The following is a 225,566-nucleotide window of genomic DNA, read 5'->3' on the forward strand; positions in this document are numbered from 1 at the left end:
CACCGCGGCGTCGTTGGCGCCGTGAATGGTGACGACGATGTCTCGACTTGCCGTACCGTCGGCGGACCACACCGTCAGCTTCTCGGTCACCACCTGCCCCGCGGTAAGCGCACGCGTCGTCGCGCGGGCGTTGTCGAGCGCGTAGGTCCACGCTCCCGTCGTCGCGTCGAAGCTGAAGCTGCCGTAGGTACCACAGAGCCCACCTTCTTGGGGCGCCTGGAAATGGCTCTCGCCCGCATCGACATCATAGACTGCGACCGTGCCGGAGGCGGTCGGCGAGCCGTAATCAGCATCGTTGATGCCGCCCGCTTCGGTCACGGCCCCGATGGAAGCACCACCGATCGTCGCCGCATCGTTCTGGCCGATGAGATCCAGTGTTACTTTCGCATAGCTGAGCGTGCCGTTTGCGAGCCGGATCGAGTAATAGAACGAGTCCTGAATATGATCGTCCGCAGTCAGCGAATTGACGCTTCGGGCGCTATAGGGCGAATTCGAACCGTCGTCGATCCTGTATTCGATCTTCCCATTGTAAATTCGAATCCAATTTCCTTCTGCGGTTTTCTCCCATCCCGTCGTCACATTGCTCTTCAACAATTCGGACATGAAATCGGAGCCGCCGTCGTCGATTGACCAGAGCGTTTTCGCTTTCCCGCCAAGATCGTTTGACGTCACATCCAGGGTGATGGTGTGAGTGTCCACATTGTAGAGGCTGGAGGCCAGCAGTTGCTCTTCAGTCCATTCATAGACGTCGCCCTGCGCCTGTGGAGTGTTGTTGAAGGATGTGGTGCTTCCACCTCCTGTGGTCTGCGTAGCCATGAGATCCCCCTTACCTATCGTGTTCTGCGCCGAGGTGCTGTGATTTCACGTTCCAGTAGCGGCGGCCCGCCCCTTGTTGCGGCCGTCAACCCAATATGCCGTTGTTTGAAAATCTCGCGCGCACGCGCAAACCGCGTCGCAATGCGGCTCTTGCATGCCTGCCTGGAGCGCCCAGGCGACGTCCTGGGAACGCGGGACCATCGCATCCGCGTCGCCTGTTTCGTCGGGGCCTGTTTGGTCGTGGATTGGCGAAATTCGTCGCGAGACAAATCGCGTTCACGAAGGAGGGTGGGAAACCGGCCAACCGCGACCTGCTCCCCACCAATCAAAGCCGGCGCGCCCTCCTCAGGCGATACTACTCTACACACGCCTGCTCCTCCCCGGACAGCGCAATTAAACGGCTGGTCCGAAATACTTTGCCAAATTTATTTTGGTTTCCCCTCAGTGGCTTTTCAAACTAACGCGTCAGCGGTCAATTAGAAAACTATCTTTTGGCGCACTACTCTACTGCAAACGAAGTAGGGGTAGCATGTCTTCTAAAAATCAATCTTTTGTACATCGATTCAACTTACAGGTTCTCTATATTGGATAGCTTTCAGCTTGTCGTTATCACTGCATCCGGAAAGTTGTCGCCACGTGCATATCTTCCTGCGAGCTAGCCCCAGCACGGCTGCCTGGGTCGACGGGCCAGGGCCTACCGCTCGCCGCACGTTATTTCGCAAACACGATCAAATCTTTCGACGTCGCCGCGAGAGCCGCTTAAGCATTGGCCGCTTTCAGCCGCCACTGCATTGAACCGCCTGATCCAAATTGTGGGCCTGCGGTTGAATCCCCTCAAAGCGCGTAGGTGTGCTGTTGGCGAAAGTGGCCACACCACGAACCGGAGACGAAGCAGCTTAGGAAACCGCAGACCGCCTCGACCTCAGCGGCCTCGGTTGGGCTGTCGAATCAAGGACAGATAGGGGCAGGCGGACGGCGTGCCGATCGGCTTTCGCGTTGACAGATCGTAGCAGCGCTTTACTCCGCAGCATCAAGGCAAGAGCGCGCTTGCCGCCCGCCGATGATTGGCAGACGCGAGTTTAGGGCCATCGCTATACCAAACGATAGACGCCTCGATAGTCCCGCTTTGCTAGGCAGCATGTGCACCCATGGCACAAAGCCAGCATTTCCTAGCGACGAGAAGATTCAAATGACACGTTTCCTTTCCATCCTTGCTCTTTGCGGCGTTGCCGCCCTGCCATCGTCGGTTCTTGCCGCTACGAGCAGTGCTTCCTTCAATGTGCGGATTACGATCACCAGCGCCTGCTCGCTTGCGGCCAGCGACCTGATATTTCCGACCACTGGTTTGCTTGCCACCGGCGTCTCAGGCTCCACGTCGCTGAATGTGACGTGCACGAATACCACCCCCTATAGCGTCGGAATCGATAAGGGCCTGAACGGCGCAAGTGTCACCTCCCGTCAAATGATTGGCGGCCCATCGAACGAACTGGTCAGCTATCAGCTCTGCCGGGATGCGGCGTGCGCGACCAATTGGGGGAACACGATCGGCACCGATACGCTCAGCGGCACTGGGACCGGGGCGAGTCAGAGCGTCACTGTCTATGGTCTTGTGCCGGCGCAGACGACCCCCGCGCCCGGTGTCTATGCCGACACCGTACAGGTGCAGCTGACCTACTAATCCCGGTTCAGGATTCGACCGATGAAGTGGTTTTTCAGTAGCCTTGCGGCCGCTATGGTTTTTTATTGCGCCATGACCGCGGCGGCGGCGGCTGCTTCCCTCCAGGTAGCACCTGTGCTTCTCGACGTCGCCGCACCTGGTGCGGCGACATCGGCGACTGTGCGCAATCTGGGAAGTGAGCCCATCAATGTTCAGGTCCGCGCCTTTCGTTGGGTCCAACGAGACGGGGCGGAACGCTTGGAGCCGACCAACGCGGTTGTGGCTAGCCCGCCGTCTCTTCAGCTGCCAGCCGGCCAGGATTATCTCGTCCGAATTGTTCGCACGGCGAAGAACCCCGTTCAGGGCGAAGAGGACTATCGCCTCGTCGTCGATGAATTGCCATCTGCGCCGCGCCGCGCCGGGACGGTTGCGGTAGTCGTGCGCCACGTCATACCGATGTTCTTTCATCAATCTGACCTTGGTCCCGCCGATGTCGAATGGAACTTGCTTCGCGCCCCTCACGGTTACGTACTGCAGGCCAAGAACCGCGGTGCGACTTATCTTCGGGCTGCCTCGGTCAGTGTTATCGATGGGGCAGGGAGATCGATGCCTTTTGGAAAGGGTCTCCTGGGTTACATATTGCCGGGTTCGACAATGCAGTGGCCCGCTGGCGTCTCAGCGCAGAAATTTACTCCCGGCAAGGCTGTAACCGTCCGAGGGCAGTCACAGATCGGTGCTCTCGAAGCTTCGGCATCAGTCAAAGCGCGACCTTGAGGGGTGACGGTCGTCTTAATCGGATCCTTCACGCAGTGCGCCGGTTGCTCATACTCTGCGTTGCATTCGCCTTTCTTCCACTGGTTGGGGCAAGTGCAGAAGACCGGGAATTGCAGCTCGAGGTATTTCTCAGAGGTCAACCCACAGGTCTCATTGGAGCTTTCCGCGAGGAAGACCGGAGCCGGCTTAGTGCCACACGCCGAGAGTTGGAAGAGCTTGGCGTTAAAGTTCCGCCCAATTACAAAAGCGGCGATCCAGTTTTCCTTTCGGATCTTACTGGGTTGCGGTACCAGTTCGATGAACCGGCGCAGACGATTGACATCGACTTGCCCGAAAGCATGCGCTTGCCGAAGACCTATCATGCCCAGCCTGTCCGTGACCGGATTGCGGTCAGCCCACCCGGAGTCGGAGCGTTGATAAACTACGATCTTTACGGATCGAGCGGCGGCAAATCCGTGTCTAATTGGAACTTCCAAGGGCTATCCGCAGCTCTTGATGCGCGGCTTTTCAGCGCGTTCGGCATCGCCTCGCAAACAGCTGTTGTCACCTCGGACACATTCACGACGTCAGGTGACAAGGTTCTGCGCCTCGATTCAAGATGGAGTTATTCGGATCCCGAACGTCAGCTCACCTATACTGCTGGCGATACCATTTCCAGCAGTATGGCTTGGACCCGTCCCGTGCGCTTTGGTGGTTTTCAGGTACAGCGCAATTTCGCTTTGCGGCCGGATCTTATCGCCTTGCCATTGGCAAGTGTCAGCGGCAGCGCGGCGGTACCCTCAACCGTCGACGTTTATATCAACGGTGTGAAGAATGTCTCTCAGGAAGTTGCCAGCGGCCCATTCAGTATCACCGATCTTCCGGTTGCCAGCGGCCAGGGCGACGCCAGGGTTGTGGTTCGCGACGCCACCGGACGGGAAACCGAGACCACGCAGCCGTTCTTTGTTTCTGGCAATCTGCTGCGGAAGGGGTTTCTCGATTTTTCGGCCGAAGTAGGCTTTCCGAGACTTTACTACGGCGCGCTATCCAACGAGTATTCTGGGGAGCTCGCTGGGTCAGCCAGCCTTTCTTACGGCCTGACTGACCGGTTCACCTTACAAGCTCATGCCGAGGGGACGCCCAAGCTTGCCAATGGTGGACTCGGCGCTGTATTCAACCTCGCCGACAGGGCGCTCGTCAGTGGCGCCGGTGCTGTCAGCTATTACGAAGATGGATACGGCGGGCTTGCCTTTGGCTCGATCGAGACCAAGGTCGGCGATATTTCTATATCCGCATCGGCCATGCGGACGTTCGGAAAATATGAGGACGTAGCGTCCGTCACGGCGCAGTCCGCGCTCCTGAGCTCGTCAACCAACAGTCTTGGTTATCTGCGCACAAATACACGACCGTCTCGCGCCCTTGATCGCGTCTCGGCCGGGATGCCGCTATCGTTCGCCGAAGGCTCATTGAATTTCAGCTACATCAGGAATGTGTCGGCCGATGGAGATTCAGATCACATCCTGTCCGTTGGATATTCGCGCCAAATACTTGGCAACGCAGCGCTTTTTGTAAATTTTTGGACGGATATCGGCGACAACAAGAATTCGGGAATCATGGCAGGCGTGAGCGTGCCCATCGGTGGGGGCGTGTCTTCTTCCCTTGATGGTGGCCGCGATGAAAACGGCGCCTACATGACAACGGAGGTCGTCAAGCCTGTCGGCCAGGAGCCTGGCAGCCTTGGATGGCGATTGCGCGGTACGGAAGGAGCTGAAAAACATCGATCCACAAGCCTCGGCTATCGGACCAATCACGGACAGGTGGACGTTGCTGCAGAGGAATATGACGGTGACTATTACGCCCGTGGCGAACTTCAAGGATCGCTTGTGGCGGCAGGCGGCGATGTATTCCTTGCGAATCGGATCGATGATGCCTTTGCCGTCGTAGATGCCGGAGCCGCCGATGTGCCGGTGCTCTATGAGAACAAACCGGTAGCGACCACAGGCTCCTCCGGGAAGGCTCTTGTCACGCGACTGCGCTCGTACGAGCACAATAAGATTGCAATTGATCCAGCCAAGTTGCCGATCAACGCCACCATTGGGAAAACCGAGGAGACAGTGGTTCCCGCCGATCGGAGCGGTGTGATCGTGGATTTCGGCGTAGATACCAAACCGCAGTCCGCGATCGTCCTCCTCAACGCACCGACAGGCGAACCGCTAAGAGCGGGGCTCACGGGCCAGACGGGCGCCGGCCAGACGTTCGTGGTCGGCTATGATGGGCGCGCCTTTATTACGAAACTGCAGGCAAAAAACGAGCTGACGGTGGAACTGGCAGAGGGTGTCTGCCATGCGGTCTTCTCCTATGCGCCCAAAGGCGATCAGCAGGTATCAATTGGACCAGTGATATGCGAATGAAAACTTTGACGCGAATTTTGCTTTTCCCAGCCGCGCTGTTCATTCTGAAACCCGGTGAAGCACGGGCAGCCTTGAGTTGCGCCACGAACGCTGGAACGCTGCAGTTCGGCAGCGTGACTGTGACCACCGGAAGTTCAGCGACCACAACCAATACGGTAACACTCAGCTGCAGCGGAGTCACGTCAGCCACCACGGCTTATGTTTGCGTCGGCATTGCCGCGGACCCGAACGGCTTGGCCACAAGTGCCACAAATCGCTATCTCGCCAGCGGTTCAAATCGGTTAGCCTATGGCACGTATACGGACGCGACCTACACGACCGGCTGGGGATCGTGGAGTTGGGCCTCGGGCGGGTCCTCGGGTAAAGTATACAGCGTTGCGGTCCCCGCAAATGGAACGGGAACCGCGAGCGTAACGGCCTATGCCCGCCTTGGTGGCAGTCAGACCTTCGTCGCGGGATCATACAGCGGCTTCATGCGCATTCAGACGGCGGTGCCCAGTACCACCGCTATTACGCGCTGCGATGGACAGACCAGCGCAGGTACCGCCAATGCCTTCGCAACGGCAACAGTGGCCGCGAGCTGTATGATCACGGCAAGCGATCTGAATTTCGGCAGTGTAGGACTGCTGGCAAGCGAAGTCACAGGCTCGACGAGCCTGGCGGTCACCTGCACAAGCGGTACAGCTTACACAATTGGTCTGAATAACGGCCTCACTGGAACCGGCCCCACGCAGCGAAAGATGACCAACGGCGCGGTATCTGTCACATACGGTCTCTACCGCGACGCCTCTGGGACGCTGCCATTCGGCAACACGAGCGGCACTAACACCTATTCCGGTAGTGGATCGGGCGTTTCCCAAGCGGTAACGGTCTACGGTCGTGTTCCTGTACAAACGTCGGCGACGCCGGGGTCCTATTCCGACACTATCGTTGCGACGGTGACCTACTGATGGTCGCCGATAGATCGACGCTACGCGATCTGCGCCGAATCCATCTCTGCCCAACCAGGCATCCGACCCGAGACACACGGTCTGCGATAAACCGGTCTGCTCGCGTTGCCCTGGAGGACAGATGACATTCACGCCTATGCGACGGGAGGTATTTTGGTTGGGGGCATGAACAAGCGGGCAGAGGTCTATACAACCTTCAGCATGTGCTCGATGGTCGCGGCGATAAATGCCAGGCGGGCCTCATCGGCGGACATCTTGCGCTCCATCGCCAGCCGGCAGCAAAGCTTAGCGTTCAAGTAAAGACCGTCCTGCGGTTCGCAGTTGAGGACTTCAAATGCTTCAAGTGGTCCGCAGATTTTGTGAACGCGTCCGTCTGGAAAAGTGATTGTGACGGGTTGCCATTCAATTTCGGTAGGTTTGGGGATTTCGTTCGGATGCATTGGTTCCTCCCAATCACCGTAACTCCTCTCTCCCCTGCAACGCGCTGCAACGGAATTTGTTCCTGACGACACTGCTAGCTGCACGTTTGGCCACCGACGACTCTCGACAAGACAAGATGCCCGGTGCGCCGCACGACCGCGGACATCCACCTAATCTGCCGGACGTCAACTCGCCAAAATTAGCGATCGACCACTCTATCAGTAATAGCTAAATTAGTATTGCCGTCGCCTTAGGGGAAACCGGCCCGGCTTTTATAGCGAAAGCGTTTTTGACGTACCTGTTTGAGAGATTTTAATCTGTTCTGCGTTTTTCTCGACCAATTGTAACCCGTCACCTTTTTGGGTGGCGGGTTCTTTGGTCGGTCCGATGGTATCGATCGGCATTGGTCACTGCCCGGTCGCCACCTACTACGCCCGCGAGCCGGCGCTTTTCAGCTTTCCCTTTTGCCATTGGTGCCAGCCTTTGGCCGCGCTTTATCGCAGGCTCTGCCCTTGGTGGCAAAGGCCGGCGGCCGCCTCATCGCTCTCGATGATGCCCCTCTCGAACTTGAAGAATGGCGGGCGACCAATATGCTAATCATCGAGTTCCCTGACATGGATGCCATCCGCAGGCTCTTTGCGTCAGCCGAATACGCGCTGCTCGCACACCAGCGGCAGGCTGCGGTAGGTTCGCGGATCATTGCCCTGCGCGGCGTGTAACGCCATTCGAAGGAGCAAGATCCCGACGGCATTCGTACGCGGACCGCAGAACCATCCCGATGATCAAAGCAGAATTGGGATATCGAAGGGCAGGCAGAACGTGCCCGTTTCGCCTGACCCTCGGAGCGAATGTTGCGTTGGGCGAGGCCGCCTTTCCGTCGGTGACAGTGGGTAAATGCGTCCCCTACCTACGCACCACGACTGGCACAAACTCAAGCGTCGAGGCGGGCTCATTCCGATCTTTTGCGGACCGTCTCAACCGTTAGCGACACTTCCGGAAGCGGTCGCAATAGTTCCGCTTCCGGTTTCTCGAGCTCGATCCATGCCCACCAGTTTTCCGATTGAAGCGCGACGACTTTCCTCGGCGATCTCGGTCACGAGCGCCATGCCTTTCAGATTTTCGGCGCAAACGGGAGCTATGTCGCGCGAGACGTTCTCTTTCTGGAGAAGCTAACCGAAGTGCATCACGTCGTCGGGAACCGTATTGGGGTCTGTTTGTAAGCGTCACTTTCTGACGCCTGTGATGGGATCACCTGTCGAAGCGAATCTAGTCAGGGGTGATTGCTGCTTAAGCGAACGCCAGGTCCGCCTGATCCTGAATAGTCTCCATCGATGAAGATGACGCCTGCGCTTTCGAGCGCCTCCCGGATGTCTGCAACGGTACGCGACTTAAGCTCCTCGCCGCGCTCAAGCCGGACAACGGTATTCGTGGAAACGCTGGCGGCCCCCGCAAGCTCCTTCACCGTCCACCTCAGCGCGACACGTGCCATCTTGCATTGAGCTGGATCCAAAATCGCCACCACATGTCGTTTTCGCCTTGACGTGGCGATTTATAGGTTGTAGATACGGTTCAGCCTGCAACAGGGCGCTGAAACGATTCGCGGAAAGCATAATAGCTTCGGTCCGGGAGCGCGAGCTACCGCGCGCGTTGCTTCGTCGGTGCTGATCCACTCAACCTCACTCTCCGGGCAAGTCGGCCTCATGGAACTGCGCCAACTCACCTACTTCGTCGCCGTCGCAGAGGAACTCCATTTCGGCAACATTATTGATATTGGCCGCTCGCTCGTCCGGCAGCGAAGGCCACCTGCACCAGAACTTTCGGGAGACGACGATGCCGCGCAATCCGTTCCGGTCGAAGAGACCGCAGCAAACAAGCCCTCGGCCCACTGATCAAGGCAATCCGGCTGATGACGCCATCATCAACCAGGCACGCGCGCTCTATGGCAGTGAAGCAGCGACCGCGGTCGCCTACTGTGGGCTGGCGGCCTGGTTCGAGGATGAGGAGGCAGAGTTTCACCGCTTCGCGCGAATGGTTCGGAGGCTCAGGAACTAGAGGGCTGCAAATCGTCTTCCGGCATGGCGAACCCCGCTATGCAGCTCTTGACCTGGAGCCCTCCGAGGAATGAGCTAGGTACGCGTCCGGACTCCGCTCGAAACCGTTGTCAGTATCGCGGCGACGATGATGACGGCTCCCGTCGATGCTTGGACATAGAAGGATGGAACCTGAGCCAGCGTCAGCAGATTGTTGATGACGCCGATCAAAAGCACGCCGCTTACGAGATGACGGTACCCCGGCCACCACCAAAGCTCGCTAGGCTCAGAGTTGTCAATCTCAAGGCTAGACATAAAAAGTTCCATGATAGAACCTAGTTGATATGTTATATCATACCGTATGGGCTGAGCTTGGTAAAGAGAACACTGGTGCTTTCGCGAGCCGCTTTCACTCACTTCGTGACGCTCAAAGCGGGGTTTGCCTACAAGCATGCCAAGATTGCCACCCCCCTGCAAACATGTTCGCAGAGCCAAGCGGCCGTTCTGCCGACCTTCCCAGTTATCGAGCCCGATATAACGGACTCGTGTGGCCGAAAGCTGCGAGATCAGGGCCACGATCGGAATACCACGCTCTTCTAGGGCTGTGACAGTCTGCATGACTATCGGGTGGACTACTGAGACGACCGCAATGGCATTGCAGTTGTCGGCAAGCAACAGCATGTCATCAGCGATACTCTGAGGGGAAGTGTCTTCTGTAATCTTTATTCGGACGTCAATCTCGGCGTCGATAACAAGTTCAGCCGCTGTCTGAAGAGCTCCCGCCATGTCCACATAGAGGAACTGCGAAGTCTGAGGAAGCAGAAAGCCAAATTTGTACTTTGACCTTCCCGCCCCGGTTGCCCTCGACCGCTTGTATGCCTATGAAGCCTAATTCGTGCGCGACATCTTTAACGCGCTGAGTGGTGCCGGGTTTCACGCTAGCTGATCCAGCGAGCACCCGATTGGCGGTCGCAATCGATACTCCAGCCGCATTGGCTAGATCGCGAATGGTGGGACGTGACAAGTAAATCTCCGTTCAGCCAACGAGCAAGCGACGCTCACGTCCACATGCTTTCGGGGGTAAGGATGTCAAAAGGAACAATCCGCTGTTCGATCGACGCTGCATCTCTTCGTTCGATCAACCGCAACATGACGTCGATGAGTTCCCGGGGCATTCTTTCCAGGGGATGGCACAGCGACGCGGTGATCAAACCCTCGCTCAGCCCTTTACGCGTTTCCGGCCCGATATCGCTACAAACGATCCGGATCTTGCGTTGCTGCTCCGGTAACAGCTCGCGCAAAGCTCTCAAAACCCCCGAAATTCCGCCGCCATTAACAAAAATGCCTCTGAGGTCCGGTTCTTCGTCTATCAACCTGCGAACAATAGCATAAGCGTTTTCCGGAACCTCGTGGGTAAGAAGAGTTTCGCTGACATGAATTTCGGGCGCATGCTCACGCATGTACGACCGGAAGCTTGCATCCGCTATGTCCTGGCATTGATACCGATTACTTCCGACGAGGGGAACGACCGTGCCGGGACCGTCGGTCGTCTGGCTGATGAACCAGGCGGCGGTTCGGCCCCTCTTCCAGTTGTCGGTGCCCACAAAGCCCGCCCGACTGGCTGCCGAGAGGTCGGTAACATAGGCAACCACAGGGATACCTCTGGCGCGCAACTCGTCTATTGCCTGACTAACCAGCGGATGATCAGCCGTTATTACCGCAATGGCGTCGGCCGATTCACCCATCTTCAGCAGATTCATGGAGACTGCTTCGGGAGAAAGATCGTCCTCGAAGACGACTTCGGGCTTGATGACGGCGTCACTGCGGAGCGTGGATGCGGAAGTGATCCCTTCTGCCCACAACTGGTACAGCGGCCGATGCGACTGCTGCATTAGGAAGGCAAGCCGACGATGCGGCAGGTTCTGACGCTTGCGTTGGCGTAACGCGCCAAGCCCATAGAATCCGATTTTATCAGCGGCATCCAGAATTCGGTCAATCGTTTCCGCCCGCACTGTTCCCGTTCCGTGCAAGAGCCGGTTGAGAGTGGAAAGACTCACATTCGCAGTCTTTGCCAGATCATTCATCGTCGGTCTGTTCATCTTCCAACATCCCCGTGAATGTCATTCGTGAATGACATGTTTTGGAATAAAAAAACGCATTCAAAATGAAGTAGGTTCCATTTTGACACCTCTCACGTTACACATAAATACGCATTTTGTGGAGCCATCTGATGATGGGAAATGGGAGGAAGAAATGGGACGTTTGAAGCACTTCTGTGCGGCATTACTGGCGACGACCGTGTTGGCTTTTGCCGCCGGGTCGGTCTCGGCTGCAAATATCGCCGTCGTCGGCGGAAAGAATGACGACGCTTTCTGGAACATTATCAAGAAGGGTGTCGACGACGCTCGCCTGATCGTCGAGGCGAATGGCGGAACGGTGAACTACCTTCGTCTTCAGAGCTACGATAACTTCGCCCCCGACGTCGTGCAGCTCATCCAGACGGCGATCAGCCAGAAGGTCGATGGGCTCGTTATTCCGAACTGGGTTCCGGAAGGGGAGGATCCGGCCATCAAGGAAGCGATCAAGGCGGGCATCAAGGTCATCCTGATGAATGCCGGTGGACATGAAAAGGCGAAGGAACTTGGCGCCATCAACTATGTCGGCTCGGATGAATACATTGCGGGCGTCGCAGGTGGCGAGTACTTCTCGAAGCAGGGCAAGAAAAATGTGCTCTGCGTGAACACTGTTCCCGGGGCCGCCAATCTGGAAGCTCGCTGCAAGGGTGTGATCGAGGGAATTGCGAAGGCCGGCGGCACCGCCAAGCAATTGCCATTGCCGGCGACGAGTTTTGGCGATGCTACCGCGGTTGCCGAAGCCATCAAGGCGACATTGCTTCAGGACGCCAGTATTGATGGTGTGATTACCATCTCCGCCGGAGATGCGGACTCTGCCGCCATCGGTGTTATGCAGGCCGGCAAGACTGAAACGGTTCTTCTCGGAACTTTCGACCTCAACCAGTCGGGTCTCGACCGTATCAAGGACGGGACGCAGGGCTTTGCAATTGACCAGCAACCCTATCTTCAGTCTTATCTGGCGGTCACTCTTCTGTCCTCCGCCATAGACTTTGGAACCGATCTCCCAACGGCGCCGGTCCTGACCGGGCCTGGCATCGTTGACAAGTCCAACATCGACGCCACTTTGGCTGGTGTCTCGAAGGGCGCCCGATAAGAAGCTCTTCTTCGCCTCGATCCGCGGCTTTGCCGCGGATCGAGAGCCGCGCTCGCGAACTCGTGAAGCTGCAAGGGCGCTGGACGATGCTGCCCGTTCCAAGCTTCCGGACAACACTGGAGTGAAACACGTGAAAAATTTCCCTGTGGGCGATCTTCTTCGTCGCCCGGAATCTGGCGCCTTTCTTGGTCTTGTATTCGTGCTCGTCTTCTTCGTTGTCTTCGGCAGCGTCGAATTCCTGAAGCCTGCCGGTGCCGCAAGCTGGCTGAACGTTGCCGCCAATCTCGGTATCGTCGCAATCCCGGTCGGACTTCTCATGATCTCCGGCGAATTGGACATTTCAATTGGTGCGATGATCCCCGCGGGGGCTCTGACCGTCGCGATCATCTCCGGCTACTACGGCTTGCCGATTTGGCTTGGTGTCGTCGGATCGCTTACGCTCGGTTTGGTTGTCGGTCTCATCAACGGCTTTTTGGTCATACGCACCGCAGTGCCATCGCTGATCGTCACGCTCGGGACACTTTTTGCCGTGCAAGGGCTGATACTGGGCTGCTCCGTCTTTCTTACGGGAACGACCAGCGTGGCGTTGAGCCCGGCCCAATCCGGCGCTGTCGCTAAGGCCCTGTTCGGCCAATTCATCGGCGGAAGTTTCCAGGTAACCATCATCTGGTGGATGGTTCTGACGGCGATCTATGTCTTCTACGTCCACTATTCACCCTTCGGAAGCTGGCTTTTCGCCCTGGGTGGCGACAAGGTGAGCGCCCGCAATGCGGGCATCCCGACAGACAAACTGACGGTGACGCTATTCGTACTATCGTCGGTGAGTGCTGCCTTTCTCGGAATGTGTCAGGCGATCCTGTTCAACGTCGCCCAGGTCTCGGCCGGCATGACATTCATCTTCAACTCGATCATCGCGGTCGTGGTGGGCGGCGTGTTGCTGACGGGCGGTTTCGGCTCGGTTGTCGGCATTTTTCTGGGCACGATTACATTCGCCATCGTCAACCAGGGCATCTATTTCACGTCCTTCGACCGCAATTGGTCGAGCCTCATCATCGGTGTCATGTTGCTGCTGGCGGTGCTGATGAACAATACGTTCCGCATTATGGCCCTGACCTATTCCCCGAAGAAGAAGTGAGGACAGACGATGACCATGCCAATCCTTGAACTGAGAAACGTCAACAAGTCTTTTGGCCCGATCGATGTCCTTCACGATATCTCGATGAAGGTGCATGCGGGGGAGGTGCTGTGCCTCCTGGGGGACAACGGAGCAGGCAAATCCACGCTCATCAAGACGCTGGCGGGCGTCTACAAGCCCAATTCGGGCGAGGTGCTGATGGACGGAAATCCGGTCGATTTCGGCGGCCCGCGCGATGCGCAGCGCATGGGCATCTCCACCGTGCATCAGTTTGGCGGAACATTCCCGCTGATGAGCATCGGCCGCTCGTTCTTCATTGGTGCGGAGCCCACCAAGGGCTTCGGCCCCTTCAAGGTCTACGATCGCAAGAAAGCCAACGAAATTGCTGTAAAGGCGGTGCAGGGATTCGGCATCACCCGTATTGATGACGGAGACCGACTGATTGGCGGTCTTTCGGGCGGTGAGCGACAGTCTCTGGCGATAGCCCGCGCCGTGCACTTCGGTGCACGCGTCCTGATCCTTGACGAACCAACGGCAGCATTGGGCGTCAAGCAGGCATCTCACGTTCTGCGAATCGTGCTGGAGGCGAGGAGGCGAGGGATCGCCGTGATCTTCATTACCCACCAGGTTACCCATGCCATCGCGGTTGGCGACCACTTCGCAGTCCTGATCCGGGGTGCAGTCGCTGCCAATTTCCGCAAGGGCGAAAGGTCGCGCGAGGAGATCACCGATTTGATGGCGGGCGGCGAAGCTTTGGCGGATTTGGGTGCCGAGGTGGAGAGCTACATGGCGAGCCATCACGGCCATCCGCCGCCGGTGCCGTCAAAGTGAAAAAAGAAAGATAACGGAGTAAGACCGATGAAGATTGCCCTCGACCCTCACATGCACCGGTTCACCAGCCTAGAGGAATTGCCGGCGAAGGTTGCCGAGCTCGGCTATGAGTGGATCGAACTGTCGCCGCGTGCGGATTTTCTTGAATGGTTCAAGGCGCCGCGTGTGTTTCCAGAACGAATCCGATCTTTCAAGAAGGCGCTCGCTGCTGAGAACGTAAAGATCGCCTCGCTTCTGCCGATGTATCGCTGGGCGTCGAATGACGAAGCAGAGCGACAGGCCGCGGTCAAGCACTGGAAACGTGCCATTGAGATTGCGATCGAACTGGAAGTCGACACGATGAATTCAGAGTTCGGCCGCGGTCCGCATCCCGACAAGGGCTCCTGCTACTGCTGCCACACGGGTTCGATGATCGAGGCCTGCGAGGACGCCTGGTGGCGTTCGATGGAGGAACTCGTCCCGATCTTTGAACGCGAAGGTATTAACCTGCATGTGGAGCCGCATCCGGAGGACTGGTGCGAGACGTTGCAGCCGGCGCTCGATATCATCCGGACGGTCAATTCGAAGAATGTGAAGTTCCTCTATTGTGCGCCGCATACCTTCTATTTCGGGGACGATACCAAAGCCATGCTGCGTGAGGCGAAGGATGTGCTGGCACATGTGCATGTCGGCGATACGTTCAATCACAAGGCAAGCTCGGGGCTGCGCTATATCCTGAACCCGCCCGGCACCCAGGCGCGAGTGCACCAGCATCTCAATATCGGCCAGGGCGAGGTCCCGTGGGACGACTTCTTCGGCACGCTCGCCGAGATTGGCTTTGACGGCATCATGACCTCTTGCGTCTTCGCCTGGGAAGATCGAGCTGATGAGTCAAGCAAGTTCATGCGCAATAAAATGCAGGAGTATATCGACCGCTATTTCAAGAAGTAATGCACGCTCTAGCGGCGAGAACCAGAGCACACGACAGAAACCGAGAAATGTAACGGAGATGCCGCCGAATGGGCGGCCTCCGGCAGGATAGTTATTGCCTCGACAAGGCGCCAGCAAACGAATGGACGCCCGGGGCTTCAATTGAAGAGGTTACCGAGATGATCAACGGAGAACGACTGATTTCGCGCCCACTGCGCTGGGGAATGGTCGGTGGCGGCCGCACCGGACAGGTGGGTTACAAGCACCGTACGGGGGGCTTGCGCGACGGCAATTATCAACTGGTGGCTGGCGCCTTCGACCTGGATGTTGAACGAGGCCAGGATTTCGGCATCAATCTGGGCGTGGCCCTGGATCGCTGCTATCCGGACTACAAGGCCCTGATCGCAGGCGAATCCTCCCGCAAGGACGGTGTCGACGTGGTGTCGATCGCAACACCCAACTTTACTCACTACGAGATCACCAAGGCCTGCCTCGAGGCTGGGTTACATGTGATCTGTGAAAAGCCGCTTTTTTTCACTGTCGCTGAGTGCGATGAAGTCGCCAAATTGGCCGAGGAAAAGGGCCTGATTGTCGGCGTCACCTACGGCTTTACCGGACATCCGCTGGTTCACCAGATGGCGGCGATGGTCAAGAAGGGAATGCTGGGCGACATTCGCATCGTCGATATGCAATACACCCACGGCTTTAATTCCGGTGACGATGTGGGTGCCGGCGAAGCCGTCAAATGGCGCACCAATCCCAAGACCGCAGGCCCGACTTTCGTTCTCGGTGATATCGGCACGCATCTCTACTATCTTTCGGAAGTCGTGCTGCCGCACATGAAGATCGAAAAACTACTTTGCGACCGCAAGGCTTTTATCCCGACGCGTGCGCCACTCGAGGATCATGCCACCGTCCTCATGCACTACGACAACGGTGCGCGTGGGCGCCTCTGGGTATCGTCGGTCAATGCCGGCAACATGGGTTCCCAGCGCTACCGCTTCGTTGGTTCCAAGGCGTCGATCGAGTGGTCCGATTCCCATCCCGACCAGCTGATCTACGAGGTTCAGGGCGAACCGAACCGCACCCTGCATCATGGCATGCCCTATCTCGAAGAGGAGAGCCTTGCCGTCGATCGCATGGGGGCATTGCATACTGAAGGGCTCGGCGACAGCTGGGCAAACATCTATCTCTGGATCGCCCAGGCCATCGACGCGAAGACGCGCGGCGACGAAGCCTTCCTGAAGACCCATCACTATCCGGGCATCAAGGCCGGCACGGAAGGCGTGCGCTGGTTGGAAAACTGCGTCCGTTCGGCGGATACGGGCTCGGCCTGGATCGACTTTATATAACAGGACCGGGGGCGCGTTGGACCACCTCCCGTCCTTCTCCTGAAACGCGTCCCCACACACTTTGGAAAGATGACACAATGAAACTCGCGATTTGCACTGATGTGATGGCGAACCTCTCTTTCACGGATATGCTCGACAAATGCGTTAAGCTCGGCGTCGAGGGTATAGAAATGACCGGCGGCGGATGGTCGAGCGGCCCGCATTTCCGCGCCGACGAACTTCTGGCTGACAAGGGCTTGCTCCGGTCGAAGCTCAAGGAAATCGAAGCTCGCGGCCTGGAAATCGCCGCCCTCAATTGCTCCGCTAACCCGCTCGATCCCGGCGACATGGGCAAGCGCCATCGCGAGGAGATGGAGGAAACCATCCGGCTTGCAGGCGAGATCGGTGTAAAGAAAATCGTGACCATGTCCGGTTTGCCGGAGGCGGCCCCCGGCGACATGGTGCCGAACTGGCTCATCTACACCAAGAGTTGGCCGAACGAGATGCCGGAGCGAGATCGCTACCAGTGGGAAGACCGGGCGTTTCCGCTCTGGCACGATCTGGTGAAGCTTGCCAAGGAAGTTGGCGTCGAGAAATACGCGCTCGAAAACTTCTCGGCGATGCTCGTATGGAATCCCGAAACCCTGTTCCGCCTGCGCAACGAAGTTGGCCCGACAGTCGGCATGAACCTCGATCCGTCCCATCTCATGTGGATGGGGGCGGATCCCATCGCATCGGCACGCGCGCTCGGAGATGCGATTCATCACTGCCACGGCAAGGACACCCGCGTCGAACGCGGACTGGCCGACGTGAACGGGCTGCTCGAACTCAAGGAGGTCACTGACGTTGCCAACCGGACCTGGAACTACGTCGCAGTAGGGGCAGGCCACGATCTTCAATGGTGGAAAGAGTTCTTCTCGGTGGTTCGTATGGTTGGCTACAACGACTGGGTCAGCCTCGAAATGGAAGATTTCACGATGTCCACCGAGGCGGGCATCCAGTCTTCCATTGACGCACTTCAAGCAACAATCAGCCGATGACCGGTTTGGCGCGGGCTGCGATTGCGGCCCGTGCACCACGCCTGCGTGAGGACGACATGACCAACCCAATCACCATCACCACTGCCCCCTGCTGCTGGGGTGTCGATGACGTGAAAAACCCTCATCTCCCCCATTGGGAGAAGGTGCTGGACGAGGCGCAGGCCGCCGGCTTCGGGGGGCTGGAGCTTGGGCCCTATGGCTATCTGCCGCTTGACCTCGGCCTTGTTTCGGAAGCGCTGAACAAGCGTGACCTGAAGATTGTCGCTGGCACAATCTTTGACGATCTGGTTTCACCTTCAAATCGTGACAACCTCCTGCGCCAGACCAATGAGATCTGCGCGTTGATTACACGGTTGCCGAAGCCTGAAACCCATGCCGGCCAACGCTATCCAGCACCCTATCTGACCGTTATGGACTGGGGTCACGACGAGCGTGACTATGCTGCGGGACATTCTGACCGGGCCCCGCGCCTTGATGAAACGGCGTGGAATGGGATGGTGGAAAACATCCGCAGCATCGCAACGCTTGCGCGCGACAAATATGGCGTACGCGTCACCATCCATCCCCACGCCGGCGGCTACATCGAATTCGCCGACGAGCTGGAGCGTATCGTCAACGATATTCCTGCCGATCTGGCAGGTCTGTGCCTCGACACCGGGCATATGGCCTATTCAGGCATGGATCCTGTTGCCACCCTTCGCCGTTACTGGGATCGTGTCGATTACATTCATTTCAAAGACATAGATGCCAAAGTTTTCAAGGACGTCATGGGCGAGCGCATTCGTTTCTTCGATGCCTGCGCGAAGGGGGTCATGTGCCCGATCGGCCGTGGCTCCATCGATTACCCTGCTGTCCGGGCCCTGCTTACCGAGCTGGGCTATGGCGGATACATCACCATCGAACAAGAGCGCGACCCCCGAAACGCCGGCGGCATTCTTGAAGACCTGGCAGCCAGCCGGACCTTCCTGGCACGCACTGGCTTTTGAAGGCCTGCGAGGAGACCTGACATGAAATCACTCGACCTCATCACCATCGGCCGGTCCTCGGTCGACCTTTACGGAGCCCAGATCGGCGGCAGGCTGGAGGACATGGGCTCGTTCAATAAATACATTGGCGGTTCGCCCACCAATATCGCCTGCGGTGCGGCCCGGCTCGGTCTGAAATCCGGTTTGATCACCCGCGTTGGCGACGAGCACATGGGCCGGTTCATTCGCGAGCAGCTCAAACGCGAAGGTGTAGATGTCGGCGGGGTCGCTACCGATCCTGAGCGTTTAACGGCACTCGTCCTGCTGGGCATTCGTAGTGAAGAGCAGTTCCCGCTGATTTTCTATCGCGAGAATTGTGCCGATATGGCGCTCAGCGAGGACGACATTCATGCGGATTACATCGCCTCGGGGCGGGCGCTCGTCGTGACCGGCACGCATCTGAGCCACCCACGTACCGAGGCAGCTATTCTGAAAGCCTTGGAGCTCGCCCGCAAGCATGGGCTGCGTACCGCGCTCGACATCGACTATCGCCCAAATCTATGGGGCGTCGCCGGCCACGGTGAAGGTGAGAGCCGTTTTGTCGAAAGCGGCAAGGTGACGGCAAAACTGCAAACGACGCTGCATCTGTTCGATTTGATCGTGGGCACGGAGGAAGAGTTCCACATTGCTGGTGGCTCGACCGAGACGATTGAGGCGTTGCGCGCAGTTCGCAAAGTGTCCAACGCTGCGCTCGTATGCAAACGCGGTGCTGCCGGCGCGGCGGCCTACGTGGGCCCAATACCGGGCAGGCTGGAAGACGGAGAGACCGGTCCCGGCTTCCCGATTGAAGTGTTCAATGTGTTGGGCGCGGGCGACGGCTTCTTCGCCGGGCTCCTGAAGGGGTGGCTCGAAGATGCGGACTGGCCCACGGCTCTTAAATACGCCAATGCCTGCGGCGCTTTTGCCGTTTCTCGCCACGGATGCACGCCGGCCTACCCGTCGCTCGAGGAGCTGAAGTTCTTCCTTGAACGCGGGGTCAATCAACCTGACCTGCGCAACGACTGCGAGCTCGAACAGATCCACTGGTCCACGAACCGTCATCGCAATCACGGGGAAGACTGGCCCGAATACCGGATATTTGCGTTCGACCACCGTATGCAGCTTGAGCAAATGGAGGGCTACACCCTTGAACGGGGCGGCGCCTTCAAGGAGCTGTGCCTCAAAGCGGCATTGGACGTTCAAGAGGGACGATCTGGCTACGGGATCCTGTGTGATAATCGCATCGGGCGGCGGGCGTTGCATGAAGCCTCGGGTACTGGCCTCTGGATCGGACGGCCCTGCGAATGGCCGGGTGCGCGCCCGCTGACGCTAGAGCCTGAACTGGGCAGTGATTATGGCGGCCTGGGCGAGTGGGCGCGGGAAAACGTCGTCAAGGTCCTTTGTTTCTGCCATCCCGATGATGACGCTGAAATGCGTTCCGATCAGGAGGCGACGGTGAAACGCCTTTTCGAGGCATCGCGGCGTGACAACCTGGAATTCCTGCTTGAGATCATTCCGTCGAAGGTGGGACCGGTCGATGACGAAACGACGGCGACGCTGATCCAGCAGTTTTATGACATTGGCATCTTTCCCGACTGGTGGAAGCTTGAGCCGATGAAAACAACCGCGGCCTGGACGAATACGATTGCCGCGATCGAGAAGAACGACCGCTATACGCGTGGGATCGTCGTTTTGGGTCTCGATGCACCGGAGGCCGAACTGGCGGCGAGTTTCGAGGTCGCCGCCGGTTTCGATCTTGTCAAAGGCTTTGCCGTTGGGCGGACGATTTTTGGCGAGGTCGCACGCAGCTGGATGAAAAATGAAATGCGAGACGCCGCCGCCGTCAGCGAGATGGCAAAGCGCTATCGACGCCTGTGCTCGATCTGGGACAAGGCGAGGGCAGCCGCACGGGAGAAGACAGCATGACCAAGACAATCAAGCTCACCGCCGCGCAGGCGCTGGTCAAATGGCTTTCAGTGCAGATGACCGAAGATGGCGAGCGCTTCATCGAGGGCGTCTGGGCGATTTTCGGGCACGGTAATGTGGCGGGCCTGGGAGAAGCGCTGCATGGGATCGGCGACAAGCTGCCGACCTGGCGTGGCCAGAACGAGCAGACGATGGCCCATGCTGCCATCGCCTATGCCAAAACGAAGCGGCGCATGCGTGCGCATGCGGTAACCAGCTCCATTGGACCCGGTGCGACCAATATGGTGACAGCGGCAGCTCTGGCGCATGTCAATCGTCTGCCAGTCTTGTTCATTCCCGGCGATATCTTCGCCAACCGCCGCCCCGACCCGGTGCTGCAGCAGATCGAGGATTTCGACGACGGCACGGTGAGTGCCAATGACGCCTTCCGGCCTGTGGTTCGTTATTTTGACCGCATCGCCCGGCCCGAGCACCTGCTGACCGCGCTGCCACGTGCGCTGTCCGTCATGACGGATCCGGCGAATTGCGGGCCGGTGTGCCTTGCTTTTTGCCAGGACGTGCAGGCCGATGCCTACGATTATCCGGAAAAGTTTTTTGAGCCAAAGGCCTGGCGTGTTCGCCGCCCGGAACCTGATCGCCGAGAGCTCGATGACGTGGTTGCGATGATCAGGGCGGCGAAGAGCCCGGTCGTCATTTCAGGCGGCGGTGTTCTCTATTCCGGCGCCGAGTACGTTCTCGCTGCCTTCGTGGAACAGCACAGTATCCCCTTCGTCGAGACACAAGCCGGCAAGGGCGCGACCCCGTGGGAAAACGCCTACAATTTCGGCTCCCCCGGCGTTACCGGCTCGGAATGCGCCAACCGTCTTTGCGCGAAAGCCGACCTGGTGATCGGCGTCGGCACGCGCTTTCAGGATTTCACGACGGGATCCTGGGCCTTGTTCACGAACCAGGAGCGGAAGCTCGTCTCCATCAACCTGCATGGCTATGATGCGACAAAGCATGGCGCAATGCCCCTCGTTGGTGATGCCAGGGTGACGCTGGAGAGGCTTTCCGCTCTGCTGAAGGACCATAGGGCGCCATCTTTCGACGCCGAATCCCGGAACAGTTGGCACCAGACGGTGAGTAAGGTCACCGCCACGCCGGAAGTCGATTTGACCAACTATCTTCCCACCGACGCCCAGGTAATCGGCGCCGTCCAGCGGGTAGCCACGGAAAAAACCGTCGTAATGTGCGCGGCAGGCACGATGCCGGGCGCGCTTCAGGTGCTGTGGCAGTCTGCAAAAGGCGGCTACCACATGGAATACGGTTATTCCTGTATGGGATACGAGGTAGCAGGCGCCATGGGCATCAAGCTTGCAGCGCCGGAAAAGGAAGTCATCTGCTTCGTTGGCGACGGCTCTTACATGATGGCCAACTCGGAATTAGCGACTGCGGTCGTCCGGCGCATTCCTTTTACCGTCGTGCTGACCGACAATCGCGGCTACGGCTGCATCAACCGCTTGCAGATCGAATGCGGCGGGGCGGAGTTCAACAATATGTACAAGGACTCCAACATTGAGGTCATGCCGGAGATCGACTTTGTGGGCCATGCCCGCTCCATGGGTGCCCATGCGGAAAAGGCGGTCGATATCGCCGATCTCGAGAAGAAAATTGTCGAAGCGCGTCCGAGGAACATCCCCACGGTCATTGTGATCGACACCGACGCTGTCCCGGGACTGGATGTGGGCGGGCATTGGTGGGATGTCGCCGTGCCGCAGGCGGGGGGACCTGAACGTCTCGAGCATGCGCGTGAGCGATACAACCGAAATGCTGCAAATCAGCGTACCTTTGATTGATAAGTGTGCCAACCGGAGGACAAGGGATGCCCGATTTGTTACGCAAGCCTTTCGGCACGCATGGCAAAGTCCACGAGATCCTGCCCCAGGCGGCGGGCTGGCGCTATGTCGGCTTTTCGCTCTATCGGCTCAGACCAGGTGAGATTGCCGAGGAGGCAACGGGCGATCGCGAGGTCATTCTCGTTATTGTCGAGGGCAAAGCGGCCTTGCATGCCGCCGGGCAGGATTGGGGTGTACTGGGCGAGCGGATGAACGTCTTCGAAAAGACGCCGCCGCACTGCCTCTATGTGCCGAACGGCAAGGTTTGGCGCGCTGTCGCGGACACCGAGTGCACGATTGCGGTTTGCTCCGCGCCCGGAAAAGGCGGACACGCTGCGCGAAGGATCGGTCCCGACGGGATTTCGCTGACGGCACGCGGCAAGGGAGCCAATACGCGTCATATCAACAATATCGCAATGGAGAACGAAGACTATTGCGACAGTCTTCTGGTCACAGAGGTCTTCACGCCTGCCGGCCACTGGTCCTCCTATCCAAGCCATCGCCACGACGAGGACGACTTCCCGCGTATCACCTATCTGGAGGAGACCTATTACCATCGGCTGAACCCGGCGGCAGGCTTTGGCGTCCAGCGCGTCTACACCGATGACGCACTGCTCGACGAGACAATGGCGGTAAAGGATCACGACGTCGTCCTGGTGCCGCGCGGCCATCATCCCTGCGGCGCGCCTTATGGCTTCGAGATGTATTACCTCAACGTCATGGCTGGTCCCTTGCGGAAGTGGCGGTTCGTGCCCGCACCGGAGGTGGAATGGATCACGGAGCGGGACGCAAAATGATCAGCCGGGCAATCAACCAGAAAACAGCTCGCCCCCTGGCCTATGAAGCTTTTCTGGATCTGGCACGGAATCTCGATTGCGTGGGGGTCGAGCCCCGGAGCGATCTCGGCCGTCCGATGGTTGATGGCATTTCTCCGAGCCGCGCCGGTGCCATCGCGCGACAAAGGGGACTGCGACTATTGGGGCTTAGCGAGGTCTATCCCTTCAACGACTGGTCGGAGGAGCGCGCTAACGCCATTGAGACGTTGATAGCCGCGGCCGTCGAAAGCGGGGCCGAAACCATCAGCCTCATCCCACGCGTCGATGGCGGTGGAGCGGAAGATGGCGTGCGGCAAAGAGTGCTGCGCGAGGTTATGCGCGAGGTGCTGCCGATGCTGGACGGGCATGGGATTGTAGCACTCATCGAGCCCATCGGCTTTGCCGCTTCGTCGCTCAAACACAAAGCAGAACTGGTCGATGCCATCGAGGCGGTCGGCGGACCAACGAAATTCAAGCTGGTACACGATACGTTTCAGCATACGATCGCCGGTGGTGGTCCAATCTTTCCGGACTACACGGCAATGGTTCATATCTCGGGAATCGCCGATCCGCTGCCTCCGCTTGACGACAAGCTTGATGCTCATCGCGGCCTAGTCGATGGCGGCGATCGCTGTGGGACCATTGATCAAATCGCTGCCTTCATCGCGGCAGGGTACCAGGGATCGTTTTCATTCGAATGTACGGCTGCTGCGGTTCAAGACAGCAAATCCCTCGAAAACGACATTCGTCGGTCTTTCGATTTCATCGAGAGGTCGCTGGCTTCGAGATGAAAGACCTGTTCGACCGTTCCCGACTGTTTCTCCTGAGGAGAGAGTATAATGCCGCTGCTGAAGTTTCATCTCTACAAGGGCCGTTCACCTGAGGAATTGGGTTTGCTGTTGGATGCGGCTCACGAAGCCATGGTCCTATCGTTTGAGGTGCCGACCGGCGATCGTTACCAGGTCGTATCGGAACATGAGCCTTCTCACATGCAAGCGTTAGATACCGGCCTTGGCATTCCGCGGACCGCAAATTTCGTGCTTCTCGAAGTCGTGACGCGGCCCCGCGGGCGAGAGGCGAAGGTAGCATTCTATCAAAACCTCTGCTCAGCCCTCGAGAGTAAATGCGGCGTGATATCCTCCGATGTCATGGTTTCATTCACCGAAAATGGTGACGAGGACTGGTCGTTCGGGCAAGGCCGCGCTCAGTTTCTCACGGGCGAACTCTGAGACGTATCCTGGCACACATGAATGGAATGAAACGATGGGACTCATCAGCTTACGACAGCTGCTCGATCATGCCGCAGAAAATGACTATGCCTTGCCTGCCTTCAACGTAAACAATCTGGAATATGTTCAGGCCGTGATGCGCGCTGCTGACGAAACGGACTCTCCGGTCATACTCCAGGCCAGCCGCGGCGCTCGCGCCTACGCGGGGGATGCCTTTCTTCGACACCTCATCCTGGGCGCTGCTGAGGAATACCCCCATATCCCCATCTGCCTGCATCTCGATCACGGTGACGGGCCAGCGACTTGCATCTCGGCTATCACCCATGGCTTCACGTCGGTGATGATGGACGGTTCGCTGCTGGCCGATGGGAAAACAGTTGCGAGCTGTGACTACAACGTTGGTGTCACGGCAGAGGTGGTAAAGATCGCGCATGCCGCCGGCGTCTCCGTCGAGGGCGAGCTGGGTTGCCTGGGCAATCTCGAAACCGGGGCTGGTGACAAGGAGGACGGTCACGGTTTTGAAGGCAAGTTGTCGCGTGAGGAGCTTTTGACTGATCCGGACCAGGCACTGGACTTCGTCTCCAAGACCGGAGTCGATGCTCTGGCGGTTGCCATTGGCACCAGCCACGGTGCCTACAAGTTCACGCGAGCGCCGGATGGTGACATTCTTTCGATCGACACCATAGGCAAGATCAACAAGAAGCTTCCGAATACCCATCTCGTCATGCATGGATCTTCATCGGTTCCGCAGAGCCTTCAGGACCTGTTTACCAGCTATGGCGGAGACATGAAGCAGACCTGGGGCGTGCCGGTCTCTGAAATACAGAAGGCCATTCCGCTGGGTGTACGCAAAGTCAATATCGACACCGATCTGCGTCTGGCAATGACTGGAACCATCCGAAAGAGCTTCAAGGAGAAGCCAGATAATTTCGATCCGCGCTCGTATTTGAAGCCCGCCGTCGCGCTGATGACGGAAGTTTGCAAAGAGCGTTTCGTGGCGTTTGGTGCAACTGGGCAAACTTCAAAAATTCGCATCAAGCGCCTCAGCGAGATGAGCAAATTCTATTGCTAACAGGCATTTTCAAATGGCGCATTGCACAAGAATTGCAAGGCAAAATCTCCTGCCGTACGTAAGATGCTTAGCACCGTTACCATGATCGCAACTATCCCCGACTTCGCTAATTGCGAATTGGTCGACTATTTCGCCGGCTACCAGTACGCCGATTACACGTCACTCGCGATGCAATAGCGACGGGCTTTCTTGCTCTTTGCCATCTTTATCGCCAACAGATCACGCTCTAAGGACAGCGCATAGTACCGCGCCATTCTTGGCAGCGTCGTGCGTTTGAAGGTGAAGCTGGAAGCGTCGCAGGGCCATACCGAACCCTGGCCACTTTGCGTTGTTTTGCCCAATGAGAGTTTCGAATCGGTCAGGCATGACCGATTCATTTCATGAATGAATGCGCCCACTTGGGAAGCCACCCAGCCTGCGATACGCGGCATGTTTCTACGATAATAAACATCCGACAAAGCGAGTGACTCTGGAAATGAGAGGCCGGGGACCCTGCGAATCCTTGCAGGTTTTTCGAATCCTATGAATTCGAGGCCACGTTCGTCCTGAACCCAGGGCGGCCATGCACGCCCATATCCATCATCGCGTCTTCATGAACGGCAACAAGACGATCGTTTTCCCAGCCAGCCCCGGCTCCTACGCATCAGAGCGCATGGGGTGATGCCGTGACATCCGTTATCGATGGAAGACAGGTGGCCGTTTCCGTGACCGGAGCTGTCAAGGTCGCAGCCGTCCAGGGATGATTGTCGCTGGCCGTTCATCTGCCTCTCATCCCTGCGATCATCCTTATTCCCGCTAGGCGGCGGACTGGTCTTCATGACGGTCGCAGCCGCCGCTGGCGAAATATGCATCCGTCAGCTGCTCAGCGCTGATCGGTTTGCTGAATAGATAGCCCTGTAGCGCTTCGCAACCAGACACCCGAAGGACCTGGGCCTGGGCTTCTGTTTCGATCCCCTCGGCGGTGACGGGTATGTCGAGCGAATTCGCCAGAGCGATCGTCGCGTGCAGCACCGCTCCGGCGTTCTGGTCGTGGTCAAGTGCTACGATCAGCGAACGATCCACTTTCATGCGATCGAAACCGAACTGGCGCAGTGTTCCAATACTCGCAAACCCCGACCCAAAATCATCGAGGGCAATTTTGATGCCCGCAGCTTTCAGGCCATCTATGGCGCGGCGTGCCTGGCCCGGGTTGGAGATCAGCACTCCTTCCGTCAGTTCGATGCTCAAGCGGCTGGGATCGAAGCGTGCCAACGCCAACGCGTCGGTGACCTGTTTCACAAATCTGGGGTTTTTGAGCTGAAGTGGCGAGACGTTGACCGCCAGGCTGATGCCGGGCCAAGAGGCCGCCGCCTCGAGGGACTTTTTCAGAACCTGCATGCCGAGTAGGTCAATGAGGCCCGATCGCTCTGCCAACGGGATGAAGACGTCGGGACCAATCCGGTCTCCACCCTCCGTGACCCAGCGGGCAAGTGCTTCCACGCCACAAATCGCGCCCGACCTCGCATCGATAAGCGGCTGGAACGAGACATCAATGCCTCCATTCGTCAGCGTGGTCCGCAGCTGTGCTTCGAGGGCCGCCTGTCTGTTGGTATCGTCATCAAAGCTGTCTTCGAATTCCACGATCACACCGCGGCCAATGTCCTTGGCGCGATAGAGCGCGATATCGGCGCGGCGGATAAGCTCGCCCGTCTCGACCTCGCCGGACGGCGAGATTGCGACACCGACGCTGGCACCGATTTCGATCGTGCGACCGCCAATCTCAAACACCGTTGCCAGGGCGACCTGAATTTGTTGGCCGACATCGAGCGTAGGCAGAAGGAGCGGATTCTCGATGGTGACGACGCCGAACTCGTCACCGCCCAATCGGGCGATGACCGCATTCTCCGGGAGGGCGTCGGTCAAACGGTGCGCGACCGCGACGATGAGGTCATCGCCGACACTGTGTCCCCAGGCATCATTAACTGCCTTGAAGCCGTCAAGGTCGATGAAGTGAAGCTTGATGTCCACGTCATTCGAATTCGCCGATGTACTGGCAATGCTTTCGAGCAGGCCCGCACGGTTCAGCAGCCCCGTAAGCGCATCATGCAGCGCCTTGTAGCGTGAGCGGCTTTCACTCGCTTTCAGATTGCGGACAGTAATGGCCCCGGCTGCGCCGATACCGCACAGGAAAAGCGCAAGAACGGCGCCTGCCGCCTGTAGGTCGCCTTTTACCATTGCATAGCTTTTCGTCCCAGGAGCTTCCGAAGGCCAAGTGAACACGGCCACCCTGTTGCCGACCACGTCCGTCAGCATCGCCTCCAACCGTCCTGGAATGGGATAGGCGTCGAGGCTGAGACCGGCTATGTTGAAGCTCTCCGATATCTCGGCGACCACTTGTGGTGTGATATGCTTGGCAAACACAAGCACGTAAAAGTCTTCGGGCTTGCTGAAAGGATCGCGCTCAAACGGCTGAATGGCGGCCGCGCCGATCAAGGCTGTTCCGGCCGACGAGTGGGCGAAGTGCACAGGAACCGGATCCGATGACCCGGCTCGTCTTGCAGCATTCAGGAGAGGCTCGAAACTGGTGAAGAACTGTCCTGGCGGGACATCCATCGGCATGCCGTTGCGATAAGCGATAACGGGCAGATTGTGGCTGTCGACGACAATCGCAGTATCGTAAAGTGGATAGTCAGCGGTTGTGGAACCCCAGTTCTCGACCGTCCAGTCCACGCGTGCGTCCGAGTTAATCTGTTCGAACGCGTCGTCCCAATAGGCGTTATCGCGAAGCGTTGCGCCGAGCTGTTTGCGAAGAGATTGCAACGCCCCGGCGGTGGCATGCATCGCACGTCCGTCGTCAATCGCGTCGGCGGTGGTCGTCAGCGTATTGATCGACCCGGCGACCAGCCTGCCCAGCACCGCGGCGACGAGGATAAACACCGTCGCCACAGCAATGACAGATAGCTGCCTGCGATTGCCCTCAGAAAAGACGAATTTCTGCACCTGCTAGAATCCTTGCTCACGGAATGTCGGCATGTCCCCGAAATTGGAAACTGCAGAAAGGCATCATGCCCGCGAGGCGCTGCAAGCGGGCCTTAGCATAGCCTGTCTAATATGCGGTTAAGAGTTGGCACGGTCATCCGTCGGCTGTGCAGGGCGCCATAGCCGGCGGTCGGCCCTATCAAAAGACCACAATTTTTCTGCTGCTGGTCGTCGTTCGCCAGAGTGACCCGAGCATTGGCGGAGGTGATCTCGGTTTCCTCGAGCCAGCGGATAATCGCTTCGAAGCCGTGCTGCGCGACCCGTTTTGCGACACGAAGACTTTCGCTGTTGAGATCGCAAGCCGCTGCAATTTCCTTCCAGTCGAGCTTGCCGGCGTGCTGTGGCGGCCTCGCTCGCCGCGTGATGAAGCCAAGCATGTAACTGCGGAGATTTTCGTGGTCGTGTCTCGACAGCGCGCAGGCGAGGCGCATGTCGCAAAAGGATGAAATTTTCTGGCGAAAAACCGAAGAAGAGGCGGGGAGGCGGGGCATGTCATTCACAATTCGAATTAGTTAGCTTGCTCAACCCGCAAGGGGCCGGGGCACGGCCAGCTAATGGAATTGCGTTAATGAAGGGTTGCGTTCGATGCTATCGCTTTGATTTCTCTAAACCCGTTGACCGGCTGGCATCTAACATCATTTCATACCCGCCCGAGACAGGAACGTCCCTCCCTCGGGTCGCAAGCTTTCAATTGCAGCCCGCCGCTTCGTACGGCGGGCCTTTGCTAGCCCGGGTTCGGGGCTTAGGCGTGAGCGTGGGGATGATGATGATCCCAGACTGCCCAGAGCGATACGACGGCGACGAGCAAGCCAAGCACCACGTTGGTCCACATCACGTTCACATTGGCCGTAAAGCCAAGTAGCCAAGGCGACGCGGCCAGCCAGAGACCGAGCACCAGGTTTACCCATTCTTCCCATTCGGCGAATGCCGAAATTGCCGCGACCGCCAGTCCGCCGAGCAGGAGCCCGACGATCCACGCGTTCCAACTCGGCATGGCTTCGGCCACAAAGCCGATGACCCACGGCGAGATGAATACACATGCCGCCAAGACCAGATTGGCCCAGTCCTGGACTTTCCTTCCTTCCATCAGAGCGTTTGGCATGTCAGACCTCCAAGCCTGAAGCTTAATTGAAGTATTATATCGCGTGACCGGCACGCTTAACAATAAAATAATTTTGAGCGGATCGACCATCAAGAGATGGCGGCAGCGGAACGTCACCATCACGCAGTCACGCGTGATCCTGAACACCTTTTTCAACCGAACAATTTTTGACATAGCGACGATTTAAACTGGATTGGCCATGTGGCGAGAGCGGTGCGAGCGAAAAGGTTGTTCCATGACATCCGCTGCGTTGCCGTTCATCTGTAAGATTCGACACTCTCCCATGCCAGCTCACATGCCAGCCGTTTTTCACCGATTTAGGCGATGAGGCTGGTTCAATCACCGGACTGCGGGTTGTCCATACTCTGCCCGCAGCCGGGCCGGAAACATTGCGATCCTGCCTGCATCGGCTTGAGACGTGCGGTACAAGAATCCAACCAGCTCATTTGTTCTTGAAGCGCGCTGCTTCCTCGGAGCCGCCCGTCGCGTTGCCGGCACTATAGGAATGGGCGCCGGTGCCCGCGAGTTTTCCACCGTCGACGATCAGGTATTCCTCGCGAATGGGCCGCCCTTCGAACCAGCATTCAAGAATTTCCCGTGTCCCCGCGGCGTAACGCGCCTGGGCGGACAGGGATGTTCCGGCAATGTGCGGCGTCATCCCGTGATGGGGCATGGTGCGCCAGGGATGTTCTTTCGGTGCTGGCTGCGGAAACCAGACATCGCCCGCATACCCAGCCAACTGGCCGCTTTCCAATGCCCTGGCGACAGCATCGCGATCGCAAATCTTGCCGCGGGCAGTGTTCACCAGATAGGCACCGTGTTTCATCTGCGAGAGCATTTTTTCGTTGAACAGGTTTTCCGTCTGCGGATGAAGCGGACAGTTGATGGTCACGACATCGCAGACCTTGACCATATCTTCGATAGTGGCATGCCACACGACGTCGAGCTCTTTTTCGACCGCTTCCGGAAGCCGGTGCCGATCATGATAGTGAAGATGCACGTCGAAGGGTTTGAGGCGGCGCAGCACGGCAAGGCCGATACGCCCGGCGGCGACCGTTCCAACATGCATTCCCTCAATGTCATAAGAACGGGCGGCACAATCGGCGATGTTCCACCCGCCCTTGATCACCCATTGATAGGACGGAATGTAGTTTCTCACCAACCCGAGGATCATCATCAGGACGTGTTCCGAGACGCTGATGGAATTGCAATACGTCACCTCCGCAACGGTCATGCCGCGTTCGATCGCAGCTTGGAGATCAACATGGTCTGATCCGATGCCTGCTGTGATTGCTAATTTGAGCTTCGGTGCCTTGGCCATACGTTCGGCAGTTAAATATGCGGGCCAGAAGGGTTGCGAAATCACGATTTCGGCGTCCTGCAGTTCCCTTTCGAAGACGGAGTTAGGCCCATCCTTGTCGGACGTGACGACCAGCGTGTGGCCAAGCGATTCAAGATATGGTCGCAGGCCCAGTTCACCCGAAACGCTTCCAAGCAAAACTCCGGGCTGAAAGTCGATCGCCTTTGGTGTGGGGAGAGTCTGACCGCCTGGATAGTGATCAATCTTTGGCAGGTCGTCGCGTGCATAAGATGTCGGATATCCATCGACTGGATCGTCATAGAGAACACAAACTATTTTGGCCATGGTCGTTTCCTTTCTGATGCTGACAACAGAAAACGCCGCTGACAAAGCCCGGGCAAAGTCAGTGGATATGGATCGTCATGGGTGAGCGAGACGTTCTCGGGCCGAGCCCGAGAGACTCCGGCTCTTTGTGTTCCCCGCCCCTGGATCGCCAGCTTTGTGAAGCTGCTCTTGCGGGACATTGCAATTCTCTCACGTTACGCCGATACGCACAAATCAAGATTTGGCCCTGCTATTGACCGTCACCTATGGCAATGACGGCGAACGTTGCCGCTGCGCTATTCGGAGGCAGCGTGCGCTCAAATCGCCGGGTGCCGGACGGGGATCTTCGTCAGCCGTCCGTCCTTGTTTATCTTTAGCTGCAGGTCCAAACGTCCGATGACACCCCGGAGTACACGCTTTCCATCCCCTTGAGCTCACGGTTCAGTCGGTTTCGCCAGGCTCTGTCTTCGACCAGTACAGGAGGAAAGAGACCAGGAACGGCGAAAAAGGCGGACGGGGCGCCGGTGTCGATGGCTTCGGCGGCCGCCACTTTCAGTTCGTGTCGGCGCGGGTCTTCTACATCCGGTGTTTGGAGCACATAGGTTATCCACAGTGCGGTGGCATTGGCGAATACGGCGCCGTCGCGCCCCGCTGCGAGATCGTCCACCGCTGCGGCGAATATCCTCTGTGGCAGTTTCTGGCTGCCATCCATGGCGATCTGCCGCGTGCGGTGGGCAATCGTCGGATTGGCGAACCGCTGCATCAGCTGCTCCTGGTAAGCCTCGAGGTCGATGCCCGGCACCGGGTCGAGCGTTCGAGCCGCCGCTTCCATGTATTGCCGGACCTTGCTCTGATAGTGCGGAACGGCCATCACGTCACGAACATAGTCGAGCCCCGCCAATTGACCGAGATAGGCGATCATCGAATGGGCGCCGTTCAGCAGTCTGAGCTTCATCTTCTCATAGGGCTCGACATCGCTGACGAGGAGCGCGCCGGCTGCCTCCCAGGCGGGGCGGCCCGCGGCGAAATGATCTTCAACCACCCATTGCATGAACGGTTCAGTGTCGAGCGCGAGCTTGTCTTCGGCCCCGAGCAATGCCGCTGTGCGCTCCCGCGTCTGCGCCGTGGCCGCCGGAACGATGCGGTCCACCATGCTCGAGGGGAAGGCTCCGTGGTCGGATATCCAGCCGGCGAGCGTAGGGTCTCGTGCTGCCGCCATTTCGATCACAAGACGACGGACGACGCGGCCGTTGGTCGGCAGGTTATCGCAGCAAAGGACGGTAAAGGGCGGAAAGCCGGCGGAGTGCCGACGCGCCAGACCTTCGACTATAAAGCCGATCACACCGGTCGGTATGTCCGGGCAGAGGAGATCGGCTGCGATCGCCGGATGCTGGCGGTCGAGGCCGCCGGTGACCGGATCGATGCCATAAGCCTTCTCGGTAATGGTGATCGACACGATGCGGATTGCAGGATCGGCCAGGCGAGCGAGCAGCACCTGGTGGTCCTCGATGGCACGCAGTCCACCAACGACCGAGCCGATGATCCTAACTTCGGCGCCGGTGGCTCCGCGGCTCGCCACCGAAAACAGATGGTCCTGCGCCCTCAGGTCCCGGATCGCGTCGAGAGACCGCAGGCTGACACCGATAATGCCCCAATCACCGAAACACTCGGTCAAGGCACTGTCGGTATAGACGGCCTGGTGCGCCCGGTGAAATGCGCCGAAGCCGATATGCAGGATGCCGGGTTTCAGGGCCCCGCGATCATAGCGGGGCGTGACAACAGCGGCGGGCAGTCGGGTCGCGGCGGACAAACGCTCCATGTTCAGCCCAATCCATAGGTCGCGTGCGACAAGGCGCGTTCGATACCGCGCAGTTCGGCAAGCCCCTTCAGGCGGCCAATCGCCGGATAGCCGGGCTGGGCGCCGCGTGTCAGATCGTCGAGAATCTCCTGGCCGTGGTCGGGGCGCATGGGAATCTGGTGGTCCGTCCGCCCCTCGGCGCGCCGCCGCTTTTCTTCCGAGAGGAACTCGGCAATCACCGCCACCATATCGGTGTCGCCCTCAAGGTGTTCGTCCTCGTAGAACGAGCAGGGTGTCTTAAGCTCCTCGCGGCGGACATTGCGAAGATGGATAAAGTGGATGCGAGGCGCGAACTGACGCACCATGGCCGGCAGGTCATTGGCGGCGCGGGCACCAAGCGAGCCCGTGCAGAAGGTGACCCCGTTCGCAGTACTGTCGATCTCACGCAGCATGAAGGTATAATCCTCGGCGCTCGACAGGATACGCGGCAGCCCGAGCAGCGCCCAGGGCGGATCGTCCGGATGGGCGCAGATATTGATGCCGACCTGCTCCGCCACCGGCGTCACCTCGGTGAGAAAATCGATGAGATGACGCTGCAGCTTTTCTCGGCTGATCCCGGCATAGGTCTCCAGATGCGCCCTGAGCTGCGGGAGGCTGTAGCCGTCGGCGGAACCCGGAAGACCCGCGCCGATATTGCGTGACAGGCCCAGTTTGCGCGCGTCGTTCATCTCGCGGAATCGCCGTTGCGCCTGCTCGCACGTCCCTGCGTCATAGTCCTTTGCGGCGCCTGCCCGCTCCAGGAGATGCAGGTCGAAGGCGACGAAATCGATCCGGTCGAAGCGCATGGCTTTTGCACCATGCCGCGTGGTCCAGCGCAGATCCGTGCGCGTCCAATCGAGAACCGGCATGAAGTTGTAGCAGACCGTGCGGATGCCGGCGACCGAGAGACGGCGTAACGTTTCCTGCCAGTTGGCGATATGTTCGCGCCAGGGACCAGTCTGCGTCTTGATGCTTTCCGAGACGGGAATGCTTTCGACGATCTCCCATTCCAGGCCGCCGGCACGGACCTGATCCTGCCGCTTGGCGATCTCGTCCAACGGCCAGACGTCCCCGGTCGGAATATGATGCAGCGCGCTGACGATACCATGCGCGCCAGCCTGAGCCGCATCCTGCACGCTCACCCGGTCCACCGGGCCGAACCAACGCCATGTATGTCGCATGTGAACTCCTAAGCCAGAAAGCTGAGCTGCACCTTGCAGGCAGCCGAGCGGTCGCCGGCCTGCTCGAAGGCGTCGACTGCCTGATCGACCGGGAATGTGTGGGAAATGATTGGCCGGACGTCAATCCGGCGATCTGCGATAAGCCCGACGGCAAGGGGGAATTCACTGTCGAACCTCTGCGATCCGATCAGCCGCAACTCCTTGCCGACCAGGGCATTCAGCGGAAATGTGATGTCGCCCGTGACGCCGACCTGTACGATCAGGCCGCGTGGCCTGACCGTCGCGATCGCGCTGCGCAGAGCCGGTTCGGCGGCAGAGCATTCGAACACGATGTCGAACTGGCCCTTGTCGGCTTCATAGGCCGTGAGTTGCTCGGGATTGCGGCGGACATTGATGATGCGGGTAGCACCGCAGGCAGATGCCCGCTCAAGGGCGGCGTCGGCGAGGTCCGTCACCACGATCGTTTCCGCACCGGCATGGCGGACGGCGGCGACCACCAGCGCGCCGATCGGCCCCGCGCCGGTGACCAGCACATGCTTGCCGCTAATATCCCCGGCTTGGGCCACAGCATGCAGGCAGACGGCGAGTGGTTCGGCGCAGGCGGCTTCGCCGGCGCTGACCAGTGTGCCGACAGGCAGGCACTGGATACCAGGAACCACCATCCAGTCGCGGAACATGCCCTGCGCATGGGGCAGGCGCATGGCGCTGCCCATGAACTCCATGTTCAGGCAATGAATCGCGAGGCCTTCCCGGCAGAAGCGGCAATTTCCGCAGGGCTGGCTCGGGTTGACAGCGACGAGGTCACCAAGTGCTAGCCCGGAGACATTGGGGCCGAATGCCGCGACATGGCCGGACGCCTCATGCCCTGGAACGATCGGCTCGCGAACCCGCACCGGACCAAAGCCGCCATCCTGGTAGTAGTGGAGGTCTGAGCCGCAAATGCCGCCCGCCGCCATCTTCAGCAGCACTTCCCCATCGCCCGGTTCGGCGACGTCGGCCACCTCCACCCTCAAGTCGCGTCGGCCGTGGAGGCGTGCGAGACGCGCCTGCATGATTTTTCTCCTCATCGGCGGATCAACCCGACCTCGGTCGGCAGCCAAAGCGTGACAGCTGGAACGAAGGTGATCAGGATGAGCGCGACGAACAGCGGAACGAGCCAGGGCAGGATCGCCATCGTGGTCCGCTCGACCGACAGCTTGGCTACTCGCGACAGCACGAAGAGTACCATGCCAAGGGGCGGATGCAGCAGGCCGATCATCAGGTTCAGCGTCATGATCAGGCCGAAATGCACCGGATCGATGTCGAACTGGGTCACCAGCGGCAGCAGGATCGGGACCAATATGGTGATCGCGGCGATCGTGTCGAGGAAGCAGCCGACGAACAGCATCAGTAGATTGACCAGGATGAGGAACACCCACTTGTTGTCGGTGATCGTCAGGATCGCGCCCGAGAGCATCTGGGCGGCCTGGCTGACCGTCAGCAGCCACGCGAAGATGGAGGCGGCTGTTACGATGAACAACACCGACGCCGTGGTTTCGATCGTGTCGAAGGTGGCGCGGGCCAGTGTCGAGAACGTCATCGTCCGGTAGCGCAACAGCCCGAGGAACAGCGACCACAGCACGGCGGCAACGGCAGCCTCCGTCGGCGTGAACCACCCCATCGTCATGCCGCCGATCAGGATGACCGGAGTCATCAGCGCCATGACGGCGGAGAAGTCGAAGTACCAGTCGATGGCGAGCAGCGCGGCAAGCGCGATGCCAACGGCGACGTTCATCGACAGGCCGGCCGACATCAGGAGGAAGATCAGGAGCGGCACGGAGAAGACCACCACGACCTCGAGCGATGCTGACAACAGGCGTTTCATCTCGAACGGAGTGTCCGAACCCCAGCCACGCCGGTAAGCGAAGATCGCGACGGTCACCATCATCAGGACGGTCATGACCACGCCCGGCACGATACCCGCCATGAACAGCGCGCCGATCGAGACATTGGCCATCATGCCATAGATGACGAAGGGCAGAGACGGTGGGAAGATCGGGCCAAGCGTCGCCGAGGCGGCGGTGACGCCGACGGCTGTCTCGACGGGATAGCCATGGTCCTTCATCGCCTTGATCTCGATCGTGCCGATGCCGGCGGCGTCGGCGAGCGCCGTGCCCGACATGCCTGAAAAAATCACCGAGCCGATGATGTTGACTTGGGCAAGCCCGCCCTTCATCCAGCCGACCAGGGCGACGGCAAAGGAATAGATGCGGCCGGTGACGCCGGCGGAATTCATCAGGTTGCCCGCGAGAATGAAGAAGGGAACGGCGAGCAGCGGAAAGCTCTCGACCCCGGCGATCATCCGCTGCGCGGCAATGATGTCTGGCGCGACATTATAAAAGACGAGGTAGAGAACGGAGGCCACGGCCATGGAAATGGCAACGGGCAGGCCCACCACCATCAAGACGAGAAATGAGCCGACGAGCAGAAGCATGGATCAATCCTCAACCTTCTGAAATTCCTCGGGCCTTTCGAGAACCGAATAACCGCGGCGCTGATTGGCGATGAAAACCTGGGTGGAGCGGACGAGCATCAGCACGAAGCCGGCCATCACGCTGTAGAAGACGATGTTGCGCGGCAGGTTGACGGTCACCATGCGCTCGCCGTGGACGATCGCAACATAGCGCCACATCAGCCAACAGGCATAAGCGAAGAAGCCGATACGAACGACGTCCACGAAGATCGCCAGTCCTCTGGCCAGTTGCCGCGGCAAATAGTGATAGAGGACGTCGACCTGGATGTGGCGAGATACGCGAACGCACATGACAGAGCCCAGGAACACGACGCAAATCAGGCAGTTGATCGCGATCTCCTCTGTCCATGCATAGGAGTCGTTGAGCACGTAGCGGGTGAAGAACTGCAGGAAGACGCAGGCCGTCATCACCCAGAAGATGGCGAGCGTGATCCAGTCCTCGACGGCATAATGCGACACATCGGCGACCGGCGCGGCATCCTCGAAGGAATGGGCGATTTCCTCCGGCGTTATCAGCGAATGGATTTCTTGTTGCATGGGAGATCATCCGACGAAAAGAGGGGCGGAATGCCGGCGGCTCTTGCGGGCAGCCGGCATCGATGGCTCACTTGACGGCGCGGATGGCCTCCCAGTCTGCCTTGTTGTAGCCGAAGTCCTCGAGCGCGACATTTTCCACGACGGTCTTTTCGAAATCGGCCTTGTCGACTTCGGTGACCTCGATGCCACGCTCCTTGAACGTCGCGACCAGGCTCTTTTCACGCTCCTCGATGATCTTGGTGCTGCGCTCGGCAGCCTCCTGCATGACCTCGGTGAAGATCTGCTTGTCGGCGTCGGAAAGCTGCGACCACAAGCTCTTCGACACCAGCGTGTTCAGATGGTCGACGATATGGCCGGTGAGAACGATATGCTTCTGCACCTCATAGAACTTCTTCGCATCGATCGTGGTCAGGGGGTTTTCCTGCGCCTCGACCGTACCGTTCTGCAGCGCGAGGTAGACCTCGGCAAAGGCGATGGGTGTGGTATTGGCGCCGCAGGCGCGTGGCATGGCGAGATAGGCCGGCACGTCCGGGACGCGCATCTTCAGACCCTGCATGTCGGAGCATTTGCTGATCGGCCGGTTCGATGTCGTCTGGCGCGTGCCGTAATAGGTGACTGCGGCAATATGATTGCCCGAAGCGTCCTCATATCCCTTGGCCAGTCTCTTGAATACATCGCTTTTGGTGTAAGCGATGAGATGCGCGGGATCGCGAAACGTGTAGGGGTAATAAGTGACGCCGATCGGCGCATATTCGCGCGCCGCAAAACTCGAGCCGGAAATGATGATGTCAACCGTGCCGAGCTTCAGGCCTTGGTTGAGATCGGCTTCCTTGCCGAGCTGCGAGGCCGGGAAGACATCGATCTTGTAGCGGCCCTCGGTGCGTTTGCCGATCTCTTCGGCCGCCCAGGCGGATTCGGTGTGGAATGGTTCCGATGTCTCGTAGACATGTGCCCATTTGAGCACCGTCTCGGCCTGAGCCGTGAGGGCCGAGGCTAAGATGGTCACTGTTGCACCCACCAGCATTGTCAGTCTGAACTTCATCTTCGTTCTCCTCCCAAGTTGAAGTCATTGGTCCTGTGGCTAATTGCCCCCGACACGCCTCCATGCGGCCGGTATCGTGCTGTCGGACGGTTCCTCCTCGAAACTCTTCGACAGGCGAAGCTGAGATTGATCGAGATGCGCACGCATCGCGGTCCGCGCGGCGCTCGGATCGCCGGCTGCGATCGCGTCGCGGATGGCGCGATGCTCCTCCATCGCGGCTCGCCAGGTTTCGGTGTTTTCGAAATAGCTGGCGAGCTTCTCGAAATAAGGGGTCATGCGCATGTCGTGGATGTTGCCGATGAAGCGATTGAGGGTCGCATTGGCGATGATGCCGGAGACGATGACGTGAAAGTCGCGATCGAGCGCGAGAGCCAGGCGCCGGTCCTCGAGTGCGGCTGCCATCTTCGTCAAGTTATCGTCCATCAGCGCGATATGCTCCGGCCGCACCAGCCGGGCAGCCTCTTCGGCCACCGCGCATTCCACGACAGCCCGCGCCCTCAGCAATTCAAATGGCCCTTCGAAATCCTCCGGCGGCAGGTCGGCCGACGGCACCTTGCGTGCCGTTACATAGATGCCCGAGCCCATGCGGATATCCACAAAGCCTTCAACTTCCAGCACGATAAGCGCTTCCCGGACAGTCGGGCGGGATACGCCGAGCATCTGGGCCAGCTCGCGCTCGGCTGGAAGGCGAGAGCCGGGCGACAGTTCGCCTCGTTCGATCAGGCTTCGCATCTGGTCCGCTACCTGGCGATAGAGGCGGCGCGATTCCACGGCAGAGAACATCATCTTCCTCGAAAGTCCCGACGATGCTGACGCAAGAGGTCAGTTGGCCAGGTGGTCATACCAATATTCAGTACACTACTCGCCATTGAAGATAAGTCAACCTGCAGTTCGGAGGCGGCTTACTACGTGCGCCCGCAGAGTAACGGGCAGACCCAATGCCTTGGTTCCTCTCGGGCAGGCTAAGTGAAAATTCGCCCAGCCATCCAGAATGGTGATTTGATTAATCGCAGTCCGAGCGCTGCGAAGCGCGTTGCAAATCCCAGGAGGAAATCAGGCAGAACCCCTGCAAACCCTGCTACAGTCGCCATGGCCACTGGCGGGGTAGGGGACATCACTGCCGAAGATATGAAGTTTGAACTCCTGCTCGAACAGAAATCTTTGTCTGAAAATGTTCGGACCGCTTTTGTCAGTCCTTGCGCTTGCGGCAGTAGAGTTCCAGTCTGTGGCGGACGAGGTCGTAGCCGAGTTCCGCGGCGATCTCCGCTTGCAATTGCTCGATCTTGTCGGAGCGGAATTCGATGACGGCACCCGTATCAATATCGATCAGGTGGTCATGATGTGGCGCATCGGCGGTTTCGAAGCGGGCCGTGGCGCTTTCGAAAGCATGGCGATGCACGACCCCCTGCTGTTCGAGCGCGGAAAGCGTTCTGTAGACCGTCGAGAGCGAGACGGTTGCATCGATTTCTTTCGCACGGCGGTGCAATTCGCTTGCATCCGGGTGGTCTTCGGCGGTGGCGAGAATCTTCAGGATTGCCGCGCGCTGACGTGTCACGCGCACACCACCGTCCCGCAGGACGCCTTCCAGTTCCTCGACACGATTCTTGTTCTGTTTCATGGATTCAACCCTAGCCAAGGGCGGTGGCTTTGAAAATAGCTAGTTGCAAATGCTTCGCATGTGCATTGACTTATGCAAAGCATTCGCCTAGTTCTGTCGCCGACAACATCAGGGAGTATGGGATGATCGATCAGACGAGACGCGCGATTCTGGCAGCAGCAACGGCGCTGGCAGCTTTCGCGGTCGTTCCCGGCGCGGCCTGGGCGCAGGAGAAATTCAAGGCCGTCACCACATTCACGGTGATTGCAGACATGGCAAAGAACGTTGCGGGTGACGCTGCAATCGTCGAATCGATCACCAAACCGGGTGCCGAGATCCACAACTACCAGCCGACGCCGCGCGACATCCTGAAGGCGCATGATGCCAAGCTAATCCTGTGGAACGGCCTCAACCTGGAACTCTGGTTTGAAAAGTTCTTCCAGAACTTTGACGATATGCCTGGTGCCGTCCTGTCCGAAGGTGTCGAGCCCATGGGCATTGCCGAAGGACCCTATAGCGGTAAGCCGAACCCCCATGCCTGGATGTCGCCCTCTGCCGCGCTGATTTATGTTGACAATATCCGCGACGCCTTCGTGAAGTATGACCCGGCCAATGCCGAGACCTACAAAGCCAACGCCGAGGCCTACAAGAAGAGGATCGAAGCGACGATCGAGCCTATCCGTGCCGAGATCAGCAAGATCCCCGAGGAAAAGCGCTGGCTGGTATCGAGCGAGGGTGCCTTCAGCTATCTGACGCGCGACTTCGGCATGAAGGAACTTTATCTTTGGCCGATCAACGCCGACCAGCAGGGCACGCCGCAACAGGTGCGCAAGGTGATCGACGCCGTTCGCGCCAACAATATCCCTGTCGTCTTCTCTGAAAGCACGATCTCTCCCGATCCGGCCCAGCAGGTCGCGCGCGAGACGGGGGCAAAATATGGCGGCGTACTCTATGTCGACTCGCTCAGCGAGGCGGACGGTCCGGTCCCGACCTATATCGATCTTTTGCGCGTCACATCCGAAACCATCGCGAAAGGCCTTTCGCAATGAACCTTCAGGTCAAGGCCCGACCCAGCAAAGCGCCTGCGTCGGGTGACGCGGGCGGGGGTATCCGCGCCGCCGGCGTCACTGTCACCTATCGCAACGGCCATCGGGCGCTGCACGATGCATCGTTCGAAATCCCGACCGGAACCATCACGGCGCTGGTCGGCGTCAATGGCAGTGGCAAGTCGACCCTGTTCAAGGCGGTCATGGGTTTTACCCGGCTGGCACGCGGAGAGATTTCCATCCTCGGCCTTTCGGTGCCGGAAGCACTGAAGAAAAACCTCGTCGCCTATGTACCGCAGGCCGAAGAGGTCGACTGGAACTTCCCGGTTCTTGTCGAGGACGTGGTGATGATGGGCCGTTACGGCCACATGAACATGCTGCGTATCCCCAAGAAGGGCGATCATGAGGCTGTCGAAGCCGCGCTTGCCCGTGTCGGCATGAGTGATTTCCGCACGCGGCAGATCGGCGAGCTTTCGGGTGGCCAGAAGAAGCGCGTCTTCCTCGCCCGTGCGCTTGCGCAGGACGGCCGCGTCATCCTGCTCGACGAACCCTTCACCGGCGTCGACGTCAAGACCGAGGACGCGATCATCCGCCTCCTGCTCGGGCTACGCGACGAAGGCCGGGTCATGCTGGTCTCCACCCACAACCTCGGCAGCGTGCCGGAATTCTGCGATCGCACCGTGCTTCTGAAAAACACCGTGCTCGCTTACGGCCTGACCGACACCACCTTCACGCGCGAGAATCTCGAACTCGCCTTCGGTGGCGTCCTTCGCCATTTCGTGCTCGGTGGCCAAAACCTGCACGATGATGCCGATCCGCGCCAGCTTTCCGTCATCAGCGACGACGAGCGGCCGCTGGTCATGTACGGCGCCAAGGGTCAGATGGTATCGCAGCCGGCGAAGCCCGAGACCGAGCCGGAGGCGGACGGCAAATGATCGCTTCGCTTTGGGAGCCCTTCACCTACGGCTATATGGTGAACGCCATGTGGGTAAGCGCGCTGGTCGGCGCCGTCTGCGCCTTCCTGTCATCCTACCTGATGCTGAAAGGCTGGTCGCTGATCGGCGACGCGCTCTCGCACTCGATCGTTCCGGGCGTCGCCGGCGCCTACATGCTGGGCCTTCCCTTTTCGCTCGGTGCGTTTTTCTCCGGCACGCTCGCAGCCGGGGCGATGCTCTTCCTCAACCAGCGCACCCGGCTGAAAGAGGACGCCATCATCGGACTGATTTTCACCTCCTTCTTTGGCCTTGGACTGTTCATGGTCTCGCTGTCGCCGACCTCGGTGAACATTCAGACGATCGTGCTCGGCAATATTCTCGCCATCACACCTGCCGATACGCTGCAACTGGCAATCATCGGCACTGTTTCGCTCGTCATTCTCACGGCCAAATGGAAGGATCTGATGGTCACCTTCTTCGATGAGAGCCATGCGCGCTCGATCGGGATTCCGACGTCCTTTTTGAAGGTGCTGTTCTTCACCTTGCTTTCGGCTTGTACGGTCGCAGCGCTACAGACCGTCGGCGCCTTTCTCGTCATCGCCATGGTGGTAACCCCCGGCGCGACCGCCTATCTGCTTACCGACCGGTTTCCCCGGCTGATCACGATCAGCGTGGCGATTGGCGCGCTGACGAGCTTCTTCGGCGCGTATTTCAGCTATTTCCTTGACGGCGCCACCGGCGGCATCATCATCGTGCTGCAAACGCTGATCTTCCTCTTAGCCTTCGTGCTTGCCCCAAAGCACGGCCTGCTTGCCGCCCGCAGGCGCAGTGCCGAAGCGCTGGAGGTTGCCCGATGATCTCGCTCGACATGCTGCTTGCCGTCTTCGAATTCGAGTTCATGCGCAACGCGCTTCTGATCTCGGTGCTGGTGGCGATCCCGACGGCGATGCTCTCCTGCTTTCTCGTGCTGAAGGGCTGGTCGCTGATGGGCGACGCGATCTCGCATGCGGTCTTTCCTGGTATCGTCATCTCCTACATCGTCGGCCTGCCGCTTGCCGTTGGCGCCTTTGCCGCCGGCATGTCCTGCGCGCTTCTGACGGGCTACCTCAAGGAAAACAGCCGCATCAAGCAGGATACGGTGATGGGCGTGGTCTTCTCCGGCATGTTCGGCTTCGGACTGGTGCTCTACACCAAGATCCAGAGCGACGTGCACCTCGATCACATCCTCTTCGGCGACATGCTTGGTATCGGCTGGCCGGATATCATTGAGACCGGCCTGATTGCGTTCCTGGCGGCCGGCATCCTTGCGGTCAAATGGCGCGATTTCCTGCTGCATGCCTTCGATCCCGCCCAGGCAAGGGCCGTCGGCCTGCGTGTCAACTGGCTGCACTACGGGCTGCTTGCCATCCTGTCGCTCACGATCGTCGGGGCCTTGAAAGCCGTCGGACTGATTCTCGCCATCGCGATGCTGATCGCGCCCGGCGCCATTGCCTTTCTGATCACCCGCACCATGGGCGGCATGTTGATCGCTGCCGTGCTCGTTGCGACGGTGGCGTCATTCTCTGGCGTCTACGTCTCGTTCTTCATCGACAGCGCGCCGGCACCGACCATCGTGCTTCTGATGACCGCAATGTTCGTCGTCGCCTTTGCCTGGTCCTCCTGGCGAACGGCACGCATCGAGGCGCAGCGGACCATCGTCGAGTAACCGTGAGCACCGCTTTGCGCGGGGTGCCGAGGATAAGACGACAGATCGCTTGCATCATCTGCAACCGGGGTTGCCGGCCTGATGCAGCGTCGGCCCGCGCAGGACGGTAATTTCGCGGGCACCTAAGCGGCACCGCGCATTTTTGCCGTGACGAGGGCCCGCCCGGCCTCGTCGAAACGATGCACGCGGCCTTCCATCGGTGTGATTTGCAGTCTTTGGCCGGGTTGATGTCCGGAGACACCGTTTTCCCGAACGATCAGCGGTTCCGCCGATCCGACATCGAGATAGACAAAACTGTCGGAGCCGAGAATTTCCGAATGAACGACCGTTCCGGTCCACCGCCCCTCGTACGGCGTGATCTCGATATGCTCGGCACGGATGCCGATCGTATGGGTATCATAGGGTCGCGCGAAGTCGCCGGAGAGGAAGTTCATTTTCGGCGAGCCGATAAAGCCGGCGACGAAAAGCGAATTGGGGCTCTCATAGAGTTCCAAGGGGGTGCCGATCTGCTCGACGAGCCCGTCCCTGAGCACGCAGATGCGATCCGCTAGCGTCATAGCCTCCACCTGGTCGTGGGTGACGTAGATCATCGTCGTCTTGTGCATGCTGCGATGGAGCTTGGCGATCTCCAGGCGCGTTGCCACGCGCAATGCCGCGTCCAGGTTCGACAGCGGTTCGTCGAACAAGAACACTTTTGGATCGCGCACGATGGCCCGGCCAATTGCCACGCGCTGGCGCTGGCCGCCCGAAAGCTGTCGGGGCAGGCGCTCGAGATAAGGCGTGAGTTGCAGCATCTCTGCTGCCGCTTCCACCCGTTGCTTGCATTGCGCCTTGTCACGGCCGGCGAGCTGCATGCCGAAGGCCATGTTCTCGTAGACCGTCATATGCGGATAGAGCGCATAGGACTGGAACACCATGGCAATGCCGCGCTTGGGCGGCGTCAGCTGATTGACGACCTTTCCGTCGAATGAAAGCGTGCCCGAGCTGATTTCTTCGAGGCCCGCAACGAGCCGTAGCAGTGTGGACTTGCCGCAGCCGGAAGGACCGACGAACACCATGAATTCGCCCGCCCGGATGTCCATGCTGACGCCCTTGATGACCTCGTAGGCGCCAAAGGACTTACGGATATCCCGCAGTTGGATCTCTGCCATTTTATTCTCCTATCCTTTGACGCCGCCGGCGGTGAGGCCGGATATGATCCGCCGCTGAAAGATCAGCACGAGGATCACGAGGGGAACCGTGACGGTCACCGACGCGGCCATGATGCTGCCCCAGGGAATTTCAAACTGACTACCGCCCGAAAGCATGGCGATGGCCACGGGAACCGTCCGCTGGGTATCCGACGACGTGAATGTCAGGGCGAACAGGAACTCGTTCCAGGCGGCGATAAAGGCAAGCAACCCTGTCGTCACGAGCGCCGGCCACATCAGTGGCATGAACACCCGCGTGATGATCACCCAGGGTGAGGCGCCGTCGACGATGGCCGCTTCCTCGATCTCGATCGGCAGGTCCCGCATGAAGGTGGTCAGCACCCACACCGTAAATGGCAGCGTGAAGATCATGTAGGAAAAGATCAGCGCGAACGGCGTGTTTAAAATGCCGATCCAGCGGAGAAGCTCGAATAGCCCGGCGAGCACCGCGATACTTGGAAACATCGAGACGGCGAGGATCGTCAAAAGCAGCAGGGATCGCCCGCGGAACGACACCCGCGCCAGTGCAAAGGATGCCGTGACTGCGAGCAGCAGCGAAAGAGCCACCACCAGTCCGGCGATCATCAGCGAATTGCCGAGATTTCGAAGAAAGCTACCACCCGACAGAACCCCGGTATAGTTTGCCAGCGACAGGGATGTCGGCCAGTAATCCACCCGGAACAAGGCCGTACCGGATTTGAAGCTGGTGAGAATCGCGTAATAGAAAGGAAATACCGAGATGACGATGATGACGGTGACGAGCGCATAAAACGCTGAGCGTTTTGCAAGTGTAGCAACCATCAGCGCTCTCCTTCCAGATTGACGCGGCCCAGCCACATGTAGAGAACCGTGATCGTTGCGAGGATCAGGAACAGCATGGTCGAGGCTGCCGCTCCGTAGGCGAATTTGTCGAATTCGAAGAGGTTTTCGCGGGCAAGCACCGACATGGTTCGCGTCTGTGCGTTGTTGGGCGTCAGCACATAGATGAGATCGAATATGCGCAGTGAGTCGAGCATGCGGAAGATGACGGCGACCATCAGCGCCGGGCGGATGAGCGGCAGCGTCAACCGCCAGAAGACCCGTACCGGATGAATACCGTCGATGCGTGCAGCCTCGTAGATATCGCCGGGAACCATCTGCAGGCCGGCGAGGATCAGCAACGCCATGAACGGCGTGGTCTTCCAGACATCGACGACCAGCACCGCGATCATCGCCGTATCCGGACTGGCCGTCCAGGCGATCTTCTGGCTGATCAGGCCGAGGCCGAGCAGGATATCGTTCAAGATGCCAAACTGATCATTGAGCATCCAGGCCCACATCTTGGCGGAAACGATCGTCGGAATGGCCCACGGAATGAGGATCGCGGCGCGCACAAGGCCGCGGCCGGGAAATTCCGCATTCAGGACAAGCGCTACGATCAAACCGAGCGCGGTCTCGATGCTGACGGAGATCAGTGTGAATTTCAGAGTATTCCATACGGCGCCCCACCAGGCCGGATCGGCGAGGAGACCGCTAAAGACAGTGCGGCCGCTTTTCAGGGTGATCCACGATAAGTAGTTCTTGAGGCCGACAAACTCCGCGCCGGACAAGTTGGTCAGCGACGCATCGGTGAAGCTGAAATAGATGGTTCTCATCAGTGGCCAGCCTGCGACGACGGCGAGAACAAACAGGGTCGGCGCCAGGAATATCCAGGCTGAACGGACGCGCTGCATACGCAGATCGGACCCGATCGCGCTGCGGGCCACTGGAACAGTCGAAGCGGATTCTAGAGAAAGCTCGGTCATGACGATTTGCCCACTGGTTGTCATCCGGCGAGGACCGGAAGCATCGAACATGCGGACGGCGCCACGACCGGCTGCCGTCCGCGGCTGAATGCAATTACCAGGCGTCGCCTTTGAGCTCCGTCAGTTCGGCTTCGAGCAATTCGAGGTTCTCGGCAGCCGACCCGTTTCCGGAAAGCGTGTTGTGCACCGCCCCCCAGAAATCCGACGAGACTTCGTTGTATTTGACCTTTGTCACTGCCGAGGGGCGCGGCACGGCTTTTTCGAAGATCGGCTTCCAGTTCGCCATGAAGGGCTGGCTGGCGGCAATGTCAGCGTCGTCGTAGAGAGCCGGCAGGGTCGGGAGAATTGCCTGTTCGATCGCGCGCTTCTTCTGCACCTCGCTCGAGGCAAGGAACTTCACCAGTTCGATCGCTGCCTCCTTTTCGTCCGAATATTTCGAGACGGCCCCGTTCCAGCCGCCGAGAGCGGACGACGGCTGGTCGCCCGCGGCAGCGACGGGAAGCGGCATGACGTCGAACTTGCCCTTGATCGCGCTGTCGTTTGCATTGCCGAGCGCATAGGCATAGGGCCAGTTGCGCATGAAGGCGGCCTTGCCGGTCTGCCAGACGCCGCGGGCCTCTTCCTCCTGGTAGGCGAGCACTCCCTCCGGCGCAATGGTGCCGATCCAGCCCCTGGCACGGTCGATGGCGGCGGCGGCCTTTTCGTTGTTGATGGAAATCGTTCCGTCCGGCTCGACGATCTGTCCGCCGTCCGAGGATTTGATCCATTCGAGCGCGTTGCAGGTCAAGCCCTCATAGGCATTGGCCTGAAACACGAAGCCCCAGAAATCCGATTGCCCGGCGACGCGTTCCTTCTCCTGGATTTCCTTTGCCGTTGCCGCCAGCTCATCCCAGGTCTTGGGGGGCTGCTTGCCGTATTTTTCGAGAAGGTCCTTGCGGTAGTACATGGCAGGGGCGTCGGTGAACATCGGCAAGGCGACAAGCTTGCCGTTGACTGTCTGCGACTGAATGACTGACGGGAAGAACGCAGACGTCACATCCTTCGTCGCTTCGGTCAGGTCGACGAACTGATCGGCAAGCTGGGGCGCCCAGATGACATCGGTCTGGTAGACATCGACATCCGTATTTCCGGCTGCGAGCCAGAGGCGGTACTGCCCGAACTGTTCGCTGCTCGATGCGGGCATCGTCACGAGATTGACCTTGTTGCCCGTTTTCGCCTCGAACTCGGCAAGGCGCGCGCGGAGGAATTCGGCACCCTTGCCGGTCGCGCTTGCAGCCATCGAGAGTTCGGCGGCAAAAGCACTGCCGCTGGTGATCGCGCCCACAATTACGGCTGTCGCAAAAAGTTTCATGGTCATCGGCTCCTCCCAGGCCTCCAAGCGCACGCTGAAACCGGATCAGCAAAATCGAAAGCGCTTTGGTAGAAGAAAAACTGTCAGAAACGGGAAAACGAGTCAAGGCCACAACGAATGACTGCGCCATTAATTCATGTGTCAGCAACAAGAAATGATTATATTCAATATGATAGCTGGAACCTGGCGGTTTCCATCTGTTTTTCAGGCGTGGGGCGAAGCGTTTGATTCGAATAACGATTTGAAAACGTTTTAATTTAATCGTGGCCGGAGAACACGATCTCGCCGCGAGATGGATTGCTGGTATGGGGTGGCCGAGCTATAGCTATTAATCAGCATGCGAAATCGCGTCGGACTATATGAAACTCAAAGACTTTGCCAAGCATCTCGACCTGTCGCCGACCACGGTAAGCCGAGCCCTGAGCGGTTATCCGGAAGTGCGCGAAAGCACCCGCAAGCGCGTAGCCGATGCGGCGATACGCCTCGGCTACCGGCCGAATATCAACGCTGTTCGCCTCGTGACCGGACGTGTGGGTGCTATCGGCATATTGATGGAGAAGGGGCGGGAAGGTAATTTCGCTGAATTCCTGAGCGGAATGGGCGAGCGCCTTGGGGGCGAGGACATCGACATTCTCGTCAGCCCGATAGTCGAACACGACGCCAAAGATGAGATGCAACTCTTTGGCCGGCTCGTGGGAAGCCGGCGGGTCGACGCCATCATCGTCAATGCGCCGAGACCCCATGACGAGCGCATCGCCCTGCTCCACAAACTCGGCATGCCGTTTCTGGTTCATGGCCGGTCCGAAACGGATGTCCCCTATGCCTGGCTTGATATCGACAACGAAGGCGTGAGCAAGCGCGCCACCGCGCAGCTGCTCGATCTTGGGCACAGGCGGATCGCGATGATCAATGGCCGCCCGGGGGTCACGTTTTCCATGCATCGCGACAAGGGGTATCGTGACGCGCTTGTCGAGCGCGGCGTGCCGTTCGATCCGCTCCTGGTCGCCCACGGCAGTTTCACCGACGAGGTCGGCTTCCGGTTCGCGCGGGCCTTCCTCGAACAATCACCGCGCCCGACAGCTCTCGTCGCAGGCTCGATGATGACGGCGCTCGGCGTCTATCGGGCCGCCCGATCTCTCAACCTTGTCGTCGGCAAGGATATTTCAGTCATCGCCCACGACGACGTCTTCCCTTATCTGAACGCCGACAACATGGCTCCGTCGCTGTCGACGACGCGGTCATCCATGCGCGCTGCCGGTATGCGCTCGGCGGAACTGGCCCTGGAGCTCCTTGCAGGCAAGTCTCCGACGGAAATCCACGAACTTTGGCCCGTTGAATTGATCCTGCGGGAGTCGACTGGTCCGGTCACCGCACCTTCCTAAGGCATGACGGCATGGCTGGCTCGCATAACAGCCATCTCGGCCATGTAGCGGCCTCGTCAAATCGGGAAATCTGCCTTGTTGACCATGGACCAGCTCTGCGAGCATGAAATGAACGAGACACGTCTGGCTTCGTGCTAGACCGGCGGATGCAGGAATGCAGGCATTGGTGCGTTCCCGGCGTTTCTGGACAGAAAGAGCCGTGCGGTGTCCAGCGCCTCGCGGATCGTCACATCCATGTCGAGATATCGGTATGTTCCAAGCCGACCGACGAAGGTGACTGAGGTTTCCCGTGCTGCTCGCGCGACATATTGGGCAAGTTGCTCCTTATCGTCTATCAGGCGGATCGGATAGTAGGGAATGTCCTGCGGGCCGCAGGCGCGGGAAAACTCGCGATAGCAGACGGAGCCGGCATGGTCTTCCCATGGTGAGAAATGCTTGTGCTCGGTCACGCGCGTATAGGGCGTGGAAACATCCCCGTAGTTCATGACCGCACAACCCTGGTAGTCGCCCTTATAGGTGAAGCGTTCGAAATCCAGCGTGCGATATCCCAAACGGCCATATTCGTAGTCGAAATAGCCGTCGAGCGGACCGGAATAGAACATGTGAGTGAAGTCTTTGCCCTGGCTACGGTGAACCCCCGTTTCGAGATGGACCGCAATGTTTGCATGATCGAGAATTCGCCCGACCATATCGGTGTAGCCGTTTTGCGGCATGCCCTGGTATCTATGGAAGAAGTAGTTGTCGTCGTAGTTGAAACGCACCGGAAGTCGTTTCAGGATGGAAGCCGGCAGTTCGTTTGGTGAGCAGCCCCATTGTTTCTGCGTATATCCCTTAAAGAAGGCGTCATACAGGTCCTTGCCGACGAAGCGGAGCGCCTGGTCTTCAAAGGTTTTTGGGTCTTCTATGGCTTTGTCGGCCAGATCCTCAATGAAGGCGCGCGCCTCGTCAGGCCTGAAAGCCTTGCCGAAAAACTGGTTGATCGTATGCAGATTGATAGGCAGGGAATAGACTTGCCCCTTGCTTGTCGTTTTGACGCGGTTTTTGTAGGGCATGAACGCCTGGAAGCGGTTCACATGCTCCCAGACTTCTCTGTCATCCGTGTGGAAAATATGCGGCCCATAGACATGGACCATGACTCCGGTTTCTTTGTCGCGCTCTGTGTGGCAATTCCCGGCTATATGGCTGCGCGTGTCGAAGATTTCGATCTCATGACCCGCTTCTGCGAGTTCGCGTCCGATGACCGCACCTGAAAGGCCGGCGCCGACCACCGCAATTTTTCCGGTTCCGGCCCTGTTCTTGCTCATCTCTTTGAAGCCGCTGCTTGCGTCCACAAGCGGTTGTCGTGGGGAATCGGCTCATAATCGTTCCATGCCGCCAACTTTTCCAGATAGCGCTGCCGGTAGGTTCGATCGCCCGAAAACGCCGTATTGTCTTGAACGAGTTCGGCCCCGATTTCGTAATATATGTCGAGATTGAGCAGGTCTGGCACCGGTGTTTCACCGCGCTCGCTTTGTGCCTGCATTTGCCAGAACAACTCTTCGAGGCGTCGGGCAAGAGCCGGAATGTCGCGCAATTCGTTGATTTCCCGTTTGGCCTGCAAGGACTCCCTGACCTTCTTGAGGCTCTGGGGATCCTTCGCAAATCCGGTGGCCGTTTCAATAAGGTGCTCAGGCCCTCTGCAAATCAATTCCGGAACGCCAGCGGCTGCAACAATGCTGTGGCAGAAACGTGCCGCGAAGCTCTTGCCGGGGAATGTGAGGACCGGCAACCCCACGGTCAGAGCATCAGCCGCAGTTGAGTGCGCCCCATACGGAAAAGTGTCAAGGAAGAGATCGGCGAGTGCTATTCGAGCGAGATGCTTTGCATTCGGTGCCTTGGGCGCGAAAATGAGGCGCTCGGGCGCGACACCGGCCTTCTCGGCCGCCTGACGCAGGTGTTGATCCACATTGTCGCTTCCGGTGAGCAGCCAGAGCACGCTGCCGGGCGCCGCGATGAGAATCTGCATCCACTGTGTAAAGGTACTTTCGGTAATCTTTTGCATACCGTTGAAGCATGCAAAAACGAAAGCGCCTTCAGGCAGCCCCGCCTCCGCTCGTGACGGTTTTTCGGCAATCACCCTCTTGCGGTCGACGGGTTGGCTGCATGGAATTCTCAGCACTTTTTCTGAATAATAGATTTCGTTTTCGGGCGGAACGATGCGCGCGTCCGTGATCATATATTGGTGGAACGGGCTGCCCATGGAACCCGGGTAACCGCAAAAATTGACGATGACCGGCGCCGGTCTGTAGGCGAAGATCTTCGTTCTCGCATGTTTGGTGTAACCGTTGACATCGACCAGAATGTCGATGTCGTCGCCGGCGATTTGGCTTGCTGCCTCCACGTCGCTGAGTGTGGCGATATCGCGCCAGCAATCGACGGTATTTTTCATCCGTGTCTGCGTTGCGTCGTTCGCTACGGGCTCGCCGCAATAATAAGCGTAGATTTCAACGCTTTCCTTATCGTGCAGTTCCAGCACTTCTCTCAGTGCAAAACCAACCGCGTGATCACGCAAATCTGAGGAAACATAGCCGACGCGAAGTCGCTCGCCGGTTCCCGACTTCTGCTTCGGCGTTTTGCGCGCAAAGCCGCTGGTGTCGGGACGTCCGACGAAGGATTTATTATAGCGATAGGCTTTGGCCAGTTGAAACAACGGATCGTCGGAATAACAGGCGAGCGTCAGCGGCGACATGGCATCAAGTAAATGTCCCAAGGAGACATGGTCGGAGGGAGCCAATATCGGCCACTTGCACTGGCGCTGCCGCAGAGCGCTCCAATGTTGACCGGCTTCAGTCTTGTCGGGTCGCAATTCGATTGCCTGCCACAAAGCGGTTTCCGCCTCTTCCAACAGACCTGCGTTTTCCATGACGCGACCGATGTGCTGAAGCACCATCAGGCGATGCATAACCCGGTCAGCCGTGCTCTCCGCGGTTATCTCCACGAAACTGCGCCATTGCTGGATAGCTTGCGTGGCAAGGCCGCTGTCCTCAAAGGCCCGGCCAAGATTGATATGTGCCTGCCCGAACCGCGGATCAAGCTTCAGGCACGCACGCAGCGCGTGGATCGATCCCGCAACGTCTCCCAACTGGCGCAGGGTGACGGAATAATTGAAATACACGAGATGCAAGAAGGGATGCGCCTCGTTGAATGCACTCCAGACCTTGTAAATCTCTGCCGCCTCAGCCCTTTGTCCGGCGGCACTGCGGCCTTCTGCAAACTGAAACAACTCCGCCAAGGATAAGCTGTGAATGCGCGCAAGGTCCAACATCCCGGTGAGAGGCGGTACAGGGCTTGAAGCTGATGTATTATCGGTAACCATGGACATCCCGCAAATTGCGGCATGAACAGCTGGCGTTGCAACCGCTTGCGATAGGTTTCCCCTTATTAATTGTGCTAGCTTGCTCTAGGCGTGCCGACGGCGGGCGTCTGACTTTCCGCTCGCGGACCGAAAGTCCTTCCTCGCGACAAAGGCGGCAGATGCGGTTGACGCCTGACGGCTCTCTGTCTCGACCTTTAGCGCCTTTCACGAACCAATTCGATCGGCTGGTGATCGATATGGCAAAACATCATCTTGTCGGTATTGCAGACGCGAGTCGGCATCGAGCAGGAGGTCGCCGATGGGCGCCGGATTTTCGTCCCCTTGCCCGATTTGAAGATCAGTCCCAAGCCGTCTGATGCTGCTATCGCGATCCCCACGGACATGTCGGCCGCCGCGACCGCCTTCGGAACCCTTCTGGCGCGGGGGATCGATGATCTGCAGCACTGATGTGTTGTGCACCCAACTTAGCTCTACGCAGCTTTTCTCATTTGAAAAGGCTCGGAAGCCAGAGCGACAGGGCCGGCACATAGGTGACCAGCATCAGCACCGCGATGCTGGCGCCGAAGAACGGCCAGATCGTGCGCATCGCCTCGCGGATCGATATGCCGCCCACGGCACAGCCGACGAAAAGCACCGTGCCGACGGGCGGGGTGTTCAGCCCGATGCCGGCATTGAGGATCATGACGACGCCGAAATGGACCGGGTCGATCCCGAAGGCCTTGACCACCGGCAGGAGCACCGGCGTGCAGATGATGACCATCGGCGCCATGTCCATGAAGGTGCCGAGCAGGAGCAGGATGACATTGATCATAAGGAGCACGATGATCGGGTTGTCGGATATGGCGCCAATGGCGGCGACCATGGCTTGCTGCACCTGCAGGAAGGCCATCAGCCAGCCGAACGATGCCGCCGTACCGATGACGAGAAGCACCATGGCGGTGGTGCGTACCGCCTGGAGGACGGCCTCGACGAAGCCGTGCCAATCGAGCTCGCGGTAAACGAAGATGGCGACGAGGAAGGCGTAGAAGACCGCGATGCAGGAGCTTTCCGTCGCCGTGAACACCCCGGAACGCACGCCCCCGAAAATGATGCCGATCAGCAGCAGCCCGGGCACGGAAGCAAAGAGATAGTAGCTGAGCCGCCAGAAGCCCGGGAAGGGTTCCGACGGATAGCCCTGTCGTCGTGCAACGACATAGGCGGTAACCATCAGCGCGGCGGCAAGCAGCAGGCCCGGCAGGACGCCGGCGGTAAAGAGATCGGCGACGGAGACGTTGCCGCCCGCGGCAATCGAATAGAGGATCATGTTGTGCGACGGCGGGATCATGAGGGCGATGATTGCCGCGTTTACCGTAACGTTGACGGCGTAGCTGCGGTCATAACCGCGCGCCGCCATCTGCGGGATCATCAGCCCGCCGACGGCGGAGGCATCGGCCACGGCCGAGCCGGAAATGCCGCCAAACAGCGTCGCCGCAACGATATTGACCTGGCCGAGACCGCCACGCAAATGCCCGACGATACCGGCCGCAAAGCGGATGAGCCTTTCGGCGATGCCGCCGCGAACCATGAGGTCGCCGGCAAAAATGAAGAACGGGATCGCCATCATGGCGAAAACGCTCATGCCGGAATTCATCTGCTGGAACACGACAATTGCCGGCAGGCCGATATAGGCGACGGTGGCGAGCGAGGCGATGCCGAGGCAGAAGGCGATCGGCATGCCGATGAACATCAGCAGCGTGAAGACGCCAAAGAGAATTGTGTAAGCCATTATGCGGCCTCCTGCAGGACCACATCGGCTGCGATCTCGGCGCCAATGAGGACGTCAACGAAACGCTCGGCGGCAAACAGCGCGATCAACACGCCGCCCGCGATCATCGGGAAGAAATCGACGCCGCCCGGCCAGCCAAGCACGGGGATGGTCGCGGCCCAGGTGCCGGCGGCGAGTAGGGTGGAATAGACGGTCATGGCAAGCCCGAACAGCACGATAAGGCCGAGGCTCAGGAGGTCCATCGCCCGCTGGACAATGGGTGGCGCGGAATGGCGGACGAAATCGAGGCCGAGGTGGACGCTCTCGCGCACGCCAACGGCGGCGCCGAGAATGATGAACCAGGACATCAAATGGAGCGACAGCGGCTCGGACCAGCTGGGCGTATCGTTGAGCACATAGCGGGCAAAGACTTGCCAGCCAACGAGGAGTGTCATCGTCACCAGACCCAGCCCCGAAATATAGAGCGATACCCGGCTCAGCCAGGTCAGCACAGGTCGCAGGACCTGCATGAAACGCCACATTGCCTTTTCCTCCATAGGCTCCGGACGCCGTCCAATCGAGGTCCGGGAATAGAAGGCCAGCCCGTCGAGGCGACGGGACTGGCCGATGGCATCAGTTGATGGCGCGGATCCGCTCCAGCAGGTCCTTCATCTGGGGGTCGGTGACGAAGCGATCATAGACCGGCTTCATCGCAGCGGAGAATTCCGCCTTGTCGACGGTGATGACATTCACCCCCGCAGCCCGGATCTTTTCCTCCGAAGCCTTTTCTCGCGCGGTCCACAGTTCGCGCATCTTGGCGACGGATTCTTTCGCTGCATCCTTGAGGACCTTCTGGTCATCGGCGGAAAGTTTGTCCCAGCTCATCTTGGAAATGACGAGGATTTCCGGATTGAGCGAGTGCTCCGTCAGCGTGTAGTTCTTCGCAACTTCGAAATGGCGCGAGGACTCATAGGACGGCCAGTTGTTCTCCGCTGCATCCACCACGCCAGTCTCGAGCGACGAGTAGACTTCGCCGAACGGCATCGGCGTTGCATTGGCGCCGAACGCGTCCATCATCGCGATCCACAGGTCGGATTGCTGCACGCGGACCTTCATGCCCTTGAGGTCATCCAGCTTCTCGATCGGCTTCTTGGTCGAGTAAAAAGAACGTGCTCCGGAATCGTAGAACGCAAGCCCGATGAGGCCATGCGGTTCGAATGCGGCAAGCACCTCGTCGCCGATCGGACCATCGACGGTCTTGTGCATGTGTTCGGTGGAGCGGAACAGGAAGGGCAGGCCAAGCACCACGGTCTGCGGCACGAGGTTGTTGAAGGGCGCTGCGTTGACGCGGTTCATGTCGATGACGCCGAAGCGGGTCTGCTCGATCGTATCCTTCTCGGTGCCAAGTGCCGCGTTGTTGGTGACTTCGATCTTGATACGGCCATTGGTGCGCTGCGAGACGAGTTTGCCCATGTACTTCACCGCGTCGACCGTCGGATAGCCGTCGGGATGGATATCGGCCGAGCGGAGTGTGATTTCCTGGGCATGCAAGGTGCCGGCGCCAAGGGTCAAACCCAGGGCCAGGCAAAGCGATTTGGCTATGTTCATGTCTTTCTCCTCCTTTGAAATCCTCGCCTGGAGTCTCCTCGCCCCCGACGCATGCATCAGTCAGCTGCCTCCGCCACCAAAGCGCGGAAGGCCGTAAAGGCTTTCGGGGTTATCGACGAGCGCCAGCTGGCGCGCGGCATCATCGGGCAGCCAGCCAAGTACCGTGTCGGTCAGATCGGCGTCGTCGGGATAGGCCTCGCGGGTCTTAGCCAGATTGTGCGGCCAGTTGCTGCCCCAGACGATGCGCTCGGGCGCGTGCGCCGCAATGCTGCGCGAAAAGGCGGCGACGTCGGCATAATTGGGGCCGCCACTCTTTGAGGACTCGTAGACGCCGGCGAACTTGAACCAGCAGTTTCCCCGGTCGACAAGCCGCTTGACGGCCGCGATCTCGGGTCCGTCGGGTGTTGCGCCAGAAAAGAATTTGCCATGGTGATCGAAGACCCAGCGTGATTTCAGCCTTTTCAGGCGCGCTTCGTGGTCGAGGATGTGGGTGCCATCGAATTGAACGGCGATCATCCAGCCGCGCGCGGCGCAGCGATCGTCGATGGCCTCCAGTTCACTCAGGCCGACAGCACCGCCGGCCAGATCCATAATGCGCGCGCCGACGATGCCGGCTGCGAAGAAGGCGTCGAGTTCGCTATCGGATATGTCGCTGCCGAAAGCTGCGACACCGCGGGCGAGCCGGCCCATGGCGGCCAGGCAGGCAATCAGATTGGTGTTGTCGCGCTGGTGCGCATTGCCCTGGGTGATGATCACCCGGTCGATGCCGAGCCAGTTCATGACCTGCCGATATTGTGACGCATCGGGCAACGTGCCGGCCGGCAGGTCCGGACCGCCGGGTCTTGCCGGGAAACCGGGGAGATACATGTGCATCTGCGTGTCCACCGTGCCTTTCGGCAAGGGCGTCTGCAGCGGACGGCCGGAAAGCGGGCGAACCAGCATCTCAGTCGTCCTTCATCCGGAACTCGGCAAGCGCGTCGCGGTTGATCTCGATGCCGAGGCCCGGCCCATCGGGGATTTTGACCACCCCGCGCGCATGCTCGATCGGCGCTTTGACGACGGCCTGGCGGAATGGGTTTTCCGTGCGGTCGAATTCGAGTATTGGCTCGATCGGGTTGACACGCATGGGGCTCGGGACCATCGCCGCCATGAACTGAAGCGCGGCCGCGATATGGACCGCCGTGCCCCAAACATGCGGGACGACACGGATACCATGCAGCGCTGCCATGTCGGCCACGCGCTTTGCCTCGGTGAACCCGCCGACGCCGGCGAGATCGGGCTGAATGATATCCACCGCGCGCGTCTCGATCGGCTCGCGCATGCCCCAGCGGCTGTGCCAGGTTTCGCCGCCCGCGACCGGAATCGGCTGCTTGGCACGCACCTCGCGATAGGCGCCGAGCTGTTCCGGCACCACCGGCTCCTCGAACCAGTCGATGTCGAATTCGGCGGCCCTGCGCCCGAGTTCGATCGCTTCCATCGGGTCATAGCCGTGATTGGCATCGACCATCAGCCGCATATCAGGCCCAACGGCCTCGCGCACGGCGCGAATGACTGCCAGATCTTCCTTCACGCCGAAGCCGATTTTCGTCTTGCTCGCGTGGAAGCCCTCGGCGTGATAGCGCGCCGCGTCCGTCGCATTGTCGGCGATCCGGTCGACGCCGTCGCGCTTGAAGCTGCCCGTCGCATAGGCTCTGACCTTGTCGCGGAAGCGCCCGCCGAGCAATGTTGAAACCGGTGCGCTGAAATGCTTGCCCTTGATATCCCAAAGCGCGATATCGATACCCGACAGCGCCGTCACGGCGAGGCCACGTTGCCCCTGGTCACGCAACGCATTGTAGAGACGAGCCCAGATTTTTTCGGTCTCAAGCGGATTAGCGCCGATGAGCCACGGCTTGTAAGCGGCCACGACCGCAGCATTCGGACGGGCAGGGCCGAGGCATTCACCCCAGCCGATGGTGCCGTCATCGCAGACGATCTCGACCAGCACATGCGCGCGGCGGTCGAAGCGCATCGAGGCGCTTTCGAAGGGCACGGGTAGCCGGTATTCGAGCAGATGCGTATGGACGGCTGCGATTTTCATCCTAGCGCTTCCAGGGTGCGATGAGTTTTTCGAGCATGGCTTCTTCTTCCGCCGTCAGATCGTCGAGGGGAGGGCGGACTTTGCCGGCGTCAAAGCCCTGGAGGCGCACGCCGGCCTTCACAGCGGCGACCGCATAGCCCTTGCGCCGGCTGCGGATCGCCATGAAGGGGTAGAAGAAGTCCCTCAAGATCGCTTCGCAGCGCGTCCTGTCGCCGCCGCGCAGCGCCTGGTAGAACTCGACGGCAAGCGCCGGCACGAAGTTGAAGACCGCAGAAGAATAGGTGGTGAATCCTGCCCCAAGATAGGCTTCTGCGAAAAGCTCAGCCGTCGGCATTCCGCCGAGATAGGTGAGGCGGTCGCCCATGGTGGCGGTAATCTGGCGGATAAGCCCGATATCACCCGTGCCATCCTTGAAGCCGACCAGATTGGGGCATTCGTCGCAGAGACGCTTCAGCGTATCGACGCCGAGTATCGAATTGTCGCGGTTATAGACCATGACGCCGATGCCAACGGACTGGCAGATACGCTTGACATGGGCGTAGAGGCCTTCCTGCGGCGCATCGATCAGATAGTGCGGCAGAAGCAGAATGCCGTCGGCACCTGCCTTCTCGACGGAGCGCGCAAGTTCGACGGCGACCTCGGTGCCATAGCCGCAACCGGAGACGATCGCGGTCTTGCCGGAGGCTTCCTTTGCCGCCCTGACCACATTTGGAACTTCTTGAGGAGACAGCGAAAAGAACTCGCCGGTCCCGCCAGCCGCAAAGAGGACCGGGGCGTCGTAGCTCGATAGCCATTCGATGTGGCGCTGGTAGCTTTTGGCCTGGAATTTTCCCTCCGCGTCGAAATGCGTCACGGGAAAGGACAACAGCCCCGCGCCAAGCGTGGCTTTGATCTCTTGCGGCGTCATGCTGGATTTCCTCTGCCTGCCTCCTCCGGCACACTTGTCGTACATGTATGACAAGATGGAGTCAATAACTTATCGTACAGGTTTGCGCTGCTCGCGCAAAAGCGCCCTGTAACGTGCCTGGCTGCCGCGCAGATGGCGGCGCATGGCGTCGCGGGCGCCTTCCTCGTCGCCGTTGGAGATGGCGACAACGATATCATTATGCTCGTTATCGAGCATGGTGATGTAGGCTCGCTGGTCGACTTCGGTATCGTCCTTACGCAAGGCCGCGCGCGGAATGACGTTTTGCCCGATCATCGCCAGGAATTCGCGAAAGCGCGGATTGTTGGTCGCCTCGGCGATGGCAAGGTGCAGGGCGAAATCAGCCTCAGCGCTCGAGACTCCGGCGTTCAGGCAAGCGCGCACGGCATAGTGACGCTCGATGATGACCTCCTCCTGCGCCGGCGATCGCCGCAGGGCGGCAAGCCCTGCGGCTTCGACCTCGACAGCGGTCCTGAGCTCCAGCAATTCGATCGTCGAGGAAACGCGTGCGGGATCGATATCCTGCAGCGAAAGCAGCGAGGAGGGGGGCGTGGGCGATGTCTCCAGGACGAAGACGCCGGCGCCCTGGCGGGCTTCGACGAGCCGGTCGGCGCGAAGGGCGGCGATCGCCTCGCGCACCACAGTGCGGCTGACGCCATGGGTCTCTGACAACCGCGCTTCGCTTGGCAATTTGCTTCCTGGGGGAAACTGTCCGGCGGCGATTGCTCGTCTCAGTGTATCGCCAAGCCGTGCCGTCAATGTGCCCGTTACCGGCTCGGATCTTACCTGAACGCTCATCGGAGCTCCTTCCTTCGCGCTCTGCGCCACGCCGCCAAGAGAATGCCTGGAAACTTGTCTGTCAAGTTGACGGAAATCCTCGCAATATATGCGCCCTGTTGACCGTTGTTTGTCAACATGTATGATGACTTTTGAGACGAATCTAGCCCGTAATAGCGGATTTCATGCCGTGGGGCCTGCAGAAACCATGGTGGAGGGTACGGATTTGAAGCGACTGCTGATCACAGGGGCTGCCGGTGGGCTGGGCAGCGCGATGCGGGCAAGAATGGCGAAGTTCGCCGACTTGGTGCGCATTTCGGATATCGCCGATCTCGGCGCTGCAGCGCCGCATGAGGAACTGGTGATCTGCGACCTCGGTGATGCCGAGGCCGTGCACAGCCTCGTCGAAGGCTGCGATGGTATCCTTCATCTCGGCGGCATCTCGGTCGAGGACAAGTTCTCGAAGATCATGAATGCCAACCTCTTGGGGCTCTACAATCTCTACGAAGCGGCCCGCGCTCATGGCCATCCCCGTATTCTCTTTGCGAGCTCCAACCATACAGTCGGCTTCTATCGGCAGGACGATCACATCGACGCAACCGCGCCGATGCGACCGGATGGGCTCTACGGCGTATCGAAATGCTTCGGCGAGGCGCTGGCACGCATGTATTTCGAAAAATTCGGGCAGGAGACGGCGCTTGTGCGGATCGGCAGTTGCATGGAAAGGCCGACGAACCACCGCATGCTGTCGACATGGATGTCCTACGACGACTTCGAAGCGTTGATAGCCTGTGTCTTCCGCGCGCCCATGCTCGGCTGCCCTATTATCTGGGGCGTCTCGGACAACGACAGCCGTTGGTGGGACAATTCGCATGCCGCTTATCTCGGCTGGCGTCCCGGTGACAATGCGGAGCACTTCCGCGTCGAACTGGAGGCGAAAGTGCCGCGCCCGGCGCCGTCTGAGCCGCTGGCGCATTATCAGGGCGGGCAGTTTACGCAGGATCCGATTTTCACGGAAGAGTGAACGGGGCAGGCATGAAAAGCGGGGTGACTGAATAGGCAACAGCATCATTGCGCACGAAAGCAGTCATCCAGTTGGTTGAGACCGAAAGAGGCTTTTGAAGCGGTTGGCGTGGTTGGCCTTGAGTTTCGAGTGTGCTAGGATGTACACAAGTTGACACGATGGAACATTGCAATGGCTGGCAGCACTACTATGACGATCCGTCTTTCTACCGAAGCTAAGGCAAAGCTCGAGCGGCTTGCCGTTGATACCAGGCGCAGCAAATCGTTCCTCGCTGGCGAGGCCGTTTCGGCTTATGTCGAGCGCGAGCTTGGCATAATCGAAGGTATCCAGCGTGGCATGGCTGATGTTGAGAGCGGGCGCGTCGTAGCGCATGATGATGCCATGGCTGAAATCTATGCCGCGATCGATGACGTGAAGGCCGGCCGGGCTTGATACGACCCGTTCAATGGTCCCGTCACGCGCTGGATGATCTGAAGGCTCAGATCGTTCATATTGCTGCTGAAAACTCTCTCGCGGCGAAAAGGGTCGCCGATCGTGTCGGGGATACTGCAAACGCCATTGGCGAGATGGCGACCGGTAGGCCTGGCCGGGTATCCGGCACCTATGAAAAAATCGTCGTGGGATTGCCTTACATCATTGCCTATTCGATCACCGTCGAAGGCGAACGGGAGACGATCTCCGTCCTGCGCGTGATTCACACATCGCGCGATTGGCCGGATGAGGAGTGGCCGGGATCAATTTAGCTGCCTGCGTTTCGCGTAAAGTCGTCCAACGCTTCCGCATCGGACATGCCAGCGTCGAATGGCTAATTTATGGGACGCAGATCACAATTCCCGCTAAGTTTTGCAATCCAAAAAGTTGTACGAGCGCCCGCCGAAACTGACACGGGCGCTCGAATTCGCAGCGGCGTCGGGAGAGGCGACGCGTCAGGGAGCTTAGAGATTAGCGAGCAGCTCGTTGATCCGGGTTTCGGCATCGGCAAGGGCTGCGTCGGTGTCCTTCTGGCCGGAGGTTGCAGCAGCCAGTTCCTCGCCGATGATATCCTGGATGGCGAACTGGCGCTGCACTTCTGACGGCAGCGATCGACCAAGATCTGCGACGGCGGAAATCGTGTCGCGGTGTGGCAGCGCCTTGAATTGGTCCGAGGCAATGATCGATTTGACGGCCGGCAGATGGCCGGTGCGCGACCAATCGAAGTCGTTGTCGACGAAGAATTTTAGGAACTTGCCGATAGCAGCGGTCTGCTCAGCCGTACGATCTTCCTTGGCCGAAACCGCCCAGGTGTGGCCGTCGGCATATTGCGCATGCGCGCCATCGAAAAGCTGCGGATAGGGATAGACGGCATAGCCGCCCTTGTTGAGCGCAGTGCCATTGGTTTCGGACTGTGCGTTGTAATCACCGACGACCCAGGTGCCGTTCAGCTGCACGCCACCCTCACCGGCGAGGAAGGCATTGATCGCGCCGCCGTAGTCGAGATCCTTGGTGGTGTAATCCTTGGCGAAGATCGTCTTGTACATTTCGACGACCTTCTTGGCTTCTGGCGTATTGAGCTTCACGTGCTTCGGATCGGCGAAGAAGTCCGAACCCTGCTGGAAAAGATAGGTATAGAGGTTACGCGTAAAGAGCGCGGTCTCGTTGGCAAGGTTCTGGACGAAATAAGGCTTGCCGGTTTTCTGCTTGAACTGTTCGGCCTGAGCCAGGAGTTCATCGACCGATTTAGGCAGGATCGGCGTGCCGTCGGGATTGACGAGATCGGCCTGTTTGAACAGGTCCATGTTGATATGGTAAAGCATGGTCCAGCTGTCGATCGGCAGGCCATAGATTTTTCCGTCTTTGGTGGCGCCGTTGCGGGCGGCATCCGTAAATGCATCCGGGGTCACGCCGACAGACTTCAGCACGGCGTCGAGCGGCATCAGCAGGCCCTTGGACTGATAGTCCGAAAGCACGGATTCGTGGATTGTAACGATGTCGGGCGCATCGCCGGATGCGAACTGGGCGGTCAACTGATCATAGCCCGGCCATTCTACGGTCGTCACACTGACGTGGATATCGGGATTGTCGGCGTTGAACTTGTTGATCAGCGACGTGATGATCCCGCATTCGCCGACAGCTTTGGTGACATCGGTGTTGGTGCCAAAGTCCGCATCACAGGCGCCGAAGAAGCGCTGTACCGTCAGTTCGGTTGCCGCGAAAGACGGGTTGACGAGCATTATCGCGCCTGCCGAGACTGCGGCAAAAAGTAGTTTCTTAAGATGCATATCAGTTCCTCCTACTGAGTTCCGCCACTCCACGCTGGAGCGGCTTCATGCTTGCATCGCTGCGGCGGTTTTCCTCCCGCATGCAATTCTCGTTATCGGACCGCGGCGCCAGAGACGGCGGTGACGATGTATTTCTGGAAAAACAGGTAGATGATCAGGATCGGCGCGCCGGCGAACACTGCCTGCGCCATCAGGAAGCCGATGCCCTCCGACTGGGCGAAATTTGTCTGTGTCGATGCCATCCCGACCGTCAGCGTCAACATGTCCTTCTTGGTCGCCGAGATCAGCGGCCAGAAGTAATCATTCCATGAGCCGAGGAAGGTGAAGATGCCAAGGGTTGCCTGAGCCGGCACGGTGAGCGGCAGAAGCACTTTCCAGAAAATCCTGAGGCGCCCGGCATTGTCCAGCATGGCGGCTTCGTCCAGCTCCTTCGGGATGGCCCGGAAATACTGGGTCATCAGGAAGACGCCGAACGAAGCCGACAGGCCGGGGAGAACGAGGCCGTGATAGGTGTTGTGGAACTTCAGCATGCTGAAGATCTGATGGCGGGCGACCAGCACGGCCTGCTCGGGAACTGCTAGGCCGAAGAGCACGATGACGAAGAGGATGTTGCGACCGGGGAAGTTCAGCCGCGCAAAGCCGTAGCCGGCGAGCGACGACAGGATCAACGTACCGAGTGTCAGGCTGCCCGAGACGATGATACTGTTGAGCACCCAGCGGAACACCGACGATGTGCCGATGGTATTGATGTAGTTCTTCAAGGTATAAGGCGAGTGGAACACCGAATTCGGATTGGCCATCAGCTCGGCGTTTTCCTTGAGCGACAGGCCGATGACCCAGAGAACCGGCGCGATCATGATGATCGACAGCAGGATGACGAGGGCCAGCAGAACGCGGTCGCCGAATGCCCGTCCCTTGATGGAAGTGGCTGGAGCGCTCATGCCTGGTCTCCCTTGTTGCGCGTGACGAGGTACTGGGCCATGGCCGCAATCAGGATGAGGACGAAGAGGATTTCCGAGGCCGCGGCACCCATGCCGAGATCCCAGCGACGGAACGCAGTGTCATAGATGTAGAGCACGATCGGCTTGGTGAGATTGTTCGGGCCACCGCGCGTCATCAGCCAGGCCTGGCCGAACAGCTGGAATTGCAGCACGATCTGGATGATGATCACCAAGATAAACGTACGTTTGATCGAGGGCAGGGTTATCGAACGCAGCGTCTGCCAGCGGTTGGCGTTGTCGAGCGCCGCAGCCTCGTAGATATCCTGCGGGATCTGCTGCAGGGCCGAAAGAAACAGCATCATCGGCAAGCCGATACACCACCAGATCGTGGCGATGGCAATGCCGATCATTGCGAGGCTGGGGTCGGAGATGAATGCCGGTGCGGTTGCGCCGAACCATCCGTAGATCGTCGACAGCAGGCCGACATTCGGAATGTAGACGATCCGCCAGATCAATGTGACGATGGTGACCGACAGCACCGAGGAGGAGAAAAACAGAGTCCGCAGCACGGCGGCAGTGCGTGTGCGGCGGTTGAGGCAAAGCGCGAGAAAAAGGCCGATAAGCGCCAGCGTCGGCACCGTCAGCAGTACGAAATAGAAGGTGTTCCAGACCGATTGCAGGAAGACCTTGTCGTGAAGGAGCCTGACGTAGTTGTCGAGGCCGACAAACCTGCCGGTCGAGAAAGTGTCCGCCTTGTGGAAGCTCAGCCACATGCCCCAGAAAAGCGGGAAGATAAGCAGCGTCGTGAAGAAGAACAGGAACGGTGCGACGAAAACGAAGTTTCGCCATTGCGGCGCGTAGATATTGGCGCTTGGGACCCTGACGCTGGCGGCCGGCGCTGCGGTCTCTCGGATCGTCAGCTGGTCAGCCATATCAGGCCTCCCTCGCATGCCAGGCGCGCCCGGTTTCATTGAAGAGATGCGATTTCCTGCCATCGAAGGCGAGGCCGACCGTGTCGCCGACAGCAACGCGGCTGTTGCCGACGTCGGAGGCGACGATGATCTGGCCATCGCTGAGGCGGGCATAGACCAGCGTGCGTTCGCCAAGACGTTCCAGCACATCGACTTTGCCGTTGACATCGCCCTGGCCAGTCGGCGCGATGCGCACGTCCTCCGAACGGACGCCAAACGTGTGAACGCCATCGACGACCTGGTTTATGGCGATATCGGTGGCGATAGCCGTGCCGTCGGCGAATTTCACCCTTGCGGCGTCGCCGGATCTATCGATTGTGACATCGACGAAATTCATCGCCGGCGCGCCGACGAAGCCTGCAACGAACTTGGTTGCCGGGCGCTCATAGATCTCCATCGGCGAACCGATCTGCTCGATCTTGCGATTGTTCATAACGACGATACGGTCGGCGAGCGTCATCGCCTCCACCTGATCGTGGGTGACGAAGATCATCGTCGATTGCAAGCGTTGGTGAAGCTGGGCGAGTTCTATGCGCGTGCGGGTGCGGAGGGCCGCATCGAGATTGGAGAGCGGCTCGTCGAAGAGGAAGGCTTTTGGCTCCTTGACGATGGCGCGGCCGATGGCGACGCGTTGACGCTGGCCGCCGGAAAGCTGTCCGGGTTTGCGCTCGAGCAGGTGCGGCATTTCCAGGATACGAGCCGCCTCGGCAATGCGCGCATCGATCACGTGACGCGCCACGCCGATATTGTCGAGGCCGAAGGCCATGTTGTCCCGCACGGTCATGTGCGGATAAAGAGCATAGGACTGGAACACCATGGCAATGCCGCGCCTGCCGGGAGGCAAGTGGTCGATGCGCTCGCCGTTGATGGCGATCTCGCCCCTGTCAACGGTTTCAAGCCCGGCAATCATGCGCAGAAGGGTCGATTTCCCACAACCCGACGGTCCCAGGAACACGATGAATTCGCGCGCCTTGATGGAGAGCGACAGGTCATCCAGCACCCTCATGGCACCGAACTGCTTGCTTACATTCCTGATTTCGATATTCGCGGTCACGTCGACGCTCCTCCTCAGCGCATACACCGTCTCGATGGTTCGTCTGAAATCAAAGCTTCAGGCGGATCATCTGATAGGAATAGGCCGGCAGAGACAGGCTGAGCTTGCCGTCAGTCATCTTGGCGCCGGCCCCCTTTTTGGGGGCGACATTGAAAGGATTTTCGGACGAATTGACAGCTTTTAGGTCCGCATGCGTCATCACCTGATGGTCAACGATGTCAGCCGTGCCGAAGCCGGTCAGGTCGATCACTGTTTCAATGGCATCAGTCGCATGCCGGTTGATTGCAAAGAAGGTCACATTGCTGGTTTGTGTGTCATGCACCCCAGTGACGTCGACATAGGCAACGTCGCCTGCAACGGTGGAGGTGTAGGTCGGGCTTTCGACCTTGAGGTCCAGCGCGTTGCCGCGGCCATAGATCGAGGCATAAAAATAGGGGTAGAAGGTCGTCTGGCGCCATGCCGGGCCGTTCGGAACGGTCATGATCGGGGCGATGACATTGACCAGCTGCGCGAGGCAGGCGATCTTGACGACATCGGCACGGCGGATGAAGGTGTTGAGGATCAGGCCGACCTGCAGCACATCCTCGAAATTGTAGATGTCTTCGAGCAGCGGCGGGGCGAAGGGCCAGCCGTCATTGCCGCCGAGGATTTTCTTGTCCTGCTCCTTGGAATGATACCAGACATTCCATTCGTCGAACGAGATATAGACCTGCTTGTTGGAGCGCTTCTTGGCCTTGATGTAGTCGATGACGCCTGCGACCGAGACGATGTAAGCATCGAGCTTCTCGCTCATGGCGAGATAATTCGGCGTGTCGTTGCTCTCGTTGTCGAAATACATGTGCAGGGAGATATAATCGACCTCGTTGTAGGTGTGGTCGAGAACGGTCGCTTCCCATTCGGGATAGGTCGGCATCTTGGCGTTGGAGGAGCCGCAAACGACGAGTTCGAGCGACTTGTCGAAGGCGCGCATAGCTTTCGCGGTCTCATGGGCCAGGCGGCCATATTCGTCGGCGGTCTTGTGGCCGATCTGCCAGGGTCCGTCCATCTCGTTGCCGAGGCACCAGAGCTTGACGTTGTAGGGTTCCTTGCGGCCGTTGGCGATGCGCTTGTCGCTCCACTCGCTGCCACCGGGATGATTGGTGTATTCGAGGAAGTTGCGGGCTTCGTCGAGGCCGCGCGAGCCGAGATTGACGGCAAGCATCATTTCGGTGTTGGCGGACACGCACCAGTCGGCGAATTCATGCAGGCCGACTTCGTTGCTTTCCGACGTGTGCCAAGCCAGATCGAGGCGAACCGGACGTTCTTCCTTAGGGCCGACGCCGTCTTCCCAGTTGTAGGCCGAGACGAAGTTGCCGCCGGGATAGCGGACGATCGGAACATTGAGTTCCTTGACGAGGTCGATGACGTCCTGGCGCATACCATTGGCGTCCGCCGTCGGGTGACCCGGCTCATAGATGCCGGAGTAAACTGCGCGTCCCAGATGCTCGATAAAGGATCCGTAGAGTCTCGGGTCGATTTCCGAGACAACATAGCGCGGATGTGCCGTAACGGCCGCCTTCATTGTAGACCTCCCAATCCATATCATAAGTGATGATGTAAATCATCTTATTTGATATTAAGACCAAGATTTGGGCTAAGGTCAAGTCGGTAGGCCTAAAAAGTATGATAATTCCTGCGTAAAAGCGCTCGATTGTCACCTAGAGCACTGTGTTTGTTGATTTATTTTTGATATCAAAAACTCGGATATCAAGATGTCTTCAGCCGCAACAGGATATCCTGATCATAGTTGCCAAACCCCTTGCCGAAAATATTAATGCCGCCCGGATGGGCCGCATTCTCGTAGACGCCGATGCGCACACGAATCGAATGATGGTTAACGAGATCGAGTTCTGTAATCGTCACATCGGAAATCCTGACGCCATCGACATACGTGCCGTCCCTGGCGATGCGCCAGTTCTTCAGCTTGCCGTATTGCGAGCCCTTGAGTTTCCACCAAACAGGAGTAAAGACGCCGCGCTTGTCGCCGAAATCGCCCGGAGACATCCAGACGCCGACATCCTTGCCGTTGATCGACAGGGTGATGTCAGAAGGCCAGTCGGCGCTGGTGCCAGGCACCTCCGAGCTCAGCTCCATGACGACCTCTATTTCCTGGATCTCCATGTTGGAAAGCTTGGCATTGTTGGGAAATTGATACTCGACGAAGCCACGGGTAAACCACAACAAACCGGCCTTCATCCGGTCCGGATCGAGAAAGGCATTGGGCACATCGAGGAGACCAATAATGCCCTCGGGAGAACAGAGGCCGCACGGCGCAGTCACCTCGAAACCAGTGTAGAGGCCGATCGGCATGGACACCTCGATCGTGTCCTTGCGCATCTCACGATACTCGCTTTTGAAGACGACCAGCACTTCCTCCGCGGTGGGGTAGCAGATCTTCTGGTTGCCCTTTTTGGCTTTCTGGTTTTCAGTGCGGATCAATCCGCAATCTTCTAGCACCTGGATGTTGGTGGAGACCGTCGATTGCGGCAGCAACAGGACATTCGCGATGTCGTTGACATTCATCGGGCCCTTTTCATGCAGCAGCTTCAGCATCTGGACGCGGACGGAGGAGGCCAGGCCCTTGAGAACAGCTAATCCTTCTTCAGGCTCAATGACGAGGAAATTTCTGCTCATGCGGGAGACCTGCGCTAAATGAGGCAATTTTAGAAGTTTCATATCAGATATTTCGATATGCACAATCGTAGCAACTTCAGCAATGAACAGCTTTTTTTGATTTCCAGTGGGTGCAATTGCAGGCATCTGGCATGTATGCCATGCGCAACGAGGCTCGAAGCGACCACTGTCCCGATGGGTGACATCGCCAGCGCCGTCGTTTATCGCCCGGCGACTTCGGCGGCCGACGGTATGTATTCGCCAAACATTTTCGGCAAAGGTTTCGGGATTTGCGACCAGGACATCGTTATGTCGATCGTCTTTTGAGGAAACGGCTGTGCCAGGCGATATTGACCGCTTCTAACCGCGCCGGACTCCGCCGTTCTCGATCCACTGCTATACATCAACTTGCGTGCGCCTTAACTCCCGATCTGAGGGTCACGCGTGCGCAAGCTTTTCGGCCTCAGCAGCCGCAGCGATTTGCCGGCCGGATCGCTTTGAAGCTGCAGCTCGCGTGTGAAGAAACGATTGCCCGGCTCCGTCCGGCCGATATTGATAATTGCCGCATTGCCAAGCTCCTGCTCCAGGAATGTCAGAACGGAGTGGTGTGCGTCGCTGTCCAATGTATCGAGCGCCTCGTCGATGATGATCCAGCGTGGTTTGTGCAGGCCAAGTCGCGCAATTGCCAGAAGTCGCAGTTCAAGCTCGTTGAGTTTCAGTTTTGTGCGCATGTCCTGATCGAGGCGGCCGCTCAACTTGCCGAGACCGACCTTGGACAAAACGGCTGCGAGATCGGCTTTCCGAAAACTCTCCGGGCTTCTCGGATAGGTGAGAACCTCTTCCAGTGTACCTGGCGGAAAATACGGTGTTCGGGGCACGAAGGCAATGTCATCTCCTTCGGGAAGCGAGATCCGTCCTTGTCCCCAAGGCCACAAGCCGGCGACGGAACGGAAAAACGGCGCCTTCTCCACGTCTGGATCGCCGGTCACGAGAACGCGATCGCCGGGGTTGATTTCCACATGCGGCTCCGCAACCTTGATGCATCCGGAAGGTATCGCAATCTCAAGGCCATCGATCGTCAATCGATGGCCGTCTGATTTGGCAAAATCGATGCGTTTGTCGGTCTCATGACGCGCGTCGGTCATCAACACCGCGGAACGGAAGGCGGCAACCCTGAGGAGGGTCGCCCGCCAATCGGCGATAGTGTCGATATTGTCGACGAACCACCGCAGCGATACATGCACCTGGTTGAACGCGCCGACGGCCATCATCAGTCCGCCGAAGCTGAGATCGCCGGCGAAATAGACCGGCGCCGCGATCACGATCGGCGCAATAACGGTAACCCAGCCGTAGCCGGACGTGACCCATGTCAGCCGAGTCAGCGCAAGCATCAAGCTATGGCTGATTTCCAATACCGATGAAAGGTCGCGTTGGAGCCGGCGCTTCTCGTTCGCTTCGCCGGCTGAAAGCGAGACCGCCTCGATGTGTTCGTTGACACGCATCAATGAGAAGCGCAGGACGGCTTCCCGGGCGTAATGTTCGCCATTGAGCTTGACCAGCGGGCGTCCGACGAACCAGCTCAAAGTCGCTGCCGTGCCGGCATAAAGGAAGGCGGCCCAGACCATGTAGCCTGGAATATTGATGTCATAACCGGCGATATGAAAAATGAAGCCGGCCGAAAGCGACCAGAGCACGCCGACGAAGCTGACGAGGAGAACGCCCGACTGAAACAGGCCGACGGAGAGGCCTGCCGTCAGGTCTGCAAGATGACGGGCGTCCTCGTGTACCCGTTGGTCGGGATTGATCCCGATGGCGCCTGCATTGGCGAGACGAAAGGCGCGCGCAGGTTTCATCCACTCGTTGATCAGGTCGAGCGTCAGGCCCTCCCTCAGCTTGATCCTGACCCACTGGTTGAGCCAGGTTTGCAGCACATTGAGGATCAGAAGCCCGCCGGCAATCTCCGCGAAGACGATCAGTTGCAGCAGGAAGGCCGAGAGATCGCGCCGCTCCAGCGTGTCGTAGAATGCCTTGTACCATCTGTTGAGCAAAATTTGGCCAAACGCGGTTGCCAAGATGAGGGCCGCGATTCCAATTGCGAGCCATGTAATCACGTTGCGCACCGGCGAGGCGATGAACGCCCGCTGCATCATGCCCAACTGATTGCGAAACGACTGTTCGTCGTCGGCATCCGCTCCTCTGTTGACCTTACCGTTTTTTTGTTGTGGCATCAGCGAGGTTCTCCAGCATGGTCTTGCGTCCAAGGCCGAGCGTGCCTTAAGCGCTCGTTGTAAGCGTACCAGAAAATGATGGGGCGAAACTGATCATTGGATCCCCATTTCGGCCACCCGATCCATCATGAAAATGGCTTCAACCTGGTCTTTGATCCGTTTCATGGGGCGCTTTTGTGGAATGGGCGTCAAATCCTGCGACTTTGGATGTATTCATGTGCCGCTTCGGCGCTTGTGCGCAAGGACCAGGTTTGTTTGGATAAGCCGGCTGGATACGTCCGATGGCGCAATGCGAGCAACCTGCTGGAGCCGCAGCCTCTCGCTTGAATCCCGTAGATTCCCGGGACTATCTCACTCTGAAAACTGCGACAGTTTGGCGAGGCTTTCCATTGTTTTGCGCTCCCAGTTTGCAGCACCCTGGTTGCGCGCAAACGCAATGGCCTCCTGAAACGAACCTTCGATATTATCTGCCGACGGATTGGTGCGCCGCAGCACTTCTGCCTTGAGCCTCAACAGCTCGGCGGTAAAATAATGTTCGCCCGTGTGGCTGACGAGCGTGAGCGCCTGGTTGAGCGTGGAGGCGGCGTTCTCGATATCGCCTGTTTCGAGATAGCAGTCGGCGAGCAGTCCAAGATAACAGGACTTGTCGATTTCCTGCTCGCCGAGATTGTCACATGTCTTGCGCATCTTCTCCAAACCACGCACATCGCCATTCGTTCGGGCCATGATAAACCCCTGGAAGAACGAGGCCATGTTCAGCCACATGCGAAATCCGTTCTCTTCCGCAAGCGGGATCAATTCGCCGATCATTTCCCGAAGCGGGCTGACGTCGTTGCGAAGAGCCATGAGAATACAGCCATTGCCGAGGCAAGCTGCAAGCCTGTAGGCGGAATGCTGGCGCGCGTTGATTTCGGCGGCGCGATACATTTGCAGCGCGGCCTCGTCGGAGCCGGCCAACTGCAGTGTCCAGGAGAGATAGAGCATCGTCATGCTCGGGAAATCGCTGCCGATCTCGCTTGCTCGAGCCTCGTATTGAAGAGATTGTTCGAGGTAGTCGCGTGCTTGCATGATATGCCCCTGGGCGAAGAGGCTCATGCCCTTGAACTGCAGTCCCAAGACCAGTGCCTTCAGATTGTTGCGGTTTCTGCCGATTTCGAGCAGTTGATCGCTCGCCCATTCCGCGTCTGAGAAGTGAGCAGAGTTGAAAGCCGTTCCGAAAAGCCCATCAAGAGCGCGGATCGGCGCATCGGAATCGTCTAGTTTTTCGCTGAGCCGCATGACATTGCGGTACGCGGCGCTCCCTTCCTTGGTGACATAGCCGAAGGTCGCATAGAGAACATCTCCTCGCTCCAGCTCGAGCCGCAATTCCTTCCGGTCGCGTTCGGCAGACGGCGGTAGTTTGGCAAGGCATGCCAGTCCATTTGCAAACATGTTCGCGGCCTCGACCTTAGCCCACGTTTTTCCAATATTGAGCCCGGCGGTCAGCCAGCAGTCGGCGGCCTGTTCGAACAATTCGGCCGCGGCGAAGTGCTGGGCGAGCACTTCAGGGTGCTCCGCCGCCAACCTCGGATGGATACGTTCGAGGGCTTCTGCGACTTTCTTGTGGAGTTCCCGGCATCTTTCGTGCAGCAGCGTGTCGTGCGCGGCTTCCTGTAACAGCGCGTGCGTGAATGTGTAGTATTGTCCGCTCGTCGCCAATTGCGGTGAAATCAGTCCCGACGATGTAAGATGCCGCAATGTCGAATTGAGTGCGGCGGGCGAAAGGTCGCAAAGGTGAGCAAGCAGGTTAAGATCGAATTCGCGTCCGATCACAGAGGCAATTTGGGCTATGGTCTTGCCGGATCCAAGCTTGTCCAGCCGCGAGAGGAGGGAGGATTGCAGCGAACTTGGAACCCCGACTGCGGGCCTTTGCGAACCTGATTCGACACGGTCGAAGGAAAGGCCCGTCTCCAAAGCGGCGCGCACCAGTTCCTCGACATAGAGCGGCACACCTTCAGCCCGGCTCAGAACCGAGATGCTGGTTTCATCCGGCACGCTTTTGCCTTTGGCAACGTTGGAAACAAGCGTCTGCGCCTCGGCGTCGTTCAGACGTTCCAACCTTATTCCATGCAGGTTTTCCGGCTCGGGCTGCGTCCGCAGTGACTTTTCGCGCGTGGTGACCAGGATGAGCATCGGAAAGGAGGTCGCTTCCCCGATGAGCGTTTCGAGAACCGCGCCCGACGAGGGATCGATCCATTGTTCGTCCTCGATCGACAGCAGGACCGGATTGATCCGCGAGACGGAATGCAGCCAGTCTATCAGGATTCTATGTGAAACATCCCGCTGCCGTGTGGATGTCAGCTCGGAGGCCAAGTAGCGGGTCTGGTCGATGGACAGCAATCCAGCAAATATCGGCACGGATTCGGACAGGGGGACATCGCTCGGTGCGAGCACCCCTTCCAGTTTTTCCAGACTTACATGGGCCGGATCGTCAGCATGGATGCCGGCATAGCGCTTGAGAAGCGTGAGGAAGGGGAACAGGGCGGTGTTGGAATAGGCGCTCGAGCACTGGAGCGTCAAATAGGTGCATCGCGGGATGCGGCGCTGGACTTCGAAAATCAGACGCGACTTTCCGATGCCGGGTTCCCCGGAGATCAAGGCTGTCTCGCCGCGATGGTCCGCAGCCACCCTGTGCCAAAGTTCGAGCAAACGGGTCATTTCCCGGCGACGACCGACCAGTTCGGTCAAGCGCGTCCGCTTTGCAAATCGGTTTTCGAGGACGCGCGGCTTTTCGACCCGCCAAACCTGTACCTGGTCGGAAAAGCCCTTCAGTGATTGCCGGCCGAGATCGGTAAAGACGAATGCGCCGGCTGCGGTCTCGTAGGTTTTTTGGTCCGTTAATACCGTCTGCGGATCGGCGAGCGTCTGGAGCCGCTGCGCCAGGTTGGGAATGGACCCCAACGCGACCGTGGAGACGCCGGCCGGCGCACCGAGAAAGTCGCCCACAACGACCAAGCCGCTGGCAACTCCAATACGAACCTGTAGGGGCAGGCCATCCGGCACCGGGATGCGAGGCACGAGGTTGAGAATGTCGAATGCGAGCTCAAGCGCCCGTTCCGCGTCATCCTCCTCCGCTATCGGGTAACCGAACAGGGCCTGGAGAGCGTCGCCGATATAGTTTGTGGCAATGCCGTTGTGGCTTTTCACTGCGCTGGTGCATCGTGCGAGATAGGTGCGCGTCAACCTGCTGAAGTCTTCCGGATCCATCCGAACCGCATATTCGGTTGAACCGACCAGATCGCAAAACAGGATTGTCAACTGACGGCGCTCGACCGTTGTCGGGGGCAATCGGCTGCCATCCTCTTCGTTGAGCAGCTTGATACCGGCGAGAATTTTCCTGCGTGGCCCCAAGGGGATCTGCATCTCCTGCAGATCCTGGTCCGACAGGAGACGAAGGCTGTCGAAGTCAATCTGGCATTCAGCGAATGTATCGGCGAGGTGGTCGAGCCTCAGTTGACCCAGCCATTTCCTGACGTTGTCCATCGAGACCCCCAGTGGAGCAGCTATGCCCTCGATCACTCTGCTTTCGGGTATCTTTTAGCGAACGATAACATGCCAGGGCGTTGTTTGCGAAGCCGTTCATCGGCTTCCCACGGCGTCAAGGAGGACCGAGTTTCAACCGCATCGTATGTCGGCGTATAGAAGCTGCCCTTTTTCCGCATATGCCGTGTCGCTTTGATCAAAGCACAGCCTCTTTGGAAGAAGACGGACAAGGTATCGCCTGCCGCATTGGGCGGGCAGGTCTATCCTGAACTCGCGCAAATCTGTCGAGGGCGTCGGTTCGGTAAACTTTGCGTGCCCGAAATAGGAGGCATTCCGGATGAGCAAAGCGCTGCCGGAGGTGCCAATTTCGCCGTCGATGGCAGTGAAATTCTCGCCTTTTGCTTCATCCAGATCTGGGTAGTCACCTGCCAGCGGCGCCCTTCCTGATGACGGGATGGCGACCGCCTTTACGGCTATATTGAAGCGGACGTCGTCTCTTTGCGGAACATTGCCGTAGCTGTTGCTGTAACGCCAACTGAGGCGAAGCAGGCGGTCGGCATTGACCTCGCCGGCTGGCGGTGCAAGCTCTGTAACGGAACTATTCAGCGGTTCGGACCCATCTCCCTGCGGTGAGCCAGGTGGCGGGCAGGGGGTGTAGAGGGGGCGATAACCGCATTCAGTGCCGCCCGCTCCCCACAGACAATTGCTCAGCTTCTCCCAGTCGGTCGAGCTGATTTCCGGTGCAACTGCCGACAGGTCGTTGCCTTTGGCGGGGAGCATCCAGGGATGGATCTTGCCCGGCCCCGAACGCAGCGCCCAGTCCGTCCGGTGGGTGTTGACAGCGGTCAACTCCAGTCGCTCCGCCCGCATTTCCAGAAGCTGCGCCCAGCTCGGGTCCGCGATGAACGGCGCGCGCGCGGTGGCGTCCGATGCGAAGCGCCGCCCCGTGATCTGCGTCGTCAACGTATGGCATTCGGTGCAGTTTCCCATCGGATCGCGCACGGTCTTGGCCTGCCGAAGCGAGGTCCCGTACGTGCTGGTATAGCCTGAACCGACAACCCGGAACGGCCTTTGCTCGTTGCGGGGCGTTTTGGGAAGGTAATCTCCCAGACTGAAGGCGGACGCTTCCCGGCCCTGCGCTCCGGCGCGATAGCCGACCCGTGCCTGCCCGATATGTGGATTGACGACATAGGGGTTCTTGTTGTCATGGCAGGCCGAGCATTCGATCTGGAACGTCGGATCGTAGAGCGCTTCCGCCTCCGCTCGGCCTTCGCGATCCGAATAGGAACGGCCGCCCGGGGGAACGAAGGTCTGTGTCCAGTCGAATTCGGCCCGGTCCTTGCGCCCGTCGAAGAACACGATCTCGCCCGTCAGACTGTTGAAACCAATCATCCCGAGTCGCGCGAATTTCGGGTTCGATTTTTGCCAGTAGGGTTCGGGTTCGATGCCGAGATGCGGCGTGGATTTACGGCAGAAAACCAGCCACTCGACGCTGCCCTTGACGATGCGGTTCAGCCGCGAATTCATGCCGCAATAGGTGGCGTTTCCCGCAAGCGATGGCTTGTCGCACTGCGCAATGCTCTCGGTCCATTTGACGATCTTGCCGTCTGCGCCGCGATGTTCGAATTCAAGCGGTTTGCCGACCTTGCCGGGATTGGGCTTCAGGTCGACGATATTGCCTTCGATTTCGAGCGGGATGGACTTTGCGTCGCCACCGGTGCAGTCGCCATCCGGAATCGGGCCGAACACGGCACGCGCTTCGTCGCCGAACCGGGTGATGATATCGTTGCTGGCAGATGCCGGAGCCCAGAGGACGTCTCCGTTCCAGCGCTGCGCGATCGCCGCAAATGCGCGCTGCTCAGGCGCTGCCCCGTCAGCGCTGACGAGCGTCATATCCGTCTTTTTGCGAAACGCTGCCGACAGCACCAGTTGCCGGCAGAGCTGGAAGCCTTGCAGGTCCCGGACATGCAGGCGATGCCTTTCGTCCTGCGGATGAGTCTCGAGGATCGGTCCGGGAGGGCGGACCGGAGCGATGCAGCCTGTCGCCCTGTCACAGCGGCCGTTGCGGTCACACGCCGATCCCCCGCTGGCCCGCAGCGCTTCTGCGGCCATGCGTGAGCCCAGCCGATGGATCGCGTCCGTACCGGCCTGTTCCGGCTGGTGCCAGCTCAAACCGATCGACAACACCGCCGCCGACATCGGGAGCAATAGGAAGCAGCTATTCCTCAAAAGCCATCTCCGAGCTTTACGGGGGCGATGTCGGTCCGGCCGATCAGCGTGCGCTTGCTTTCACGACCGCCCCGTCGACAACGAGCATCATCTTCGAGAACTTCCAGAGATTGCCGTCCCTGCGGAACGTCGTATGCAGGGTTGCGGTATAGTCAAGGACGGGCATGGGGAGTGCTGCGAACTGCACCGTAACCAATAGGGCCGTTTTTCCCTGCACGGTGTCGATGTCCACGGAATGGAGAAGCGTATTACTTTCCATGTGTCTGGTTTTGTATACGACTTTGTCTCTTTCGGCTTGGATCTCCTTTAGATAGTCTATCAGGTCTTGCTTGTTCTTTGTGATTTTGAGCTGAAATTCTCTGCCGTCGCACAGCTCGTAGATAACGCCGTCAAGAAGCAGAGTGTCGAGGCCGAGGGGTTTCCCTTCGTCTAGCGCCCAGAAGTAGCGATGAAGGAGGTCCATGATCAGTTGCCTGTCGGCCGGAGCAGGGTTCGTTACCGGCGAGACGGAGTAGATGGGGGGCATGCACTTCGGCGCCAGTGTTGCCGACGCCGGTGTCGTTGACTGCGCAGCGGCCGCAGCCGTAAAAGCGAGGAAAAAGGAAAATCCCAGCAATGTCTTGTGCGGCAAAGCGCGACTTGCATGGTTCTGGTTGATGGATGTCATGCCGTCCTCCTGTCGTTGCTGAATTGCACAACAGCGCTGACCGCGCGAAGACTCGTCAGAGCTGAAAATTTCTGGAATGCAGTAGATGCGCACAGATCCAGTGCAGCATCCGGTCAACAGGTTCCGCAATGAAACAGCCTTCGCCGCAAGCGCAGTCCATTCTCCTCCCGAACGATCATGTGGGTTCTGCTATCTTGCTTGTCGGGGAGAATAGTGTCCCGGCTGCTGTATACCGAGGGGTCGATCTGATCATTGGCAAAGAGTTCCGAGACGAAGGCGGCTGCCGCCGCTTCCGGGCTGGCGGGCTCCAGCGATCTGCCGTCCGGCCCGGCGCTGCGCGCAATGAAAGATGATGTTCGGGCTCCCGCGTCGACAAGCAGCGGCTCGCCAAGACCGGCCTGCAACGCCGGAATGGACACTGCAACCAGTTCGGAAAGCGGGAAAGGCTCCTCAGGATTGACGGCGGCGATGCCCGATGCCGTTTGCCGCGACCGAATGGCGGCGGCGGTTTCGCCGGAAAGAATTAAACGGCGAACGAAGATGTCCAGCAGGATTGCCGAACACTGTGCATTGATCGGCGCGCTTTCCTCAACCATCCGGCGGGCGACCTCGGCAAAGTAATACGTCACGGCGGTGGATCGGCTGACGCCCGCGGCGATGAAATCCCGCATCTGCACGCTGACATGGAGCAGTTCGTCCGGCGTGGGTGCGCTGCTGTCAGCGGCGTGATAATCGAGAAAGGTGCAAAGCGCCTCGAACAACGCTCCGGTAAAGATCCGCGAAAAGGAATGCGGGTTGGACGAAAGAGACGCTGTGAGCTCTTCCGGGTCAAGGCTGAACGGGTCGCAGTAGTTGAAGCCGTTCCAGGCGTTGCGCAGGCAATTGGCATCGGCGAGGTGAGCATCCTCGCCATGAAGCGTTATTCCGAATTGCTCCGCCAGCCGCGTAAGCCGCGAATTGCAGTAAAGCCGCCCTTGGGTTTCGGCCAGGATGGAGGTGCGCAGCGACGGCAGTTGCAAGGCCGACAGGATGGCATTCATGTCGCCGAATGATTCGTGAAAGGCCGCGATCTCCGGGACGCCTCTGTCCCAAAGATCCGGTTTCATCGTGTCCAGGATCGCATGTCCCAGCTCGTGGCTGAGCGTATCGGGGCTTGCTCCGGTGTAAACCACCGTCTGGTCGGGCAGGGTCCTGTGGTAGAAATTCAGCGACGTTCGATTGTAGTCGGCGTCCAATTCCTCCCACCTGTCGAGGTTTACTCCAAGGATATCGCCGCACTGCCAGCGATTTCCAAGTTTCGGCTCCCAGAAATCAACGCTCCTTCGCAGGGCCTCGGCGGCATTCCAGTACCGGAATTCCGCAGTGCCGGTTTGATCGCTTCGGGGCGGTTCAGCCACATCGAACTCATAGACGAAAGGCGGCTTGGTTATGTCCGGCAAAGGGACCGTGGTCAGCGTGCCGCTTGCGGGATCGTCCTCCCACACGGTGATACCGGCCGTGACCGCGAAGTCATTGGTCTCGTCTGGCATAACTCCCTCCTGATCGCGTCTGCCGCCGGGCAGAACCTCATCGTGGAAATTGAACTGTCATGCGCTTTGAGAACGCGGAGAAACCCGCAGGCCATAGTGTGTGAAAAGCCGGATATGTTTGGTCGCCGTCAGATTCCCAGTCATCCCCCGATTAGACGCGACAATGTTCTTCCCGCCTCGCGTTATTCGCGAATGACTTTATTACAAATTACGCAGATTGGCCACCCTGTGTCTGATCTGTGGTTGTTCCCACAATGGCACACAACGCAGTAGCGTGCTCTTCACAACGGGATGTGTTTGCGTTAGAAACCTCTCGAAATCCGGTCGCAGCCCACCCGGTCAAAACAAGGGATATCACGTTATGAAAACCATCGTCATCTGCTCCGGCGGATTGGACTCCGTTTCGCTTGCCCATAAGGTCGCCGCGGAACATCAGCTTGTCAGCCTTCTCTCCTTCGACTACGGACAGCGGCACCGCAAGGAACTGGACTTCGCTGCCGCCTGTGCAAAGCGGCTTGGCGTCGCCCATCAGATCATCGACATCCGGAATATCGGCAGCCATCTCACCGGGTCGGCCCTGACAGATGACGTCGACGTTCCAGACGGGCACTATGCCGAGGAATCGATGAAAGCCACCGTCGTTCCGAACCGCAACGCGATCATGCTCGCCATCGCCTTTGGCCTTGCCGCCGCGCAGAAGGCCGATGCCGTTGCGGTTGCCGTGCATGGTGGCGACCATTTCATCTATCCCGACTGCCGGCCGGGCTTCATCGATGCGTTTCAAGCGATGCAAAACCAGGCGCTCGATGGCTATGCAAGTGTTTCGCTTTATGCGCCCTACGTCACCACCTCCAAAGCAGACATCGTGGCCGATGGCGCAAAGAACGGCACGCCGTTTGCCGAGACCTGGTCATGCTACAAGGGTGGAGCGCGCCATTGCGGCCGTTGCGGGACCTGCGTCGAACGGCGCGAGGCTTTTCATCTCGCAGGGGTCGATGATCCAACCGACTACGATGATCCGCTTTTCTGGAAGATTGCGACTGCCGGCTTCAATGCCGAGGAGGTGAAATAATGTTCCGCATCACCAAGGAATTTCACTTCTCTGCCTCGCATCAGCTGATCCATCTTCCGGCCGACCACCAATGCGCCCGGCTGCACGGGCACAATTATATCGTCGAGGTGGAGCTTTCGGCCGCCGAACTCGATGAAAACGGTTTTGTCAGGGATTATCATGAACTCGCGCCGCTCAAAAGCTACATCGATGACAGTTTCGACCATCGGCATCTGAACGACGTTCTTGGCCATGACCGGGTCACGTCGGAATGCCTGGCGAAACATTTCTATGACTGGTGCAAGGAGCGTCTCCAGGAAACCTCGGCCGTGCGCGTCAGCGAAACGCCGAAGACGTGGGCGGAATACCGGCCATGACCGCCGCCCACGAGGCGCAGATCCGCGTCAGCGAAATCTTCGGGCCGACGATCCAGGGGGAGGGCATCTTGATCGGCCTGCCGACCGTCTTTGTCAGGACCGGCGGCTGCGATTACCGCTGCTCGTGGTGTGATACGCTGCATGCGGTTGATAGTGACTACCGCGATCAATGGCGCCCGATGTCGGCCGACGAGATTTGGCAGGAAGTCAGCAGGCTTTCCGGCAATAGACCGCTCACGGTTTCCCTATCCGGTGGCAACCCGGCGATCCAGCCACTCGGTACGCTCATCAAGCGCGGACATCGCGACGGTTATCGTTTTGCGCTCGAAACGCAGGGCAGCATTGCAAAGGATTGGTTTGCCGATCTCGATGTTCTCGTGCTCAGCCCGAAACCACCGTCAAGCGGCATGGAAACGGATTGGGATGCGTTCGACACCTGTCTGCGAATGGCAGGCGAAAAACCGCAGATCGCGCTGAAGGTCGTTGTCTTCGACGATCGCGACTATCTTTATGCGCAAGCAGCCGCAGCGCGCTATCCCGATCTGCCGGTTTATCTGCAACCTGGCAATCACACGCCGCCGCCGCCAAATGACGACGATGCAAGGGTCGATATTGATGGCATCATGGACCGAATGCTCTGGCTGGTCGACAAGGTGACCGGGGATCGTTGGTTCGAAGCACGCGTGCTGCCGCAGCTGCACGTGCTGCTCTGGGGCAACAAACGCGGCGTCTGAGTTTTCCCTTCGACCGGGCCTTTGCGAAGGAGCAGATCGCTAGGTGCGCGGCATTCCGGCCGGCCTCAGATGTTTGCGCAGCGCGGCAATGCGGAAGATCGCGTTTGCCGCGCCATAACCGCGATAGCCTTTACGTTCGACGATTTCGAAGAAAAAACCTTCGCCGAAGGTCGGGCTGTAGAGCTGGAAATACTCGCCGTGCGTGTCGCGGTCGTACAGGATATTGTGCATCCTCAGCTGCTCGCTCATCTGCGGATCAAGCCCGAATCGCGCTTCGAGATCGTCGTAGTAATTCGGCGAAATCGCCAGGGAAACAAAGCCGTTCGCCGAGAGCGCTGCCGCCGTCGCAAAGATATCGTCGGTCCTGAACGCCAGGTGCTGGATGCCGGAACCGAAAGTCTCGGCGATGAAGCGGCCGGCAAGCGTATTGCGGTTTTCAGCGCCGTTCATGGTGATGCGCAACGATCCTGCGGAATTTTCCACGACCTGGCTGCGGACAATACCCGATGGATCGATGATGTCGACAACCGGCGTCTTGTGTGCGTCCAGCAGGGATGTGTAGAAGAGCAGCCACGTCAGCAGTTCGTCATATTGCATGGTCTGGGCAAGGTGATCGATCACCTTCAGGCCCGCCGGCGACACCGTTGCCGTATTCTCTATGGGCTCGAATTCCACATCCCATATGCGCGCAAGCGCGCTTTTACGATCGAGGAAATAGACGATGCCACCGCCGACGCCGCGCACGGCCGGCATTTCGATCTCGCCAGGATCGAGCGGCTGCGCGAAGGATTCGGCGCCAAGCGCTACGGCACGGCTGTGCGCAGCTTTGGCGTCGTTGACGCGCAGGCCTATGGCATAGGCGGACGTGCCATGCACGAGATACGAAGAGGCGGCGAAGCCGCGGCTTTCCGTGTTTACTACGAGATTTATGTCCCCCTGGCGGAAGACTGCGACATCCTTGGTCTTGTGCTTCGCTGCCTTGCGGAACCCGAGTGTCCCAATAAGCGCCTCAAGCTGCGGCGCTTCCGCTTCATCGATCGCAAACTCGATGAAGGCGACACCCTCAACGGTAGCCCGCGCCGGCATGTCCGGCACGGCGAGGACGCTTTCGGGTTCAGCACGCCGCACCTGGTCGCCGAGATCGAGCAGCGAGCGATAGCCATCGAGGGCGATCGCCTTGGGGGATCCGCCGCGGAACTGGTCGTTGAAGATCTCCAGCGACAGGTAGCCGTCATAACCGGTGGCCGCCACGGCGCGCATGAAGTCGAGCACAGGCAGGTCGCCTTCACCCGGCATGTTGCGGAAATGCCGGCTCCAGTAAAGCAGATCCATGTCGATCAGCGGCGCGTCGGCAAGCTGAATGATGAAGATCTTTTCCTTCGGGATCGAGCGGATCGAGTTAACGTCGATCTTGCGCGAGAGCGTGTGGAAGCTATCGAGGATGAGGCCGATGTTCGGATGGTCGGCACGGCGGACGATTTCCCAGGCATCGCGATGATCGTTGATGTGGCGGCCCCAGGCGAGTGCCTCGTAGCCGACGCGCAGTCCGCGTTTGGCCGCCCGGTCGCCGAGCTCATGAAAGTCCGCCGCGGCCCGATCCAGACCGCCGATCGCCGCCGACGAGACATTGGAGCAGACGAGCACCAGGTCGGTGCCCATTTCCTGCATCAGGTCGAATTTCCGCTCGGCCCGGTCGAAGGTTCGGCTGCGCAATGGTTCCGGCATGCCTTCGAAATCGCGGAACGGCTGGAACAGGGTGATCTCCAGCCCGTAGTCGCGCACCATACGACCGACATCGCGTGGACTTTCATCAAAGACCAGGAAATCATTCTCGAAGATCTCGACGCCGTCGAAGCCGGCCTTGGCGATGGCGTCCAGCTTGTCGCGCAGATCTCCACTGAGAGAGACGGTTGCGATCGAAGTCTTCATCTCGGTCTCCTCGGCTGCGGCTCAGGCGGTCAAAGCCTTGAAATGGGCGAGCATGCGGGCGGCATCGGGCTCGCGTCCGGTGAAGAGGCGAAAGGCGCCCACGGCCTGGAAAACAGCCATGCCGCCGCCGTCGAGCGTGTTGCAGCCGCGCCGCCTTGCCTCAGCGAGGAGCTCGGTCTCCAGGGGGAAGTAAACGACCTCGGCGACCCAATGGCGGGGCTCCAGCATTTCGGCGGGAAGGGGCATCCCGGGGTATTTCTCCATGCCCGTTGGTGTCGCGTGGATCAGGCCGGTGGCGGCTTTCATCGCGCAAGCGAGATCGCCTCCAGCACGGACGTCCGCATCCGGAAAAAGGGCGGACATGCTTGTGGCCAGCGTTTCGGCGCGGTCGGTCTCCCGGTCGAAAACGATCAGCGACCTGAGACCGAGCGAGAGGATCGCATAGGCAGTGGCGACACCGGCACCGCCGGCACCAAGCTGTACGGCGGACGAAAGGTCGGCATTGGGTAGGCCGCGGCGAAAGCTCTCAGCAAAACCCCACCAGTCGGTGTTGTGGCCATGGCGGCGGCCACCCTTCAGCACAACCGTGTTTACCGCGCCGAGATCGCGGGCTTCGTCCGACAGCTCATCGAGGAAAGGGATGATCAGCTGCTTGCAGGGATGGGTGACGTTCAGGCCGGAAAGGCCTTTGAGCTCCGCCTCCCGCAGGAGTTGCGGCAAGTCCGCGGGCGTCGCGCCACGCTGGTTGAGATCGATCAGCTCATAGGCATAGGACAGGCCCTGTGCTGCACCTTCGCGCATATGCATTGCAGGCGTCAGTGAGGCCTGGATGCCGGCGCCGATCAATCCGGCCTTTAGCGGTTTGAGGAGTGTCTCGGTCATCTCAACTGGTTCCATTGATCGGGGGACGCCGGCCCGCCGTTTATGCAGGCCGGCGGCAAGCTTATTGTCCGCGCACGGCGCCCAGTTCCTTGAACAGGGCGGCGACGGTATCGGCCCCGATTTCGGTGCTGAACCTGTCGATCACCGGCTTGACCGCTTCGCGCAGCTTCTGCGTTTCTTCGGCCGAGAGTTCGCTGACTTCCATGCCGGTCGCCTTGATCTCAGCGATCGCCTTTGCGTCGAGTTCGCGCGAAACCTTGCGCTGATAGTCGCGGGCTTCCATGGCGGCCGACTGGAAGACGGCCCTTTCCTCGTCGTTGAGGTCGTCCCAGAACTTCTTGCTGATCAGCACGATCTGCGGGTTGTACTGGTGACGGGTCACCGTCATGTACTTCTGCACTTCATAGAACTTGGCGTTGAGGATATTGGCCGCCGGGTTTTCCTGACCATCCACCGTGCCGGTCTCCAGCGCGGTGTAGAGCTCGGTGTAGGGCAGCGGCACGGCATTGGCGCCGAGGCTGTTGAACAGCTCGATCGGGATCGGCGACTGGATCGTGCGGATCTTCAGGCCCTTGATATCCTCAAGCTTGGTGACCGGATGACGGTTGTTGGTGAGATTGCGGAAGCCGAGCTCCCAATAGGCAAGGCCGACGAGGCCGGTGTCTGGCAGGCGCTCCATCAGGCTCGTGCCGAAAGCACCGTCCATCACCTTGTCGGCTTCCTCGCCATTGTTGAAGAGGAAGGGCAGATCGACGGCGCCGAACTCCTTGACGTTGCCCGCGAGAATGCCGGCGTTCAGCACCGTCATCTCGATCACGCCGCCCTGAAGAGCCGAAACGGTCTGCACGTCGCCGCCGAGCACGCCGCCGGGAAAGAGCTTGACCTCTATCTTGCCGCCGCTCTTGGCCGAGATGAGTTCGGCAAACTTCTCCATGCCGGTCACCTGCGGGTGGCCTTTATTGTTGGCGGCCGCGAATTTGAGCTGGTGCTCGCGGATTTCGGCAAGCGCCGGACCGGCGGTGAGCAATGCGAAGGGAACGGCAAGGCCAAGGGCCAGTTTCATCAGTCTATTCAACATGTCTTCCTCCCGAATTTGGCCGGGTTCTCCCATCGGCCGATTGAATTGCATTTGCAGGTATTAGTGTCCGAACCAGGAGACCGGGACGGTCACCAGTTGCGGGAACAGGACGAGCAGGAGAAGCACGATCAGTTCGGCGATCAGGAAGGGCATCACGCCCTTCATCAGCTCTTCCATGTTCAGTTTGGAGACGCCGCAGATCACGTTCAGGACCGTGCCGACCGGCGGCGTGATCAGGCCGATCGCGTTGTTGATGATGAACAGGACGCCGAAATAGACCGGATCGATGCCCGCCTCCTTGATGATCGGCATCAAAACGGGCGTCATGATCAGGATCGTCGGCGTCATGTCCATCGCAGTGCCGACGAGGACGACAAGACCCATGATCGCAAGCAGCAGCAGCGTATGATTGTCCATCAGCGGTTCAACGAGCCTTGCCAGATCGCCCGGGACGTCCGCAACCGTGATCAGCCAGGCCGAAACGGCGGCGCAGGCGACCAGGAACATCACCACCGCGGTGATCTTCGCTGCGGCCACGAAGACGTGAAACAGCTTTGATGGCGGCAGTTCGCGGTAGATCACCATCGACACGAACAGCGAGTAGACCGCCGCGACGACGCCGGCTTCCGTCGGCGTGAAGACCCCGAACTTCAGCCCGATGATGATGATCAGCGGCAGCATGAGCGCCCAGATGCTGTCGAGGAATGCCTTCAGCCGCACCGCACCGCTTTGTTTGGCCGGCAACGCGAACTGCTCCTTGCGGGCCACGATCATCCAGGTGGCGCAGAGCGCTCCCGCAATCATCAACCCCGGGAAAATGCCGGCGAGAAACAGCTTGGTGATCGAAACACCACCGACCACGCCATACAGGATGAAACCGATGGAGGGCGGGATGATCGGGCCGATAATGGACGCGGATGCAAGGAGGCCGCCGGTGCGGGCCGGATCGTGACCGGACTTCAGCATCATTGGGAACAGCAGTGCGCCCAGTGCCGCCGCATCCGCCACGGCCGAGCCGGACAGGCTGGAAAGAATGCAGGCGGCGAAGATTGCCACGAAGCCGAGGCCGCCGCGGATATGGCCGACCATCGTCATGGCGAGATCGACGATGCGGCGAGATAGGCCGCCCGTGTTCATGACTTCGCCGGCCAGAAGGAAGAACGGCACAGCCATCAGCGGAAAGCTGTCAGCACCGTTCAAGACGTTCTGCGCAACGATCTGCGCATCGAACATGCCGAGATACATCATCAAGGCAACGCCGCTGATGATCAGCGCGAAGGCAATCGGTACGCCGAGCGCCATGGGGCCAAGCAGGGCACCGAGAAAAATCGTGACGGTCATGGCGCGCTCCTCAAGGTTTCACGGTCGGCTGGGCCAGCGCCGGCGCGACATCATCATCGAGTGCGATTTGATCTTCGCTGTCGCGCACCAACTCCGCCGTCGTAACATCGATGCGGCCGGTGGCGACTGCAAAGGCGTCCCACAGGATGATCAGGAAGGCGGGAATGCCGAAAGCGAGGCCGGCGCCATAGAAAACACCCATGGAAATGCCGGTGGCTGGTGCGGCGACGTGCAGGTTTATTACCGCCTGCGCCCAGCTTCCGCTGATCATCAGCCATGTTGCCCACAGCATGAGCGCGTGTCCTGCGAGGACCGCTGCTTTGGCACCGCGGGCAGGCAGCCGCCTGAGCAGGGAATCGACCCCGAGATGCGCATGCTCCCGCATGGCGACGACGGCGCCCAGGAAGGTCAGCCAGACAAAGAAGGTGCGCGACAGCTCTTCGGAGTAGGTGATGCCGGTGTTCAAGGCGTAGCGCAGGACGACGTTTCCGAAGACGAGCACGACCATGCCCGCAAGAAGCAGCGCGATCGCGGCCTTCAGCACCAGAAAACAGAATTCGATTATCCGGACCATTCGCTCCTCCAAGTGGTTCGCCGCGCCTCGCGGCGTCATGGCCGTCATCGGTCACGACAGCCAGCCTATACGGCGGAAGCTACGGCCACTCCTCCAAGCTTTCGTAGCATGCTCTAAAATGTACTAACTAGTTCGGATGTCAAGTGCTATAACTTGAAAGACGTGCCCAAGCTCAATAAGACTATCGTCAGTACGCGGAGCGGGCGCTGGCATGTTTGCCATTCGCGTTGAAAATCAGGAATCTAGCGGGGGAGAAGCGGCGAGGGATGGCGATACGACCAGAAAATGGACGAAAAAACGATCCACAGCGAACGAAGGAAGATATCCTGATCGTTGCCACGGAGGAGTTCGCCACCCATGGCCTCGCCGGCGCACGCGTGGATTCCATCGCCGAGAAAACCCGCACGTCCAAGCGGATGATCTACTATTATTTCGACAGCAAGGAGGCGCTCTATCTCGCCGTCCTTGAGCGTTCGTACCGGAAGATCCGCACGCTCGAAGAGGACCTGAAACTATCCAGCCTGGAGCCGGAGGAGGCACTGAGAACGCTGGTATCCACCACGTTCGACCATGATGAGGCAAACCCGGATTTCGTCCGCCTGGTCAGTATCGAAAACATCCATCACGCCGCGCATATGCTGCGCTCCGAGGCTATCCGCGATCTCAATGTCTCCGTCATTGAGACGATCGCAGGAATTCTAGACCGCGGTGTCGCGCAGGGCGTATTCCGCCGCAATGCTGACCCGATCGACATTCACATGCTCATCAGCGCCTTCTGCTTCTTCCGGGTATCCAACCGCTACACGTTCGGGACGATCTTCCGCCGTGACCTGTCCGAGCCCGAAACGGCGAAGCGGCACAAGGCACTGATCGCCGATGCCGTCATAAGCTATTTGAAGGGCTGAGCTGGCAGTCAGTTTGGTGCACGGATGAAGCAGCAGGGTACAGAGGACTAACCCGAAGCGTTGCGCAACCGATCGCGCAGAAGCGTCAACCCGATGAGCGCGAGAAGTGAGAAAGCGGCGCCGACCAGGAACGTGCCCTGCAGCCCCACCATGTCCCATAGGATGCCGGCGATGACGCTTGCAAGCAGCAACGCGACACCGGTGACGAGATTGAACATGCCGAAGCCGGTGCCCCGGAGTTCCGGCGGCACGGCGTCGGCAATCAGGGTTGCGAACAAGCCCTGCGTGAACCCCATGTGCAATCCCCAGAGCACGACGCCGGCAATCAGGCCGGCTATGCCGGGCACAAGCGCGAGCAGCACGTCCGCCGCAATGAGCAAGAGAAGGCCGATTGCCAGCACCGCGACCCGGTTCATGCGGTCGGACAATGCACCTGCGGGATAGGCCGACAGCGCATAGGCGATGTTCATCACGACGAGGATGGCTGGAATGAGCATGAACGGCAGGCCGTCCGACTGAGCACGCAGCACAAGGAAAGCCTCGCTGAAGCGCGCCAGGGTAAACACGCTGGCGATAACGACGACCCACCAATAGGTCGCGCCAAGGCGACCGAGTTCGTCGCGGTGCAACGGCATGCGGACGCGGCGCAATCCCTCCGCTCGTTTCGGCTCCTTCACAGCGACGATAAGCAGTACAACGGCCAGAAACGCCGGGATGACGGCGACCCAGAATACCGCCTGGAAGTGATCTGCCGTCAGCCACATCAGGCCGATGGCGAGAAGCGGTCCGAGAAAAGCGCCGATCGTATCGAGCGATTGGCGCAGGCCGAAGCTCGCACCGCGCAGATGCGGGGGAGCGATGTCGGCGACGAGCGCGTCGCGCGGGGCGCCGCGAATGCCCTTTCCGACGCGATCGATGAAACGGGCGGCAACGAGCCATCCAACCGTTGGCGCGAGCGGAAAGATCGGCTTGGTGAGGGCGGCGAGACCGTAGCCGATGACAGCGAGGACTTTGCGCTTGCCGAGCCAGTCGCTGAGCGCCCCGGAAAATACCTTGGTGATCGAAGCAGTCGCCTCCGCGACCCCCTCAATGATGCCCACAGCGAGCGCCGACGTTCCAAGCACCGTCACCATATAAACCGGTAGCAAGGCGTGGATCATCTCCGATGAGATATCCATCAGCATCGATACGAAACCGAGTGCCCAAATTCCCGCCGGTATGGACCGCACGCCATCCTGCGGTTGCGAGATGTTAGTCGTCACTCGATTGCCTCCGGGCGTCAGTCATCTGTTTTCGTCGTGAGTATCGAGGACCCGACGGGCGTAGGCATCGAGCAGTTCTTCGCAAACCGCAACCGCGCCATAGCGTCCTCAGCCAGGGCGACTCCGTAGAAGTCGAGCTTGCGGAGTACTGTAACGGCCGTAACATTTCAATTGCAATGACTGGCTAGTTTGGGTCCGCGGTCCGTGAGACGTGCGGCTTCGCTGTCGCTCGGATACTGTATGGTGGGGGTATAGTATGAGTCACACACAGACCCACAAGGGCCAACTCGTCGCCAGGGTCCGGCGCATCGCCGGCCAGGTGGCCGCCATCGAGCGGGCGCTTGAAACCGAGACCGGATGCGCGGTCGTCCTGCAACAGTCGCTGCCGCGCGCGGGGCGATCAATGGGCTGGTGGACGAGATCATCGAGGATCATTTGCGCGAGCATGTCGCCCATCCAGGCATCGGACGCACGGTATGGCCCCGACAACACTGCGCCGGCATCTTACAACGCTTGTGGACGCAGGTTTCATCATCCGCAACGACAGCCCGAACGGCAAGCGATATGCCCGCAAGGGGAGGGGCGATCGAACAGGCTTTTGGTTTCAGCGTTGCGCCGCTCGTCGCGCGTGCGAGCGAGAGCGCTTGCCGCCGAGGCCGAAGCTGATCACCAGGAATTGCGCATCGTTCGCGAGCGGCTGTCGCTGTGCCGGCGTGACGTTTCCAAGCTGATCGAGACCGCGATCGAGGAGGCGATCGTTTTATCAATGACGCCTCGCCATGCGTTCAGGCGATGCACGCCGCGTCGCAGGCGTTCGACTGTCCAATCATGCCTTTGCGATTGAGGATGCGCACGATGTCGTCCCAGCTGTGTTGCAGCCGGCGAACCGTCGGCAACCATGTCTGGGCGGAGGTAATCAAATCGTCGATATCGGCGCGCTCGCGCGCGGCGGCGATCGCCCGGACGGCTGCCAGCCAACCGGCGCCGCGCCCTGGCGGCCTTCATCCCCGCCTTGGTGCTCGGCGATCAGCGCACGCTCCGGCTGGGCGACGCCGCCAGAACCTGCAAGGAAAAGATCCCCTGCGGAGTCTCGTATCGATTGGGTCGCGCAGCGAGCGGAAATGCACGCTGCGCTTCTCATCTGCTCGATGACCTCGAGCAGTTGGCTGACAGATCGGGCGAGGCGGTCGAGGCGCACGACGACGAGGACATCGCCGGCGGCGATCTCGCGCAACAGCTTTCCGGCGGCCTTCAGTTCGTCGACTGGCGTCGTTGGCCTGGTCCTCGGTCGAAACGCGGCCATAGCCAACGAGACGGCGAGGCTATGTAGGGGAGGGGGGTCAAAGGGCACTGACATGGGCCGATTCTGGTCGACTTTTTACAGTTATACAATGTATGAGAAAAGGTGCCTTTGCAGGCGTGTTTTATCGATCGATTTGCAGCCTCGCACAGCGCAACGGAGGGGCATTTGGTGTTTCGACACCGGAGGGCAGACAAAACGCGCCTGCGGCCTTGCATGACCGAAATGCGCCAATTGCGGGGTTTAAGGAGGGCAGCCATGAGAAAGAAGGGCTCGCCGTCGTTCGAAGCCCGTTCACGGCTTCGAATGCTGCTCGCAATTCGGGGATCCTGGACGACGTCGCCCAGCGAACCAGGCGAGAAAAACTGCAGAAATCCAGCGTTTCCGGGCCATTCCGCCGATCAAGACCAACAGACAGAGAGCCCGCAATGTCTTCCAGCGATGTTTTCAGGGTTCTGGTCGATCCTGTCGGCCATTCTGCCAGCCATGGGCACGACGACCGATAAGCAAACATTATCGTTCGTAATGCGGTGGCGGCGGGCGGTGCGGTTTTAGGGGGTTCTGTGCTATATACCGCACACGCGAAATCGCGGTATCGAATCGGAGTTCGCATAATGAAAATTGGAAGCGAATAAAGGGGCCCGCGGTTCTGCGGCCCAATAGGGGAGGGGGCGAGCCTTAGAGCCGCTTCACAATCTGCCGCGGTTTTATACAGGATCTACCGCCGCATAACGCCTATTTGGTTCAACGCGCCGACCCGATATTCTGATCCAAGTGTCAGCGCTTACGCATCTTCAGAATGAAGCAGCCAGCTGCCCGGATATCCTCGACCACCGCAGATGGTTCGGGCTCAACACTGTTCTCGTCCCCATGGCGATATTTCCCGGTCCGAACGAGAATGCCCTTTCCGACACCCGCAGAAAGTGCGCCGGCGACATCGTTCTCCGCATCGTCGCCAACCATGGCGACATCGGCCGGATCGCAACCAATGCTCGCCACAGCCGCGAGGAAGAAGTCCGGCGACGGCTTGCCGAAAAGCCTCGCCCTTGTGCCACTGGCACATTCGAGCGCCTCGACGAAGGGGCCCGCGTCCAGACTGAGACGCCCGTCAAGATCTAGGAACACCCGGTTGCGGGCAAGTGCTAGAAATGGTGCACCATTCTGCAGTTCGCGGAAGGCCACATTCATATTGTCATAGGTAAACCGCTGAGCCGCATCGCCGAGGACGACAGCAGCTGGTCCATCCGCGCGGCAATCGGCGAAGTCTTCCTCAAGGTCGGGATGGACCAGCAAATGCGGCGCGTAACCGTTCTTATCCAGCCAGGCACGCGCGGCCGCAACGGGTGTGAACACCTCGTGCGGAGCCGCGCTGATGCCGAAGGACTGGAGTTGATGAATAAGCTGCCGTTTGGATTGTCGCGTTGTGTTTGTCAGGAACCTGATAGAGATTTCGGCAGCGCGCAGGTGCGACATTGACTCGACGGCGCCAGGCATCGCCGCGTAGCCATCACAAAGCACGCCGGAGATATCCAGCAGGACGCCTTTGATCATGAGAGAATACTGCATGAGCGCGAAGGGTTGGTCAACGACTGTGGATCGGATGCTACTCGATCGATCCGATAGCAAGGCGCCATGATTTCCGTGGGCCACGGTTTATCGCCAATCTCACCCCCAGGGGCACAAGCGTGATGGTGTCAGGACCAATCGAAAAGATCGAGTTCGTGTACTTCGCGTCTTGCACGGCGCCCAGATGTGACCCGAAGACATCACGACGGAATAACCTCAAACCACGCTCCTCACCCTGACCAGCATCACTGCGATGCATCAATGGCCGCATGAAATCAGGTTCGTTACGCCGCTGGTCGGTGGTCCAGTTCGATTCCCGTCGTGAGTCTCCCAACCGGAACGGCGACTCCTATAAGCGGCCGCACGGTTTCACATCAATTTCGGCCCCCTTCAACGGTATCTCGAGCCCATAATGTCCTTGGCCGCGTCCTCGTTTTATGCTGAAGCAATCGGCGCGTGGTTTTCCTTATGGCTTCTCAGAGTTTCGACCTGTATCGATGACGGAATTGCGTGTGATCGGGCAACGATAGGAGCTCCATGATCCTCGTGCTGCAAAGTGTTTCAAAATCCTACCAGACTGCAGAAGGTCCGCTTGAGGTTCTGCACGACGTCAACCTTTCGCTGGAGACCGGAAGAAGCCTTGCGCTGACAGGCGAGTCCGGCAGCGGAAAGAGCACGCTCCTGCACCTTGCCGCGGGCCTTGATCAACCCGATTCCGGCCGGATTGAGATCGCCGGGCAGGAGATTTCGCGGCTCGGGGATGTCGGACGCGCAGCCCTCCGCCGTTCCGTGGTCGGGCTGGTGTTTCAGCAGTTCAACCTGATCCCGTCGCTGGATGTTGCCGCGAACCTTGCCTTTCATACGCGTCTTGCCGGTCGGTACGATCCCGTGTGGCAAACGGAACTGACGGAACGGCTTGGGCTAGGTGCCCTGTTGATGCGCTATCCGGAACAGCTATCCGTCGGTCAGCAGCAGCGCGTAGCGATCGGGCGGACTCTGGCCGCACGGCCAAAACTTGTATTGGCCGACGAGCCAACCGGCAATCTGGACGAGACGACCGGCGATGCAGTTCTGGCGCTAATGCTATCGCTGGTGGCCGAGACCGGGGCAGCCCTGCTGATGGTTACGCATTCCATGGGGCTTGCCGAACGACTGGATGCCCGCGTACACCTTCGCTCCGGACGGATTGCGTGATGTGGCGCGCCGCCATGTCTGCTTTGCTGTCCCATTGGCGGCGCCGACCGATGCAGCTGGTCATGCTGCTGATGGGCCTGTCGCTGGCGACGGCGCTGTGGTCCGGGGTTCAGGCGATCAATGCCGAAGCCCGTGCTAGCTATGATCGCGCCGCTTCAATTCTCGGCAAGGACCGGCTGGAGCAACTGGTGCACGCGGACGGCGGAGTGATCCCGCAGCACGTTTTTGTCGAACTCCGTCGGGCAGGGTGGCTGGTGTCACCCGTCATCGAGGGACAGCTACGTGTCGGCGCAACCCGGTTGCACGTGATCGGCATCGAACCGCTGAGCCTGCCGGTTGAAGCGCAGCAGGTCGATCTCGGAAGCGGCGACGGTCTGCTTCAGTTCATCATGCCGCCGGGGCTCATCTACGTTTCGCCCGAAACCGCGCGGCAGTTGTCGGGTCAACAACTGCCGCCAATACGCACTTCGGCCAATATATTGCCTGGCACCGCCATAACAGACATCGGGATTGCGCAGAGACTTCTCGAAAAGCCCCGGCAGATCAGCCGGCTGATCCTCTCCCCGGACCAGCCGGAAGACCGCACGTCACTTGCGGCAATCGCGCCTAAACTGGTGCTGAAGAAACCAGATGCGCAAGGCGATCTGGCAAGGCTAACAGACAGTTTCCATCTGAACCTGACCGCATTTGGCTTTCTTGCCTTCGCCGTCGGCCTCTTCATCGTCTATTCCGCAATCGGCCTTGCCTTCGAACAGCGCCGTCCGACCTTTCGCACACTTCGTTCGTTAGGATTATCGGCGCGCGCTCTGACCGGTCTTCTTCTGGCCGAACTCATCATGCTTGCGCTGGTGGCCGGCATCGTCGGCGTGGCGATCGGCTATCTCGTGGCCTCGTTCCTCCTTCCGGGAGTCGCGGCCACCCTGCAGGGACTTTATGGTGCAAGCGTACCCGGCACGCTCACGCTGCGTCCGCAATGGTGGGTGACAGGTCTGGGGATCGCCGTGTTCGGCACGCTCGTTTCCGCTGCGCAAAGCCTTTGGCGGGTGTGGCGTATGCCGTTGCTGGCGCCGGCGCAGCCGCGCGCCTGGGCGCGCGCCTCGGAAACCGCACTGCGGTTCCGGGCATTTGCTGCTCTTGGCCTGTTTGCGACGACGATCGGGCTCGGACTGTGGGGGTCAGGGCTGGTCGTGGGGTTTTCCGTTCTTGGCGGTTTGCTGCTGGGGGCTGCGCTGCTGCTGCCTGTGGTCCTCGCGCTCTTCCTGGCTCTGATGCAGCGATGGGCATCCGGGCCTGTCGCGCAATGGTTCTGGGCCGATACACGCCAGCAGCTTCCAGGCCTTTCGCTGGCTCTGATGGCGCTGCTCCTGGCTCTCTCGGCCAATGTCGGCGTGGGCACGATGGTATCGAGCTTCCGCCTGACCTTCACCGGCTGGCTGGATCAGCGGCTGGCCGCCGAGCTTTATGTGACCGCGCGTAGCGAGATTGAGGCGCAGGCGCTGCGCCAGTGGCTCCGCCCCAAGGTGGACGCGGTGCTGCCGATCTGGAGCGTGAATGGCGTGGTCAACCAGCAACCGGCGGAAATCTACGGCATGGCGGATCATTCGACCTATCGTGACAACTGGCCACTGCTTGAGGCGCTCCCCGACGTCTGGGATCGAGTTGCGCGCGGCGAGGCTGCGCTGGTCAACGAACAGCTAGCACGCCGCGACAACCTCGTTGTCGGCGACAGGCTCCTTCTGCCCGGAGACTGGGACACTCTGTTAGCAGGCGTCTATTCCGATTACGGCAATCCGACGGGACAAGTGATCGTCGGTATCGATGCGCTGATAGCGCATTATCCGGATGTGTCGCGGCTTCGATATGGTCTGCGTCTGTCGCCGCCGGAAGCGGCGGGTCTCGCCATTGAGCTTCGCAACGCGTTCGATCTTCCGCCCCAAAATCTCGTCGATCAGGCGAGCCTGAAGCGGCGGTCGCTGCAGATCTTCGAGCAGACGTTTGCCGTAACCGCCACGTTGAATGTGCTAACGCTCGGCGTCGCGGGTCTGGCGATGTTCGCAAGCCTGATGACACTTTCGGGCATGCGGTTGCCGCAGCTTGCACCGATCTGGGCGATGGGGTTGACACGACGACATCTGGTTCTCCTCGAACTGGCGAGAACGATGGTTCTTGCCGTCATGACCCTGGTCGCGGCACTGCCAGTCGGTCTTGGCCTCGCCTGGGTTCTGCTTGCTATAGTCAATGTCGAGGCATTCGGATGGCGGCTGCCGATTTATCTGTTCCCCGCGGACTGGCTGCGCCTCGGCGCGCTGGCGCTTGCTGCCGCCCTGCTTTCGGCGCTAATCCCGCTGCGGCGGCTGGCTGCGATTGCGCCCTCCGACCTTCTTAAGGTGTTTGCCAATGAACGCTAAGCCTTGGCTTTTATGCCTCTGCGCCATCGCTCTCGTGCTGAGCGGTTTCGCCTTGCGAAGCCCGGTCAAGGCGCAAGGATTTGCCGGCCTCGGCACGACGGCGGAAGGTTTCACGGTTCCCCGGCCAGGTATCTCGTTCAGCTTCCCGGTCGATCATGGGCCGCATCCTGACTACCGCATCGAGTGGTGGTATCTGACCGCTAACCTCGAGGCGGCTGACGGCACGAAATATGGCGTGCAGTGGACACTTTTCCGCTCGGGCCTTGTGCCCGGCGAGAAGAACGGCTGGTCGAGCCCGCAGGTCTGGATGGGGCATGCGGCGGTGACGACGCCGGAAAAGCATTACTTTGCCGAGCGCCTTTCCCGCGGCGGAACCGGACAGGCTGGCGTCACTGCCGCACCTTTCGAGGCATGGATCGACGACTGGCGGATGCAGCGCCTTTCACCGGCTTCCCGCGGTAACGTCGACGAGCTATCCGAAGCCGTGCTTCACGCCTCGGGCAAGGACTTCCGCTATGACCTCCAGCTTCAGGCTAAGGGTCCGATCGTGCCCCAGGGACAGGGCGGATATTCGGTGAAGTCTGCCGCGGGGCAAGCCAGCTATTATTACTCGCAGCCATTCTACACCGTCGACGGTATGCTCGCGCTTCCCGAAGGGGAAATCGCTGTTACCGGTCAGGCATGGTTGGATCGGGAATGGTCGTCGCAGCCGCTTGCGGCGGATCAAACAGGTTGGGACTGGTTCTCGCTGCATTTCGAATCCGGCGAAAAGTTGATGGGTTTTCGACTGCGCGACAGCGGCCAAGGCTACACGTCCGCTACCTGGATTTCAGCGGATGGAAAGCCGGCGCCGCTGGCTCCGGGAGAACTCAAGGTAATGCCGCTCGAAACGGCCGATGTCGCCGGGCGCAAGATCCCTATCGTATGGCGTATCGAGCTGCCATCTCGTGGGCTGGATGTGACGACGACTGCGCTAAATCCACAGGCCTGGATGGCAACGCGGACGCCCTATTGGGAAGGACCGATCCGCTTCGAGGGCACGCATGGCGGCCGGGGCTATCTCGAAATGACGGGATATTGAGAGGCAGGTCGGGTGTGTAGTTATTCTCTACCACGATCTCATCGGCAAACCCCCTACCGTCTATGGATGGGAAAGCCTGTGCCGGGACCACGTTTGAAACGGCAGTGGCCAGCGAAAGCCCAAGGATTGCCCAAATCTTCATTTGCGTCACCAATTTGCCTTTCGAAAAGCAAAACGGTTGAAACGTTGTTTTGTGCCGCTTCAAGACGGGGTAACGGCATCGTATCGGCGCAACCAGAAACGAGCGGACTATCGACGCTTCCAGCGCAGCTCCGTACTGTCGCCAACCGATCTGCCTGACAAGATGCCATCACGTCGCGGTTTTGGCGCTGGCGCTGATGTTTTGCATATCAAGCAAATACTGCTCAACATCTCCGTTGCATGCCTCTTTCAGTTCAGCAACGGAATAACCGGCAGCTTCTGCCTTCAGCCAAAGTGCTTTCGCTTCAAGTTGAAGATCGGCCTTTTGTTCGCGATGTTTCTGGAAGCTCACAAGTTCCGGAATTCTAGATTCCAACCATTCCTTGATGCTTTGCATGTTCCCGCTCCTATCAAGGCACAGAAACGGAGTGCAATCCATCGAAGGCAAATCAGTTACGGCGCCCGGATCTCTGCGATCGAATACCCGGCGCTGAGGGTGGGGAACGCTGATTTCACGACAGTTCCGCGGAGCAGCGAGGTGACAACAAAAAAGGCCGGGGCGAAACCGCACCGACCTTCCTCATAATCGCTTCTACACCAGTGCCAGTACATCCGTGGTCAAAAGTCTTAAGCGATATCCGGTCATTGCGAGCTTCCGCGAATTTGGGTGGGACGCTCAAGTAGCAATGCCGATGACCGGTATATAGGTGGCCATTATGTTCAAAACAAGTTGGCCAGTTCGGAAGTCCTCTTACGACAAGGGCGAGTAGCTCTCTTGCTCTGGATCGTCCTTGTCGTTGCCAACGCCGAGAAGTGTGATCAACGCTTGGCGCTCGGGGCTCATCGACCCCGCATTCAGAAAAGCCTGAACGTCGGTTCGCGTTTCATGCCCCCCGGATGAGTCGTTCGCCCTGTGAAGCACGAACGTTCTCCGGGTTGCCTCGTCCGTGCCGAGGTACCACCGATCGCCGTTGGAGCTAGAAGCGAATTGCTGAAGGTTTTCCATAGTCCACATTCCCTCGTTAAGAGAGATATGGTGCAGTCTGACAGATTTGCGAGGGGAGCGATCCGTGCCGGTCCCGGCCATCCATCGCTGACCTTCAACGCACGATCGGATAAGGCGAGACAGGAACTTTCCCCGCCCATCATCAGTTATAGCCTCCAAGGAGGTATGACATGGATTACGCTACCTGGATGTTTGCACTGCTCGTTGGAACCACTGTCATCGGTTCTGCGATCGCATATGGCGTGTTTAGCAATCGCCGATGCACTTCCGAAATGAAGCCGACCAAGCAGGACAAGATCGATGAGATGGCTTGGCGAAAAGAACTGCTTCGCGAGTAGATACCGCGCCCGCCCCCGCGCCATCGAAGCGGCTGAGCGACAATGAGAGCACGTACTTTACTCCTCGGCATTGTGGTTGGGCGTCGGCATGCTCAGCCTGCTTTCCGCTTGGCCCTCAGGCCCTTCCCGATCGTTGCTCAGAGGCCTCGGATTTGCGCATAGGCCGACACAACGAGCAAAAGAATTAATCAAGCCGTCAAACCCATGCGGACCCTCTGGGCGAGGAAACCAGTCACGGCGCAAAACAGAAAGAAGACGCCCAATGCGGAGTAGATCACATGTTCCGTATTCATGCTGCCTCCTCTTCGCGTCGCGCTGACGTCGGTAGCGATAATCACCTTTATCGCTACCGACCGTCGGACTTTATGCGCAATATGCACGCTACCCGGCCTCCGGCGCATCATTCACCGTCGTCCATGTCAGCAACCACTCGTCCTTGCTGCCTTCGTTGTGAACGTAACGGCCGTGCCCGGCGATTTCGTCTCCGTGGGTACTCATTACTACCCAATGGGGTGGAGCTATCCCCGGATTTTCCATTGCGCGAAGAACGTCCTCCAGTTCGTCCAACGTGGTGACCTTGTGGATGTCTTGACGTCCACTCGCCTTAATCGTCCAGGCATAGTGCGCCATGGTGGTGTCGCGGTCGATTTTCATCATATCCTCCTTTCTCTCGCCCATACCATCACGCCGCAGCATCTCTTCGAGCGCCTCGGCATCGACCGGAAACATGCAAGAGACCAGGCCGTTTTCCGGCGTCGCCGGTATGGTGATGAAGGTAGCGACCCGGCGATAGGCGAGCCAGGAAAGACCCTCAATCAATTCTTCGTCCTCGTTTACTTCATAGTCGCCAGGCGCCAGCGGAACATCGAGGCCATCCAGCGATGCCGGCGCGTTGAAATGAATGGTTCGGTGTGTCGTCCGTGTCATCATGATCGTAGTGGTTTCCATGCGGCCGTCTCAAACGTGGTCGCGTTGACTTGGCCCGAGATGCCGAGACTCGTGCTGCGCGTTGACAGCTTCAAGCGCTCCGAGAAACTCGCCATAACCGGGAACACTCTCAAGGCAGCTACTGCGCCGCCTTCGTTCTCCCAAGACGCTAGCGCAGTTACGTCTTCGTGTTTCCGGCGTCTCACCGTTTGTGGATAATTCTGTGAAGCGATAGAGCCCGCAAGGACTCTACGAATGATTGCAACCTCTTCTGGACCAGTTTGTCCCTCAGAGGCCCGCATATCCGACGTGGAATAGTTTGCGCGTTTGAGAATTTCGCCGCAATACGAGGCTCCCGCGGTTTGTGGTAGATGCGGGTCTCAAGGTCGGAATTTTCACCATAGCCATCCCTCAAGCACCACATACAAGATGAAGGCGAGGCTAAACACGGCCACGGTTCGAAAGGCCGTATCCCTATAGTCGTAGTCGCGAAGTTGTCTAAATGCGGAAGACATCACGTCCTCCCAATGTTGGGGCAGGGGGAACAACCCCCGAAGCGACAGCGCCCGGATTGATAGCTGCCAGAAACGCAACAGTGCGCTTTCCTGATAATATTAGCAAACATCGAATTATATTCTGCCGGAGCCTGACAAGCAGCCTAACTTTCTCGAGGCGGATCGCCCATCCCAATCGTCGACCGCAAGGTGATCGCAGCAGCGCCATTCGGCGATCCGCGACCGCGCTCCTTTCCGAACGCTGCGCACTTCACGCATCCTTCCTATTTTCGATCGCCAGTTCCATCACCAAATCCGCGACTTCGACGAGTGCCGCTGCCGCCTCTTCACGCGTCCATCCGGCGTGGATTGCTTCTTCCATGACCTGTTGGATCTTGTTCTCAATCGCTTCCTGACAATCGAGAAATCGGTCGTCGTAGTCGCCATCCTGCTTCGGGGCTTTGATCGGCTGCATGTTGGTTCCTCCGGCCGGCGACCGGACAGTGTGTGCCAATAACAATTGCCAGCACGACATCGTCCTCCTCACGCCTGCCTTCTCTAATATACCGCAAAAGATACCGGATGTGCTGGTTTCCGCTCGTCGGACGTAAGTCTCCACCGTGCGGGGATCTCGATTCCATGATGGGGAACATACTGGCCCGGTCCGCCGCAGCCGACGTGACGAAGCCGGCACGCAGCGAGTGCCCAGATAGCTTCTCGAAATCCAACCCGGCCGCCTCGGCATAGTGTTTCACGATCAGCGCCAACGTTTGCGCAGTCAGCGGCTTGTCCGTCAGGGTGGTCACCACGGTTTTAGCTCCAAACGGTGATTGCTGGCCGCCCCAATGCCTCTTGTCGTAACCTCCTTGGGCACGCGCGCTTTTAGGGGCTGCCGCGATGCTCGAATTGATGCAAAGAAATCTGCAGCTGGTGCTATCGATAGGTTCCGGCATGCAATCATGTGTTTCGGCTTTCTCAAAAGATTGGATCATACCTTGGATATCCCCACCTGGACGAAGCCCGCCCTGAACGGCGCCGTCGTCGGCGCTATCGCTATGGCCATCGTTGGTTTTACATGGGGCGGCTGGGTGACCGGCGCCACGTCGCGAAAGAATTCCGCAACCGAAACGTCCTCGGGGATTGCAGCGGCCCTGACGCCCTATTGCGTCGAAAAATCCAAGGCCGATCCATTGGCTGCTGCCGTGCTGGCCGAACTCAAAGCTGCCGGCGCATATTCCCGCAGTGGCATCGTGGAAAAAGCTGGTTGGGCAACGCCGCTCGGTGCAGACAAGCCGAACACCGAACTGGCAAAATCGTGCGAACTTGAGATTACCAAGACTCTGTGAAAACGGTCGATGGGCGCAGTTGACGCCCATCGGTTTCCGCCAGACACTGCAACGACCGTCTTTCCAATTAATCAGTGCAGCCGCATTGGTAGTTGGCATCGACGGCATCGTCTTCGAACGGCAGAGAGCGCCGTCGCGCTGGCGCTGTCTCGCACCCTGCTTAGGAGCGGGAAGATTTTAGGCCACCATGCTGAGTTGCCTCTGATATTTTGCAATTTCGATTGCCAGCCGTCTGTTTCAATATTTCAGAGGATGACCATGTCCAAATTCACCGATGAGCGCCTGAATAAACTTCTTGCACTGGGAAGCCGCATTGAGAGCGAAGCAAGACGAAAGCAGCAAGAGGTTGAGCTGGCCAAATCCAGAAGGGCGGATCGAAAGCAATGGGTGGAGGACAATTGGGTGCAGATCTTCCGCCCCAAGATTGAGAGCGCGATCGAGGTCTTGAACCAGAAACTTCAGATGGCCGATATGCCGAAAATGCGACTTACGGAGCCGGCTCCGGGGACCTCGTCAAAAGTCGAGATGGAAATCGCAAGCGAAATCTCCGGTCGCTCGATCAGAAGCGCCGTCAGCTTGACAGAGGATCATATCCAGTTTCAGCACTATCGCCGATCATCCGCGCAAAGCGTGTCCGTCGGCCACAACGTGATCAGCTTGAACGATTTCACCACGGATAAAGTGAATGAAGTCCTCATCGACGTGCTCGATGCATTCACCCGGGACTTTCCAAAATAGTGCATATTCAATCGTTCCGGACACATCGCATCCGGCAGATGTGGCAGATCAAAAGATTGAAGTCGTGGTGTCTTGCTCTGCTGGGACGTACAGGATCAACGATGCGAATGAGCGGGCTGCTTGATGTGGTTTTCCCAGGTTGTCGTAGCTTCGAGAGCGGCCTGCTTATTGCGAAACGCGAACGTATGATAGCCGCTAGCGCGGCTCGCGGGGTTGAACGGCAGTGCGTCGTATTCGGTTCCCTCATTGATTCCCACGGATTGAAGCACCGCTTTGATCTCGTACACATGGCGTCCGGTGATTGCGAAATCGACGTTCATGAAATTTCTCCTGTTGAGACATGCCGAACGGCACGAATTTCGTTTGTTCCGGGGCGTTGAGCACTTGATCGGGCAACACACGGGGGGAGGCTGATCCGCAATCAAGGGTCTATTGGCATTTTGCCAACGCGTTCCCTTCGAAAGCCCTTAGTTCGTCATACAACGCCTCGACGGTGACGGCAGCGAGGTCGGCTGATGCGGCGTAGCCTTGCGTAGCAATGGCAGTTTCGCTCCTAATATTCGACCAATGCCACAACCCCTTGAACCGTGGTCGTGGCTCCAGAAATATTCGCCCGATCAGGATTTCGCCGTCGAAGCCGACGAAATCATTTTCCGGAGAGAGTTCCAGCGGCCGCCATTGATATCGTGGTCGCGTAATTTCAGATGTTCTCACTGGCGTTATCTCCCCGGTTGGGGGGCGTTCTTGGAAGCCTCGGCGGCCGCTGGGCTTCTTGGTACAAACCCGCGCGCATTTAGTCGCCCGCGGACTTCTTCGCATCCGGAAACTTCGTGGTGTCGGGTTTGCTTGGCGCAGCGGCAGCGGGTTGCTTCGTCTCTTCCGCTTCAGTCTTTGGGCGAAACTTAATCATCTCAATGATCCTTTGGTTGCGCTTCAGGAAACTGACGGCGCGCGTCGTCACATGTGAATTGGTGGACGTAAAAGGAAGGTCAGCCGAACAAACTCTCTAGAAATATGCCTCGTGTAGCGCCAGATACGCGCCAAGCATCAAGGACAACGCCAATGTCCACTTGATGAGAAAAAGCACATAGTCAAAGTGATAAATGGAATCGAAGAACGATTTCATTGCAGGCCTCCCGTATTAATCGGATAGCCGCGTCTCTCTAGCATACTAAACCGGGTCGATGTTTTAAATATTTGGTTACACCGGATTTTCATTGTCGCCTGCTGCCGAATGATCGCTAGCACTCTAAGGTAGAGAGTGCTACTGTTATTCGATGGGAGAAGCCATTCGGCTATGATCCCGCTAAGGAACCCAAAATGGCTGATACCAAATTTCGTCCGCTGCACGATCGCGTCGTCGTGCGCCGTATCGAGGCTGAAGCAAAGACCAAGGGTGGCATCATCATTCCGGATACCGCCAAGGAAAAGCCGCAGGAAGGCGAAATCGTTGCCGTCGGCACCGGCACCCGTGACGATAGCGGCAAGCTGATCGCGCTCGACGTCAAGGCTGGCGACCGCATTCTGTTCGGCAAGTGGTCGGGCTCCGAAGTCAAGCTCAACGGCGAAGAGCTTCTGATCATGAAGGAAGCCGACATCATGGGTGTCATCGGCCGATAGCCGGTCGTTTCTTTCTATCCCTTTTGTAAGACCATTGGGCTATGAGCCCGGGAGTTCTTTCTATGGCTGCCAAGCAAATCAAATTCGGTCGAGACGCGCGCGAAAAGATGCTGCGTGGCATCGACATCCTCGCAGACGCCGTCAAGATAACGCTCGGCCCGAAGGGCCGCAATGTCATCATCGATAAGGCCTATGGTGCACCTCGCATCACCAAGGATGGTGTGGCTGTCGCCAAGGAAATCGAGATTGAAGACAAATTCGAGAACATGGGCGCCCAGATGGTCCGCGAAGTTGCTTCGAAGACCAACGACATCGCCGGCGACGGCACGACGACTGCAACGGTTCTCGCCCAGGCGATCGTTCGCGAAGGCACAAAGGCTGTTGCCGCCGGCATGAACCCGATGGACCTCAAGCGCGGCATCGATCTTGCAGTGACAGAAGTGGTCAAGGGTCTTGTCGCCAAGGCCAAGAAGATCAGCACTTCGGAAGAAGTTGCCCAGGTCGGCACGATCTCTGCCAACGGTGAGACGGAAATCGGCCAGTACATCGCTGACGCGATGCAGAAAGTCGGCAATGAAGGCGTCATCACGGTTGAAGAAGCCAAGACCGCCGACACCGAACTCGAAGTCGTTGAAGGCATGCAGTTCGACCGTGGTTATCTGAGCCCTTATTTTGTCACCAATGCCGAGAAAATGGTTGCTGAACTGGAGGACGCCTATGTTCTCCTTCACGAGAAGAAACTCTCCAACCTGCAGGCTATGCTTCCGGTTCTCGAAGCTGTCGTTCAGACCGGCAAGCCGCTCCTGATCATCTCGGAAGACGTCGAAGGCGAAGCGCTTGCGACCCTCGTTGTCAACAAGCTGCGTGGCGGCCTGAAGATCGCTGCCGTCAAGGCTCCGGGCTTCGGCGATCGCCGCAAGGCCATGCTCGAAGACATCGCCATCCTGACCGGTGGCCAGGTCATCTCCGAAGACATCGGCATCAAGCTGGAAAACGTCACGCTCGAAATGCTCGGCCGCGTCAAGAAGGTGACCATTACGAAAGAGAATACCATTCTCGTCGATGGTGCCGGCAAAAAGCCGGAGATCGAGGGTCGTGTTGCCCAGATCAAGGCTCAGATCGAAGAAACAACCTCCGACTACGACAAGGAAAAGCTGCAGGAGCGCCTGGCCAAGCTTTCGGGCGGCGTCGCCGTGATCCGCGTCGGCGGTGCGACCGAAATCGAAGTCAAGGAAAAGAAGGACCGTATCGACGACGCGCTGAATGCGACACGCGCTGCGGTCGAAGAGGGTATCGTTCCCGGCGGCGGCACGGCGCTTCTGCGTGCCTCGATCGTTCTCGACATCAAGGGTGCGAACGACGACCAGACGGCCGGTATCAACATCGTCCGCAAGGCGCTTCAGTCTCTGGTTCGCCAGATCGCCGAGAACGCCGGTGACGAAGGTTCGATCGTGGTCGGCAAGATCCTCGAAAGCGACACCGACAACTACGGCTACAACGCCCAGACCGGCGAATATGGCGACATGATCGCCATGGGTATCGTCGATCCGGTCAAGGTCGTTCGCACCGCTCTGCAGAACGCAGCTTCGGTTGCCGGTCTGCTCGTCACCACCGAAGCCATGGTTGCAGAACTTCCGAAGAAGGAATCTGCTGGCGGCGGCATGCCCGACATGGGCGGCATGATGTAACGGGTTTCATTTCGGAACCACGGTCGTCATTCGATGCGAAGAGGGATCCGGCCAACCGGATCGCTCTTCGCGACGCATCGGCAATGCTTCCGGACTGAATCTCTAATCTCGATGTGCCGTTGAACGCCGAAAGGCTGGTTTGCGCCACTGACTCCCCGAACCCAAGCTTGTCGAACGCAATTGGCGTGGGCTGATTGCGCGCTGACGCGATCCTGAAAGGATCATTCATGGTAATGTTTTGTCTCAGCCTGAAACTGAAAGGCGAAGGGCTAAGCTTTGTCCGATGCCCGGCAACGCGCGGTGCCGCCACATGATCGCATATCTCCTTCTCGTCCACCGTTACCCCGAGCAATTCAAGCGCCTGTTCAAGGCCATCTATGACCGGCAAAACCATTACGTCGTGCATGTCGACAAGAATTCCGGCCCCGAACTCGCATCCGAAATCCGCGCCTTCCTGCTGCCCTATGGCAATGCCGATATGCTCGACGGCAAGAAGGCGCTATGGGGCGGTTATAGTCTTGTGGAGGCTGAGCTTCGCGGTATGGAGCGTCTTTTGCAGATGGGGGAATGGAGCCATTTCATCAATCTCAGCGGCCAGGATTTTCCGCTGAAAAGCCAGAAGCAGATCGTCGCGTATCTTACCGCCAATAAGAATCGTGAGTTCATCAAGGTCCTGGACCAAGCGCGGGACCGCCCTGACACCATGCTCCGCGTCAGCGAGTTCGTGGTTGAGTTGGACAATCGCATTGAACAAACGGCGGTTTCCAGACCGTTCCTATCCGGCGCAGCGCCGTATATCGGCAATCAATGGATGATCGTCAGCCGGGCATTCTGCGACTTCGTCTGTCACGATCAGCGTGCCGACCGTTACAAGACATTCTACCAGAACACGTTTATCCCCGACGAGGGCTTTTTCCAGACGGTTATGATGAATACTTCTGTCCACAGCGATATCGTTAGCGACGACCTGCGTATGATCGACTGGGTGCCGGATGGCGATATCAAGTTGCGTCCGAGAACCTATGTCAGCGACGATGCCGATGCGCTGAAGGCGAGCCCCGCCCTGTTTGCCCGCAAGTTCGATCAGACGGTTGATGGGGATATTATCGCGACGCTGGAACGATATCTCGCCATTCAGGATGTGGCGAATATCGACACGCCTGCCGTGCTGCCGGCAAACGCAGCGTGAGGGCTTTCCTCGGCACTGTAAACTTATCGGCGTCGGTAGGACGTGAGGTCTATGATCAGGCGACCTGAAGATGAGCGATTTCACTCCACATCTCCACATCTGCATCGCGGCCCCTCGCAGCTCGCGACGATTGGTGAGATGGAATATCGTGGCGGGGAATGTGGAAGAGGTTGGCGATCGCCGTCGGATCGGTTGATGAGAATTCTCAGCCCGGTTGTTCAGTCCCTTGTGTGATCGATGCTCGACACCGGGCATAATATCTCGCTTTGCGGCGTCCTAGGACCGTAGCTTATCGGTGATCATGACCCGCGGTGTGTGACCTTGGCGCTTCAGCGGCTTGCGCATCAGACACTTTGCAGCCTTGGCATTGCGACGGCTTTGCACGAGGACATCGAGCACGAAGCCGTCTTGATCCTCGGCACGCCCTAGCCACTGCTTCTTGCCTCGGACGGTGACGACGACCTCGTCCAGATGCAATGCTTGAACGATTTAACGTCTCTTGTGATGTCTTTTTGACCAATTGCTTGGCTCTCAAGGTCGGCGGTTCGTATTCCCTCAAGGCGAGGGATTTAGCGTACCTTTGGTCCGAGATGCGCTGGGCGCCACACTGGTGATGAAATCGGAACCCACAAGAGGCCATCGCGTTGATATCCCGCTAAACAACGACAAGGTAGAACGAGGCCAGAACTTTCTGCTGCAAATGAAACGTGAAATCGCGAAGTCCTGAGATTTCAGGCCTTCGTGATACAGCTACAGTGGACTACCCGTCGCTAAAGGTCTCCACAATTGCTCTCGGTCGGCCTCGGTGGAAAGGTCAATCGTAACCTGCGTGCCAGTTTTGATACGCCGCCGCAAAATGGCAGCCCGGTCCGAATTTGTCCGAAGCGTGCCTCCGTCGTGAAGCGTTTGGAGCCGCGCACGCGAGACTCTCAGCTCGGACGCCAGCAGACGGTCAAGGCGTGTGCTGACCGGAAACGGGACCATCAGTTCGATTTCCAGTTTCGTCCAATTGCGAGTTTCGTGCAGGCTCTCTTTTTCGATATCAAACTCAGAAAACTCATCGACACGCTGCGACTTGCGCCTCAATGCTTCGAGGTTGAACGTTTCTGTCCGGATCCATTGCGGATCGTTGGACTGTAGCGCTTCAAGGACTGCAGGATTGATGTCGCGGACATACTGCCGCTCAAGGATCGGCCGGTTCCATGTCCTTTCGCAGGTCAGGCACTTGTAGATAAGCCACGCATCAAGCTTGCGACCGTTGGCGTTGAGCCGGATTTTGCCGTTCGATTGGAAGGCCCTCAGGGCCCCGCATCCGCTGCACGCAATCCAAGGCTGGGGAGCTTTCTGGGGAACGATGGTCCACCGGACCCGAAGTATATTGCACATATCGTCTTGGTCTTCCGTTCGGAAGTCCACCAAGATGGTGCATGAGAAAACCCTTGCGGGCACGGTGTGGCGATGTTTTGGGCGGCTGAAGAGCTGAGACGGCGGAGCTGCACATGGCACATTCTAACAATGCCAGACCGGTCTCTTGCCACCACCCGATGAACATGATCATACGCCGACAGCGTGTTGCTATCCGGCAGTACGGGTGAAACTGGATTGAGACCGGTATTTACTTGGGCAAAGTCTACCTCGATGCGCCAATGCTCTTCAACCACAGCGATAACAAATGATCTGTCCGAATTGGAGTCTCTTGACGTATCCAGAAACCGAAAGCTGCGGCGTTGCGGCTTTTATGCAACTTTGCAATGAAAGCAGGCACCGGCCGCTTCCTTGATCACTTGCGTTCCCTTACAATCCCTTTCGGATGCAGAGGAGTTCCGCCATGAGCGAAGACGCCTTCAACATGTCGATCCGCAAGTTCTTGAAGGAAGTTGGCGTCACTTCGCAGCGCAAGATCGAAGAGACGGTGCGCGAAGGCCAAACCGACGGCAAGAAGCTGAAGGTCCGAATGACGCTGACGGCGGAAGGCACCGGCCTCAACCACGTAGTGGACGGCGAGATCGAACTTCCATAAGTCCGGCGAAGCGATCGCTGATGACGCGCAGCCCGCCTATGCCGGGCAGAAATGTTCTTGTTCTGTGCGTCGAAGATCGCGTAATGCCTCAACAGGAACATCGCTGTCAGAGGGCCGATGTGAAGTCTTCGGAATGCGACACATTTCGCTGGGACCGCTAGTATTTGTCATGCAGGTGCATTACATTCACAAGTGGTGAAGGAGGTTCGAACATGGCTTCAAATGCACTTGTCCAGACTCGGATTGATGCCGACGTCAAAGAGCGCGCCACGGCGGTTCTAGAAAATATGGGTCTTACGGTCTCGGATGCTGTCCGTATCCTGTTAACCCGGACAGCGAATGAAGGCGCCCTGCCGCTAGAACTGGTTAGCCACAGCGAGGCCCACGATGCCTGGTTCCGTGCGAAGGTTTTGCAGGCGCTCGAGGACACGCGACCCGACGTCGAGGATGCCGACGTCGATACGCACTTTCGCGAGCGCCGTGCGACAGCTTAGCGCAAGGTCGTGGCGGGTGATCGATGAGGCTCGTCTGGGCGCAATACGCGCTTGATGATCGCGACACAATCTTCAGCTACATTGAGAAGGAGAGTCCGAGGGCGGCGGTCCACGTGGACGAGGAAATCGTCCGCGCTGCCCGTCGACTTGTTGACTTTCCCGAAAGCGGTCGTTCTGGCCGGATTGCTGGAACACGCGAACTTGTTATCCTGCGCACTCCCTACGTCGCAGTCTACGTGGTGTTAGCGGACAGGATTCGTATTTTGCGTGTTTTGCACGGCGCCCAGATGTGGCCCATCGAGCTCGCCCACGAGTAGATGTGACTACATCGCTCCAGGTTCGATTCCGTTCAAGGCGGCCAATAGCATTCTCGAGCTCAATCTGTTTTTAAAGCGGGACTTTCGTCAAGGATCGCCGGTTCGTTGTTCGCTACGCCCTGCTGTTCAGGTATGTCAGGATCATCGCAACCGCCGTGGGCACAAGAATGAGCAGCGAGTTTGCCCGTCGGCTCCTCTTCTTGATGCTTTCAATGGTGTCGGGGGCAACTTGCATCGCACATCCATCGATGGGCGTAGTTCGGCAAGCATTGATTTGATCGGCGATCTCTTGTGCACGTTGAGGATCATTTCCGGTATAGGGCGAAAGAAAAAAGGTCTTGGCTGCATTAAAAGCATTGGGCTGCGAGAAATCGTCACGTTTGGCCAAGGCGCGCTCTCTTCCAGTGTGAAAAACGCAAGAAATGTCGCGCTTCCACTGCTGGTGACGGCAGCTTTGCCGAGCTTATCGAGGTTCAGTATCGAGCTACGGAACATTCCCTCGCCAATTAGCCTGTTGTTATCGAGCACGAGCCGCGGATATCCACACCGTGGCCCGAGGATTACAACTACGCCAGCAGTGATAAATAAACTTCCGAACACCGGTCCGATGAAATCGAATAGGCGCCCCGCCAGGGTCGCAGACGTCCGATATCAAGAAATATCCAGATTAATAAAGCACCTAAGCCGATACCAGCAATGCATAAGAAGATGTCTCGTCGGGATCCCTTCGGATAAAAGACCAGGCGCGCTTCTTCGCGACCAGGCGTATCGAACTTACTTTCGCTCATGCTCATTGAGTTCCCTCGAAGCCGGAGCCGCATAAGCGTCGCAGGCCCGAAGGACAGATCCGCGAATGCCTCTCCTTGCGCTCCTCCAAGCGTTCGCTCTTTGCAGCATGAAGGGCAACCATCTGGACGCTCAGACTGATAACGCCACCGACGACCGCGCCCGCAATTGCGGCCCAAAATTCTGAATCCAATGCCACCATGTTAAAGGCCTCTATTGGTCCTCAAAGCGGATATCCTGCCCGCGATGGAAGACGCGCAGAATAATCACGCTGTCGTCCTCGACTACAAACGCAACGCTGGCGCTCCGCTCGAAGCCGACAACCCCGCAGTCCGGGCCGGTAGTCACTGCGCACAGTGCCACGCTTGGGAGCCGGCGGGTGGTTTGTGCGCTGGAGGTGCGATAAGCGGCCGAATGGGAATTGACCTGCGCTGACCTTGAGCGGACGAGTCTTCGGCTCGCGTTGCCCGCCAAATATTCAAGGGTCTAGACCGGTGGCGCGGTAGTCGATATTTGCAGGGCATGTTGCGATACTGAAGAGGTCGCCGAAACATCACCGCAGACATCCAAGGCTCTCAAAGTGAAAAAAGTCCAGCGCAGCTTTGCCGTCGAATACAGATCTGGTCGGCGAAAAATCAATTCCAAACCGAACTCGATCTGGGGAGACATGGATCTCAAGTCCGTTGCGCAAGATCTGCACGAGGCAACGCCGTTCTTGCCGGGAGCTTCTCAGAGCAGCAGCAGCGAGATTCCTTTCGCTGGAGAAGAACAGGCCGCGGCATTGTTGACACTGCCGATTGGGCAGGAGACAAATGCATCGGCTTTACAGGAGACCATAATGGCCGACGAAAACAATACGATGACTGATGCCGACACGCCGGCCGCAGCGGCGCCCGAAGTACCGAAGAAGGAGCGCAAACCTCGCGCCAGGAAGGCAGTGCCTGAAAAGGCCTCAGTGGCTGTTTCGGCGCAACCGGCAGCGGCTTCGAATACCGCAGCTGGAAAGCAGAAGAGAGGACGTAAGGCAAAGGCCGACGAAGGTACGATGAGTGCCAAGCGTGCGCCTGCCAAACGTGCTCCGAAGACTGTGCAGACAGCGACTGCTCCTTCGACGGCGGCTGTTGATGAGTTCGCGGATCTTCTGCAGCTGGAAGAGGAAAACCAAAGACTGCGCAAGCTGCTGGCTGAGAAGCTCCGCGCTGAAAATGCCGATCTGCGAAAGCGGCTCAACCTCGGCTGATCGGCAGCATTCGGCCAAGCGGTGGCCGCAGTCTCATGCTTATCGAGATGAACATGTTGGCGGCGGTTAGTCCTGCCGCCAACGGTTGTCTTTGCAGCCTGCCATGCGGGGTATAATTCGAGGTCGAATAAAATGGCGTCTCCATGGAAACTTCTTGCTCGGCTGGTGTCACCGCGACGGCAGCAGAGGCAAGAACACGGCTCGACCGATGACGTGAAGCCGGACGTATTGGCCATCGCCAGGCCGACTGAAACAGCCGCCGACAAAGGGTTGAACGCCGCGGGCCGTCCGGCCGACGAAAAGCCAGTCCCTCACGATCAAATGGAGGCGGTGCCAGCGGACCCGGATCATTTCGGGAAAACAGCAAGCGGTGTTCATGGCACGGCAAATATCGAAGGCGCCAGGTCCGTGGCAGCGGCTGATCAAGCCTCACCCGATGACGCCCATACAGCTGCACATGACGCGCCAAAGTCCTTGGCGACTGGCGAAGGCGCAACACGAAAGCGCAGCAAACGGGGCAAGAAAGCGGAAAGGGGTGAAGTCGTTCCGCAACCCTCCGTTCCCACCGTTTCTGACGATGCAATCAGCCTTGATGAAGAGATCAGGCTGCTCCGGGACCAGCTGGCGCGCAAACTTCAGCTCCAAAACGCACAACTGAAAAGGATGCTGGAGCGGTTCGAGCCCTGAACCTGTCATTATCCATTCTCCGGACTGCGTGCTTGAGGAGGGTGTAGAACACATATGGTTAAGCTCGGCCGAAGACGCAGCAGCGGCCCTAGTCAGACGACCACAAGCAGCAACTTGCGCCTACCTCGAATTTTCCGCTGATCAAACGTGGGGGAGCCGGTTCGTATCCCATCAAGACCTTTTAAAAGCTCGTCGGGCCTATTGCGGACATTTGCGATTAATGTGTTCAACGACGGCTTTGCGCCGTCATGTCGGCCGTTCACGCCACCCACTGAAGTTCCCAGAAGCAGTCGTTCTGCTTCGCTAGTGGTCACGTCCTGAATGCCTCCCGTCATTCCCAACCGGCGCATTCGGCTTCTTGGAGACGTCGGAACAGAAATCGGTCATGCTGACGTCGCAATGCACACCAGCAACCTCCTTCTAGCTTTTCGCACCCTCGATGCGTGCCAGCACGCCGTCCAGAGCCTGGGTCAGCGCCGCCTTTCCGCCCTTGGTTTCAAAATCCGAGAGCACCTGTTCGTTCAGTCCGCCCTTGGTGGCGAACTCCCGGCTTAACTCGCTGAAGGATTCGATGTCGGTTTTTTGCGCTCTATCTGCGAGGCTCTGGAAAAGCGGCGCGAGATACGCTCGCCCCTTCGATCTTTCAAGGCCCTTGTCCGCCAGCCATTCCGTTGCGAATTCCATGACGCCGAAGTAGGTCGACATCAGCGCGCTGACGGCCGCGAGAAGATCATATTCCTTTTTCGTTTCGCACTGGACAGCATTGCCGAGGGCGTTGAACAAAGCCGCCGCTTCGACGTCCGGCGGATAGATCGCGGTAACGCCGAGACGGTCCTCGACGAATGGCAACGGGATCGCCTGCACCAGATGCACGTCGGCGCCGATCCAGTCGAGCAGGCTCTGCCGCTCCGTTGCCGCGACGACGCTGATGACCGACTGGCCTTCCCGGAACGAGAGCGCCTCGATGACCTCCTTTGCGATCTGCGGCCGGATGGCGAGAAAGACGATGTCGCTGAAATCGACGACGGCCTGATTGTCATCAGCCACGCGCACCGATGCGAAATCGGCGGCAAGTCGGGCGGCTATATCCGCGCTGCGCGGAGAAAGGTGCACTTCGGCCGCATAGGGGGTGGTGGTCAGAAGTCCGCGAACCATCGCTTCGGTGATGGCGCCGGTGCCGACAAAGCCAATGCTGTTGACGCTCACGATCTACTCCGCGGCTCGCAACGGACCGAGCGTGACGTCGGTGGTGTAGTTTTCGCGCATGAAGTTGATGAAATTGTCCTGGAACTGGCGGGTATGAGCATGCGCGAGCTCGTCGGCCAGGTCGACATTCTTGTCCCGGATGGCGTCCAGCATCTGGCTATGTTCGTCTGTCAGCAAATACCCTTCATGTGTTCGCTCAAGGTACTCGAAATGGAGGTGGAGCATGCGCTGGCCCTGGGACAGGAGCTTCTCGTAGAACGACGCGAGATACTGGTTCTTGCCGGCATAGGCGATCGCCATATGGAATTCTTTGTTCGCCTCGGACATGGCGAGATGATTGCCGGTCCTGACCGCCGTCGCAAAGGCCTTGTCGCGCTTGGCGATGACCTTCAGATCGGTATCGGTGCGCAACGCGGCGGCGAGGCGGGTGTTCATGCGCTGGGCGATGTCTAGGGCTTCCACATATTTCGGAAAGGTCGCCACCTCGATCGGTGCAACGATCGTGCTGCGGTTGGAAAGCGTCACCACGAGCTCGTCCGCACCGAGACGGATCAGTGCTTCCCGCACGGGTGAGCGGGACATATCGAAACGTTCGGCAAGCGTCGTCTCGTCGAGAAGCTGGCCAGGCGGCAGCGTCAACGCCAGAATCTCGTTGCGGAGCGTGTCGTACACGCTTTTCCAGCCGGTACCTCGGATTCGTTTCACTTCAGTCTCGTCAGACACTTAGGTCCCTTTCATCGGCAGATGCGGCATTGGGCCAGAAAACCATCGTCCGGGCAATGTAATTTTTCCGCTTGACTTTGTCGACACGCTGTTGACACATACTAGTCAGTCGACACGCAGCCGACAAGAAAATAATAAGAACGGCCAGAGCCGACGAGTGGAACCGCGCACTTCGCGCACAGCAAAAGAGGAATGCCGATGCTTTCGAAGATGATCACGTCCGCCATGCGGACGCTGCCTGCGCTCGCCCTGATGGGAGGTCTTTCCGTATCCGCCGCTCATGCCCAGACTGCCGAGGGTTATTGGCAAGGTGTTCAGAGTGCGGGTGTCCTGAAATGTGGTGCGGCGGTTGCTCCGCCTTACATCATGCGGGATCCGGCGACTGGTGAATATTCCGGCTTCTACGCCGACCTGTGCCGCGAGTTCGCGGATGTTCTCAAGGTCAAGCCCGAATTCGTCGATACGACCTGGGACAACATCGTGGCCGGGCTCCAGGCAGGCAAATGGGACATGTCGCTGGCGCTCAACCGTACGCCGGCCCGTGCTATGGCCGTCCAGTTCTCGATCCCGGCGATGGAGTACCAGATCTCGCTTGCCTACAACAAAAAGAACCCGAAGATCCCGGTAGGTTCCGCTTCGGTTGCCGACATCGACAAGGCCGGTGTGACTATCGCGGTTATGTCGGGTACCGCCCAGGACAAGGCGATCTCCGCCGTCGTCAAGAATGCTACGATCATGCGTCTTCCCGGCAATGACGAGACGCGCCTCGCGTTGACGTCGAAGCGCGCCGATCTTCTGGTCGATGCTTCCGACACCAACCAGCTTCTGACACAAGCCAATCCGGACTGGGCGGTCGCGATCAATCCGACGCCCGCGCTTGCCAAGCAGGGCGTCTCATTCGGTCTGCCCCATGGCATGTCGTCCGCCGATGTCGAAGTTGTGAACATCTTCCTGGAGGAGAAGGTCGCGACCGGTCATGTCGACGAACTGATCCGCAAGGCGGTGGATCAGGTTCTGACCAGCTCCAACTGATCCCTCTCGGCGTCGGCGCGAGCCGCCGACGCCTCCTTCTTGCTGAAATCGAACCGAGAGCGGCCATGACCATGTCCTTTAGCCTTCCCCTCGTAAAAATGCAGGCTCTCCATAAGAGCTATGGCAACGGCGCCGTTCAGGTGCTGAAAGGCATTGATATCGAAATGAAGCCGGGTGAACGGGTCGTCGTCATCGGTCCGAGCGGTGGCGGCAAAAGCACCCTGCTGCGCGTAATGATGGGGCTGGAAAAGATCGACAGTGGCTCGGTTTCTTTTGACGGAAAACCCTACATTTCGTCCGGAAATAGCGAGAGCAAGACGATCATCGATACGAATGTCCGTCGCTCGATCGGTATGGTCTTCCAGCACTACACCCTGTTTCCACATCTCAATGTTCTGCAGAACCTCATCCTCGCGCCCTGCAAGGTGCGCGGCGAAGCAAAGGCCAATGCGGAGGCTCGGGCGCAGGCGCTCCTGGAGCGCTTCGGTCTTGGTGCGAAGGCCAAGGCTTATCCCGCGCAGCTTTCCGGTGGCCAGAAGCAGCGCGTTGCCATCGCTCGCGCACTAATGCTCGATCCGAAGCTTATGCTGTTCGACGAAGTTACATCGGCGCTGGACCCGGAACTCGTTGGCGAGGTCGAGCAGGTTATTTTGCAGCTTGCCGCTCAGAACATGCCGATGATGATCGTGACCCACGACATGTGGTTTGCCAAGAACATAGCCTCTCGCGTGATCTTTTGTGCCGGTGGCGTCGTGGTCGAAGATGGTCCGCCGGAGCAGGTGCTCGGCTCCCCTCGGGAGGAACGCACCAAGGAATTCATCGACCGCGTCTTTCACATCAAGCAGTAGGAGGAGAAAGTGGGTTACACATTCGACTTCAACGCGGTCTCGCTTGCTCCACTGATGAAGGGCTTGTGGGTGTCGCTCGAGTTGACGGCTGCGGCAAATGTCATTGGCATCGTCTTCGGCTTTGGGCTGGCGCTTTTGATCATGAGCCCGATCAAGGCCATCCGGCTACCGTTCATGCTGTTCGTCGAATTCTTCCGCTGCACGCCGGCGATCGTTCAGATCGTCTGGATTTTCTATTGTGTGCCGATGCTGTTTGACGTGTTTCTCGATCCGATCACGATGGGCATCCTGGCCCTCGGTCTCAACCTGATGGCCTTTAACGCCGAGGCGTATCGGGCGTCCATTCAGGCCGTACCGAAGGAACAGATCGATGCCGGGATCGCCCTTGGTCTGACGCCGCTTCAGCGCGTTCTCTATATAGTCTTTCCAACGGCCTTTCGTGCCTCGACGCCGGTTCTCCTCACCAACGGTATCGTGATCTTCCAGCAGAGCGCGCTCGTTGCCATCGTCGCGATCCAGGACCTCATGTACCAGGGGAAGTATCTTGCCACTGAGACATACCGCCCGATCGAGACCTTCACCGTCGTCGCGCTTATCTATTTCGCAGTCTCTTTCCCCGTTACCCAGATCGTCGGCCTGCTCGAACGGCGCCGCCAGCGTCTCGTAAACTAGGAGGCAGCATCCATGGAACTCGACTTCTCCATTCTCAATAAATTCCAGTACGCGCTTCTGCTCGGATTGTGGACGACGCTGAAGCTTACCGCGATCTGCATTCTGCTCGGATGCACGTTGGGGTTCGTTGTGGGCCTCGCTCGCAGTTCGCGCAACGTCGCTCTTCGGGCAGTGTCGAGCGCTTATGTGGAGTTCTTCCGCGGCACGCCGGTTCTGGTTCAGCTATTCTGGATATTCTTCTGTCTGCCCCTAATGCTCGGCGTGGAATTTTCGAACTTTACGTCCGGCGTCATCGCGCTGACGCTGTACATGGGTGCGATCACATCGGAGACCTTTCGCGCCAGTTTGAAGTCAATTGGGCCTGAGCAATTCGACGCCTGCGTCGCTCTCGGCTTGCCTAAAAACGTGCAGGTAATCAATGTCGTGTTGCCGCAGGCGGTTCTTCGCGCCATTCCGACGCTGCTGTCCAACTGCGTCAGCCTGTTCAAGGAAAGCGCGCTCGTGTCGGCGGTCGGCATGGCCGATCTGATGTTCGTCGGCCAGAACATCTCCAACAATACGGCAAGGCCGGTCGAGGTGCTTACGGTCGTGGCACTCATCTACTTCGTCATTGCGTTTCCCCTGACGCGGGCCGTTTCGGTCATCGAGGCCCGCATCCTCAGAAAACTCGCCATCTAATCGCAACACCTTCACAGACAGGAGACACCCCATGAAACTGTCCGGCGTCATGCCCGCGCTCATCACCCCCTTCGATGCCAACGACAAGGTTGACTTCAAGGCCTATGAAAAGCATCTGACCGCCCTGCGTGCCGCAGGTGTGACTGGCTGGGTGCCGATGGGATCGACAGGCGAATATTCCGCGCTCTCCAATGCGGAGCGGGATGAGGTCCTGAAATTCGTCAAGGACTTTGCCAACGAGGGCGAAGCCTTGATTGCCGGCACGAATGCGCCGGCGACCCGCGAAGTCATTGAGAACACGTTGCGCGCCAAGGAGATCGGTTACGATACCGTCCTTCTTGCTACGCCATTTTATACCCGCCCGACCCAGGAAGAACTTCTTGCGCATTTCCAGAAAGTGCTCGAGGAAACCGACATCAACCTCGTTCTTTATAGCTATCCCTACAAGGATGGCGTCGAGATCGGTTTCGACATCCTCGACGCTCTGGCCGACGATCCTCGCGTTCTCGGCATCAAGGAAAGCTCCGGTTCGCTTCAGCGGGCGATCGACATCCACGCCCGATACAAGGGGCGTATCGATCTGATCTCTGGATCGGACGACATTGCCCTCGATTTCATGTTCTGGGGTGCCGACGCCTGGATCTGCGGGCCGGCGAACTGCATGGCGAAGGCCTGCGTCGACCTGGACCGCAGTTTCCGCTCGGGCGACCTTGCCAAGGCGCGTGAGAAGATGGTGGTTCTTTACCGCGCCATGAACATTCTGGAGAGCGGCAAGTTCGTCCAGAAGGTCAAGTATGGTTGTGAACTGCAGGGTCTTCCCGTCGGCATTTGCCGGGCTCCGCTCGGCGAACTGACCGCCGATGAGAAGGCGGAATTCACAGAGGCCATGCAGCCAATCCTGAACTGGTAACCCTTGTCATGGCGGGGCGCGAATGCGCCCCGATATCTTCTCTTGAGCCCGAGGAAAAGAAGTGTCTCCCATCGTCGTCGTCGGAGCTGGCATCATCGGTACCACCATTGCCTACGAGTTGCAGCGGCGCGGCCAGTCTGTCTTGCTGCTTGACAGGGCCGGGCCGGGGCAAGGCGCGTCCTATGGCAACATGGCGAGCATCGCGGTGACGGAATTCATGCCGGCCTCCCGTCCCGGAATCTGGGCGCAGATGCCGAAGTGGCTGCTCGACCCGGAAGGACCGGTGCGCATCCGGCCTTCATACATGCCGCGCCTGATCCCCTGGTTCCTGCGCTTTCTGGATGCAAGCCGTCCGTCGAAGCTCAGGACGCTCGAGGCGGCCAGTGCGGCTTTGTGCGCGCGTGTTTACGAGGATCTTGATGAGCTTCTCAAAATGACAGGCCTCGAGAATATGCTTAGCGCAGAAGGCTGCCTGAGCGTCTATGCCGACGAGGCTGAATTCCGCGCAGACCGTGACCATGTCGAGATTCTGGATCGTTTCGGCTTCCGTTACGAAATCCTCGGCGGCAACGCTATTCGTGATCTCGAACCCGCGTTGACGCCTAAGATCAGCAAGGCACTGCTTTTTCCTGATAACCGATCGATTTCAGATCCTTACAAGCTCGTTCTGAGATTGTTTGAAAAATTCCAAGAGCTTGGTGGGGTTATTCAGCGTGCAGATGTGGTCGGCTTCGACCATGACGATTCCGGCGTTACAGCCGTGCGCCTTGCCGATGGCCGCCGACTTGAAGCCGGCTCGGTGGTCCTGGCAGCCGGGGCTTTCACCGCACGCCTGTCGGCAATGCTGCGAGAGCCGATCCCGCTCGAAACGGAGCGTGGCTATCACACGCAGATCATGGCGCCCGGTCTTTCGATGCGCCACTCGATGATCTGGCCGGCACGGGCCTTCATGGTCACGCCTACGGCCGGCGGCATCCGCGTCGGCGGGACGGTCGAAATGGCAGGCCTCGATGCTGCGCCGGACTACAGACGCTCCAGGGTTCTGGTGAAGCGGGCGCGGGAGGCACTGCCTCATCTGAAGGTGGAGAATGCGACCGAATGGATGGGACATCGCCCGGCCATGCCGGACACGGTTCCGGTCATGGGCCCATCGGCAAAGCGGAAGAACGTCTGGTACGCCACCGGTCATGGACATCTCGGGCTGACATATGGCGCGACCACCGCGCGTCTGATGGCCGATCTCATCACGGGCGTCACGCCGCCCATCGACATGAAACCCTATCGCGTCGACCGGTTCTAACCGCACGCCACGCTCGACAGGAAGGAATGCCAATGCGAAACGAACTCTACATCGATGGCCGATGGGTCAAGCCCATCAGGGGTGGTAGCAACGAGGTCACGAACCCTGCGACCGAGGAGGTCATTCAAACGATTGCCGCCGCGACCGAGGAAGACGTCGACCTCGCCGTCAAGGCGGCCCGCCGCGCTTTCGACAAGGATGGCTGGCCTAAACTATCCGGCGCCCAGCGTGCGACCTATCTTCGTTCCATCGCCGACGGCATTCGCGCGCGCCAGCCTGAGATCGCCCGGTTGGAAGTTCTCGACAACGGCAAACCGTTTCCGGAAGCGGACTGGGATGTTGCGGATGCTGCAGGATGCTTTGATTTCTACGCGGGGCTTGCCGAGCAACTCGATAGCAATCCGGCGGAAGCAATCGCCCTTGCCGACGACCGGTTCACGTCGAAGGCGGTGAAGGAACCGATCGGCGTGGCGGGTGCCATCATTCCCTGGAACTATCCGCTGCTGATGGCCGCCTGGAAGGTCGCGCCGGCGCTTGCGGCTGGATGCACCATTGTTCTCAAGCCCGCTGAACAAACGTCGCTGACGGCGCTGGAGCTGGCCGCCATCGCCGATGACATCGGCCTGCCTGCAGGGGTGCTGAACATTCTGACCGGCGCCGGTTCCGTGGCTGGCCAGGCGATCATCGATCACAAGGGTGTCGACAAGCTGGCCTTTACGGGATCCGGACCTATCGGCTCGAAGATCATGGCCGCCGCCGCCCGCGACATCAAACGCGTCAGCCTCGAACTCGGCGGCAAGTCGCCCTTCGTCGTCTTCGAAGACGCCGATATCGGTGAAGCCGCCGAATGGATCATGTTCGGCATCTTCTGGAACCAGGGGCAGGTCTGCTCGGCGACGTCCCGCGTTCTCGTGCAAGAGGCCATCTATGAGCGCCTGCTCGCGCGCCTCGTCGAGGAGACCAACAAGATAACGATCGGCAATGGTCTCGATGAGGGCGTGCTGCTGGGGCCGCTGGTGTCGAAGCGCCAGTACGAACAGGTTCTCGCAGCGATCGAGGGTGCACGCAAAGCCGGGGCGACGGTTGCCTGCGGCGGAACACGTCCGGAAGGATTCGACAAGGGCTACTATCTTCGCCCGGCGGTGCTGACCGATGTTCCGCTCGACAGCGACGCGTGGGTCGAGGAAATCTTTGGCCCTGTCGTCTGCGTCAAGCCCTTCAAGACGGAGGAGGAAGCAATCGAACTTGCGAATGACACTCGTTTCGGGCTCGCCGCAGCGGTGATGTCCAAGGACGATGTTCGCGCCGAGCGGGTCGCCGCTGCCTTCAAAGCCGGGATTGTCTGGATCAATTGCTCGCAGCCAACCTTCACCGAAGCGCCCTGGGGCGGATACAAGGAATCCGGCATCGGTCGCGAACTCGGCCGCTGGGGTCTCGAAAACTACCTCGAGACGAAGCAGATCACCAAATACGTCACCGACAAGCCCTGGGGCTGGTACATCAAGTGAGCGGCATGCGTTTCGAACAATCCCTCGAACTGCTTCTCGTCCACTGCCAGGGCGAACTCGGGCATGCGCTCGTCAGCGGGGCGCCGGACATTCCCGGCGCGACGATGCTCGACAAGATGAACCACATCAACACGGTCGACGATAGCCTGCGCCGCTTCGTCACCTTCGAACCGCGCGCAAACGTCGCCATGTCGGTGAACCTGCTGGTCCCGCCAACGCATCCCGACGCAGACGCGGGCTTCATCGTCCTGCAGGCGGACCGGGCGCATCCGATGTCGGGCAGCAATTGCATCTGCGTCGTGACCGCGCTTCTCGAAAGCGGGCGTGTTCCCATGCAGGAGCCGGAAACGACGGTTCGACTGGATACGCCCGCCGGACTGATCGTCGCCCGCGCACGCTGCGAGAACGGGCGCTGCCTCGCCGTCAGTCTCGACAACGTGCCGAGCTTCGCCGAGTTTCTCGACCACGAAATCGATACCCCGCTCTGGGGGCGGATCAAGGTCGATGTGGCCTTCGGCGGTGTCTATTACGCGCTGGTGGATGTGGGGCAGACAGGACTTCGCATCGACCCGACAAACGCACGCGCACTTGCCGAAGCCGGCATCGAGCTCAAGCGCCTCTTGGCAGACCAGATCGAGGTCAGGCATCCCATATTGCCGGGCGTCGATGAGATTGCCTATGTCATGTTCCGCGATCTGGAACCGGATGGAGCGATCCGGACCTGCACGACGTTGCAGCCTGGGCGGGTCGATCGTTCTCCGTGCGGGACCGGCAGCTCCGCCAACCTGGCGACGCTCCATGCCCGTGGTCTTGTAGCAGTTGGTGACAAGTGCACGTCTCGCTCCATCATCGGGGGAGAATTCCAGGCTGAAGTGATCGGTGAGACCGATGTCGCGGGAAGACGTGCCGTTCTGCCGAGGATATCCGGCCGTGGATATGTCTACGGCCGCGCCGAGCTGCGCCTGTCGGATGACGACCCGTTCGCGCAAGGATTTGCGCTTTCCGATACCTGGGGGCCGCAGGTCGGCCTTCTGAAGTGAAGTGAACAGATGAGCCAATCGCTCGATGGACAGTCTATCCTTGTCACCGGCGCATCAGGCGGCATCGGCGCCGCCATCGTGGCGCGCCTAGCCGCCGAGGGCGCGCGCCCCATCATCCATTACGGTCGTGACCGAGATCGAGCGGAAGCCCTGCTTTCCCGCATCGGCGGACGTGGTTGGATCGTGCAGGCGGATCTTTCTGCTCCCGAAGGTGCTTTCCAGCTTTGGCAGAAGACCGTCGGTGCCGCTGGACGGGTCCACGGGCTTGTCAACAATGCAGGCATCCGCACCCAAATTTCCATAGAGGCGTCTCCGGACGACTGGAAAGCCGCCTGGCAGAAGGAGTTCCAGATCAACTTCTTCGCCGTGGCCGATCTCTGCAAGGAGGCGATCCGCCATTTCATGGCGCATGGCGGCGGCCGGATTGTCAACATGGCAAGCCGCGCCGGGCAACGCGGATATGCGGCGGACGCGATGCCCTATGGAGCGAGCAAGGCGGCACTCGTGAACCTGACGAAATCGATCGCCCGCAGCTTTGGTGGGGACGGGGTGACTGCCGTTGCGATCGCGCCCGGCTGGGTCCGCACGGATATGGCGGAAGAGTTCATCGCCACTCACGGCAAGGCTGCGGCTGTCGCCGATATCCCCATCGGGGAAATGGCGGCCCCGGAGGAGGTGGCGGAACTCGTCGCATTCGTGCTGCGTCCGTCGCAGGCATCCCTGAACGGGGCGACGGTTGACGTCAACGGTGGAAGCTACATTCGATGAACAGAGGAAAAGTGTCGTGAAGCGGTTCGAGAACAAGGTTGCCATCGTCACGGGAGCCGGCGGTGGCATAGGGTCGGCAATCGCGCGCCGGCTAGCTGCCGAAGGCGCTCTCGTGGTCGTCTCCGATGTGAATGCGGAGGCAGCGGCGCAGGTTGTCGGCGGCATCGAGGTTGAGGGTGGTGCCGCTGCGGCAATTTCGGCAGATATTTCGAAGAAGGAAGCCTGCTTCCGTTTGATCGAGGAAGCTTACGGCCTGAAGGGCCGTATCGATGTTCTCGTTAACAATGCCGGCATCAACCGGCGCGGAAATCTTTTGTCCCTTTCCGACGAGGACTGGGACATCAGTTTCACCGTGAACCTCGACGCGATGTTCCACCTCTGCCGGGCGACCATTCCCCACATGATCACTGCTGGCGGCGGCGCTATCGTGAACACGGCTTCGCAGTGGGGTCTCTATCCGGCGCCGAACCACATCGCCTACAACACCACAAAGGCCGCCGTCGCCGCCTTCACCCAGAACCTCGCCCGCGATTACGCCCCCGACAAGATCCGCGTCAATGCAGTGTGCCCCGGAGAGATCCACACGCCCATGCTGGAAGCCGGCGTCACACGATCCGGACGAACGATTGCCGATCTCGACAAGCTCGTGCCGTTCGGCCGCATCGGCAAGCCGGAGGAAGTCGCCGCCCTCGTCGCTTTCCTGGCGTCAGAGGAGGCAGCCTTCATGTGCGGATCGCTTGTCGAGATTACGGGTGCGCAGGCTGTTGCCTAGCGGCAGCTCGCGGCGCCGTCCCAAGGATTTTTAGAAGGCTCGGAATTTAGTCGAACACTACGAGCGGGGCGTCACGTCCGGAACGCGCCCCCAAGACGGTCGTTGACACACCCGGTTTGTCGTTCTGAAAGCTGCCGGTCGGCTACGAAAGCGACAATGCCGCCAGTGAGCCGTTCAGGCGGCTAGCGTCTTTCCCGCAATAATCGAGTGCTTCCCATCCCATTCACAATTCTTTCAGGGCTTCAGGTGAGTTGAGCGAGGATATCGTCGACGACACGTGGGACGGTATCCGCCGTGTCGATATTGATGCCGACGGGGAGGTATCCCCGAGTATTATGGTAGCGGAGTACCAACGCCCGCTCGGCCGGCTCGAAGCCCGGCTCATTCGGCCGCCCATCTAATCGTCGGTTCAATGTCTCAACGTCTATGTCCAGCACGAAAACCTTGTCGAATAGGTCTAGGAATTTATCGAAATTGCGCGAGCCGCCACAGAAGAAGGTGATAGGATGGGTGGTGTCGGCAGCAATAGCGCGGACCTTGTGGACAGGCCAGATCCAGTGCGCGTATCCCCAAACGATGCGGTCCGCGCCTGTGGGTGGTCCTGCGAGTGCCTGGCCTGTCTCGGGGTCGCCGAAATAGGCCAAGACCCGGTCACCATGGACGACATGGTAGCCCCGCCGCTCCAGTTCGGTAGCGACAGACGTTTTTCCAGTGCCGGAACCGCCTTCGATCAGATAGTTCTTAATTCCCATAGGCGCCGTTTATCATGGCCTTCAATCCGGTGAGAAGAGACTTTGCGTGCGGACGCTCCACCAACGAACTCACCTGATCAAGGACAGCTTTCGGTACTTTTCGGATTAGTAGCGAATGTCTAGCGGGTAAGCGCTTTCTTGTCAGCCATAGATGCAGTTGATGCATCTGCCCGAAAGCGGCCATCGCATTGATGTTTGAAGCCATGACATGTGTGCGCCGATATCGTTGGAAAAACTCGAGTCGCCATCACGGCGTGAAATTAGTCCGAGGATACTAATCTTTCACGATGCTCCTTATCGCTAACGCGGTCCCGGCGCGGTTTTGGGCTACGATTTCATCGTGAGTAAGGCTGCCGCCTTTGTCCATGAAGACCTTGATCAGGGCGTCGCGGTTGCTCGCCGAGCGGCTCTGATCAGCTTTTTCGAGCGCCGCTTGCAGCTCGTCGCCAGTCAGTTCCGTGCAATAGGCAGGGGTGCCAGGCTGTTGTCGCCATGAGGTCACAAGACCCCCGGCATCGAGAGCGTCGAAGCCCGTCGCCTCTACCAGTTGCATGACAATCGACTTCTTTTCGAGGTCATCACCCGCTACCGGAAGGGCGATGCGGCCGGGTTGCGACTTGTCTACGCCTTTTTCCGCGAGAGTCGCAGAAAGCACCGCATTCCAGGCTTTAATGATCGGTCGGTTGATCTGCTCGCTGACCCAGACCGCTTCCGGTTTGCCACCATCAACATCGGTGATCGCTCCGTCACGGAACGGATAGTAGTTGGACGTGTCTACGACAACGACGTTCTCGGGAACATTTGCGAATAAATTGGCAAGATCGCGATGAGCCGAAAACGGGATGGAAAGGATCACAATGTCCACCCCCGTCACGGCATCTTCCTTGGTCGTTGCCGTCGCACCAACTTCCGCGGCGAGATCGCGGATGGATTCTGGACCCTTTGAGTTGGCAAGCTTGACCTCGTGATCTGCGGCCGCGAGCTTGCGTGCAAGTGTCGCGCCGATGTTCCCTGCGCCGATAATCCCGATGTTCATATCATTTCCTTGCTGCGAATATGGATTCAACGCACTCCAACGGAGGCGTGACTTGTTGTGCTCCGAAGAATAGGATTAGCTACCGGGTACGGCAAGAACCGACTAAAAGGTGGGTAACCTACCCAGAGGTATGTATGGCAGTTGAACGAGACTGGCGCTGCGACGACCCGAAGCAGCGAATGGTATGGGCGGCGGCAACCCAGGATGCTCTGCGGGTCCTTGAAGGGAAGTGGAAGATCGTCATCATCTGCCAGCTCTTCGCCGCAAAGGGTCCGCTAAGATTCTCGGAACTCGAAAAGCGCGTCGAGGGCGTGAACCAGAAGATGCTGATCCAGCAACTCAAGGAGTTGGAGAAGGATGGTATCGTGACAAGAACCGTCTATCCACAGGTGCCGCCAAGGGTCGAATATGCACTGAGTGATATGGGGATCGCACTCGGTCCATCCATGGCGGAACTAATCGACTGGGCGTTCATGCGACGTGATGCGCGTGCCGCAGCGTCGCGAGATCCGGCGTAAGCGACCAGAATATTTCGGTGACTGCCCGCTGTGCATCGCCAGATCAAAAGGAAGCCGCTGCGTCGAGCCGCGCTGGCCGAGATCGTCTACCCCACCGCTTAACGAAATTCAGGTTCAGGCGACGTGATCAACGCATCCTCAAGCAACACCCTAGCTGCATAGCGGTTTGCCTCCACTATGGCAGAATCGCGCATCGATTGCGCGATCACGATCGCGCCTTGGAAGAGCGACAGGATCTGGATCACGGCTCTTTCGGGTTTGCTTAATGCCAAAGGCTCGATGAGTGACGCAACAAATTCATGTAAGCCCTTAAAATACGCGGCGATGGTTGCCTGCACGTCTGGGGAGTTAGCCTCCGGCCCGAACTCGGCCAGTCCTTTCACGAAGGGACAGCCGCGGAAGGAAGGTGCACGGAACGGTTTCTCTAACGCGTCAAAGATGGCGAGGACACGCTCCAGCGGCGACAGCCCGGCTCTTTCAGTCGAGGTTGCGAGCATCTGAAACCAGGTGTCACTTTTGTAACGCAAATAGGTAGCGATCAGGTCTGCCTTTGATGGAAAGTGCTTGTAGAACGTCATCTTGGCCACGCCGCTTTCGGCAATGATGCGGTCTATCCCAACTGAGTGGATGCTGAACCGGTAAAACAGGTCCGACGCCGTCTTTAATATACGTTCTCGCGGGGCAAGGGCGTTGAGCGGCTGCCCCTCCACATCCACGAACTCAAGCATGCCGCGCGTTTCCATCTTTCGTCACCTCAGATTCTTCGTACACTGATATACAGACTATTCTGTCAATTTAAAGATTGCAAATACATACAGGTCTGTCTATATGGATGCGACGCCCTTGGATTTCATTGAAAGGACTTAAGATGAGCAGAAAAGTCGTTGTTGTGACCGGCGCGAGCAGTGGTTTTGGGAAACTAACAGTATTGGAGCTAGCTAGGCGGGGTCATACGGTGGTTGCGACCATGCGAGACGTCGAAGGAAGAAATGCCAAGGTCCGGAGCGAGCTCATCGACGCGGCGAAAGCTGAAGGGCATGTATTGCACGTCCTTGAAATGGATGTCGCCGACGAGGCATCGGTCAATTCCGCGATCGAGCAGGTCATCAGGCAGCACGGAAAAATCGATGCCCTGATCAACAACGCGGGAACGATGGCCGTCGGGGTCACGGAAGCCTATACGGTCGCGGACGTCGAACGGCAATTTGCGGTCAATTTCTTTGGCGCCCTACGGGCCGACCGCGCCGTACTACCGCACATGCGTGCCGCCGGCAGCGGACTTCTCGTTCATGTGACATCCCTGATGGGTCGCGTGATTTTTCCGTTCTTCGGCGTCTATTCTGCGAGCAAGTTCGCGCTCGAGGCGCTTGCCGAAGCCTATCGGTACGAACTGAAGGGCTTTGGAATTGACTCCGTCATCGTCGAGCCAGGGCCATTCCCGAGCAACCTTCTTTCCTCCAGTCCGGAGCCGTCCGACGAAAGCGTGTTAGTCTCATATGGAGAGGTCGCGGCGATCCCAGGTCAAATCAAAGACAGCTCCAGCAACGCGCACGATCCGCACAATCCACCACGACCCCAGATGGTTGCCGATGCCATCGCACGGCTGGTCGAGGCCACGGAACGGCGTCCATTGCGCACGGTCGTCATGCCTGAAGGCATGGATCTCGGTGTCCAGCGGTTGAACGAGGCCGTAAGCCCAATTCAGAACGACCTGCTCACTTCGCTCGGCATGACGAGCATGATCTGACACTCTCCGGTTGGCGGGTGGTGCCACCTGCCGCCCCTTGAGGGGGCCACTCGGACCTGCATGTGAGATAAAGGCGTCGCAAGCTTCGCTGCCGCGTATGGTGTCTGAGGCCACTGCTACCGCCGCAAGGCGCTATTGCCGCCTGACGGCGGCACCAAAGCGCGCGGGATCGGCAACGCACAGCCCGCGGCCAAAGGCGAAACGAGCGGCCAAGCAATTCAATGACGGGAGCTTTTATGCATAGGCAGTTGTCTCTGTGGCACAGTGAAATACGAAGTTCGCGGCAAGCTTGGTGTGGCGATCTATTGCCACTGTTCGCGTTGTCGCAAGGCGACCGCTACCGCATTCGCGACCAATGCGCCCGTCGCGAGCAGTGACTTCGTCATCATTGAGGGCGAGTCGGCGCTGAAGGCATTCATTTCTTCGCCAGGCGTTCATCGCCTCTTCTGTTCCAACTGCGGTTCGCCGATCATCAGTCGCCGCGATGCGATGCCGGACGTCGTGCGCTTGCGGCTGGGGACGCTCGATACGCCCTTGCCGGCGCCGCCGACCGCGCATTATTTCGTGGCCTCGAAGGCCGAGTGGTACGAGATACACGACGACTTGCCACAGTTCGCGTAACGCTCGATGCATTACAGTTGCATATCGCGGGCGCGCTGCAACGAGTCGCTCCTCCTCGATACGAGCTCCCGCTCCGAGCCGTAAGCGCTAGCATGAGCACCATGGGTGAAGGTCGGCTTCGCCCAATCGAACACTGAAAGCCGTCATTCCCCTTCCTGCCCCGTGAATTCTTGAGCTCACGCATTTTCCTGAAGGCCAATGATGGCCGAAGGAGAACTCAAATGGGTATTGCACAATACGATCCTGCCGCACTGGGCCGACCGGCCTGGAACGCCGGCCGAAAAGTCGGCGTCAAGAAGCCCCTGAAGCAGCGCCAGATTTGGGCGATCCGCTTCTTCCTCGACCGGGAGGGGCGCATGAGAGATCGCGCGCTGTTTGATCTCGCGATCGACAGTAAGCTCCGAGGCTGCGATCTTGTTAAGATCAAAATCAAAACCGATCGTGTCCCTGGAGGTGGTGTAGGTCGCGGCTGAAGGCCGTGCTTTCCGACATAGGGCCGGAGGGATATCAGCGGGCCACAGCGGGCAGACTGATTTGCGGATCATCGCTCATTTGCGCCATGGTCTCAAGTGTCAGGTACCGGGCGCGTTGGACGGCCCATTCGTCATTCTGTTCGAGCAGCAATGCGCCGACGAGGCGGACGATGGCTTCGTCATTCGGAAAGATGCCAACGACCTCGGTGCGGCGCTTGATTTCGCCGTTGAGACGCTCGATTGGATTCGTCGAATGCAGCTTTGCCCGGTGCTCTTTCGGGAAGGTCATGTAGGCGAGCACATCCTCTTCGGCATTGTCCATGATGGTGGCGAGCTTTGGAACTTTCGGCCTGATCTGATCGGCGACGCTGCGCCATTGAGCGCTGGCTGCCTCCGAGGTCTCCTGGGCGAAGGCCGTTGCGATGAAGGCGGATACGACGCGCCTGCCGCTCTTTCCGGCATGTGCCAGGACGTTCCTCATGAAGTGGACCCGGCATCTTTGCCAGGTGGCATTGAGAACCTTGGTGACAGCCGCCTTGAGGCCTTCATGCGCATCGGAGACGACAAGCTTCACGCCACGCAATCCTCGGCGGGTCAGCCGGCGCAGGAACTCTGTCCAGATCGGCTCGGCTTCGGACGTGCCGACTTCCATACCAAGGACCTCACGCCGCCCGTCGCTGTTGACGCCGACGGCGATGATGACGGCGACGGAAACGATGCGCCCGCCGCGGCGGACCTTCAGATAGGTGGCATCGATCCAGATGTATGGCCAGTCACCTTCAATCGGCCTGTCGAGGAACGCCTTCACCTTGACGTCGATCTCCTCGCATAGCCGCGATACCTGGCTCTTGGAGATGCCGCTCATGCCCATGGCTTTGACCAGATCATCAACCGAGCGCGTCGAGATGCCTTGAATATAGGCTTCCTGAATGACGGCCGTCAGAGCCTTCTCCGCCATTCGACGCGGCTCTAGAAAGCTTGGGAAGTAGCTGCCCTTGCGCAACTTAGGAATGCGCAGCTCGACGGTTCCGGCCCGCGTCTCCCAGTCCCGGTCACGGTAGCCGTTGCGCTGGGCGAGCCGCATCGGGCTCTTCTCACCGAAACCAGCACCGGTCGCGCCGCCAACCTCCAGCTCCATCAACCGCTCGGCCGCAAAGCCAATCATCTCGCGTAACAAATCCGCATCGGCGCTCTTTTCAACAAGCGAACGCACGTTCATCATGTCATTGGTCATCGGTGATCTTTCCATCAGGTTGGTCTTGAACAACCCGACCCTAAATGGAAAACACTGATGGCCGCCTAAACCTCAGGACCTACACCACCTGATGGGACACGATCTCAAAACCCTCGTCACAGGTCAAGAAATTCGAACCCGTGCCATGGTCGTCCAACAAAAGACCGGTCGTCCCGTACAATTCGAGATCACAGGCGACGTCAGGGCAAGTCTGCTTGCATGGCATGAACGGAGAGGCGGTACAATTGACGACTATGCCTTTCCCAGCCGGGTCGATCACGCCGATCATCTCAGCACTCGCCAATATGCCAGATTGGTCGATGAGTGGGTCACTGCAATTGGGCTGAGGCGCGAAGACTACGGCACACACTCGCTTCGACGCACGAAGGCCGCAATGATCTACAAAGCGACGGGCAATCTTCGTGCGATCCAGATCCTGCTCGGCCATACTAAGATCGAGAACACGGTTAGGTATCTGGGCGTGGACATTGGGATGCACTGGAGTTGGCGGAGCACACCGAGATCTGAAATGGTGCGGCCCCGCACCGAGCGGGGTCGTGCTCTCAGCACAAGCAGCTATGCGCCTTCATTCCGGTCGTCCATGCCACAGTCAAAGTGCTTCTTGCGTTTGGCCACGTCTGGAATGGTGCCGCACCTGGCCATAGTTGAGCACCCCAGCGCATGGGGCTGGCGCTCCGTGGGAACATCGTCTGGTTCTTCTAAGGGCCTTACGGCTCAAATCGCCTGAAGTTACTTCCGTGCAGCCATCACCGTCGACCAAAACTGCTCCGCGAGTTCCGTCATCCTCGTCCGGGGACGGATGAGAACGATCTGGACAGCAACTGTCCATTCTTCATCCCCCGCAATGGCGAGCTTGCCGTCGCTAACCAATTCTGCGGCCGCCAGACTCTGTGGAATCCACGCGACGCCCTTTCCCTCCATCGCCAGAGCCTTCAAGACCATCGCGAGGTGGGAGGTGAATACCCGAACTAGCTTCAGGTGTCCCGCCCGAGTTGGGATGGTGGCTGCCAGTATCCGTCCCATGCCAGACTTTTCGTCGAACGCGATATGCGGGACGGGGTCTTCAAGCGTTCCAGGAAGCTTGTAGGTTGGTTCCCCGCTGTCGGAGCGCATCGCGACGGGTATTAGAAGATCGCTAGCCAATTCGACATGCTTGAAATCGGTGTCGTGCAGTCGGATCTCGCTGTCCGGATGGTGATGACAGAGCAGAAACTGAGCGCGTCCGTCCGCCATCATCTTCTCGCACTCGTTCATATTGTCGGACAGGAGGCGTATCGGCACCGTCGTGGTGGAAGAGCCCAGGCTCTGGACCCAGCCTGGAAAGAACGTAAACGATAACGCGTGGGTCGCGGCGAACGTCAGCGTCGCGCTGGCCGCTCGTGTCTGTTCAAGCTCGTGTCTCGCCCTTTCGATGCGTTGTAGTACATCGGCGGCTGCCGAAAGCACGATCTCTCCGGCAGGAGTGATCTTCAGGCGGTGCGTGGAGCGGTCGACCAACGGTGTCCCGCTCCAGTCTTCGAGCGCACGGATTCTTCGGCCAAAGGCCGGCTGTGTGATGTTTCGGAGCTCTGCAGCTCTTGAAAAGTTAAGGGTCTCGGCGAGTGCACGCAAATCGGCAAGCCAGGCGGTATCCATCTCATCTCCTCGTCGTCGGCATCAAATGAAGCCGGATCGGCATTGGACCGTCAACCGGTAGTCGGCAAAGGTTCGCGAAGGAGTGCCGTTGTTGACGTCAACGGCAAAAAGAGGAGGAAAGAAATGAAGCTCGCTCTCACTATAGCCGCGCTTGCGGTTTCCGTCACCCCTGTTTTCGGAGCCGACTATCCGGACCGAAACATCTTCATGGTAGTGCCATATGCGGCAGGGGGCCCCACCGACACGATCGCACGGCTTACCGCCGACGCGATGTCAAAGTCGCTCGGCCAGCAGATCGTGGTCGAAAACGTGGCGGGTGCAGGCGGCACCATCGGTGCTCGTCGTGTCGCCGACGCAGACCCGGACGGCTACACCATCCTGGTCCACCATATTGGGATGGCGACGGCGCCTGCTCTCTATCGCCAGCTCCCCTACAAGCCGCTCGAAGCCTTCGAGCCGATTGGTCTTGTCAGCGATGCCCCTATGACGGTCATCTCTCGTGCCGACCTGGGGCCGGAGTCCTTCGAAGACCTTCTTGCCTTTATCAAGCAGAAGGGCACCAACGTCACCTATGCTCATGCCGGACTTGGGGCTGCCTCTCATCTGTGCGGCACGCTCTTCATGTCAACGATCGGCACACAGATGACCACGGTCCCATACAAGGGCAACGGCCCCATCATGACCGATCTAATCGGCAAACAGATCGACATGACCTGCGACCAGGCGACGAACACAGTTGGCCCGATCACCCAGAACCAGGTCAAGGCTTACGCGATCACGAGCGACGAGAGAGCCGAAACGCTTCCGGATGTGAGGACCACCACGGAGGCGGGCTTGCCCACGTTCAAACTTGGCGTCTGGCACGGCGTCTATGCTCCGAAGGGCACTCCCAAGGAGATCGTAGACAAGCTCTCGTCAGCTTTGCGATCCGCCATGGAGGACGCGACGCTCAATGAACGCTTTGCACAGATTGCGACTATTCCGGCGACCAAGGAACAAGCAACTCCCGACGCCCTCCACACGAAGTTGGACAGCGAAATCAAGCGGTGGGATCCGATCATCAAGGCCGCCGGCGAGTTCGCCGACTGAGGTCGGAGTGTGGGCTCAGGATTTCCTGGGCCGACACCAGGTGTTCCAATGGATATAAAAAACCTCGCGGCGTCGCTCGTGTTGTTAGCGACCGGGTTGAGCTTCGGTCTTACGTCCTTCTTCTGGATGGATGTCGGCAGTGCGCTGAGAATGGGACCTGGCTACTTCCCCCTTGTGCTGTCTATCCTGATCACTGGCATCGGCCTGGCAGTGGGATTGAGGGCGCTGACGGTTAGCCACCCATTTCATCCCCAGCACGCTCCTGTTCGTTCGATCGTCGCAATCATTGTTGCGCCGATCCTTTTCGGTCTGACCATACGTGGGTTGGGTTTCATTCCCGCAGTATTGCTCACCGCAGTCTCCGCCGCGATGGCTGCAAAAGGCCAAAGGCCGTACATCGCAGCGGTCATCGCGTTTGCCATTACGGCCTTCTGTCTCGCCGTCTTCTACTACGGACTCGGCCTTCCCGTCCGGCTCTTCGGGCCGTGGATTGGAGTTTGACGAAATGGACTTCATCAGCAACTTGGCGCTCGGTTTGAGCGCAGCCCTGACTCCGTACAATGTTCTCTTTTGCTTTGTCGGAACCCTTCTCGGAACCCTCGTCGGCGTACTTCCTGGCATCGGTCCGACGGCTACTATTGCGATGCTCCTGCCAATCACGCTCTCGTTGTCGCCGGAGACGTCACTCATCATGCTCGCGGGAATCTACTATGGTGCCCAGTACGGAGGATCGACCACAGCGATCCTGATCAATCTCCCTGGGGAGTCGTCATCGGCGGTAACGGCGCTCGACGGTTATCAGATGGCAAGACAGGGAAAGGCGGGGCCAGCCCTCGCGGCGGCAGCGCTCAGCTCCTTTTTCGCCGGCACTATCGCAACAGTCTTCGTCGCGGCGCTAGCTCCACCCTTGACGAAGATCGCTTTGCAGTTCGGCTCTCCAGAGTACTTTGGCTTGATGCTCTTGGGTCTGGCAGCCTCCGTCGTCCTCGCCAGCGGATCCGTCCTCAAGACCATTGCAATGGTCTCCATGGGCTTGATCTTCGGTCTGGTGGGTACCGACATAAACACGGGAGCGATGCGTTTCACGCTTGGTCGGCCGGAACTTGCCGACGGGCTCAATTTCGTCGCCGTGGCGGTGGGCATTTTTGGAATCGCAGAAATTCTGCGGAACCTTGAGGTGACGGTCCAGCGAACTGCAGTCGTAAAGCGAGTGGCAGGCCTCTGGCCGAGCAAGGAGGACTTGAAGGCCATGTTTGGTCCAGCATGCCGGGGAACGGCTCTGGGCTCAGCCCTTGGCATACTTCCGGGCGGCGGCGCGATTCTGGCCTCCTTCGCGTCCTACGCCCTGGAAAAGAAGATCTCGAAGACGCCCGAACGCTTCGGGAAAGGAGCCATCGAAGGCGTGGCCGGTCCTGAGGCGGCAAACAACGCAGGCGCCCAGACGTCATTTATCCCCATGCTGACCCTCGGGGTACCCGCAAATCCGGTCATGGCTTTGATGATCGGAGCGATGATCATCCACGGTATCGTTCCGGGACCGCAGGTCGCAACGTCACAGCCCGTCTTGTTCTGGGGGCTCATTGCGTCGATGTGGATCGGCAACTTCCTTCTCGTAGTCTTGAACCTCCCGCTTATAGGCCTCTGGGTGAGGCTGCTGACCGTACCATACAGTGTGCTTTTCCCGGCCATCCTCGCGTTCGCTTCCATCGGGGTCTACAGCGTCAACTCAAACACGTTTGATCTGTACGTCATGGCGGCGTTCGGCGTCTTTGGCTACGTGCTCGCCAAGCTGGAGTTCGAACCCGCTCCTATGCTGCTGGGTTTCGTCCTCGGTCCGTTGCTGGAGGAACACCTCCGTCGCGCGATGACCATCTCCCATGGCGACCCGATGGTCTTCGTGAACAGACCAATTAGTGCGGCCCTTTTTCTGGTCGCCGTGGCGGTCCTCGCGATCGCCTTCATTCCCAATATCGCAAAACGCCGCAAGGAAGTCTTCGTAGAAGAAGACTGATCGATTGGAGACAGGCATGACCAACCAAAAAACGAACAGGATCTACAGGATCGCCTCCATCGCCGGCGACGGCATCGGCAAGGAGGTCGTACCTGAAGGGCTACGAATCTTGGAGGCCGCGTCGAAGAAGTTCGGATTCGAGTTGCAGATCGACTCCTTCGATTTCGCCTCATGCGACTATTATCTGAAGCACGGGCAGATGATGCCCAAGGACTGGAAGGCTCAGATCGGCGGCCACGACGCCATCTTTTTTGGGGCAGTGGGCTGGCCTGAAGCTGTTCCCGATCATATCTCGCTGTGGGGCTCTTTGATCCAGTTCCGTCGCGAGTTCGACCAGTACGTGAGTCTGAGGCCATGCCGGCTGATGCCGGGAGTGGCCTCTCCTTTGGCGGGTCGTGGTCCAGGTGACATTGACTTCTACGTGGTCAGGGAGAACACGGAGGGAGAATATTCTTCGATCGGCGGCAAGATATTCCCCGGCACCGACCGTGAAACCGTCGTCCAGGAGACGGTCATGACCAGGATCGGCGTCGACAGGATCCTTAAGTTCGCGTTCGAGTTGGCTGATAAGCGCCCAAGGAAAAGATTGACCTCAGCGACCAAGTCGAATGGGATTTCGATCACGATGCCCTATTGGGACGAACGCGTCGACGAGATGGCGAGATCTTACCCTCGCATCACCTGGGACAAGTACCACATCGACATCCTGTGCGCACATTTCGTGCTGAATCCCAACAAGTTCGACGTGGTCGTCGCTTCCAACCTGTTCGGTGACATCCTCTCCGACCTCGGGCCTGCCTGCACTGGAACGATCGGAATAGCACCCTCCGGCAACATCAATCCAGAGAGAGAGTTCCCATCGCTGTTCGAACCAGTACATGGTTCGGCACCTGATATAGCCGGGCAGGGCGTCGCCAACCCCATCGGCCAAATCTGGTCCGCCGCCATGATGCTGGAGCATCTAGGTGAGCAGGAAGCGGCTGACGCCATCATGGCGGGTATCGAAGGATCGCTCGCCGATTCACGGCTGCGGACGCGGGATCTCGGTGGAACTGCCAATACCGTGACATCCGGAAAGGCCGTGGCCGACTTCCTCATCTGAGCGCATTTTAGGATAACGATGGCCGGCGTGCTTCCATGCTAAAAGCGAATAAGCGCGCTGATCTTTGAGGGGCGTCGCAGCGGTTGGTGCGGCTAGGCCACCAGCGCAGAATACTGGTGTTTCCGTACTGCGACGACCGGCAGTCGCCGGTTTGTTTATATGCCCAATCGGCATCAAACAAATGACCATTGGCATTGGATCAAAGCCCGCCCGTACTTTACCACCTGCTACTGGAAAACCGATCGCAAATGATAGGCGGCAGGAGGAATAGGAGGAGCACCATGGCGCGACGCGTGCTGCTCGGTGTGGACCGCTTCATGAATGAGGCCCGCGCCGTGGTAAACCTTATCGGCAACGGCGTCGCGACAATCGCTATCGCAAAGTGGGAGGGCGCTCTCGATCGCAAGACGGTCGAAGCGGTGATTACCGGACAGCGCGGCGAGACCCCCCGACGGATCACTGCCACGACCCTCAAAGCTCAATACTGATATCAACGTCTTCTATCTAACGGAGTACATGAAATGCGTATCATCGACGTCTGCGAAGTTACGAAACCGATCGCTTCGCCTATCCGCAACGCCTATATCGACTTCTCGAAGATGACGGCCAGCCTCGTCGCCGTCGTGACGGACGTCGTGAAGGACGGCCGGCGCGTTGTCGGCTACGGTTTCAATTCGAACGGGCGTTACGGCCAAGGCGGCCTCATCCGCGAGCGCTTCAAGGATCGGATTCTTGAAGCGTCTCCGGATGGCCTGATGAACAATGCCGGCACCAATCTCGATCCGCACAAGATCTGGGCGACGATGATGCAGAACGAGAAGCCTGGCGGTCACGGCGAGCGTTCGGTGGCCGTCGGCACCATCGACATGGCCGTTTGGGACGCTGTCGCCAAGATCGAAGGCAAGCCACTCTTTCGACTCCTCGCCAAAATGAAGGGTCGTGAAGCTAACCCGAAGGTCTTCGTCTATGCGGCAGGCGGCTACTATTATCCTGGCAAGGACAACAGCGCGCTGCGCAAGGAAATGCGCGGATACCTCGACCGCGGGTACAATGTCGTCAAGATGAAGATCGGCGGCGCCTCGATCGACGAAGACCGGGGCCGGATTGAGTCGGTTCTCGAAGAGATTGGCTCCGAGGCGCGCCTCGCCGTTGACGCGAACGGCCGCTTCGACCTGGAGACGGGCATCGCCTACGCGAAGATGCTCCGCGACTATCCGCTCTTCTGGTACGAGGAGATCGGCGATCCTCTGGACTATGCGCTGCAGGCTGCCATCTCGGAGTTCTACGACGCGCCGATGGCGACCGGTGAGAACCTTTTCTCGCATCAGGATGCTCGCAACCTGCTCCGTTACGGCGGAATGCGGCCCGATCGCGACTATTTGCAGTTCGACTGCGCCCTTTCCTATGGGCTCGTAGAATACCTCCGTACTCTGGACGTCCTGCGCCAGTTCGGCTGGTCGCCGTCGCGCTGCATCCCGCACGGAGGGCACCAGATGTCGCTCAACATTGCAGCCGGGCTGGGGCTAGGGGGCAACGAGAGCTATCCGGACCTCTTCCAGCCGTACGGCGGCTTCCCGGACGGTGTGAAGGTCGAGGGCGGTCACATCGTGATGCCGGACCTTCCCGGCATCGGCTTCGAAGGCAAGTCCGACCTCATCAAGGTCATGCGGGAACTAGCGGAATAACAAGACGCGGAGCGGGGGACTGCCTCGCCCGCTCCTTCTCAGGACACCCTTCGATGATTGAAGATTTTCGACAAGCTGCACTCGACTACCACCTCTATCCCCAGCGAGAAGTATACCGCAGGATCAGCGCCGACGGCCGCATAGGCGGGCGTCATCCCGTTGCGGTTGCATGTCGGCTTTCCTATCCCGAACGCCTTTAACAGTCGGTCCGTTCACGGCCCCAACTGTCAGTCAGTAACGCGCCCTCATGTCGGCCGTTTAGGTCGTCTGCGCCATTTCCCTAAAGCGGTCATTCAAGCCGGGAGGCAAAGCCGCATAGCCCTGCAACAAAGTAGCTGCGCCCGCACATGGCCACTGACGACGAGAATCCACGCGGTCGTCGACGCCGACGGCAGGCCGATCAGCCTTGAACTGACGGCAGGACAAGCCCACGACAATCGGATGGCAGAACCGATGCTGCAGGACATGCGCGAAGGCGCGATCCTCCTTGCTGATCGCGCCTACGACACCAATGCCTTGCGCGATCTGGCCCAAGAAAAACGGGCCTGGGCCAACATTCCGGCAAAACGCAATCGCAAGGCCAGCTTTCCCTTCAGCGCATGGGTCTAGCGCCCACGCAACCTGATCGAACGCTTCTTCAACAAACTCAAACAGTTCCGCGGCATCGCAACCAGATACGACAACGATCCGCGCAACTTTCTCGCCGCAATCAAGTTGGCCGCAACACGCATCTGGATCAGATCGTTATGAGTCCACGCCCTAGGGCGTCGACTCATAAACTCTGACACCAGATCCTTGTCGCGACGATTTTGACGGCGGCAAGGTAGTTTTCTGGGCGCTTGTCGTAACGTGTGGCGATGCCTCGAAACTGTTTGATCTTGTTGAAGAATCTTTCCACGAGATTCCGTTGCCTGTAAACCCAGCGCGAGAATGAGAAGGAGCCCTTGCGGTTTGCTTTCGGCGGGATGTTGGCCCAGGCTTTGCGCGCAGCCGCTTTGGCTCTGATGGCGTTACTATCATAACCCTTATCTGCAAGCAGGATGTCACCTTCGCGGAGGCCTTCCGTCAGCGCATCGGCTTCAGTGCAATCGGCAATTTGCCCGCCGGTCAGGCGGAGCGTTACTGGCCGACCTTCGGCATCGACGAGCGCGTGGATTTTACTCGTAAGCCCGCCGCGGGAACGTCCCATGCCACCATCGTCTCGATCCCCCTTTTTCCCGTGGCCGCGTGCTGGTGAACGCGGACACAGGTCGAGTCGATCATGACGATGTCGCCATCATAAGCTTCTGAAACAGCTTCAAGAAGCCGATCCCAGACACCGGCCTTTCGCCAGCGGACGAAGCGGTTATAGCAGGTGGTTGGTGGACCGTAACGTTCAGGGACTTCCGCCCACGGCGAGCCTGTTCGGAACCGCCAAAGGATGCCATTCAGGACCCGCCGGTCGTCAACACGAGGAACGCCGCGCGGCTTGTTGGGAAGCAGTGGCGAAATAATCGACCATTCATGGTCCGTGAGTTCGTAGCGGCGGCGTGTCATCAAAGCTCCTCATTTGGAAGCCTTGAATCACGCGGCGCGCGCAACGCCAAGTAAATTAATGGGTTTACGGCCTAGCATTACAGTTGCATATTTATCTATAGTCTGAATCTATGGGTCTCCATGATTCGGAGGTCATGGATGACAGGTGCATCAATCGAGACTACGCTTGAACTTTGGGCATCGTCGCTGCGTGACGTGAAGTCTCGTATGCGGAAGCTGTTTACGCAGGAGCGGGTTGCAGCATCTGCGAACCTTTTCCTGGACGGCTTGCTGGGTGACGAGCGGCGTAAGACAGGTTGGATGCGCGCTGAGGCGGCCGGTGATCCCGGCCCGTGGCGGCAGCAAGCCATTCTGGGTCGCGGGCGTTGGGACGCGGACGGACTTCGCGACATCGTGCGAGAGTATGTTGTAGAAAACCTCGCCACCGATGATGCGGTCCTGGTCATCGATGAGACGGGCTTCCTCAAGCAGGGCAAGACATCGTGCGGCGCGTTGCACGTCAATATACAGGTTCTGCAGGCAAGATAACGAACTGCCAAATCGGTGTGTTCGCCGCCTATGTGTCCGTTCGCGGTCATGCCTTTATCGATCGAGCCCTGTACTTGCCCAAGGGCTGGACCGGCGATCCGGCAAGGCTGGCAGCAACTCATGTTCCTGAGGCTACAGCCTTCGCTACCAAGCCAGGCCTGGCTGTCGATATGATACGGCGTGCGCTGGCAGCCGATGTGCCGTTTTCATGGGTGGCCGCAGATGCGGTGTATGGCGTCGGGGACGTCGAAGGAACCCTGCGTCGAGCCTGCAAAGGCTACGTTCTTGGGGTTAAATCGGACCACCATTTCGGCTCCTGGTCAGGTAAGCCTCCGGTCGCCGGCACAGCTCAGGAGATCGCCCGTGATCTCGATCCAAAAGCATGGCAGCGTCTTTCCGCCGGTGAGGGCACCAAAGGCGCGCGGCTTCATGACTGGGCCTACTGCGAACTCGCCGACCTCGATGCCGACGAATATAACGAGACGAAATCGGGGCTTTGGACCCGTGGCCTCCTGATCAGGCGCAATATCAGCGACGGCGAACTTGCATTCTTCACCACATGGTGCCCGGCCGGGACGGGAATCCAGACGCTCGTTTCCGTCGAAGGCCATCGCTGGGCGATCGAAGACAGCTTCGAGGCCGCAAAGAACGAGCTCGGGCTCGATCACAACGAAACCCGGTCATGGCATGGCTGGCATCGCCACGTATCCCTCGTCATGCTCGCCTTCGCCATGATGGCGGTGATCCGGTACTGCGCCAATGACGTGACGCCCCAAAAAAGACCGCGGATGCCGACCATCAGGATTTGATCCGCTGGTCTATCCAGGAAGTCCGCCGCATCGCCATCAGACTCGCCCAGCGTCGCATAAACCCCGCCTACGTCATCGCATGGTCATGCTGGAGACGCGCCCATCAGGCGGCCGCTCGACGAGCTCACCTGAAAACTAAATTGCAACTGTAATGCTAGATCGCAAAGTAAGGATCGACTACGCCTTCGAACCCGTTGGGATAAAGCGCTGATTTTCCCTCTATGCCGTCGTCAGAAAGGGCAGTCGCCGCCGAGGTGATGAGCAGGCCCTGTGCCTGTTGGCCGACGAAAGCGGGGCAGCTCGGCTGTGCGAAAGGGACCTTGAGAGTTAGAAATATTTAGCCGGCGGGTGCTATGCAGTCGAGCTCCCCCGTCCCCCAGCGGGCGTTCCATAGATATCCGTTCTTGTCCATGACGGAGCCATCGATACCTCCGGGACGGGACCGGCCGTCATGAAAGACCGTGCGTTCACCTTTGACGTCGAATAGCGACCACCACACTCATAGCGACCTCCGACCGCATCGAGAGCTTGTCAGCGTCCGTCATCCACCATCGAAGAGAGTTGACGCATCTTAAAGCCGATGTTATCAAGTGAGTAATCGATAACCCAAAGCGCTCCATGACCGTTTCTCTGAACGACATAGCCGAACGTGCCGGCGTCTCCGTCAAGACGGTGTCGGGTGCGCTGCATGGCGGCTCGGCCCGGATGTCCGACGACACACGGCTGCGCATCAAGGAAATCGCCGAGGAGCTCGGATACGTTACCAACTTCGCCGCCCGAAGCATGCGGCAGGGCTGGATGCCGCTCATCGGCGTTATCGCCGACGAACTGGTGACATCTCCGTTCGCCACCGGGATCATCGGTGGTCTGGACAGTGGCGCACGCGCTTCCGACATGGCCGTTTTCGCAATGACGCTCAGCGGGCGCCGGAACGTCGCCTCGGTGCTGGAGGAGATGCACCGGTTCCGCCCGCGGGCGGTGGCCTACGCTGCGATGTATCATAAGCGGGTGGAGTTGCCTGCGGAGTTTGCCGAGACCGTCGGCGTGATGATCAATTGCCGCGAGGCGAACGATCGCGTGACCTCGCTGGTGCCGGATGAGACCGGTGCCGCCCTGGAGATGACGAACTATCTGCTGAACGCCGGCCGGAGAAATATTGCCTACATCAACCTGCCGGGACTTCTTGCAAGCGAACTCCGCGAGATCGGTTTCAGGCAAGCGCTCGATCAGGCTGGCTTCAACGGAACCGAGGCGACCGTTCTGCCCGCAGTCAACCGAGCGATCTACAGCGATCGCGCGCAGAGCCTCGTCCATTCGCACGTTCAGCGGCTGATGCGCTTTCCCCAGCGTCCCGACGCCATCCTGTGCGGCAACGATCGCGTTGCCATGGAGGTTTATGCCGCCTTGCGTCGTTGCGGCGCGGCGATCCCCGATGATGTCGCTGTTGCCAGTTTCGACAATCAGGTCGAGATCGCCTCGCGTCTCGACCCACCGCTGACGACCATGGCGCTTCCGCATCGCGCCATGGGTCGAAAGGCTGCACAGATTCTGCTTGCCGAAGACCGGGCTCCGGTCGAAGTGAAGAAACTCCCGTTCCGGCTGGTGGAGCGGTCATCCGTTTAGTAGCAGGGCATGCCCATTTCAAATGAGGAGGAATCTATGGGTAATCGTTTACTTTCATCTCTGATCCTGACGGCGGCGATGTCCGCCACGGCGCAGGCGGCCGACACGAAGGTCATTCACGTCATGCATCAGGGCGATCCCGCCGGCGTCGCGGCGATCGGCGCCGTTGCGAAAGCCTTCGAAGCCGAACATCCCGGCGTCGATGTCGAAACGATTTACGCGCCGCACGACGCATACAACGAGAAGTTCAGCGCCGCCGTCATGGCAAACCAACTGCCCGACGTGATGGAACTCGATGCGCCGTTCCTCGCGAACTATGTCTGGTCGGGTTATCTCCAGCCGATCAAGCCGCTCATCGACAAGGATGTCCTCGATGACATGACGAACTCCAATATCGTCCAGGGCACCTATCCTGTCGACAAGGACCTTTATGCGATCGGGCTCACCGACTCCACGGTCGTCCTTTACGGCAACAGGAAATATCTCGAGGCAATCGGGGCGCGGATTCCCACATCCGTCGACGATGCCTGGACGCGCGAGGAATTCGAGGGCTATCTGGAAAAACTTTCGAAGCTCGACGGCGTGAAGTGGCCGATCGACACCTTCCGTGGCTACGGCATCAAGACCGAATGGATCACCTATGCCTACGGGCCGATCCTGCAATCGTCGGGTTGCGATCTGATCGACCGGACAACATGGAAGTCGGCAGGCACGCTTGACGCCGACGCTTGCGTCGAGGCCCTGACGATGATGCAGACATGGGTGAAGAACGGCTGGGTCGTGCCGCAATCGGCGGGGACCAACCAGTTCTACGCCGAGAACAATCCGGCGGCGCTGGCCCTCGGCGGACACTGGTTCTACGCCGAGGCGGCCGCAGCGATGAAGGACGACATCATCGTGATGCCGCTTCCCAAGTTCGGCGCCAAGGGTGCAAGCCCGAATGGCACGTGGATCTGGGCGGTGACCAAGACCTCCGACCATCCGGACGTCGCCGGCAAGTTCGTCAGCTTCATGCTGAAGGACAAGGAGTACCGCAAGTTCATCGCCAGCAAGTCCGGCTACCCGGGCTTGAAGAGCTTCGCCGCCGAATCGCCGCTCTACGCCGCCGGCGGAGCGATGGCGATCGCTTATGAACAGGCGTCGAAGACGGCGATCGCGCGACCGCCGTACCCGGCCTATCCAACCATCACGTCGGCCTTCATGCAGGCCGTCGACGAGGCCTTCAACGGTGGCGATCCCAAGGCGGCGCTTACGGCCGCAGCCGAGAAGATCGACGAGGACATCGAGGATAACGACGGATATCCGCCCTTCGGTGATCAGCAGTAAAGCATCATTGACTCCAGACGATCGATTTCTTGCGATGCGGGCCCGGGTCCGCATCGCAACGGCCGGCGATTGGCCCCAGCCTCGGAGAGGAGGACTCCATGAACATGCAACAATCCCCAGTGCCGTCACTGGCCAAGCAAAAACGCCCAGCCCGCAGCAAATCGGACCGGGGGCGTCTGTTGCAGGAAGCCAGCATGCTGGCTCCTGCCGTGCTGCTGCTGACGCTCTTCCTGATCGTGCCGTTTATCCTGTCCTTTTGGACGGCGATGACGAACCAGCCACTGGTACCGCGTCCGACGCCGCTGCGCTTCATCTGGTTCACCAACTTCGTCCGCATCTTCCACGACGATCGGTTCTGGACGGCGCTCTGGAACGTATCGCGCTTCACCTTCTGGATTTTGCCGGTGCAATGCGGTCTTGCCTTCGCAACTGCTCTTTTGCTTCATCAGAAGATGCCGTTCCGCAATCTTCTGCGCGGCATGTTCTTTCTTCCCGCGATCACGTCCATGGTGGTGGTCTGCGTGATCTGGGGAACGCTGTTCCAATATCCGACCGGCCCCTTCAACCAGATTCTCGGATTCGTTTCGGGAGGCTATATTCAGCCGATCGACTGGCTGGGCGATCCTGAATGGGCGATGTTCTCCATCGTGCTATTGTCTGCCTGGCAGGCCTATGGCTTCCAGATGATCGTCTACCTCGCGGGTCTGCAGGGCATCCCGGACGAACTCTACGATGCCGCTCGGATCGACGGCGCAAACGCCGTCCAGCGCTTCTGGCACGTGACCATGCCCGGCCTGCGCCCGACCCATGTCTTCGTTCTCCTCATCACGACGATCCAGGCCTTCAAGCTTTATACCCAGGTTGCGATTCTCACCCAGGGCGGCCCCAAGAGCAGTACCGAAACCGTGGTCCACTACATGGTGCGGGCCGGCTTCGAGGAGCAGAAAATGGGCTATGCCTCGGCCGTCTCGGTCATCCTGTTCGTGATTGTTCTGATCATCGCGCTCGTGCAGCGCCAACTCTTGAGGCGTTTCGATGTCTGATATTGCGCTTTCCGTATCGCAGCCCAACGAAAAGCCGGTCCGTTCCGCTGCAAGAACCTTTCGTACCATCCAGACCGTCTGCATTTTCATCGTCGCGCTGGTCATCATCTCGCCGCTGTTCCTGCTGGTCGTTGCCAGCCTCAAGGATGATCGCTTCCAGATCCTTGCCGACATGGGCAGCTTCCGGGCATTCTGGGTCTCGGACCCGACGCTCAACAACTTCAAGGAAGTCGGACATTTTTCCGGCGAACTGGCGTTCGGCCGGTATCTTTTCAATTCACTGCTCATCCTGGTGACCACCGTCTGCGCGGGCGTGATCGTCAACTCCATGGCCGGCTTCGTCCTCGCATGGGGTTCGGTGAAAGGCCGGGCCGCAATCTTGTCGATCGTCATCGCACTCTATGTCATCCCGCAGGAAAGCATCATCATGCCACTCGTCATCATTGTGTCGCGGGCGGGCATGACCGATACCTTTGCTGTGCAGATCGTGCCCTGGATCGCGAGCCCCCTCTACATATTCCTGTTCTACCAGTTCTTCGCGCAACTGCCAAAGGAGCTGCTCGAGGCCGCCCAGATCGATGGCGCCTCCATCTTTCGAATCTATCGCTCGATATTCATGCCGCTCAGCCTTCCGGCAGTCGCCACCGTTTCGATCCTGACCGGTATCGAAACATGGAACCAGTATCTCTGGCCGATCCTCGTGACGCAGACGGACTACGCCCGGCCGATCGCGGTCGCGATCGCCACCTTCTTCGGCCAGGACAGCATCTACTGGGATCGTGCCATGGCGGCGTCCGCGCTGATGATGATACCGATCCTCGGGCTCTACCTCGCTTTCCAGCGCTGGTTCGTTAGCTCCTTCGTCGGTTCCGCGGTGAAGGGTTGACCATCATGCATCAGGCAACCGCACCATCCTTCGAACAGGCGCAGGCGACGATCAGCGCGATCCTGCCTGCCGGAACAACGGCGCATATCTGGCTGAAGGCCCTGCAGGCGGCAACGCCTGCAAGCCTTTCCGGAACAGTGGATGGCATCGAGATCGGCGTTGTCACGACCGATAACACCGAGGAATTCTCGTTTCGGACCCTGACGATCAGCCAGGGCGGCGAGACCACGCTCAGCTACGATCTTTCGACCACCGAGCTCTCCATTGTTTATTGGTATTCCAGGCAAAGTGCGATGACCGAAGGTGTCCGTGTTCTCTACACGCGGCCGACCAACGCCATGCCCGAGCTTCCGGGCAGCTATCACTTCCGTCCTCCCTTTGGCTGGATGAACGATCCAAACGGTTTTGGCCGCTTCGGCGAAAAGGTTCATCTCTTCTATCAGCACTATCCGCATACGCCGCGCTGGAATACCATGCATTGGGGACATGCGGTTTCCGACGACTTTCTTCATTGGACGCATTTGCCAGTCTTCCTCTTTCCGCCTTCGGAGCTTTCAGCCCGGGCCGATGGGCTGGGCGGCGCTTATTCCGGTTCGGCAATAGCCTTGCCGGGAGAGCAGGATGGCGTCCGCATCTTCTTCACCGAGCACATCAAGGGCCGCCGACCAGAAGAACAGAGACAATTCGCGATGAAGATCGAGGATATGATCAGTGCGGATGCCGCCGAACTGATCCTGCCGCAGCGCCCGGAGGGCCTGGATCTGAAGCTGGATTTCCGCGATCCCTACGTCTTTAAAGGGCCGGACGGCCGCTGGAAGATGCTGCTGGGAAGTCGCGACCACAGCGGGGGCGTCATCCTGCTGTATGAGACGGATGATCCACAAGCAGCAGGAGGCTGGCGTTTCATCGGTATTCTCCATCGCGAGGACCGGTTCAAAAAGAAACCGGCAGAATGCCCTTGCCTGGTGCCGCTCGGCGGAGCGTCGGACGACCCGGAGACGCGATGGGCGCTGATCTTTGGGCTCTTGACCAGCCGCGACCTTGCGACCGGCCGCCACAATATCGCGATCGCCACCGTCGGCCGCTTCGATGGCATGAGCTTCGAGCCTGAATTCGAACAGGAGCTCGACTTCGGCACCGACGCCTATGCGTTCCAAGCTTTCGTCGATCGGTCCGGACCGGTCGGCATCGCCTGGCTCGCCAACTGGAGCGATGTGTCCAAAGACGCCGATATGCCGACGGCGATGACGTTGCCGCGCCGTCTTCTGCTTCGGGACGGAGCGCTCCTGACGCCGCCCGTCGATGCTGTCTTGACACTTCGCCAGAACCCTATCGACAGCGGCGGGTTTCTCGCCGGCGAGACCGTCTGCCTCGGCAATGGCATGGTGGAAATCGTCCTGGACCTCGCCGCGGCCGGGAACGCCTTCAGGCTGGATTTCGAGCATCCGGAGACCGAACTGTCGGTGCAACTCGACAGTGAGGGACTGAGCATCCCCTTCGCCCGTGCCGGCGATACGGTATTCCCGCGCTATATCGCGGCTGGAGCACGCCCGTCGTTCATCCGCATTTTCCTCGATGCCGGCTCAATCGAGCTCTTTGCCGACGACGGCCGATGGACGGGTACGAAACGGCTGCCCGGCTTCGAGGGGGTCCGGGCGGCCCGCCTGGTCGCCCCGGACGGCAATGTCGCGGCGGCCAGTATCTGGCAGCTCAAGCTTTAAATTGAGGAGGAGGAGACGACAATGGCATCGGTTACAATCGACAATGCCCGCAAACACTATGGCGCGCTTCCCGTGATCCACGGCGTATCCGTCGACATCGAAGATGGTGAATTCGTCACCCTGGTCGGTCCCTCGGGTTGCGGAAAATCGACGCTGCTGCGGATGCTCGCAGGGCTCGAGGAGATTAGCGATGGTGAAATCCGCATCGGCGGCCGGGTCGTGAACGACGTCGCACCGAAGGAGCGCGATATTGCCATGGTCTTTCAGAGCTATGCGCTCTATCCGCACATGACGGTCGCGGAGAATATGGGATTTGCGCTGAAACTTCAGGGCCGCGACAAAGCCACCATCAACAGGCTGGTGACGGAGGCCGCCGATATCCTCGCGCTTAGGCCATTGCTCGACCGTCTGCCCAAGCAGCTGTCCGGCGGCCAGCGCCAGCGCGTCGCCATGGGCAGGGCGATCGTTCGTCATCCGCAGGTCTTCCTTTTCGACGAGCCTCTGTCGAACCTCGATGCCAAGCTGCGCGTCACGATGCGGGCCGAGATCAAGGAACTGCACCAGCGCCTCAAGACGACGACGGTCTATGTCACGCACGACCAGGTCGAGGCGATGACGATGGCCGACAAGATCGTCGTGATGCGCAACGGTCGGGTCGAGCAGATCGGCAAGCCGCTCGACCTTTTCGACCGCCCGGCCAACACCTTCGTCGCCTCGTTCATCGGCTCGCCCGCGATGAACCTTTTAGAGGGGACGATCGACAGCGGCAGGTTGATCTTGGACGGAGCAGGCCTTCCACTACCGGCGGGCCCGGAGCATGCCGCCACCAAGATCTACGGCATTCGCCCCGAGCACTTGTCGATCCGGGATGGAGGCGTTCCGGCAACCATCATCGTTGTCGAGCCGACCGGCTCGGAGACCCACGTCATCGCCAAACTCGGAAACGCAGATATCACACTGCTTTTGCGGGAAAGAGTGGAACTGCAACCGGGGCAAGTGATTTCGATCGCTCCCGATCTTTCCAAGGTTCATCTCTTCGACAAGGATGGGCTGCGGTTGAACTGAAGCCCTCGGGGTGCTGAGAATTGTCCGTAGGGGTGCGAAAAAATCGGTTCTGTGGCGGCAGACGTTCTGTGACCGGATCGCATAATATCTCGTGCGGAACCTGCGCAATGCCGGTAAGCGCGGCGTGATCACCGCCTATCGGCGAATTGCATTGCATTGAATAAGCGTCCACCAATAAGCTCCCCCGGGGCGAAAAAGACGGTCGCTTGGCGGCCTTTAGGCCGCCTTCCTCGCTGCATCGAAGGGAATTTCGACATCGACGACTAGCGTTGAGACTTGGAGGCCGCGCTCCAACTTGACGCTGACCTTCTCACTATCGATTTGCATGTGCTTGGAGATAGCGCGAAGGATCTCGTCGCGCAACTTGGTGACAAGGTCCGAGTCGCCGGCAGAGGCCCGCTCGTGGGCGAGCAGTACCTGCAGCCGCTCGCGAGCAGCTGGTGCGGACTGTGATCGGGAAAACAAACGGAAGAGTTTCATGCCGCCTTCCTTCCGAAGATCTTACCGAAGAAACCCCGCTTTTCACCAGGAATGGTGACGGGCAGGATTTCGCCTTTGAGCCGACGTGCAGCGTCGAAGTAAGCCATTGCCGGAGCACTGCGACCATCCGCTAGGGTAACGGGAGCACCGACGTTGGACGCACGCAAGACATCCATACTTTCCGGAATGATGCCGAGAAGCGGGATCGACAGGATCTCGAGAACGTCTTCGACCTTGAGCATGTCGCCTCGTTCTGCGCGAGCCGGGTCGTAACGGGTGAGAAGGAGATGCTTCTCCATCTGTTCGCCATTCTCGGCTTTAAGCGTCTTGGAATCGAGCATACCAATGATGCGGTCGGAATCGCGCACGGAGGAGACCTCCGGATTGGTCACGACGATGGCTACGTCGGCATGACGCATGGCGAGCGTCGCTCCGCGCTCGATGCCCGCAGGACTGTCACAAATAACCCAATCAAAAGCATTCCTGAGAGCGGTGATAACCTTCTCCACGCCTTCCGGTGTGAGATTGTCCTTGTCGCGTGTTTGCGAAGCTGGCAGCAGATAGAGTGTTTCCACGCGCTTGTCGCGAATTAGTGCTTGCGTCAGCTTGGCTTCGCCCTGGATGACATTGACCAGATCATAGACCACGCGCCTTTCCGCACCCATCACCAGGTCGAGATTGCGCAGGCCGACGTCAAAGTCCACGACCACGACTTTCTCGCCATTTTGTGCGAGGGCGGCGCCCAATGCTGCGGTCGATGTCGTCTTGCCGACGCCGCCCTTGCCAGACGTGACCACGATTACTTTGCCCATGTACCTCTCCAGTTCAATAGGACTACGCCTTCGGTTTAGCTGAGCGCTGCTGCTTTGATCGTTTCGCCTTCGAGCCAAATCTGCACCGCTTTTCCACGCAGACCCGGCTCCATGTCCTCGGCGGTCTGATAGAACCCGTCGATGGCGATCAACTCTGCCTCGAGCTTGCGGCAGAAGATGCGTGATGAGGAGTTGCCCATCGTACCAGCCATAGCTCGCCCTCTGAGCGCGCCATAGACATGAATCGATCCACCAGCGACCACTTCCGCACCGGATGCGACCGAGCCGACGATGGTTACGTCGCCCTCGGGGTGAAAGAACGATTGCCCTGAACGAACAGGCTGGCTCAGGACGATCGACGGCATTGTCTTTGACGTTGGCGGGTCAGAGGCAACAATGCTCTCTGTAGAAACTGGTTGTTCCGCATTGGTCGGCAATTCAATGTCTGAAGCAGCGCGACCATCGCTCATCGCGGGTGGCAGATCCGGGCCAAGCAATGAAGAGCGAGCACCTTCGATCCCCAAAATTCTGACGTTCCGCATGCCCAGCTGACGGACGAGATCGCGCAGCTGCGCACGATCGATCTCAAGCTCTTGAACGTCGAGCACAATTGGCCGCCGAAGGAAAAACCCGGCGGAACGGGCTGCAAGCTGGTCGAGCTGGACAAGCCAGTCTTCGAACGGCAGCTCGGGAGTCAACGCGAGCGCAAGGAAGGAGCGTCCCTTAAGACGAATTGGCCTAGGTTGGGTTAACATATCATTCAACTTGGTAAATTTTCCGTTGCCTCCGATGTAGCGAGAAAATGGTTAATGGAAGGTTAACAAGGAACCCCGTGTTATCGTGATTGACGAGCGGTTGGAGGCTCATCTTGCACACTCGGATTTGTCCATTTGACCGGTATCCATAAAACAACCCGCGCATCGTCAGGCGCCGGCGCGACATGGCGACGTTCAGGGGATCGAAAGTTTGAATCCGTTCAAGGCGAGCAATTGAGAGCAGAGCGCTACTGGGCTTAGTGGTCATTGGTGGACCCACACCTTTAGAGCAGGGACCTGCTCGGGAGCACGGGATCGCGGCGGCCTCGCCGCGATCCCGCAAGGTTCATTCTGACGGCGTGCGCTCAGCCGTGCGGCTGGAGACGGCCACGATCTCGGCACCACCATTGGCAAGAAGGCGTTTGCGCGCCAGCGCCCGCATAATTCGGGCCGCCGTCGAGAAGCTCATCTTATCGAGCGGCCCTTCGCCTTCCCAGCGCTTTGTCAGTCTTTCAGTGATGGCACTGACAATGCTCATCGGCACGATGTCGTCGCATCCGCGCATCGCTTCGAAGACGAGGCTGATCGGGATGACCCATCCTTCGAAAGTGACGATCGGTTCTGTCAGTTCACCCCATTCCTCGAAGGCGTAGAGGGCTTCGCGGAACAATTCCTGAAGGGTGATCGGCGCGTGTCCGTTGTATGCTTCGATTTTTTCCTACATGAAGTGGCAAATGCGACCAAGCTCGCGAGCAAAGGCCGCGTCATAATCGCTACACTTTCTGTACTGGACGGGTCTGGGAGGAAGTTCCATACTTCACTTCTGGAGATCGTCCGATGCCAAACGACGGGTATGGCCAACTGGACGCCGGACGGTTTCATCGGTCAGTTGTTCAAAAACATCGTAAAGCACATTTCCACCTCCGGCAGGCGTCAAACCGCCTTCCCAGTGGGGCAATCAGGAAATGTTCGCCGATGGCGGATCGATCGCAGCAACGCCCAAGATCTTCACCTTTCGCTATCGGTCGCCAGCCCATTGGGTCGAAGTCTTCCGCACCTGGTACGGCCCCATCCACAAGGCGTTCGCGGCCTTGCCGGAGCCACAACAGGCCATTCTGGAGCGCGATCTTCTTGATCTGATCGACCAGTTCAACCGCGCCGATGACGGGGCGATGGTCGTGCCGAGCGACTATCTTGAGGTCGTTGTCAGCAGATCGGATTCGTCGGGCTGAACTCAGGTCGTCGTCGCGGGTCGGAAACCGAGACGACGCCGACGATCATCACTCAGGCATAATGCAATCGAGTTGCACGCATATCGGAAGCTTCGATGGGGCGGCGAACCTGAAAGGGGCCTGACTCAAATCGATGGCCGCGAGCTTCAGATGACCACATCCGTTGGCCCGACTTCAATGTTCGTGAACTGACCGGAGCGGCATCTGAACTGACCTGGATCGTAGGACAGCTATTGCCGTGAACGCGGCGACCGCCAGAGCGCCAGCGACGACGAGCGACTCTGTCGAAGGTCTCTCACATCCAACTCCTCTTCGCCGAGACGGAATTGGGTTGTTCACGGGTGAGGATTTCGATCGATGGAAAATTGCTGTCGAGCTGAACCTGAAACGCGTTCGCAAGCCCGTCTTCGCCGCTAGCGCTTTCCGTCCAAGATAGATGTAAAGTAAGTTGAGCAAGAAGATTAAGGGCCGCAAGCACCACATCATTGTCGACACGCTCGGGTTGATGGTCGCGCTCATGGCGCACAGCGCCGATATTCTGGAGCGCGACGGCGCTCCCGATCTCCTGAAATCCGTCAAAAACCAGTGGCCGTGGTTCCTTCATGTCGTCGCTGATGGCGGCTATGCGGGCGACAAGCTCAAAAAGCGGCTGCAGAAAATCGGGAAATGGACACTCGAAATCATCAAACGTTCCGACTAGGCCAAGGGTTTTGAAATCCTGCCGCGCCGGTGGGTCGTCGAGCGGACCTTCGCCTGGCTGGGTCGATGCCGCAGGCTGGCCAAGGACTTCGAAAAATCCGTCGCTTCATGAGTTCTCTCCCTGCCCGTTGTTAGGGCCGGTTCGTAGCTAGTTAGAATCAGGGGTAGCGCAAGCTTTTTCCGTGCCTTAAAGTCGCCACATGGCATTGGAGGTTGCCCGAGGAGGATCTCATGAACGACTCCATTATTGGATTTTTGGTCGCAGGTGAACTTTCATGCCTATTCTGGGCTGCAGTGTTCACGTTGGCCGGCTAAGCCCCAGCGCTGCATCAATCTTCCTTGCCTTCCGCGCTCGTGTCGATGTGCAGCAGATCAAATCCACAGAGGATGTCGATGTTGAGTTTGAAGCCGCGAAGCAACATGGCTCGCCAACGTGTGGCTTCCGCGCCCGGCGCAAAGCGGAAGCGAACGATCTGGGTCCTGATCTGTACTCACAGGATCGCATAACATCTCCTCGGGAACCGCAGTTTTTGCGTTTTCGGGCACTGAACACTTTGAATTTAGCGGTTTTTGGCAGCGGCTACTGCTTCTGCCTGAATAATGCACATCTCAATTTCTTGCTTTGACATGCCGTTCGCTGCATTGGCGAAACGGTCCATGAGCGCCGCGAATTCACGGTCCGTTGCGCTGGCAAGAGACACGCCAAGAAGCCAATTCGGCGAAGTGCCCAGCGCATCTGCAATCTTCACAAGCGTTGCCAAGTCCGGCTCTCTGCGACCGGAGGCATAGTGTGCATACCGGCGCTCATCTAGCCCTACACGACGAGCAGCTTCTGCATTTGAAATGCCGAGTTGCTTGGCGCGTTCCTGAAGCCGTTTTGCGAATATGTCCATGGGAACATTTTGTTCCCGAATGACCCGCCTATGGCCACGAACGATATGGAGTGCTATAGGAACAATATGTAGTTAAGATTGCGTGATAGGAATTGTTGAGCGTGCCAGACGAGAGACGTCTTGCCCCCTCGCATCGATCGCGTAGGATCGGGGGGACTGAGCACCATGGAACTGCGCCAACTCACCTACTTTGTCGCGGTCGCCGAGGAGCTGCACTTCGGCAGGGCAGCGATGCGGGTGCATATTGCCCAGCCGGCGCTGTCAACGCAGATCCAGGCGCTGGAGCGCGAGCTCGGCGTCCAGCTGTTTGTCCGGACGACGCGACGCGTCGAACTGACGGTGGCCGGCAAGACCTTCTATGACCGATGCGTGCGGATCCTCAGCGACATCGATGTCAGCGCCGAGGTAACCCGCTCAGTCGCCGGCAAGACGGCAAGGAAGATCAGGATCGGCACCATCTATCCAGCCACCATCGGCGTGCTTCCGGCGTTCCTGTCGAAGATCGCAAGGAAGTATCCCGATATCCAGCTGCAGATCCAGAGCGGCTCGACCGGCGACATCATTCGCAATCTCGAGTCCGGCCAGATCAACCTCGGCTTCATCCGGCCGGTGGAGAACATCGGCTCCTTGCGCTTCTTCTCGATGGCGAACGACGAGTATATGCTGGCTATCGGCAAGGACAGCCGGCTTGCCGGTCTGGACGAGATCGGCATCGACGATTTGCGCGACCAGAAGATCATCTCGTTCTCGCGCCAGAACCTGTCCTACACCGAACGATACTCTGCCGAGATGTTCGCCGAGCATGATCTGGTGCGCAGCATCGCCTATACCTGCGATGACACGTTTGCGCTGATCTCGCTGGTGTCGGCCGGCCTTGGCATTGGCTTTGCGCCGCAATGGACGAGGGATTTCCCAAACCGGAACTTCGAGCTTCGCAAGGTGAGGGGCATCGACTTTCGGATCGGCATGGGGGTTGCCTGGAGCTCCGAGGACCCGACTGCCGCGCGTGACGACATCATCGACATTGCCCGCTCACTCGTCAGGCCGCCCAGACAGCCTGCAAGCGCTGCCGCGGTGACCGTTTCGAGCCAGCGCAGCGGCCAAACGTCCGCACCGCTGGCGATCATTGAAAAATTACTTCAGAAACAGGGACGATGATGTCGCGCAATCGAGTCCGGTCCAAGAGACCGCAGGCCACAAGCCCGCAACCCGCCACCCAAGGCAATCCGGGCGATGACGCCATCATCGACCAGGCACACTCGCTTTATGGCAGCGATGCAGCCACCGCGGTCGCCTACTGTGGGCTGGACGCCTGGTTCGAGGGTGAGGAGGTCGAGTTTCGCCGGTTTGCGCGACTGTTTCGCAGGCTCATGAACTAAAATGCTTGAAGCCGCCTTCCCGCAGTCAACTGGTTAAGAAGCTCATACCGTCCTTGGCGATTGGTCGTCGTGATTATCTGTTCTAAACGGGTGCCCGCTGTCACGGCGGGAACGGTTGGGTCCGTGCTGAGTTCGTTGCAACAGCGCACGGGGACTGCGATTGCCTATTCTGCCTCCGGGAAAGCCGACAAGGCAAAGCGCCCATGAAAGCTCAAGTCCCCGAGGAACGGACGTGGTATTCGCTGCGGCCGCTGCCATACTGACATTCGCCATGGCAGGTTTCGGCACCCTCTCCGACTGCCTACCGCGAAAAGGCTCGAACGGAATGCAATTTCGGGGGTAGTCGGTCCCGGTCTCCGCCGTGCCGGCGACGCTATGCTGAACCTCCTGCGGCTACTCCGGGGACCGAAATTGCATGCGCGAATTCCCGAACCGTGGCTGTGCCACCGCTATGCTCGGTCCTCCGATATGCTCTTTTTGTCGTTTGGCACTTCTGTGGTTGCCGCCCGTTTTGCTAGAGTTTCTGACCTTTTGTGCGTGTGATCGAGTGCGGTCTTCTGTCAGGCCGTTCGTTGCGGCGCTTCCAAAGGCCGCAGCATGGTCTGAGCTGCCGACACCGATTCAGGGGATAACGTCTTGCGGAACGCGACGCCCTCACACGGTCAGCACTGACGAGATGCCGTCCCCTCGAGTCACTGGCGCGGTCAAGTTGTCCGTGATGAAATTACGAAAGATGGCTCAAGGAAATGTCACGAGGTGTGTACAAGGGCAACGGCAAAAGGCGAAAGCCTTAGTTGCGCCCTTACGATTCCAACTGACTTCACTCCGGATTTCGTCGCTTTCCTCATTGTGTCCCCGTCAAGCACGTCCAGTTGAGCGCGTGCTGGATCCACCAACTCGCTCATGTCCACCGTTAGTGCTTGATCGCTGAGATTGACGATCCACAGAGTGGCCTCCTTTTCGGTTTCCGTTCTGAAAGACATGACTTTTTGCGGATGGGAGGCAACGACGGCACGCCATTGCTGACCTGCCAGTTCCGCCAGGCCAGCCACGATGTGAAAGAGTGGTCGTCTTCCGCCTTCGGCGATCGGCTCGCCTTTTTCGGCAAAGACGCCGAACGGTCCGGTGAGGGCTGATAGCGTCAGTGTCTCGATATCTGCATCCAGCACTGAAGTGATGTAACCGGTGGCGAAGGCGGCGGCGAACAGGCCGGTGTGGCGGGGATCACGGTTGGCCATCGGGATGCGGCTACTATTTGGGTTGTCCATCGTGCGGCTGCCATAGGGGTTTTGCCGCATGGCGATGGTGGAGGGTCCGAGACGATAGGGCTTGTCGCCGTAGATGGCGCGGACCGACCTTGTGACGAAGGGCAGCGCTTCAAGTGTCTGCATGACGCTCAGATCGTCAGCCGCATGCACGATGGGACTGGTACAATGGCTGATGAAACCGAGGTTTCCGGCCGGAACACGCTTTCGGTTGAGTTCGGTGAAATAGGAGAGCATGCCGCCGCCGAGGCGAATGCCGGGAAACGCGTTCAATGCGGCTGCGTAGACTTCCTCGAGCGGTGGACAATCCGGCCATTTGCTACCGGGCGGAGTCGATTGGCGATCGACAGAGGGGCAGACCATGATGGCACTAGGTGCGAAGTCTGCGGCGCGCATCCACGCGGCAATCTCCAGCATTTCCTCATCCAGCGGGCGTTGGCAGGGGACGGCGAATTCGAGCGTTGTCGTGCCGCCGTGGATGGCGGCAATCTCGGCAAAACCCTTGAACACGGCGGCGTCATGACCGGCTGCGGGGTCGAAGTGAAAGAGCAGGTCCTGAACCTTTGGCCCATCCTGGCGCGCGAGGGTAGCGAGACTGGCTTTGGCTTCCTCTGGGGTGATCACCAGGCCGATGGCGGGCATCGTGCCGGACGCCGTCCCGGGCGTGAGCCGGATGACGGCGGAGTTCCCGGCGGATGCCGGGCGATCACCCGAAGAGGCGCGGCGGTCGATGATTGTCAGGGTGATTTGCTGGACGATAGGTTCGTCGGGCGGTATCCGGTAGGGCCAGGGCAGGGCCAACGGGCGGACATAGGTCTTGTAGGAGGCGTCCGACCAGTTGCGCTGGTCTTCCATCTCGAACGTGTCGCCCTCCATGCGGCATTCGACGCTAACACCAGCAAGCGCATTGTGGGTTATAGCGCGCATGTCCTCGAAGGGTTGCCAGGGCTCGATGAGATCCGGCAACTTCGTGTCCTCTATCTCGCCATTGACATGCTCGACGGTGACTGGCGCTCCGGCGACGCCGACGATGGGATGCAGGATGCAAAAGCCGCAGCGATTGGTCTCGAAGCCTGTGGGGGAGCGGGCCACGCTTGTGAAGGTCAATTTGCCATCGGCACGTCCTTCGATCATTGCTGCTATGTCGAGAACGGCGCCGTTCGGGCCATCGCAACGGGCGCCGTAAGAGACAGTGAAGCCGTTCTCCGATTCCGCTACCACGAGGTTCGACAAACCGGGATCATGGGTGCCCCAATCACTGTCGCGCACGAGGTAGGAAATGGCGCGCAGGACTTCGACGCCGTCGTAGGCGATGGCACGAAGATTGCCGCCAGCGAGTTGTGCCGTCAGTTTTCCGGCCCTCAGGAGACGCGGGACGGGTTCGGCCTGCATGGTTCCGTAAAGCTGGAAGGCAGTTGCCGTGTCGCTCATTTCAGCAAGGTTCCGATCTCGACGGTCACCTTGGAGGCGGCGCTTTCATAGGCGGCTTCGACGAGGGCGAAGGTCTTCAGATTGTCGGCGCCGGAGGTGCACGTTTCCTCTTGGCGGCGGAGGCAATCGGCCCAGTGCTGCTGGATGGCAAAGACGCTTTCCTGGATATTGTGCCACGGCCGCGAAGCCCAGGGCAGCAAGATTGGCGCGACGTCGGTGTTCGTCGTTCCCTCGGCATTGGTGACCTGCAGCTCGTAGCCCTGCGACAGGCGCAGCGAGCCCTGGGTACCGTCGAGCTCGATCAGCGTTTCGGGGAAGGGCTCGACGGATTGTCTGGTTGCATAGCTGACATCGACAATGGAGGTCGCGCCGTTGTCGTGGTCGAGCAGGATGGTCGCCACGTCCTCGCCGCGGATTTTCGGATTAACGCGCTTTGTTCGCGCGGACAGGCTCGTCACGTCGCCGAGAATGTAGCGGGCGATATCGAGCGTATGGATGCCGAGGTCCTCGATGATAAAGCGCTTGCCTTCCGCCAGGTATGGCTGGCCGGAGAAAACATCGTAGCCGGAGCGGAAGGAGAAGCGGCCCCAGAAAGGCGTGCCGATTGCGCCGGAATCCAGCGCCTTGCGGACGGCCTGGATGGAGGTCTGCCAGCGGAAATTCTCGTGGATCATAAGGGGGATTCCCGCGATATCGCAGGCTGCGACCATGGCTTTTGCGTCGGCAAGCGTCGGAGCAAACGGCTTCTGGCAAATCGCAGGAACCTTCTGGGAGGCGGCCAATTCCACCAGTGTGCGATGACTGTTCACCGTGGTAGCGATATCGACGAAATCGAAACCGCCATCGGCGAACATCTGCGCTGCATCGGTGTAGCGCCGCTCGACACCGAACTGGTCGCCGACGAGCTTCAGCCGCTCGGGGTCGCGGTCGCAGATGGCGACGATGGACACGCCTTTGACATCGTTCCAGCCGTGCATCTGGTTGACGGCGAAGAAGCCGCAACCGACCAGGGCGCCGCGCAGTTCCATCATCTTCTCACCCCCTCTTCGCCAGCTGCATCAACGTCACCTGCTGCTGCAAGCGGCGCTGGGCCTGGTCGACCACCACCGCAACGATGATGACGATACCCTTGATCACCATCTGCCAGAAGGAGGAGACCCCCATCATCACCAGACCGTCTGACAGAATACCGATGACGAAGGCGCCGATGATGGTGCCACCGATTGTGCCGCGACCGCCGGACATCGAGGTGCCACCGAGGACGGCTGCGGCAATGGCGTTAAGCTCGAAGGAGTTACCCGTGGCCGGATGCGAGGCCATCAGCTCCGACGAAATGACAATGCCGACGATGGCGGCGCAGAAGCCGGAGAACATGTAGACGAACATCTTGACCCGGTCGACACGGATACCGGACATGCGGGCGGCGCGCTCGTTGCCGCCGACGGCGAAGATCTGACGGCCGATCGGCACGTATTTCGCGACATAGGCGGCGGCGAGCGCCACGACGATCAGGATCCAGATCGATACCGGCAGACCGATGATGCGGCCGGAACCAAGGAAGCCGAAGCCGGTCGTTGCAAGCTCCGGCTTGCCGACGAGGTTCGGGAACGTCTGGCCGTCCGAGGAGAGCAGGGCGAATCCACGGGCGACGTAGAGCGTGCCGAGCGTAGCGATGAAGGGGGCGACATTGAGCTTGGTGATCAGGAGACCGTTCACCGCGCCGATGACAACGCCAACCGCGAGCGTGATCAGGCAGACCTCGACGACATTGAAATACATCGTATAGCCGAACTGCAGATCGATGCCGTTGAGGATCAGACCGCCGGCGACCATGCCGCAGAGGCCGACGATCGAGCCGACCGAAAGGTCGATGCCACCGGTGATGATGACGAAAGTCATGCCCATGGCGAGGAAGGCATTCAGCGCCACATGCTTCGACATCAGGATGATATTGGCCGTCGACAGGAAGTTCGGCGCGAAGATCGAGAAGAAGGCGATGACTGCAAAGAGCGCGATGAACGTCCTGAGCTTCATCAGAGTTAAAAGGATGGAGCCGCTATCGGTTGCCGGTGGTTTTTCGGTCGCAGTTGCGGTGATCATCACGCAGTTTCCCCAGTGGTTTTGTGTTCGGCCGACTTGTGTCCCTCGGACGCAGCCTTGACGATGAGCTCTTCGGTGGCGTCCGCCCTGTCAATGATCATCGTTACCTTGCCGTTGCTCATCACGGCGATGCGGTCGGAGAGCGCCATGACCTCGTCGAGGTCGGAAGTCGAAAACAGGATGGCGAGGCCTTCACCAGCGAGCCTGCGCATGGTGCGGAAGACATCAGCCTTGGCGCCGACATCGATGCCGCGGCTCGGCTCGTCCATTAGCAGCACCTTCGGGTTGGTCATCAGAGCCTTGCCGATGACAACCTTCTGCTGGTTGCCGCCGGACATCGAAGTAACGTCGAAATCCGGATTCGGCGCCTTGATCGAGAGGTTGCGGACCTGTTCCTTGAATGCCGCCTGCTCGCGGTCCCCAGCAATGTGGAAGCCGAATTTCACGAATTTCTCGAGGCTTGCCAGAGTGAGGTTCGAAGCGATCGACAAGACCTGCACGAGGCCTTCCCGCTGCCGGTCTTCCGGGATGAGCGCAAGGCCTTTTCGGATACGGGCGGAGGTGTCCTTAGCGAAGATCTCTTTGCCCGAGACGAAGATCTGGCCGGTGGAGTGCGCATGCTGGCCGATGACGCATTCGAAGAACTCGCTACGGCCGGCGCCCATCAGGCCGTAGATGCCGAGAACCTCGCCGGCCCTGACGGAGATAGACAGGTGATCGACCGCAAAACCGCCCATCCTGCGCGGCAGGCAGATATTCTCGGCGCGGAAGGCTTCACTGCCGAGCTTGTGGTCGACGGATTTGGCAAAATCCTTGGCATCGGAACCGATCATCGAGCGGACGATCCATTTGGTGTCGATATCCCGAACCATTGCCTGGCCGGTGATCTGGCCGTCGCGCAGCACGGTGATGTAATCGCCGATGCGCATCAGCTCTTCCAGCCGGTGCGAGATGTAGACAATGGCGACGCCCTGCGCCTTCAACTCGCCGATGACCTTGAAGAGGATATCGACTTCCGCGGCCGACAATGCCGAGGTCGGCTCGTCGAGAATGAGGATACGGGTATCGAGGGAGATCGCCTTGGCGATTTCCACAAGCTGCTGTTGACCGATCGGCAGGTCCTCGACCATGGTTTCGGCGCTGATGCCAGCGTCGAGCTTGTCGAGGAAATGATTGGCCTTTTGAACTTGAGCCTTGTGGTCGATGCCGCGAATGCCGCGGGTGATCTCACGGGTGGCGAAGATGTTTTCGGCGACCGAGAGGTTGCCGAACAGGTTCAATTCCTGGAACACCATGCCGATGCCATGCCTCTGCGCATCGGCCGGGGAGTTGAATTCGACCTCCTTGCCGTCGAGCAGGATGCGGCCGAGAGAAGGTTTCTCGACGCCGGCGATTATGCGCATCAGCGTCGACTTGCCGGCGCCGTTTTCGCCGACGAGCACATTGACCGCGCCGCGCTTCAGTTCGAGGCTCGCATGCTTGACTGCGACGATGCCCGAATAGACTTTCGTCACGTCGTCGAGCTTTAGGATCGTCTCGTGTATCTCGGCTGCCATGTCAGCCGCCGATCGTAATGGTGGCGGGCGTCAGCAACGCCGGCTGGCCAGCGGACGGCAGGGGATAGGCGCCGAGCGCCTCCACGTGTTTGCCTTCGAAGCCTTCGCGCGGTAGCTTTTCGAGCGTCAAGCCGTTGACATGGATGTTGAAGGCCTTGCCGAATTCAGCCCACTGGATTTGGTTCTTGAATTCGTTGAAATTGACGAAGTCGAGGCTGTCGCGGATCGCGGTGCCCTTGATGACCGGGCCGATCTGGACGCGCACATCCACCTTGCCGTCGCCATCGACATCAGTGTCGAGGTAGGCAGCACGGGATTTCGTTTCGGCCTTGACGATCGTGCCGGAGACTTTCGCGGCAAATGTCCAGGGGGCCGTGCCGTCCTTTTCCTTGTGGCCGTATTTTGCCGCGGCGGCATCGAGATCGGATTTGGTCAGAGCGGAAACCTCCTGAAAGGTTCCGGCGCGCGTTTCCAGGAACGGGATGACTTTTGCTTCCCATACTTCCGCGACCTGGCGATCGGGATTGAACCCGCCGCTTGCAGCTTCTGCGGCCTCTTCGGCCGTCGGCGTCTTGATAATCTTGCAACCGGGCAGCGCCAGCACGATGGCGAGCGTGATTGCGGCGGCTGTCACGAAGTTCGGCATGGAATTCTGCTCCGGCACATGGAAATATACGCAGGGCGGAGAGTGTCCGCCCTGCGCGCATTCTTTGGGAGGATCAGTTGGTTAGTGCGAAGGTTTCGAGCTTGGCGGAATTCTCGCCGTTGATCAGCACGCAATCCATGAGCTGCTTTTCCTCGGTCGGTCCCTTATCCGTCTTGATGAAGACGTCGGCCTGTTCGACAGCCATCTGCGCTTGCGCATAAGCCGGCTGCAGCACAGTCGCCTTGATGCCGCCTGCGGCGATGCTATCGCGTACGTCGTTGGAGCCGTCGAAACCGACGACGATTACGTCCTTGCGGCCGGCAGCCTGGAGAGCGGCGATCGCCCCCATGGCCATCGTATCATTGCCGGAGATGACGCCTTTGATATCCGGGTTTGCCTGCAGGATGGTCTCCATCTTGGAGTAGCCTTCCGTCTGGCTCCAGTTGGCCGACTGCTGGGCGACCATCTTCATGTCCGGATATTCGTCGACGATGTCGTGGTAACCCTTGGAGCGGATGCCGGCGTTAAGATCGGCTTCGCGGCCGAGCAGTTCGACATAGTTGCCGGCCTCGCCCATCAGCTTGACGAACTCTTCGGCACCGAGCTGCGCGCCCTGATAGTTGTTGGAAACGATCTGCGAGACGGCAACGCCGGTGGCATTGATTTCGCGGTCGATCAGGAAAGAGGGAACGCCTGCGTCCTTGGCCTTCTGGACGGCGGCAATCGAGGCTTCGGAGCCTGCGTTATCCAGGATGATGGCCTTGGCGCCGCGGCCAATGGCGGTGTCGATCAACTGCGACTGCTTGTTGGCGTCGTCGTCATGGACGAGCACCAAGGTTTCGTAGCCGAGTTCCTTGGCCTTGGCTTCCGCGCCGACCGCTTCCGCCTTGAAGAACGGGTTGTCGTGCGAGGGGGTGATGATGGCGATGAGGTCGGCGGCAAAGGCCGGCATGGCAACGCCCAGTGAAAGGGCGCCGGCAAAGGCAGCAAGGGTTAGTCTGCGTGTTAGTTTCATGTGTATCCTCCCAAGTGAATTGATCGGCCCCGTTCCCGGCGGAGCCGATGATTGTCAGGCCTTAGAGCCCGACGGCGATCAGGTGATGCGCCGAATGCTCTCGGCGATCTCCTGTGGTTCGAAGACTTTTTTCCAGTCGTCGCGCATCAGCGCCGGGATGCCGAATTCAATGGCTTTGTTGCAGGCATCGGAGAACACGCCCTGGACTTCGCCGAAGATCACGGCGCCGAGCACGTTCATGTGGCCGAGCAGAAAATCACGGGCGGCCTCCTCCGGCACACCGCGTTTCACACACTCGTCCATGGCCTGCTTCATGACGACCAGCAGCGAGGCGCAGACGGTTTCCGACAGGCCCGGCTCCAGCATCGCCATCTGCTCGACAGTAACGCGATGCGAGCGCATGACCGGCGACCAGATGACCTTGGCGATCTCTTCGCCGAGGCCGTAGGCCTCTTCCGGTCCCTGCATCAGGGCGGAAACGATATGCTGCTTGGCAAACAGGCCGCCGAAATGATCCCTCTTCGCGGCCATGTCCGTTTCGTCGTTGAAGATGGGCGGATGGCAGGGATGGGTGACGAAATAGGTGAGATCGGCCCGCACCGGTAGGTGGCCGGCAAAGGGGGCGGCCGCGTCGAGAGCCACAACCATGGTACCGGCGGCGAGCTTGTCGACGATACCGGCCGCGACCTTGCCGATTGCCGTATCCGGAACGGCGAGAATGACGACGTCGGCGCCATCCAGCCCGGCATTGGCCGGCACGCAGGAGATCTCGAGATCGTTTTTCAGCCGCGCCTGGCTCGCATCGCTGACTTCGATGTGGCGTACGTCAAAGCGCGAGCCTTTTAGGTTCTTGGCCAGCCGGTAGCCCATTTTGCCGCCGGCGCCGAAGAGAGCAATTGAAGTCATGTTTCCTCGCTTAGGTCTGTTTGCGATGACTATATGCAGCTGGTATAATGAGTCAATCAGTATATCAGAGAGTCGACGGATTTTTCAGCTTTGCGTAAGACCGAAGATGCAAAATCCATTCGCAGCCATGCAGCGCAGGCCTTGAACCATGATGTTTGTGCTCCGCGTGGGAATATGCGCTTGCGTTCTGAAGCTCTCGGTTACTTCACCTCGTCCAGCCTGTTGATGGCCTCAACATTTCCGGCGGACGCGCCGTTGGGGTCGAAGTCGGATTCCAGCCATTTGTCGACGATCCTCTTGGCAAGTTCCGGGCCGATGACGCGGGCACCCATGGTGATGATCTGCGCGTTGTTAGACTTTGCCGCGCGTTCAGCCGAATAGGTGTCGTGGGTCAGAGCGGCGCGGATGCCGGGCACCTTGTTAGCCGAAATCGCCACGCCGATGCCCGTGCCGCAGATCAGGATACCGCGCTCGTTCTGACCATCGATGATGGTCTGCGCCAGCGCCAGCGACAGGTCGGCATAGTAGCCGGATTGGCTGAGGTCGCTGACCTTTAGGTGCGGCCGGGTGGCCAGATGGGCGGCTATGACGTCGAGCAGCGGCTTGCCCGCGCTGTCTGCTCCGATGGCGATATTCATGGGGTGTCCTTCCGTTTGTCGTAGCCTGGTTCAAGGGAGCGCCTTGGAGACGCGGCCGAGAATGTCGAGATAGCCGGAAACCGCCCAGGCCGAGCGGCCGATGAACAGCCCGTCGATATGGGCGCAGGCGGCGAACTCCACGCAATTGTCTGGATTGACGCTACCGCCATAGAGCACCGGGATTTTTCGCCCGAGCACGGCTTGCGCGGCTGCGGAGATCTTCGCATGGCGCGCATCGGCATAGTCCGAGGATGCCGGAATGCCCTTGACGCCGATCGCCCAGACTGGCTCGTAGGCGATCAGGATGTCAGCATTCTTAGCCTCGCCTTGAAGCCGCCCAAGCGCACCTTCGACCTGCGCCTTCAGCACCGCATCCGCCCGCCCGCTCTCGCGCTCCACAAGCGTCTCGCCGATGCAGATCAGCGGAATCAAAGCATGATGCACGGCGCTCTCGACCTTCAATCCAACGGTCTCGTCCGTCTCGCCGAAGAATTCTCGGCGCTCGCTATGGCCGAGTTCGACCAGATCGAGGCCGCAATCGACCAGCATCGGCGCAGAGATCTCGCCGGTCCAGGCGCCGGCATCGTCCCAGTGCATGTTCTGGGCTCCAATCTTTACCGAGGTACCGGTCAGCGCGGCCTTGACCTCACGCGCGGCGGTGAACGGCGGGATGACAAAACGCTGAATGCGCGCATCGCGCGCGCCGTCCGATTCGACAAGAGCATTCGCAAAGGCGAGAGCCTCCGCGAGCAGCTTGTTCATCTTGAAGCTCGTCCCTACCCAGAACGTCATCGTTTCATTCTCCCTCGATTTACACCTGCACGCCGTCCCGGATCTGCGAGAAATAGGCATCCGAACCCACCTGGCCGCCCTTCAGGGCGATCTGCAGACCGTTCGTCGCGGCGTGCGTGCCATGGGCTGTACAGAGGGGGGAACCGGGCGTCTGGGGCAGAGGTAGCAGGGTCGTCAACGCCTCTATGTTCAACTCCCGCAGCGCATGGCTTGACGTGTCGCCGCCAGCGATGACGGCGCGTTTCAGGTGCTGTTCCTCAGTGAGGCGACGCAGGATTTTGCCGAGCATGCGGCCGAGGCGATGGCGGCTACCGGCAATCCTGTCGATATCGCTGCCACGGTCGGCGGATGGGCCGAGTGCAGTGTTGAGGATGACGCTGCTGCCCTGTTGCAGACATTCGATGCCCGAGGCGACGGCACGTTCCAGCGCAGCGTTGCCGTTCTCGCCGAGCAGTTCGATCGGGTCGAGATTGATGCCGGCAAAGCCGTTTTCGGTGGCGTGGCGGATCTGGCGCTCTGTGGTGGGCGAGACGCTGCCGGAAACGACCGCGATGCGATGAGCCCTACCGGGGAGAGGAAACGCCGTGGGTCCCGAGGTCAGCCCGGCTTGCGACCAGGCGGTAAGGAGCGCGTATTCCACGCCCGAGGAACCAGAGACGAACCAGCCGTTGCCGGGCTTCAACCGCCAGATCTGGCGACCGGCATTGATCTGGCTTTCGGTGCTATCGACGTCGAAGAGTACCATGCCGTCTGCGCGTTTGCAGAGGGCATCGATCTTGTCATCGGCGCCTGTGGCGGCCAGCATCGCGAGATCGGCAAGCCTTGCCTCAAGCGCCGTCTGTTCCTTGAGGTGCAGGCGCAGGTCCGCCTCGGCCATGGGGGTTACAGGGTGGCGGCTCATCACGGGGTGACGGTCGATGCGATAGACCTCGCCCTGATAGGCAGCGAAGAGGTGGCCAAAGGCTGTATAGCGTTTCAGCTGCGGCGCGCCGACGACGAGAGGAACATAGGCCTGATCGAACAGTTTCTTTCCGATCTCGAGCGCCTTGCCGATATTGCCGATCTGCGGGCTCGAGTCGAAGGTCGAGCAAACCTTGTAGTGGCAGATGGCGGCATTCAGGCTTTTCAACCATACCAGGGCGAGCGTGAGGTGTTCATCCATCCAGGCCGGGGTTTCACTGCGGCTCGTGCCGGCAAGACCGATCGCGCGGCAATGGCTGAAGCGCTGCAGAAGGCCTTCATCCGGTATGTCCATGAACAGGACGGTGTCCACGCCGTTGGAGGCGAGCGCTTCCATCACATCGGTGGAGCCGGTGAGGTCGTCGCCATAATAGGACAGGAGCAGATCGTGTGTCGTCATGGATCTCACTCGCCCTTGCCGCCGAATTTCTTGAGCGACGCCGCCAACTCGGGATGGTCCTCGGCATAGGTTTCGAGCGGGATGTCCGCAGCGGCTGCTTGCCAGGCCTGCTGCACGGCATGCACACCGGCGGCGGGGCCACCTGGATGACTGACGATGCCGCCACCGCACAGATAGAGAAGATCGGTCGTGCGGCCGGTGCGGCGGTAGGTTTCGGGCGCCTGACCGCCCCATTGACCGGAGCCTGCAATGGGGAGCGCGCAGTCGGACGCGTCGAACAGCGGCGTAGTGACAGCCTTGAAGGATTCGACGAAGCTCTCGTCCGGTTCCCAGTATTTGACGCCGATGCCATTGATCTGGAATTGGTCGACGCCGAGCAGACGCCAGAACTGCTGCCAGACCTTGAAATCGAAACCAATGCCGGGATGGCGCGTCAGCACGTCCCAGCCGTTGCGATGAGCGTGCAACACGAGGCCAGAGCGTTTGCGCAAAAATGCCATGGCGCCCATGCCGATGGAGTTGATGTTGACGACGGCGCAGTTGCCACCCGCCTTCAGAACGAGGTCGTGGTTTCGCATCATCTCATCCGGATCAGTGTGGGAGATGCCGAACGCATACATCACCTTCTTGCCGGTCTTCTGCTCATGGTCGAGGATCTTGGGCATGATGGCGGCAACGCGTTGCTCGAGCGGAGAATAGACCGGACTCATCAGTTTCTCGTCGTCCTTTACGAAATCGACTCCGGACTGGATGAGTTTCCCGACGAGTTCCGCGGTTTCCTGCGGGCGCAGGCCAAGCGCCGGTTTGACGATGGTACCGATGATCGGGCGGTCGTAGACGCCGGTGAGCCTCCGGCTCCCGGCAAGACCGAACTGTGGGCCGGGATAGACGCCGCGATATGCCTCCGGCAGCTTGAGATCCACAACCCTCAGGCCGGTCAGGCCGCGAATGGAAAAGATTCCGCCGACAGCAATGGTCATCAAGGCAGAGAGATCGGTGCCGATAACATCAAGCGGGAAGGCGATATCGGTGTCGGCGCGGTGGATGACGCCGTGCCCCGCCGGCGCTTCCGGCCAGCTTGGAGACGGCGCATCGGGAAGGGGGCGAATGGCGAGCACATGAGCGGCGACGCGCGCCTTTAGCTCCTGCGTCTCACCTGGAACCGGTACGAATGTGCCTGTCGATTGGTCGCTGGCGATTTTTTCCGCCATGGCCTCGACGCTGCCGGGCGTTTCAATGCGGTAGGTGAGGGTGATCATCATGAATTGCCCGTTGCTCCTTCTCGCCAACATGTTTATTGGTGACATCACCTCATGACCTGGTATAATGAGTATTCCAATTTGCGCAAGATGTTTAGGCTGGTCCTTGGAAAGTTTTCGGCTCAAAACGGCGACTTGATCTTTCCTTGCCAGTTCGCTCAGGTACATAAGGAGGGAGACCTTGATCCAGCGAGTGAGCATGAGCCAGCCAGTAGAGCAGATCGTGAGGCGCAAACTCTCCGATGAAGTGTTTGACCGTCTTGAGCGGATGATTACATCGGGCGAGTTAAAGCCGGGCGACGATATGCCGTCGGAACGTGTCCTCATGGAGCGCTTTGGCGTGGGGCGCCCGGCGATACGCGAAGCGATGCAGTCGCTGGCGAACATGGGCCTAGTGGCGATTTCGCACGGCGAGCGAGCGAAGGTCTTGGAGTTGACCGCGCAGTCCATCTTCCGGCAGGTCAATTCAACCGCAAAGATCATGTTGTCGCGATCATCTGACTCGCTGGAACACCTGAAAAACGCGCGTATTTTTTTCGAGCGGGGGATGGCGCGCGAAGCAGCGGCAAAAGCCACGGAACGGGATGTCGAAGAACTGCGGGAAATCCTCGAACGGCAGCGGCGATCGTTGGGAAAAGCCGAAGAATTCATTTCCGCCGATATGCAATTTCACACCCGCATCGCCCGGATCTCGGGCAATCCGATCTTCGTTGCAGTCAGCGAGGCGATGTTAGCCTGGCTCAAGGAATATCACACCGACATGCTCATTTGGACCGGCAAGGAAAAGTTCACGCTTGTTGAACACGAGAAGATAGTAGATCGACTGGCAGCAGCGGATGCCGATGGGGCCGAAGTCGCAATGTTGGTGCACCTTGAGAGATCAAGCGCGCTGTATATGAAGTAGCCGTGGAGGCTGTATTTGCCTCCAATGGCCGACGCTTTTTACACGATCTATCGCAACTCCATACTCCCCAGTCCGCCGCATCGGCTGGTCGTCACCGAACATGACGGGTGTTCCGGAGCTACGGTCGATGGGATGGGCTTCCCTTTAAGACTAAAGGGGAATGAAACCAGCCGGTCCCCGTGTACTACCGGTGTTCCCTGATCGATTAGGGTCATAGTACGGGGTATACACCGAAAAGCTCTCGCTCATTTCGGTATCAGCTCGAATATCTCGGTATCGAATCGATTCCGCTGCCGTCCCTGTATTCGACGAGTGCAACAACATGATCAGTTCTGTGAAGGGAGATTGGCGTGGTACCGGTGCTAGCGAGCGCGACCAATTCTTCGATTGGTCGAACAGGAATAGCACTTTGCCGGAAACGTTCGAGCAAATCCCCGCGTCTCGGGTTCACGGCGATCCCGACTTCTGTCACGACGACATCAACGTCTTGTCCGGGAGTGACGCAGCAGAGAACGCTATCCACCATCTTTGGGTGACCGCCGGCTCTCAGCCGCGAAGTGACGATCGTCAGTTTTGCTCCAGCATCTTCTCTGCCTTCGACATCTGACTGAAGCTTTTGGGCGCGAACAGCACGACACCCATTGAGTTTTCGGACGAGATGAAATCCGGGGCAGGCAGATGCTCCGCTTCAATCTCGATCAGCGTCTTGTCGAGCCCGCCACCGCGTTCCTCGCAGAGGCCGAATGAACGCATCGTCGCTGCCAGTTTTTCGTTTCGGGAGCGGCGTTCGTCGAGTATCCGGTCAGTACTGATCAGAGAGTTACCCGGATTGCTGACCTCGATCCGGTTATCATAGATCTCGACCACGGGACCGACGCCGGTCGCCATGAAATCCTGGTGGATGAGTGCGTTGGCAATCATTTCCCGGATGGCTGTTTCCGGGAAGTGCGGAACCATGCGTCGCACTCCGTCGATATAGCGTTCGTCCTTGGGCAGGCGTTCCATTAGGAATTTCATCATGCCGGTAAAGCCGACCGCGTAGCCCTTCTTACCTTCCTGTTCGAAGTCGGATCGAGATTTGTCGCGGCCGGCATATTTGACGATGCGAACGGCTTTCCCAGCGATGGACGGAAAAGCCGCGACATCGCGGGCCAGCATGATCGCACCAAGGTTGGTAATGTCGAACCGGCCTTCAAGATTATCCAGGACAAACCCTCGGTCCGCCATCTTGCGGATCACCTCTTCCTGGCTCTTGGGCCTTGGCTCGCCGGTCAAATCGAACATAGGATCCGGATCCAGCAGGGCGAAGATGTCTTCCGTGGTCACGTTGGATGTGGCAACAGCCGTTTCGAAGCGGCGTCTTCCGGTCGCTATCCAGAGGGCCCGCTCATGCTCGGGAAACTCGGCGAGCTTTTTCTTGTTTTCGCCGATCCGGACGAATTCGATACCGCTGAACTTTACGGGCCGCTCGTAAGACGGCTCGATGGCAATCAGGGAGTAGGCAAGGTCATCGCATACGAAATCCAGAACCTCGACGAGGACGCGCGGCTCGATCATCCGGCTCAGCCAATTCGTGAAATCCTCGTTTCCTTGCTTTAGATGTTGCAAGCGTTCGGTCCCCACGCGTTTTTTCGTGCGGTCCTCCACGCCAAATACCAGGAAAGCACGGTCTCTGCGAGCCAGCATGGCTGAATTCGCGAGGGCGGAAACATACTCACCAATCTCGCGCGCGTTCGGAACTCGACTATGAACAATCTGCCTGCCTAAGCGTTGCGAGCTCCATGGTGAAGGTCGGTTCGAGTGCTTGCTCGTAAGGTCAACGAGAGGCTCGAAGCCGCCTGGCCTGCCGGCGCCTCGCCCGATCGACCGCCGAGCACTGCTTGCGATCGATTGTGCAGCTCCGCAATCCTTCGCGCATCATCGCCGAGCCGGCGCTGCCGAAACAGCGGGCAATCGGTCCCGGTTTTTCCTTTCGGTTGCCTGTCCCTCGGTGAGGTTTCGCGGTCCTGCCAGACGGCGCCTTGCCGTCAAGGGACTGCCCGCACCACCCCCGCCGATGGCGGGGCCGTGTTGACCCATGACGGCGGCAGCCTTCGCCGTCCGGCCTTTCGTTCCGCGTCCTTCGGGACAGACAACATCGAACGAAAGGAAAGAAACATGGGACTCGATATGTACGCCTGCACACTTCGCAGCCAACCGGCATCACCGGTAGATTTCGACGGAAAGGATGCGACGGAACTCCACTACTGGCGCAAGCATCCGAACCTGCATGGCTGGATGGAGCGCCTCTACCGCGAGAAGGGCGGAGCCGATGATCGCTTCAACTGCGCCAACCTTCAGGTCACGCCCGAAGACATTGATCGCCTGGAGGCCGCAATCCGCGCCAACGCGCTTCCCGAAACGGAAGGCTTCTTCTTCGGCATCAGCGACGGTTCCGAGATCGAGGACGACCTGCAATTCGTCGTCAAGGCCCGCGAAGCCGTCGCCGCCGGATTGACGGTCTTCTACACATCGTGGTGGTGACGCCGCTCGCTCCAAACACAATCTGGGTCGCGGATCTCGCCGGCCCAGACCACACCCCTCCGCCGGAATTGGCCCGTCCACCTGAATTGTATTCTTCAGGCAAGAAAATTCTGGCGACCGTCAGGAGCTGGTGAATTTCCGCCTGCATGAACCAAGTTCCACTGTAGGCCGCCAACCGCCGGCGCGCGCTGCGCGACGTGAACGCCGTCCCGGCGCTGCTGATCGTGAGCGATCAATGCAAAGCGCAATTAAGTGCGGGCCCCACCGTTTTAATCCGTTCAAGGCGTTCACACAACGATTTCACCGACTATGATGACGGAGCCGCCCGCTCGCTCACGCCCCTCTTCAGTTTGTGTCCTACTTCGACAATCGCACTAAGTGCGGGCACCAGTTCCTGACCGAGATCAGTCAAAGCGTATTCAACAGACGGAGGGCTTGTCGGTTGGATGGCACGATTTATAACGCCGCGCGCCTCCAGTTCTTTCAAACGCTGTGAAAGCACCTTTGCGGATACCGGCGGAATATCAAGGCGAAGTTCGCTGAAGCGGCGCGGCCCGGCGCGGAGATGCCAAATCACATTTGGCGCCCAGGCGCCGGCGATAATCGACATGCACTCAGTGAGCATACAGGGCTCAGGTGGCGCCACGCTTCGGTTCTTTCGGATCTTCAGGCTCATCTGGACTTTCAGTTACCGCGGAGAAACTTGAATATGAAGTAACTGATAGAAACCAAGTTGGCAATGGTAACGCGTACCCATAGGCTGCAAGCGTCACCAACCAACCGAGGTTTATCAATGCTGCTTTATTTCAAGCCGGGTGCCTGTTCGCTGTCTGCCCGCATCATTCTCAATGAACTCGATCTATCCTTCGAGAGCGTGAAAGTTGATACGGAAGCAGGAACGACGAACGATGGCGCCGATTACCGCGCGATCAACCCGAAGGGCTATGTTCCGGCTCTGGAGATCGAACCTGGCATCGTGCTGACCGAAAACCCGGCGATCCTTCAGTACCTGGCCGATCTGCGACCGCACGCCGGACTTGCGCCAGCAGCCAGCACCCTTGACCGCATTCGGCTGCAGGAATGGCTCAACTTCACTTCGTCAGAGCTGCACAAGGCGTTCGGCCCCTGGTTCAGCGGACGCGCCCTGGAAAAGGATGAACAGTCGCGCGCCGAGATCAACCTTGTCCGCCGGATTAACGATGTCGAAAACGGATTGTCCGACGGACGGCGCTTCATTCTCGGTGAGACGCCATGGATGGCCTGTCGGAAGCCGCAATCGTCGAGACCTTGAGGTCGAGGGCCGGTCGCCGCACGACCATTGTGATCAGCCACCACCGCAGCACGATTTCGTTCTGCGACGACATCGTCATCCTAGGCCGTAAACCCATTAATTTACTTGGCGTTGCGCGCGCCGCGTGATTCAAGGCTTCCAAATGAGGAGCTTTGATGACACGCCGCCGCTACGAACTCACGGACCATGAATGGTCGATTATTTCGCCACTGCTTCCCAACAAGCCGCGCGGCGTTCCTCGTGTTGACGACCGGCGGGTCCTGAATGGCATCCTTTGGCGGTTCCGAACAGGCTCGCCGTGGGCGGAAGTCCCTGAACGTTACGGTCCACCAACCACCTGCTATAACCGCTTCGTCCGCTGGCGAAAGGCCGGTGTCTGGGATCGGCTTCTTGAAGCTGTTTCAGAAGCTTATGATGGCGACATCGTCATGATCGACTCGACCTGTGTCCGCGTTCACCAGCACGCGGCCACGGGAAAAAGGGGGATCGAGACGATGGTGGCATGGGACGTTCCCGCGGCGGGCTTACGAGTAAAATCCACGCGCTCGTCGATGCCGAAGGTCGGCCAGTAACGCTCCGCCTGACCGGCGGGCAAATTGCCGATTGCACTGAAGCCGATGCGCTGACGGAAGGCCTCCGCGAAGGTGACATCCTGCTTGCAGATAAGGGTTATGATAGTAACGCCATCAGAGCCAAAGCGGCTGCGCGCAAAGCCTGGGCCAACATCCCGCCGAAAGCAAACCGCAAGGGCTCCTTCTCATTCTCGCGCTGGGTTTACAGGCAACGGAATCTCGTGGAAAGATTCTTCAACAAGATCAAACAGTTTCGAGGCATCGCCACACGTTACGACAAGCGCCCAGAAAACTACCTTGCCGCCGTCAAAATCGTCGCGACAAGGATCTGGTGTCAGAGTTTATGAGTCGACGCCCTAGGCGACGGCCGAGTGAAGAACCAGGCTCCGTTTGCAGCAGTCGCCTCGTTGAGCATGGACCAGCTCTACGAGCACGAAATCGACGAAACACGCCTTTCTTCGCGCTAGCGGCAAACGCTCTTTCTCGGGAACTCACAGGTCGCGCGTGGCCGGGACAAAGGCGAAGCACTACAGGCGTCCTGGCGACGCCTCTAAGCTCCGGTAACGGACAGGACGATGATTTCCTCTTCGTGTCCCGCGGCCTGGAACTCGACGACGTCGCCGGGGCTTGCCCCCTCCAGCGCTCGCGCAATAGGCGATGTCCAGGCAATTGGACCGGCCGCCGGATCGGCCTCATCCTCGCCGACAATGTGAAGCTGCTTGGCCTTGCCGCCGCGCTTGATGGTGACGTGGGTTCCAAACGCGACTGTCGACGGCGTTGCGATGGGCTCGACAATCTCCATGGTGGCATGGCGTGCATGCCAGTATCGCAGACCGCGCTTGAGAGCGGCGAGCGCATCGCTATCTGCGCCTGCATCAACCTGTTGGCTCAGCATCGCGATCGCCTGTTCGATCTGACGCGCGCCATTCGGTGTTAGCATGGACGAGGGGATGCGCTGGCCCTCCCGTACAGCGGTGCCCCTTCGGCGTGCCTGCCAATCTGCACATCATAGGCATTATAAACACAGCGGACCGATCGATTGCGCTGCTTGATACCGCTCTTCGTCGCCGGTTTGAATTCCGCGAGCTGATGCCGGAGATTTTGTTGCTCGGCACGGTTGATAGCATCGACTTGGCCGCGATGCTGGCGACCGTCAACGAGCGAATCGAATACCTTTTCGACCGCGAGCATCAGATCGGCCACGCCTATTTCATACGCTGCCGAAAGCGCGCGGACATCGACGAGGTGATGCGCCACAAGGTGATCCCGCTGCTTGCGGAATATTTCTTCGAGGATTGGGCGAAGGTCGCAGCGGTGCTTGGGGACGGCGACGACAGCACGACATTCGGTTCGTGATCGAGCACGGTACGGAGGTGCCAGGCGGCTATCTTCTCCGCATGAAAGACATCGACTCGACGGTCAAAAACACCAAGCTGACGAGCAAGTTGGAGACCTCGAATTACCGCTGAATTGGTGATCGGCGGCACGGCCTGATGGCTGTTGGCGGCTTTTGCCTCCGATTTCAGGTTGGATTTCGTGGTGTCACTGCCCCTTTCGGGGCGGCGTGCATCATGCGGTGACGCGTCGTCCTTCGTGGAAGACATAGCGGAGCATGTTGTAGGCGATATTGGCCATGCCGATCTTTACCGTCGCCCTGCTGACACCAATGGTTCGAATGAAGAGCTTCATCTTGTCCTTTTGCCTTGCGAACACATGTTCGACGGCGGAGCGCACTTTCGAGCGGCGGCCATTGGCCCGCGACATCGCTTCCGGCATCGGTTTGCCCTTCGGCTTCCTTTGATGGATATCCGACTTCAGGCCATTGTCCTTCAGCCATTCCTCATTGGTCTTCGAACGATAGGCGCTGTCGGCCCAGACCGTCGATGCCGTGTTGTCCTTGGTCACAACGTTTCTGAGTTGAGCGCCGTCATGAGCAGACGCACTCGTCACCGTCCATCCGCGGATGAAGCCGTGCGCCCGGTCGATGCCCGCATGGTTCTTGTAGCCGAACATCGGAATGGCGATGTCGTGCTGCCGGGTCGCTGTTGATGTCGGCGTTTCTGTCGGTTGCTTCGCCTTGGAATACTTCATCGTCCAACGGGCGTCACGATCCTTCTGTGCGAGCTTGGCGGGCTTGTCCTTCCAGCCCTCGGGGATCTCGCCCGCCTTGATCGCCGCTTTCTCGTCCTGGCTATTGTGCTGCTTGGGAGCCTGAATGATCGTCGCGTCAACGATCTGACCGCCCTTGGCCAGATAGCCGGACCGCGACAGATGTTTGTCGAAACGGGCGAACAGATTATCGATGGCACCGGCCCGCACCAGGCTTTCCCGAAACAGCCAGATCGTCTTGGCGTCGGGCACCTTCTCGGACAAGGACAGGCCCAGGAACCGCATGAATGACAACCGGTCCTGGATGACGAACTCTGCCTGGTCGTCGGAGAGATTGTAGAGCGCCTGCAGCACCAGGATCTTGAACATCAAAACCGACGGGAAAGCAGGTCGACCGCCCTTCGATCCGTCGGATCGCTTCAGTGCCTTCGCCAAACGCTTCTCGAACACAGCCCAGGGGATAATCGCGTTGAGCTTCTCAAGCGGATCTCCTACCGCACTCAAGCGCTCGTAACGCTCGTCCAGATCCCAAAAGCCAGGCTGTCCCCGCATCATCCGCTCCCTGCAAATCACACTGCCGGAGTGAATCACGAATTCCGCAAAAAGGGGAGGTTTTAAGAGGTGTCCAGTTGCTTATGGAGCGGGCGATAAAGCTGGTAGGCACTTTCGTTCCCACCACTACAGACGGTCGCGCCGCCTCCATCTACCGACCTTGTCCGCGTAAGTGTATCCAGCTGCAGATCCAGAGCGGCTCGACCGGCGACATGATCCGCAATCTCGAAGCCGGCCAGATCAACCTCGGCTTCCTCCGGCCGGTCGAGAACATCGGTTCCCAGCGTTTCTTCTCGATGGCGAGTGACGAGTATCTGCTGGCAGTCGGCAAGGACAGCCGGCTGGCGGCTCTCGACGAGATCGGCATCGACGACCTGCGCGACCAGAAGATCATCTCGTTCTCGCGCCAGAACCTCTCTTACACCGAACGCTATTTTGCCGAGATGTTCGCCGAGCATGATCTGGTGCGCAACATCGCCTATAGCTGCGATGACACGTTTGCGCTGATCTCGCTCGTGTCGGCCGGCCTTGGCATTGGTTTATGGCTTCGATGCAGCCACCGCCGTCGCCTGCTGTGGGCTGGACGCCTGGTTCGAGGGTGAGGAGATCGAGTTTCGCCGGTTTGCGCGACTGTTTCGCAGGCTCCGGAACTAGGGCGGATTGGATGAGCCCTACACGGCAATCCCATGAGTGAGCCTTAGCAAAGTCCGTTCAGTTTGAGGATCTTATGCGCCTCGATCGATGCCCGAAGCTCGTCTTCGGAGGTACGGCTCCCTTGGTTGGCGTCGGGATGGTGCATTTTGAGCCGTTGCTTGTAGCGGCGCCTGATTTCCTCCGGTGTCGCCTCCGGCGAAAGACCGAGTGTCTCGAAAGCCTTGGCTTCGAGCACTTTGAGTTTTCGTCTTTGGGGGAGACTGGTCGTTTGTGCCGGGTTCTGTGCGGCGGCTCTGCGGGCTTTTAATGTCTTCGCAGAACCGGACCGGATAGTGGACGGGATCGGGATTTCGGTCGCCTGGTTGACACGGGTTCCAAAGGTCGCACGACTGCCGGTAGCCGCTTCCTTTTGGTAGCGGGCGATGTCCGCGTTCGAGGGAGCGGTCGTGAAGCTGTATCCCTTGTTGTAGTCTTTCACGTGCTCAAGACAGAACAACAGATACAGGCCTTCCGCACCCGGCCCAACAGGAGCGCGATGCGCGCCAATTTTTTCGCAACCGTCCCATTGGCATTTCGGACCTACGGGTTCGCTGGCGGGAGCTGAGTTTTTGCGGGCGGGCTCAAGCCCAACAAATATCTTCGAATCAAACGTCATGGCGCCTATATGGACGCAGCTAGTCATCACGGCAAGAATTTGCGGACGAGGCCGTAAGAGTTTCTGGATCGCGCACCAGCGATGCCGAAAAAAGCAACTGCCTAGATGTATTTTGAACGGTACCTTTCCTCAGGCGCCAGCCAGCTTTCTACGAAATCTAACGGATCCAAGCTTCCAATCAATCCAATACTTCGCCAAGCCGACTGGCTTGGCGAAAATCGATGGAAAGAGAAACGACGGGTATCGCGGTTCTCATCTCCCGATGGATTTTAGCAAAGCTCGTTCCGAGTACGTCGGCAAACCAGACTTCGACGGTGGCGCGCAGCATCTCTACATACCGAGGATAGAACACGATGCCAGCAGGATCGCAGTGCTGAAAACGTATCAATTCCTGGCGCCGAAACATCTCATTTTCCGTTTTGGTCAGAGGGTTCATAGAACTAGGCCGTAAACCCATTAATTTACTTGGCGTTGCGCGCGCCGCGTGATTCAAGGCTTCCAAATGAGGAGCTTTGATGACACGCCGCCGCTACGAACTCACGGACCATGAATGGTCGATTATTTCGCCACTGCTTCCCAACAAGCCGCGCGGCGTTCCTCGTGTTGACGACCGGCGGGTCCTGAATGGCATCCTTTGGCGGTTCCGAACAGGCTCGCCGTGGGCGGAAGTCCCTGAACGTTACGGTCCACCAACCACCTGCTATAACCGCTTCGTCCGCTGGCGAAAGGCCGGTGTCTGGGATCGGCTTCTTGAAGCTGTTTCAGAAGCTTATGATGGCGACATCGTCATGATCGACTCGACCTGTGTCCGCGTTCACCAGCACGCGGCCACGGGAAAAAGGGGGATCGAGACGATGGTGGCATGGGACGTTCCCGCGGCGGGCTTACGAGTAAAATCCACGCGCTCGTCGATGCCGAAGGTCGGCCAGTAACGCTCCGCCTGACCGGCGGGCAAATTGCCGATTGCACTGAAGCCGATGCGCTGACGGAAGGCCTCCGCGAAGGTGACATCCTGCTTGCAGATAAGGGTTATGATAGTAACGCCATCAGAGCCAAAGCGGCTGCGCGCAAAGCCTGGGCCAACATCCCGCCGAAAGCAAACCGCAAGGGCTCCTTCTCATTCTCGCGCTGGGTTTACAGGCAACGGAATCTCGTGGAAAGATTCTTCAACAAGATCAAACAGTTTCGAGGCATCGCCACACGTTACGACAAGCGCCCAGAAAACTACCTTGCCGCCGTCAAAATCGTCGCGACAAGGATCTGGTGTCAGAGTTTATGAGTCGACGCCCTAAAATTGCCCGGAAGTCGTTCATATTCGTGCCTGTCGGGCCGCACACGAACAGGTCGCCAATCCCACCCGGTCGTCCCAAAGCAATTGCAGTGTTGAAAACGGCGCCGCCGGCATGAGGAACGAAGGCACTGCCTCCGTCGATTGTTGACGCCGGAATCATGTCAATCATCGCTTCGCCGCAGCAGAGGATCATTTCGAATACCTTTCAAGCACCTGCGATGATGCAGTGGTTGAGATTTCCAGGCGATCGGGGTCGATATTCACGTAGCCGCGGCGCGTTCCACAAACCGCTCCGCCGTCGGCGAAGATCTCGACGATTCCGAAGTCATGAAACAGACGAAGGTCTTTCGCCTCGCCGAGCTCCGCCACATAGTGGATTGAGCCGTCGTCCTGGGCGAGGCGAATCGAAAGGATGCCGTCGGCGACGCTCACCTCGAAAGCAAGCTCGCCACCTTTCGTCGCGACAAGCTTGCTGCCTTCGAGCGGCCCGGCAAGCCGGATTTCAATGGGAGCTTTCGGCAGCGAGTATTGGCCACTTTGGTTCTCAATGACAGGGTCAGCGGCATAGCGCTCGTCGACTTCGATCACTGGCAGCATGAGCAGCTTCTTTTTGTCTTTGCTCAGGCTTAAAACGCGCGGCAGGGACATCTCGCCGGAATAGGATGAACCCTCGGGCTTGCGGTATTCCCAGTTGAAGAGCCAGGCAAACGCGATCTGACGTCCGTCTGCCTCGAAACTCTGCATCGCGTAGTAGTCGGTTCCAAAATCCAGCAGTTGCAGTTCCGGCATGTCGGGCACGAAGCAGTCCTCGATAAACTCACCGATCAGAGCGTAGAGGAGATTGTGCCGCCGTGTTCGTGGCTCGACATGACCCACAAATCCCATCACCAGAACCCACTTATCCCCTAGCCGGAAGAAATCCGGGCACTCGACCGCACGTGCGCCTTCCTCGCGGAAGTTAACCGGCGCGCGGTAGAGCGGCATGAGATATTGCCAATCGAGGCAATCGCCGGAGCCGAACAACAAGACCGCGGGATCGCCCTCGATCGATGCGCCGAGTATCATGCGATAGGCGTTGGCTGCGTCGTCCCACCAAACCTTTGGATCGCGGAAGTCGTGCTCGACCCCGTCGGGACGCTGCTCCAACACCGTCACAATGCCTTCCGCCTTGATCATCCGCCGATCTGGGCGCGCTATTTTCTGAATTTCCCGATAACCCTTGAAAAGGTCATAGGCGGGCAGGCGCTCGGTGTAAAAGAACATCAAGCTTCCATCTCGATCCCGAAAGGCGTTGCCGGAGAATGCGCCTCCTGTGGCGCCGAGACGCCACAGGTTCTGTTCTGGATGCAGAAATACCGGCATGTGAAGCCAATTGACCAGATCGCGGCTGGTCGCATGTCCCCAGTGCATCGGTCCCCAATCACTGCCGCTGGGATGGAATTGATAAAAAAGGTGCCATAGCTCGCCGATCTTGCAGAGACCTACGGGGTCGTTCATCCAATGCCGGATTGGCGAGAAATGAAGCGCAGGACGATCCGGATCGGACCGAAGCCAATCTTCAATTTCCGCACCGGTGCGTTGAAGGATCCCTTTTTCCGAAAATTCAAACACCGTTATACCGGTCTCGTTCACGGTTTGAGGCTGATACCCATAGGCCCAAAGAACAGCGTCCGGCGCATTGGTGACAATGGTGACCTCGCAAGCCTCCCTGTGGTGATACTTGAAAAACTCCGGATGGATGGCAAATGACCGAGCCTGCCAAACCGTTTTCCCATCAATGTTGAAACGAAAAAAGCCGTCGCCCGCGGCCCAAAATTCCAAGCAGTACCCCGAGGGTAGGAACAGATTTTGCTTCATCAACGGGCCATCTTCCCGTTCCATTTGGTTCGTCATGAACACAACTCCGAATAGTCACTGAATTTTCGACAGACGGTCGGTCTAGCTACGCTCGGTCTATATTGAAACTTTGCCGACTAATGCCCAGGAACTGGAGTGCCCCTAAATGCATTCATTGTTCTGTCCAACTCAACCTGTTCGTCATTGCCTGAATCTAGGACTGTATTCCGTATCGACCCCTTTTGCACCAATACTGCCGTTACTTCGAGCGCCTTCAAATTGTTAGTTGAAAGCAAGGCGCCCACTTGTGTTGAAAAACAGGCACTGTTTGGTGTATCAGTGATTTGAGATATTTCGGTTGTGGCCACAATGTGATTATTGGCTATGTAATTGCCGCTACCTGAAACCACATTAATTATCACAGGCTTTACGGCGAGAGGCTTGATATATTGAGTATCTATTGTTTCCGAAATGTGGTTCGCGATTACCGAATTATTGCTGCCGTCAATTTGCAAAAGTCCGAACAGATCATCCAAGCCGTTGTCGTGCTTCTGCATCGGCGCCCATGGCTCGCGATCTCGCAAAAAGTGATTTGAGGAAACCAAGTTCTCGCAACAGTTGGCAGCAAAAACCAACATTCCGGGATAAAAGGAATGGAATCTATTTCCTGTGATCGAGGAACGCACCACGCCGGAAAAATAGACACTGCTAGCTCCTCGAGGGAATACGTTGTTTGAGGATACTAGAATGCCCCCATAATTTTCAGCGTAAATGGAATGTCCCCTATATCCGGCTCCGACAAAATTATTTGCTATTCTTGAGGCCTGCCCCATACCTTTCAATTCGATACAGTTGCCGCACTCTGCAATGAAATTGTTATCTATCGCCAGCGCATCTGCATCATGAACAGTAACTCCATGCTCCAGATAGATTAGACCCATCCCCGTTATTCGGAATGAGTCATTGGCGCTGCCTACATAGATTCCCGTTTTGCCATTCTTGTATGTATTTTCTGCATCATTTTGCCCCGAACCATCGTCAATGAAGTGCAGGCCATCGATGCAAAAGTCAGCAAACTCCACAGAGCTTATACGAGGATTTCCGGTGCGCTTAACATAAAATGCGGCTCCAGCAGCCTCACCGTTGGCGCCCTCTGGAGAAATGTCCACAAGTATGCGACTTCCGCCCGGCCACACTTCGTGCCAGTGTGCCAGCTCGTTTGCGGGTGTGTTGAAACGGATGCTCGAAGACGTAAAACCATGTCCAGAGCCCACAATTTTCAGATAGCTCACGTCTATAACGACTTGAGTGACAAGACGATAATCGCCTGGCGGTATATAGATAACTGCTCCAGGTTTTCCGCCATCATTTAGATCGGAAACCGGTTGCCGGCTTTTAATATCCGCAATGATGCTATTGATGACCGCTCCAATATCCTCATAGGGGTTCCCTACGGGATACTTTGTTACGTCGTAATAGTTTTCGCTAACCATTGTTAATGTCTCCTCGGACATTTCTTACTCCACAGCGAGAGTGGACTGATGTTCTTGATTGGCTTGTTGCTCGCAAGCCTCGGGAAATGCGTTCAAGCAGCTCTCTGTTTGAGTTTGGAGCAAGATCCTAGCTGTAGATCCGAAAGAGTTGCAGGCGACTGGTGGCGATAGATGGGCTAGCCATTCTTGTTTTTCTCCTGGCTATACCATCACCAGATGCTGGTGCGGGTGTCCGGTTCAAAGAAGTGAAGTTCTTCGGCATCGACAGCGATGCGCGCGATGTCACCTGCGCGTACTGTGCTCTTCGGAGAAAAACGGGCTACAGCAGCTTTTTCGTCGCCGATGTCGGCGACGGCGTCCGGGTCGCCAGCAGCTACCCAGGGTGCGTCGATATTCAGATGCACCATGGATTCAGAACCTAGCGCCTCAACAAGAGTGACCGGGGCCGAGATCTCGGCCGAAGAAGACCGGATTGCCGCGTCGTTCATGTGCTCGGGCCGGATACCGACAATGACCTGACGGTTAGACGCACCGTTGAGCGAGGGGCGGTATTCGAAAACCCGGTCAGGGATTTCGAAACTGTTGCTGCCCAGGGTCAGCGTCCTTCCATTCAGAACGGCCTCGTACAAGTTCATCGAGGGCGATCCGATAAAGGCGGCGACAAAGACATTGTCAGGGCGATTGTACAGGTTTTGCGGTGTGTCGACTTGCTGCAGCACGCCGCCTTTCATGACAGCTACGCGGTCACCCATCGTCATCGCCTCGACCTGGTCGTGCGTCACGTAAATCGTAGTGACATTCAGTTTTCTTTGGAGGCTGGCGATCTCGGCGCGCATCTGCACGCGCAACTTGGCATCGAGGTTCGACAACGGTTCATCCATCAGGAAGGCCGCTGGTTTGCGGACGATCGCTCGTCCCATGGCGACACGCTGACGCTGGCCTCCTGAAAGGAGCGCCGGCCTGCGGTCGAGCAAAGTCGTCAGTTCGAGGATGCGTGCGGCTTCGTCTACCCGGCTGGCAATCTCGGTCTTCGGCAATCCGGCCATCAGCAAGGGAAAGGCAATGTTCTCCCGCACTGTCTTGTGCGGGTAGAGCGCATAGGACTGGAAGACCATGGCGATGTCGCGATCCTTGGGATCGACATCGTTGAGTAACCTGTCACCGATCCTGAGTTCACCGCTAGTAATGCTCTCCAGGCCAGCGATCATCCTGAGCGCCGTCGACTTTCCACATCCTGACGGACCGACGAAAACCATGAACTCGCCATCCCTGATGTCGAAGCTCAGATCGTGCAGAGCGTGAAAGCTGTTTCCGTAGATCTTGTTGATATTGCGCAGTTCTATGCCGGCCATGCCTTTGCCTCCCTCATCCCTTTACAGCGCCGAAAGTCAGGCCGCCGACGATTTGTTTTTGAAGTGCGAGCGTTACGATGATGACCGGCAGCGAGTAGAGTACGGCCGCAGCTGTCATCGCCCCCCAGGCAAGCCCATAGACCGAATTGTATTCGGCGATGACGATCGGCGCCGTTTTGGTCGCCTCCGACGTCAGTAGCAGCGCGTAGAGGAACTCGTTCCAGCTTGTGATGAAGGTAAAGAGCGCGGTGACCGCTATCCCCCCTGTCAGGACCGGAAGGACAATCTTTCGAAACGCCTGGAATCGTGTGCAGCCATCCATGCGCGCCGCTTCTTCGAGCTCCTTCGGTACCCCCTCGAAGAAGGCCGACATGAGGAGCAGTGCCAGTGGTACCGCGGCCGACGTGTGAGCGAGAACCAAGCCTGGAATTGTATCGAGCAAACCTAGCGACTTCAAAAGCTGGAACAGCGGCACTCCGAGCGCCACCGACGGCACCATGCGCGTCACCAGTGCGAAGAGTAGGAAAATGGTGGTGATCCGGCGCCGGTACTGCGTGGCAACGTAAGCAGCAGGCACGGCCACCGACAGCGAAAGAGCAGTCGTCAGCACCGCGACGGTGAGGGAATTGACGAAGGCTCTCGGCAAGGTGGAGGATCGCAGCACTTCGCGAAAGTTCTCGAAGGATGCGACAGAGGGAAAGAAGCTTGGCGGGATCTGCTGGACGTCAGCCGCCGGCTTTATGGAGGTCATCAGGAGATAAATGTAAGGCAGCGCATAGGACAGCACGAGCACGAGGGCTGCCGCGTTGATCAGGACTCCGCTGACATTGAGGCGGGGAGCTCTATGCATGTGCTGGCCTCCATATCTTCCAATAGGCGACTGCCGCCAAAAGCATCATGACTATGAGAAACAACGTTCCAGACGCGGAAGCCTCGCCCAGATCGCCGAACCGAACCATGCGCTGGTAGATGTTCATCGAGAACACCTCAGAAGCATGACGGGGACCACCCTGTGTCTGTATCCAGATCAAGTCGAATGTCTTTGCAGCATCTACGCCCCGCACGATCACCACGACGGCGATCACCGGCCGCATCAGAGGAAGGGTGACATGCCAGAAGCGCTTGAGCGCATTCGCCCCGTCGATCCGTGCTGCCTCCAGCAGATCCTTTGGGATGTTCGTCAGCCCGGCATAGGACACAAGGGCGACAAAGGAGGTCGTCAGCCAGATGTCGGCAAAGGAAACAGAATAGATGACGATATCTTCGCTGGACAACCATGCGATCGCTTCTGGAGCGCTTATGAGACCCAAACGGACGAGCCCGTAGTTCAGAATGCCGATATTGCCGACGAGAAGAAACCGCCACAGTAGACCCGCGACGATAGGCGGAACCATCAAGGGCAGAGCGAAGATCGTGCGATGCCACCGCGATTGACCAGCAAGCGCCGAAAAAAGCAGCGCCGCACAGAAGCCAAACGTAAACTCGAAGAACAGCGCGAAGACCGAATACTGAACGGTCCGCAGGGCGCTTTCCACGACACGTTTCGAAGTCAAGGCATCGAAATAGTTTTGCAGGCCGACCCATTCGCGTATATGGGGCGTGATCGTATCGACCTTGAAAAAGGAGTCGAATACCAGGAGCCCTACCGGATAAGCGACCAGCACGCCGAGGATGGCGACTGCAGGCGCGAGCATGCAAAGTACAAATCGGTCTTCATCCGACATGTCCGTCTCCGAAAGCTAAGGACGCGGGTGGCATATCCTCCCCTGCGATGCTGAGGAATGTCCGAGGTTAGTTGAGAATGTCCTCGATCGTTTCCTTGGCTTCCGTCAGGACTTCACCGACATCTGCCTTACAGGTAAGTGCCTGCTGGACGGCGGGCAGCACGGCTTCATCGACTATTTCCTGATATTTCTCATTTAACGGCCGGCCTTGCGTCGCGGGAGCACTCAGCGTTGTGAGTAGCGGGTTGAAATGCTCGTAACCAGGCTTGCCAGCATAGCTGCTATAAGCGGAATTCGTCGCGGCAAGGCCAAGCGGCGCTTCGATGCCCAACGCATTGTTGGCGATCGCAAACGTGATGAACTTTTTCGCCGCGTCCTTGTGCTGGGAGGTCGAGGGAACGACGTTGTACCAGGGACCGGGCACGGCTGCGATCCCCGCATCGCCAGCCAGCATCGGTGCGACTCCGACCTTGCCGCTGATCTTGGAATCTGACGGTGTCATCTTGTAGGCGTGCGCCCAGAATTTCATCATCGCGGTCTTGCCCTGATAGAACAGGTTCTGCGCTTCGCCCCAGCCGATTTCGTTGACGTTTTCCGGGACGGAATGATCGTTGCAGTGCGGCGCGATGTAGAACTCGAGCGCCTTCTTGTGCGCCTCATTGTCGATAATGACCTGTCCATCCTTGTCGAGAATCACGCCGGGCGAACCCGCCTGTAGCACATGCGCCATCCACTCCTCCGAAAAGGTGCCGATGGTGTCGGTGCCCCAGAAATCGGCCTTGCCATCACCGTCGGTGTCACGCGTAAAGAATTTTGCGATGTCGCGCCATTGCTGCCAGGTCGTCGGAGGAGCAAGGGGGTAGCCATACTTTGCCTGGAACACCTCCTTTTCCTCCGCTTGATCGAAGAGGTCCTTGCGATAAAAGACGATCTCGGCGTTTGCCCATCCGGGCATGCCGATCAATTTGTCACCCACCTTCGCGTCTGCAAGTAAAGCCGGCGGCAGGTCTGCTCGAACCGCATCGGTAAAAAGAGGTGAGAGGTCTTCGACATGGCTTGCAAACTTCGCATTCCACACGACATCAATTGTCACGACGTCGAAGGACGACGAACCCGAAGCGATCTCGGCTGAGAACTTGTCAAAGACACCTTGATAGGGGACGACGGTGAAGTTCACCTGGATGCCGGTCTCGGCGGTAAACTTCTCGGCGACGGCCTTCTGCAGCATTTCGCCGCCGCCTTCCACCAGGATGTTGATGGTTTCGGCCCTGGCGGAAGCCGCCATGAAAACAAGCGCGAGTGCGCTGGCGCTAAGCAATTTCTTCATCGATTCCTCCCATTTGGCTCGTTGCACTTGCGTGGAGCCCTCCTTCTTGCTGCGAAAGTAATCCTCGTATGACGACGTTGTCAATATCGAATGTCGACGTTGTCAGAAAAATATGTCGACGTTGTCATGCGTCTGGTTTAAAACGAATCTCGGCAAGGAGATTTGCGGACATGGTGAGCATAGTCAGCGTCGCGAAAGTGGCGGGGGTTTCGAACAAAACTGTCTCCAGGGTGATTAACGGCGAACCTTATGTGACCGAGGAGACAAGGGGGAGGGTAGAAAAGGCCATTCGAGACCTCGGATACGTGCCGAACATGGCCGCGCGCCTCATCCGCTCAAGTCGCTCCAACACATTTGGCATCATCACCGATTATGTGTCGACCACGCCCTACTCGGTGGATATCGTTCGCGGAGTCCAGGATTGGGCAAATGCGAACGGAAAGACCATCCTGATGGCAAACACCGGTGGCGCGTCCGAGAGGGAGGCGGAAATTTGGAAGATGTTCCAATCCCATCGCATCGACGGTGTTCTCTATGTAACGATGTTTCATCGCATCGTCGACCCCGAAACCGGCGATGTCAGCATCCCCACGGTGATGATCAACTGCAGGCCTCAGACGAACGAACTGTTGCCGTCGATTGAGCCTGATGACTACCAGGGCGCGCAAGATCTTACCCGCTATCTGCTTGACAGGGGTCATCGAAAGATCGGCTACATCCGGCTCAATCCCATCTTGTTGGGTGCGCAACTGCGCCTCGATGCCTTCCGTAAAACCGCTGGAGACTTTGGCCTTGCAGAGAGCGACCTGAGTATCCGTCTGGGCATGGAAGGACCGGTTGGAGCGGAGAAGAACTACGTTTTTGCCGTTGCGACAGAGATGCTACAACAAAAGGATCGACCGACTGCAATCATGAGCGGCAATGACGAAATGACGATCCAAATCTACATCGCGGCAATGGCATTGGGTCTCCGCATCCCCGAGGATGTCAGTATTGTCGGCTTTGACGATTTCCGGACGGTTTCCCTGGCGCTGAAGCCGGAACTGACCACTGCGGCCTTGCCTTATTACGATTTAGGTCTGAAAGGGGCGGAATTGTTGAATAGCGTGGTGGCGGGAAGCAAGGCTAGTCCGAGCAGTCGCGTTGTGCCCTGTAAACTGGTCGAGCGAACATCAGTGTGCTCCTTATAATCTGATTTCCAGAACCGAGAACGTCTGGTCGAGCGAGCAATTCGGCCTGATTTCTCAGCGCGTAAGCGGCAAGGGCAAAGCGGTGGTTATGGGGATTTGGTGGCACTTGATACGTCGGCGCTCCGATGACGAAATCCCGTTCTTCCGGCAGTTGCGTGGTGTTGCGGAGCAGCGCCTCGGAAACATCGCCGATCAGAGATATAGCTACGGAGATGCAGCTGCGCTCGAGGCGCTGCTGCGGGGTGCCGGATTCCTTGACGTCCAATGCAAGACCATATCGCGGTCCATAAGGTTCGATGCTGGCACACCATTCTTGAGGCTGAACAGCATGGCTCTCGTGGGGATGAGTGCTGCTGGCAAGCAAATGGGCGACGTGGAACGCAGGCGGCTGGTGGAGGAGATTGTCGCCGAGAGCGTGCCCGTGTTGCAGCAATTCGAAACCGGCTCCGTCTTCGCTTTCGAACTGAGCACCAATCTGGCAACGGCGAGGGGGTAGACGTCTTCGATTGGCCCGGTTGCTGGCATCGAGGTCCGAAACTTCGCTCTCGATGCCTTCAGCAAACAGCAGCGGCATTGGTTCGATTCCGTTCAGGCGAGGGAACTGGCGGTGCTTGCATGGAACTGCTCCATCTCACCTATTTCGTGGCCGTTGCCGAGAAGCTTCATTTCGGTCGGGCTGCGAGTGCCGGTGCATTTTGCTCAACCTGCCTTGTTCACCCAGATCCAGGGCGCTTGAGCGTCTCCTGGCGGACGGCTTTCATATGGCGACGCATGCTGGCGCCCTTGCCATCGCGGCTTGGGCCTGTGCCTTTGCCAAGCGACATGCGCGCGACCGCCGGTTCAGCTTTGGTACCGGCAAGGTGGGTGACCTTGCTGGCTTCGCCTCCGCGCTGATCCTGGCGGTCATAGCACTCGGTATCGCCGTCGAATCCGTCGGGCGGCTGCTGGATCCGCGTCCGGTTGACTTTTTTGAAGCGACAGTGGTGGCCGTTGTCGGATTGCTGGTCAACATTGTCAGCGCGCTGTTGCTGAAGCGGCGGACACACGTACGGCCATCAAAATGCCGGTCACGATCATCACCATGGCCACGATCACGATCACGCATGCCATACCATCATGACAACAATATGCGCGCGGCGTTCGTTCATGTGATTGCCGACGCCCTGACGTCGGTGCTGGCGATTGCGGCGCTGCTCAGCGGCCGCTATCTCGGTTGGGTCTGGCTGGATCCGGTGATCGGCATCGCCGGTGTGGTCGTCATCGCTACCTGGTCATGGTCGCTGATCCGGCAAACGGCGGTGGTTCTGCTCGATGCGACCGACGTGCATCTTGAAGCCGAGGTGCGCGGGCATGTCGAGGGCAAGGGCGATGCCCATATCACGGACCTGCACATCTGGCGAGTGAGCCCCGGGGCGCATGCCGCCATTGTCAGCTTTACGGATCCGGCTGACGGCGAGACCGTGCGGTCGCGCCTCGCATCGCTGCATCAAACTGGCCCACCTGACGGTCGAAACGCGGTAGTGCGCGGGACCGGATGCCAGACGACGATCGGCAATCGGCCACGTGCCCGATTGAACGTGCTGTTCGTCTCCTTTAGTCATGATGACGACGAAACGACGGTCTTTATGAGGGGGCGCGCGTGAAGCTGGATGTCCGAGTTTACTTGCTGGCGAGTTGTCTCGCGTTCCTGCCGATGGACACGCATGCGGAATGGCAGGCCGTCGAAAAGGTGGAGCCCTACGCTATTGCCGGGAAAACCGGCGCTGAGCTCTATGCCTCGATCGGAGAGCGGGGACCGAAGGTTGGCGGCTTGGCACGCGCCATCGCGCACACCAATTTCAAGCTGACCTGGACCAGGAAATACGAACCGCAAGGTGATGTTTGCGTACTCGTTTCGGCACGGCCGAAGCTCATCATCACCTACACCTTGCCCAAACCGGCTGATCAGTTGCCAGCCTCCACGAAGCGGGGCTGGGAGACCTTCATCACCGGGGTGCACAAGCACGAACTGGTACACGGCGATCATATCAAGGACATGGTGAGAAAGATCGAGACTGCCACAGTCGGTCTAACAGCTCCCGGCGACCCCAACTGCCGCAAGATCAAGACCGAAATGACCAAGCGCCTTGGCGCGCTCTCACAGGCCCAAAGGCAGCAAAGTCGGGACTTCGACCGCATCGAACTCAGCAATGGCGGCAATATCCACCAGCTTATTCTGACATTGGTGAACGGACATTAGACGACGTCGTCGCACAAAGCAGACGTGTCAGAACGTTGGCGGCGTGCAGGCACTGATCACCTCGCATGCGACCGGTCCCACGCAGCGGAACCGGTGCGGACGGCGGCTTTCGAAATAATAGGCGTCTCCCGGTCCGAGGATGCGCCGCTCATCATCCACGGTCACCTCCAGGCGCCCCGACAGAACGATCCCGCCTTCCTCGCCCTCATGGACGAGCGGAACCTTGCCGGTGTCGGATCCCGGCTGATAACACTCCTTGAGAATCTGCAGACTGCGTCCGAAGAGATTGTCGCCGATCTGCCGGTAGGAGATCGGCCCCTTGCCGATCTCGGTGAGTTCATCGGAGCGGTAGAAGGCCTTGCGAGGCCGCTCCGGTTCGAAAGCGAAGAACTCGGCCAGGCCGATCGGAATGCCGTCGAGAATGCGCTTCAGCGCGCCCACGGATGGATTGGCGGAATTGGATTCGATCAGCGAGATCGTCGAGTTGGTCACGCCAGCCCGTTTTGCAAGCTCGCGCTGGGAGAGATTGCGCATCATCCGCAGGTGCCTGAGGCGGCTGCCGATATCGACTGACATGGAGGTCCGTTTCTGTTGTTCGAAATACCGCAAATATAGATATATCGAACAAATAAATTCAATGGCTTGAACGAATACAGAAAAGGACTTGTTCGATCGAATAAATCATGGCGGCAATAGCCCATCGCAAGGGAGATTTTCGATGGACGCACACACCAAACCAAACGCCCCGGTTCTTGACAGCTACTGGATGCCATTCACAGCCAACCGCCAATTCAAGGCGGCGCCGCGCCTTCTCGAATCGGCAGAAGGCATGCACTACACGTCGGCCGACGGCCGCAAGATCCTCGATGGCACTGCCGGACTATGGTGCGTCAACGCCGGCCACGGGCGACGCCAGATCGCGGCGGCAGTCGAGCGTCAGTTGACGACGCTCGACTATGCGCCGTCCTTTCAGATGGGCCATCCAATCGCTTTCGATTTTGCCGAGCGGCTGGCGGAAATCGCGCCTGGCGGACCGGACAACCGGCTCGACCGGGTATTCTTCACCGGCTCCGGCTCGGAATCGGTCGATACGGCGCTGAAGATCGCCGTCGCCTACCAGCGCGCCATTGGTCAGGGCACGCGTACCCGCTTGATCGGGCGCGAGCGCGGTTATCACGGCGTCGGCTTCGGCGGGATTTCGGTCGGTGGTCTGGTCAACAACCGCCGCGTCTTCCCGCAGCTCGCCGGTTCCGACCATCTGCGCCACACGCATGATCTTTCTCGCAATGCCTACGTGAAGGGCCAGCCGGAGCACGGAGCGGAGCTTGCCGATGATCTCGAGCGCCTGGTTGCGCTTCACGGCGCAGAGACGATCGCGGCCTGCATCGTCGAGCCCGTGGCTGGTTCGACCGGCGTGCTCGTGCCGCCGAAGGGCTATCTCGACCGGCTGCGGGCGATCTGCGACCGCCACGGCATCCTCCTGATCTTCGACGAGGTCATCACCGGCTTCGGCCGTCTCGGTGCCCCCTTCGCCGCGGACTTTTTCGGTGTCCGGCCAGATATCGTGACGGCCGCGAAGGGGCTGACCAACGGCGCCATTCCGATGGGCGCGGTCTTCACCAGCCGTGCCGTGCATGATGCGCTGATGCATGGGCCCGAAGGCCAGATCGAGCTTTTCCATGGCTATACCTATTCCGGTCACCCGGCAGCCTGCGCCGCGGGCCTTGCCACCCTGGACATCTACCGCGACGAGGGGCTTCTCACGCGGGCGGCCGAACTCGAAACCGCATGGCACGACGCCATGCACGCGTTGAAGGGCTTGCCGCATATCGTCGACATCCGCACGATCGGCCTGATTGCCGGCATCGAGCTTGCCTCCCGCGACGAGGCGGTCGGCGCGCGCGCCTACGATGTCTTCGTCGATTGCTTCCAGAAAGGCCTGCTGATCCGGGTTACGGGCGACATCATCGCCTTCTCGCCGCCCCTGATCATCAGGAAGGAACAGATCGGCGAAATCGTCTCCGTGCTTGGCGACGCTCTGAAACGGGCCGCCTGATTGATGCGCGCGCAGAGCGGCCGGCCTTCGGTCGCCCTGCGGTATCGTGCCTTCGAAATGCCCTATTGGCGGTTGAAATGTGAATGGTCTGTTAACGTGTAGCCCATCCACGCTTCGACGCTGGCTGCGTCAAAAGCGCGTATGGGAACACTCTCCCGACACGATGCGTTATGCCAATGGACCGAGTGCTGCTCGGCTTTCGCATTGGGTGGGGTTTAGAAGGAAAAAACGATGAAAAAATCTGTCGCGATGATGCTTTTCGCCGTGTCAATGGGCGTAACCGGCGGAACTGCCGCCGGAGCGGCCGATCTGCGGGCAAACGATCCGATCCCGACCTATCAGGAATCGGACGTCCGTGGTGGCGTCAAGATCGGCTATCTCCAGTGCGATGTCGGCGGTGGCGCCGGTTACGTTCTGGGGTCGGCCAAGGACATCGACTGCGTTTTCCACTCGGCCATTGGCGAGGAGCGCACTGACCACTACACCGGTGCGGTCAGGAAAATGGGCGTCGATCTCGGCTTCACAACCCGCAGCAAGCTGGTCTGGGCCGTCTTTGCGCCGACAGCAGGGTATCATCAGGGCTCGCTGAGCGGTCTCTACCAGGGTGCAAGCGCGGAGGCGACGGTCGGTGCCGGCGTCGGCGCCAACATTCTGGTCGGCGGCACGTCGGGCTCAATTCACCTCCAGACGGTCAGTGTCACGGGACAGATTGGCCTTAACCTCGCAGCGGGCGGCACGTCTGTAACCCTCGCTGCCGTGAACTGAGCGCTCGCCGACATACGGCACTATCTGATCACCGCACGGTTGCTCGGAGGCAGCCATGCGGTTTTCTTTTCCCGATATATGACACCGCCTACTCGTCATGGGTCGAGCCGGCAGCGCGAAAACGTTCCTCGAATTCGCGCCGCAGGCTGCGCCGTGTCTCTGCCGCACGCAGGCGGCGTTCCCGGATTTCATCGGCCGGCGTATAGGGCGGCACATTGGTTGGACGCCCCTCCGCATCGACGGCAACCATCGTGAAGTAGCAGGAATTGGTGTGCCGTCGCTCGCCGGTCCGGATATTCTCCGCCTCGACCCTTATGCCGACTTCCATCGAAGTCCGCCCGGCATAGTTGATCGAAGCGCGAAAGGTCACGAGTTCGCCGACGTGGATCGGCTGGCGAAAGACGACCTGATCGACCGACAAGGTCACTGCATATTCCTGCGAATATCGTGAGGCGCAGGAGTAAGCGACCCGGTCGAGGAGATTAAGGAGCGCCCCGCCATGGACCTTGCCGCTGAAATTCGCCATGTCGGGCGTCATCAGCACGACCATCTCGAGTTGGCTCGTGTCGTGACCGTCTTGCATGCTCAACCTCCAACTCCTTTTTGCCACAGCGCAGATCTCGGAGGCAGGCAGTGCCCGCAACCCGGCGGCTCGCAATGTAGGCGAGATTGATAAGACGGGATAGGTCGTCAACGCTGAAGATCGGCAACAATATTCGGCAACGACATCCAACATTTCCCTGAAAATAATTGTATTTAAAGCAAGAAACCGCCACTGACCTGCAAGAACGGATCGCTCTCAGTCATGGCCATGACCGCGCCGAGTGTTTGATCATCCAAGGTTCTGCCTAATGCCTGGAGTCGGCCAGTCTGTCATGAACAAAGGCCTTGGCGTCGCTGACGGCCGTGATCAGATCGTCGCCGCATGCCAGCCGCGCCGCTATCGCGCTTGCCAGCATGCAACCGGTCCCACGCATCAAGACGGCAAGGCGAGGCGCCCTGAAGAACTGAACGGTATGCCCCGCCTGAACGAGCATATCGACCGATTCCAGGCCATCGCCATGGCCTCCCTTGATGAGGACCGCTTGCGCCCCTACGGCGATCAGCTCTCGTGCCTGGGTGATTACAGCCTCCGATGGCTCGTGTCTCACCGGAGCCGTCAGACACGAAAGCTCCGGCAGGTTTGGCGTAATCAGCGCGCATTGCCGAAACAGCCGATGCAACGGAGCCTTCGCGTTCGGGGCAAGCAGCACGCCGCCCGAAGTGGACGCAAGAACGGGATCGAGCACCACGGGGATATCCGGATGATCCTTCAGAACCGAAGCGACGGCCGTGATCGTCGCAGCTGTTGCCAGCATGCCGATCTTGATGGCATCGACCTGATTGGCTGTAAGTGCCGCACGCATCTGCTGGGCGACACGATCTGCCGGGATTTCATCCACATGTTGAACGCCGTGATGGGTCTGAACGGTGACCGCAGTCACGGCCACCGAGGCCTTCACACCAAACGCGGCCAGCGTCTCGATGTCACGGACGATGCCGGCGCCGCCCGAGGAATCCGAGCCGGCGACGACAAGCACATGAGGCCGCTTCTTCATCGCCCCCTCTTCATCGAAATTGCGCCGTCCGCTCGATCCATTCGCGCGTGCGCGCTTCCGGATCCGCATTGAGCGTGATGTCGGTGACGACGGCGGCACCGTCGGCGCCATGGGCAAAAACGCTGTCGATACGGTCGGTGTTGATGCCGCCGATGGCGACGAGCGGCAGGTTTCCGATGCGCGCCTTCCAGTTGCACAGCCTGTCGAGCCCCTGCGGTGCCCATTTCATCTTCTTCAGGATTGTCGGCCAGACCGGACCGAGCGCCACATAGTCTGGCGCTGCTGCGAGGGCGGTTTCCAGCTCCGTCTCGTCATGGGTCGAAAGCCCGAGCTTGATGCCGGCGGTGCGGATGGCGGCGAGATCGGCCGTGGCGAGATCCTCCTGGCCGAGATGAATGAAATTGCACCCCTCGTCGATCGCCAGCCGCCAGTGATCGTTGACGATAAGCTGGCAGCTGTGCCGCATGCAGACCGCTTTCGCGCGGCGGATGTCTTGGCGCAGTTCCGTCTCGGACCCCTCCTTCATGCGCAACTGCACGAGCTTTACGCCAAGCGGCACCAGGCGCTCGATCCAGTCGGCGCTATCGACGATCAGATAAAAGGGATCAAGCTTCACGAAAACACCGCCTTGCCGATGACCGGCGTCGAGGGCACCGCCATGTCGCGCGGTTCCAGCATGCCTGCCTGGAACGCAACACGGCCTACCTCGATCGCACCCTTGAAAGCCGCAGCCATTGCCACCGGATCGGCAGCACCGGCAACCGCGGTGTTGAGCAGCACCGCGTCGAAGCCGAGTTCCATCACAATGGCAGCATGGGAGGGCCGCCCGATGCCGGCATCGACGATCAGCGGGACGTTCGGAAAATGTGCTCGCATGCTGCGCAAGGCCGGCAGATTGATCGGCCCCATGGCCGAGCCGATCGGCGCGCACCAGGGCATCAGCACCTCGCATCCCGCCTCCATGAGGCGTTCCGCCACCACGAGGTCATCGGTCGTATAGGGAAAGACCTTGAACCCTTCGCCGTTTAGGATGCGCGCCGCCTCGACCAGCGCGAACACATCGGGCTGTAGCGTATCATGGTTGCCGATCACCTCGAGCTTGATCCAGTCGGTGGCGAAGACATCACGTGCCATTTTCGCCGTGAGGACAGCCTCGGAGACGGTGTGGCAGCCGGCGGTGTTGGGCAAGACCTTTACGCCGAGCGTGCGGATCAATTCGAAGAAGGCGCCACCCGTGCGGCTGCCCGCCGTTTCGCGGCGCAAAGAGACGGTGACGATATCGGTCTTCGACGCGCGAACTGCGTCGCCGAGGATGGCAGGCGATGGGTAGCGGGCGGTTCCGAGAAGCAAGCGGGAGGCAACGGAGGTTCCATAAAGCTCAAGCATGATCAGCCTCCTTGCATCGGCGACAGGATCTCGATGCGGTCGCGATCGCTGAGGGTAAAACCTGCGCGATCCTCGCGATGTACCAGTTCGCCGTTGACTGCTGTTGCCAGCCAATCGCCTTCGTAGTCGAGCGCGACCAAGAGCTCTGAAAGAACGGAAATGTCTGTCTGATGGTCTTCGCCGTTGACGGTCAGTTTCATCGGTTTGCTCCAGTCTGAAGTGGAATGAAGTGCATGCGTTCGGGCGCAGGAAGCGGCGCCTCGACGTCGACGGACATCTGCCCGATGTCTCTTCGCAAGTCGCTTGTCATGTGGGCTGCAACGTCCCGTGCGATGGAAGGCGCCAGCAGAAATCCGTGGCGGTAGAAGCCGTTGATGCGGATGGTGCTGCCATCAATCTCAAAACGCGGCAGATTGTCCGGATACGCAGGGCGCACGCCGGCGCCGGTTTCGATCACGCGCGCCTCTCCGAAGGCCGGATGAAGCGTATAGGCGGCGTTCATAAGCTCCATCAGCGACCGGGCGCTGATCGGCCCGGGATCGTCGGTCTCGATCATCGTTGCGCCGACCATGAAACGCCTGTCGCCACGCGGCACGAGGTAAAGCGGGATGCGTGGGTGCAGCAGCCGGACCGGACGCGACAGCCCCACATCCGATGTTTCCAGCATCAGCATTTCTCCGCGCACGCCGCGCAGATCCGCTGCTTGGTCGATCGCGCTTGCCCCGGTGCAATCGACGACACGGTCGAACCCGGCATCCGAAAAATCCGGCGCCGCTTCGAAATGGAACCGCACGCCGATCGCCCGCAGCTTGTCGTGAAGCGCAGTTATCGCCCGTCTCGGATCGAGATGCGCTTCCTCCCGGAAAAACAGCGCCTTGCGAAACCGCCCGGCAAGGTCCGGTTCGAGCTCTGTTATGTCATCGGCATCCAGCCAGTCGCACCCGCAGGTGCGGGCCGCGAAGCGGGCAAGCTCGCCGGTGTCGCGCGGCGGCGCGACAACCAGCGTGCCTTTGCGGATGACGTGGCCGGGCAGGGCCGCGTCCCACCAGTCGGCGGCGGTGCGCCCGAGCGCCAATACGGTGTCAGGCGCACTTTCCCTTTCACACCACGGCGCGAGCATGCCCCCGGCGAACCATGAAGCCCCGCCGCCGGCGCGTGCCGCCGTCTCTGCGATCTCGACATGGACCGCTCTCGCCTGCAGCTCGTGGGCGAGGGTAAGGCCGGCAACGCCGGCCCCCCTGATCAAAACGCGCATGGTTACTCTCCCGCGGGCGGAGCGTTCCCATCGGCGCCAAGCGGCATATAGAGATCGCCGCCTGCCTGGAACTTCGCGGCCATCGCTTCCAGCCCCTCCTTCTGGGCCTCGGCGCGGATGTCATGCGATATCCGCATGGAGCAGAATTTCGGGCCACACATCGAGCAGAAATGCGCAACCTTGTGGGCTTCCTTCGGCAGGGTTTCGTCGTGGAAGGAGCGGGCCGTTTCCGGATCGAGCGACAGGTTGAACTGGTCCTCCCAGCGGAACTCGAAACGGGCCCGCGACAAAGCGTCGTCGCGCAGCTGCGCTGCCGGGTGCCCCTTGGCGAGATCGGCCGCATGCGCCGCGATCTTGTAGGTAATGACGCCGACCTTGACGTCATTACGGTCGGGCAGGCCGAGATGCTCCTTCGGCGTGACGTAGCAGAGCATGGCCGTGCCGAACCAGCCGATCATCGCAGCACCAATGCCCGAGGTGATGTGGTCGTAGCCCGGCGCAATATCGGTCGTCAGCGGCCCGAGCGTATAGAACGGGGCTTCGCCGCAGACTTCCAACTGCTTGTCCATATTCTCCTTGATCTTGTGCATCGGCACATGGCCGGGGCCCTCTATCATCACCTGGCAATCCTTTGCCCAGGCGATCTGGGTCAGTTCGCCCAGCGTCTCCAGTTCGGCGAACTGCGCGGCGTCGTTGGCATCGGCGATCGAGCCGGGACGCAGGCCGTCACCGAGCGAGAAGGAGACGTCATAGGCGCGGCAGATGTCGCAGATTTCCTCGAAATGCTCGTAGAGGAAGCTTTCCTTGTGGTGATGCAGACACCACTTGGCCATGATCGAGCCGCCGCGCGAGACGATGCCGGTGACGCGGTTGACGGTGAGCGGGATATAGTGGAGCCGCACGCCGGCATGGATGGTGAAATAGTCAACGCCCTGCTCGGCCTGCTCGATCAGCGTGTCGCGGAAGACCTCCCAGGTGAGATCCTCGGCAATGCCGTTGACCTTCTCCAGTGCCTGATAGAGCGGCACTGTGCCGATCGGTACCGGCGAGTTGCGGATGATCCACTCGCGGATGTTGTGGATGTTGCGGCCGGTCGACAGGTCCATGACGGTATCGGCGCCCCAGCGCGCCGCCCAGACCATCTTCTCGACTTCCTCGGCCATTGACGAGGTAACGGCCGAATTGCCGATATTGGCGTTGATCTTCACCAGGAAATTGCGGCCGATGATCATCGGCTCGGATTCGGGGTGATTGATGTTGGCGGGAATGATCGCCCGCCCGGCCGCGACTTCGGCTCTTACAAATTCCGGCGTGACATGATCGGGAATATGCGCGCCGAAACTCTCTCCGTCGCGAACAAGAGCCTCCTTAGTGGCCTTGCGCCCGAGGTTTTCGCGGATGGCGATGTATTCCATTTCGGGCGTGATGATCCCGGCCCTCGCGTAGGCAAGCTGGGTGACGGCCTTGCCGTCCTTGGCCTTCAGCGGCCGGTTGCGGATGGGAAATTCCGGCGTTAGCCGTTCGCCTGTGGCAAAGCCGTTGTCTTCGGGTTTGACATGCCGGCCCTCATACGCAGCGACGTCGCCACGCGCCGTCACCCAGGCTTGGCGCAGACGCGGCAGCCCGGCGTCGATCGAAACGGTGAGGGTGGAATCGGTGTAGGGGCCGGAGGAATCATAGACCATGACGGGCGGTTCGCCCGACGTTGGATGAAGCGCGATCTCACGCATCGGCACGCGGATGGCTGGATGCAGTTCGCCCGGAACATGGACTTTGCGGGAGGCCGGCAGCGGGCCCGTGGTGACAGTTGGAGTGAGGTTTTTTGCGGCAACATTCATGGTTGAGGCTCCAAATTTTAGGTTGGAGACCCAGTCCTTTAGAGCCGGAATGATGGAAAGACGCTGACACGAATCCGCAAGCGGAAAATCGAATCGTGGCAGCGCTTGCACCGTCCCTACGCCAGTATGAACTGGATCAGGTTCAACGGGTCACTGCGCTGCTTGAGGGCGGCAAGGCCACCTTTCGCGCCAGCAGAATCTCAGCCCCTTGTCGGGACCCCCCTGGTGAATACGGCCAGTAAGGCATGGTTCTGGACGATGCGTCAAGGGCTGTTGGCGCGGCCGTTGTGATGGCACGGCAAGCGGCGACCGCCTGTTGTTTTGTGTGCGTGCGGCAAGCCGTAAAGATTTTCAATGTTTTCAGTCTTTGTCTCGACAGCGCGTCTACGGCAAATTATCTATAAAAAATGACCTCGACGCACGAAGACACCATTGCCAGCCGCATCAGCCGCATCCTAGCCGATAGGATCGTGACCGGCGAACTCGATCCCGGCACGAAGCTGCGGCAGGATCATATTGCCGAGGAGTTCGGAACGAGCCATGTGCCCGTGCGCGAAGCCTTCCGCCGGCTGGAGGCGCAGGGGCTTGCAGTCAGCGAGCCGCGCCGCGGCGTGCGGGTCGCATCCTTCGATCTGAAGGAGGTTCGCGAAGTGGCGCAGATGCGGGCAGCGTTGGAAGTTCTGGCGCTTCGGCATGCGGCGCCGCACCTGACGCCATCGATCCTCGATCAGGCAGAGGAAGCGACGGTTGCCGGCGACAATTCCCGCGACGTTCGGTCCTGGGAGGAGGCCAACCGCCGTTTCCACAGTCTCATTCTTGCCCCTTGCGGCATGCCGCGCCTCTTGGCCTCGATCAACGATCTGCACGCCGCCAGCGCCCGCTTCCTGTTCGCCAGCTGGCGCTCGGAATGGGAGGTCCGTACCGACCATGACCATCGCGCGATCCTGACATTTCTGCGTCAGGGCAACGTCGAGAACGCCGCTGCCGTTCTCGAACGCCACGTGCAGTGGATCGGGCAAAAACCCGTGCGGAACGCTTCGGGGACGACGCGCGAGGCATTCGCGATCGTTGGCTGACCACCCGGTCCGCCGGTCCCGTCCCGTCAGTTTTTTGCCCGACATGCACCGGGAGCCTGACTCCTGTTGCGCCCTTAAACTCTCTCTGTGATTGTAATTTTATGGCCGGTCAACGAAAGGGCGCTTGCGTTCGATTGCGCCTCAATAAATTATAGATAATATCAAGTCTTATCTATACTGAGCTCACAGGCAGGCGCGACAAAAGGGAGTAGATCGATAATGTTGCACGAAAGCACAGCCGCAGACCGCATGGAAGCGCCCATCACCATACCGATCGAATCGTTGTCTGTCGCTCAGGCAAAAATTATCTATAATTTGCCTTTCAATGATCTGCTGTTTCGGGCCCAGACCATTCACCGAGCGAATTTCGATCCCAACGCCGTGCAGATGAGCCGGCTCTTGTCGATCAAGACCGGCGGTTGTGCCGAGGATTGCGGCTATTGCAGCCAGTCGGCGCATTCTCCAACCGGCCTCAAGGCTTCCAAGCTGATGATGGTCGAAAAGGTGGTCGCCGAAGCCCGCAAGGCCAAGACCGAAGGGGCCACCCGCTACTGCATGGGGGCCGCCTGGCGCAGCCCGAAGGACCGCGACATCGACACGTTGCTTGCCATGGTTGCCGGCGTCAAGGCGCTCGGCATGGAGACCTGCATGACGCTCGGCATGCTCTCGCCGGCCCAGGCCAGCGCGCTGGCCGAGGCGGGCCTCGATTATTACAATCACAACATCGATACGTCGGAAGAGTTCTACTCGCAGATCATCACCACCCGCACCTTTGCTGACAGGCTGGAGACGCTGTCGAATGTGCGTGAAGCGGGCATGAAGGTCTGCGCCGGCGGTATCCTCGGCATGGGCGAAACGACGGATGACCGCATCTCCATGCTGGTGACGCTCGCCAATCTCCAGCCGGCGCCCGAGAGCGTGCCGATCAACATGCTGATTCCGATTCCTGGTTCGCGGCTCGCCGATGCCGAACCGGTCGATCCGATCGAGTTCGTCCGGACCATCGCGCTCGCCCGCATCCTGATGCCGCGCACCCACGTCCGCCTGTCGGCGGGGCGCACGCAGATGAGCGACGAAATGCAGGCGCTCTGTTTCTTCGCCGGCGCCAATTCGATTTTTGCCGGCGACACACTGCTCACCACCGAGAATCCGGGCGAGGATCACGACACGGCGCTGTTCCGCCGCCTTGGTCTGAAGCCGATGGAACTGGAGCCGGCTGAATGACGCCGACGCGGCTCGCGCGCTATGAAACGACCCTGGCGGGGCTGGAGCGCAAGGAAAGGCTCCGGACCCTGGTGGGGCGGGACGGCGCCGATTTCAGTTCGAACGACTATCTCGGCTTTGCTGGTTCGACGCGGCTCGCGACGGCGGTCACTGCGGCGCTTCAGCGCGGTGTACCTGTTGGTGCCGGCGGCTCGCGCCTGCTGCGCGGTAACCACCCGGAACACGAGGCGCTGGAGGCGGAGGCTGCAGCCTTTTTCGGCGCCGGGCGCGTCCTTTATTTCAGCACCGGCTATGCCGCCAACGCGGCTCTTTTTTCAACCCTGCCGCAGCGCGGCGATCTCATCGTCCATGACGCCTTGGTGCATGCCAGTGCGCACGAGGGCATGCAGGCAAGCCGGGCGCTGGCGGTGCCGGCTCTGCACAATGATGTCGCGGCGTTCGAAGAGGCGATCATCCGCTGGCGACGCGACGGCGGAACCGGCCATCCGTGGATCGCCGTCGAAAGCCTCTATTCGATGGACGGCGATCGTGCGCCACTCGCTGCGCTTGCAGCACTTGCCGAACGGCATGACGGCTTTCTGGTGATCGACGAGGCGCATGCGACCGGCGTCTTTGGCACCAGTGGCCGTGGTCTCGCCGCTGACCTTGAGAACCGGAAGAATGTTATCGTGCTGCACACCTGCGGCAAGGCCCTTGGCGTCTCCGGGGCGCTGCTCGGCGCGAGCGCAACGCTTTGCGACTATCTGGTCAACCGGGCGCGCGGCTTCATTTATTCAACTGCGCCGTCGCCGCTGATGGCGGCTGCCGTGCGTGAAGCCCTGCGCATGCTTGTGGATGAGCCGAAGCGGCGCGCGGATTTCGACGGATTGCGCGCCTTTGCCAACAAGGAACTTGCCGAAAAGCTCGGGATGGAGGGCAGTGGTTCGCAAATTCTGCCCGTGATCATCGGCGATAATGGCCGGGCGGTGCGGATCGCCGCGCGCATGCGGGCGGACGGCTTTGACATCCGGGCAATTCGCCCGCCGACCGTTCCCGAAGGCACGGCACGGCTGAGGATCGCGATCACGCTCAACGTCGATAAGACGACGATTACACGCATGTTCACCCGGCTGGCGGCGATCATGGCGGAGGAGAAGCCGTGATGCGGTTCGTCGTGACCGGCACGGATACCGGCATTGGCAAGACGGTGTTTTCGGCGGCGCTGGCGGCGGCACTTGGCGGCTATTACTGGAAACCGGTGCAATCGGGGCTCGAGGAAGAAACGGACAGCCAGGCCGTCAGCCGGTTGGGCTGCCTGCCGCCGGAACGCATTCTGCCGGAAGCCTATCGACTTAAGACCCCCGCATCGCCGCATCTCGCGGCGCAACTCGATAACGTCGAGATCGCGCCCGAGACCCTGACGCCGCCTCTGACCGATGCCCCCCTCATCATCGAGGGCGCCGGCGGCCTGCTGGTGCCGCTGACGGAACACCAAGTGTTCGCCGATGTCTATGCGCGTTGGCGCATCCCCGTGATCCTCTGCGCACGCACGGGGCTCGGCACGATCAATCACACGCTGTTGTCGCTCGAAGCACTGCGCCGCCGCTTCATCCCGGTTTTCGGCGTAGCGTTCATTGGCAACGAAGCGGCCGAAACACAACGCATCATCGCTGCAATGGGGCAGGTGCGGGTTCTCGGCCGCCTGCCGCCGCTTGATCCACTGACGCCGGAGCGTTTGCAGTGGGCCTTTCGCAATTATTTTCCTCTTTCCTCCTTCCAGGAGAGGACGGCATGACCTCACCCGTCTGGCACCCGTTCACCCAGCATGGGTTGGAACCGCCGATGAAGCGCGTCGTACAAACGGACGGCGCCTGCCTGATCGAGCAAGACGGTTCGCGTATCCTCGATGCCATATCCTCCTGGTGGGTTATCACCCATGGTCACCGGCACCCTGCGATCATGAAGGCTATCCAGGCGGCATGCGAGACCTACGACCAGATCATCTTCGCCGAATACACGCATGAGCCCGCCGAGGACCTGGCGCGGGGCCTGGTGGAGATCGCTCCTGTCGGGCTCAAGCATGTCTTCTATTCAGACAGCGGCTCGACCTGCGTCGAAGTCGCGCTGAAAATGGCGCTCGGTTTCTTCCACAATTCCGGCGCGCCGCGCAGTCGCGTTGTGGTGCTGGAGCACGGCTACCATGGCGATACGATCGGCACGATGTCGGCGGGTGAACGCGGCGTCTTCAACCAGGCCTATGAGCCACTGCTGTTCGGCGTCGATCGCCTGCCGTTCCCGGCGCCCGGCCGTGAACAGGAAACGCTCGACGCCTTCGAGTTTTACTGCGCGACGGGTCAGGTGGCGGCGTTGTTGATCGAGCCGCTTGTTCTCGGGGCGGGCGGCATGCGCACCTATCCGGCATCCGTCCTTACCGAGTTGAAGCGGATTGCCGAAAAACATGACGCCCTGATGATCGCCGACGAAGTGATGACCGGCTGGGGGCGCGCGGGCAGCCTGTTCGCCTGCGAGCAGGCCGGTGTGACGCCCGATATCCTCTGCACCTCCAAGGGGCTGACCGGCGGCGCCCTGCCGCTGGCCGCAACACTGTGTACGGCCGGGATATTCGACGCACACCTTTCGACGGACCGCCGCCGGACCTTTTTCCATTCGAGTTCCTACACCGCCAATCCGATCGCCTGCGCTGCTGCGGTCGCCAATCTGACCGTGTGGAAGGACGAGCCAGTGCGCGAGCGCATCCTTTCGCTGCAGGAGATGCAACAGGAGCGACTTGCCCGTTTCCAGGACGATCTGCGCTTTACCGATATCCGCCAGGTCGGCACCATCACGGCTCTCGATCTGCGGGTGCCAGCGGCCGGATATCTGTCGGACGTCGGTCCGCGGCTCAGGGCTTTCTTTCGCGAGCGAAGACTGCTGATCCGGCCGTTGGGAAACGTCATCTATCTGATGCCGCCTTATTGCGTCACCGCCGCCGAGCTAGACCGCGCCTATGACGCGATCGACGAAGCGGCCGCGTGTTTCGCGGCGGGGCGGTTATGATGGGCGCGCGGTCGTCCCGGCTTGCCGGTTTCGGTCACTGTGTTCCCCGCCGGTGTGTCGAAAACGCCGAGATCGAGGAAAGGCTCGGCCTGGAGCCGGGCTGGATCGAGCGCCGGACCGGAATCAGGGCGCGGCACTGGGCTGAACCGGACGATACGCTGTCCGGCCTTGCGGCAAGCGCAGGAGCGGCTGCCATTAAAAATGCCGGCATCGCCCCGGACGATATCGCGCTCACGCTTCTTGCCACGTCGACGCCCGATCATCTGCTGCCGCCTTCCGCGCCGCTTCTGGCCCATCGTCTCGGCCTGGCCAATTCCGGTGCGATCGACCTTGCCGGTGCCTGCTCGGGCTTTCTCTATGCGCTGACGCTCGCCGACGGTTTTGTCCGGGCGCAGGGCCGGCCGGTACTGGTCGTTGCGGCCAATATATTGAGCCGCCGGATCAACCCCGCCGAACGGGCAAGCGCGGTGCTGTTTGCCGATGCTGCCGGCGCCGTCGTCCTGGTGCCGTCTCAGGATGTGGAAACGGGAATTCTCGGCGTCGACCTTGCCTCCGACGGCAGCCGCTACGACCTGATCTCGATTCCGGCGGGCGGAAGCAACCGGCCCTTTGCGGCGGACGTGGCAGCGAGTGAATGCCTGATGACGATGCGCGACGGGCGGGAAATGTTCGCGCAGGCGGTCGAAATGATGGGGCTTTGTGGCGAACGGGCGCTTGCAAGGGCAGGGCTTTGTGCAGCCGATATCAGCCGCTTCGTTCCGCACCAGGCGAACGCACGCATTTTCGATGCAGTTTGCAGTCATCTTGGCATAGAACCGGAAAAGACCGTTCGCACGATCATGGACTATGGAAACTCCTCCGCCGCAACGATCCCCCTTTCCCTCTCGCTTGCCCATCAGGCTGTGCCTTTCGCCGCCGGCGAAAAACTGCTGTTGACCGCGGCGGGCGCGGGACTGACGGGTGGTGCCTGTGTGATCGGGATTTGACGAGACGTTTTGTCAGCGGTGGAAAATTGCCTGCCCACGACGACAGCGGACCGATGGGACGGAATGCTCCAAAGTTGGCGATTGCTCGGCGAACCGCGGTTCAGGGCATGATCTGATCGTTTGACAAAGCGTCGAGAAGAGAAATCCGAGAGCCTGCTTCGGATCTCTCTGTTTAAGCGTGGACCCGTTCCGGCTCTACCAGATGGTATGGTTCTACAAGGCAGTCTGCAGGGATGCCCCACTCCTTGTGCAGCTTGCGGATCATACCGACAGTGAGCGCACGCCTCTTGTTCAAGACCTCTGAGGCGCGCGAGCGGGAATCGAAAAGGGCGGAGCTATCAACCTGGGTGCGACCGGACATCTCCATGTGGGCTTTGATCAGTGCAACGGGCTCCGGTGCCGATCAGTTCAACGGGCTCCGGCGCCTCGATTGCATAGTTCTTGTCTTCGTAAGCCTCGATGAGGGTCGAAAGGATATCGAAGCGATCGGCTTCCGCCGTGCCAAGTGCTGGCTGGCTGTCAAAATACCGCGCGACCTCTGCAATAGCCCATGCAAGATCATCATCTGTTCTGATGGCTCGAATGTTTTCCATTACGCTGTCTCCGGGTTGATAGCGTCGTATTCCTTGTGAGTGCCAATGAACTTTATGAGACTCGTCTGAACGGATAGGCGACGTGCACGACCAGGCGATATTTATTGCCCTAGATGTCCAATGAGGCGATTATCGCTCACAAAATCGACATTGGCGCCGAACATCGCCTTTACGTCTGCCGGACCTGTGACGGGGGTATTTGCGGATACCAAAGAGATTTTAGCGGGTCTTGGCGTAGTTAACCGGTCGAATGCCGATGGTTGATGGTCAATAGATGATAGCTACAAGGAACTGGGTTACCACATCAATGTCAAGAAGCTACCTCGTCGGCGAAACTAGTGAAGCCTCAGCATTATTCACCTTGAATATCGAAGTCGACGGGACTATCTTACGCTTGTCTTACCTGCAGGACTCCGACCGATGGCTCATGCTGAAAACCTGACTACGACCGTTTCGACCAAAGGACAGGTCATCCTGCCGAAGGCGATCCGACAGCGGCGGGACTGGGAAGCCGGTACTCGGCTGATTGTCGAGGAAACCCCGGAAGGTGTATTGTTGAAGCAGGCACCCGCATTCTCGCCAACGCGACCGGATGATGTGTTTGGCATGCTCCGTTTCAGGGGTGAGCCGAAGACTCTGGAAGATATGGAGGCTGGCGTACTGGCCGAAGCTCGACGCCGCCATGATCGCGATTGATACCAATCTCATCGCCAGGTATCTGACGGGCGATCACCCTGAACAATCTCCCCGCGCTCGTGAGCTCGTCAACGGGCAGGCAGTTTTTGTCGCCGTTACAGTAATATTGGAAGTCGAATGGGTGCTGCGCAGCGCCTACGGGTACGGTCGACCAGACGTTGCCCGTGCCCTGCGCGCTTTTGGCGGGCTGCCCACCGTGACGGTCGAGGATGCGGCAATCGTTGCTGTTGCTTTCGATCTCGCAGAGAAGGGAATGGATTTTGCCGATGCCTTGCACCTCTGCAAGTCGGCCCATTGCGAAGAGTTTGTCACCTTCGACCGAAAATTCATAAAAGCAGCGAAAGCCTCCGGTTACGAAAGCGTCCGGGAAGCCTGAAATCAATCCGTTAAACGGTATCCCGTTTCGCTGAAGGTGTATTCCTTGACAAGAATCGCCTCGTCCAGATTCTTGTGGTTAGCGCTTCGATGCTCCGTCGGAGCACCACGATTATATCAGGCCAATATTCATTCTCTTGGCGATTCATCTTCCGGGATAGCTTATCGCCGGCATATGTTCACCAATGTTTGCATTAACTCGTTTAGTGTAAGCGTTGCGCAAGATCGCCCGGCTGCTTGATTTTAGGTAACGTCGCGCGACGGAATCTTGTGACTTTTGCTATCTATTTCCGAACTTTCGGGTAGAGCGGCAACCGAACCCGTCTCGCGCCTGAAGGCGGCCGGGCTCTTCGATGTCCATTTGCGAAAGGCCCGGTGAAAGGCGCTGGGTTCGGAGAAGCCGAGTTGTGCGGCGATCTCTCCGACGCTGCTCTTTCCATGGAGCAGCATTTCGATCGCAAGATCGCGGCGAATCTCGTCCTTGATGCCGGCATAACTTTGTCCTTCGCTTTGCAGGCGATGGCGAAGCGTCGATGGCGATATCTTCATCTGCGCGGCAATTGCGCTGAAGCCGGACCAGCTGGAAGGCGTCGTTTGCCGCAGCCGCTTGCGGACGCTGGCAGCCAGACCTGCGTCGTAGCGATAACGCACGAGAATATTGGCGGGTGCGCCTCGGAGAAATTGTTTCAAGGCCTGCTCCGTGCGCACGATCGGCAGCTTCAGCACGGCGCGATCAAAGGCGAGACGGCTGGCAGGTTGTGAAAATTGCACCGGCGCCCCGAAAAACAATCGGTAATCCGCCCCCTGTGGCGGTTCCGCACAGCGAAAATCCACCCTGCGGATCGGGATGCGCCGCCCGACCAGCCAGCAGGTGATGCCATGCAGCAGAATCCAGTAGGTCCGGTAAGCGAAAGCCGAGCGGGCCTCGCCCTTGTCCGTCAGCACGATTTCGGCCAGCCCGTCGCGGATGACGAGTTCGCCGCACGGGTCTTCCAGCACCACGCCGAGGAAGCGCAAGGCGCGCCGTAGCGCCTGTTCCAGGGTCTGCGCATGCAGCACGCAATGGCAAAGCAGCGTGAAACTGCCGCTGCGCATCGGTCGTCCGCCCATTCCGAAGAATTCGTCATCGACTTCGGCTGCGACCGCCAACCAAAGGGCGCCATAAGCCTCCGCGGAAATCGGCCTGTCGACCACCGGCGGCAGACCGAGCGAGGCCAGCAGCGGTTCCGTCGGCTTGTCCTGCCGCCGCAGACAATCCAGCGCCTCTTCCACGAAAGAGGGTGAGATCATCCGCCGGTCCGCATCTGCCATGGCTGCTCCTCGCATATGGCAAAACTGGCCAAAAAATGAAGGACAGTTCTGTCATCGATTGCAATACAGTGTCAGCGTAGAGTCCTGCAAGACAATGCTGCCGAAAAGCAGGTACCATCAACGAAACGTGGCAGGGGAGGGCTGCATGATGGATCGAAAATCAGCACCCGCATCTGTTCGAAACGGGAGCGGACCGTCATGTTGATCTCCGGCAAGGTCTTTGTGGTAACGGGTGGCGGCTCTGGCTTGGGCGCCGCCGTCGCCCGCATGCTGGTCGAGGCCGATGCCCGCGTTATCATCGCCGATGTCAACCTTGAGGCCGGTGAGCGGGTCAGCGCCGAACTGGGACCAACGAGCGCCCGTTTTGTCCGCACCGACGTGACCAGCGAAGCGGACGGCCTTGCCGCGGTCAAGGCAGCACTTGAGACCTTCGGACATCTGCATGGTCTGGTAAACTGCGCGGGGATCGCGCCTGGCGAAAAGGTGCTGGGCCGCGATGGCCCGCATCGTCTCGAAAATTTCGTCCGCGCGGTCGGCATCAATCTCGTCGGTACCTTCAACATGATCCGCCTTGCGGCCTCGGTCATCCAGAATGAGGAACCGGACAGCGAAGGTGAGCGGGGCGTCATCGTCAACACGGCCTCTATTGCGGCCTTCGATGGACAGATCGGTCAGGCTGCCTATGCGGCGTCGAAGGGCGGCATCGTCGGCATGACCCTGCCGATCGCCCGCGAACTCGCCCGCTATGGCATCCGCGTCGTTTCGATCGCGCCCGGCATTTTCGAAACGCCGATGATGGCCGGCATGCCGCAGGAGGTCCAGGATGCCCTCGGCAGGGGCGTGCCCTTTCCGCCGCGGCTCGGCCATCCTTTTGAATTTGCTGCGTTGGTGCGCCATATCTGCGAGAATACAATGCTGAACGGCGAGGTGATCCGCTTGGACGGAGCCTTGCGCATGGCGCCGCGTTGAGGCTGGCTCCGGGGAGGTTGAAATGACAGTGCATGATCCCATCGTCATCGTCGGTTCCGCTCGTACCGCAATGGGCGGATTTCAGGGCGACCTGAAGGATGCGACCGCTCCCCAACTCGGCGCTGCGGCTATCCGCGCCGCCTTGGAGCGCGGCCGGGTTTCCGCCGACGCGGTGGAGGAAGTGGTTTTCGGTTGCGTCCTGCCGGCCGGACAGGGGCAGGCGCCGGCGCGACAGGCAGCCATCGGCGCGGGCCTGCCCTTCGCGACTGGCGCAAGCACCGTCAACAAGATGTGCGGCTCCGGCATGAAGGCGGTGATGTTGGCACATGACCTGATCGCGGCCGGCAGCGCGAATATTGCCGTCGCCGGCGGCATGGAAAGCATGAGCAACGCGCCCTATCTGCTTGATCGTGCCCGCGGTGGTTACCGGCTCGGCCATGGCCGCGTCATTGATCACATGTTCCTCGACGGGCTGGAGGATGCCTATGACAAGGGAAGGCTGATGGGCACTTTCGCGGAGGATTGCGCCGAGGCCTATCAGTTCACACGGCCCGCGCAGGACGATTTTGCGGTGACGTCGCTGACCCGCGCGCAGAAGGCGGTCGACGAGGGGCTTTTCGATGCCGAAATCACGCCGGTCACGGTGAAGACCGGAAGGACGGAGCAGGTGGTCAATCGCGACGAGCAGCCCGGTAAAGCAAGACTTGAAAAGATCCCGACCCTTAAACCCGCATTCCGTGAAAACGGAACGGTGACGGCCGCCAATTCCTCGTCGATTTCCGATGGCGCAGCGGCGCTCGTGCTGATGCGCCGCTCCGAAGCCGATCGCAGGGAGCTGACGCCACTTGCAACCATCGCCGGGCACGCGACACATGCACAGGCACCCAATCTCTTCGCGACTGCCCCGATCGGTGCGCTGACGAAGCTCAGCGAAAGGGCCGGATGGGACCTGAAGGATGTCGATCTGTTCGAGATCAACGAGGCGTTCGCCGTCGTCGCCATGGCCGCGATGCGCGACCTCGACTTGCCACACGACAAGGTGAATGTGCATGGCGGCGCCTGCGCGCTCGGCCACCCGATCGGCGCGTCCGGCGCCCGCGTCATCGTTACGCTCCTGGCAGCGCTTGAGCGATACGGGCTGAAACGCGGCATGGCCTCGCTCTGCATCGGCGGCGGCGAGGCGACCGCCATCGCCGTCGAGCGGCATTGATCGGGCTGGGGAGGAGGGTAGATGATCCTGACTGAACAGCAAATCCAAATTCGCGACATGGCTCGCGACTTTGCCCGCGAGCGCCTGATGCCAGGAGCCGCCGAGCGCGACGTTTCGCATGCGTTTCCCAAGGATGAATTGAAGGAAATGGGCGAACTTGGCTTTCTCGGCATGCTGGTGCCGGAGGCCTATGGCGGCTCGGAGACGGGAACCGTCGCGTATGCCGTCGCCCTCGAGGAGATCGCCGCCGGCGATGGCCCGTGCTCGACCATCATGAGCGTCCACAGTTCCGTCGCCTGCGTTCCCATCCTGAAATTCGGCACGGAGGAACAGAAGCAGCGGTTCCTGCCGAAGCTCGCCTCCGGCGAATGGATCGGCGGTTTTGCGCTGACCGAACCGCAGGCGGGTTCGGATGCTTCCAACCTGCGCACGCGCGCTCGCCGCGACGGCGATCACTATGTGCTCGATGGTGCCAAGCAGTTCACCACCTCCGGCAAGAATGGGCAGGTGATCATCGTCTTCGCCGTCACCGATCCCGATGCCGGCAAGAAGGGAATTACCGCCTTTATCGTGCCGACGGATACGCCCGGTTACGAGGTCGTGCGGGTGGAGCACAAGCTCGGCCTGCATTCCTCCGATACCTGCCAGATCGCATTTACCGACATGCGCATTCCAGCGGATTTACGGCTTGGGCAAGAGGGTGAAGGCTACAGGATCGCGCTTGCCAATCTCGAAGGCGGCCGCATCGGCATTGCGTCGCAATCGGTCGGCATGGCGCGCGCGGCCTTCGAGGCGGCGCGCGACTACGCCCGCGAACGCATCGCCTTCGGCAAGCCGATCGTCGAGCATCAGGCAGTCGCCTTCCGCCTTGCCGACATGGCGACGCAGATCGAGGTGGCGCGGCAAATGGTGCTGCATGCCGCGGAACTCAAGGAAAGCGGGGAACCCTGCCTGACCGAAGCCTCGATGGCCAAGCTCTTTGCCTCGGAAATGGCGGAAAAGGTCTGCTCGGATGCGATACAGATCCATGGCGGCTATGGCTACATGTCGGACTATCCGGTCGAGCGCATCTACCGCGATGTTCGCATCTGCCAGATTTATGAGGGAACAAGCGACGTGCAGCGCATCGTGATTGCGCGTAATCTGTGAAAGGAAGGCCCTCGTTTTCCGGGAGAGAGCAAGGCGAGCGGGGGCGAAAAGGGAGGAAGAACGAAGGCATGACCGAGTTCCCGCAATTGAGCCTGCATGTTCCGGAGCCAGCCGTCCGGCCCGGCGGTCAGCCGGATTTTTCCAACGTCAAGATCGCCAAGGCCGGCGCGGTGCCGCGCCCGGAAGTCGACGTCGCACCGGAGGAGATCCGTGATCTCGCCTATTCGATCATTCGCGTCCTGAACCGCGATGGAGAAGCGGTCGGCCCTTGGGCGGGCCTGCTGTCGAACGAAGAACTGCTGACCGGCCTGCGCAACATGATGAAGCTGCGCGCCTTTGATGCCCGCATGCTGATGGCACAGCGGCAGGGCAAGACCTCCTTCTACATGCAGCACCTCGGAGAAGAGGCCGTCAGCTGCGCCTTCCGCAAGGCGCTGAGAAAAGGCGACATGAACTTCCCGACCTATCGCCAGGCGGGCCTCCTGATCGCCGACGATTATCCCATGGTCGAGATGATGAACCAGATCTTCTCGAACGAGAGCGATCCGCTGCGCGGCCGGCAGCTTCCGATCATGTACTCATCCAAGGAGCATGGCTTCTTCACCGTCTCCGGCAACCTCGCCACCCAATATGTGCAGGCCGTCGGCTGGGCCATGGCCTCGGCCATCAAGAACGACACCAGGATCGCCGCCGCCTGGATCGGTGACGGCTCGACGGCGGAATCGGACTTTCATTCCGCGCTCGTCTTTGCCTCGACCTACAAGGCGCCGGTCATCCTCAACATCGTCAACAATCAATGGGCGATCTCGACGTTCCAGGGCATCGCCCGCGGCGGTTCCGGAACCTTTGCTGCGCGCGGCCTTGGTTTTGGCATCCCGGCGCTGCGTGTTGATGGCAATGATTATCTCGCCGTCTATGCCGTATCCCGGTGGGCTGCCGAGCGGGCCCGGCGCAATCTCGGGCCGACGCTGATCGAATATGTCACCTATCGTGTCGGGGCGCATTCGACCTCCGACGACCCAAGCGCCTACCGGCCGAAGACGGAATCCGAGGCCTGGCCGCTCGGTGACCCCGTCCTTCGCCTGAAGAAGCACCTGATCGTGAAAAGGGTCTGGTCGGAGGAACGGCACGTGCAGGCGGAAGCCGAAATCCTCGACGAAGTGATCCAGGCGCAGAAGCAGGCGGAGGTGCATGGCACGCTGCATGCCGGCGGAAGGCCCTCAGTACGCGATATCTTCGAAGGCGTCTACGCCGAGATGCCCCCGCATATTCGCCGCCAGCGGCAGAAAGCAGGATACTGACATGGCCAGAATGACAATGATCGAGGCCGTGCGCAGTGCGATGGACGTCTCGATGGAACGCGACGACAATGTGGTCGTTTTCGGCGAGGACGTCGGTTATTTCGGCGGCGTCTTCCGCTGCACCCAAGGGCTGCAGGCGAAATACGGCAAGACCCGCTGCTTCGATACGCCGATCAGCGAAAGTGGCATCGTCGGCACGGCGATTGGCATGGCAGCCTATGGCTTGAAACCCTGCGTCGAGATACAGTTCGCCGACTACATGTACCCGTCTTATGACCAGATCACTCAGGAAGCCGCCCGCATCCGCTACCGCTCTAACGGCGATTTCACCTGCCCGATCGTCCTGCGCATGCCGACCGGCGGCGGCATTTTCGGCGGCCAGACGCACAGTCAGAGCCCGGAGGCGTTGTTCACCCATGTCTGCGGCCTGAAGGTCATCGTCCCCTCTAATCCTTACGATGCCAAGGGGCTGCTGATTGCGGCGATCGAGGACCCGGACCCGGTAATGTTCCTTGAGCCGAAGCGCCTCTACAATGGCCCCTTCGACGGCCATCACGAAAAGCCGGTGACGCCCTGGTCGAAACATGAGCTTGGCGAGGTGCCGGAAGGTCACTACAGCATTCCGATCGGCAAGGCGGAAATCCGGCGGCGGGGATCTGCGGTGACGGTTGTCGCCTATGGCACCATGGTCCATGTCGCGCTGGCTGCCGCGGAGGAGATGGGCATCGACGCGGAGGTGATCGACTTGCGCAGCCTGTTGCCGCTCGATCTCGACACGATCGTTCAATCCGTCGCGAAGACGGGCCGCTGTGTCATGGTGCACGAGGCGACCCTGACATCCGGCTTCGGCGCGGAGGTAGTAGCGCTGGTGCAGGAGCATTGCTTCTATCATCTCGAGGCGCCGGTCGTGCGCGTGACAGGCTGGGATACGCCTTATCCGCATGCGCAGGAATGGGACTATTTCCCCGGCCCCGCCCGCGTCGGACGCGCGCTCGCTGAAGTCATGGAGGCGTGACCATGGGTGAATTCACCATCAAGATGCCAGATGTCGGCGAAGGCGTGGCCGAGGCAGAGCTCGTCGAATGGCATGTGAAGCCGGGCGATCCCGTGCGCGAAGACATGGTGCTTGCCGCCGTCATGACCGACAAGGCCACGGTCGAGATTCCCTCCCCGGTGACAGGCACGGTTCTGTGGCTTGGGGCAGACATTGGCGATACGGTCGCCGTCAAGGCGCCGTTGCTGCGCATAAAGGTGGCAGGCGAGGGGGGTGAGGCCTCGGCGACCCCAATGCCGGAAACAGTGACCATCGGGCCGGCTGAAGAGCAATCCCCCGTCGCAAAGGTTGAGAGCCCGCCGCCGGTTGAGAGCCCGCCTCCGGTTGAGAGCAATGCACCAGTCCAGGCCGCGCCGGTCGCACGGGTCGAGGTACAGATGCCTGCGGAAAAGCCGCTTGCCTCACCAGCCGTTCGACTTCGGGCGCAGGAGGGCGGCATCGATCTGCGCCAGGTGCCGGGCACCGGGCCGGCGGGACGCATAACCCATGACGATCTCGACCAGTTTCTTGCCCGCGGTGCTCAGCCTGGTGCAACGCCGGCTGGCCTTGCGAAGAAAACGGCCGTCGAGGAGATCAAGGTCACGGGCCTGCGCCGCCGCATCTCCGAGAAGATGGTGCTTGCCACCTCGCGCATCCCCCACATCACCTATGTAGAGGAGATCGATGTCACAGATCTCGAGGACTTGCGGGCAACCATGAACGGCACCCGCAAACCGAACCAGGCGAAGCTGACGATCCTGCCCTTCCTGATGCGGGCGATGGTAAAGGCAATCGGCGAGCAACCCGGTGTCAACGCCACCTTCGATGACGACGCCGGCATGATCACTCGCCATGGTGCCGTGAATATCGGCATCGCCACCCAGACACCGGCGGGCCTGACCGTCCCAGTGGTTCGCCACGCGGAAGCTCGCAGTATCTGGGATTGCGCGGCTGAACTGGTGCGGCTCGCGGAAGCCGCCAGAACAGGCTCAGCGCTGCGCGAAGAGCTCTCCGGCTCGACCATCACCATCACCTCGCTCGGTGCGATGGGCGGAATTGCGACGACGCCGATCATCAACCACCCGGAGGTGGCGATAGTTGGCGTCAACAAGATTATGACGCGGCCGGTGTGGGACGGCAGCCAATTCATTCCGCGCAAGATGATGAACCTCTCGTCAAGTTTCGATCACAGGGTCGTGGACGGCTGGGACGCAGCGTCGTTCGTCCAGCGGCTCAAGGTGCTGCTCGAAACCCCCGCGCTGATTTTCATCGAAAGCTGATGCCATGAAAGAGATCGTCTGCAAACTTCTCGTCATTGGCGCTGGCCCCGGTGGCTATATCTGCGCCATCCGCGCCGGGCAGCTCGGGGTCGATACCGTCATCGTCGAGGCCGCCAAGGCCGGAGGCACCTGCCTCAATATCGGCTGCATTCCATCCAAGGCGCTGATCCACGCGGCCGAGGAATTCGAGAGAGTCAGCCATATGGCCGGCGCAAAAAGCCCGCTCGGGATCAGCGTCGAGGCCGTGAAACTCGACCTCGCCAAGACTGTCGCCTGGAAAGACGGCATCGTCGGCCGATTGAACAGCGGCGTGCTCGGATTGCTGCGCAAGGCCAAGGTGAAGATCGTGCATGGAAAGGCAAGGTTCCGGGACGGCAAGACAGTCGAGGTCGAGACGGAAACGGGCTCGCAGGTGATCCGCGCCGAGACGGTGGTGATTGCGACCGGCTCAGAGCCGGTTGAACTGCCATCGCTTCCCTTCGGCGGGCCAGTCATATCCTCGAGCGAGGCCTTGTCGCTGAAAGCAGTCCCGAAGAAGCTGATCGTTGTCGGCGGCGGTTATATCGGGCTGGAACTCGGGACCGCCTTTGCCAAGATGGGGTCCGAGGTGACCGTCGTGGAGGCGACGGAGCAGCTCTTGCCGCAATATGATGCAGAACTTGTAAAACCCGTCGCCAAGCGCCTGGGCGAGCTGGGCGTCCGCGTCTTGACCGGTGCCAAGGCCAGGAGGCTTTCGGATGAAGGCCTTGCGCTTCTGGTCGAGGCGGCGAATGGCGGGGAGCAGCGGCTTGCCGCCGACAGGATTCTGGTGACCGTCGGGCGCAAGCCGTGCACCGAAGGATGGGGGTTGGAAGAGCTCGACCTCGAACGCACTGGCAAATTCCTGCGCATCGACGAGCGCTGCCGGACATCGATGCGCGGTGTCCATGCTATCGGCGATATCACCGGCGAGCCGATGCTTGCGCACCGCGCCATGGCGCAGGGCGAGATGGTTGCAGAAATCGTTGCGGGAAAGAAGCGAGTGTGGGACAAGCACTGTATCCCGGCTGTCTGCTTCACCGACCCTGAAATCGTTACCGCTGGATTTTCACCAGACGAGGCACGGGTTCAAGGTTTTGAAATCCGGGTAGGTCTGTTCCCCTTTACCGCCAACGGCCGGGCGATGACAATGCTGTCCGAGGACGGGTTCGTGCGGGTGGTGGCACGCGCGGACACAAATCTTGTTCTCGGCATCCAGGCGGTCGGCGCTGGCGTGTCGGAACTATCGAGCACCTTTGCGCTGGCAATCGAAATGGGCGCACGTCTGGAAGACATCGCCGCGACGATCCATGCACATCCGACACGCAGCGAAGGCTTCCAGGAAGCCGCCATGAAAGCACTCGGCCATGCGCTCCATATCTGACCCCGTTTCTCTCAGCCCCGAACCGCAAACGCTGGTTGATCGCGATGGTGCTCTCGGTCGCATCCGGCTCAACCGTCCAAAAGCGCTCAACAGCCTGACGCTGCAGATGGTGCGCGACGTGGACGCTGCTCTTGACCAATTCGAGCACAATCCAACCGTCGCCGCGGTTCTGGTCACCGGTGAGGGCGAGCGAGGACTTTGTGCCGGCGGCGATATTCGCGTCATCTATGACGGCGGGCGGGCAGGTTCGGATATGCCGGAAACCTTCTGGCGGGCCGAGTACCACCTCAACGCCCGGATTGGCCGCTATCTGAAACCCTATATTGCCTTTATGGACGGGATCGTCATGGGTGGCGGTGTCGGCATATCCGTCTATGGCAGCCAACGCATCGTTACGGAGCGCACGCGTTTCGCCATGCCGGAAACCGGCATCGGCTTTTTCCCCGACGTCGGTGCGTCCTGGTTCCTCACGCGCCAGAACAGCGAACTCGGTACCTATGTGGCGCTGACGGGCGAGCCGCTCGGCGCCGCCGACGTCATTCTGATTGGCCTTGCAGATAGTTTTGTCCCGTCGGGTCGCCTTCCGGCTCTCTCGGAGGCTCTGGCGGGTCTTCCGGCCGGCGCAACCGGCAAGCAGATATCCGCACTCGTCCAAGGTTTTTCGCAAGCGCCTCCCGCCGGCACGCTCGAAGCACATCAGCAGGCAATCGACCGACTGTTCGGCTTCGCCACCATTGAGGCGATTTTCGAGGCATTGCGTCGGGATGAAAGCCCCTTCGCTGAAAAAATCCTTGCTGTGCTCGCGGCAAAATCGCCGCTCAGTCTCAAGGTCACACTCGGTCTGCTGCGGTTAGGGCGGCAAACCGCAAGTCTGGAATCTTGCCTTGAGCGGGAATTTGCCGCGACAGCGGCGGTGCTGCGCAGCCAAGATTTTTACGAGGGCGTGCGTGCGGCCGTCATCGACAAGGATCGCAATCCGCAATGGCGTCCGGCCAGCCTTGGCGGCGTCACCGAGGCGCAGGTCGCAGCCTACTTCCAGCCGGCCGCCCGTCCGCTTTTTGCCGAAACGATTGAGGGAGGACCCCGCACATGACATCCATCGGCTTTATCGGCCTCGGCCACATGGGTGGCCCGATGGCGGCCAATCTGGTCAAGGCCGGATACACGGTCAGGGGCTTCGACTTATCGCAGCCATTGCTGGAGCAGGCGCGTGAAACCGGGGTGATCCCATGTGCGTCCCTTGCCGAAACGGTTGATGCCGTCGAAACCGTGATCACCATGCTGCCAGCCGGCAAACACGTGCTGTCGGTCTGGGAGGACCTGGTGGTATCCGTGCCCTCCGGCACGCTGCTCATCGACTGCTCGACCGTCGACATCGACAGTGCCCGCAAGGCGCATGCCATGGCTGCCGCGGAGAATTGCCCTTCTCTCGATGCACCCGTTTCCGGCGGTACCGGCGGTGCTGCTGCGGGAACACTGACTTTCATGATTGGTGGAGATCAGGCCGTTTTCGCCAAGGGGCAGCCGATATTCGCGGCGATGGGTAAACGCATCATCCACTGCGGCGGCGCAACGGCCGGCCAGGCGGCAAAGATCTGCAACAACATGATCCTCGGCATCAGCATGATCGCCCTCGGTGAGGCGTTCGTGCTCGGCGAGAAGCTCGGCCTCACCCATCAGGCGCTCTTTGACGTAGCGTCGGTTTCATCGGGGCAGTGCTGGTCGCTCACCACCTATTGTCCGGTGCCGGGTCCCGTTTCCACCTCGCCGGCAAACAATGACTATCAACCGGGTTTCGCCGGAGCACTCATGCTGAAGGATTTGAAGTTGTCGCAGGCGGCGGCCGCAGCGACGGGTGCTATGACCCCCCTTGGCGCCAAAGCTGCTGAACTCTATCAACTGTTCAACGATCTCGGCAATGCCGACAAGGATTTCTCCGGTATCATCAATCTCCTGCGGGAAAAGTCGGGCGACGGTGTCGCGTGAGCAGTCACTCCCAGAACGTGTAAACTGAGGAACAAGCCAGTGGAAAAGCCGATCATCGTCGAACAGCAGGACCGTGTCGTGATCGTCACGCTCAATAGACCTGCCGCCCGCAATGCGTTGAATTCGGAAATCATGCACGCACTCGCGGCCGATCTTGCACCGCTCGACCGCGACCCTGGCGTCGGCTGTTTCGTGCTCAAGGGCTCGGACAAGGCTTTTGCCGCAGGCGCCGACATCAAGGAGATGGCGGACAAGTCCTTCGCCGACATGTTCGGCGAGGATTTTTTTGCCGCCTGGGATCGCTTTGCTTCGTTTCGCACGCCAAAGATCGCCGCTGTGTCGGGTTACGCACTCGGCGGCGGTTGCGAACTGGCGATGATGTGCGACATTATCTTTGCCGCCGACACCGCCATGTTCGGCCAGCCCGAGATCAAGCTCGGCGTCATGCCCGGAATGGGCGGTTCGCAGCGGCTGACGAAGCTCGTCGGCAAGTCGAAGGCCATGGACATGATTTTGACCGGACGGATGATGGACGCGACGGAAGCCGAACGCTGCGGCCTGGTTGCGCGGGTTATTCCCGCTGAGAAGTTGGTGGACGAGACGCTTGCCGCCGCCCGCACCATCGCCGGTTATGGCAAGGCCGCGACCATGGCCGCGCGCGAGGCCGTGGACCGCGCTCTGGAGGGGGGTCTCAGGGAGGGCCTGCTTTTCGAGCGCCGCCTTTTTCACTCGCTGTTTGCGACCGCAGACCAGAAAGAGGGCATGGCAGCCTTCATCGAAAAACGAGACCCGAAGTTTCAAGGCAAATAGGTGCGGGCCTCCTATGGCTACCACAATAGATTGAAAAAGCCCTTGATTATGACCTTCTTTTTTGATGTAACCTCCTAGGTGGCAGCAAATGCCGGAGGACGAGTTTTGCGGTCAAACCTTATCTAATATCTGGATGTTCGAACTACCGAACATATCGGTTCAATCTTCTTTGGTAGAGAACACAGAGCGGCGTCGCCGGTTCTGTTGCCACAGGAATTGAGCTGCCAGATCAATTTCCGCTATAGCAAGTGTCCCTACTGAGATGATCGTCTTTTTCGCGCTGTCGTGCGAGGCTGAATCTGGATGTTGGACATACTGTTGTAGCGGTAGATGTAGGTTACTCAATGTATTCCAAGCCCCAAAATCAAGCTCAAGAAAACATAACCGAACTGACCGCCAACATCGTCACGGCATACGTGAGCCGGCACGATGTTTCGCTTCGGGATCTGCCTTCTCTTATCGCAAGTGTCCAAAACGCGCTGGAGCAAAATCCCCAACGCGTCGAGCAACACTCAGAAAAAACACAGCAGCCGGCAGTTCCAATTAAAAAATCAATACTGAAGGACTATATTGTCTGCTTGGAAGACGGTCGAAAATTCCGTTCGCTGAAGCGGCATTTGAAATCAAGCTATAACCTCACTCCTGACGAATATCGCGTCAAATGGGGTTTACCACCGGAATATCCGATGGTTGCGCCATCCTACGCTGCGGCTCGTTCAAACATCGCCAAGGACATTGGCCTAGGTGTTACCGTATCAAAGCGTTCCAAGAGGGCTGAGGAATAGCTATTTTAGAGAACGAACAGGGCGGCGGATCGCCGCCCTGTTTTTAAGAGAAAGGCATCGGTTCAAGCCGCCTCTCTGATGCCTTGCAGAATGAATTTATCCAGGTGTTTTCATTATTGTTATTCCCCCCTGGGCTCATATGGACAAAGAAGTCAGGGGACACGACGCGGCAAAAATGCAATTGCGCGCCCGCAATGTTGATCTCGCGAAAGTAGACGTAAACGTTTTCAGATATCGTCTTTATGTTTTGGATCAGATTATCCAAATCGTTGCCTGACAAATTTGATCCGAACTCGATTGGGGCTTTTTGTACACCGAGATCAAATTCGGGCCTGTTTGCCGCCTGGAAATTTTCTTTAAGTGTATTGCTGCCATATTCACGGCTACCAAAAAACTCCATCTGCGGCAGCAGTAGTGATGTCTGCCACGTTTCCGTAAATGCCTTCATGAGCGCCGTTTCCGGGTCAAAGTCAGCCGCGCACCCACAAGAAAAATTTACGACAGCTCCTTCGATTTTCGAGCTGTACTCACAAAATTGCACGCTTACACCCTTTATGAATGAAAGGTCCAAGATGCGGACGTTGCCGTTCATCGCCATCTGGTTGTGAGTTGTGATGGCCTTCCTGTCCTTCAGCTTATCTGTAAGGGGTTGGATATCGTTGCAGCGACGAGACACCCACATGGCCGTCGTACTCTGTCGCTCGATGAACTCAAGCAACGCGCCACGGAGCGCTGCTGTTCTGCTTTGATGTATGGCAGAACCAGAGGTATCTCGAACCGGAAGAAAGCTGGAATCGAGCTGCCCATCAAAACTGTGCAAAGACAGAAACACGGCGGGATAGTGGACTTTGCGATCCGTCCCGAGTGATGTGACCTCAACGAGGCGAAAAGAATGCGCTTCAATGTCCTCGCGAACGCCATCGTCGCATGTCTGCCGGAGCGCCTGCACAAGTGCCTGCCTTTCCGACAAGCTTAGGCCCATATCTGCGATGGCCCCGGATTGTCTATGCGTCACTGTTCTGAAGGCCGTATATCGTTCCAGGTATTCGCCGATCGCTTTTACGACGATCCCCTCCCCAAACCCGAAACCATGCCCATAGATGGCGTTCACATCGTCAGCGGAATAAACTGTAGGTTCTTGAATGCAAGCCGGATAAGCAGGTGTAACCCGATAGCGCGGTGTCTGCACCGCAAAGCTGCGAAAAGAGTGAAACATCAGTTCTCCCCCGGGTAGGCAAACGCCTGGATAATGCCAGGCAAGAGAATTCGGCTATCCAAGCCACAATTCTTTGCCAGTGCATATTCGGAAAATCCTGAGAGCACCCGAGATCCGAGACCGTGCGTTTGAGCAACCTGCAGCATTTGTTGATACATCGATCCGATTTCCATCAGGGCTAGCCGGTAGCCCCTGGACCGGTATTTAAAAATCGCTTTCTTGAGATTGATAAAATACGCCACATAAAAAGCTGCGGCCTCAATCTTATAGATTTTCTGGAACTTCTCTCGATCGTACGCTCCGGGGAGCACCTCAAAGGAATTGCTTACTGGCATATAGTGAAGGACGTTGAAGTCGGTAACGCATCCCGCCGAATCCCCCAATATGGCAACCGCTTCAATGCTGTATAAAGCACCGCCAGAGGGATATGGCCTGCGACCATGGCCGTCTGCCCCGATTGCTTGCGCAAAAACTTGGGCAACAGTTTCGAAATCGATCTGCCGTGGACTTCCCTTGGAAACAGAAGGCCAGCGCACCACCGGATCTGCCCGCCCACAGGTGCTCCCCTCTACGCTCCCAGTGATATGGGAGAAGCGCGTTTCGAACGCTTCTGCTCGTTTCAGATCTTCCAGCGATAGGTATGGTTGGCTCAACGAGTTTTCGAGCGCAGTGCCCGCAACGGAAATGGTGTGCTGGTGAAAAGTGCGAATTTCCGTTTCCACCTCGGCATCAACAAACTGACTTGCGTGCGCGATCTGGTTCAAGGAAGTGATTTTGATGTGCCTCATAGGAGATCTCCTCTTAAATCTCTCTGAGAGTGGAGCTGAAATTGGAGTGGACACCCCTGTGTCGTTCAACCCGGCCGGTGTCCAGGTTCAGTTCTATGACGGTGCTCAAGTCGTCTGGAAAGAGCGGTGATACGCCGTCAGTTAGCAAAGGCCGCATGCGCATATATGCCAGGTGGAGGGCGGCGGAGATTTCGATATCGGCGGACGGAAACGTGGGTACCGATAACGTTTCGATGGCGTAAGGGTCAGCGAAAAAGAAATCCGCCCAGCTCGCAGGCTTGAACTTTGCGGAGCGGTCGAGGCCCGCCAGGTTATGCAGGCCGCTGAAATGATCCGGCAGGTCGATGGCCGGGGAGTAAAAACCATCGATTATGAAATGCCGAAAGACAAAATATGAGTGCAACAATATGCACTCCTTCTTTTCTTTGCATGCGCTGTAAATTTCCCTCGCAAGCTGTGGCTGATATTGATCCTGGATCGCAAGGACGAGGTCGGCGCCTGCGAAATCTGTGACTTTCGTGCAGTAACGGCACGAAACCGCGTCGCGGTTCAAGACCAGCTCCGCCAAGCCGGCGGCAATGGATTCCAAAGGCGAGAAAATGACGATGTTCTTCTTTTCATCGATCCTTCGAAGGACCTTCAGGCGCTCCAAAAACTGCTGCGCGGCGCTTATCGGAAGCGCTTGTCGTTCCAAAAGTTCGCCAATTGCGTCCTCATGAATGTGACGATCCAGGGTCGATAGCTCGCCCAACGCAGCAACGAGATTTGCATCTGTTACGCGAGCGGCGCCTAGCGGCGTGAAAAGCTGCCACGCCCCGTCGGCTGCCGCGGAACTCAGTATAAATGGGGATACCGAAAACATGAATGCGAACCTCCTCTGAAATGGTGGCGGCCCCGAACAGGGGCCGCCTTGGCCCGGCTAGGCCGATACGGAGCTGGAAGAGCCAGACGACTTGCCAGAAGCGCCGCAACGGCTGCTGCTGTCGCAACGCGAGCATGTTGCGGCTGCGGTCTGGGTTGGTGTCTCACCGGCGTCGATGAACTCGATCTCGGTGCCAAACTGCGGTGGGTTAAGAATCTGCGAAGCCATCACTTACCTCCTGTTTTACATTCTTAGTGCAGCGAGATTGCTGCGAAGAAATAGCTAGCATGGATTTTTTGTTGGTCAAGCAAAAACATCATGATATGGAATACACTCACAATAACGTAAAGAATAATATTATTTGTTATTCTTAGCTATAGACTGATAAGCTAATAGGAGTTGAGTGACAATGGGTGATAAAGCAAACTTGTTTGGCATAATAAACGCTATGCTTTTGAAGAACGGGAAACAAAGAGCTTTGTTTTCGTTGGTTCTGGCAACTATTACGCTTACAGCGATAGGCGCAGCGCTGTTCCCCATATTTTTCTCGTTAGGTATAGACGCGCTCACAAAGGGCGACGTTCAGGTCGACCTGGGTGTCAAATACATAATCGCATTTGGGATTGGTCTGACGATTGTAGGTATTTTGGAGCAGGCCCAGTGGCTCACATTTGGTCCCATGAACTTGCGGCTCCAACGACACCTTACTACGCATGTGTTCAGACATGCATTGTCGCTCCCGTATTATCGCCTGAAGAACTACACGACCTACGAGATAGGGAGGACCGTTGAGCGGGGACTTGATGCTGTTCGCGAAATCACGTCGAACTTGACGTTCTTTCTAATTCCGACGCTGATCGAGCTGGTGATCGCCGCTTCGGTTATTGCCTTTATGATCGATGTGTGGATAGCGCTTTTTCTGTTTTCGGCGCTGTTTTTGTACGGGGTCATCACCAATATCTCAGCCGCCAAAATCAGGAAGGCGACAGAAGGAGCGATGGAGACCGGTATTCAGGCCTGGAATTTCGGACTCGACGGCGTGGCAAACGCGGAACTCGTGCAACAATCCAACATGGTGCCGGATTTCACGGAGCGGTTGAACGCCAAGTTAAAGATCAACGATCGCGCTTGGGCGGTGACTTTTAAACAGCGGGCCTACTTTGGAGCTCTTCAGGCCCTCGTGTTTGGCGTTGTTGTTCTAGGCGTGCTCTGGCGTGGAGCTGTTGATACCGGTCAGGGAACAATGAGTATCGGAGAGCTTGTTCTCCTGAACACCTACATCATCCGCCTGCTCCAACCAGTTGAGACATTTGCCAGGGTCTATAGGGAGGTGAATTCCTCACTAGGCGAGGCGCGACTGCTGACGGATCTCCTTTCAGTACCCGTCCCGCAAATCGCTCAGCTGGATGCGGCAAGCAGCGATCCCGTATCGTTGGAAACGCGAAACTTGACGCTTAAAATCGATGACCGAACATTGCTGGCCGATCTCTCCTTTGCTGTTCCTAGCCATGGGCAGTTGTTCATTGTCGGCCCATCGGGTGTTGGCAAATCCTCGCTTTTGAAGGTGATTTCATGCCTATCCGTTGCCAGTGGTGGCGACTATCTCATCAATGGGCAAAAGATAACCGAGCAAAACGCAACGAATTTCAGATCAAATATCGCCGTAGTGCAGCAGGATTGCTTGCTATTCGACTGGTCAATATCTGAGAATATAGCCTTTGGAATAGAGGCGCCGGCCGAGGAGATCGAGAATGTAATTCGAAAGCTTGCGCTTGATGAGGTTGTTCAACGTCACCAAACTTTAGGCGAGCCAACGGTTGGAGAAAGAGGAAACCGGCTATCAGGAGGCGAAAAGCAAAGGCTCTCTATGGCCCGCGCGTTGCTGACAAAACCGCGTTTGCTAATCTTGGACGAGCCCACGGCAGCGTTGGATGAAGGTAATCGTAAGCGGGTTTTGGATGCTCTCGCCGAGTTGCAACAGACTTGCACTAGCATCTTTGTTACCCATGACCTCTCGCTGCTCAATGACGATACGCCGGTGCTATTTCTGGCCCCTGCGCAGCGGTATTGGGCAGGTGCCCATTCCGTGCTCCTCGCCAATAATTCAGAGTATCGAAAGTTCGTCGAAGGTGAAGCGGGTGCTCGGGAGGCAGCTTTGGATGAAGATGCGATTAGAGCTGAGGTGTAATGAGCAGGCTGTTGCGCTTCCATGCGAGATTCGTGCTGAGAAACTCGCGGTGAAAGGTGGGTTTGCAACACCCTCATCCTCTCAGCCAGGAGGCTCTTCTTAAAAGCCGCAATTGCCGCGCCAGCAGCTTAGTTCAATCCCAACCCGCCTAAATTCATCCCCTCCAAACCATCGTTCAAGGCGCGCCCTGCGCGTCTCCGTGCGGATTGTCCACCATCGGCCAGATGTCGCGCGGTGCCCGGCGATAGGGCGTGCGGGCCGGGTTGTTCGGGTAGGGTGTGCCTGCCGAGCAATAGAGGATTTCCGCGGCGATCGGGGCGAAGGATGCGTAGAAGTGGTTGGTCGATTTGATCACCAGTATTTTCTTCGATGTCGGCTCGATGCCCATCGCCGAAAACAGGCTCGGGTCGAAACTCTGCGCCCGCGTCGAGTTCAGGATAATGTCGATGCCGTTGAGCTGGATATGCGCCGCATCACCGAAGGGTGCGTAGCTTTCCCCGAAGCGCATTTCGGCATTGCGCACAAGCCGGACGACCTTGACGAAGCCATCGATCGGATTGCCGGTGCCCGGCGCCGATTTCGCGCCGAAGCGCAACTGGATCTCGGCGCCTTCGCCGGCGGCCATGCAGATCTGCACCGCCATCGGATCCCAGATCGTGCCGACCGCCGTGTCCTGCGCGCCCTGCGCCAGCAGCTCGGCGAGCAGCACCGTCGCATCGCCGGCTGTCCCGCCGCCAGGATTGTCCCAGGTATCGGCGATCACCACCGGCCCGCTCACTGCTGCAAGCGCACGAGACACTGCTTCCTTTTCATCGATCTGAGGCATGATGAAGGTGCCGCGTTGGGCGAAAAGCTCAAGGCCCAGTTCGCGAGCGAGGACCGCGCCCTTCTCCGGCTTGCTGTCGGTGAGCACGAGCATCTTCGTCCCCATTTCCGGCACGTCGCCGGCCATGAAACCATGCACGACCGAGATCGACAGAATATCCGGATCCGCGGCCTCCGTCCGCGTGATCTTGTCGACAAAGGAGCGCATCGGCTCACGTGAGGTCGGATAGACGTCGATCATGCGGCAGTCGAACACCGACATCGCCGGCTTGACGCGCCCGGCAAGCGTATCGAGTGCGATGCGCCACAGATCCTCGGCGCGGTCGACGAAGTCGGTATGCGGAAATTCCTTGAAGTAGATGAAGAAATTCGCGGCGGCCAGGCGTTTCGCGGTCAAGTGACTGTGCGGGTCGAGCTCGGCGCAAACGAGCATATCAGCGCCGACAATATTGCGCACGCGCGTGAGGAAGTCGCCTTCGGTATCCTCGTAGCCGTCGGCGACCATGGCGCCGTGCAGCCCGAGCACGACTGCGTCGACCGGAAGGGCTGCGCGCAGCTGATCGAGTATCTCGTCGCGCAGGCTTTCATAGGTCAGGCGATTGACGAGGCCCGCCGGGTCCGCCCAGGCGGCCGTGCCCTCGATCAGTTCGAAACCTTTTTCCGCAGCCAGCCGGCGGCCAACAGTGATTGGCGCCGAACAGAGCGTCGGCGTTTCCGGATGTTCTCCCGGTGGCGCGTAAAGCGAGGCTTCGAAGGCGCGACGGTCAACACAGATTGGTGAGAAGGTGTTTGTTTCGGTCGCCAGGGCGGCGGTAAATATGCGCAATGCCGTTGCCTCTTGGTCGCCGTTCAGCCCATCGGATTGGGCAGGTAGCCGGTGAAACCGCAGATCTTCCACCGCCCGTCGTGCCAGCGGCAATAATAAAGTGTCTGCCACTTCAGGATATCGACGCTGCCATCCGATTTCTTCAGGCTGCCATCGAACTTCTTGCGGGCCAGCGCCATGTCGCCTTCGATCTCGATATCCTCAAGCGTCGTCATTGTGAAGATCGCGGTGCGCGGATCTTCGGCGAAGGATTGTCGCGCGAAATCCCTTGCTTGACGCAGCCATTCGTTGCAATAGGCATCCAGTGAAGGAAAGGCAAGGCGCCACCTGTCAGGGCTCGTT

At 59.1% G+C, this 225,566-nt stretch carries 212 protein-coding genes, 19 pseudogenes and 1 riboswitch (1 of these 232 running past the window's edge); of the genes and pseudogenes, 116 read left to right on the forward strand and 115 right to left on the reverse strand.

All coding sequences use genetic code 11. The features are described 5' to 3' along the window. Positions 1–816: VCBS domain-containing protein (locus ACSQ2Z_RS20600; protein WP_436083149.1), on the reverse strand; the 816-nt coding region annotated here is incomplete at its 3' end. Positions 817–2,005: 1,189 nt separating this feature from the next. Here ACSQ2Z_RS20600 and ACSQ2Z_RS20605 point away from each other — a divergent pair. The 4 genes from ACSQ2Z_RS20605 to ACSQ2Z_RS20620 all read left to right on the forward strand — a co-directional run bounded on the left by ACSQ2Z_RS20605 (position 2,006) and on the right by ACSQ2Z_RS20620 (position 6,587). After that, positions 2,006–2,494 (forward strand): Csu type fimbrial protein, encoded by a 489-nt coding sequence (locus ACSQ2Z_RS20605; protein ID WP_436083150.1) that lies wholly within the window; start codon positions 2,006–2,008, stop codon positions 2,492–2,494. Positions 2,495–2,515: 21 nt separating this feature from the next. Beyond that, positions 2,516–3,247, forward strand: a complete 732-nt coding sequence (locus ACSQ2Z_RS20610; RefSeq protein ID WP_436083151.1) for a fimbrial biogenesis chaperone — start codon at positions 2,516–2,518, stop codon at positions 3,245–3,247. A gap of 110 nt (positions 3,248–3,357) precedes the next feature. Further along, entirely contained in the window at positions 3,358–5,637 is a 2,280-nt protein-coding gene (locus ACSQ2Z_RS20615; protein WP_436083152.1) for a fimbria/pilus outer membrane usher protein, read from the forward strand. Further along, positions 5,634–6,587: a Csu type fimbrial protein gene (locus tag ACSQ2Z_RS20620; RefSeq protein WP_436083153.1), complete on the forward strand. Its 954-nt coding sequence runs from the start codon at positions 5,634–5,636 to the stop codon at positions 6,585–6,587. Before ACSQ2Z_RS20615 ends, ACSQ2Z_RS20620 begins: the two co-directional genes overlap by 4 nt. 185 nt (positions 6,588–6,772) lie before the next feature. On the opposite strand, the gene ACSQ2Z_RS20625 is transcribed toward ACSQ2Z_RS20620, so the two are convergent. Further along, the gene (locus tag ACSQ2Z_RS20625; RefSeq protein ID WP_436083154.1) at positions 6,773–7,027 is read right to left on the reverse strand and encodes a DUF982 domain-containing protein; all 255 of its coding nucleotides are present in this window, start codon (positions 7,025–7,027) and stop codon (positions 6,773–6,775) included. Between the two features lie 477 nt (positions 7,028–7,504). On the opposite strand from ACSQ2Z_RS20625, the pseudogene ACSQ2Z_RS20630 reads away from it, so the two are divergent. Then, positions 7,505–7,726 (forward strand): annotated as a pseudogene (locus tag ACSQ2Z_RS20630) (DUF1330 domain-containing protein); the annotation flags it as partial. 551 nt (positions 7,727–8,277) lie between these two features. Here the strand turns inward: ACSQ2Z_RS20630 and ACSQ2Z_RS20635 are convergent. Continuing rightward, positions 8,278–8,496 carry a transcriptional regulator gene (locus ACSQ2Z_RS20635; RefSeq protein ID WP_436083155.1) on the reverse strand — a complete coding sequence of 73 codons (219 nt, stop codon included), beginning with the start codon at positions 8,494–8,496 and terminating at the stop codon, positions 8,278–8,280. Positions 8,497–8,707: 211 nt separating this feature from the next. Here ACSQ2Z_RS20635 and ACSQ2Z_RS20640 point away from each other — a divergent pair, with 211 nt between their 5' ends. Next, positions 8,708–8,896 (forward strand): hypothetical protein, encoded by a 189-nt coding sequence (locus ACSQ2Z_RS20640; protein WP_436083156.1) that lies wholly within the window; start codon positions 8,708–8,710, stop codon positions 8,894–8,896. A 237-nt stretch (positions 8,897–9,133) separates the two neighbouring features. Here ACSQ2Z_RS20640 and ACSQ2Z_RS20645 read toward each other — a convergent pair whose 3' ends face one another. The 3 genes from ACSQ2Z_RS20645 to ACSQ2Z_RS20655 are packed head-to-tail and all read right to left on the reverse strand — an operon-like array spanning position 9,134 to position 11,136. Beyond that, on the reverse strand, positions 9,134–9,823 hold the full coding sequence (locus tag ACSQ2Z_RS20645; protein ID WP_436084165.1) for a hypothetical protein: 690 nt from the start codon (positions 9,821–9,823) through the stop codon (positions 9,134–9,136). Next, positions 9,795–10,061 carry a LacI family DNA-binding transcriptional regulator gene (locus tag ACSQ2Z_RS20650; RefSeq protein WP_436083157.1) on the reverse strand — a complete coding sequence of 89 codons (267 nt, stop codon included), beginning with the start codon at positions 10,059–10,061 and terminating at the stop codon, positions 9,795–9,797. Before ACSQ2Z_RS20650 ends, ACSQ2Z_RS20645 begins: the two co-directional genes overlap by 29 nt. Positions 10,062–10,095: 34 nt before the next feature. Continuing rightward, the gene (locus ACSQ2Z_RS20655) at positions 10,096–11,136 is read right to left on the reverse strand and encodes a LacI family DNA-binding transcriptional regulator (RefSeq protein WP_436083158.1); all 1,041 of its coding nucleotides are present in this window, start codon (positions 11,134–11,136) and stop codon (positions 10,096–10,098) included. 154 nt (positions 11,137–11,290) lie between these two features. Between ACSQ2Z_RS20655 and ACSQ2Z_RS20660 the strand changes: the two genes are divergently transcribed. The 14 genes and pseudogenes from ACSQ2Z_RS20660 to purU form a co-directional block, all read left to right on the forward strand. After that, positions 11,291–12,265 carry a sugar ABC transporter substrate-binding protein gene (locus tag ACSQ2Z_RS20660; protein WP_436084102.1) on the forward strand — a complete coding sequence of 325 codons (975 nt, stop codon included), beginning with the start codon at positions 11,291–11,293 and terminating at the stop codon, positions 12,263–12,265. A 130-nt stretch (positions 12,266–12,395) separates the two neighbouring features. Further along, positions 12,396–13,400 carry an ABC transporter permease gene (locus tag ACSQ2Z_RS20665; protein WP_436083159.1) on the forward strand — a complete coding sequence of 335 codons (1,005 nt, stop codon included), beginning with the start codon at positions 12,396–12,398 and terminating at the stop codon, positions 13,398–13,400. A gap of 9 nt (positions 13,401–13,409) precedes the next feature. Further along, the gene (locus ACSQ2Z_RS20670) at positions 13,410–14,231 is read left to right on the forward strand and encodes an ATP-binding cassette domain-containing protein (RefSeq protein WP_436083160.1); all 822 of its coding nucleotides are present in this window, start codon (positions 13,410–13,412) and stop codon (positions 14,229–14,231) included. 27 nt (positions 14,232–14,258) lie between these two features. After that, on the forward strand, positions 14,259–15,161 hold the full coding sequence (locus tag ACSQ2Z_RS20675; protein ID WP_436083161.1) for a sugar phosphate isomerase/epimerase family protein: 903 nt from the start codon (positions 14,259–14,261) through the stop codon (positions 15,159–15,161). Positions 15,162–15,319: 158 nt separating this feature from the next. After that, positions 15,320–16,492 carry a Gfo/Idh/MocA family protein gene (locus ACSQ2Z_RS20680; protein WP_436084103.1) on the forward strand — a complete coding sequence of 391 codons (1,173 nt, stop codon included), beginning with the start codon at positions 15,320–15,322 and terminating at the stop codon, positions 16,490–16,492. 77 nt (positions 16,493–16,569) lie between these two features. Continuing rightward, entirely contained in the window at positions 16,570–17,511 is a 942-nt protein-coding gene (locus tag ACSQ2Z_RS20685) for a sugar phosphate isomerase/epimerase family protein (RefSeq protein WP_436083162.1), read from the forward strand. A gap of 56 nt (positions 17,512–17,567) precedes the next feature. Next, positions 17,568–18,497 carry a TIM barrel protein gene (locus ACSQ2Z_RS20690; RefSeq protein WP_436083163.1) on the forward strand — a complete coding sequence of 310 codons (930 nt, stop codon included), beginning with the start codon at positions 17,568–17,570 and terminating at the stop codon, positions 18,495–18,497. A gap of 21 nt (positions 18,498–18,518) precedes the next feature. After that, positions 18,519–20,441: a bifunctional 5-dehydro-2-deoxygluconokinase/5-dehydro-2-deoxyphosphogluconate aldolase gene (locus tag ACSQ2Z_RS20695; RefSeq protein ID WP_436083164.1), complete on the forward strand. Its 1,923-nt coding sequence runs from the start codon at positions 18,519–18,521 to the stop codon at positions 20,439–20,441. After that, entirely contained in the window at positions 20,438–22,276 is a 1,839-nt protein-coding gene (gene iolD, locus ACSQ2Z_RS20700) for a 3D-(3,5/4)-trihydroxycyclohexane-1,2-dione acylhydrolase (decyclizing) (protein WP_436083165.1), read from the forward strand. The genes ACSQ2Z_RS20695 and iolD overlap by 4 nt, the downstream gene beginning before the upstream one ends. Before the next feature lie 26 nt (positions 22,277–22,302). Next, a complete protein-coding gene (gene iolB, locus ACSQ2Z_RS20705) occupies positions 22,303–23,112 on the forward strand; it encodes a 5-deoxy-glucuronate isomerase (protein ID WP_436083166.1) in 810 nt (269 codons plus the stop codon). Further along, complete coding sequence (locus ACSQ2Z_RS20710) at positions 23,109–23,921, forward strand: TIM barrel protein (RefSeq protein WP_436083167.1); 813 nt, start codon at positions 23,109–23,111, stop codon at positions 23,919–23,921. Before iolB ends, ACSQ2Z_RS20710 begins: the two co-directional genes overlap by 4 nt. Before the next feature lie 48 nt (positions 23,922–23,969). Further along, positions 23,970–24,359 carry a tautomerase family protein gene (locus tag ACSQ2Z_RS20715; RefSeq protein WP_436083168.1) on the forward strand — a complete coding sequence of 130 codons (390 nt, stop codon included), beginning with the start codon at positions 23,970–23,972 and terminating at the stop codon, positions 24,357–24,359. Between the two features lie 34 nt (positions 24,360–24,393). Further along, positions 24,394–25,431 (forward strand): class II fructose-bisphosphate aldolase, encoded by a 1,038-nt coding sequence (gene fba / locus ACSQ2Z_RS20720; RefSeq protein WP_436083169.1) that lies wholly within the window; start codon positions 24,394–24,396, stop codon positions 25,429–25,431. Positions 25,432–25,990: 559 nt separating this feature from the next. Next, a pseudogene (gene purU / locus ACSQ2Z_RS20725) lies at positions 25,991–26,092 on the forward strand (formyltetrahydrofolate deformylase); the annotation flags it as partial. A gap of 134 nt (positions 26,093–26,226) precedes the next feature. Here purU and ACSQ2Z_RS20730 read toward each other — a convergent pair. The 12 genes from ACSQ2Z_RS20730 to ACSQ2Z_RS20785 all read right to left on the reverse strand — a co-directional run bounded on the left by ACSQ2Z_RS20730 (position 26,227) and on the right by ACSQ2Z_RS20785 (position 39,902). After that, on the reverse strand, positions 26,227–28,251 hold the full coding sequence (locus ACSQ2Z_RS20730; RefSeq protein WP_436084104.1) for a bifunctional diguanylate cyclase/phosphodiesterase: 2,025 nt from the start codon (positions 28,249–28,251) through the stop codon (positions 26,227–26,229). A 251-nt stretch (positions 28,252–28,502) separates the two neighbouring features. After that, positions 28,503–28,940, reverse strand: coding sequence for a hypothetical protein (locus ACSQ2Z_RS20735; RefSeq protein WP_436083170.1), 438 nt, complete (start codon positions 28,938–28,940; stop codon positions 28,503–28,505). Positions 28,941–29,191: 251 nt separating this feature from the next. Next, entirely contained in the window at positions 29,192–29,551 is a 360-nt protein-coding gene (locus ACSQ2Z_RS20740; RefSeq protein ID WP_436084105.1) for an SPW repeat protein, read from the reverse strand. A gap of 442 nt (positions 29,552–29,993) precedes the next feature. Continuing rightward, complete coding sequence (locus tag ACSQ2Z_RS20745; RefSeq protein WP_436083171.1) at positions 29,994–31,196, reverse strand: NAD-dependent formate dehydrogenase; 1,203 nt, start codon at positions 31,194–31,196, stop codon at positions 29,994–29,996. A 352-nt stretch (positions 31,197–31,548) separates the two neighbouring features. Then, positions 31,549–32,994: a mannitol dehydrogenase family protein gene (locus tag ACSQ2Z_RS20750; protein ID WP_436083172.1), complete on the reverse strand. Its 1,446-nt coding sequence runs from the start codon at positions 32,992–32,994 to the stop codon at positions 31,549–31,551. A 2-nt stretch (positions 32,995–32,996) separates the two neighbouring features. Further along, positions 32,997–34,193: a mannonate dehydratase gene (gene uxuA / locus ACSQ2Z_RS20755; RefSeq protein WP_436083173.1), complete on the reverse strand. Its 1,197-nt coding sequence runs from the start codon at positions 34,191–34,193 to the stop codon at positions 32,997–32,999. 8 nt (positions 34,194–34,201) lie between these two features. Beyond that, positions 34,202–35,245: an L-idonate 5-dehydrogenase gene (locus ACSQ2Z_RS20760; protein WP_436083174.1), complete on the reverse strand. Its 1,044-nt coding sequence runs from the start codon at positions 35,243–35,245 to the stop codon at positions 34,202–34,204. A gap of 11 nt (positions 35,246–35,256) precedes the next feature. Continuing rightward, on the reverse strand, positions 35,257–36,666 hold the full coding sequence (locus ACSQ2Z_RS20765; protein WP_436083175.1) for a TRAP transporter large permease: 1,410 nt from the start codon (positions 36,664–36,666) through the stop codon (positions 35,257–35,259). A gap of 3 nt (positions 36,667–36,669) precedes the next feature. Next, positions 36,670–37,242, reverse strand: coding sequence for a TRAP transporter small permease (locus ACSQ2Z_RS20770; RefSeq protein WP_436083176.1), 573 nt, complete (start codon positions 37,240–37,242; stop codon positions 36,670–36,672). A 67-nt stretch (positions 37,243–37,309) separates the two neighbouring features. Then, positions 37,310–38,284 carry a sialic acid TRAP transporter substrate-binding protein SiaP gene (locus tag ACSQ2Z_RS20775; protein ID WP_436083177.1) on the reverse strand — a complete coding sequence of 325 codons (975 nt, stop codon included), beginning with the start codon at positions 38,282–38,284 and terminating at the stop codon, positions 37,310–37,312. Between the two features lie 39 nt (positions 38,285–38,323). Next, positions 38,324–39,067, reverse strand: a complete 744-nt coding sequence (locus ACSQ2Z_RS20780; protein ID WP_436084106.1) for a FadR/GntR family transcriptional regulator — start codon at positions 39,065–39,067, stop codon at positions 38,324–38,326. 406 nt (positions 39,068–39,473) lie between these two features. Continuing rightward, positions 39,474–39,902, reverse strand: coding sequence for a Fur family transcriptional regulator (locus ACSQ2Z_RS20785; RefSeq protein ID WP_065774062.1), 429 nt, complete (start codon positions 39,900–39,902; stop codon positions 39,474–39,476). Positions 39,903–40,024: 122 nt separating this feature from the next. On the opposite strand from ACSQ2Z_RS20785, the gene ACSQ2Z_RS20790 reads away from it, so the two are divergent. From ACSQ2Z_RS20790 to ACSQ2Z_RS20805, 4 genes are read left to right on the forward strand one after another with little or no spacing between them, the layout of a single operon-like run. Further along, positions 40,025–40,930, forward strand: a complete 906-nt coding sequence (locus ACSQ2Z_RS20790) for a metal ABC transporter substrate-binding protein (protein WP_436083178.1) — start codon at positions 40,025–40,027, stop codon at positions 40,928–40,930. Then, on the forward strand, positions 40,927–41,862 hold the full coding sequence (locus ACSQ2Z_RS20795) for a manganese/iron ABC transporter ATP-binding protein (RefSeq protein WP_436083179.1): 936 nt from the start codon (positions 40,927–40,929) through the stop codon (positions 41,860–41,862). The genes ACSQ2Z_RS20790 and ACSQ2Z_RS20795 overlap by 4 nt, the downstream gene beginning before the upstream one ends. After that, positions 41,859–42,719 (forward strand): metal ABC transporter permease, encoded by an 861-nt coding sequence (locus ACSQ2Z_RS20800; protein ID WP_436083180.1) that lies wholly within the window; start codon positions 41,859–41,861, stop codon positions 42,717–42,719. The genes ACSQ2Z_RS20795 and ACSQ2Z_RS20800 overlap by 4 nt, the downstream gene beginning before the upstream one ends. Further along, a complete protein-coding gene (locus ACSQ2Z_RS20805; RefSeq protein WP_436083181.1) occupies positions 42,716–43,567 on the forward strand; it encodes a metal ABC transporter permease in 852 nt (283 codons plus the stop codon). The genes ACSQ2Z_RS20800 and ACSQ2Z_RS20805 overlap by 4 nt, the downstream gene beginning before the upstream one ends. Positions 43,568–43,689: 122 nt before the next feature. On the opposite strand, the gene ACSQ2Z_RS20810 is transcribed toward ACSQ2Z_RS20805, so the two are convergent. From ACSQ2Z_RS20810 to ACSQ2Z_RS20825, 4 genes are all read right to left on the reverse strand, one after another. Beyond that, the gene (locus ACSQ2Z_RS20810) at positions 43,690–44,718 is read right to left on the reverse strand and encodes an ABC transporter ATP-binding protein (RefSeq protein WP_436083182.1); all 1,029 of its coding nucleotides are present in this window, start codon (positions 44,716–44,718) and stop codon (positions 43,690–43,692) included. A 9-nt stretch (positions 44,719–44,727) separates the two neighbouring features. After that, on the reverse strand, positions 44,728–45,558 hold the full coding sequence (locus ACSQ2Z_RS20815) for a carbohydrate ABC transporter permease (RefSeq protein WP_436083183.1): 831 nt from the start codon (positions 45,556–45,558) through the stop codon (positions 44,728–44,730). Next, entirely contained in the window at positions 45,558–46,541 is a 984-nt protein-coding gene (locus tag ACSQ2Z_RS20820) for a carbohydrate ABC transporter permease (protein ID WP_436083184.1), read from the reverse strand. The genes ACSQ2Z_RS20815 and ACSQ2Z_RS20820 overlap by 1 nt, the downstream gene beginning before the upstream one ends. A 94-nt stretch (positions 46,542–46,635) precedes the next feature. Then, positions 46,636–47,892 (reverse strand): ABC transporter substrate-binding protein, encoded by a 1,257-nt coding sequence (locus ACSQ2Z_RS20825; protein WP_436084107.1) that lies wholly within the window; start codon positions 47,890–47,892, stop codon positions 46,636–46,638. Between the two features lie 359 nt (positions 47,893–48,251). Between ACSQ2Z_RS20825 and ACSQ2Z_RS20830 the strand changes: the two genes are divergently transcribed. Further along, entirely contained in the window at positions 48,252–49,274 is a 1,023-nt protein-coding gene (locus ACSQ2Z_RS20830; RefSeq protein WP_436083185.1) for a LacI family DNA-binding transcriptional regulator, read from the forward strand. A gap of 134 nt (positions 49,275–49,408) precedes the next feature. Here ACSQ2Z_RS20830 and ACSQ2Z_RS20835 read toward each other — a convergent pair whose 3' ends face one another. Together ACSQ2Z_RS20835 and ACSQ2Z_RS20840 are read right to left on the reverse strand one after the other, a co-directional pair. Beyond that, entirely contained in the window at positions 49,409–50,578 is a 1,170-nt protein-coding gene (locus ACSQ2Z_RS20835) for a UDP-galactopyranose/dTDP-fucopyranose mutase family protein (protein ID WP_436083186.1), read from the reverse strand. Beyond that, entirely contained in the window at positions 50,575–52,629 is a 2,055-nt protein-coding gene (locus tag ACSQ2Z_RS20840) for an O-linked N-acetylglucosamine transferase family protein (RefSeq protein WP_436083187.1), read from the reverse strand. The genes ACSQ2Z_RS20835 and ACSQ2Z_RS20840 overlap by 4 nt, the downstream gene beginning before the upstream one ends. A 252-nt stretch (positions 52,630–52,881) precedes the next feature. Between ACSQ2Z_RS20840 and ACSQ2Z_RS20845 the strand changes: the two genes are divergently transcribed. Then, positions 52,882–53,076 carry a hypothetical protein gene (locus ACSQ2Z_RS20845; protein WP_436083188.1) on the forward strand — a complete coding sequence of 65 codons (195 nt, stop codon included), beginning with the start codon at positions 52,882–52,884 and terminating at the stop codon, positions 53,074–53,076. Between the two features lie 37 nt (positions 53,077–53,113). On the opposite strand, the gene ACSQ2Z_RS20850 is transcribed toward ACSQ2Z_RS20845, so the two are convergent. The 7 genes from ACSQ2Z_RS20850 to ACSQ2Z_RS20880 form a co-directional block, all read right to left on the reverse strand. Then, positions 53,114–54,394 (reverse strand): TRAP transporter large permease, encoded by a 1,281-nt coding sequence (locus tag ACSQ2Z_RS20850; protein WP_436083189.1) that lies wholly within the window; start codon positions 54,392–54,394, stop codon positions 53,114–53,116. Then, a complete protein-coding gene (locus ACSQ2Z_RS20855; protein ID WP_436083190.1) occupies positions 54,394–54,915 on the reverse strand; it encodes a TRAP transporter small permease in 522 nt (173 codons plus the stop codon). Before ACSQ2Z_RS20855 ends, ACSQ2Z_RS20850 begins: the two co-directional genes overlap by 1 nt. A gap of 91 nt (positions 54,916–55,006) precedes the next feature. Continuing rightward, positions 55,007–55,981, reverse strand: a complete 975-nt coding sequence (locus tag ACSQ2Z_RS20860; RefSeq protein ID WP_436083191.1) for a TRAP transporter substrate-binding protein — start codon at positions 55,979–55,981, stop codon at positions 55,007–55,009. A 60-nt stretch (positions 55,982–56,041) separates the two neighbouring features. Then, entirely contained in the window at positions 56,042–56,923 is an 882-nt protein-coding gene (locus ACSQ2Z_RS20865; RefSeq protein WP_436083192.1) for an amidohydrolase family protein, read from the reverse strand. A 1-nt stretch (position 56,924) separates the two neighbouring features. Next, positions 56,925–58,061: a mandelate racemase/muconate lactonizing enzyme family protein gene (locus tag ACSQ2Z_RS20870; protein ID WP_436083193.1), complete on the reverse strand. Its 1,137-nt coding sequence runs from the start codon at positions 58,059–58,061 to the stop codon at positions 56,925–56,927. Position 58,062: 1 nt separating this feature from the next. Next, positions 58,063–58,968: a 5-dehydro-4-deoxyglucarate dehydratase gene (gene kdgD, locus ACSQ2Z_RS20875; RefSeq protein WP_436083194.1), complete on the reverse strand. Its 906-nt coding sequence runs from the start codon at positions 58,966–58,968 to the stop codon at positions 58,063–58,065. 69 nt (positions 58,969–59,037) lie between these two features. Then, positions 59,038–59,784, reverse strand: coding sequence for a FadR/GntR family transcriptional regulator (locus tag ACSQ2Z_RS20880; protein ID WP_436083195.1), 747 nt, complete (start codon positions 59,782–59,784; stop codon positions 59,038–59,040). Positions 59,785–59,989: 205 nt separating this feature from the next. Between ACSQ2Z_RS20880 and ACSQ2Z_RS20885 the strand changes: the two genes are divergently transcribed. The 3 genes from ACSQ2Z_RS20885 (at position 59,990) to ACSQ2Z_RS20895 (ending at position 61,530) form a co-directional block, all read left to right on the forward strand. Further along, positions 59,990–60,787: an NAD-dependent epimerase/dehydratase family protein gene (locus ACSQ2Z_RS20885; protein ID WP_436084108.1), complete on the forward strand. Its 798-nt coding sequence runs from the start codon at positions 59,990–59,992 to the stop codon at positions 60,785–60,787. Positions 60,788–60,958: 171 nt separating this feature from the next. Continuing rightward, entirely contained in the window at positions 60,959–61,219 is a 261-nt protein-coding gene (locus ACSQ2Z_RS20890; protein WP_436083196.1) for a CopG family ribbon-helix-helix protein, read from the forward strand. Continuing rightward, positions 61,219–61,530 (forward strand): type II toxin-antitoxin system RelE/ParE family toxin, encoded by a 312-nt coding sequence (locus tag ACSQ2Z_RS20895; RefSeq protein ID WP_436084109.1) that lies wholly within the window; start codon positions 61,219–61,221, stop codon positions 61,528–61,530. The genes ACSQ2Z_RS20890 and ACSQ2Z_RS20895 overlap by 1 nt, the downstream gene beginning before the upstream one ends. 192 nt (positions 61,531–61,722) lie before the next feature. Here ACSQ2Z_RS20895 and ACSQ2Z_RS20900 read toward each other — a convergent pair whose 3' ends face one another. From ACSQ2Z_RS20900 to ACSQ2Z_RS20925, 6 genes are all read right to left on the reverse strand, one after another. Further along, a complete protein-coding gene (locus ACSQ2Z_RS20900; protein ID WP_436083197.1) occupies positions 61,723–63,045 on the reverse strand; it encodes an extracellular solute-binding protein in 1,323 nt (440 codons plus the stop codon). A 92-nt stretch (positions 63,046–63,137) separates the two neighbouring features. Beyond that, positions 63,138–63,986, reverse strand: coding sequence for a carbohydrate ABC transporter permease (locus ACSQ2Z_RS20905; RefSeq protein WP_436083198.1), 849 nt, complete (start codon positions 63,984–63,986; stop codon positions 63,138–63,140). Further along, complete coding sequence (locus tag ACSQ2Z_RS20910) at positions 63,983–64,918, reverse strand: carbohydrate ABC transporter permease (protein ID WP_436083199.1); 936 nt, start codon at positions 64,916–64,918, stop codon at positions 63,983–63,985. Before ACSQ2Z_RS20910 ends, ACSQ2Z_RS20905 begins: the two co-directional genes overlap by 4 nt. Position 64,919: 1 nt before the next feature. Further along, the gene (locus ACSQ2Z_RS20915) at positions 64,920–66,011 is read right to left on the reverse strand and encodes an ABC transporter ATP-binding protein (RefSeq protein ID WP_436083200.1); all 1,092 of its coding nucleotides are present in this window, start codon (positions 66,009–66,011) and stop codon (positions 64,920–64,922) included. 49 nt (positions 66,012–66,060) lie between these two features. Next, positions 66,061–67,572 (reverse strand): arabinosylfuranosidase ArfA, encoded by a 1,512-nt coding sequence (gene arfA, locus ACSQ2Z_RS20920; RefSeq protein WP_436083201.1) that lies wholly within the window; start codon positions 67,570–67,572, stop codon positions 66,061–66,063. Between the two features lie 185 nt (positions 67,573–67,757). Next, on the reverse strand, positions 67,758–68,684 hold the full coding sequence (locus tag ACSQ2Z_RS20925; RefSeq protein WP_436083202.1) for an ArsR/SmtB family transcription factor: 927 nt from the start codon (positions 68,682–68,684) through the stop codon (positions 67,758–67,760). Between the two features lie 174 nt (positions 68,685–68,858). Here ACSQ2Z_RS20925 and ACSQ2Z_RS20930 point away from each other — a divergent pair, with 174 nt between their 5' ends. Next, on the forward strand, positions 68,859–68,990 hold the full coding sequence (locus ACSQ2Z_RS20930; protein ID WP_436083203.1) for a hypothetical protein: 132 nt from the start codon (positions 68,859–68,861) through the stop codon (positions 68,988–68,990). A gap of 92 nt (positions 68,991–69,082) precedes the next feature. Here the strand turns inward: ACSQ2Z_RS20930 and ACSQ2Z_RS20935 are convergent, their stop codons facing one another. From ACSQ2Z_RS20935 to ACSQ2Z_RS20955, 5 genes are all read right to left on the reverse strand, one after another. Beyond that, a complete protein-coding gene (locus ACSQ2Z_RS20935) occupies positions 69,083–70,891 on the reverse strand; it encodes an ABC transporter ATP-binding protein/permease (protein WP_436083204.1) in 1,809 nt (602 codons plus the stop codon). Between the two features lie 351 nt (positions 70,892–71,242). Then, positions 71,243–74,413 (reverse strand): ATP-binding protein, encoded by a 3,171-nt coding sequence (locus ACSQ2Z_RS20940; RefSeq protein ID WP_436083205.1) that lies wholly within the window; start codon positions 74,411–74,413, stop codon positions 71,243–71,245. 132 nt (positions 74,414–74,545) lie between these two features. Then, the gene (locus ACSQ2Z_RS20945; RefSeq protein WP_436083206.1) at positions 74,546–76,642 is read right to left on the reverse strand and encodes a hypothetical protein; all 2,097 of its coding nucleotides are present in this window, start codon (positions 76,640–76,642) and stop codon (positions 74,546–74,548) included. Between the two features lie 43 nt (positions 76,643–76,685). After that, positions 76,686–77,309: a nuclear transport factor 2 family protein gene (locus ACSQ2Z_RS20950; protein ID WP_436083207.1), complete on the reverse strand. Its 624-nt coding sequence runs from the start codon at positions 77,307–77,309 to the stop codon at positions 76,686–76,688. Between the two features lie 113 nt (positions 77,310–77,422). Further along, positions 77,423–78,838: a hypothetical protein gene (locus ACSQ2Z_RS20955; RefSeq protein ID WP_436083208.1), complete on the reverse strand. Its 1,416-nt coding sequence runs from the start codon at positions 78,836–78,838 to the stop codon at positions 77,423–77,425. 361 nt (positions 78,839–79,199) lie between these two features. Here ACSQ2Z_RS20955 and queC point away from each other — a divergent pair, with 361 nt between their 5' ends. Genes queC through queE form a run of 3 tightly spaced genes read left to right on the forward strand, consistent with a single transcriptional unit; the run spans position 79,200 to position 81,000 of the window. Then, positions 79,200–79,910: a 7-cyano-7-deazaguanine synthase QueC gene (gene queC, locus ACSQ2Z_RS20960; RefSeq protein ID WP_436083209.1), complete on the forward strand. Its 711-nt coding sequence runs from the start codon at positions 79,200–79,202 to the stop codon at positions 79,908–79,910. Beyond that, entirely contained in the window at positions 79,910–80,266 is a 357-nt protein-coding gene (gene queD / locus ACSQ2Z_RS20965; RefSeq protein ID WP_436083210.1) for a 6-carboxytetrahydropterin synthase QueD, read from the forward strand. Before queC ends, queD begins: the two co-directional genes overlap by 1 nt. After that, on the forward strand, positions 80,263–81,000 hold the full coding sequence (queE, locus tag ACSQ2Z_RS20970; RefSeq protein WP_436083211.1) for a 7-carboxy-7-deazaguanine synthase QueE: 738 nt from the start codon (positions 80,263–80,265) through the stop codon (positions 80,998–81,000). The genes queD and queE overlap by 4 nt, the downstream gene beginning before the upstream one ends. Before the next feature lie 39 nt (positions 81,001–81,039). On the opposite strand, the gene ACSQ2Z_RS20975 is transcribed toward queE, so the two are convergent. From ACSQ2Z_RS20975 to ACSQ2Z_RS20995, 5 genes are all read right to left on the reverse strand, one after another. Further along, positions 81,040–82,929, reverse strand: coding sequence for a bifunctional sugar phosphate isomerase/epimerase/4-hydroxyphenylpyruvate dioxygenase family protein (locus tag ACSQ2Z_RS20975; protein WP_436083212.1), 1,890 nt, complete (start codon positions 82,927–82,929; stop codon positions 81,040–81,042). Positions 82,930–82,950: 21 nt separating this feature from the next. Further along, positions 82,951–83,811 carry a shikimate dehydrogenase gene (locus ACSQ2Z_RS20980; protein ID WP_436083213.1) on the reverse strand — a complete coding sequence of 287 codons (861 nt, stop codon included), beginning with the start codon at positions 83,809–83,811 and terminating at the stop codon, positions 82,951–82,953. Positions 83,812–83,872: 61 nt separating this feature from the next. Then, positions 83,873–84,889: a TRAP transporter substrate-binding protein gene (locus tag ACSQ2Z_RS20985; RefSeq protein WP_436083214.1), complete on the reverse strand. Its 1,017-nt coding sequence runs from the start codon at positions 84,887–84,889 to the stop codon at positions 83,873–83,875. 60 nt (positions 84,890–84,949) lie between these two features. Continuing rightward, complete coding sequence (locus ACSQ2Z_RS20990; RefSeq protein ID WP_436083215.1) at positions 84,950–86,230, reverse strand: TRAP transporter large permease subunit; 1,281 nt, start codon at positions 86,228–86,230, stop codon at positions 84,950–84,952. A gap of 10 nt (positions 86,231–86,240) precedes the next feature. Next, entirely contained in the window at positions 86,241–86,804 is a 564-nt protein-coding gene (locus ACSQ2Z_RS20995; protein ID WP_436083216.1) for a TRAP transporter small permease, read from the reverse strand. Between the two features lie 266 nt (positions 86,805–87,070). Here ACSQ2Z_RS20995 and ACSQ2Z_RS21000 point away from each other — a divergent pair, with 266 nt between their 5' ends. Next, positions 87,071–87,709 carry a TetR/AcrR family transcriptional regulator gene (locus tag ACSQ2Z_RS21000; RefSeq protein WP_436083217.1) on the forward strand — a complete coding sequence of 213 codons (639 nt, stop codon included), beginning with the start codon at positions 87,071–87,073 and terminating at the stop codon, positions 87,707–87,709. Positions 87,710–87,756: 47 nt separating this feature from the next. On the opposite strand, the gene ACSQ2Z_RS21005 is transcribed toward ACSQ2Z_RS21000, so the two are convergent. Then, on the reverse strand, positions 87,757–88,971 hold the full coding sequence (locus ACSQ2Z_RS21005) for an MFS transporter (protein ID WP_436083218.1): 1,215 nt from the start codon (positions 88,969–88,971) through the stop codon (positions 87,757–87,759). 256 nt (positions 88,972–89,227) lie between these two features. Here ACSQ2Z_RS21005 and ACSQ2Z_RS21010 point away from each other — a divergent pair. After that, positions 89,228–89,302: pseudogene (locus ACSQ2Z_RS21010) on the forward strand (metal/formaldehyde-sensitive transcriptional repressor); the annotation flags it as partial. Between the two features lie 133 nt (positions 89,303–89,435). After that, positions 89,436–89,728, forward strand: a pseudogene (locus ACSQ2Z_RS21015) (helix-turn-helix domain-containing protein); the annotation flags it as partial. 159 nt (positions 89,729–89,887) lie between these two features. Here the strand turns inward: ACSQ2Z_RS21015 and ACSQ2Z_RS21020 are convergent. Beyond that, the gene (locus ACSQ2Z_RS21020; RefSeq protein ID WP_436083219.1) at positions 89,888–90,205 is read right to left on the reverse strand and encodes a recombinase family protein; all 318 of its coding nucleotides are present in this window, start codon (positions 90,203–90,205) and stop codon (positions 89,888–89,890) included. Between the two features lie 843 nt (positions 90,206–91,048). Beyond that, positions 91,049–91,822, reverse strand: a complete 774-nt coding sequence (locus ACSQ2Z_RS21025) for a TIGR01458 family HAD-type hydrolase (RefSeq protein WP_436083220.1) — start codon at positions 91,820–91,822, stop codon at positions 91,049–91,051. Positions 91,823–92,374: 552 nt separating this feature from the next. Here ACSQ2Z_RS21025 and ACSQ2Z_RS21030 point away from each other — a divergent pair. The 3 genes from ACSQ2Z_RS21030 to ACSQ2Z_RS21040 are packed head-to-tail and all read left to right on the forward strand — an operon-like array spanning position 92,375 to position 96,520. Next, a complete protein-coding gene (locus ACSQ2Z_RS21030) occupies positions 92,375–93,031 on the forward strand; it encodes an ABC transporter ATP-binding protein (protein WP_436083221.1) in 657 nt (218 codons plus the stop codon). Then, positions 93,031–95,439: an ABC transporter permease gene (locus ACSQ2Z_RS21035; protein ID WP_436084110.1), complete on the forward strand. Its 2,409-nt coding sequence runs from the start codon at positions 93,031–93,033 to the stop codon at positions 95,437–95,439. Before ACSQ2Z_RS21030 ends, ACSQ2Z_RS21035 begins: the two co-directional genes overlap by 1 nt. After that, positions 95,429–96,520 (forward strand): lipocalin-like domain-containing protein, encoded by a 1,092-nt coding sequence (locus tag ACSQ2Z_RS21040; RefSeq protein ID WP_436083222.1) that lies wholly within the window; start codon positions 95,429–95,431, stop codon positions 96,518–96,520. The genes ACSQ2Z_RS21035 and ACSQ2Z_RS21040 overlap by 11 nt, the downstream gene beginning before the upstream one ends. Positions 96,521–96,830: 310 nt before the next feature. On the opposite strand, the gene ACSQ2Z_RS21045 is transcribed toward ACSQ2Z_RS21040, so the two are convergent. Continuing rightward, on the reverse strand, positions 96,831–97,058 hold the full coding sequence (locus tag ACSQ2Z_RS21045) for a hypothetical protein (RefSeq protein WP_436083223.1): 228 nt from the start codon (positions 97,056–97,058) through the stop codon (positions 96,831–96,833). A 779-nt stretch (positions 97,059–97,837) separates the two neighbouring features. Here ACSQ2Z_RS21045 and ACSQ2Z_RS21050 point away from each other — a divergent pair. Further along, positions 97,838–98,005, forward strand: coding sequence for a hypothetical protein (locus tag ACSQ2Z_RS21050; protein WP_436083224.1), 168 nt, complete (start codon positions 97,838–97,840; stop codon positions 98,003–98,005). A gap of 681 nt (positions 98,006–98,686) precedes the next feature. On the opposite strand, the pseudogene ACSQ2Z_RS21055 reads toward ACSQ2Z_RS21050, so the two are convergent. Both ACSQ2Z_RS21055 and ACSQ2Z_RS21060 read right to left on the reverse strand, forming a co-directional pair. Beyond that, a pseudogene (locus tag ACSQ2Z_RS21055) lies at positions 98,687–98,935 on the reverse strand (hypothetical protein); the annotation flags it as partial. 762 nt (positions 98,936–99,697) lie between these two features. Then, positions 99,698–99,901 (reverse strand): hypothetical protein, encoded by a 204-nt coding sequence (locus ACSQ2Z_RS21060; RefSeq protein WP_436083225.1) that lies wholly within the window; start codon positions 99,899–99,901, stop codon positions 99,698–99,700. 391 nt (positions 99,902–100,292) lie between these two features. On the opposite strand from ACSQ2Z_RS21060, the gene ACSQ2Z_RS21065 reads away from it, so the two are divergent. Both ACSQ2Z_RS21065 and ACSQ2Z_RS21070 read left to right on the forward strand, forming a co-directional pair. Beyond that, positions 100,293–100,772 (forward strand): hypothetical protein, encoded by a 480-nt coding sequence (locus ACSQ2Z_RS21065; protein ID WP_436083226.1) that lies wholly within the window; start codon positions 100,293–100,295, stop codon positions 100,770–100,772. A gap of 258 nt (positions 100,773–101,030) precedes the next feature. Next, on the forward strand, positions 101,031–101,510 hold the full coding sequence (locus ACSQ2Z_RS21070; RefSeq protein WP_436083227.1) for a hypothetical protein: 480 nt from the start codon (positions 101,031–101,033) through the stop codon (positions 101,508–101,510). Positions 101,511–101,605: 95 nt separating this feature from the next. Here the strand turns inward: ACSQ2Z_RS21070 and ACSQ2Z_RS21075 are convergent, their stop codons facing one another. After that, complete coding sequence (locus ACSQ2Z_RS21075) at positions 101,606–101,830, reverse strand: hypothetical protein (protein WP_436083228.1); 225 nt, start codon at positions 101,828–101,830, stop codon at positions 101,606–101,608. A 1,000-nt stretch (positions 101,831–102,830) separates the two neighbouring features. Between ACSQ2Z_RS21075 and groES the strand changes: the two genes are divergently transcribed. The 3 genes from groES (at position 102,831) to ACSQ2Z_RS21090 (ending at position 106,007) form a co-directional block, all read left to right on the forward strand. Beyond that, positions 102,831–103,130 (forward strand): co-chaperone GroES, encoded by a 300-nt coding sequence (gene groES / locus ACSQ2Z_RS21080; protein ID WP_436083229.1) that lies wholly within the window; start codon positions 102,831–102,833, stop codon positions 103,128–103,130. Between the two features lie 62 nt (positions 103,131–103,192). Further along, positions 103,193–104,818 carry a chaperonin GroEL gene (gene groL / locus ACSQ2Z_RS21085; protein ID WP_436083230.1) on the forward strand — a complete coding sequence of 542 codons (1,626 nt, stop codon included), beginning with the start codon at positions 103,193–103,195 and terminating at the stop codon, positions 104,816–104,818. 310 nt (positions 104,819–105,128) lie between these two features. Continuing rightward, positions 105,129–106,007 (forward strand): beta-1,6-N-acetylglucosaminyltransferase, encoded by an 879-nt coding sequence (locus ACSQ2Z_RS21090; protein ID WP_436083231.1) that lies wholly within the window; start codon positions 105,129–105,131, stop codon positions 106,005–106,007. A 90-nt stretch (positions 106,008–106,097) separates the two neighbouring features. Here ACSQ2Z_RS21090 and ACSQ2Z_RS21095 read toward each other — a convergent pair. After that, positions 106,098–106,481, reverse strand: a pseudogene (locus ACSQ2Z_RS21095) (IS6 family transposase); the annotation flags it as partial. A gap of 276 nt (positions 106,482–106,757) precedes the next feature. Then, on the reverse strand, positions 106,758–107,393 hold the full coding sequence (locus ACSQ2Z_RS21100; RefSeq protein WP_436083232.1) for a DUF1062 domain-containing protein: 636 nt from the start codon (positions 107,391–107,393) through the stop codon (positions 106,758–106,760). Between the two features lie 442 nt (positions 107,394–107,835). On the opposite strand from ACSQ2Z_RS21100, the gene ACSQ2Z_RS21105 reads away from it, so the two are divergent. The 3 genes from ACSQ2Z_RS21105 (at position 107,836) to ACSQ2Z_RS21115 (ending at position 108,838) form a co-directional block, all read left to right on the forward strand. Continuing rightward, complete coding sequence (locus tag ACSQ2Z_RS21105; protein ID WP_436083233.1) at positions 107,836–108,027, forward strand: DUF6494 family protein; 192 nt, start codon at positions 107,836–107,838, stop codon at positions 108,025–108,027. A gap of 212 nt (positions 108,028–108,239) precedes the next feature. After that, on the forward strand, positions 108,240–108,521 hold the full coding sequence (locus tag ACSQ2Z_RS21110; protein WP_436083234.1) for a type II toxin-antitoxin system RelB/DinJ family antitoxin: 282 nt from the start codon (positions 108,240–108,242) through the stop codon (positions 108,519–108,521). A gap of 23 nt (positions 108,522–108,544) precedes the next feature. Continuing rightward, complete coding sequence (locus ACSQ2Z_RS21115) at positions 108,545–108,838, forward strand: type II toxin-antitoxin system RelE/ParE family toxin (protein WP_436083235.1); 294 nt, start codon at positions 108,545–108,547, stop codon at positions 108,836–108,838. Between the two features lie 112 nt (positions 108,839–108,950). On the opposite strand, the gene ACSQ2Z_RS21120 is transcribed toward ACSQ2Z_RS21115, so the two are convergent. Both ACSQ2Z_RS21120 and ACSQ2Z_RS21125 read right to left on the reverse strand, forming a co-directional pair. Beyond that, positions 108,951–109,226, reverse strand: coding sequence for a hypothetical protein (locus ACSQ2Z_RS21120; protein ID WP_436083236.1), 276 nt, complete (start codon positions 109,224–109,226; stop codon positions 108,951–108,953). A 178-nt stretch (positions 109,227–109,404) separates the two neighbouring features. Further along, positions 109,405–109,632 carry a hypothetical protein gene (locus ACSQ2Z_RS21125; RefSeq protein WP_436083237.1) on the reverse strand — a complete coding sequence of 76 codons (228 nt, stop codon included), beginning with the start codon at positions 109,630–109,632 and terminating at the stop codon, positions 109,405–109,407. A gap of 238 nt (positions 109,633–109,870) precedes the next feature. On the opposite strand from ACSQ2Z_RS21125, the gene ACSQ2Z_RS21130 reads away from it, so the two are divergent. From ACSQ2Z_RS21130 to ACSQ2Z_RS21140, 3 genes are all read left to right on the forward strand, one after another. Next, positions 109,871–110,059, forward strand: coding sequence for a high-potential iron-sulfur protein (locus tag ACSQ2Z_RS21130; RefSeq protein ID WP_436083238.1), 189 nt, complete (start codon positions 109,871–109,873; stop codon positions 110,057–110,059). 145 nt (positions 110,060–110,204) lie between these two features. Next, positions 110,205–110,864: a transcriptional regulator gene (locus tag ACSQ2Z_RS21135; RefSeq protein ID WP_436083239.1), complete on the forward strand. Its 660-nt coding sequence runs from the start codon at positions 110,205–110,207 to the stop codon at positions 110,862–110,864. A 132-nt stretch (positions 110,865–110,996) separates the two neighbouring features. After that, positions 110,997–111,551 (forward strand): hypothetical protein, encoded by a 555-nt coding sequence (locus ACSQ2Z_RS21140; protein ID WP_436083240.1) that lies wholly within the window; start codon positions 110,997–110,999, stop codon positions 111,549–111,551. A 420-nt stretch (positions 111,552–111,971) separates the two neighbouring features. On the opposite strand, the gene ACSQ2Z_RS21145 is transcribed toward ACSQ2Z_RS21140, so the two are convergent. Further along, positions 111,972–112,757 (reverse strand): pyrroline-5-carboxylate reductase, encoded by a 786-nt coding sequence (locus ACSQ2Z_RS21145; RefSeq protein WP_436083241.1) that lies wholly within the window; start codon positions 112,755–112,757, stop codon positions 111,972–111,974. Positions 112,758–112,760: 3 nt separating this feature from the next. Beyond that, entirely contained in the window at positions 112,761–113,480 is a 720-nt protein-coding gene (locus ACSQ2Z_RS21150) for a GntR family transcriptional regulator (protein ID WP_112858603.1), read from the reverse strand. A gap of 198 nt (positions 113,481–113,678) precedes the next feature. Here ACSQ2Z_RS21150 and ACSQ2Z_RS21155 point away from each other — a divergent pair, with 198 nt between their 5' ends. From ACSQ2Z_RS21155 to ACSQ2Z_RS21200, 10 genes are all read left to right on the forward strand, one after another. Then, positions 113,679–114,512 carry a substrate-binding periplasmic protein gene (locus ACSQ2Z_RS21155; protein WP_436083242.1) on the forward strand — a complete coding sequence of 278 codons (834 nt, stop codon included), beginning with the start codon at positions 113,679–113,681 and terminating at the stop codon, positions 114,510–114,512. 65 nt (positions 114,513–114,577) lie between these two features. Then, positions 114,578–115,360: an amino acid ABC transporter ATP-binding protein gene (locus ACSQ2Z_RS21160; RefSeq protein WP_436083243.1), complete on the forward strand. Its 783-nt coding sequence runs from the start codon at positions 114,578–114,580 to the stop codon at positions 115,358–115,360. Positions 115,361–115,369: 9 nt separating this feature from the next. Beyond that, entirely contained in the window at positions 115,370–116,032 is a 663-nt protein-coding gene (locus ACSQ2Z_RS21165) for an amino acid ABC transporter permease (protein WP_436083244.1), read from the forward strand. 12 nt (positions 116,033–116,044) lie between these two features. Further along, entirely contained in the window at positions 116,045–116,710 is a 666-nt protein-coding gene (locus ACSQ2Z_RS21170) for an amino acid ABC transporter permease (RefSeq protein ID WP_436083245.1), read from the forward strand. Between the two features lie 31 nt (positions 116,711–116,741). After that, a complete protein-coding gene (gene dapA, locus ACSQ2Z_RS21175; protein WP_436083246.1) occupies positions 116,742–117,620 on the forward strand; it encodes a 4-hydroxy-tetrahydrodipicolinate synthase in 879 nt (292 codons plus the stop codon). A gap of 61 nt (positions 117,621–117,681) precedes the next feature. Further along, positions 117,682–118,920, forward strand: a complete 1,239-nt coding sequence (locus ACSQ2Z_RS21180; RefSeq protein WP_436083247.1) for an NAD(P)/FAD-dependent oxidoreductase — start codon at positions 117,682–117,684, stop codon at positions 118,918–118,920. Positions 118,921–118,952: 32 nt separating this feature from the next. After that, complete coding sequence (locus ACSQ2Z_RS21185) at positions 118,953–120,428, forward strand: aldehyde dehydrogenase family protein (RefSeq protein WP_436083248.1); 1,476 nt, start codon at positions 118,953–118,955, stop codon at positions 120,426–120,428. Between the two features lie 5 nt (positions 120,429–120,433). After that, positions 120,434–121,468 (forward strand): proline racemase family protein, encoded by a 1,035-nt coding sequence (locus tag ACSQ2Z_RS21190; RefSeq protein ID WP_436083249.1) that lies wholly within the window; start codon positions 120,434–120,436, stop codon positions 121,466–121,468. A 9-nt stretch (positions 121,469–121,477) separates the two neighbouring features. Continuing rightward, positions 121,478–122,236 (forward strand): SDR family NAD(P)-dependent oxidoreductase, encoded by a 759-nt coding sequence (locus ACSQ2Z_RS21195; protein ID WP_436083250.1) that lies wholly within the window; start codon positions 121,478–121,480, stop codon positions 122,234–122,236. Positions 122,237–122,252: 16 nt separating this feature from the next. Next, complete coding sequence (locus tag ACSQ2Z_RS21200) at positions 122,253–123,008, forward strand: SDR family NAD(P)-dependent oxidoreductase (protein WP_436083251.1); 756 nt, start codon at positions 122,253–122,255, stop codon at positions 123,006–123,008. A 242-nt stretch (positions 123,009–123,250) separates the two neighbouring features. On the opposite strand, the gene ACSQ2Z_RS21205 is transcribed toward ACSQ2Z_RS21200, so the two are convergent. Both ACSQ2Z_RS21205 and ACSQ2Z_RS21210 read right to left on the reverse strand, forming a co-directional pair. Further along, on the reverse strand, positions 123,251–123,760 hold the full coding sequence (locus ACSQ2Z_RS21205; protein WP_436083252.1) for a nucleoside kinase: 510 nt from the start codon (positions 123,758–123,760) through the stop codon (positions 123,251–123,253). Positions 123,761–124,034: 274 nt separating this feature from the next. After that, a complete protein-coding gene (locus ACSQ2Z_RS21210; protein ID WP_436083253.1) occupies positions 124,035–124,826 on the reverse strand; it encodes an NADPH-dependent F420 reductase in 792 nt (263 codons plus the stop codon). A 104-nt stretch (positions 124,827–124,930) separates the two neighbouring features. Here ACSQ2Z_RS21210 and ACSQ2Z_RS21215 point away from each other — a divergent pair, with 104 nt between their 5' ends. Continuing rightward, positions 124,931–125,314, forward strand: coding sequence for a winged helix-turn-helix transcriptional regulator (locus ACSQ2Z_RS21215; RefSeq protein WP_436083254.1), 384 nt, complete (start codon positions 124,931–124,933; stop codon positions 125,312–125,314). Between the two features lie 98 nt (positions 125,315–125,412). Here the strand turns inward: ACSQ2Z_RS21215 and ACSQ2Z_RS21220 are convergent, their stop codons facing one another. Then, positions 125,413–126,057 carry a TetR/AcrR family transcriptional regulator gene (locus ACSQ2Z_RS21220; protein WP_436083255.1) on the reverse strand — a complete coding sequence of 215 codons (645 nt, stop codon included), beginning with the start codon at positions 126,055–126,057 and terminating at the stop codon, positions 125,413–125,415. A gap of 125 nt (positions 126,058–126,182) precedes the next feature. Here ACSQ2Z_RS21220 and ACSQ2Z_RS21225 point away from each other — a divergent pair, with 125 nt between their 5' ends. The 3 genes and pseudogenes from ACSQ2Z_RS21225 to ACSQ2Z_RS21235 form a co-directional block, all read left to right on the forward strand. Further along, complete coding sequence (locus ACSQ2Z_RS21225; RefSeq protein WP_436083256.1) at positions 126,183–127,061, forward strand: SDR family oxidoreductase; 879 nt, start codon at positions 126,183–126,185, stop codon at positions 127,059–127,061. Between the two features lie 264 nt (positions 127,062–127,325). Then, positions 127,326–127,682 carry a GFA family protein gene (locus ACSQ2Z_RS21230; protein ID WP_436083257.1) on the forward strand — a complete coding sequence of 119 codons (357 nt, stop codon included), beginning with the start codon at positions 127,326–127,328 and terminating at the stop codon, positions 127,680–127,682. 221 nt (positions 127,683–127,903) lie between these two features. Further along, positions 127,904–128,119, forward strand: a pseudogene (locus tag ACSQ2Z_RS21235) (integrase); the annotation flags it as partial. Between the two features lie 70 nt (positions 128,120–128,189). Here the strand turns inward: ACSQ2Z_RS21235 and ACSQ2Z_RS21240 are convergent. Beyond that, positions 128,190–129,389: an IS256 family transposase gene (locus tag ACSQ2Z_RS21240; protein WP_436080955.1), complete on the reverse strand. Its 1,200-nt coding sequence runs from the start codon at positions 129,387–129,389 to the stop codon at positions 128,190–128,192. A 91-nt stretch (positions 129,390–129,480) separates the two neighbouring features. Between ACSQ2Z_RS21240 and ACSQ2Z_RS21245 the strand changes: the two are divergent. Then, a pseudogene (locus ACSQ2Z_RS21245) lies at positions 129,481–129,917 on the forward strand (tyrosine-type recombinase/integrase). A 222-nt stretch (positions 129,918–130,139) separates the two neighbouring features. Here the strand turns inward: ACSQ2Z_RS21245 and ACSQ2Z_RS21250 are convergent. Continuing rightward, complete coding sequence (locus ACSQ2Z_RS21250) at positions 130,140–131,045, reverse strand: LysR family transcriptional regulator (RefSeq protein WP_436083258.1); 906 nt, start codon at positions 131,043–131,045, stop codon at positions 130,140–130,142. Between the two features lie 123 nt (positions 131,046–131,168). Between ACSQ2Z_RS21250 and ACSQ2Z_RS21255 the strand changes: the two genes are divergently transcribed. The 7 genes and pseudogenes from ACSQ2Z_RS21255 to ACSQ2Z_RS21285 all read left to right on the forward strand — a co-directional run bounded on the left by ACSQ2Z_RS21255 (position 131,169) and on the right by ACSQ2Z_RS21285 (position 137,682). Continuing rightward, positions 131,169–132,134 carry a tripartite tricarboxylate transporter substrate-binding protein gene (locus tag ACSQ2Z_RS21255; protein WP_436083259.1) on the forward strand — a complete coding sequence of 322 codons (966 nt, stop codon included), beginning with the start codon at positions 131,169–131,171 and terminating at the stop codon, positions 132,132–132,134. Between the two features lie 48 nt (positions 132,135–132,182). Further along, a complete protein-coding gene (locus ACSQ2Z_RS21260; protein WP_436083260.1) occupies positions 132,183–132,635 on the forward strand; it encodes a tripartite tricarboxylate transporter TctB family protein in 453 nt (150 codons plus the stop codon). A 4-nt stretch (positions 132,636–132,639) separates the two neighbouring features. After that, complete coding sequence (locus tag ACSQ2Z_RS21265; RefSeq protein WP_436083261.1) at positions 132,640–134,145, forward strand: tripartite tricarboxylate transporter permease; 1,506 nt, start codon at positions 132,640–132,642, stop codon at positions 134,143–134,145. A gap of 16 nt (positions 134,146–134,161) precedes the next feature. Then, complete coding sequence (locus ACSQ2Z_RS21270) at positions 134,162–135,247, forward strand: tartrate dehydrogenase (protein WP_436083262.1); 1,086 nt, start codon at positions 134,162–134,164, stop codon at positions 135,245–135,247. A gap of 281 nt (positions 135,248–135,528) precedes the next feature. Then, on the forward strand, positions 135,529–135,735 hold the full coding sequence (locus ACSQ2Z_RS21275; protein WP_425327156.1) for a hypothetical protein: 207 nt from the start codon (positions 135,529–135,531) through the stop codon (positions 135,733–135,735). A gap of 33 nt (positions 135,736–135,768) precedes the next feature. After that, complete coding sequence (locus tag ACSQ2Z_RS21280; protein WP_436083263.1) at positions 135,769–136,932, forward strand: mandelate racemase/muconate lactonizing enzyme family protein; 1,164 nt, start codon at positions 135,769–135,771, stop codon at positions 136,930–136,932. A 315-nt stretch (positions 136,933–137,247) separates the two neighbouring features. Beyond that, a pseudogene (locus ACSQ2Z_RS21285) lies at positions 137,248–137,682 on the forward strand (IS5 family transposase). Between the two features lie 22 nt (positions 137,683–137,704). On the opposite strand, the gene ACSQ2Z_RS21290 reads toward ACSQ2Z_RS21285, so the two are convergent. After that, positions 137,705–138,468, reverse strand: a protein-coding gene (locus ACSQ2Z_RS21290) for an IS5 family transposase (RefSeq protein ID WP_436083264.1) whose coding sequence is annotated in 2 segments (ribosomal slippage) — positions 137,705–138,153 and positions 138,153–138,468 — 765 coding nt in all. Because the reading frame shifts where the segments join, the coding sequence is not laid out codon by codon here. Between the two features lie 120 nt (positions 138,469–138,588). Between ACSQ2Z_RS21290 and ACSQ2Z_RS21295 the strand changes: the two are divergent. Beyond that, positions 138,589–139,805, forward strand: a pseudogene (locus tag ACSQ2Z_RS21295) (IS701 family transposase). Between the two features lie 337 nt (positions 139,806–140,142). Here ACSQ2Z_RS21295 and ACSQ2Z_RS21300 read toward each other — a convergent pair. Continuing rightward, positions 140,143–140,304, reverse strand: coding sequence for an SMP-30/gluconolactonase/LRE family protein (locus ACSQ2Z_RS21300; RefSeq protein WP_436083265.1), 162 nt, complete (start codon positions 140,302–140,304; stop codon positions 140,143–140,145). Between the two features lie 119 nt (positions 140,305–140,423). On the opposite strand from ACSQ2Z_RS21300, the gene ACSQ2Z_RS21305 reads away from it, so the two are divergent. The 6 genes from ACSQ2Z_RS21305 to ACSQ2Z_RS21330 all read left to right on the forward strand — a co-directional run bounded on the left by ACSQ2Z_RS21305 (position 140,424) and on the right by ACSQ2Z_RS21330 (position 147,469). Continuing rightward, positions 140,424–141,428 carry a LacI family DNA-binding transcriptional regulator gene (locus ACSQ2Z_RS21305; RefSeq protein WP_436083266.1) on the forward strand — a complete coding sequence of 335 codons (1,005 nt, stop codon included), beginning with the start codon at positions 140,424–140,426 and terminating at the stop codon, positions 141,426–141,428. Positions 141,429–141,464: 36 nt separating this feature from the next. Continuing rightward, positions 141,465–142,754, forward strand: coding sequence for an ABC transporter substrate-binding protein (locus ACSQ2Z_RS21310; RefSeq protein ID WP_436083267.1), 1,290 nt, complete (start codon positions 141,465–141,467; stop codon positions 142,752–142,754). A 98-nt stretch (positions 142,755–142,852) separates the two neighbouring features. Then, complete coding sequence (locus ACSQ2Z_RS21315; protein WP_436083268.1) at positions 142,853–143,797, forward strand: carbohydrate ABC transporter permease; 945 nt, start codon at positions 142,853–142,855, stop codon at positions 143,795–143,797. After that, on the forward strand, positions 143,790–144,683 hold the full coding sequence (locus ACSQ2Z_RS21320; protein WP_436083269.1) for a carbohydrate ABC transporter permease: 894 nt from the start codon (positions 143,790–143,792) through the stop codon (positions 144,681–144,683). Before ACSQ2Z_RS21315 ends, ACSQ2Z_RS21320 begins: the two co-directional genes overlap by 8 nt. Positions 144,684–144,688: 5 nt before the next feature. Beyond that, positions 144,689–146,404, forward strand: coding sequence for a glycoside hydrolase family 32 protein (locus ACSQ2Z_RS21325; protein WP_436083270.1), 1,716 nt, complete (start codon positions 144,689–144,691; stop codon positions 146,402–146,404). Positions 146,405–146,425: 21 nt separating this feature from the next. Next, the gene (locus ACSQ2Z_RS21330; RefSeq protein WP_436083271.1) at positions 146,426–147,469 is read left to right on the forward strand and encodes an ABC transporter ATP-binding protein; all 1,044 of its coding nucleotides are present in this window, start codon (positions 146,426–146,428) and stop codon (positions 147,467–147,469) included. A 216-nt stretch (positions 147,470–147,685) separates the two neighbouring features. On the opposite strand, the gene minE is transcribed toward ACSQ2Z_RS21330, so the two are convergent. The 4 genes from minE to ACSQ2Z_RS21350 form a co-directional block, all read right to left on the reverse strand. Beyond that, positions 147,686–147,949, reverse strand: coding sequence for a cell division topological specificity factor MinE (minE, locus tag ACSQ2Z_RS21335; protein ID WP_436083272.1), 264 nt, complete (start codon positions 147,947–147,949; stop codon positions 147,686–147,688). Next, the gene (minD, locus tag ACSQ2Z_RS21340) at positions 147,946–148,761 is read right to left on the reverse strand and encodes a septum site-determining protein MinD (protein WP_436083273.1); all 816 of its coding nucleotides are present in this window, start codon (positions 148,759–148,761) and stop codon (positions 147,946–147,948) included. The genes minE and minD overlap by 4 nt, the downstream gene beginning before the upstream one ends. A gap of 35 nt (positions 148,762–148,796) precedes the next feature. Continuing rightward, positions 148,797–149,516, reverse strand: a complete 720-nt coding sequence (gene minC / locus ACSQ2Z_RS21345; RefSeq protein WP_436084111.1) for a septum site-determining protein MinC — start codon at positions 149,514–149,516, stop codon at positions 148,797–148,799. A 346-nt stretch (positions 149,517–149,862) separates the two neighbouring features. Then, a complete protein-coding gene (locus ACSQ2Z_RS21350; protein ID WP_436084112.1) occupies positions 149,863–150,228 on the reverse strand; it encodes a hypothetical protein in 366 nt (121 codons plus the stop codon). A 138-nt stretch (positions 150,229–150,366) separates the two neighbouring features. Between ACSQ2Z_RS21350 and ACSQ2Z_RS21355 the strand changes: the two are divergent. Both ACSQ2Z_RS21355 and ACSQ2Z_RS21360 read left to right on the forward strand, forming a co-directional pair. Continuing rightward, positions 150,367–150,748: pseudogene (locus tag ACSQ2Z_RS21355) on the forward strand (SAM-dependent methyltransferase); the annotation flags it as partial. Between the two features lie 454 nt (positions 150,749–151,202). After that, a pseudogene (locus ACSQ2Z_RS21360) lies at positions 151,203–151,559 on the forward strand (transposase); the annotation flags it as partial. 448 nt (positions 151,560–152,007) lie between these two features. On the opposite strand, the gene ACSQ2Z_RS21365 reads toward ACSQ2Z_RS21360, so the two are convergent. After that, positions 152,008–152,340: a helix-turn-helix domain-containing protein gene (locus tag ACSQ2Z_RS21365; protein ID WP_436083274.1), complete on the reverse strand. Its 333-nt coding sequence runs from the start codon at positions 152,338–152,340 to the stop codon at positions 152,008–152,010. Positions 152,341–152,505: 165 nt separating this feature from the next. On the opposite strand from ACSQ2Z_RS21365, the pseudogene ACSQ2Z_RS21370 reads away from it, so the two are divergent. Then, positions 152,506–153,393, forward strand: a pseudogene (locus ACSQ2Z_RS21370) (LysR family transcriptional regulator); the annotation flags it as partial. Between the two features lie 104 nt (positions 153,394–153,497). After that, positions 153,498–153,719: a hypothetical protein gene (locus tag ACSQ2Z_RS21375; RefSeq protein WP_436083275.1), complete on the forward strand. Its 222-nt coding sequence runs from the start codon at positions 153,498–153,500 to the stop codon at positions 153,717–153,719. Positions 153,720–154,468: 749 nt separating this feature from the next. On the opposite strand, the gene apnL is transcribed toward ACSQ2Z_RS21375, so the two are convergent. The 11 genes from apnL to oiaX form a co-directional block, all read right to left on the reverse strand. Then, the gene (gene apnL, locus ACSQ2Z_RS21380) at positions 154,469–156,415 is read right to left on the reverse strand and encodes a D-apionate lactonase (protein ID WP_436083276.1); all 1,947 of its coding nucleotides are present in this window, start codon (positions 156,413–156,415) and stop codon (positions 154,469–154,471) included. Beyond that, the gene (locus tag ACSQ2Z_RS21385; RefSeq protein WP_436083277.1) at positions 156,412–157,446 is read right to left on the reverse strand and encodes a Gfo/Idh/MocA family protein; all 1,035 of its coding nucleotides are present in this window, start codon (positions 157,444–157,446) and stop codon (positions 156,412–156,414) included. The genes apnL and ACSQ2Z_RS21385 overlap by 4 nt, the downstream gene beginning before the upstream one ends. Before the next feature lie 4 nt (positions 157,447–157,450). Next, entirely contained in the window at positions 157,451–158,515 is a 1,065-nt protein-coding gene (locus ACSQ2Z_RS21390; protein WP_436083278.1) for an ABC transporter permease, read from the reverse strand. After that, positions 158,515–160,071, reverse strand: coding sequence for a sugar ABC transporter ATP-binding protein (locus tag ACSQ2Z_RS21395; RefSeq protein ID WP_436083279.1), 1,557 nt, complete (start codon positions 160,069–160,071; stop codon positions 158,515–158,517). Before ACSQ2Z_RS21395 ends, ACSQ2Z_RS21390 begins: the two co-directional genes overlap by 1 nt. Before the next feature lies 1 nt (position 160,072). Further along, a complete protein-coding gene (locus ACSQ2Z_RS21400) occupies positions 160,073–160,717 on the reverse strand; it encodes a DUF2291 family protein (protein WP_436083280.1) in 645 nt (214 codons plus the stop codon). Between the two features lie 73 nt (positions 160,718–160,790). Next, positions 160,791–161,732, reverse strand: a complete 942-nt coding sequence (locus tag ACSQ2Z_RS21405; RefSeq protein WP_436083281.1) for a D-ribose ABC transporter substrate-binding protein — start codon at positions 161,730–161,732, stop codon at positions 160,791–160,793. 78 nt (positions 161,733–161,810) lie between these two features. Next, positions 161,811–162,638, reverse strand: coding sequence for a phosphogluconate dehydrogenase C-terminal domain-containing protein (locus tag ACSQ2Z_RS21410; RefSeq protein ID WP_436083282.1), 828 nt, complete (start codon positions 162,636–162,638; stop codon positions 161,811–161,813). A 200-nt stretch (positions 162,639–162,838) separates the two neighbouring features. Next, positions 162,839–163,276, reverse strand: a complete 438-nt coding sequence (gene derI / locus ACSQ2Z_RS21415; protein WP_436083283.1) for a D-erythrulose-4-phosphate isomerase — start codon at positions 163,274–163,276, stop codon at positions 162,839–162,841. A 30-nt stretch (positions 163,277–163,306) separates the two neighbouring features. Continuing rightward, the gene (locus ACSQ2Z_RS21420) at positions 163,307–164,068 is read right to left on the reverse strand and encodes a triose-phosphate isomerase (RefSeq protein ID WP_436083284.1); all 762 of its coding nucleotides are present in this window, start codon (positions 164,066–164,068) and stop codon (positions 163,307–163,309) included. A gap of 19 nt (positions 164,069–164,087) precedes the next feature. Continuing rightward, positions 164,088–165,428, reverse strand: a complete 1,341-nt coding sequence (locus tag ACSQ2Z_RS21425) for a four-carbon acid sugar kinase family protein (RefSeq protein ID WP_436083285.1) — start codon at positions 165,426–165,428, stop codon at positions 164,088–164,090. Between the two features lie 5 nt (positions 165,429–165,433). Continuing rightward, the gene (oiaX, locus tag ACSQ2Z_RS21430; protein WP_436083286.1) at positions 165,434–166,690 is read right to left on the reverse strand and encodes a 3-oxo-isoapionate-4-phosphate decarboxylase OiaX; all 1,257 of its coding nucleotides are present in this window, start codon (positions 166,688–166,690) and stop codon (positions 165,434–165,436) included. Positions 166,691–166,886: 196 nt separating this feature from the next. Here oiaX and ACSQ2Z_RS21435 point away from each other — a divergent pair, with 196 nt between their 5' ends. Next, the gene (locus tag ACSQ2Z_RS21435) at positions 166,887–167,591 is read left to right on the forward strand and encodes a transcriptional regulator NanR (RefSeq protein ID WP_436084113.1); all 705 of its coding nucleotides are present in this window, start codon (positions 166,887–166,889) and stop codon (positions 167,589–167,591) included. A 256-nt stretch (positions 167,592–167,847) separates the two neighbouring features. Here the strand turns inward: ACSQ2Z_RS21435 and ACSQ2Z_RS21440 are convergent, their stop codons facing one another. Together ACSQ2Z_RS21440 and ACSQ2Z_RS21445 are read right to left on the reverse strand one after the other, a co-directional pair. Continuing rightward, on the reverse strand, positions 167,848–168,162 hold the full coding sequence (locus tag ACSQ2Z_RS21440) for a citrate lyase subunit alpha (protein WP_436084114.1): 315 nt from the start codon (positions 168,160–168,162) through the stop codon (positions 167,848–167,850). After that, a complete protein-coding gene (locus ACSQ2Z_RS21445) occupies positions 168,159–169,478 on the reverse strand; it encodes an ATP-binding protein (protein ID WP_436084115.1) in 1,320 nt (439 codons plus the stop codon). Before ACSQ2Z_RS21445 ends, ACSQ2Z_RS21440 begins: the two co-directional genes overlap by 4 nt. A gap of 270 nt (positions 169,479–169,748) precedes the next feature. Here ACSQ2Z_RS21445 and ACSQ2Z_RS21450 point away from each other — a divergent pair, with 270 nt between their 5' ends. Next, positions 169,749–170,114: a phosphoglycerate kinase gene (locus tag ACSQ2Z_RS21450; RefSeq protein ID WP_436083287.1), complete on the forward strand. Its 366-nt coding sequence runs from the start codon at positions 169,749–169,751 to the stop codon at positions 170,112–170,114. 307 nt (positions 170,115–170,421) lie between these two features. Here the strand turns inward: ACSQ2Z_RS21450 and ACSQ2Z_RS21455 are convergent, their stop codons facing one another. Beyond that, the gene (locus tag ACSQ2Z_RS21455; protein ID WP_436083288.1) at positions 170,422–170,790 is read right to left on the reverse strand and encodes a winged helix-turn-helix transcriptional regulator; all 369 of its coding nucleotides are present in this window, start codon (positions 170,788–170,790) and stop codon (positions 170,422–170,424) included. Positions 170,791–170,907: 117 nt separating this feature from the next. On the opposite strand from ACSQ2Z_RS21455, the gene ACSQ2Z_RS21460 reads away from it, so the two are divergent. Both ACSQ2Z_RS21460 and ACSQ2Z_RS21465 read left to right on the forward strand, forming a co-directional pair. Further along, positions 170,908–171,405, forward strand: a complete 498-nt coding sequence (locus ACSQ2Z_RS21460) for a glutathione S-transferase N-terminal domain-containing protein (RefSeq protein WP_436083289.1) — start codon at positions 170,908–170,910, stop codon at positions 171,403–171,405. Positions 171,406–171,560: 155 nt separating this feature from the next. After that, a pseudogene (locus ACSQ2Z_RS21465) lies at positions 171,561–172,324 on the forward strand (IS5 family transposase). Positions 172,325–172,527: 203 nt separating this feature from the next. On the opposite strand, the gene ACSQ2Z_RS21470 reads toward ACSQ2Z_RS21465, so the two are convergent. Next, on the reverse strand, positions 172,528–172,917 hold the full coding sequence (locus tag ACSQ2Z_RS21470; protein WP_436083290.1) for a GreA/GreB family elongation factor: 390 nt from the start codon (positions 172,915–172,917) through the stop codon (positions 172,528–172,530). A gap of 164 nt (positions 172,918–173,081) precedes the next feature. On the opposite strand from ACSQ2Z_RS21470, the gene ACSQ2Z_RS21475 reads away from it, so the two are divergent. Then, a complete protein-coding gene (locus ACSQ2Z_RS21475) occupies positions 173,082–173,333 on the forward strand; it encodes a hypothetical protein (RefSeq protein WP_436083291.1) in 252 nt (83 codons plus the stop codon). A gap of 213 nt (positions 173,334–173,546) precedes the next feature. Here the strand turns inward: ACSQ2Z_RS21475 and ACSQ2Z_RS21480 are convergent, their stop codons facing one another. Then, on the reverse strand, positions 173,547–174,638 hold the full coding sequence (locus ACSQ2Z_RS21480) for an IS5 family transposase (protein ID WP_436080166.1): 1,092 nt from the start codon (positions 174,636–174,638) through the stop codon (positions 173,547–173,549). Between the two features lie 35 nt (positions 174,639–174,673). On the opposite strand from ACSQ2Z_RS21480, the pseudogene ACSQ2Z_RS21485 reads away from it, so the two are divergent. Continuing rightward, positions 174,674–175,177 (forward strand): annotated as a pseudogene (locus ACSQ2Z_RS21485) (LysR substrate-binding domain-containing protein); the annotation flags it as partial. 158 nt (positions 175,178–175,335) lie between these two features. On the opposite strand, the gene ACSQ2Z_RS21490 reads toward ACSQ2Z_RS21485, so the two are convergent. Continuing rightward, complete coding sequence (locus tag ACSQ2Z_RS21490) at positions 175,336–175,947, reverse strand: J domain-containing protein (protein WP_436083292.1); 612 nt, start codon at positions 175,945–175,947, stop codon at positions 175,336–175,338. Between the two features lie 178 nt (positions 175,948–176,125). Then, positions 176,126–176,383 carry an acyl-CoA thioesterase gene (locus ACSQ2Z_RS21495; RefSeq protein WP_436083293.1) on the reverse strand — a complete coding sequence of 86 codons (258 nt, stop codon included), beginning with the start codon at positions 176,381–176,383 and terminating at the stop codon, positions 176,126–176,128. Positions 176,384–176,462: 79 nt separating this feature from the next. On the opposite strand from ACSQ2Z_RS21495, the pseudogene ACSQ2Z_RS21500 reads away from it, so the two are divergent. Continuing rightward, positions 176,463–177,226 (forward strand): annotated as a pseudogene (locus ACSQ2Z_RS21500) (IS5 family transposase). A gap of 76 nt (positions 177,227–177,302) precedes the next feature. Here the strand turns inward: ACSQ2Z_RS21500 and ACSQ2Z_RS21505 are convergent. From ACSQ2Z_RS21505 to ACSQ2Z_RS21535, 7 genes and pseudogenes are all read right to left on the reverse strand, one after another. Then, positions 177,303–177,431 (reverse strand): annotated as a pseudogene (locus ACSQ2Z_RS21505) (carbohydrate kinase); the annotation flags it as partial. Beyond that, positions 177,428–179,095, reverse strand: coding sequence for a glycoside hydrolase family 32 protein (locus ACSQ2Z_RS21510; RefSeq protein ID WP_436084116.1), 1,668 nt, complete (start codon positions 179,093–179,095; stop codon positions 177,428–177,430). The pseudogene ACSQ2Z_RS21505 and the gene ACSQ2Z_RS21510, both read right to left, overlap by 4 nt. 116 nt (positions 179,096–179,211) lie before the next feature. Next, entirely contained in the window at positions 179,212–180,567 is a 1,356-nt protein-coding gene (locus tag ACSQ2Z_RS21515; protein WP_436084117.1) for a NosD domain-containing protein, read from the reverse strand. A gap of 209 nt (positions 180,568–180,776) precedes the next feature. Continuing rightward, on the reverse strand, positions 180,777–181,919 hold the full coding sequence (locus ACSQ2Z_RS21520) for an ABC transporter ATP-binding protein (RefSeq protein WP_436083294.1): 1,143 nt from the start codon (positions 181,917–181,919) through the stop codon (positions 180,777–180,779). 13 nt (positions 181,920–181,932) lie between these two features. Next, positions 181,933–182,769 carry a carbohydrate ABC transporter permease gene (locus ACSQ2Z_RS21525; protein WP_436083295.1) on the reverse strand — a complete coding sequence of 279 codons (837 nt, stop codon included), beginning with the start codon at positions 182,767–182,769 and terminating at the stop codon, positions 181,933–181,935. Further along, entirely contained in the window at positions 182,762–183,643 is an 882-nt protein-coding gene (locus ACSQ2Z_RS21530) for a carbohydrate ABC transporter permease (protein WP_436083296.1), read from the reverse strand. Before ACSQ2Z_RS21530 ends, ACSQ2Z_RS21525 begins: the two co-directional genes overlap by 8 nt. Before the next feature lie 67 nt (positions 183,644–183,710). Next, positions 183,711–184,970 (reverse strand): ABC transporter substrate-binding protein, encoded by a 1,260-nt coding sequence (locus ACSQ2Z_RS21535; RefSeq protein ID WP_436083297.1) that lies wholly within the window; start codon positions 184,968–184,970, stop codon positions 183,711–183,713. A gap of 170 nt (positions 184,971–185,140) precedes the next feature. Between ACSQ2Z_RS21535 and ACSQ2Z_RS21540 the strand changes: the two genes are divergently transcribed. Then, positions 185,141–186,160: a LacI family DNA-binding transcriptional regulator gene (locus ACSQ2Z_RS21540; RefSeq protein ID WP_436083298.1), complete on the forward strand. Its 1,020-nt coding sequence runs from the start codon at positions 185,141–185,143 to the stop codon at positions 186,158–186,160. On the opposite strand, the gene ACSQ2Z_RS21545 is transcribed toward ACSQ2Z_RS21540, so the two are convergent. Next, positions 186,096–186,734: a hypothetical protein gene (locus tag ACSQ2Z_RS21545; RefSeq protein ID WP_436083299.1), complete on the reverse strand. Its 639-nt coding sequence runs from the start codon at positions 186,732–186,734 to the stop codon at positions 186,096–186,098. The genes ACSQ2Z_RS21540 and ACSQ2Z_RS21545 overlap by 65 nt on opposite strands. Positions 186,735–186,921: 187 nt before the next feature. On the opposite strand from ACSQ2Z_RS21545, the gene dmeF reads away from it, so the two are divergent. Together dmeF and ACSQ2Z_RS21555 are read left to right on the forward strand one after the other, a co-directional pair. Further along, positions 186,922–187,803 (forward strand): CDF family Co(II)/Ni(II) efflux transporter DmeF, encoded by an 882-nt coding sequence (gene dmeF, locus ACSQ2Z_RS21550; RefSeq protein ID WP_436083300.1) that lies wholly within the window; start codon positions 186,922–186,924, stop codon positions 187,801–187,803. Positions 187,804–187,853: 50 nt separating this feature from the next. Then, positions 187,854–188,399 (forward strand): DUF922 domain-containing Zn-dependent protease, encoded by a 546-nt coding sequence (locus ACSQ2Z_RS21555; RefSeq protein ID WP_436084118.1) that lies wholly within the window; start codon positions 187,854–187,856, stop codon positions 188,397–188,399. Between the two features lie 27 nt (positions 188,400–188,426). Here ACSQ2Z_RS21555 and ACSQ2Z_RS21560 read toward each other — a convergent pair whose 3' ends face one another. Beyond that, positions 188,427–188,975 (reverse strand): cupin domain-containing protein, encoded by a 549-nt coding sequence (locus tag ACSQ2Z_RS21560; protein WP_436083301.1) that lies wholly within the window; start codon positions 188,973–188,975, stop codon positions 188,427–188,429. Between the two features lie 142 nt (positions 188,976–189,117). Between ACSQ2Z_RS21560 and ACSQ2Z_RS21565 the strand changes: the two genes are divergently transcribed. Both ACSQ2Z_RS21565 and ACSQ2Z_RS21570 read left to right on the forward strand, forming a co-directional pair. Next, positions 189,118–190,455, forward strand: a complete 1,338-nt coding sequence (locus tag ACSQ2Z_RS21565; protein WP_436083302.1) for an aspartate aminotransferase family protein — start codon at positions 189,118–189,120, stop codon at positions 190,453–190,455. Positions 190,456–190,686: 231 nt separating this feature from the next. Further along, on the forward strand, positions 190,687–191,220 hold the full coding sequence (locus ACSQ2Z_RS21570; protein WP_436083303.1) for a DUF992 domain-containing protein: 534 nt from the start codon (positions 190,687–190,689) through the stop codon (positions 191,218–191,220). Positions 191,221–191,308: 88 nt separating this feature from the next. On the opposite strand, the gene ACSQ2Z_RS21575 is transcribed toward ACSQ2Z_RS21570, so the two are convergent. The 7 genes from ACSQ2Z_RS21575 to thiC all read right to left on the reverse strand — a co-directional run bounded on the left by ACSQ2Z_RS21575 (position 191,309) and on the right by thiC (position 197,297). Further along, positions 191,309–191,803, reverse strand: a complete 495-nt coding sequence (locus tag ACSQ2Z_RS21575; protein WP_436083304.1) for an acyl-CoA thioesterase — start codon at positions 191,801–191,803, stop codon at positions 191,309–191,311. Positions 191,804–192,068: 265 nt separating this feature from the next. Then, positions 192,069–192,818, reverse strand: a complete 750-nt coding sequence (locus ACSQ2Z_RS21580) for a hydroxymethylpyrimidine/phosphomethylpyrimidine kinase (RefSeq protein WP_436083305.1) — start codon at positions 192,816–192,818, stop codon at positions 192,069–192,071. 10 nt (positions 192,819–192,828) lie between these two features. Then, on the reverse strand, positions 192,829–193,434 hold the full coding sequence (locus tag ACSQ2Z_RS21585; protein WP_436083306.1) for a thiamine phosphate synthase: 606 nt from the start codon (positions 193,432–193,434) through the stop codon (positions 192,829–192,831). Beyond that, on the reverse strand, positions 193,431–194,204 hold the full coding sequence (locus ACSQ2Z_RS21590) for a thiazole synthase (protein ID WP_436083307.1): 774 nt from the start codon (positions 194,202–194,204) through the stop codon (positions 193,431–193,433). Before ACSQ2Z_RS21590 ends, ACSQ2Z_RS21585 begins: the two co-directional genes overlap by 4 nt. Before the next feature lie 2 nt (positions 194,205–194,206). After that, entirely contained in the window at positions 194,207–194,404 is a 198-nt protein-coding gene (thiS, locus tag ACSQ2Z_RS21595; RefSeq protein ID WP_436083308.1) for a sulfur carrier protein ThiS, read from the reverse strand. Beyond that, the gene (thiO, locus tag ACSQ2Z_RS21600) at positions 194,401–195,459 is read right to left on the reverse strand and encodes a glycine oxidase ThiO (protein WP_436083309.1); all 1,059 of its coding nucleotides are present in this window, start codon (positions 195,457–195,459) and stop codon (positions 194,401–194,403) included. Before thiO ends, thiS begins: the two co-directional genes overlap by 4 nt. Positions 195,460–195,461: 2 nt before the next feature. Beyond that, the gene (thiC, locus tag ACSQ2Z_RS21605) at positions 195,462–197,297 is read right to left on the reverse strand and encodes a phosphomethylpyrimidine synthase ThiC (protein ID WP_436083310.1); all 1,836 of its coding nucleotides are present in this window, start codon (positions 197,295–197,297) and stop codon (positions 195,462–195,464) included. Between the two features lie 95 nt (positions 197,298–197,392). After that, positions 197,393–197,531: riboswitch (TPP riboswitch) on the reverse strand. 173 nt (positions 197,532–197,704) lie between these two features. On the opposite strand from thiC, the gene ACSQ2Z_RS21610 reads away from it, so the two are divergent. From ACSQ2Z_RS21610 to ACSQ2Z_RS21635, 6 genes are all read left to right on the forward strand, one after another. After that, positions 197,705–198,373 carry a GntR family transcriptional regulator gene (locus tag ACSQ2Z_RS21610; RefSeq protein ID WP_436083311.1) on the forward strand — a complete coding sequence of 223 codons (669 nt, stop codon included), beginning with the start codon at positions 197,705–197,707 and terminating at the stop codon, positions 198,371–198,373. 249 nt (positions 198,374–198,622) lie between these two features. After that, complete coding sequence (gene bioB / locus ACSQ2Z_RS21615; RefSeq protein ID WP_436084119.1) at positions 198,623–199,597, forward strand: biotin synthase BioB; 975 nt, start codon at positions 198,623–198,625, stop codon at positions 199,595–199,597. Further along, entirely contained in the window at positions 199,594–200,739 is a 1,146-nt protein-coding gene (locus ACSQ2Z_RS21620; protein WP_436083312.1) for an 8-amino-7-oxononanoate synthase, read from the forward strand. The genes bioB and ACSQ2Z_RS21620 overlap by 4 nt, the downstream gene beginning before the upstream one ends. Beyond that, positions 200,739–201,371 carry a dethiobiotin synthase gene (gene bioD, locus ACSQ2Z_RS21625; RefSeq protein WP_436083313.1) on the forward strand — a complete coding sequence of 211 codons (633 nt, stop codon included), beginning with the start codon at positions 200,739–200,741 and terminating at the stop codon, positions 201,369–201,371. Before ACSQ2Z_RS21620 ends, bioD begins: the two co-directional genes overlap by 1 nt. Next, positions 201,368–202,633 (forward strand): adenosylmethionine--8-amino-7-oxononanoate transaminase, encoded by a 1,266-nt coding sequence (locus ACSQ2Z_RS21630; RefSeq protein ID WP_436083314.1) that lies wholly within the window; start codon positions 201,368–201,370, stop codon positions 202,631–202,633. Before bioD ends, ACSQ2Z_RS21630 begins: the two co-directional genes overlap by 4 nt. Next, positions 202,633–203,619 carry a beta-ketoacyl-ACP synthase III gene (locus tag ACSQ2Z_RS21635; RefSeq protein ID WP_436083315.1) on the forward strand — a complete coding sequence of 329 codons (987 nt, stop codon included), beginning with the start codon at positions 202,633–202,635 and terminating at the stop codon, positions 203,617–203,619. Before ACSQ2Z_RS21630 ends, ACSQ2Z_RS21635 begins: the two co-directional genes overlap by 1 nt. A 172-nt stretch (positions 203,620–203,791) precedes the next feature. On the opposite strand, the pseudogene ACSQ2Z_RS21640 reads toward ACSQ2Z_RS21635, so the two are convergent. Together ACSQ2Z_RS21640 and ACSQ2Z_RS21645 are read right to left on the reverse strand one after the other, a co-directional pair. Further along, positions 203,792–204,212: pseudogene (locus ACSQ2Z_RS21640) on the reverse strand (helix-turn-helix domain-containing protein). Then, positions 204,212–204,397: pseudogene (locus ACSQ2Z_RS21645) on the reverse strand (type II toxin-antitoxin system HigB family toxin); the annotation flags it as partial. The pseudogenes ACSQ2Z_RS21640 and ACSQ2Z_RS21645, both read right to left, overlap by 1 nt. Before the next feature lie 235 nt (positions 204,398–204,632). Between ACSQ2Z_RS21645 and ACSQ2Z_RS21650 the strand changes: the two are divergent. Further along, a complete protein-coding gene (locus ACSQ2Z_RS21650) occupies positions 204,633–204,908 on the forward strand; it encodes an AbrB/MazE/SpoVT family DNA-binding domain-containing protein (RefSeq protein WP_436083316.1) in 276 nt (91 codons plus the stop codon). Then, complete coding sequence (locus ACSQ2Z_RS21655) at positions 204,895–205,284, forward strand: type II toxin-antitoxin system VapC family toxin (RefSeq protein ID WP_436083317.1); 390 nt, start codon at positions 204,895–204,897, stop codon at positions 205,282–205,284. Before ACSQ2Z_RS21650 ends, ACSQ2Z_RS21655 begins: the two co-directional genes overlap by 14 nt. A gap of 242 nt (positions 205,285–205,526) precedes the next feature. Here the strand turns inward: ACSQ2Z_RS21655 and ACSQ2Z_RS21660 are convergent, their stop codons facing one another. Then, on the reverse strand, positions 205,527–206,594 hold the full coding sequence (locus tag ACSQ2Z_RS21660) for an AraC family transcriptional regulator (RefSeq protein ID WP_436083318.1): 1,068 nt from the start codon (positions 206,592–206,594) through the stop codon (positions 205,527–205,529). Between the two features lie 198 nt (positions 206,595–206,792). On the opposite strand from ACSQ2Z_RS21660, the gene ACSQ2Z_RS21665 reads away from it, so the two are divergent. The 11 genes from ACSQ2Z_RS21665 to ACSQ2Z_RS21715 all read left to right on the forward strand — a co-directional run bounded on the left by ACSQ2Z_RS21665 (position 206,793) and on the right by ACSQ2Z_RS21715 (position 218,519). Then, entirely contained in the window at positions 206,793–207,563 is a 771-nt protein-coding gene (locus ACSQ2Z_RS21665; RefSeq protein ID WP_436083319.1) for a 3-hydroxyacyl-CoA dehydrogenase, read from the forward strand. Between the two features lie 22 nt (positions 207,564–207,585). Continuing rightward, entirely contained in the window at positions 207,586–208,773 is a 1,188-nt protein-coding gene (locus ACSQ2Z_RS21670) for an acetyl-CoA C-acyltransferase (protein WP_436083320.1), read from the forward strand. Between the two features lie 21 nt (positions 208,774–208,794). Beyond that, on the forward strand, positions 208,795–209,922 hold the full coding sequence (locus ACSQ2Z_RS21675; RefSeq protein ID WP_436083321.1) for an acyl-CoA dehydrogenase family protein: 1,128 nt from the start codon (positions 208,795–208,797) through the stop codon (positions 209,920–209,922). A 68-nt stretch (positions 209,923–209,990) separates the two neighbouring features. After that, positions 209,991–211,223 carry a 3-methyl-2-oxobutanoate dehydrogenase (2-methylpropanoyl-transferring) subunit alpha gene (locus tag ACSQ2Z_RS21680; RefSeq protein ID WP_436083322.1) on the forward strand — a complete coding sequence of 411 codons (1,233 nt, stop codon included), beginning with the start codon at positions 209,991–209,993 and terminating at the stop codon, positions 211,221–211,223. A 1-nt stretch (position 211,224) separates the two neighbouring features. Further along, on the forward strand, positions 211,225–212,238 hold the full coding sequence (locus ACSQ2Z_RS21685; RefSeq protein ID WP_436083323.1) for an alpha-ketoacid dehydrogenase subunit beta: 1,014 nt from the start codon (positions 211,225–211,227) through the stop codon (positions 212,236–212,238). A gap of 2 nt (positions 212,239–212,240) precedes the next feature. Continuing rightward, positions 212,241–213,536 carry a dihydrolipoamide acetyltransferase family protein gene (locus ACSQ2Z_RS21690; protein ID WP_436083324.1) on the forward strand — a complete coding sequence of 432 codons (1,296 nt, stop codon included), beginning with the start codon at positions 212,241–212,243 and terminating at the stop codon, positions 213,534–213,536. A gap of 4 nt (positions 213,537–213,540) precedes the next feature. Beyond that, on the forward strand, positions 213,541–214,938 hold the full coding sequence (gene lpdA / locus ACSQ2Z_RS21695) for a dihydrolipoyl dehydrogenase (protein WP_436083325.1): 1,398 nt from the start codon (positions 213,541–213,543) through the stop codon (positions 214,936–214,938). Continuing rightward, positions 214,922–216,031, forward strand: coding sequence for an enoyl-CoA hydratase/isomerase family protein (locus ACSQ2Z_RS21700; RefSeq protein ID WP_436083326.1), 1,110 nt, complete (start codon positions 214,922–214,924; stop codon positions 216,029–216,031). Before lpdA ends, ACSQ2Z_RS21700 begins: the two co-directional genes overlap by 17 nt. Further along, complete coding sequence (gene mmsB, locus ACSQ2Z_RS21705) at positions 216,028–216,924, forward strand: 3-hydroxyisobutyrate dehydrogenase (protein WP_436083327.1); 897 nt, start codon at positions 216,028–216,030, stop codon at positions 216,922–216,924. The genes ACSQ2Z_RS21700 and mmsB overlap by 4 nt, the downstream gene beginning before the upstream one ends. A 39-nt stretch (positions 216,925–216,963) precedes the next feature. Continuing rightward, on the forward strand, positions 216,964–217,734 hold the full coding sequence (locus tag ACSQ2Z_RS21710) for an enoyl-CoA hydratase (protein WP_436083328.1): 771 nt from the start codon (positions 216,964–216,966) through the stop codon (positions 217,732–217,734). 344 nt (positions 217,735–218,078) lie between these two features. Then, complete coding sequence (locus tag ACSQ2Z_RS21715; RefSeq protein ID WP_436083329.1) at positions 218,079–218,519, forward strand: MucR family transcriptional regulator; 441 nt, start codon at positions 218,079–218,081, stop codon at positions 218,517–218,519. 43 nt (positions 218,520–218,562) lie between these two features. Here the strand turns inward: ACSQ2Z_RS21715 and ACSQ2Z_RS21720 are convergent, their stop codons facing one another. The 4 genes from ACSQ2Z_RS21720 to ACSQ2Z_RS21735 are packed head-to-tail and all read right to left on the reverse strand — an operon-like array spanning position 218,563 to position 221,613. Continuing rightward, a complete protein-coding gene (locus ACSQ2Z_RS21720; RefSeq protein ID WP_436083330.1) occupies positions 218,563–219,735 on the reverse strand; it encodes a YcaO-like family protein in 1,173 nt (390 codons plus the stop codon). Continuing rightward, the gene (locus ACSQ2Z_RS21725; RefSeq protein WP_436083331.1) at positions 219,735–220,523 is read right to left on the reverse strand and encodes a nitroreductase family protein; all 789 of its coding nucleotides are present in this window, start codon (positions 220,521–220,523) and stop codon (positions 219,735–219,737) included. The genes ACSQ2Z_RS21720 and ACSQ2Z_RS21725 overlap by 1 nt, the downstream gene beginning before the upstream one ends. Positions 220,524–220,536: 13 nt before the next feature. After that, the gene (locus ACSQ2Z_RS21730) at positions 220,537–221,385 is read right to left on the reverse strand and encodes an McbB family protein (protein WP_436083332.1); all 849 of its coding nucleotides are present in this window, start codon (positions 221,383–221,385) and stop codon (positions 220,537–220,539) included. A gap of 57 nt (positions 221,386–221,442) precedes the next feature. After that, complete coding sequence (locus ACSQ2Z_RS21735; RefSeq protein ID WP_436083333.1) at positions 221,443–221,613, reverse strand: phazolicin family TOMM bacteriocin; 171 nt, start codon at positions 221,611–221,613, stop codon at positions 221,443–221,445. A gap of 181 nt (positions 221,614–221,794) precedes the next feature. Between ACSQ2Z_RS21735 and ACSQ2Z_RS21740 the strand changes: the two genes are divergently transcribed. Further along, positions 221,795–223,573 (forward strand): ATP-binding cassette domain-containing protein, encoded by a 1,779-nt coding sequence (locus ACSQ2Z_RS21740; RefSeq protein ID WP_436083334.1) that lies wholly within the window; start codon positions 221,795–221,797, stop codon positions 223,571–223,573. Positions 223,574–223,748: 175 nt separating this feature from the next. On the opposite strand, the gene ACSQ2Z_RS21745 is transcribed toward ACSQ2Z_RS21740, so the two are convergent. Together ACSQ2Z_RS21745 and ACSQ2Z_RS21750 are read right to left on the reverse strand one after the other, a co-directional pair. Beyond that, positions 223,749–225,224 carry a M81 family metallopeptidase gene (locus ACSQ2Z_RS21745; protein ID WP_436083335.1) on the reverse strand — a complete coding sequence of 492 codons (1,476 nt, stop codon included), beginning with the start codon at positions 225,222–225,224 and terminating at the stop codon, positions 223,749–223,751. Positions 225,225–225,247: 23 nt separating this feature from the next. Continuing rightward, positions 225,248–225,566, reverse strand: the 3' portion of a protein-coding gene (locus ACSQ2Z_RS21750) for a hypothetical protein (protein WP_436083336.1). It continues 179 nt past the right edge of the window; 319 of the gene's 498 nt are visible here — the last part of the coding sequence; its start codon lies off the right edge, out of view; its stop codon occupies positions 225,248–225,250.

The organism is Pararhizobium sp. LjRoot235 (assembly GCF_964254145.1).
GTDB lineage: Bacteria > Pseudomonadota > Alphaproteobacteria > Rhizobiales > Rhizobiaceae > Pararhizobium.

Coding starts and splice junctions, on each gene's coding strand:
- ACSQ2Z_RS20605 (WP_436083150.1), top strand. CDS start 2,006: ATGACACGTTTCCTTTCCATCCTTGCTCTTTGCGGCGTTGCCGCCCTG.
- ACSQ2Z_RS20610 (WP_436083151.1), top strand. CDS start 2,516: ATGAAGTGGTTTTTCAGTAGCCTTGCGGCCGCTATGGTTTTTTATTGC.
- ACSQ2Z_RS20620 (WP_436083153.1), top strand. CDS start 5,634: ATGAAAACTTTGACGCGAATTTTGCTTTTCCCAGCCGCGCTGTTCATT.
- ACSQ2Z_RS20625 (WP_436083154.1), bottom strand. CDS start 7,027: ATGCATCCGAACGAAATCCCCAAACCTACCGAAATTGAATGGCAACCC.
- ACSQ2Z_RS20635 (WP_436083155.1), bottom strand. CDS start 8,496: ATGGCACGTGTCGCGCTGAGGTGGACGGTGAAGGAGCTTGCGGGGGCC.
- ACSQ2Z_RS20640 (WP_436083156.1), top strand. CDS start 8,708: ATGGAACTGCGCCAACTCACCTACTTCGTCGCCGTCGCAGAGGAACTC.
- ACSQ2Z_RS20645 (WP_436084165.1), bottom strand. CDS start 9,823: ATGGCGGGAGCTCTTCAGACAGCGGCTGAACTTGTTATCGACGCCGAG.
- ACSQ2Z_RS20655 (WP_436083158.1), bottom strand. CDS start 11,136: ATGAACAGACCGACGATGAATGATCTGGCAAAGACTGCGAATGTGAGT.
- ACSQ2Z_RS20660 (WP_436084102.1), top strand. CDS start 11,291: ATGGGACGTTTGAAGCACTTCTGTGCGGCATTACTGGCGACGACCGTG.
- ACSQ2Z_RS20670 (WP_436083160.1), top strand. CDS start 13,410: ATGACCATGCCAATCCTTGAACTGAGAAACGTCAACAAGTCTTTTGGC.
- ACSQ2Z_RS20675 (WP_436083161.1), top strand. CDS start 14,259: ATGAAGATTGCCCTCGACCCTCACATGCACCGGTTCACCAGCCTAGAG.
- ACSQ2Z_RS20680 (WP_436084103.1), top strand. CDS start 15,320: ATGATCAACGGAGAACGACTGATTTCGCGCCCACTGCGCTGGGGAATG.
- ACSQ2Z_RS20685 (WP_436083162.1), top strand. CDS start 16,570: ATGAAACTCGCGATTTGCACTGATGTGATGGCGAACCTCTCTTTCACG.
- ACSQ2Z_RS20690 (WP_436083163.1), top strand. CDS start 17,568: ATGACCAACCCAATCACCATCACCACTGCCCCCTGCTGCTGGGGTGTC.
- ACSQ2Z_RS20695 (WP_436083164.1), top strand. CDS start 18,519: ATGAAATCACTCGACCTCATCACCATCGGCCGGTCCTCGGTCGACCTT.
- iolD (WP_436083165.1), top strand. CDS start 20,438: ATGACCAAGACAATCAAGCTCACCGCCGCGCAGGCGCTGGTCAAATGG.
- iolB (WP_436083166.1), top strand. CDS start 22,303: ATGCCCGATTTGTTACGCAAGCCTTTCGGCACGCATGGCAAAGTCCAC.
- ACSQ2Z_RS20710 (WP_436083167.1), top strand. CDS start 23,109: ATGATCAGCCGGGCAATCAACCAGAAAACAGCTCGCCCCCTGGCCTAT.
- ACSQ2Z_RS20715 (WP_436083168.1), top strand. CDS start 23,970: ATGCCGCTGCTGAAGTTTCATCTCTACAAGGGCCGTTCACCTGAGGAA.
- fba (WP_436083169.1), top strand. CDS start 24,394: ATGGGACTCATCAGCTTACGACAGCTGCTCGATCATGCCGCAGAAAAT.
- ACSQ2Z_RS20730 (WP_436084104.1), bottom strand. CDS start 28,251: ATGCATGCCACCGCCGGGGCGTTGCAATCTCTTCGCAAACAGCTCGGC.
- ACSQ2Z_RS20735 (WP_436083170.1), bottom strand. CDS start 28,940: ATGCCCCGCCTCCCCGCCTCTTCTTCGGTTTTTCGCCAGAAAATTTCA.
- ACSQ2Z_RS20740 (WP_436084105.1), bottom strand. CDS start 29,551: ATGCCAAACGCTCTGATGGAAGGAAGGAAAGTCCAGGACTGGGCCAAT.
- ACSQ2Z_RS20745 (WP_436083171.1), bottom strand. CDS start 31,196: ATGGCCAAAATAGTTTGTGTTCTCTATGACGATCCAGTCGATGGATAT.
- ACSQ2Z_RS20750 (WP_436083172.1), bottom strand. CDS start 32,994: ATGGAGCGTTTGTCCGCCGCGACCCGACTGCCCGCCGCTGTTGTCACG.
- uxuA (WP_436083173.1), bottom strand. CDS start 34,193: ATGCGACATACATGGCGTTGGTTCGGCCCGGTGGACCGGGTGAGCGTG.
- ACSQ2Z_RS20760 (WP_436083174.1), bottom strand. CDS start 35,245: ATGCAGGCGCGTCTCGCACGCCTCCACGGCCGACGCGACTTGAGGGTG.
- ACSQ2Z_RS20765 (WP_436083175.1), bottom strand. CDS start 36,666: ATGCTTCTGCTCGTCGGCTCATTTCTCGTCTTGATGGTGGTGGGCCTG.
- ACSQ2Z_RS20770 (WP_436083176.1), bottom strand. CDS start 37,242: ATGCAACAAGAAATCCATTCGCTGATAACGCCGGAGGAAATCGCCCAT.
- ACSQ2Z_RS20775 (WP_436083177.1), bottom strand. CDS start 38,284: ATGAAGTTCAGACTGACAATGCTGGTGGGTGCAACAGTGACCATCTTA.
- ACSQ2Z_RS20780 (WP_436084106.1), bottom strand. CDS start 39,067: ATGTTCTCTGCCGTGGAATCGCGCCGCCTCTATCGCCAGGTAGCGGAC.
- ACSQ2Z_RS20785 (WP_065774062.1), bottom strand. CDS start 39,902: ATGAAACAGAACAAGAATCGTGTCGAGGAACTGGAAGGCGTCCTGCGG.
- ACSQ2Z_RS20790 (WP_436083178.1), top strand. CDS start 40,025: ATGATCGATCAGACGAGACGCGCGATTCTGGCAGCAGCAACGGCGCTG.
- ACSQ2Z_RS20795 (WP_436083179.1), top strand. CDS start 40,927: ATGAACCTTCAGGTCAAGGCCCGACCCAGCAAAGCGCCTGCGTCGGGT.
- ACSQ2Z_RS20800 (WP_436083180.1), top strand. CDS start 41,859: ATGATCGCTTCGCTTTGGGAGCCCTTCACCTACGGCTATATGGTGAAC.
- ACSQ2Z_RS20805 (WP_436083181.1), top strand. CDS start 42,716: ATGATCTCGCTCGACATGCTGCTTGCCGTCTTCGAATTCGAGTTCATG.
- ACSQ2Z_RS20810 (WP_436083182.1), bottom strand. CDS start 44,718: ATGGCAGAGATCCAACTGCGGGATATCCGTAAGTCCTTTGGCGCCTAC.
- ACSQ2Z_RS20815 (WP_436083183.1), bottom strand. CDS start 45,558: ATGGTTGCTACACTTGCAAAACGCTCAGCGTTTTATGCGCTCGTCACC.
- ACSQ2Z_RS20820 (WP_436083184.1), bottom strand. CDS start 46,541: ATGACCGAGCTTTCTCTAGAATCCGCTTCGACTGTTCCAGTGGCCCGC.
- ACSQ2Z_RS20825 (WP_436084107.1), bottom strand. CDS start 47,892: ATGAAACTTTTTGCGACAGCCGTAATTGTGGGCGCGATCACCAGCGGC.
- ACSQ2Z_RS20830 (WP_436083185.1), top strand. CDS start 48,252: ATGAAACTCAAAGACTTTGCCAAGCATCTCGACCTGTCGCCGACCACG.
- ACSQ2Z_RS20835 (WP_436083186.1), bottom strand. CDS start 50,578: ATGAGCAAGAACAGGGCCGGAACCGGAAAAATTGCGGTGGTCGGCGCC.
- ACSQ2Z_RS20840 (WP_436083187.1), bottom strand. CDS start 52,629: ATGGTTACCGATAATACATCAGCTTCAAGCCCTGTACCGCCTCTCACC.
- ACSQ2Z_RS20850 (WP_436083189.1), bottom strand. CDS start 54,394: ATGGCTTACACAATTCTCTTTGGCGTCTTCACGCTGCTGATGTTCATC.
- ACSQ2Z_RS20855 (WP_436083190.1), bottom strand. CDS start 54,915: ATGTGGCGTTTCATGCAGGTCCTGCGACCTGTGCTGACCTGGCTGAGC.
- ACSQ2Z_RS20860 (WP_436083191.1), bottom strand. CDS start 55,981: ATGAACATAGCCAAATCGCTTTGCCTGGCCCTGGGTTTGACCCTTGGC.
- ACSQ2Z_RS20865 (WP_436083192.1), bottom strand. CDS start 56,923: ATGCTGGTTCGCCCGCTTTCCGGCCGTCCGCTGCAGACGCCCTTGCCG.
- ACSQ2Z_RS20870 (WP_436083193.1), bottom strand. CDS start 58,061: ATGAAAATCGCAGCCGTCCATACGCATCTGCTCGAATACCGGCTACCC.
- kdgD (WP_436083194.1), bottom strand. CDS start 58,968: ATGACGCCGCAAGAGATCAAAGCCACGCTTGGCGCGGGGCTGTTGTCC.
- ACSQ2Z_RS20880 (WP_436083195.1), bottom strand. CDS start 59,784: ATGAGCGTTCAGGTAAGATCCGAGCCGGTAACGGGCACATTGACGGCA.
- ACSQ2Z_RS20890 (WP_436083196.1), top strand. CDS start 60,959: ATGGCTGGCAGCACTACTATGACGATCCGTCTTTCTACCGAAGCTAAG.
- ACSQ2Z_RS20900 (WP_436083197.1), bottom strand. CDS start 63,045: ATGCATCTTAAGAAACTACTTTTTGCCGCAGTCTCGGCAGGCGCGATA.
- ACSQ2Z_RS20905 (WP_436083198.1), bottom strand. CDS start 63,986: ATGAGCGCTCCAGCCACTTCCATCAAGGGACGGGCATTCGGCGACCGC.
- ACSQ2Z_RS20910 (WP_436083199.1), bottom strand. CDS start 64,918: ATGGCTGACCAGCTGACGATCCGAGAGACCGCAGCGCCGGCCGCCAGC.
- arfA (WP_436083201.1), bottom strand. CDS start 67,572: ATGAAGGCGGCCGTTACGGCACATCCGCGCTATGTTGTCTCGGAAATC.
- ACSQ2Z_RS20925 (WP_436083202.1), bottom strand. CDS start 68,684: ATGAGCAGAAATTTCCTCGTCATTGAGCCTGAAGAAGGATTAGCTGTT.
- ACSQ2Z_RS20930 (WP_436083203.1), top strand. CDS start 68,859: ATGGGTGACATCGCCAGCGCCGTCGTTTATCGCCCGGCGACTTCGGCG.
- ACSQ2Z_RS20935 (WP_436083204.1), bottom strand. CDS start 70,891: ATGCCACAACAAAAAAACGGTAAGGTCAACAGAGGAGCGGATGCCGAC.
- ACSQ2Z_RS20940 (WP_436083205.1), bottom strand. CDS start 74,413: ATGGACAACGTCAGGAAATGGCTGGGTCAACTGAGGCTCGACCACCTC.
- ACSQ2Z_RS20950 (WP_436083207.1), bottom strand. CDS start 77,309: ATGACATCCATCAACCAGAACCATGCAAGTCGCGCTTTGCCGCACAAG.
- ACSQ2Z_RS20955 (WP_436083208.1), bottom strand. CDS start 78,838: ATGCCAGACGAGACCAATGACTTCGCGGTCACGGCCGGTATCACCGTG.
- queC (WP_436083209.1), top strand. CDS start 79,200: ATGAAAACCATCGTCATCTGCTCCGGCGGATTGGACTCCGTTTCGCTT.
- queD (WP_436083210.1), top strand. CDS start 79,910: ATGTTCCGCATCACCAAGGAATTTCACTTCTCTGCCTCGCATCAGCTG.
- queE (WP_436083211.1), top strand. CDS start 80,263: ATGACCGCCGCCCACGAGGCGCAGATCCGCGTCAGCGAAATCTTCGGG.
- ACSQ2Z_RS20975 (WP_436083212.1), bottom strand. CDS start 82,929: ATGAAGACTTCGATCGCAACCGTCTCTCTCAGTGGAGATCTGCGCGAC.
- ACSQ2Z_RS20980 (WP_436083213.1), bottom strand. CDS start 83,811: ATGACCGAGACACTCCTCAAACCGCTAAAGGCCGGATTGATCGGCGCC.
- ACSQ2Z_RS20985 (WP_436083214.1), bottom strand. CDS start 84,889: ATGTTGAATAGACTGATGAAACTGGCCCTTGGCCTTGCCGTTCCCTTC.
- ACSQ2Z_RS20990 (WP_436083215.1), bottom strand. CDS start 86,230: ATGACCGTCACGATTTTTCTCGGTGCCCTGCTTGGCCCCATGGCGCTC.
- ACSQ2Z_RS20995 (WP_436083216.1), bottom strand. CDS start 86,804: ATGGTCCGGATAATCGAATTCTGTTTTCTGGTGCTGAAGGCCGCGATC.
- ACSQ2Z_RS21000 (WP_436083217.1), top strand. CDS start 87,071: ATGGCGATACGACCAGAAAATGGACGAAAAAACGATCCACAGCGAACG.
- ACSQ2Z_RS21025 (WP_436083220.1), bottom strand. CDS start 91,822: ATGATCAAAGGCGTCCTGCTGGATATCTCCGGCGTGCTTTGTGATGGC.
- ACSQ2Z_RS21030 (WP_436083221.1), top strand. CDS start 92,375: ATGATCCTCGTGCTGCAAAGTGTTTCAAAATCCTACCAGACTGCAGAA.
- ACSQ2Z_RS21035 (WP_436084110.1), top strand. CDS start 93,031: ATGTGGCGCGCCGCCATGTCTGCTTTGCTGTCCCATTGGCGGCGCCGA.
- ACSQ2Z_RS21040 (WP_436083222.1), top strand. CDS start 95,429: ATGAACGCTAAGCCTTGGCTTTTATGCCTCTGCGCCATCGCTCTCGTG.
- ACSQ2Z_RS21045 (WP_436083223.1), bottom strand. CDS start 97,058: ATGCAAAGCATCAAGGAATGGTTGGAATCTAGAATTCCGGAACTTGTG.
- ACSQ2Z_RS21050 (WP_436083224.1), top strand. CDS start 97,838: ATGGATTACGCTACCTGGATGTTTGCACTGCTCGTTGGAACCACTGTC.
- ACSQ2Z_RS21060 (WP_436083225.1), bottom strand. CDS start 99,901: ATGCAGCCGATCAAAGCCCCGAAGCAGGATGGCGACTACGACGACCGA.
- ACSQ2Z_RS21070 (WP_436083227.1), top strand. CDS start 101,031: ATGTCCAAATTCACCGATGAGCGCCTGAATAAACTTCTTGCACTGGGA.
- ACSQ2Z_RS21075 (WP_436083228.1), bottom strand. CDS start 101,830: ATGAACGTCGATTTCGCAATCACCGGACGCCATGTGTACGAGATCAAA.
- groES (WP_436083229.1), top strand. CDS start 102,831: ATGGCTGATACCAAATTTCGTCCGCTGCACGATCGCGTCGTCGTGCGC.
- groL (WP_436083230.1), top strand. CDS start 103,193: ATGGCTGCCAAGCAAATCAAATTCGGTCGAGACGCGCGCGAAAAGATG.
- ACSQ2Z_RS21090 (WP_436083231.1), top strand. CDS start 105,129: ATGATCGCATATCTCCTTCTCGTCCACCGTTACCCCGAGCAATTCAAG.
- ACSQ2Z_RS21100 (WP_436083232.1), bottom strand. CDS start 107,393: ATGTGCAATATACTTCGGGTCCGGTGGACCATCGTTCCCCAGAAAGCT.
- ACSQ2Z_RS21105 (WP_436083233.1), top strand. CDS start 107,836: ATGAGCGAAGACGCCTTCAACATGTCGATCCGCAAGTTCTTGAAGGAA.
- ACSQ2Z_RS21110 (WP_436083234.1), top strand. CDS start 108,240: ATGGCTTCAAATGCACTTGTCCAGACTCGGATTGATGCCGACGTCAAA.
- ACSQ2Z_RS21115 (WP_436083235.1), top strand. CDS start 108,545: ATGAGGCTCGTCTGGGCGCAATACGCGCTTGATGATCGCGACACAATC.
- ACSQ2Z_RS21125 (WP_436083237.1), bottom strand. CDS start 109,632: ATGAGCATGAGCGAAAGTAAGTTCGATACGCCTGGTCGCGAAGAAGCG.
- ACSQ2Z_RS21130 (WP_436083238.1), top strand. CDS start 109,871: ATGGAAGACGCGCAGAATAATCACGCTGTCGTCCTCGACTACAAACGC.
- ACSQ2Z_RS21140 (WP_436083240.1), top strand. CDS start 110,997: ATGGCGTCTCCATGGAAACTTCTTGCTCGGCTGGTGTCACCGCGACGG.
- ACSQ2Z_RS21155 (WP_436083242.1), top strand. CDS start 113,679: ATGCTTTCGAAGATGATCACGTCCGCCATGCGGACGCTGCCTGCGCTC.
- ACSQ2Z_RS21160 (WP_436083243.1), top strand. CDS start 114,578: ATGACCATGTCCTTTAGCCTTCCCCTCGTAAAAATGCAGGCTCTCCAT.
- ACSQ2Z_RS21170 (WP_436083245.1), top strand. CDS start 116,045: ATGGAACTCGACTTCTCCATTCTCAATAAATTCCAGTACGCGCTTCTG.
- dapA (WP_436083246.1), top strand. CDS start 116,742: ATGAAACTGTCCGGCGTCATGCCCGCGCTCATCACCCCCTTCGATGCC.
- ACSQ2Z_RS21185 (WP_436083248.1), top strand. CDS start 118,953: ATGCGAAACGAACTCTACATCGATGGCCGATGGGTCAAGCCCATCAGG.
- ACSQ2Z_RS21190 (WP_436083249.1), top strand. CDS start 120,434: ATGCGTTTCGAACAATCCCTCGAACTGCTTCTCGTCCACTGCCAGGGC.
- ACSQ2Z_RS21195 (WP_436083250.1), top strand. CDS start 121,478: ATGAGCCAATCGCTCGATGGACAGTCTATCCTTGTCACCGGCGCATCA.
- ACSQ2Z_RS21205 (WP_436083252.1), bottom strand. CDS start 123,760: ATGGGAATTAAGAACTATCTGATCGAAGGCGGTTCCGGCACTGGAAAA.
- ACSQ2Z_RS21215 (WP_436083254.1), top strand. CDS start 124,931: ATGGCAGTTGAACGAGACTGGCGCTGCGACGACCCGAAGCAGCGAATG.
- ACSQ2Z_RS21220 (WP_436083255.1), bottom strand. CDS start 126,057: ATGGAAACGCGCGGCATGCTTGAGTTCGTGGATGTGGAGGGGCAGCCG.
- ACSQ2Z_RS21225 (WP_436083256.1), top strand. CDS start 126,183: ATGAGCAGAAAAGTCGTTGTTGTGACCGGCGCGAGCAGTGGTTTTGGG.
- ACSQ2Z_RS21240 (WP_436080955.1), bottom strand. CDS start 129,389: ATGACCAATGACATGATGAACGTGCGTTCGCTTGTTGAAAAGAGCGCC.
- ACSQ2Z_RS21250 (WP_436083258.1), bottom strand. CDS start 131,045: ATGGATACCGCCTGGCTTGCCGATTTGCGTGCACTCGCCGAGACCCTT.
- ACSQ2Z_RS21255 (WP_436083259.1), top strand. CDS start 131,169: ATGAAGCTCGCTCTCACTATAGCCGCGCTTGCGGTTTCCGTCACCCCT.
- ACSQ2Z_RS21260 (WP_436083260.1), top strand. CDS start 132,183: ATGGATATAAAAAACCTCGCGGCGTCGCTCGTGTTGTTAGCGACCGGG.
- ACSQ2Z_RS21265 (WP_436083261.1), top strand. CDS start 132,640: ATGGACTTCATCAGCAACTTGGCGCTCGGTTTGAGCGCAGCCCTGACT.
- ACSQ2Z_RS21270 (WP_436083262.1), top strand. CDS start 134,162: ATGACCAACCAAAAAACGAACAGGATCTACAGGATCGCCTCCATCGCC.
- ACSQ2Z_RS21275 (WP_425327156.1), top strand. CDS start 135,529: ATGGCGCGACGCGTGCTGCTCGGTGTGGACCGCTTCATGAATGAGGCC.
- ACSQ2Z_RS21280 (WP_436083263.1), top strand. CDS start 135,769: ATGCGTATCATCGACGTCTGCGAAGTTACGAAACCGATCGCTTCGCCT.
- ACSQ2Z_RS21305 (WP_436083266.1), top strand. CDS start 140,424: ATGACCGTTTCTCTGAACGACATAGCCGAACGTGCCGGCGTCTCCGTC.
- ACSQ2Z_RS21310 (WP_436083267.1), top strand. CDS start 141,465: ATGGGTAATCGTTTACTTTCATCTCTGATCCTGACGGCGGCGATGTCC.
- ACSQ2Z_RS21315 (WP_436083268.1), top strand. CDS start 142,853: ATGAACATGCAACAATCCCCAGTGCCGTCACTGGCCAAGCAAAAACGC.
- ACSQ2Z_RS21320 (WP_436083269.1), top strand. CDS start 143,790: ATGTCTGATATTGCGCTTTCCGTATCGCAGCCCAACGAAAAGCCGGTC.
- ACSQ2Z_RS21325 (WP_436083270.1), top strand. CDS start 144,689: ATGCATCAGGCAACCGCACCATCCTTCGAACAGGCGCAGGCGACGATC.
- ACSQ2Z_RS21330 (WP_436083271.1), top strand. CDS start 146,426: ATGGCATCGGTTACAATCGACAATGCCCGCAAACACTATGGCGCGCTT.
- minE (WP_436083272.1), bottom strand. CDS start 147,949: ATGAAACTCTTCCGTTTGTTTTCCCGATCACAGTCCGCACCAGCTGCT.
- minD (WP_436083273.1), bottom strand. CDS start 148,761: ATGGGCAAAGTAATCGTGGTCACGTCTGGCAAGGGCGGCGTCGGCAAG.
- minC (WP_436084111.1), bottom strand. CDS start 149,516: ATGTTAACCCAACCTAGGCCAATTCGTCTTAAGGGACGCTCCTTCCTT.
- ACSQ2Z_RS21365 (WP_436083274.1), bottom strand. CDS start 152,340: ATGGACATATTCGCAAAACGGCTTCAGGAACGCGCCAAGCAACTCGGC.
- ACSQ2Z_RS21375 (WP_436083275.1), top strand. CDS start 153,498: ATGTCGCGCAATCGAGTCCGGTCCAAGAGACCGCAGGCCACAAGCCCG.
- apnL (WP_436083276.1), bottom strand. CDS start 156,415: ATGAGCGACACGGCAACTGCCTTCCAGCTTTACGGAACCATGCAGGCC.
- ACSQ2Z_RS21385 (WP_436083277.1), bottom strand. CDS start 157,446: ATGATGGAACTGCGCGGCGCCCTGGTCGGTTGCGGCTTCTTCGCCGTC.
- ACSQ2Z_RS21390 (WP_436083278.1), bottom strand. CDS start 158,515: ATGATCACCGCAACTGCGACCGAAAAACCACCGGCAACCGATAGCGGC.
- ACSQ2Z_RS21395 (WP_436083279.1), bottom strand. CDS start 160,071: ATGGCAGCCGAGATACACGAGACGATCCTAAAGCTCGACGACGTGACG.
- ACSQ2Z_RS21400 (WP_436083280.1), bottom strand. CDS start 160,717: ATGCCGAACTTCGTGACAGCCGCCGCAATCACGCTCGCCATCGTGCTG.
- ACSQ2Z_RS21405 (WP_436083281.1), bottom strand. CDS start 161,732: ATGAAACTAACACGCAGACTAACCCTTGCTGCCTTTGCCGGCGCCCTT.
- ACSQ2Z_RS21410 (WP_436083282.1), bottom strand. CDS start 162,638: ATGACTTCAATTGCTCTCTTCGGCGCCGGCGGCAAAATGGGCTACCGG.
- derI (WP_436083283.1), bottom strand. CDS start 163,276: ATGAATATCGCCATCGGAGCAGACAGCGCGGGCAAGCCGCTGCTCGAC.
- ACSQ2Z_RS21420 (WP_436083284.1), bottom strand. CDS start 164,068: ATGACGTTCTGGGTAGGGACGAGCTTCAAGATGAACAAGCTGCTCGCG.
- ACSQ2Z_RS21425 (WP_436083285.1), bottom strand. CDS start 165,428: ATGACGACACACGATCTGCTCCTGTCCTATTATGGCGACGACCTCACC.
- oiaX (WP_436083286.1), bottom strand. CDS start 166,690: ATGATGATCACCCTCACCTACCGCATTGAAACGCCCGGCAGCGTCGAG.
- ACSQ2Z_RS21435 (WP_436084113.1), top strand. CDS start 166,887: ATGAGCCAGCCAGTAGAGCAGATCGTGAGGCGCAAACTCTCCGATGAA.
- ACSQ2Z_RS21450 (WP_436083287.1), top strand. CDS start 169,749: ATGGGACTCGATATGTACGCCTGCACACTTCGCAGCCAACCGGCATCA.
- ACSQ2Z_RS21455 (WP_436083288.1), bottom strand. CDS start 170,790: ATGAGCCTGAAGATCCGAAAGAACCGAAGCGTGGCGCCACCTGAGCCC.
- ACSQ2Z_RS21460 (WP_436083289.1), top strand. CDS start 170,908: ATGCTGCTTTATTTCAAGCCGGGTGCCTGTTCGCTGTCTGCCCGCATC.
- ACSQ2Z_RS21470 (WP_436083290.1), bottom strand. CDS start 172,917: ATGCTAACACCGAATGGCGCGCGTCAGATCGAACAGGCGATCGCGATG.
- ACSQ2Z_RS21480 (WP_436080166.1), bottom strand. CDS start 174,638: ATGCGGGGACAGCCTGGCTTTTGGGATCTGGACGAGCGTTACGAGCGC.
- ACSQ2Z_RS21490 (WP_436083292.1), bottom strand. CDS start 175,947: ATGACGTTTGATTCGAAGATATTTGTTGGGCTTGAGCCCGCCCGCAAA.
- ACSQ2Z_RS21495 (WP_436083293.1), bottom strand. CDS start 176,383: ATGAACCCTCTGACCAAAACGGAAAATGAGATGTTTCGGCGCCAGGAA.
- ACSQ2Z_RS21510 (WP_436084116.1), bottom strand. CDS start 179,095: ATGAAGCAAAATCTGTTCCTACCCTCGGGGTACTGCTTGGAATTTTGG.
- ACSQ2Z_RS21515 (WP_436084117.1), bottom strand. CDS start 180,567: ATGGTTAGCGAAAACTATTACGACGTAACAAAGTATCCCGTAGGGAAC.
- ACSQ2Z_RS21520 (WP_436083294.1), bottom strand. CDS start 181,919: ATGGCCGGCATAGAACTGCGCAATATCAACAAGATCTACGGAAACAGC.
- ACSQ2Z_RS21525 (WP_436083295.1), bottom strand. CDS start 182,769: ATGCATAGAGCTCCCCGCCTCAATGTCAGCGGAGTCCTGATCAACGCG.
- ACSQ2Z_RS21530 (WP_436083296.1), bottom strand. CDS start 183,643: ATGTCGGATGAAGACCGATTTGTACTTTGCATGCTCGCGCCTGCAGTC.
- ACSQ2Z_RS21535 (WP_436083297.1), bottom strand. CDS start 184,970: ATGAAGAAATTGCTTAGCGCCAGCGCACTCGCGCTTGTTTTCATGGCG.
- ACSQ2Z_RS21540 (WP_436083298.1), top strand. CDS start 185,141: ATGGTGAGCATAGTCAGCGTCGCGAAAGTGGCGGGGGTTTCGAACAAA.
- ACSQ2Z_RS21545 (WP_436083299.1), bottom strand. CDS start 186,734: ATGCCGCTGCTGTTTGCTGAAGGCATCGAGAGCGAAGTTTCGGACCTC.
- dmeF (WP_436083300.1), top strand. CDS start 186,922: ATGGCGACGCATGCTGGCGCCCTTGCCATCGCGGCTTGGGCCTGTGCC.
- ACSQ2Z_RS21555 (WP_436084118.1), top strand. CDS start 187,854: ATGGACACGCATGCGGAATGGCAGGCCGTCGAAAAGGTGGAGCCCTAC.
- ACSQ2Z_RS21560 (WP_436083301.1), bottom strand. CDS start 188,975: ATGTCAGTCGATATCGGCAGCCGCCTCAGGCACCTGCGGATGATGCGC.
- ACSQ2Z_RS21565 (WP_436083302.1), top strand. CDS start 189,118: ATGGACGCACACACCAAACCAAACGCCCCGGTTCTTGACAGCTACTGG.
- ACSQ2Z_RS21570 (WP_436083303.1), top strand. CDS start 190,687: ATGAAAAAATCTGTCGCGATGATGCTTTTCGCCGTGTCAATGGGCGTA.
- ACSQ2Z_RS21575 (WP_436083304.1), bottom strand. CDS start 191,803: ATGCAAGACGGTCACGACACGAGCCAACTCGAGATGGTCGTGCTGATG.
- ACSQ2Z_RS21580 (WP_436083305.1), bottom strand. CDS start 192,818: ATGAAGAAGCGGCCTCATGTGCTTGTCGTCGCCGGCTCGGATTCCTCG.
- ACSQ2Z_RS21590 (WP_436083307.1), bottom strand. CDS start 194,204: ATGCTTGAGCTTTATGGAACCTCCGTTGCCTCCCGCTTGCTTCTCGGA.
- thiS (WP_436083308.1), bottom strand. CDS start 194,404: ATGAAACTGACCGTCAACGGCGAAGACCATCAGACAGACATTTCCGTT.
- thiO (WP_436083309.1), bottom strand. CDS start 195,459: ATGCGCGTTTTGATCAGGGGGGCCGGCGTTGCCGGCCTTACCCTCGCC.
- thiC (WP_436083310.1), bottom strand. CDS start 197,297: ATGAATGTTGCCGCAAAAAACCTCACTCCAACTGTCACCACGGGCCCG.
- ACSQ2Z_RS21610 (WP_436083311.1), top strand. CDS start 197,705: ATGACCTCGACGCACGAAGACACCATTGCCAGCCGCATCAGCCGCATC.
- bioB (WP_436084119.1), top strand. CDS start 198,623: ATGGAAGCGCCCATCACCATACCGATCGAATCGTTGTCTGTCGCTCAG.
- ACSQ2Z_RS21620 (WP_436083312.1), top strand. CDS start 199,594: ATGACGCCGACGCGGCTCGCGCGCTATGAAACGACCCTGGCGGGGCTG.
- bioD (WP_436083313.1), top strand. CDS start 200,739: ATGCGGTTCGTCGTGACCGGCACGGATACCGGCATTGGCAAGACGGTG.
- ACSQ2Z_RS21630 (WP_436083314.1), top strand. CDS start 201,368: ATGACCTCACCCGTCTGGCACCCGTTCACCCAGCATGGGTTGGAACCG.
- ACSQ2Z_RS21635 (WP_436083315.1), top strand. CDS start 202,633: ATGGGCGCGCGGTCGTCCCGGCTTGCCGGTTTCGGTCACTGTGTTCCC.
- ACSQ2Z_RS21650 (WP_436083316.1), top strand. CDS start 204,633: ATGGCTCATGCTGAAAACCTGACTACGACCGTTTCGACCAAAGGACAG.
- ACSQ2Z_RS21655 (WP_436083317.1), top strand. CDS start 204,895: ATGATCGCGATTGATACCAATCTCATCGCCAGGTATCTGACGGGCGAT.
- ACSQ2Z_RS21660 (WP_436083318.1), bottom strand. CDS start 206,594: ATGGCAGATGCGGACCGGCGGATGATCTCACCCTCTTTCGTGGAAGAG.
- ACSQ2Z_RS21665 (WP_436083319.1), top strand. CDS start 206,793: ATGTTGATCTCCGGCAAGGTCTTTGTGGTAACGGGTGGCGGCTCTGGC.
- ACSQ2Z_RS21670 (WP_436083320.1), top strand. CDS start 207,586: ATGACAGTGCATGATCCCATCGTCATCGTCGGTTCCGCTCGTACCGCA.
- ACSQ2Z_RS21675 (WP_436083321.1), top strand. CDS start 208,795: ATGATCCTGACTGAACAGCAAATCCAAATTCGCGACATGGCTCGCGAC.
- ACSQ2Z_RS21680 (WP_436083322.1), top strand. CDS start 209,991: ATGACCGAGTTCCCGCAATTGAGCCTGCATGTTCCGGAGCCAGCCGTC.
- ACSQ2Z_RS21685 (WP_436083323.1), top strand. CDS start 211,225: ATGGCCAGAATGACAATGATCGAGGCCGTGCGCAGTGCGATGGACGTC.
- ACSQ2Z_RS21690 (WP_436083324.1), top strand. CDS start 212,241: ATGGGTGAATTCACCATCAAGATGCCAGATGTCGGCGAAGGCGTGGCC.
- lpdA (WP_436083325.1), top strand. CDS start 213,541: ATGAAAGAGATCGTCTGCAAACTTCTCGTCATTGGCGCTGGCCCCGGT.
- ACSQ2Z_RS21700 (WP_436083326.1), top strand. CDS start 214,922: ATGCGCTCCATATCTGACCCCGTTTCTCTCAGCCCCGAACCGCAAACG.
- mmsB (WP_436083327.1), top strand. CDS start 216,028: ATGACATCCATCGGCTTTATCGGCCTCGGCCACATGGGTGGCCCGATG.
- ACSQ2Z_RS21715 (WP_436083329.1), top strand. CDS start 218,079: ATGTATTCCAAGCCCCAAAATCAAGCTCAAGAAAACATAACCGAACTG.
- ACSQ2Z_RS21720 (WP_436083330.1), bottom strand. CDS start 219,735: ATGTTTCACTCTTTTCGCAGCTTTGCGGTGCAGACACCGCGCTATCGG.
- ACSQ2Z_RS21725 (WP_436083331.1), bottom strand. CDS start 220,523: ATGAGGCACATCAAAATCACTTCCTTGAACCAGATCGCGCACGCAAGT.
- ACSQ2Z_RS21730 (WP_436083332.1), bottom strand. CDS start 221,385: ATGTTTTCGGTATCCCCATTTATACTGAGTTCCGCGGCAGCCGACGGG.
- ACSQ2Z_RS21735 (WP_436083333.1), bottom strand. CDS start 221,613: ATGGCTTCGCAGATTCTTAACCCACCGCAGTTTGGCACCGAGATCGAG.
- ACSQ2Z_RS21740 (WP_436083334.1), top strand. CDS start 221,795: ATGGGTGATAAAGCAAACTTGTTTGGCATAATAAACGCTATGCTTTTG.